Below are 230,686 nucleotides of genomic sequence, written 5' to 3' on the forward strand. Positions count from 1 at the left end.
TGATTGGTGGCTCTCCTACGCTTACTGCAGTTTTCGTTATGGTAACTGGTATTTTAGGGAGTATAATAGCACCGTTAGTTATTAAAGCATGTCGTTTCCATCGACCATCCTCTAGAGGTCTACTGTTAGGAATGGGAGCACATGGTACGGGTACATCTAAAGCATTTGAATTTGGTGAGCTAGAAGGTACGTTTGCAAGTCTTGCTATGATTGTAGCTGCATTAATTAGCATTGTATTATCAACAACATTTTTCCCAGCATTTGAACATCTAGTTGTCAATATCCTGTTGCCTTAAATGGTAGCAGGATTTTTTTGTTCTATTTTATTTGGTGAGCTTCACAATCCTTCTTATGTCAAACTGCCTAAAATAAAAATGGGTTTATTAAAATGTTTTGAAACTTTTTAAGAAGTGCCACGTATACATTAGTACTAAGCTTAAGGGAGGATTAGACATGAGTGTGAAAAGGTCACTAATGATGGTGGGACTTGGCATTTTCGGCATTGTTGCACTTATTGCGGTATTTACATCATGGTACACGGTAGATGAATCAGAACAAGCCGTTGTCATAACGTTCGGTCGTGCCGATAATACAGTAACAGAACCAGGTTTACATTTTAAATTACCTTGGCCTGTACAATCGGTTGAGGTTTTATCGAAGGAAACATTTAGTTTACAGTTTGGCTATAAGCAAAATAAAGATGGGGAATTGGAAGCTTATGATGCTGAAACGAAAATGATTACAGGGGATGAGCATATTGTTTTAACAGACCTTGTAGTTCAATGGAAGATTACCGAACCGAAAAAGTATTTATTCAGCTCACAAGATCCAGAAAAAATATTACATAGCGCTACGTCGAGTGCGATCCGATCAATTATTGGTAGCTCAAAAATCGACGCTGCGTTAACAGAGGGAAAAGCGGACATAGAAGCAAAATCACGAGATTTACTCGTTTCTCTTATTGAAAAATACGATATTGGTATTAGTGTTTTAGGGGTAAAACTAAAAGATGTTGAGTTACCGAATGCAGATGTGCGAGCAGCGTTTACAGCTGTTACAGACGCACGTGAAATGAAAAATACAAAAATTAATCAAGCAGAAAAATATAAGAATCAGCGTACTAATGAAGCTGAAGGTGAAAAAGATGCTATTATCTCGAAGGCTCAAGGTGAAAAAACAGCCCGTATTGAGCAGGCCCAAGGGGATGTAGCTGTCTTTAATAAAATGTATGAGCAATATAAGGGTAATAAACAAATTACACGTGAGCGTTTAATTTTAGAAACGCTTGAAAATGTTTTACCTAAAGCACAAATTTATATTATGAATGATGATGGCAATACAATGAAATACTTGCCTCTTCAAGCATTACAACCTGCGAAACAGGAGACACCTACTGCGCAGGAAACACCAAAAGAGGAGAAAAAAGAAGGGGGCGGTAACTAATGGACCAAAAAAATAAGGATCTTGAAAAATTCCTCAATTTTTTATCAGGTAAATCCAAAAATACTGCTCCAAAAGAAGAGGATACAGTGGATAATGTGGTCAAAATGTCGAAAAAAAGCCCGATGAATCCTAAAAAATATATTTCTCTTGCCGTAACATTAACAGCCGTTTTTGTTATTGCCATAATATTATTTACTAATGTTTATATAGTTAAAGAATCCGAATACGCAGTTGTTAGACAGTTTGGAGAAGTAGTGAAATTTCAAAGTGAGCCTGGCTTGAAAATAAAGGTTCCATTTATTCAAAGTGTAACGAAGCTACCAAAAAACCAAATGACGTATGAAGTTTCTGAAGAAGAAATTAATACAAAGGATAAAAAACGAATTATTATTGATAATTATGCAGTTTGGCATATAACAGATCCAAAGCAATTAATTTCAAATGCAGGAACAATAGAAAAAGTTGAATCACGTATGGAAGAGTTTATTTATTCAGTTATTCGTTCAGAGCTTGGTCGAATAGAATATAAGGCGATTATTAATGATAAAGATTCTTCACGTGGAGGTATCAACGATCAGGTAACTGCACGTGTCAATGAGTTACTTTCAAATGATAAGTATGGAATAGAAGTAATAGATGTTCGTATTCGTCGTATTGATTTGCCATCTGTAAATGAGCAATCCGTTTTTACAAATATGATTTCGGACCGTGAATCAATGTCGCAAAAATATTTATCAGAAGGTGATGCTGAGAAACGCCGTATTGAAGCTCAAACAGATAAGGAAGTTCAAGAAATGCTCGCAACAGCGAAAAAGGATGCAGCAATGATTCAAGCGGAAGGTGAAGCAGAAGCGGCTAAGATTTACAATAAATCGTTCTCTCAAGACCCTGAATTCTATTCATTGTACCGTACATTAGAATCATATAAGAAAACTGTAGGTGAAGATACGGTCATTATTTTGCCATCCACTTCACCCTATGCAAAAATATTATCTGGCTATATAAAGTGAAACTTTAATCAGTGGGGGTTCTCTAACCCCACTGATTATTAGTCTTCACCAATCGGGCTTTTACGGGCAGTTAATCTCCCGCTTAACTTCTTTACTTTCGTGAATTTTGAGGTGGGAGTCTTGTACCTGACGCTTCGCTTTTGATATAGATAAATTACTGCCCGTTAATGCGGGATAAAATAATACGATTATTCTTGCAGGGATAAGCATATGAAGTCGTCTCAAACTTTTTGAGACGGCTTTTTACATTTTAGTAAGTTTTTTGTATAGCGTTGGAAGGACTTTAATGGATGGCGATAGTTATATATGCGTTCCGATTGGGCGACTCCTTGGGGATTAGCAATAGAGGAACGAAGGCTAAAAACATCACATCCTGTGATAACGGCTTCGTGACCAACATCGTGTTGGCCCGAGATCCTGCAGCGAAGCGGCTCATCGGACGCCTACAGGAAAGCGCCCAACGGAAATCAACTCCACGTTATGGTGAGGAGCCTTCGAAGTTTGATTAGATGTTTTTAATCACCCGCTAAATAAAAATCTATCATATGTCGATTATTTGTTGTAAAAATGATAGAAATTTATAATTTTATGTTCCGTTTATGACTATTATCTGATAGAATGATATTGTTCGAGAAATAAAAAATGGGGGTAATAGTTGTGAAGTTGCAAATTAGTAAGTGGCTCCAAAATTTAGGGATAGCCTGTAGTATTGCATCGTTATTTACACTTTTCTTCCGTCTATCAGATTTTGCATGGATCACAAAAAGTGTTTATCATATACCAGTATTTTTTGTCATTTTGTTTTTATTAGGTTTAATCATTGCTGCGGATGTACGCAAAATATTTAAAAGAATATTTTTATACGAGAAACGCAAGGTTAAACGTCCTATATGGCAAGTAGGGATTGGCTTTATTTTCTTCTTAGCGCAAATCGGCACTGTAATGGTGTTTAATACAGAGCTTACACATCCACAGCTTGGTGGTATGCCATTATTTTTAGTATTTGCCTTTATGAACGCCTTTATTTTGACAGTCATATATGAAGAGATTTTTTATCGTAAAGAAAAAACGAATAAAGCCAGTGAATAACATAGATGAAGTCAATTACAATGAGTGATTGGCTTTTTTTGTGCAGTCAATCCTAAGCTATTGATGTAGAAAATTTGGCGATTTTCAACGTTATGATTGGTAAAATACCCGTTTTCTCGATAAAGTAAAAGGAAGAGGCATTTTCAAACATACGTTTTCGTTTTACAATTAAGAAGACGACAACGCAGGAGGATAAAATCATGACAAAGGAAAAATTGCTATTATTGGACGGCAATAGTTTAGCATATCGCGCGTTTTTTGCGTTGCCATTATTGACGAATGATAGTGGGATTCATACGAATGCAGTATACGGCTTTACAACAATGCTACAAAGAATATTAGAGGAAGAGCAACCAACGAAAATTTTGGTTGCCTTTGATGCGGGTAAGACAACCTTCCGTCATGAGACATTTACGGAATATAAAGGTGGTCGACAAAAGACTCCACCAGAATTATCGGAGCAGTTTCCTTATATACGGAAGCTTATTGATGCTTATGGTATTAAGCGATATGAGCTTGAATTGTACGAAGCGGACGATATTATAGGGACACTCGCCAAAGAAGCTTCATCACAAGATATGGACGTCATTGTCGTATCAGGAGATCGAGACTTAACACAGCTTACGACTGAGCAAGTAACAGTATATATTACTAAAAAAGGCATTACTGAAATTGAAAAAAATACACCAGCCTTTATTGCAGAAAAATACGGCTTAACGCCCGGGCAAATAATTGATATGAAAGGTTTAATGGGAGATTCTTCAGATAATATCCCTGGTGTACCAGGTGTCGGTGAAAAAACAGCAGTTAAATTGCTAAAAGAGCATGGTTCAGTAGAGTCGCTTTATGCGGCAATGGATACGGTGAAGGCTTCTAAAATGAAAGAAAAATTAGTTGCCAATGAAGAACAGGCACTAATGAGTAAAAAGCTGGCTACCATTTTTACAGAGGCACCGATTGAAATAACGCTTTCGGATCTTATCTATAATGGTCCGAATGAAGAAGAATTAATTAGCGTGTGGCGAGAGCTTGGCTTTAAATCATTGCTAGAGAAAAGTGATTTTACTGTCCGAGAAGAGGAACAAGCTCCTTTTGACTATGACATTGTGCAAGAAGTAAAACAAGAGCATTTAAAAGATGTAATGGCAGTGCATTTGGAGCTAGAGGACGAGCATTATCATACATGCCAGCAACTAGGCATTGCACTCACAGATGGAGCGAAAACAATGTATGTGCCGTTTGATATTGCGGCTCAATCAGATGTCCTTCGTCTTTGGTTAGAAGATGCTACTAAAATAAAGTATATGTCTGATTCAAAAGCATCTCAGGCTGCGTTAAGACGTGCGGGAATTCATTTAGCTGGTGTGGAATTTGACTTATTACTTGCTTCTTATATTAATAATCCTGCGCTAAGTGGAGATGATGTGGCAACACTTGCGAAAGAACTAGGCTATCGTAATGTGCAGGCAAATGAGACTGTTTATGGTAAAGGGGCGAAACGAGCTATACCTGCCATTGATGCACTTGCTGAGCATGCCAGTCGCAAAGCCTTTGCTGTATGGTCTTTACAGCCTAAGCTTGAAGAATTGCTAAAGGAAAACGAACAGTTTGAACTCTATAAAAATTTAGAGCTACCGCTTGCTTCTATTTTAGGGGAAATGGAAAGTGAAGGAATCACGGTCAATCGTGCCACATTAGAGAAAATGGGGCAGGAACTAAATGACAAACTAATTGTAATTGAACAGGAGATTTATACGGAGGCAGGAGAAGCCTTCAATATTAATTCACCAAAGCAATTAGGGGTCATCCTCTTTGATAAACTTGGTCTTCCTGTTATTAAAAAGACAAAGACAGGCTATTCCACTGCAGCAGATGTTTTGGAAAAATTAAAACCAGAGCATGCCATTATTGAGCATATTCTTTTATATCGTCAGCTTGGGAAATTACAGTCAACTTATATCGAAGGCCTGCTAAAGGAAATCCATGAAGAGGATGGAAAGGTGCATACTCGATTCCAACAAGCATTAACAGCTACAGGGCGTTTAAGCTCAACGGATCCGAATTTGCAAAACATCCCGATTCGTTTAGAAGAAGGGCGAAAAATTCGTCAAGCATTTGTGCCATCGAACGAAGATTGGATATTATTTTCTGCCGATTATTCGCAAATCGAATTGCGTGTATTGGCTCATATGTCAAAGGATGAAAACTTAGTTGACGCTTTCCGTGAAGGTATGGATGTTCATACACGTACTGCTATGGATGTATTCCATGTCTCAGAAGATGAGGTCGACAGTAATATGCGCCGTGCTGCAAAAGCAGTAAATTTTGGTATTGTTTATGGTATTAGTGATTACGGCTTATCGCAAAACTTGGATATTACCCGTAAGGAAGCTGCTACATTTATCGAGAAATATTTTGCGAGTTTCCCAGGTGTAAAACAATATATGGATGATATCGTCCAAGATGCGAAGTTTAATGGTTATGTGACAACACTTTTAAATAGACGTCGATATTTACCGGATATTACGAGCTCAAATTTCAATTTACGAAGCTTTGCAGAGCGTACTGCGATGAATACACCAATTCAGGGAAGTGCAGCTGATATTATTAAAAAAGCAATGATTGATATGGATGCTCGCTTGAAAAAAGAAAATATGCAGGCAAAACTTTTATTACAAGTGCATGATGAATTAATTTTTGAAGCACCTAAAGAGGAGATTGCATTGCTTGAAAAAATAGTACCAGAGGTTATGGAGAACGCAATCGCACTTTCGGTACCATTAAAAGTAGATTTTAATTACGGTGCGACTTGGTACGAAGCAAAATAAGGAGGGGTTAAAATGCCTGAATTACCAGAGGTTGAAGGTGTCGTCCAGGCATTAAAACCTAAAATTGAAGGGCGTACAATTCAACAGGTTCAACTATCTGAAATTATTCGTTTTTCCTTTGGGGAGGGAAAACAATGTATCGTGAAGCAAGCTGAGCCTGATGCATTTGAAATATCCTTGTCTCAAATGATGATTACAAAAGTCGAACGACGTGCGAAATACATCTTTTTTCATTTGCTGAAAGCGGATGTCCCATATGTGCTTGTTAGTCATTTAGGGATGACAGGTGCATGGTTTGTAGTGAATTCGCCTGAGGAAATCCATGAGGCGAAATTTAAAAAGCATATTCATGCTACATTTCAAATGGCAGATGGTGGCTATTTAATTTATTCGGATATACGCCGCTTTGGTGAACTACGTTTTTTAACAAAAATTGAAGATCATGCACCATTAACAAAAATGGCGCCAGAGCCATTCGATGAAATAGCATGTGATTATTTTATTGCGAAATCAAAGTTACCGAAATATGAGAAAAAGGCCGTTAAGGATGTCATTATGGATGGGCAGGTTATTTCGGGCTGTGGCAATATTTATGCTACCGAAGCATTATTTGCTCAAAAAATTCATCCGGCCCGCACAATGAACCGCATCAGTGAAAAGAGTAAGTGTACATTATTCGAGGCAATTGTCGCCATTTTACGCCAAAGCATTGAAGCGGGGGGGTCAACAATTTCAGATTATCGTAATATTAATGGTGAGGCTGGAAGTATGCAGAAACGACTGCAAATGTATGGAAAGAAGATGTGTCCAACGTGTGGTACTGCAACGAGCCAAATGACGATAGGTGGGCGCACATCAGTCTTTTGCCCAAATTGTCAACATTAAAGGGGATTTAACTATGATTATCGGACTAACGGGAAGTATTGCAAGCGGAAAAAGTACAGTAGCAAAAATGATGACAGCACTTGGTTTACCTATTGTCGATGCAGATATTGTTGCACGTGATGTTGTAGAACCAGGAACGGAAACTTTAAGGTTAATAGCTGAAAATTTTGGACAACATATATTGCTAGAAGACGGTAGTTTAAATCGCACCAAGCTTGGCGATATTATTTTTCACGAGCCTGCTAAACGTAAAATGTTAAATGATATTATGCATCCTGCTATTCGTCAGGAAATGTTACGCCAGCGTGATGCTTATTTAGAGGCTGGAGAAAAGCATGTTGTGATGGATATTCCGCTTTTATTTGAAAGTAAGCTGGAGCATTTTGTCGAGCGTATTATTGTGGTATCGGTTAGTGAAGAGGTGCAGCTCCGTCGATTAATGGAACGTAACAACTTATCGAAGGAAGATGCACTAGCTCGAATGCATTCTCAGTTACCTTTGTCAGTCAAAGAAAAAGGCGCCCATGCTGTTATTTATAATAATGAAAATCTAGAACAAACAGAGCACCAATTAAAAAAAATCCTGACTTATTGGGATGTAATTTTAACTAAGAATCTGTAAAATCATTCGATGCGTAGCAATGACATATTGCTACGCATTTCATATTTTTGAAAAACTATTGTGTTGCAAGGAAATCTCTTAATGGTGTGGCTCATTAAAGGGTGATTTCCGTTCCAGGCTACTCGCTTTCCTGTGGGCGAGCGCCGAGCCGCTTCCTCCGCTACGCCCCCAGGAAGCTTTGCTCTGTGCGAAAGCGAAGCGTCAGCTACAAAGCGCCCAGCCGGAACGGAAATCACCCCCTCGTTTTGCCGAAGAGCCATACTTTATTTAATGTGACACCTTAATTTCATTGACACAATAGTTAACAACATGGATGCGTAGCAAAAACACTTTGCTATGCATTTTTTTGTGAGTTTATACCATAATAAGGACTGATTTAGGCGATTTTATTTTTCAGAAAATAAGAACTTTAATATTATAAGTTTATAATGTTCATCTTTTTTAAAATTGTGTTATACTAATCAGCATAAAGTATATAATTAATTTGAGTATGTACTCACAGGAGGATTTTATAAATGACAGTATCAGTTGCTATTAATGGTTTCGGACGTATCGGACGTATGGTTTTCCGCCAAGCGATCGTGCAGGAAGATTTAAATATTGTTGCAATTAACGCTAGCTACCCAGCTGAAACGTTAGCACATTTGATTAAGTATGACACAAATCATGGAACATTCGAAGGTTCAGTTGAGCCAGCAGGCGATGCTTTAATTGTAAACGGTAAACGTGTTCAAATTATTAGCGAACGTGACCCATTAAAATTACCATGGGCAACAATGGGTGTAGATATCGTTATTGAAGCAACTGGTAAATTTAATGATCGTGAAAAAGCAGCAATGCACTTAGAAGCAGGAGCAAAGAAAGTTATCTTAACAGCACCTGGTAAAAACGAGGACGTAACAATTGTTTTAGGTGTAAATGATGAGAAACTTGATATTGCAAAACATGATGTTATTTCTAATGCTTCTTGTACAACAAACTGCTTAGCACCAGTTGCCAAAGTATTAAATGACACATTTGGAATTGAAAGCGGATTAATGACAACGGTTCACGCTTATACAAATGACCAAAAGAATTTAGATAATCCACATAAAGATTTACGTCGTGCACGTGGTTGCGCACAATCAATCATTCCAACATCTACAGGTGCTGCAAAAGCATTAAAATTAGTGTTACCAGAATTAGAAGGCAAAATTCATGGTATGGCACTTCGTGTTCCAACACCAAACGTATCATTAGTTGACCTAGTAGTTGATTTAAATACAGACGTAACAGTAGATTCTATCAATGCTGCATTTGTGAAGGCTGCTACTGAAGGTCCGATGAAAGGTATTTTAAACTTCTCAGTTGAGCCTCTAGTATCTTCTGATTACAATACAACAACTTACTCTTCTACAGTAGATGGACTTTCTACAATGGTAATGGGTAACCGCAAAGTGAAAGTACTTGCTTGGTACGACAATGAGTGGGGTTATTCTGCACGCGTTGTAGATCTTGTGAAAAAAGTGGCAAAAGCTTTAGAAACAGTTAATGCATAATTCAGTGACATCCGCTAAAAGAAGTTAAACTGAGCACATTGAAATCCAAGTGATTTCAATGTGTTTTTTATTTAGACAGTTGGTTTAAATGTAGAATCTATGCTTGTACTTTAGCCTGTCAAGGCTTATCATGAGCACACTTGCGTTAATGCACTTTTCTTACACATAGGAAATTTGTTATAATAGAGATATTAAATTGTTGTGAAATCAGGAGAGTAATTATATGAGATGTCCATCTTGCCAGTTTAACGGAACGCGTGTTGTGGATTCGAGGCCAGTTGATGATAATAAAGAAATTCGTAGACGTCGTGAATGTGAGTCATGTGGCTTCCGCTTTACAACGTTTGAAAAAATTGAAGAGACACCTTTAGTTGTCGTGAAAAAAGAAGGTTCGCGAGAAGAATTTAGCCGTGAAAAGGTACTTCGTGGACTTATTCGTGCTTGCGAAAAACGTCCTGTTTCCCTTGAAGTACTTGAGGGACTAGTAATGTCTATTGAAAAAGATCTTCGCCGCATTGGGAATTCCGAAGTCCGATCTGAGGATGTAGGAGAAATGGTAATGGATCGCTTAGCGAAAATCGATGAGGTTGCTTATGTGCGCTTTGCATCGGTTTATCGTCAATTTAAGGATATCAATGTCTTTATTGAAGAAATTAAAGAAATTATCCAACGTCAGACAGAACAGAAATTATAAGGTAAACAGAGAGGGTGAATGACGTTGAACCATTTGTATAAGGAATTGCAGCCAGTTGATTCTTTTGACATTCGTCTACCTCATGCACTTTCTACGCAGGAACGTCAATTAGTAACGCTTTTTTATCAGCCTTTAATTGGAGCGGAGCCAATCAGCCTTTATTTAACACTATGGGCAGAAGCTGAACAAATGTCTAAGCAGCAAATGACGCATTATTATTTAATGAATGTACTAGGGCTTCCTATTGGTAAAGTATTTGAGGCGCGTATTGCGCTTGAAGCAATTGGTCTGTTACGCACATGGAAAAAAGAAGATGCTGGCCAGCGAAGCTTTTTATATGAGCTAATACGTCCACTTGATGCAGATAGCTTTATGAAAGACCCACTGCTCTCGATGTTTTTATTTAGTAAAATAGGGGAGCAAGCTTATCGGAAGTTACGTCAGCGTTTTATGCCATCTACAAGAGATGTAGAGTTTAAAGATGTATCGCGTGCCTTCATAGATGTTTTTAAGCCTGTAAGTACAAAAATTCCAGATGATTTACAAGCTGATACTAGTCATAAGGATAAACAGCAAAAGATATATCCGTTTTATTTTGATCAGTTTGATTTTGAACTACTGCAAGGGGGCTTATCGGAGCAACTAGTGCCGGCAAGCCTTCTAACATTTGAGGTACGTGAATCAATAGCAAAATTAGCATTTTTATATCATTTAACGGCACTTGATATGCAAAAAGTAGTGATTCTTGCATTAGATGATGACTTAGGGATTTCATTGGAACGTTTACGTAAGGCCGCTGCGGATTTTTATAAGCTAACGGTATCAAAAGAACCACCAAAGCTTGCTAGAGTGAGTAAGCAGCCGTCATCCATAGAAGAATCGAGCCAAAAAACAAAAGATCAGGAGCTTCAGCAATATTTAGAAACGACTCCTCCAGTGCAAGTACTGCGAGATATCAATAATGGCAAAGAACCTTTACAGACCTCCGTACAGCTTGCTGAGAGTTTAATTGTTCAGCATGGAATGCCAGTAGGTGTTGTTAATGCACTTTTGGAATATGTCATGCTAACAACTGATATGAAGCTACCTAAAAAATATGTGGAAACGATTGCGGATCATTGGGTACGTAAAAATATTCAAACTGCAAAAGAAGCAATGGAATTAGCACGCCAAGAGCATGATAAGTACACTACGTGGAAAAATAAACCCCAGTCTTCGGCAAAAAAGAACTCTTACACAAAAAATCGCCGAGAGGAAAAAGTACCAGATTGGTTTTATAAGCGTAATGAAAAATCAGAGGAAGTAGTAAATGATACAACAAATACTGGCACTACTGATTTTGAAAAGGAAAGACAAAAGATACTAGAGAAATTAGGTAATATTCAAAATAAGGTAGGTGAATGACAATCGAACCGATTAATGGACCATTAAAAAGAGCAATTAAGGTACCATCATTTCAAGAACGATATGAAGCGATGCGTAAAGAAATATTAGAAAACCCTCGTGTGCAACAGTTTTTAGCTGAGCATATGGATGAGTTAAGCTATGATGCGGTTGAACGTAATTTACCGAAGCTCCATGAATTTATTAGTCAATCTACAGTCTGCTGTGGCTGTGACAGTACAGAAAATTGTACAAATTACTTAAAAGGTTTTTTACCTACCTTACGTGTAGTAAGGGGTACTGTTGAAATTGATTATGTACGATGCGAGCAAAAGATACGCGAAGATGAGCGCCGAGATGTTGCTAATATGATTGCAAGTATGCATATGCCAAAGGATGTGCTACAAGCTACTATAAGTGATTTATTTATTGATGATCATACACGTGTTGACATTGCAAATCGTGCGACTGATTTTGTTCAAAATGTACTAGATACAGGGAATTTACCTGCTAAAGGCTTTTATTTATATGGTCAATTTGGAGTGGGGAAATCTTTTGTGCTAGGCGCATTAGCTAATGAACTTGCGAAGGCTAAAGTAAAGTCAGTTGTAGTTTTCGTGCCTGAATTTTTACGAGAAATGAAAAATTCAATTGGCGACAACACGTTGAATGAAAAAATAGATTATGTGAAAAAGGCACAGGTGCTAATGCTCGATGATTTAGGAGCCGAAACAATGACTGCTTGGACGCGAGATGAAATTTTGGGGACTATTTTCCATTACCGCATGGCAGAGCAATTGCCAACATTCATTACATCTAATTTTAATTACGATGAATTGGAGCACCATTTAGCACAGTCACAAAAAGGTGACATAGAAGTTGTGAAGGCTGGACGTGTTATGGAACGTATTAAAGCTTTGACAGAGCCGATAAAAATGGGCGGGCAAAATAGACGTCTGTAAGATTGGCAGTTGCATTTTATGACAATCGAGCGTATACTGTCACATATAATAATTAACTTCTTTCAACAGGTGTCCAAACACCTACTGAAAAAGTTAAAGCCTCCGGCGGATGTCTCGGAATTGGAAAGGTGTTAATAAAGGATGTTTGCCTAAAATCATCGCATCCATGCGATAACGGCTAACTGACCTGCATCGGTAAAAACGCCACGTCCTGTGGCATTACCGAAATGACCGACATCGTGTCGGCCCTCGTGCAGGCCTAAGCACAAAGCCGATTCTGGACGCAATTATGCCGAGGTATAATTGATCAAATGCATTGATGAGGACATGAATTTTGTGTAACGGCTTTTAGAGAGGGAAGTCATTGGCTGTAAGCTTCCTAGTTCGAGCACACTATTTACTACCTACTGAGCAGCGAAAGGGATAATCTTTCGCCGGTCCCTAGCCCGTTAGCTAGCCTTAAGCTTCGTCTGACTATAAAAAGTCGGAAGGAAGAAGGGTGGAACCACGAGCATACGCTTCGTCCCTTTCGTAGGGACGGAGCTTTTTTTATTTTCGTCCGATGGAAAATAGTGGTGAGCTGAATGCGGATGTAATTTTGGGTGTCACAACATCTATTGATTACTGATAACTTCCGGGATTCTTGGACTTCAATCATGCATCACAACAAAACAATAAGGAGTGCAAACAAAATGTCAGATATGATTAAATTAACTTTCCCAGATGGCGCTGTAAAGGAATTTGCAAAAGGTACATCTACTGATGATGTAGCATTATCAATTAGCCCAGGACTTCGTAAAAAAGCATATGCGGGTAAAGTAAATGGTGCCTTAGTCGATTTAAAAACACCAATTGAAGAGGATGCTACAATCTCGATTATTACACAGGATGATGAAGAAGCACTAGAAATTTTACGTCACTCTACTGCACACTTAACTGCACAAGCGATTAAACGTTTATTCCCTGATGTTAAACTTGGTATTGGTCCAGTTATTGAAGGTGGCTTCTACTATGATGTTGATGCACCAACTCCAATCACTGCTGAAGACCTACCAGCAATCGAAAAAGAAATGAAAAAAATTATCGCTGAAAACTTAGAAATCGAGCGCAAAAATGTTAGTCGTGCAGAAGCGCAAGCCATCTATGGAAAAATTGGCGATGAATACAAATTAGAATTACTTGAAGCGATTCCAGCAGATGAGCAAGTTTCTATTTACCATCAAGGTGAATTCTTCGACCTTTGCCGAGGTATCCACGCACCATCAACTGGTAAGCTTCGTGAGTTCAAACTTCTTTCATTAGCAGGTGCTTACTGGAGAGGTAACTCAGATAACAAAATGCTACAACGTGTTTATGGAACAGCTTTCTTTAAAAAAGAAGATTTAAAACATCATCTTCAAATGCTTGAAGAAGCAAAAGAACGTGATCATCGTAAAATTGGTAAGGAATTAGAATTGTTCACTTTATCTCAAACAGTTGGTCAAGGTTTACCACTATGGTTACCAAATGGTGCAACAATCCGTCGCATTATTGAGCGTTATATTGTAGATAAAGAAGTTCGTCTTGGCTACAAACATGTTTATACACCAGTTTTAGGTTCGAAAAAATTATATGAAACATCAGGCCACTGGGGACATTACCAAGATGACATGTTCCCACCAATGGAAATGGACAACGAAACATTAGTATTGCGACCAATGAACTGTCCACATCATATGATGGTTTATAAATCATCAATGCATTCTTATCGTCAGCTTCCTATTCGTATTGCTGAGTTAGGAACACAACATCGATATGAAAGTTCAGGTGGATTATCTGGTTTACAACGCGTACGCGGTATGACTTTAAATGATGCACATATTTTTGTACGTCCTGACCAAATTAAAGATGAATTTAAGCGTGTTGTGAATTTGATTCTTGATGTGTATAAAGATTTTAATTTAAATGATTACAAATTCCGTTTATCTTATCGTGACCCTGCAGACACTGAAAAATATTACGATGATGATCAAATGTGGGAAAAAGCACAAGGTATGTTAAAAGAAGCAATGGATGATCTTGGCTTAGATTATTACGAAGCTGAAGGCGAAGCAGCGTTCTATGGTCCAAAATTAGACGTACAAGTAAAAACAGCTATTGGTAAAGATGAAACATTATCGACTGTTCAGCTTGACTTTTTACAACCAGAACGCTTTGACCTAACATACGTTGGAGAAGATGGTAAACCACATCGTCCAGTTGTTATTCACCGTGGTGTCGTATCAACAATGGAACGCTTCGTTGCCTTCTTAATCGAAGAGTATAAAGGGGCATTCCCAACATGGTTAGCACCAGTACAAGTTGAAGTCATTCCAGTTTCAAACGAAGCACACTTTGATTATGCAAAACAAATTGAAGAGCAATTAACTGCTGCGGGCTTACGTGTTGAAATGGATGATCGTGAAGAAAAACTAGGCTATAAAATCCGTGAAGCACAAATGAAAAAAATCCCGTATATGCTTGTTATCGGAGACAAAGAAGTAGAGGCTGGTGGCGTAAACGTACGTCGCTACGGCTCAAAAGATTCAGAAACAATTAGCTTCCAAGACTTCTTAGCTAACATTAAAGCAGAAATTACAAAATAATTTTAATGATTTTGCCGTTGATGCGATTAATTAGAATTCGCCGGCAATTTTTGAAGTGTAATCTTAATTTTATTAAAACAATATTGATTTTATTACCAAATTTTTGGGTGCCACTTGTTACAACAAATGCCATTTATATAAGTTGATTGGAGTGGAGGCTGGGCGACTCCTCGGGGATCAGCGTCACAGATGAGACCCTGGAGCGAGCAAAGCGAGTGAAGCGGCTCATCGGACGCCCCCAGGAAAGCGCCCAGCCGGAACGGAAATCAACCTCACGTTATGAAGATGAACCATTATAATAGTTTAGATTATAAATTTTTAGGTTACTTTATTAATAATAAGCTAAAAAATATTTGACAGCTTATAAAGTACATGCTATTATAGTTAAGGTTAATGAATACAAAGTTTGTGGTTGAAGTAGAGGCTGCCCGCTTCTCACCTGATACAACGCTCTTAGGCTGTGAACAGGTATGACACGTTGAATTGTTTTGCGCAGACTTGCGCATGCACATATAGCGGGCGGACATCTTAGTGTCCGTCCTTTTTTTATGGACATGACAAGAGGATGTACCGTTCAACCGGGCAAGGCTTTGCCCAAACCATGTATTCGCGACAACTACTTGGAGGTGGATTACTATTAGCAAAGACATGTATGTAAACGAAGGCATTCGCGCACGTGAACTTCGATTAATCGATCACAATGGTGACCAGCTTGGTGTAAAGACACGTAATGAAGCGCTAGAAATCGCCGCTCGTGTAAACTTGGATCTTGTCCTTGTGGCCCCTCAAGCCAAGCCGCCAGTCGCTCGTATCATGGACTATGGTAAATTTAAGTTTGAACAGCAAAAGAAAGACCGTGAAATTCGTAAAAATCAAAAGGTCATCGTAATGAAAGAGGTTCGTCTGAGCCCAACAATCGATGAGCATGATTTCCAAACGAAGCTACGTAATGCGATTAAATTCCTTGAAAAAGGCGATAAAGTAAAATGTAGCCTACGTTTCAAAGGTCGTGCGATTACACACAAAGACATTGGTCAACGTGTGTTAGATCGTTTTGCTGAAGCTTGTGCTGAAGTATCGACGGTTGAACAAAAACCGAAGATGGAAGGCCGAAGCATGTTCTTAGTTCTTCAACCAAAGAACGAGAAATAATATTAGACGAACAGTTTAGGAGGAATTCGACATGCCAAAAATGAAAACTCACCGTGGAGCTGCGAAACGTTTCAAAAAAACGGGTTCAGGTAAATTAAAATATGACCGTGCTTATGGAAGCCACTTATTCGCAAACAAATCTACAAAACAAAAACGTCACCTACGTAAAGCAAACATCGTTTCATCTGGTGACTTCAAACGCATCAAATCATTACTTGTTTACATGAAATAATTTGACTACACAAATAAAATACTAACATTCATTTTTAAATGAAAAGCAGGAGGTAATTCGTATGCCACGCGTAAAAGGCGGAACAGTGACGCGCAAACGTCGTAAAAAGGTTTTAAAATTAGCTAAAGGTTACTATGGTTCAAAACATACATTATACAAAGTTGCAAACCAAGCAGTAATGAAGTCAGGTCAATATGCATACCGTGACCGTCGTCAGAAAAAACGTGATTTCCGTAAATTATGGATCACTCGTATCAACGCAGCTGCTCGCATGAACGGTCTTTCATACAGCCGTTTAATGCACGGTTTAAAAGTTGCAGGTATCGAAGTTAACCGTAAAATGTTAGCTGACCTAGCTGTAACTGATGCAGCAGCATTCACTCAATTAGCAGACACTGCTAAAAAAGCTGTAGCTAAATAATTTTTGACGAAGTTAAAAATTATTTCTGCACCGAAAGCGAAGCGACAGGTGCAGAATTTTTCAAAAGGCTGATGGATTTATCCGTCAGTCTTTTTTGTGTTAGAGTAGTAGAAAATAGAAAATAAAAAGGAGTACTCAATGGGGCAAGCATTATTAGCGTATATGGCGATTGTTTCTATAGTCCTGCTCGTAATGATGGGCATGGATAAGTCAAAAGCAAAAAAACATGAATGGCGTATTGCAGAACGCACATTATTTACATTAGCAATCGGTGGAGGTGCAGTAGGGGGCGTGTTGGGAATGTATTTATTCCGTCATAAAACACGCCATAACAGCTTTGCATTTGGCTTCCCGCTGCTAGCAGCTATTCAAATTTTTATCATAGTACAATTATGGGGATAAATCTCGAAGATAAAACACAGGAATGTTTCGATAAATAAAAAAACATCCTCATTATGAGGATGTGTTACGCATAAGCTTTTCAATGGGTTGCTTCCAATTTATTTTTGCGCTCGGATAGTTCAATAGGATTTCTTGCTGAAGGTATTCAAAATCTTTTTTCGCAAAACCTTGCAGTTTAGCGGCGTCACGGGCACCAACAAAAATAGTCACAACCTCGAAGGCATCTTCAGTAGTGCCGAGGTATTTTTCACCTTCAAAAAGAGCACCCTTATAAGAGATAAAGAAATTTTTTCGGACATTTTTGACGTCATCATAGAAATAATATTGGCCTTTTTCATAGGCTTCATCAAGTTTTCGCTTAGGATCGGTTATATAACGAATCGCTTTATAAAATACATAGATAATAAGCGCAATAACAGCAACACGAATAAGTAACGGCAACATTTTTAATTTCCCCCTTGAAGAAAGGTTATTCCTTCCTATACGATTGTGAAGGACAATTAGTTTCACTTTTTATAAATATTTTTAAGAAATTTAGGAGAAAAAAATGAATTTACAACAATTGTTTAAAATGCAAAAAGGACTTGATGATTTCATCGAGAAAACACAAAATATAGAACGTGATGTATTTAAAGAAAAAGGTTTAGCCTTAATGGTAGAACTAGCCGAACTAGCAAATGAGACACGTTGCTTTAAGTTTTGGAGCACAAAGGGAGCCTCAGAACGTGATGTAATTTTAGAGGAATATGTGGATTCGATTCATTTTATATTATCACTTGGCTTATTAAAAGGTTATACAGCGATCGAAAAGTGGCCGGTGATTGAAGAGAAGAGAGATTTAACAGAGACATTTTTAATGACACAAGACTATATTTTAAGTTTTATTAGTCAACCAACAGAGGATAGATACTTAGCGATCTGGCAATGCTATGGATTGCTTGCATTTAATCTGGGCTTTTCATTTGAAGATGTTGTTGCGGCATATATAGAGAAAAACGAAGAAAATTATAATCGTCAGCGCTCAGGATATTAAAGTGTAAGAAATACACCAATTTTCTGACGATTAAGCTAGGAATATTTCGGTAAACGAAGTATAATAGAGAAGATTCAAGAGTCAGGAGGCAAAAGGATGACACAGCTAGATTCAACATTACAAATGTTTAAAGATTTAACAGATGCGAATGGTATTGCAGGTAATGAACGTGCACCACGCGAGGTCATGAAAAAATACATTGGACCATATGCAGACTTAGTTGAAACAGATAATTTAGGTAGCGTCATTGCTAAAAAAGTTGGGGATGAAAATGGCCCAAAAATCATGGTTGCAGGTCACTTAGATGAAGTAGGCTTCATGGTTACTCAAATTGATGACAAAGGGTTCATCAAATTTCAAACAGTAGGTGGCTGGTGGAGCCAGGTTATGCTTGCACAGCGTGTAACAATTACAACACGTAAAGGCGATGAAATTATTGGGGTTATTGGTTCAAAGCCACCGCATATTTTACCAGCAGATGTGCGTAACAAAGTGGTAGACATTAAAGATATGTTTATCGATGTTGGTGCTGCTTCAAAAGATGAAGTACTTGAATGGGGTGTACGCCCTGGCGATATGGTAACACCATATTTCGAATTTAATGTGATGAAAAATGAAAAATACTTATTAGCAAAAGCATGGGATAACCGCATTGGTTGTGCAATTGCAATTGATGTTATGAAAGCATTGCAAAATGAAAAGCATCCTAACATCCTTTATTCTGTAGGAAATGTTCAAGAGGAAGTAGGGCTTCGTGGTGCGAAAACTGCTACGCATAAAATCCAACCAGATATCGGCTTTGCTGTCGATGTAGGTGTAGCAGGAGACACACCAGGGGTAACTGCAAAAGAATCAACTAGTAAAATGGGCGCCGGTCCACAAATTGTTGTTTACGATGCATCAATGGTGTCACACCGTGGCTTACGTGAATTCGTATTAGATGTGGCTGATGAGCACAATATTCCATATCAATTCGAAGCAATGGCTGGAGGCGGTACAGACGCTGGCTCTATCCACGTAACGGCAAATGGTATACCTGCCCTATCTATCGGAATTGCAACACGCTACATCCACTCACATGCAGGTATTTTACATCGTGATGATTATGATAATGCTGTAAAATTAATGGTGGAAGTGATTAAAAAATTAGACCGTGATGCAGTCAATAAAATTATTTTTGACTAATACTGCGGAAAGAAATAATCCTTCTAACAGAAATGTTAGGAGGCTTTTTGCGTTAGCAATTCACATCGGAGCGATTGAGACAGCATAACAAAAGGGACTTGTATGTAGTTCAACGTACAAGTCCAAATTGATGTGTGATAGGTTAATATTTCGATTGTAAAAAAGAGGATCATTGCTACTTATATGGTTCATCACCAAAAGTTGTGGATGACTTTTGTTATAAATAGTTGATTGGAGTGGAGACTGGGCGACTCCTCGGGGATCAGCGATAGAGGAACGAAGGCTAAAAGCATCACATCCTGTGATAACGCCTTCGTGACCAACATCGAGTTGGCCCGAGACCCTGCAGCGCAGCGAATGTTTTCTGTGCGAAAGCGAAGCGGCAGCAACAAATGTTTTTTCTGTGCGAAAGCGAAGCGGCAGCAACAAAGCGCCCAGTCGGAACGGAAATCAACCACACGTTTTGGTGATGATCCACTTATATACCTGTTACATTATCAATAGTTGTAGGTTTTCCATTGATGTGAATATTAATCGTATCAAGATTTGAGTCGAACGTAAATTTATAGACATGTTGTTTTATTTCATTATCTTGTTGATTCGTAACATCTAACTTTATTATTAATGTATCATCTTCTGTTTCGAGGCCTGTTGTAACTGTTCCTTTTGACCGAAAAACGATATAAGAAACATCCTTTTCTACTTCGTTGATTAATTGAAGTGTATTTTTTTCATCAATTACCTTTTGTACTTTTTCTGGAACACTTTCAATTTCACTAATACTTAGCGTTGATGAATTACATGCTGTTAAAATAAATACTGTTAAAAGCACTAAAAATAATAATTTTTTCAATGACTTATCATCAGCCTTCCTTCGAATGATTGGAAATTCCTGTTATGGTAAATTGTAACATAGAAAATCGTGAATTGGTGAAGGAATGGTAAATGTACAGCAAAATAGATTAATCGTTACAAACAAGCGTTAAGAGCATGTCTAAAATGGCTCTATCCAAGTTACTGTAAATGGTTATACCTGCTCTATCCATCGGTATTGCAGCACGCTACATCCACTCACATGCTGGCATTTTACATCGTGATGCTTATGATAAAGACAGTGATTCAATGAATATAATTATTTTTTGACTAAGATAAGTAAAACAACCCCCAAACGAATAAAGTTTGAGGGTTGTTTTATATGAAAAATAAATCATTCATCAAAGTGCTGGAAAAAAGATGCGATAGTATGTAAAGAAATTTGTTCAATAGCATTCGCTTCAATTTGCTCATTGGAACAGCAAGCTATAGAATACTGCTGTTCAACACTGGTAGTCAAAAAATATAGAGAATCCAATTGGTTTGTAGCATATAAATGAATGCCGCCACCATTAATTTTAAAAAAGAAGGATTGAAGTGGCAAAGACAAGCCTACACCACAATATTTAATATAGGCTTCCTTCAATGTCCATAGTTTATAAAAATAATTTAATTGATTTCTGTCAGACAAAGCTATTAAATCTTCATATTCCTCGGGAGCAAAAATATGTTGAGCGAGATTGAGATCCAATATTTTTTGCTTTTCAATATCGACACCGATTTCCATATTACTAATACCACAAAGAACATAATTTCCTGAATGCGAAATATTAAAAAAGGCGTAAGGTAGATTTTTCACATATGGTTTACCATATGGATTATTGTCAAATTCAATAGCTGATGGGGCAATATTAAAATTTGTTGAAATTAAATATCTAGCTAATATGTCAGCTAATAAGCCTCGCTTATAGTCATCTTTGAAATGGAATCGCTGAAGTTTGTTCTGTTTATCTTTTGAAATGAAAGCTGTGAGTTTTGAATGGTATTTATCGAAATGCGAATCTGTAATGGAAAGTAGAGCAAGTTTTATGATGATCAATAACCTCCTTATTTAGCCTTAGATAATTGCTGCCTATATTCTTTCGGTGTTAAATCGGCATAGCGTTTAAATAACTCTGAAAATCTACCTGCACTTTGATAGCCTACTGTTCGAGCAATTTCGTTAATAGGGAGCTCTGTATGAGCTAGTAATTTCGCAGCCTGATGAACACGTTGTTTTTGAATATATTCAGTAATTGTATAATGATAAACTTCTTTAAATAATTTTTTTAATTTTGTAGCACCCATACAAGAAATTTTAGTTAAATGATCTAACGTTAGTTGTAGGGCGTAGTAATTTTCAATATGAGTGGCTACATGCTCAATTTGGTGAATATCTTCTATAGAAATTTGTGAGCAATGACAAGTTTCATCGACAAGTACACGTTCCATTATACCTTCATAAAAAAGTGCAGAAGTCAGATCGGCACCACGATAAGCCGCTATTTGTCGAAGTAGGATTATCATTTCTGGAAAAGTAGCTGTAGCTTTTAGTGTTGTTAATGCTTGACGTGGATTCACATAAGTCACTTTTTCCCATATGAACATAAACAGGATTATTATAAGAATTTGTAGCAGTGCTGTATGCTAGGTTCTTCTAAGATATTTGTATTTAGTAAAAAATTCACTTTAAAATGAGGGTATCTTAAAAAATTAGAAATACCCCGTTTTGTATTCATATAAAATATCTACTATTAAACCTGTAAAAGCTTCAATATATCTTTCCCAATCTGCCCAGGGTTTGTCGCCAAAATAGGCGAGCGATAATTTGATAAAACAACGACGCCTGTTTGTTGTGTTTTATCAAACCCAAGATAACTAGAGAAAGCTTTCGTCGAACCGTTATGCCAAATGATATTGTCTTCAAGAAGCCATCCTAGACCAATACCCATATGTTCCGAAAAGGTTTCAGTTGCTTTATGTGTAAATGTATAACCTAAATTTTCATCACTTAAATGTACGCTCATAAACTTTAAAAGATCGTTGACAGTTGAACGGATTGCTCCTGCTGCCATAAAGTCATTCATTTGGAGTGGCGGCTTTTTATGTCCAAGGATCGTGTAGCCTTGCAATACTGCCTCTGCTTGATCAGAAGGGATAGAAATAAATGTATTTGGCATATTTAAAGGATCTGTTAATCTTTGTTTAATAGCTGTTTCATAATCAGTGTGAAGTGTATTGGCTAAAATATATCCTAAAAGCCCCATTCCTACATTAGAATATCTAAATTTAACTTTAGGCTCGTCTGTGTGCGTTTTAAAATAATTTATAGTCTCTTCCAGTGAATATTGGCAAAAGGGATCACGAGGTGTTTGTGCGTCAAAAAGATTGTAAATGTTCTTCAGCACACCTATTCCTGGTAGTCCAGAAGTATGATTTGCTAAACGTTTGAGTGTGACAGGGTGATTATCGGGAATTTCAGAAAAGTATTTGCCAATAGAGTCTTCTACATGGATTTTTCCTTCCTGAATCATTTCCCCTAATATGGATGTAGTAAAAACTTTAGAAATCGACCCAACTTCATATATATAAGGCTTTTCTTCCAGCATAAATTTCGAACCACCGAAAGTAAAAGTAGCTTCTTGGTCTTGAGAAATGATACCGATAGATAAAGCAACATTTGGACGGGTTTTTATATAGGGATAAGCAATTTTAAATATGTCCTTTTTTAAATCGTGTAAATCCACAATAATACCTCCATTAAGAACGCTTATTTTTTTCCTGCTCCTCTGAAATAATAAAACGTAATTTCAAAAGTATGTCTTTTAATTGTAACAAGTCCTCTCTATTGAGCTTTGTATAATATTTATAAATAATAGCAAGCTCAATTTCCTCCTGCTTTTGAAAATAAAGATGTCCCCGTTCATCTAGTTCTATAATAACCTCTCTACGATCCTTTTTACTCATTGTTCTTTTTATATAATCTTCTTGCTCCAGCCTATTTACTAGTTGGCTAACAGCACTTGGGGATGTACCCATTAACTTGGCTAATTCATAAGTTTGAAGTGGACCTTTCGTCTGAAGAAGATTTAAAAATACTGCTTGTTTTGTAGTTAATGTTTCATCGAACAATGAGGAAAATTCTTCAGTTAACATTAAAGTGGTTTCATATTCAACTTGATTGATTTCTTTAACAAGATGCACCAAATCCTTATCCATGTATTTTACCACCTAAATAATTAATATATATAAATTATAAATATGTATTAACAGTAATGCAATTTTCTTACTATGCGATCGAAGATGGAATATGCATAAATATTCGATTATTCGGATTTTAGACACAACCGAAGATAAAATTCTAACTTTTTAAAATAAACATAAAAATTCAGTTGATTTTATATTTATGCATTTGCTATACTAAGCCCAACAGCAATTAAACAAGGAGCGAAGGTTATGAAATTACTCGAGGAAGTACAGTTAAAGTTAGTATCTAGTTTAAAAGGTAAGGACTTATTAACCTTTCTAGACTATACAAGTGAAGAGGTTCAGCAGTTAGTTGAATTAGCGACACAGCTGAAAATGATTACTAAAGAAGGGAAATGTCCGAAGCTGCTAGAAGGTAAGACACTCGGCATGATTTTTGAAAAACATTCAACTCGTACTCGTATTTCATTTGAAGTTGGTATGAACCAATTAGGTGGAAAAGGTATGTTTATGCATGCGCGTGATTTACAGATTGGTCGTGGTGAATCGATTTATGATACAGCACATGTGTTATCAGGCTATTTAGATGGTATTATGATTCGTGCGAACGCTCATGCAATGGTAAAGGAGCTTGCAGAGCATGCATCTATACCGGTCATCAATGGACTAACAGATATTTATCACCCATGCCAAGCTTTAGCTGATTTAGAAACAATTATTGAAAATAAAGGTCACCTAAAAGGATTAAAAATTGCCTATGTTGGAGATGGCAACAACGTGGCGCACTCTTTAGTAGTCGCTTCTGCTCATGTAGGAATGAACGTGGCAGTAGCAACGCCAGTTGGCTATGAATGTGATGCAGAGGTGATCGCAAAAGCACAGGCTATCGCAGCAGCAAATGGTAGCACAATTATAATTACAAATGATCCTGTAGAAGCGGTGTTAAACGCGGACGTAGTATACGCGGATGTATGGACATCAATGGGGCATGAAGAGGAGGCTGCAAAACGTCTACAAGACTTTGCAGGTTATCAAATAAATGATGAGCTAGTAGCATTCGCAAAACCGAATTATATGTTCCTACACTGTTTACCAGCTCATCGTGAAGAAGAAGTAGCGTCATCTGTTATAAATGGCCCAAATTCCTATATTTTTGAGCAAGCGGAAAATAGACTCCATGCACAAAAAGCAGTGCTAGCATCAATTCTAGCTTAACTTCTTTCAGCGAGTGTTTTTTTGTAGCGAAAGCGAAGCGTATGCTACAATTGTTTTGAAGTATTATACTTCTTAGTTGAGATACTATATAAAGAGAGTTCATATTGGCAACAGGGGGTGTCAATATGAATAACATAAAGTGGTTGCAGACAGAGGGATGTAAGCCACGCGTGATGTATGTTATCAAGATGGATGACCACATCGCTACATAATAAAGTAACCTGGGAGACGCTAGGTTACTTTTTTCTTGTTAACTGCCCATTTACTTCAATACCTAGTTTTCCAATCTTTTATAGAGAATTAAAACGATTATCTATATAATAGGATAAATAAGTTATTGGAGGAGGGCTTCAGATGAATATTGACCATATCGAAGCGTTTTTATATGTAGTGCATTATAAAAGTATTCATAGGGCCGCAAATGCATTGTTTTTATCTCAACCGACTGTGACGGCACGTATTAAATCATTGGAGCGAGAGTTAAATGTAGAGTTATTTCATCGCGATGGGCGAAGTGTAATATTATCGGATAAAGGCAAGGATTTTGTACCTTTTGCGACACAGATTGTGCAAACCTTCGAACAGGGAAAGAAACAATTAGAGGAAACGAAGGAGTCTGACGAAGTGTGCATTGGTACAAATGGTGTCACAGCACAATATTTTTTAGCTTATGCAATGCCAAAATGGAAGAAAGACTTTCCACATTTACGCTTTCAGATTATCACAGGTTCAACAGCGGTGATTTTAGAAAAATTACAAAGTCATCAAATCCATCTTGGTCTAATTCAATACGTGCATAGGGAAGGGATTTGTAATGAGCTATTGCTAAGTAATGCAGTCAAACTTGTGATGCATCGCGAGCATCCCTTTATACAACAAAATCTAATAAAAGCAAAGGAACTGGCACAACAGAAAATGGTGTTTTTTGAATGTGGGGCTTTTGATTGGAATTATGTGCATAAAATGTTTGAGGTAGAGGGCGTATCAGCAAATATTGAAGTGCGAACGGATCATTTAGAAGTAGCGAAAGAATTTATCCGTACAAGGGAGTATATGAGTTTTTTACCATACCTTTGTGTAAAAAAAGAACTTGAAAGCGGTGAGTTTGTAGAGATTGATATCAAACATTTACTTGATATGAATCAACACATTTTTCTAACGTATAAAAATAAACAGACGCTGGCATCAGCCTTTTGGAAAACAATAGTAGAAACAGCTGAGCAATTTGAAAGCATTCAAGAAAATCTGAATTGATAAAATTTTTTATAAGTCAGTAAATTTTTTTCTATTAAGTAGCCTATTGCAAACTGTATAAATGAACTGTATTATCTTCCTCAACCCTATTTTATTTATGAGTACCCATAAATAAAATATTTTTTTAAATATAAAACATACTTAACCACTATGTTTAGTAAAAATAAAATTTAAGGAGGAACAAATATGGTGAGACAGGACAAAATTCGATTCGGGGCTATTATTCATGGTGTGGGTGGTAATATTTCAGGTTGGCGTCATCCTAAGGTGGCTAGCAATCAAAGTGTAAGCTTGCCGTTTTATATTCAGCAAGCACAAAAGGCTGAGCAGGGGAAATTTGATGTTGCTTTTATTGCAGATGGTTTGTTCATCAATGAAAAATCTATTCCCCATTTTTTAAATCGTTTCGAGCCAATAACAATTCTTTCGGCGCTAGCAGTAGCAACGAAAAACATCGGGTTAGTTGGTACTGTATCAACTTCCTATAGCGAACCATTTACAGTTGCACGCCAATTTGCCTCTTTGGATCATATTAGTGGGGGCCGTGCGGGGTGGAATGTTGTTACGACACCATTAGAAAGTACTGCTTTAAACTACAATAAATCAATTGAACAGCATCCTAGCCATACAGAACGGTATCAAATTGCTGAGGAATATTTAGAAGTGGTAAAGGGCTTGTGGGATTCATGGGAAGATGATGCTTTCATAGCAGATGTAGAACATGATGTATTTTTCGATCCTGAAAAGCTGCACACACTAAATCATAAGGGCAACTATTTTTCAGTACAAGGTCCGCTGAATATAGCACGCTCTAAGCAGGGGCAGCCTGTTATTTTCCAAGCAGGTTCTTCAGATGCAGGTATTCGATTAGCGGCAAAGGATGCAGAGGCAATTTTTACACATGGTGCGTCGTTAAAAGAATCACAGAAATTTTATAAAAGAGTGAAGACTGAGGTTGTGGCATTTGGACGCAATCCAGATGAAGTTAAAATTTTCCCAGGAATTTCTCCGATTATTGGCGATACGCTTGAGGAAGCGGAAGCGAAGTATCAGGAAATCGTTGAGCTTGTTTCGATAGAGCGCGCACTTGCTTATCTTGGTCGATATTTCGATCATCATGATTTTTCACAATATGATGTAGATGCTCCGTTCCCAGAGCTTGGTGATATTGGAGCAAACAGCTTTAGAAGTACGACTGATTATATTAAAAAATATGCCAAACAAGAAGGGCTAACATTGCGACAAGTAGCGTTACGTGAGGCAACCCCCAAAACAGCATTCTTTGGTACAGCAGAGCATGTTGCTGACCTCGTGCAGGAATGGTTTGAGCAAGAGGCGGCTGATGGCTTTATTATAGGCGTTACTGTACCTGGAGCACTGGATGATTTTGTAGACAAGGTTGTGCCGATTTTACAAGCAAGAGGGTTATACCGTGAAGAATATGAAGCTGACACATTACGTGGTAACTTAGGTTTACCATTTAAAGAAAGCCGTTATGTCAAACAGTCTGTCTAAAAACCAAGTATATATATAAGAATAAGTGTATTTAAGGAGGCAATGTATGAGCTATTCATTAGGTATATTAGATCAAAGCCCTATTATTGAGGATGCTACAAACGAGAAGACCTTACAAAAAACAGTGGCTCTAGCACAAAAAGCAGAGCAATTGGGCTACTCACGTTTTTGGGTGTCAGAGCACCACAATACAGATACATTAGCAGGATCATCGCCGGAGGTATTAGTATCTTATCTCCTTGCGAAAACAAAGTCTATCAATATTGGATCGGGTGGAGTAATGCTTCAGCACTACAGTCCTTACAAGGTAGCAGAAAACTTCCATGTTCTCGCATCGTTGGAGCCAGGCCGTGTTGATTTAGGCATAGGGAAAGCACCGGGCGGTTTACCTCTCTCTACGAAGGCATTGCAATATGGCACCCTCCATAAAGGCGAAAATGATTTTGAGGAAAGATTAACATTTTTACAGCAATTAATTGAGCAAACAGTACTAGCAGAGCACGAGTTATATGGAGTACGGGCAACCCCGATTCCAAAGGTAAAGCCAGCATTATTTTTACTTGGGGCAAGTCCACAAAGCGCCGCACTTGCAGGTACACTAGGCATTGCGTTTGTCTTTGCGCGATTTATTAATAGTGATAATGATGTATTAGCACAAGCAGCTACAGCTTATCGCACGCATCATCCAAACGGTCATTTTGCCGTCTCCATCGCAGCACTTGCAGCCCCTACAAAAGAAGAGGCGATAGCGTTAGTTGGTGATCAAAAAATTACGAAGGTGCATTTAGCGAGTGGCAAAAGTCTAACATTACAATCAGTAGAACTTGCAGAGAAATTTGGTCAGGAATCTGGGGAGTCATTTACGGTGAAGCAATATGATGCAGATATTTTATGTGGGACTCCGGATGATATTAAAACGATATTAGATGACTACCATGTGCGCTATCAAATTGATGAGTATATTTTGCATACGCCTGTGTTGAAGGAATTTGAACGGGAACGATCATTTGAGCTATTGAGTCCAGTCAATTTACAGCAAAAGGAAGCGGTAAGCTAAGGAAGAAATGAATATGACGAAAAATATAGATGTAATAGTTTGGTCAAAGCAAGGTTGTAGTTATTGTGATGAAGTGAAAACACATTTGAAACAGCAAGGTATTTCTTACAAAACCGTAGATGTAACACATAATGACGCATTCCGTGACATCTTAGAAGCAAAATATGGTGTCCGTTATGTTCCAGTTGTCGAAATTGGAGCAAATGGCGTCTTTAAAGCAGTAACAGAAATTGGGTTGGAGCATTTAAAAGCAGCGCTTGCTGTTGATTTACCGTCGCATGCATAAGAAGAGAGGGATTCTATGAAAAAATTATCATTTTATTTACTATTGTTGCTAGTTTTACTTTTAACCGCTTGTACAAGTTCTGAAAAGTCCGAAGGGGATACTAGTGAGAATAAAGCTGCGCAAGGTGGAAAGGACGTTCGAAAAATTATTGTCGGTACCGGTACTCAATTTCCAAATATCTGCTTTATTGATGACAAGGGGAATTTAACAGGTTATGATGTGGAGCTTGTTCGCGCTATTGATGAGAAGCTACCAGAATATGAGTTTGAATTTAAAACAATGGAATTTTCAAATTTATTACTAAGTTTAGAGACAAGAAAGATTGACTTTGTTGCCCATCAAATGGAAGTCAATAGTGAACGAGAGGAGAAATTCCTCTTTAATAAAGAGCCTTATAATGTATTCCCATTAAAAGTAACAGTCAATGCAAAAAACAATTCTATTCAATCCATTGATGATTTGAAAGGGAAAAACGTTAGTGTTTCGCCAACTAGTAACTCTGCTGTCTATATAGAAAAATACAATAAGGAACATAATTTAGGTGCTAATATTGTCTATTCGTCAGGCTCGGTTGATGTTCATAATCAACTTGCAACAGGTCGAATCAATGCAATCATTACAACACCATTTGCAGTAAAGTACTATAACGAAAGCAATAAGGCACAGGAGAAGGTAGTAGGAGATGCTTTATTAAATTCAAAAGTTTACTTCTTATTAAATAAAGACGAGGTCGTCTTACAGGAGCGACTTGATGATGCTATCCGAGAATTAAAGGCAGAAGGCGTCATTAGTAAGTTAAGTAAGAAATGGCTAGGTGACGATTATTCAGTAGACTTCTAAACGAGATAGGAGAAGGAGATGGAAGTATGGCTAATGACTTTGACTTCACACTAATTGCACAAGTACTTCCAATATTGCTTCAGTATTTACCAGTAACACTCGAAATTTTAGTGTTCGCCACTTTTTTTGGCATGCTACTTGGTATAGTAATCGCTATACCAAAGTTGCTACACATACCAGTTTTGAAGCACATCATAACGATTTATATTTCGTTTATTCGAGGTACGCCGGTTTTAGTGCAATTGTTTTTAGTGTTTTATGGTATACCAGCGTTATTAAAGCTTGTGCATATTGATGTAACAAGAATGGATGCTATGTATTTTGTAATTATTACTTATACGATGAGCAATGCTGCATCGTTTGCTGAGATTTTTAGAGCGGCTATTTTAACGGTTGATCGTGGACAAATGGAGGCAGCTTATTCAGTTGGATTAAGTGGAATACAGGCCTTTCTACGTATAGTGCTCCCTCAGGCGATTCGTGTTGCCTTTCCAAATATGGCAAATACGATGATTAGTTCTTTAAAGGATACTTCTTTAGCATTTTCAATTGGTGTCATGGATATGGTGGGACGTGGAGAAACACTTATTGCTTCAACAACAAGGGCGCTAGAGATATATTTGGCGCTGTCCATTGTTTATTATGTCATTGTTATGTTACTAGAAAAGGGTTTGAAATTAAATGAACGATATCTTAATCGATATATGCCAAAGGAAGCTGCTTCTAGCTAGGGGGAAATGCTATGACTATAGATATTGTTTTTATTTTTGAAGCTTTAATAGAAATTAGTAAAGTATTGCCGTTAACTTTGTTCATGGCAGTTACACCTGTCTTATTAGGCATTTTTATCGGCATAATAGTTGCTTTTGTTCGGATACAACAAACAAAAATTCTCACGCCTTTGTTGAATTTTTACGTTTCTTTTTTTAGAGGTACACCAATCATTATGCACATTATGCTTGTTTATTTTGGCATACCAATTGTTGTTGATGTCATTTCAAAAGCTTTCAAGCTTGAGTTTCAATCAAGCTCTATCCCTATTTTACTTTTTGTTATTTTGGCTTTGACGCTAAGTGCAGGAGCTTACGCCTCTGAAATAATTCGGTCCGGTATTTTAAGTGTACCTAAGGGACAGCTAGAGGCAGCATATGCAGTCGGTTTGACTTTTTCACAGGCGATGCGACGCTATATATTACCTCAAGCATTTGGTAAATCCATTCCTAACTTCACAAATGTCTTTATCGGTTTCTTACATGCCACGTCACTAGCTTTTTTCCTTTCAATTAAAGAGTTAACAGGAGTTGCAAATATCATTGCTTCTATTAATTTAAAGTTTTTGGAGGCATTTATCGCCGTTGGGCTAATTTATTGGAGTGTTTCAGCTATCGTTGAATGGCTTGCACATCGTATTGAAAAAAGAGTAACAGCCTATAGTAAGGGCGGCATTTAAATAGAGTTGTTTATATAGAAAGGGGATAAGAACGATGACAGTAGCTGAAATAGTGATTGAGCATTTAAAAGAGGAAGACTATGCAAAGTATTTAGAGGTTTTAGTAGAGAGTTATGCACAATATGAAAAAGAATATGAAAACCCAGAGGACTGGGCTTCTTACTTAAGTGATATTCGAGCATCTGTCGGTAACCCTAATGCAGAGACAATTTTAGTGGCAAAGCGGGGTGATGAAATTTTAGGGGGACTGCAATTATTTACAGATTCTGAAAAAGCATATGGTTTGCCAGAGCTTAACATAAAGTCTGCCATTGTGCGCTTACTTGGCGTGCATCCTAAAGGAAGAGGGCTAGGTGTTGCTAAAAAGTTATTGGACGAAAGCTTCGCCTTTGCACGCAATCGTCAGGATCAAGCATTATATTTACACTCGGGTGATATTATGCAAGCTGCTATTAATCTTTATTTATCCTTGGGTTTTGTAAGAGATGAATCTAAAGAGTTTAATAAGGGAGATAAGCTTGTAAAAAGTTTCCGCTATGATTTATAAATAAACTATGAGTACGTTAAAAAATGCCATAGAGAAAGGATTTGTTCGTCCTTTTTCTATGGCATTTGCACTTAACTCAGCGCTTACGAAATTTTCCCATAGGCTAAGTATGGGAAAAAGCCTTCAAGGAATCGTTCAGTTGCCGGCATAAAGTAAGAGCCGAAATGGAAATCAGGATCTAATGTTGTTATGACCCAAGTTCCGCCCGTAGAGGTAGTATCAATATATAAAACTGCACCACCATCTTCCGTCGATACTAAAATATCTGCATTTTCAGGAGGCCAGAAAACGCCATGTTGGTGCCATGTGCAGTCGTCAAGTGTTAAATAACCGTTAATTAGAGGATGATTTGGTTTTTGTAAAACTAGACCACTTGAAGTATCTTTTTCAAGCCACCACCAAAAATTTGTTGGTCGCTCTTCCCATTGTTGTGCTGGTAACCAACTCCATGGCTGTGGTCCAAATGCAACTACAATTCCACCTTTATCAGCAAATGAATGTATTTTTACTACGCTAGCAAGTAACAGCTTGTGATTTAATTGAGAGGGAACAATCAGTACATCTAAGTCGTCGATGTCCGTTTCTAGGAATTCAGGATGATAAATTAATTTTTTTATATATTGATTGAATTTTGGTTCATGGAATGTCCGATAATGTGATTCATTACCACTATATATAACACCGATTCTTCTCATTGTACTGTGCTCTCCTTTAATGATTGTACTTCTGCTTCAAGCCATGATAATAATTGAGGCCGAATAAGGTCTGTTGATTTGTTTTCATTAGCATAGCCTAGTAAATCACGTCCTGCATGGACTAAAATAGTACCATTTGTTGTAGTACGATCTACATATGTAACCGTTTTACCATTTGAAAAAGTAAGTAATATTTCTGCATCATCTGGTGCGTGATGATAACCACGTGCAAAAAAGCCAGCAACTCCTTTTTTAAATGTCATATCTTCCGTAGTTACACCTTGAAAAATGGATGAATCTGCGGTCGGAAAAACCTCATAATCTTTATAATTACGAATTAGCTGTGGCATGAATGGACCGCAACCTGGTAGCCATTCGCGAAATAGATGGCCACAATACACTACGATTTTTTTTTCTTCTAAAAAGGCAGCAATCTTCTCACGTTGACTGTACAAAAATTCTTGATCAACAAAGTTTGGGATTAGGATAACATCCACTTTTTCTAAATTTGCGTATGCGAAATCATATTGATCAATTATTTTTGCTTCATTACCTGTATCTTTTTGCATACGACCATTCACACCGAAAGCATGTCCGGGGTCTAGTTTTAGTATCGAAATTGGGTCACTCATATTTATTCCTCCAAAAATAAAATTAAATAATAAATTATATTGAAAAAATATTTTACGCTTTTTGAACAATTGTTCGCGGAAAAATTTACCTACAAATGTCTTGGAAACAAAAGGAAGTGCGCAAAACCTATTTGACAATGATAATCATTATCACTATACTGTAATATGTATTTAGGTGCAAATGATAATCATTATCAATAATGGTGGGATAGAAAGAAGGGTTCTCTTTGAAACCAATTGCTTATGTTGGTATTGATATACAGTTTTCGAGACTGACAGATGAGGATCGAAGGCGAGGATTAACGTTTTTATATGTATACGATTTACCGTATACCGATTTACGTGCCTATGCAGGCTTAATTATTACTAATTTAGTGGATGAGCAATTTTTATTAGAGCATAGAAATGTTTTGGATCAATATTTGACTCAAGGTGGCGTTATTTTTTCACTTACAGAGACATCATTACCTTGGTTAACAGGAGTTCCTAATTGGAAACGGTCTCCGATTCCATTAAAGGATCGTGAAATAATTATAAAAGAGCCAATACATCCATTATTCGCAAGTATTGATGCTTATGATATTAACTACCGTAAAGGAGTTAGAGGATTTTTTTCTCTTGGTTATTTCGAAAAAATTCCATTACATGCAGAGGTTCTTGTGACCGATCAAAGTGGTGCAACTATCATTTATGTGGATCGTGATTCAACAAATGGCACAATTTTTGCTGGCGCAGGGACGGACATCTATCGAGTATTTATCGATGAAGATAATTCCTCGCGTTATTTAAGTTTGCAAATGCTTACATGCATCCGAGAAGAGTATGAGCGCAATCAATTGAAGGGAGTGGGGGCACAATGATCGGTATCGTAACAAATGGATTACCCTTTCAAAAGCGATTTTTTGAAGAGCAGGAATTTCATTATTTATATGATGATATTTTACATATTCAAGAATTACATCGATATAATTTAGCAGATTATGACACATTGATTTTATCATGCCGTCTAGATATTCCCCATTTGAAGCGTTATCAATCACAGCTTCTCACATTTATTGAATCAGGTAAGCGACTCATTATTTTTGGTGAGATTTTAGATAATTGGTTTCCTACAATTGATTGGGAGGATTCGGAAGTTAATTTTAGTTGGTGGGTGCGCGACGGCGGTGATTTACCAATGAGTGAGCAAAATACAACACATCCATTATTCAAATTTATAACGCTTCGTGATATGAAGTGGCATTATCATGGCTCGTTTTTACCACCAGTTGGTGCTCAATCTTTACTCGATATCCCAGGTGGTCGCTCATTATTTTATATCGACAGCGTAAGTTTTAAAGGCGAATTAGTTGTCACTACACTAGATCCAATGTTCCATATCGGGCTTGGTTTTATCGATCAGTCAAAACCCTTTTTACATGGAATTGCAAAATGGTTAAGAGAGGAAGAAAATCAATGAAAAAATATGGTTATTTGGCAGCACTAACATTAACAGCAATGCTTGCAGCCTGTGGCAATCAAGAGGGACAATCAAAGTCTAATCAATCCGCAGAATCTTCAAAGTCGGAGGTTCAGACAACAGCGGAGGAGAAAGTTGTGACGGATCAGCTTGGCCGTGAAGTAACAGTACCAGGCAAAATTGAACGTGTCGTGACAGGTGGGATTTTACCTTATTTCTCCACATGGTATGTCGCTACAAACTCAACGAAAGAAATTGTCGGTATGCACCCAAATTCGTATAATGCCGCGAAAAATTCAATTTTAGCAAAAATCTCACCAGATGTTTTAAAAGCAGAAACATCGTTTATTCAAAATGGTGAAGTGAATGTGGAAGAATTAATGAAAGTGAACCCTCAACTATATGTAGAGATTTCAACAAATGAGGATTCCATTAATAAAATTACAGAGGCAGGAATCCCTGTTGTTGCAGTAAAAGCGATTGATGCCGCAGCTGCTGAGCCTCTAGCAACATTCAATAGTTGGTTGACGTTAACGAGTCAAATGACAGGAACTACTGACCGTGCTGACCGTTTTTTAGATGAAGGTAAAAAAGTGCAGTCCGAACTTGATGCTAAATTAAAAGATGTTGCCACTCAGGACAAGCCTCGTGCGATGATACTGCATATGCATAATGATAAATCCATCACGGTTGGTGGTAAAAACTTTTTCGGTAATCAATGGCTTAACGCAACTGGAGCTGTAGACGTTGCTGAAAATGATGTACAAGGAAGGAAAGAAGTAAATATGGAGCAAATTTATGCTTGGAATCCAGATATAATTTATATCACTAACTTTACTGAAACGCAGCCAGAAGACTTACTTGAAAACAAGGTGAGTGGACAGGATTGGAGTCAGGTGAAAGCTGTTCAAGAGGGAAAAGTTTATAAAATTCCATTAGGTATTTATCGCTGGTTCCCACCAAGTGGCGATGCGCCATTAATGCTAAAATGGATGGCACAAAAAAATCACCCAACATTATTTAACTATAAAATAGAAGATGAGATTAAAGCTTACTATAAGGATTTCTATGAATTTGATGTTTCAGATAAGGAAATCCACACTATTTTAAATCCTTCTTCCGATGCAGCGAAATATTAAGGACTGATTGTGAAATGAAGAAATGGAAAATTATACTTTTATGGTTGCTACCGATTTTGGTAGCAATCGTTTCTCTTGGTGTTGGACGATTTGGGGTAAGCATGGAGCATATTATTAAAATCCTAGCTTCTCAAGTATTTCCTATTGAACAAACGTGGACAAGTATGGAAGAAACTGTAGTTATGAATATTCGTTTACCTCGAATCTTACTTGCTCTATTAATTGGTGGTGGTTTATCTATTGCTGGTGCAGGTTTTCAAGGTATGTTTGGAAATCCACTAGTATCACCTGATATATTGGGCGTTTCTGCGGGTGCAGGGTTTGGAGCATCGCTTGGGATATTATTATTTGGACAAAACTTTGTAGCTCAAATGATGGCACTTATCTTTGGATTAGGTGCAATTGGCTTTACGTATTTAATTGCAGGGGCAAAGAAAAATGCACCTATTTTTATGTTTGTCTTAGCTGGTGTTGTTACGTCAGCACTTTTTAATGCATTAATTTCCTTAACAAAATTTGTAGCCGATCCAGAGGAAAAACTTCCAGCCATCACTTATTGGTTAATGGGGAGTCTTGGTACAGCAACCTATAAGGAGTTGTATATTGGTGGTCCACTCATATTAATTGGAATTTTACTATTGTACTTACTACGATGGCGATTGAATATTTTAACATTGCCGGAGGACGAGGCAGAATCAATGGGAATTCCCGTTACACGTTTAAAGTGGTTCGTCATTTTCGGAGCAACTTTAATTACAGCTGCATCCGTAGCTGTTGCTGGAATTGTTGGTTGGGTTGGTTTAATTATTCCGCATGTTGCACGAATGCTAGTCGGTAATAATAATCAATTTGTATTACCAGTATCTGTGGCTATAGGTAGTATTTATTTATTAATAATTGATGATTTAGCTCGTTCATTAACAGCAACGGAGATACCTTTATCTATTTTAACAGCAATTATTGGAGCGCCGTTCTTTGCTTATTTATTACGCCGTTCAGGAGGAGGCTGGGCATGAAAATTGAAGTGATAAACGGAAATTATCATTATGAAAAAAGACAAAAAAAATTACCTGATTTATATGCAAAAGACATCAATTTCTCATTGGAGCCTGGTGAAATAATGGCGATTCTAGGTCCGAACGGAGCAGGGAAAACGACGATGTTAAAATGTATAACGGGGTTACTTGAATGGAAAAAAGGCGAGACTTTAATAGATAGCAAACCACTTGCAGCATTAAATCGGAAAGAACTATGGAAACGCGTTGGTTATGTGCCCCAAGCGCATAAGATGGTATTTGGATTTTCTGTAGAAGAGCTTGTCGTTATGGGGAGAGCCCCGTATATTAGCACCTTAGCGCAGCCATCTGCGAAGGATTTGGAAGCGGCTCATCAAGCACTGAAGACGGTTGACATTTTACATCTTGCTAAAAAATCATGCAATGAAATTAGTGGTGGTGAGTTGCAGTTAGCTTTAATTGCAAGAACTCTTGTTTCTGAACCAGAAGTTTTGATTTTAGATGAACCAGAGTCGCATTTGGATATTCAAAAACAAATAGTTATTTTACAAACGGTTAAGCGTTTATCGAAGGAACGCGGTATTTCATGCATAATCAATACCCATTACCCAAATCATGCGTTTTATCTAGCAGATCGAATCATGATGACTGCAAAAGAAAAAGGCGTCATCTATGGTAAAGTACAGGAGGTAATGACTGAAGCAAGGATGAAGGAATTTTTCGGTATTGAGTTGAAAAAAATAATATTTGAAGAAGGAGATTACCTTGTTGAAACGATGATACCAAGCGCATTAGGGACGGAGCGTAACAGTCGATAATCTCAAATGAAAAACACGGTCTCACCTTTCGTGGCGAGATCGTGTTTTATCTACATTACATGTTGAAAATTTTCCCTGGATTCATAATATTATGTGGATCAAGTGTTGCCTTGATGCTTTTCATCACTAATAGAGATGTTCCGTGCTCTGTAGATTGATATTTCATTTTTCCAATACCAACCCCATGTTCACCGGTACATGAGCCACCACGTAGTAAAGCAAATTGGACAATATGTTCATTGAAGCGGTCTGCTTTTGCCTGCTCCTCAGCATCGTTTGGATCTAACATTAACAAGGCATGGAAGTTACCGTCTCCAACATGACCTACAATTCCACCTGCAAGACCAACTTCCTCAAGCTGTTCACGAGCATATAAAACGGATTCAGCAAGCATAGATATTGGCACACAAACATCAGTCGACATAAGCTTTTTCCCTGGATATGCATGGATATATGCATAGGCCAATGAATGGCGCGCCTCCCAGAGCTTATTCCGTGCTGAATTGTCTTGTTCAAATTCAACAGAAAGACAGCCATAGTCCTCAAAAACTTCACTAGCAAAATCTATATCGGCATGCATACCTTCTTTATTTCCGTGAAATTCTAGAAATAGTGTCGGTTTTTCTTCATAGGATGTTTCATTATAAATATTTGCTTGTTTGATAGAGGCTTTATCGACCAGTTCAACACGGCCAATTGAAATGCCCGCTTGCAACAATGCGGTTACTGCACTGACAGCATCGCCAACTGTCGTAAAAACTGCACGTCCCGCCGTTACAAATTTTCGGGTATTCCATAGACTTGTAAAGTTAATTCTGTAAAGCAACCTAGCGTACCCTCAGAGCCAATGAAAAGGCCATTCAAGTGATAACCAGAAGAGGATTTTGCTGCTAAGCTACCGGTATGAATGACTGAACCGTCTGCAAGTACAACCTCTAAATCTCGTACTTGATCGCGCATAACACCATACCGCACTGCTGTTGTCCCGCTGGCATTCGTTGCTGCCATTCCACCAAGTGTAGCGTCAGCACCAGGGTCAACTGTGAATTGAAGTCCATGTTTTTTTAATTCTTTATTCAATTGAGCACGTGTTACACCCGGTTGTACTTTCACAAGCAGGTCATCTGGTCGAATTTCTAAAATAGCATTCATTTCAGAGAAATCGATAGAAATGCCATTTGCAATGGGAATTGCATTACCTTCCAAGCTTGAGCCAACACCAAAAGGTACGACTGGTACACGTTCCGCATGCGCAATTTTTAAGATGGCACTGACATCGGCCGTGGAACGAGGAAAGACAACGATATCTGGTAAGCTCATTGTATGATGAGATTCGTCCCTTCCATGTAGCTGCCGCACCGTTTCGTTTGTTGACACCTGTTCTTCAGATAAAATCTTTTTTAGTTGATTTACTATTAATTCTACAGCAACAGTCATTCCAATTCCTCCTAATTTTCTGATAAGTTAAACTTTATCATGCATTTATTGGAAAAGGAATGAACTGTCTATAAAAAGTTAGTGAGCAAAGGCTTTTTCAAGTTTTTGAACAAAAGCATCCTGCTCAGTGGGACTAGATTGCTGCCACCATTTTTCAAAAAACACACCAAGCCCTGGAAGTAAATGCTCTTCACCACGGCTAATTGCATCTTCGACAATATCCTTAAATTCGGCCGCTGATTGACCATGTACATTTGTCGTAATCGCATCTCTTATTTGAAAATTCATCTATTTCGCCTCCTTAGTAGTAATTTTGTCCAACCTTTTAAGAAATATGTATAGTGTGACAAATCAATTATGCCTCGGCATAATTCCGCTGTCGCTTAGATAAATAATGCGTCCGGAATCAGCTTTGTGCTTGCACGAAGATTTCCTTTCCGATTCTGTGACATCCGCCGGAGCTTTAGGCCAACAGATGTTTTTTTGCGCGAAAGCGTAATGCTACCGCATGATGTTGATCACTCAGTCGTGTTGTTGCTGTCGCTCCGCTTTCGCACAGATAAAACCGTGTTGCTGTCGCTCCGCTTTCGCACAGATAAAACCGTGTTGCTGTCGCTCCGCTTTCGCACAGATAAATTGCCGCAGGATGTGGTGCTCTTAGACTGGGTTCCTCTATCGGATGTCAGGACACCTGTTGAAAAGGAACTTAAACCAGCATTCATTTCACCACTTATAGAGGTAGGAGATGAATGCTGAAAGAAGTTAAAACATATGATTTTTGAAATATTATACTGTTGTTATGTATAAATATTAAAAAGGACTTATAAAAACTTTCTGATCATATTGACAAATGAGCGGTTCGACACCTCCTTGTATAGTAACTAAGATGAAGGTACCTAGGAATAATGGACTGTGCACAGTCGACAGGACAATAGGATGACAACACAGCATAATAAGCAAAAGTTATCACCTGAACAATCATTTGAGGAAGTATTAGAATTAGTCCAACCAATGATAACGTCGATTTTGTTAAGGTGCCGTATTTATAAAGATTTTGAGTATTATCGTCATATAGCATCCATAGCCGTGTGGGAGGCTTGGCGTAAAGCGGATCAATCAAAAGGGCTGTTTTCTGCTTATATTTATACAACCGTAAAAGGAGAAATTTTAAAAGAGCTTTCAAAGGAAAAGAGTTTTGAAAATATTCATACACCTATGGAAAATGACACGATAAATTATATTCGAGATCATGAAATGAATGAAAGCAGTCCAGTTTTTATAGAACGCATTATGTCTCATTTAAAATTTGAAGAAAGAAAAATATTACTACTTTTATATGTAGAAGGTTTTAGTTACTTTGAAATAGCAAAAGAACTAGGTATATCTGTGGACGCAGTTAAAAAAAGACGTACAAGAATAATGATTAAGCTTCGTGAGTTATTATAAATAGTACGATAAGCATCAAAGGTATGCTAATTTCATAACTGAACATTGGCATACTTTTTATATTTGCATACAAATTCCAATAAAAATGCTATGATTTGTAAGAAGTCAAAGAAAAATACAATTTTTAATGTTATTTTTCCTTTGGGTAGATCATATTACCTATCTAATTTGATTATTGGTATGGAGGGTTTCTGTTGGAGAATTGGTTGAAACAATTAGAGATAGAAAAGAAAGAGATTTGGTATATAGTATTGCCACTATTGCTAGTGTTGCCACTATTAGGTTTAAGTAATCAGGTATTTGGTTCTTTTGAGGAAGAAAGTTATATTTGTTTGAATTTGATTATACAAATACTAATTATTGTTTTTACAATGGCAATCGCTATTCAATCTTGGCTCGTTTTTTCACACTTATTATCGAGTCAAACATTATACATAGGTAATTTATTTTTTATCATCGCCTTGTTTGAATTAGTGAGCGTGGTTATCGCTCAATATCCAATGGCTGATACACTATATTTGGAAATATGGTTGGATTTAATCATGCGTTTATGCTTATCAATCGGTTTTGTTTTTATTATTTTAAAGCCAAAAAAACGCTTAACGATGAATGATCGTAATTATACATATTGCAGTTCCTTATTATTTGTCCTACTGAGCCTTTTTCTAGTGTATCTCTCTTCAAAATATTTTTTACTTGAAGAACAATTGTTGCTGAAAGCAAGCGCTATTGCTCATTTAATGTCTGCTGTCTTACAAGGTGTAACGATAGTGATTTTGAGTAAATATATAAAAAAGTTGCCAAAACGAGTTATATGGCTTATTAGCGCAGCAACTTATTTAATTATTAGTGATATTTTCTTTGCGTTCATCAAAGACTTGAAATCAATTTGGGGCTTTCCAGCATTAATTTATCAATTTTTTGCTTTCTTCTTTTTCCTAAAAGCTATTTATTATACAACTGTTGAAAAACCATATACACAACTTTTAAAAATAAAGCGGGATCTGGAGCATTCACAGCAGGAGCTTCATTTTCAAGCTTATCATGATGATATTACTAAGCTTCCAAATGAACATTTATTATTGAAAACTTTAAAAGAGGAATTACATGACAATAGTCGTCAAAAAGCAATCATTGCAATCGAAATTGATCGCCTTACAGCTATTCGTTCATCTATAGGTATTAGCTATTCTAATACAATGATGAAGCTCGTAGCTGAGAGAATTCAAGCTATATTACCCCCTCATTATTTTGCTACAAAGCTTCATGAGGGACAGTTTATTATTTATATTAATCATGTGAAGACAAGAGAAGAGTTGCTACAATTTTGCTTGAACTTGAAGAGTATTATGAAAAAACCATTACAAGTACAACTTTTTCCACTTAACGGAAATCTTAATATTGGCATTGCCCTGCATGAAGAAGATTGCTCAGGTGAAGAGCTTTTAATGCACGCTCAGTTAGCGATGAGAGAAGCGAGTCAAATACCTCAAAGAGTTCTTTTTTATAAGCCGTATATGTCAAATGGCATTGCTGATCGTATATTGATTGAGCAAGAGCTTCATAAAGCATTAGCTAATGAAGAATTTTACTTGGATTTTCAGCCTCAAGTAAATTTAAAAACGGGTAAAATCGAATCGGTGGAAGCGCTAGTACGTTGGCGTCATCCAACCCGTGGATTTGTTTCACCTGAGTTGTTTATCCCAATTGCAGAAGAATCTGGTCTAATTATTCCTTTAGGAAAATGGATTTTAGAAATGGCGTGCACTCAAGCGAAGACATGGAAGGAGCAAGGTTTGCCACCAATGAAGGTTGCTGTGAATGTATCCATTGGACAGTTATTCCAGCAAGATTTAGTGCATATGGTGCAAGAAATCTTACAACGTACAAATTTAGAACCTCAATATTTACAATTGGAAATTACAGAAAGTATGACGATGAACATTGATCAAATAACTCAGCTACTTCATGAGTTAAAGGCAATTGGTATACAAATTGCTGTTGATGACTTTGGGACAGGGTATTCGTCGCTTTCGTATTTAAAAGATTTTCCAATCGATTGTTTAAAAATTGATCGGGCGTTCGTTCGAAATATACAGCATAATTCAAATGATAAAGCGCTCGTTTCTATGATTTTATCAATGGCCAAGCATTTGAGATTAAAGGTTGTTGCTGAAGGAATTGAAGAAGTGGAGCAACTTGCTTTCCTGATTGACGGTGGTTGCGATTATATTCAGGGTTATTTGTTTAGTAAGCCGATTTCAGCAGAACAGATTTCCAATAACTTTAACGAGATACACAGTCGAGCAAGAGATATTTTAACAGAGTTAAAATATGAAGAGGATTTCGTCATTTAAAGTTGAGATTTTCAGTGGTGAAAAATAGAGCGATGGATAGAGCAACCAAAGCGATGGGGAGAAGAGCTGAAATGACGGATAGAGAAGTCAACAATGGATAGAGCAGTCAAAATGATGGAAAGAATAACTGAAGCGACGGAAAGAGCAGTCAAAGCGACGGAAAGAAGAACCAAAGCGACGGAAAGAAGAGCTGAAGCGACGGATGGAGCAGCCAGTGACGGATAGAACCGTCAAAGCGACGGAAATAAGAACCAAAGCGACGGATAGAACCGTCAAAATGATGGATAGAGCAGCCAAAATCATGGATAGAACCGTCAAAATGATGGATAGAACCGTCAAAATGATGGATAGAGCAGCCAAAATCGTGGATAGAACCATCAAAATGATGGATAGAGAAGCCAAAATCGTGGATAGAACCATCAAGGCGACGGATAGAAGTTAGAATGATGAAGTGGTTGATTGGAATCAAGGCTGATCGACTCCTTGCGGCTCATCGGACGCCCCCAGAAATCGCCTAGTCGGAACGGAAATCAAACACTCGATTTGACGTAATAGGAATTTTATTGACATAATAAACATGAAAACTGCTTACTTCATCACAGGAAGTAAGCAGTTTTTTATTTGATGGTAAAGTTTAATGAACGAGGTACTCTTCTTTTAATTCTCCTATGTCCACTTCGGATCGTTCCTCTAAAGACCGACGTAAATGGACAGTTGCAGTTTTACCATCATCATGAAGTTTGTCAATCCAAATAGATACGCCATTATAGCTTACTTCATATTCTTTTGGTGAGGCGACAATTTCTTGTGCACGTGTAAATTCCACTTGAAGGCCCCCTTATTTTTTTGTCTTGCCTTCTTTAGTGACTGAATTTATCATGTTCATAAACTCTTGAGAAAACTCTTCACTAACTTTGTCAGGCGCTATTTTTTGGTTTTTTGGCGTTTGAGGCAATGACCCTTTATTGGCGCTTTTACCTTGCTTATTGTCTCTTCCCATGTTCAGTTTCTCCTTTCGTTTTGATATTTCTTAATATGGCTTTGAATTGATTTTTTTATCATGGGAAAAACTAGGGAAAGGTAAGCATTTATTGTATATATGTTTAGTGCTTTTTGTGTTAATAGATAAATGAGCATACTAAGCGTAAAAAGGTGCTAAACTCCAAGACCTATTTAACGACCTCATGATCAATCCTTTTGGACAAAGAGGTGTATTGAAAATCCTTTAGAACCGAAATCACCCTCACCATCACGATGAGTCTTTATTTATAATGAAATCTTTTTGATAGAAAAACCATTATTTAATAACGCCCAGTTTTGCGGGAAAGGGAAGCCTAACGCCCAATAGCTAATACCTCGAAGATTATATTCTTTCGTCATGTCAAACTTAGCTTGTGCACTTCTAGCATCTTCAAACCATACCTCATGATTTCTACCTTGTTTATCAACATAACGGAAATACGGTGACTGAGCAGTTCTATCATATTGAATGGTTGCGCCATGTTTTATAGCTCTGTTAAGGGCTTCTTGAGAGCTGAATGTTTCTGCCTCTTGGCCTTTAACATGCGGTAGAAGCCAATCGCGAGCATAAATTTGAAAGCCTAAAAATATTTTATTAGCAGGCATAACGGATAAAGCATATTCCACAACTTTTCTCATCTCGTTAATGGGTGAAATGGCTTGTGGTGGACCAAGTCGGTATCCCCACTCATATGTCATCAAAATGACAAAGTCTGCAATTCTTCCGTGTGCTTCATAATCATGTGCCTCATATAAAGTTCCTGCCTGCGTTGCGCTCGTTTTTGGCGCAAGTGCCGTTGATACTAGGAATCCTTTTGGATGAAGACGATCAACAGCTAATTGGAGGAAAGTGTTGTAATTCTCCCGATCTGCTGGAAGAACGTTTTCAAAATCAACGTTTAGAACTTTATAGCCCTTTTCCTGCATCACTTGCAAAGTATTGTTGATAACCTTTTCCCGTAAATCTGCACTAGATAAAATAACATGTGATAAGTTGGAACCGGCTTCTGTGGAAGAGAAATTCGTAAGGGTCAACATAGGTGTAATGTTCTTTGCAATAGCTGCATCGATCATTTCTTTATCCTTTATAGGCTGTAATGTCCCATCCTCCTTCACCATATAAGCAAAGGGACTAAAATAAGTTAGTAGATGACCGATTGCGTTAATCGACTGTACGGCTTCTTTAGGCTCTTGATACGTATAAGCATTTACTTCAATGGTAGGCTTTGCTCTAGGAATAATCAAATGCGCACCAGCATAAATCATGTTTGGATTGGAAATTCCATTTTCTAAAACAATTGCTTGAACAGTCGTTCCAAATTGTGTAGCAATTTGCGATAGAGTTTCTCCTGGCAGCACAATATGTGTAGTGGGTGGAATAATTAGTCTAGTTCCAGGTGTTAAAACATCTGGATTTGTTAAATGATTTTCTGTGATAACCGATTGCATAGTCACCCCGTAATGTTGGGAGATCGACCATAAGGTGTCACCCTTTTTTACAATATGGGTTGTGTAAGGGGAAGGGATAACGAGTGATTGCCCGATTACTAATTGATCTGGATTAGATAAAGCGTTTAATTGGATAATGGAATTGATAGGTACAGAATAGCTGTTTGCAATTTGCCAAAGTGTTTCACCAGCGCTCACAACATGAATAATCATAAGGACACCTCCTTAGTAGTTTCAATATAGCATCATATGTATGAATAAAGAGAATGAGCATTTATCTTTCATTTTTAAGCGATAAAAATTCCGATTTTCATATTCTTTCCAAGTGATAAGCATAGGATAAAACATATGTATTGCATCATTTGAGAGAGGAGCTGTATGTTGAAGAAAGTAAAGCTCACAGGAAGAATTGTTATCCCTAAAGATCCGGACTATGAGCAAGCAAGAACAAATAATAACTTAAATGATCCCAAATTTCCCGGTATCATTGTATTTTGTCGACATACGAAAGATGTTATCAATGCATTAAGATGGGCAAGAGAAAATAATGAATTATTTCGAATCAGAAGTGGAAGACATAACTATGAAAATTATTCATTATTAAATGAAGGTCTTGTTATAGATGTTAGTGATATGAATGACATAACCATTAACCGGCAAGATAGGACAGCAAGAATTGAAGCGGGCGCTAATTTAGGAAAAGTGTATCGGATATTATGGGAAAATGGTTTTACAATCCCGGCAGGAACTGAAGGTAGTGTAGGGGTTGTTGGTTTGACACTTGGTGGCGGAATTGGCTTGCTATCGCGTCCGTTTGGGCTAACATGTGACAATTTACTTGAACTTGAAATGGTTGTTGCAAATGGTCATGAAGGGGCTGAAGTAATCCAAGCTGACAAGGAGAAAAATAGTGATTTATTTTGGGCAAGTTGTGGCGGGGGCGGTGGGAATTTTGGCATCGTTACAGCGCTTACATTTAAACTGCATCCTATTTCTAACGTATCGATTTTCTCCATTACATGGGGATGGGAAGATTTTGAACGAGCCTTTGACACATGGCAAAAATGGGCGCCATATACAGATGAACGCTTGACCTCACAGATTGAGCTTAAATCTAAGGAAGTGGGCGAAATTGTTGCTCAAGGTGAGTTTATAGGTACGGCATCTGAGTTAAAGAAACTACTACGTCCATTAAGGAAAACAGGTTCACCAACGAATATATGGATAAAGGAAGTACCGTATATTAAAGCTGTAGAATTTTTTGACTTACCGAGCGGTAACAAACCAGCCTTCCGTAAAAGGTCAGGATCCTTTATTGAAAGGCCATTCCCTCATGCTGCTATTGTAAAAATGAAAGAATTTTTAACGAACGCTCCAAATAGAGACACGACCATTTGGCAGCAATCTCTTAGCGGTGCGATAAGTCAAATTGCGTCAAACCGAACAGCTTATTATTATAGGAATGCTTTGATTGCTCAGGAGTATAATACTTCATGGAAAAAAGCTAAAGAAGAAGAAAAAAATATTCAGTGGGTGGAAAATTTAAGAAGGGCTTTGTCACCTTACACTGCTGGTGATTATGTGAATTTCCCAGATCGTTTTATAAAAGATTGGCCAACTGCCTATTATGGTCGTAATCTTAGAATGCTTAGAGAGGTAAAAGGAAAATACGATCCGTTTAATGTATTTCATTTTCCTCAAAGTATTCCGCCAAATAAAAAATGGCTTTAAATGAGGAAGATGAACTGCCCATAAAAGCCTGATTGTGAAGACTAATAATCAGTGGGGAGGAAAGAACCCCCACTGATTAAAGTTTCACTTTATCTCTACTATTTTTCTGCAAGTATTTTATTGATCGCTGGAATATCAGCGGGAGCAAAATTAAGATTTAGCAGCTCATTTCGAGGAACCCATCTAATTTCAGTATGTTCTAGCAGGACCGGCTCTCCTTTTGTAATTGACGCTTTAAATGTTTCTAAGCGTACGATAAATTTTTCATATTCATAAATGGTATCCTCAACCTTTTCGCCAACTTGTATAGAGCAATTAAATTCCTCTAATATTTCACGAATTAAGGCTTGATCAGGCGATTCGCCCTCTTCGATTTTACCACCAGGGAATTCCCAATAATTTGCTAGTACCATATTAGGATTTCTTAACGCACAAAAAATTTCGTGCTTATCATTTTCAATAATTGCACCGACTACATGTACATTTTTTTTCATTTATTTCACCCTCAAATTTATGTCTCTATTAGCAAAGCCATCACCCAAAATGAGAATTGTTTTGTATTTCTAAAATATTGAAAATTATAACATGTATTTTTGTGATTTTATATTTATTGGGGGTGATAATTACAATTCGTTTCCTTAAAAGAACGTTGATTTTAAAAAAATGAGCTTTAACAATTAAACTGTTTTTTGCATGGCTATGTAATTTATCGTTTTCTACTGTATAATAATGAACAATATATAGGAAAAAGGCGGTACGAGGTACGATGAAAAGAATTGAATCTACGCAAAATGCGTTAGTGAAATATTGGAAGAAGCTTGCTACAACACGTAAAGAGCGTGAAAGATCTGGAGAATTCCTAGTAGAGGGATTCCACTTGGTGGAAGAAGCATTAAAAAATACGGAGCAGGTGATGCAACTAATTGTACGTGAAGGTGTAGAATTACCAATGCTTTGGCCGATTGATAATGTGGCCATCGTTGAGGTAACGGCGGCTGTTGCCAAGGAGTTTGCTGAAACGGAGACATCTCAAGGTGTATTTGCGGTTTGTAAGCAGCCTTTGTTAGACGAAGATGTAATGGCCACGTGGCGCAAGGTGCTACTAATTGATGCCGTGCAAGATCCAGGAAATATTGGGACGATGATTCGTACTGCAGATGCAGCTGGTTTGGATGCAGTCATACTCGGTAAGGGCTGTGCGGATTTATATAATCCTAAAACGCTTCGTTCTGCACAAGGCTCACATTTCCATATCCCGGTCATTCGTGGTGATTTAGAGGAATGGATTGAGCAGCTACAAAATAATGGTGTACCAGTATTTGGGACTGCTTTAGATGAGGATGCAGTTGTCTATAGTGATATTGAACATACTGGTGCATTCGCGATCATGATGGGGAATGAAGGTAGTGGTATTCATCCACAACTACTTTCGATGACAGATCAAAATATTATTATTCCAATTTTGGGGCAAGCAGAGTCTCTAAATGTAGCAGTGGCAACAGGAATCGTTTTATATGGATTTGTTAAGTAGGTAATAGAAGTGTTGCAACTGTACTAATCATCACAGTTGTGGGTGACATTTTTTAATATAGGCACTGATATTAGTTGATTGTAGTGGAGGCTGGGCGACTCCTTGGGGATCAGCGATAGAGGAACGAAGGCTAAAAGCATCACATCCTGTGATAACGCCTTCGTGACCAACATCGTGTTGGCCCGAGACCCTGCAGCGAAGCGAAGCGGTTCATCGGACGCCCCCAGGAAGCTTTGCTCTGTGCGAAAGCAAAGCGTCAGCAACAAATGTTTTCTGTAGCGAAAGCGAAGCGTCAGCTACAAAGCGCCCAGTCGGAACGGAAATCAACCACACGTGATAAACTAAAATTGCCGATAAAGCCATTATATTGCTGTTAATAGGCACATGGCTCTTGATTTGAATTGGTATAGTATTGTATAATCACTGTTAAAATGTAAACGAAAATGCTTTGACCGGGAAGTAGTAAAGATTGTGAATGGACGACAGGGAGCGCAGGCCGAAGATTGAGAGCCAGTGCCGTACCAATGCAGTTTTGAATTCATCCTGCGAGCAGCTACCGGGACCAGCGAAACGCTGTAAAGGTATGCCGGCTTTAATCTAGTCGTTATGTCAATGAAGTGATTGTTAGGAATTTTCCTTGCAATAACTAGGGTGGTACCGCGAATATGTCCTCGTCCCTTTTTTTAGGGGCGAGTTTTTTTATGCCATCAACAAAATTGGCATGGATTTGAACAAGGAGGGTTTATTACATGGAAGAGCAATTAAAACAATTAGAGCAAGAAGCACTTGCTAAAATTGAAGCGGCAGCAAATTTAAAGGAATTAAATGATGTGCGAGTAGCATATCTAGGGAAAAAAGGACCTATCACTGATTTATTAAAAGGTATGGGGAAATTATCAGCTGAGGAACGCCCAAAAATGGGTGCTTTAGTCAATACAGTTCGTGAAAATGTAACTGCTGTATTAGAGGAAAAGGTAACTGTGCTAGAGGAAGCAGCAATTGCTGAAAAATTAGCAAGTGAGTCGATTGATGTCACTTTACCTGGCCGTGAAATTAAAGTTGGCAATCGTCATCCATTAACACGTGTTATTGAAGAAATTGAAGATTTATTTATCGGTATGGGCTATGAAATTGCTGAAGGACCGGAAGTGGAAAAGGATTACTATAACTTCGAGGCACTAAACTTACCGAAGGGACATCCTGCTCGTGATATGCAAGATTCGTTCTATATTTCCGAGGAAATATTATTACGTACGCATACTTCTCCTGTGCAAGCTCGCACGATGGAAGAGAAGAAGGGTGAATCAATTCGCATTATTTGTCCAGGGAAAGTATTCCGTCGTGACAACGATGATGCTACACACTCTCACCAATTCATGCAAATTGAAGGGTTAGTGATTGGTGAAAATATTCGCATGAGTGACCTTAAAGGTACACTTGATACATTAGCGAAAAAAATGTTTGGTGCGGAGCGCGAAATTCGACTTCGCCCAAGCTTCTTCCCATTCACAGAGCCATCTGTTGAAATGGATATTTCTTGCTTCAAATGTGGTGGTTCTGGCTGTAACGTATGTAAAGGTACAGGCTGGATTGAAATTTTAGGAGCTGGTATGGTGCATCCAAATGTACTTGAAATGGCAGGCTATGATCCGAAGAAAGTATCAGGCTTTGCATTCGGTATTGGTGCTGAACGTATCGCAATGTTGAAATATGGTGTCGACGATATTCGTCATTTCTATACAAGTGACACACGTTTCTTATCACAATTTGAGCGAACAGAAGCGTAAGGGGGATAACAAATGTTAGTATCATTAGATTGGTTAAAAGAGTATGTAAGTACACAGGATTTAACACCTGAGGAGTTAGCTGAAAAAATTACGCGCTCTGGAATTGAAGTAGATGCAGTAATTGACCGTGCTAACGCAATGGATAAAGTTGTTGTCGGCTATGTCGTATCAAAGGAGAAACACCCTGAAGCAGATAAATTAAATATTTGCCAAGTGGATGTTGGTGAAGCTGAACCACAACAAATTATTTGTGGTGCTCCAAACGTTGATGCTGGTCAAAAAGTTATTGTCGCTCGTCCTGGTGCACATTTACCAGGCGGCATTAAAATAAAAAAAGCGAAACTTCGCGGACATGAATCAAACGGTATGATTTGTTCATTACAAGAGTTAGGAATCGAAGGGAAACTAGTTCCTAAAGCATATTCTGAAGGTATTTATGTGCTTCCTAAGGGTGCAGAGGTCGGTTCAGATGCCCTTGCTATTTTAGGTTTACGTGACACAGTATTAGAGCTTGGTTTAACACCAAACCGCTCAGATGCACTGTCAATGCTAGGTGTGGCGTATGAAGTTGGCGCAATTTTATCTGAAGAAGTGAAGTATCCAGAAATCGCCTACAGCACATCTTCTGAAAAAGCAGAAGACATGTTAAAGCTTCGAGTAGAAGATTTACAAGCGAACCCAATGTATGTAGCAAAAGTTGTGAAAAACGTAAAAATCGCGGAATCACCGATGTGGCTACAAAATCGCTTAATGGCAGCAGGTGTACGCCCTCATAATAATGTTGTCGATGTAACGAACTACATTTTAATGGAATACGGTCAACCGCTTCATGCCTTTGACTACGATAGTCTTGCAACAAATGAAATCGTAGTGCGTAAAGCAACAGAAGGCGAAAAAATTACTACTTTAGATGACCAAGAGCGTACATTAAAAGCAACAGATTTAGTCATTACAAATGGCAAAGAGCCAGTAGCTATCGCAGGTGTAATGGGTGGTGCAAACTCTGAAGTAAATGATTCTACAACAACGGTTGTGATCGAATCTGCTTATTTCGATGGTTTAACTGTACGTCAAACATCACGTCATCTTGGACTGCGTTCAGATGCTTCTGCTCGCTTTGAAAAGGGTGTTGACCCTAACCGTGTATTACCAGCTGCAGAACGTGCTGCAGCACTACTAGCTGAACTAGCTGGTGGTGAAGTGTTAGAGGGAACATGCATCGTGGATGAACTAGATAAATCACCGGCACGTGTTGTCGTTTCTCCAGATTTTATTAATGAACGTTTAGGTATGAAAATTTCATTAGAAGAAATGTTGACTATTTTAGAGCGTCTTAAATTTGGCGTAGAAGCAGCAAATGGTTTACTAATCGTTGATGCACCAACACGTCGTCAAGATATTAAAATTGAAGAAGATATTGTAGAAGAAATTGCTCGTTTATATGGCTATGATGAAATCCCGATGACTTTACCAGAGGGAGCAAACCAAGTAGGTCGTCTAACACCATATCAAGCAAATCGTCGTTTAGTTCGTAACTATATGGAAGGGGCAGGCCTTTACCAAGCTGTCACTTACTCATTAACTTCAGATGCATTGTCACAACGCTTTGCATTGAAAGCTGAGCCAGTAACACGTTTACTAATGCCGATGAGTGAGGACCGTTCAACACTACGTCAAAGTCTTATCCCACATTTAATTGAAGCTGCTGCATATAATGTTGCACGTAAAGCTGACAATGTGGCATTGTATGAAATCGGTTCAGTATTCCTTGGTCAATCAGAAGAGGGGCTACCATACGAGGAAGAGCATATGGCTGCAGTAGTTACAGGAAAATGGCTTGACCATGCTTGGCAAGGGGAGAAAAAAGCAGTAGATTTCTTCGTCTTAAAAGGCATTGTAGAAGGTGTTATCGGTAAGCTCGGTTTAGAGGACCGTATTTCATTTGTGAAAGCTGAAGTAGATGGATTACATCCAGGACGTACTGCTAGCATTCTTTTAGACGGTGAACAAGTGGGTATTATCGGTGGATTACATCCAGCAGAGCAAAAAGCATGGGGTGTAAAAGACACATATGTAATGGAAATGAATCTAGTAACATTATTAAATGCTAATGCAAAAGAAGCACCTCTTGGTTATACACCAGTGCCTCGCTTCCCAGCAATGTCTCGTGATATTGCACTTATCATGGACCGTACAACAACAGCTGGAGAGGTTATTGCTGCGATTCGCTCAGCAAGCGTGAAATTATTGAAAGACGTTCGTGTATTCGACGTATATGAAGGTGAAAAAATGGAGGCTGGTAAAAAATCAGTTGCATTCTCCCTAACATACTTCGATCCAGAACGTACTTTAACAGATGAAGAGGTTGTTGCAGCACATAACAAAGTGTTAAAAGCTATTGCAACAATTGAAGGTACAGAAGTACGCTAATTTTCAACTTCTTTCAGCATATATGTTTTGTACCGAACGCGTAGCGACAAGTACAGATGTACCTCTAAAGCGCTGAAAGAAGTTAAAGCGTCCGGACGCTATTATGCCGAGGTATTATTGATTATGTTTTTGTGAGCTGTCTTTTAATGAGGCAGCTTTTCGTTTTATTCACATCATTTTTATTGGAAGTGTGAGAGAAATAAAGCGCTAAAGAGAAGACTTTAAGTAAATTTACATGTTTAAGTATTTCGCAATATTTAGAAATAACAAAAAATAAATTTTTGATTTATATTTGTGTATAGTATAATTTGGATAGAAAATTTTACTATTGGGGTGGTAGTTATTATGAAAAATCATCGAAAAAGAAGAGGCTTTTCCATGCGAGCCCGATTAATATGGGCGTTTACCTTGACACTTTTAATCCCCAGTATTGCTATTGGTACGTTTTCATATTTGAAGGCTTCTGATCAATATGACAAGGAATTAAGTAATAGCTCGCGGGAAAATGTTGATTTATTAAATACACTAATTTCAAATGAGATATCACCTATTCAAAGTGATGTGGAGTATTTAGCTGCTTCTTTTAATAAAAATGTGCAAGATGTAGACGCTTTAAAGGAATTAGAAAAATATAACGCTTTACATAGTAATGTCTCTGTTGTCAATTTAGCAATTGAGGGGCACAAATTTATGCGTGAACCATATGCTAAATCCTCAGCCGATTATGATCCATTTACGCGACCATGGTACTTAAAGGCTATTGAATCACCAGGCAAAAACGTTATGGTTGATCCATATAAATCAACGATTACAGGTGAATTAATATTAGCAGTATCAGCTGGTTTACAGGATCGTTCAGGGGCTATTTCTATTGGTCTAAATTTAGACGGAATTTCCGAACTAGTGAAATCAGTGGAGATTGGTAATAACGGCTATGCTACATTAGTAAATGCCAATAATCTTATTATTGCTGATCCACAATTAGAAGTAGGATCGGAGCTCAAAAAGTCATATATAGAAAAGATACAAGGAAAAGAAGAAGGTAGTTTTACCATTGAAGAAGATGGGAAAAAGCATCGAGTGTTTTTTACTACCAATAAACTAACGGGATGGAAAATTATTGGTACTATGGATTTGGCAGACGTAGCAGCTATCACAAAACCAATATTAATAAACACGATGACCGTTATTGTCATTGCTCTAATCGTATTTGGAATCATTGGTGCTTTCATTATAAGAACAATCACTCAGCCATTAAATAAGTTGTCAACAGTAGCTGAGCAGGTAGGAGATGGTGATTTACGTAATTTAATTGACATTAAAAGACATGATGAGATAGGTAAATTGGCGGATATATTCAATAAAATGATTCTATCTTTACGTGGTGTAGTTGGTAACATTGGTGAGGAATCCAATCAGTTAGCTGCATCATCGGAGGAACTTACAGCAAGTACAGCAGAAAATAAACGAGCTACATCGCAAATTGTTGATTCCATTCAAACATTTGCTGAAACGGTTGATTTGCAAGCCGAAACAATTAATGATAGCACTAACGCTGTACTTGAAATGTCTTCATCCATTCAACAAATTGCCGTTAAGTCCGATACCGTTAATGAGATGTCGAATAAAGCAATGGAGGCTGTTGTGATAGGAGACCAAACTATTCAAACAGCAATTGGCCAAATGAAAATGATTCAAAGTACTGTCCAAGCACTTGAAAACACCGTACAAACACTAAGTGAACGTTCAAATGAAATCGGACGTATTGTAGAGGCTATTACGCAAATTGCTGATCAAACGAATCTTTTAGCTCTAAATGCTGCAATTGAAGCTGCTCGTGCAGGTGAGCATGGAAAAGGTTTTGCAGTTGTTGCTGATGAGGTGCGAAAGCTTGCTGAGCAATCCGCACAATCAACAATGCAAATAAAAGATATCATTGATTATATTCAAGCCGATACAAAACTAGCGGTTGAATCAATGGCTGCTGGTTCAGCCGAGGTATTAAAGGGAATTGATGTAACAAATATGGCAGGAAAGTCATTCAAAGAAATTAGTGATAATGTACAAAGCGTAACCTATGAAATAGGACAAATTTCAGAGACAGCAAAAGTTATTTCTGAACATTCCAATCAAGTGGCAATAGGAATTGAAAGTGTGCTTCAGCGAACAAATGAAAATACAGCAAGTGCACAAAATATTTCCGCCGCAACTGAGGAACAGCTTGCTTCTATGGAAGAAATCGCTGCATCGGCAGAAGCCCTTGCTAAAATGTCTGAAAATCTACAACAAACCATTAGACAGTTTAAATATTAGGCTAAACAAAAATCTGATCATAATAAGTTTTTGATATAAAGAATTTCGCTAACTACAATAGAGAACAAGTTGTGTATAACTTGTAATCTGCTGGAGTATAGCGAAATTTTTTTGTCTAATAGACCAATATTATTTCATCTTTTTAGCTTTCTCAGTATTCGCAAAATGCCATTTCGTTATGGAACGTAAAAATTCCTCACCTTGTTTCCGCCAGATGCGTGCTGCTAATGCATCTACTTTCGCTGAAGCTCCCTTCAACAACTCTATCCCAGCAATCTCGCTTAGACGGTCCATTTCTTTTAAAAATGCAGCACGAGCTAATATCGATGCAGTTGCTACGGAAAGATGTAGTTGCTCGGCCTTCGTAGAAAATAGCACATTCTCCCGAACAATATCTCGTTCATTTTTTAAGTAATTGTAATAAACGCCGCGTTCCGCAAACTGATCTATCAAAATATGTTCTGGTTTTTCGGGCGCCATTTTCGCCAGTGCATTTTTAAGTGCTCGATTGTGCATCATAGCTTTCATTTTACCTTGAGAGTAGCCTCGTGATTGAAATTCGTTATATTTTTCATTGCGTAGTACAAGTACACTATGGACACAAGCTGCACGTAAATCAGGGGCTATTTTACGCATGTAATCATCCGTTAGCATTTTTGAGTCCTTGACACCAAGTTCGTTTATAAGCGCAATTTTTGATGATGGGACATATACGGCTGCAACTGTTATTGGACCGAAATAATCACCAGTACCAGTTTCGTCTGAGCCTAGCACCGACATCGTAGCAAAACCTTCTGGAAGAACGTCGCCCTTTACTCCTAACGACGATGATTTTTGTGTATTTTTTACTTCTATGTTTCCCCAGCGCGCAGCTTCTCGCTCAGCTCCTCCCCCTTGGAACATTAATTTACCTGATTTGTACATCGTAATTGCTGTATCTGGGAGCTTTGCGGCAAAGATAACACCTGGAGCTTTACGCTCTATAAAATGGTTTGCATAGTATGACATCACCTCTTTTTGTATATTTGTTGATATGGAAAGTACAATATTTGACATTTGCTCGTTCCTTTCTGTCCTCATTGTTCACAATTTTATACCTTTCATGGTATGATAATAAATAGCTTTTTTGTGTAAGCGGCTCACAATAAAAAAATTCGTGAGCACAAAAATTTTTAAAGGAGGGTGCGACTATGGAAAATCAAGAAAAGAATAAAATTTCTGTGGAAATCTACGGTCATACATATAAAATGGTCGGCTCTGAATCCATGGGACATATGCGACTTGTCGCTTCAATTGTTGATGACCGTATGCGCGAAATGAATGTACATAATCCCTCTCTTGATAGCACAAAGCTCGCCGTTCTTACAGCAGTAAATACCGTTCATGATTATTTACTATTAAAAGAACAAATGGAAAAACTAGAAGAAGAATTGAAAAAATTAAAGGGTTGAAGTGAATGTTAGATTTAATCATATTAGTGGTGCTATTAGCCGGGCTCATCGTTGGTGCAAAACGTGGTTTCATTGTTCAGATGATGCATATCGTTAGCTTTATAGTTGCCCTAATAGTTGCGTATATCTATTATAAACCATTAGCACAAAAATTTGTGTTTTGGGTTCCGTATCCAGGTGTAACGGATTCAGGTAGTCTTGGAGTAGTTATTGATAGCCTGGATTTAGACCGCACTTTTTACCGTGTCATTGCATTTGCAGTTATTTTCTTTGCGGTGAAAATTACAATGCAAATTGTGGCATCGATTTTTGATTTTATAGCGTATTTACCTGTGTTAGGTACAGTGAATCGCTGGCTTGGAGCATTGTTTGGCATGATTGAAAACTATTTAATTATGTTTATTTTGCTGTACATTCTTGCTTTATTGCCAGTTGCTTCTATTCAAAGTTTAATGTCGAAGTCGTTGTTAAGTGGTCTCATTTTGGAACACACCCCAATTATTACAAGTATGTTTCAAAATTGGTGGTATATTTATATGCAATAGCAAACTGTGCACTTCTCTCGGTTTTGAGGGAAGTGTTTTTACGATAGGAGGAATTCCCAATGAACAAAAAAACAATTATTCGCACATTTGAAAAAATTGCATTGTATATGGAATTACAAGGGGAAAATCCATTCAAAGTGTCTGCCTTTCGAAAAGCTGCTGCCGCACTTGAGGGGGACGAGCGCTCGTTAAGTGAGATGGAAGATGTAACAAAGCTTGAGGGTATAGGTAAAGGTACAGCTGCGGTTATTGAGGATTTAATGACAAATGGTGAATCAAGCTTATTAAAAGAGTTAGAAGAAATTGTACCAAAAGGATTGCTCCCGCTATTAAAACTTCCAGGCTTAGGTGGTAAAAAAATTGCTAAGCTTCATCAAGAGTTAGGGGTTGATTCTGCGGAAAGTTTAAAGGCTGTTTGTGAGGAAGGTAAAGTTCGTGAGCTAGCAGGCTTTGCGGCTAAGACCGAAGAAAAAATTTTAAAGGAACTTGCAAATTTAGCAAATCGATCAGAACGTTTACCGATTTGGCAGCTGGAGCCAGTTGTTTTACAAATTGAAGCTCTTCTAGATAGTATGGAAGAAGTAGAACGTTTTTCTGTTGCAGGAAGCTTCCGTCGTGCAGCTGAAACAAGTAAAGATATTGATTTTATTGTTGTAACTGAAGCAGTTGAAACTGTACGTGAAAAGTTACTGAATGAGCTTTCTGTACAAGAAGTCGTAGCAGCTGGTGATACAAAAATTTCAGTTATTTTAGATCTAGATGAGCCTGTAAGTGTAGATTTCCGATTAGTAAGAGATGTAGAATATGCAACAGCTTTGCATCATTTCACAGGCTCGAAAGATCACAATGTACGCATGCGTCAAATTGCTAAAGCCCGTGGTGAAAAAATTAGTGAATATGGTGTAGAGCAGGCTAATGGCACCGTATTAACGTTTAAGGATGAAGAAGAATTTTTTGCGCATTTTGATTTACCATTTATTCCACCGAGTTTGCGTACAGGAACATCGGAATTTGACAAAACGGATGACATTAAAAGTCTAGTGAAAATAGAAGATATTAAAGCAGATTTGCATATGCATACGACTTGGTCTGATGGTGCATACTCTATAGCTGAAATGGGCGAAGCATTGATTGCGTGTGGGTATCAGTATAGTGTTATTACTGACCATTCACAATTTTTAAAAGTAGCGAATGGTCTAACGCCAGAGCGCTTAACAAAGCAACGTGCTGAAATTGAGGCGTTTAATGAAGCACATCCTGATTTCCATTTATACGCGGGGACAGAAATGGATATTTTGCCGGATGGTTCCCTAGATTTTGAGGATGATGTGCTAAAAGAATTAGATTTCGTCATTGCCTCTATTCACTCTAGCTTTACACAATCGCAGGACAAAATTATGGCACGTTTACTTACGGCGATGCAAAATCCGTACGTTCATATGATTGCACATCCAACTGGTCGCATTATTGAGGATCGTAATGGCTATAATCCTGATATGGGACAATTAATTTCGTGGGCAAAGGAATATGGTAAAATTTTAGAGTTAAATGCGAATCCATATCGTCTTGATTTATGTGTTGAGCATTTAGAAATGGCAATGGCCGCTGGTGTGCCCGTAGCAATCAATACGGATGCCCATGATATTGCTCATTTACGCTTTATGGATATTGGGGTGCGCTATGCAAACAGAGCATGGTTAAAAAAGGATATGATTGTGAATACATGGACGCGAGAACAATTTGAAGCGTTTATTCGACGAAATAAATAGATTGAGGAGGTGTTCTCAGTGATCGCAGAACGCGCATTGAAAACACTAGAATATGATAAAGTACGTCAGCAAGTGGCTACATACTGTACTTCTTCAATCGGTAAATCAGCGGTTGATCAGCTTGTACCACAGACAGACTATGAAAAAGTTGTACAATTATTAGAAGAAATGGATGAAGGACTATCCATTTTACGTGTTAAAGGCAATGTGCCAATGGGTGGGATTTTTGATGTGCGACCAGCTGCAAGGCGTGCACAAATCGGTGGCATGCTTTCAGCGATGGAACTAATGGAAGTTTCAAGTACAATTCGAGCTAGTAGAATTCTTCGCAATTTTATCGAAGATATAGAATCAGAAGAAGTGATTGAGATTCCACATTTCATCGCCAAAAAGGAGTCAATGCCTGTTTTGACAGGCTTACAGCATGAAATTAATAACTGTATTGATGACAACGGCTCAGTGCTAGACTCTGCAAGTCAAACTTTGCGATCCATTCGCCAATCTTTCCGCGCTGAGGAAGCTAAAGTACGCTCTAAGCTGGAAAGCCTTATACGTGGGAGCAATGCTTCAAAAATGCTGTCAGATACACTCGTAACGATTCGTAATGATCGTTTCGTTATCCCTGTTAAGCAAGAGTATCGTCATCATTATGGTGGAATTGTGCATGACCAATCATCTTCTGGCCAAACATTATTTATCGAGCCAGATTCGATTGTACAAGCGAATAATGAGATTCATCGATTAAAAATGAAAGAGCAAGCTGAAATTGAACGTATCTTACTTGCCTTAAGTGCAATGGTAGAGGAAGTAGCTCCAGATTTATTTAATTTAGTAAAAGTACTAGGTGAGATTGACGTTATTTTAGCTAAAGGCAAATATGGTCAAGCGAACAAATGTACAATGCCTAAAATGAATAACGACGGCTATATTCGACTTGTTCGTGCACGTCATCCGCTTTTACCAATTGAAACAGCGGTTCCTAACGATATTGAATTTGGTAAAGATATTACGGCAATTGTGATTACAGGGCCAAACACGGGCGGTAAAACCGTCACTTTAAAAACAGTTGGACTATGTACATTAATGGCACAGGCTGGGTTACCAGTGCCTGCACTTGATGGTTCAGAGCTTGCTGTTTTCAAGCAGCTTTTTGCAGATATTGGAGATGAACAGTCGATTGAACAATCATTGTCAACATTCTCCTCTCATATGGTCAACATAGTAGATATCTTACAAAAGTTTGATTTCGAATCACTCGTTCTATTTGATGAATTAGGTGCCGGGACAGATCCTCAGGAAGGGGCAGCTCTGGCCATCTCCATTTTAGATGAAGTACATGGTCGTGGCGCCCGCGTTATGGCAACAACGCACTATCCTGAGCTAAAAGCATATGGCTATAATCGTCCAGGGGTTGCCAATGCAAGTGTAGAATTTGATATTGAGACATTGAGTCCAACATATCGTCTACTTATTGGTGTACCAGGCCGCTCCAATGCATTTGAAATTTCAAGTCGTCTGGGCTTACCAGAATCGATTATTGACCGTGCGAAAAGCTTTACAGGTACAGATCGCCATGAGGTAGAGTCAATGATTGCTTCACTAGAAGAGACTCGTCGCCAATCCGAAGATGATGCAGAACGATCTCATGAGTTACTAATGGAGTCTGAAGAACTTCGTAAAGAGCTACAAGGAAAACTACAAGCTTACGAGGAACGAAAAGAATCACTCGATAATAAAGCAAAAGAAAAGGCTCGTAAAATTGTTGATGAAGCAAAAAGAGAAGCAGAATCAATTATTGCTGAGCTTCGAGAAATGCGCAAAAATGCAGACCAAGTTGTCAAGGAGCATGAACTCATCGAAGCACGTAAACGATTGGAAGAAGCTACACCGTTTGAAAACAATAAAGTGTTGAAAAAAGCGGCACAAGTAAAGGCTCGTGCACAAAACTTAGTTGTCGGAGACGAGGTAAAGGTGTTAAGCTATGGACAACGGGGTACATTGCTTGAAAAAGTATCGGATACCGAATGGGTTGTCCAAATGGGTATTCTGAAAATGAAAATCTCGGATAGTGATCTAGAGTACATTAAACCCGAAAAAGAACCTGTTCAACGTATGGCTGGTGTAAAAAATCGCAATAGTCATGTAAAATTAGAATTAGATTTACGCGGCGAACGGTATGAAGATGCCATCATACGTACGGAAAAATATATTGATGATGCCTTGCTTGCTAACTATGGGCGTGTATCAATTATTCATGGTGTCGGCACAGGTGCATTACGTCAGGGAATTCAAAGTTATTTGAAAAAGCATAAGCGGGTAAAATCCTTCCGTTTTGGTGAAGCGGGTGAGGGAGGATTAGGTGTCACGGTTGTGGAATTGAAATAAGCAGTAAAGGGGACGGAGAAAAATGCTGAATTCTAGCTTTTGGCGATATCCAATTATCGAAACGGCAGGATATTTTAGTGTTGTTGTATTATGTTTAGTCGTCTCGATGGCATTGTTCGAAGTCGTTACGAAATATAAAAACTGGGAAGAAATTAAAAATGGTAATATCGCTGTGGCACTCGCAACAGGCGGGAAAATACTGGGGATCTGTAATATTTTTCGCTTTTCCATTGCGCGCCATAGCACTTTAAGTGAAATGATTGGCTGGGGCCTTTTTGGTTTTACATTACTAATTGTGGCGTATTTCTTATTCGAATTTATGACACCACGTTTTAATGTTGATCAAGAAATCGCTAACGATAATCGCTCAGTCGGTTTCATTTCCTTTACCATTTCACTCGGTCTATCGTTTGTTATTGGGGCAAGTATTGCATAGGAGTGTAATGACATGGAAAAATTAGCAAAAGTACTAATCGTTGTCTGCATCGCATTTTTGGCAGTCGGTGTCTATTATATGATGACCCTTTAAGCAAAAAACGCATCCTTTTTTGAGGATGCGTTTTTATATATATTGATAGGTAAAGGGAAGGAATGCTAAGGGAGCTAGCGACGGAAAGGAAAGACAAAGTGAAATAAAAAAACTAAAATACCCTCGAAAAAAATCGAAAGTTACATTATCCTCGTTTCAAACCATCATAAAAAACTACTAACATCTATTAATATTCCTTTAACTACCTAAAAAGCTATCATAAAAAATTATTTTTGAAATATAGAAATATTAACGCAGTCTTGTGCATAAAAAAAGATTGAATGAATGAGTATTCATACGCTCTATCGTTCCAAAACCTTAAGGAATACAGTTATATAAATGTTGTGAAATGCATAATAATTAATCGAAAATACATTTATTTTCTATTTTGTGTTTGAAAGAGTATTTCGTTTTCATTATAATTAAAATAAGAGTTTACAAATTTGGGGCAAAGGGGAGAGGACGTATGACAACAAAACCATGGCTAAAAAATTATCCTGAAGAAGTACCATCGTCTTTAACGTTTGAGGAAATTCCTGTGCAAGAGTTTTTGACACGTGCCTATAAAAAGAATCCATCTAAAGTTGCGATTCATTTTATGGGAAAGGATTTGACGTACACTGAGCTATATGAGTCAGCGCTAAGGTTCGCAAACTATTTACAAGCCCTTGGAGTAGAGAAGGGGGATCGAGTAGCTATTATGCTGCCAAACTCACCGCAAAGTGTAATCGCTTACTACGGGGCAATGTATGCTGGGGCGATTGTCGTACAAACAAACCCACTTTATACTGAGCGTGAACTTCAATATCAAATGGCTGATTCAGGTGCGAAAGTTATTTTATTGATGGATATTTTGTATCCACGTGTTATGAAAATCATAAAAGAAACTGCACTTGAAAATGTAATTGTCACGGCTATTAAAGATTATTTACCATTTCCTAAAAATTTGGTTTATCCCTATATCCAAAAAAAGCAGTACGGTTTTAGTGTAAAGGTTGAACATAGTGGTCAAAATCATTTATTTACAGAAATTATGCGCTCAGCGCCCATCAAAATGATTGATATTCCAGTTGATTTTGAAGAGGACGTAGCATTGCTTCAATATACAGGTGGAACGACTGGCTTCCCTAAAGGCGTAATGTTGACCCATAAAAACTTAATTGCAAATACAACAATGTGTGATGCGTGGATGTATAAATGTGTACATGGTGAGGAAACCATTATGGGCGTTCTGCCATTCTTCCATGTTTATGGTATGACGGCTGTTATTTTATTATCCGTATTTACGCAAAATAAGATGGTGTTATTACCAAAGTTTGATGCAGAGACAGCGTTGAAAACGATTGATAAGCAAAAACCAACACTATTCCCAGGTGCACCGACTTTATATATTGGTTTATTAAATCACCCGGATATTGCAAAGTACGACTTATCGTCCATCAAAGCATGCTTAAGTGGATCCGCTTCATTGCCGGTAGAGGTGCAGGAGAAATTTGAAGCGGTAACAGGGGGGAAACTTGTTGAGGGATTTGGATTAACAGAAACTGCTCCTGTTACACATGCTACACCTATTTGGGGTAAGCGTGTCATGGGCTCGATTGGTTTACCTTGGCCAAATACGGATTCAATAATTTTACGTACAGGGGATACAGAGGCGCTTCCAGTTGGTGAGGTTGGTGAAATAGCTGTAAAGGGTCCTCAGGTTATGAAAGGCTATTGGAATCGCCCTGAGGATACTGCAGCGGCGTTCGTAGATGGCTGGTTTTTAACAGGCGATCTTGGCTATATGGACGAAGAAGGTTATTTCTATGTAGTTGATCGTAAAAAAGATATAATTATTGCAGGTGGTTTTAATATTTATCCTCGTGAGGTAGAGGAAGTACTATATGAGCGTGAGGAAATCCAAGAATGCATAGTTGCGGGCATTCCTGACCCGTATCGTGGAGAAACCGTAAAAGCTTATATTGTTTTAAAAGAAGGATATTCGATTACGGAAGACGAATTAAATAAATATTGCCGTCAAAACTTAGCTGCTTTCAAAGTTCCCCGCTATTATGAGTTTAGAGATGAGCTACCGAAAACAGCAGTTGGGAAAATTTTGCGTCGTTCATTAGTAGACGAAGAAAAAACAAAATCGGTGAATAAAGAAGCAAAATAAATACGTGGTAAAGTATTGACAAGCAAAGATGTAAATTATAATATGAAAATATGAATGAATGACCATTCATATTTTCATATTTTTTTAGGTGATCACGTCATATCCTTAACAATCAGTTTGAGATGGCTGATATTGAAGGATGACATTCGTGTATTGAACATGAATTTAGACGTGTGCAAGTTTTTTTAGGTGGTGATATAGAAGTGAAACGTGATAAGCCAAAATATAAGCAAATTATTGATGCAGCTGTCATCGTTATTGCAGAAAATGGGTATCACCAAGCACAGGTATCGAAGATTGCTAAACAGGCAGGGGTGGCCGACGGAACAATCTATTTATATTTTAAAAATAAAGAAGATATATTAATTTCTGTCTTTAATGAAAAAATGGCTGTTTTTGTAGAGTCATTACAAGATATAATAGAAAATGGAAGTACGTCTAAGGGCAAACTTTCACGAATGATTGAAAATCATTTTAATGTTCTAGCGACAGATCGATACCTAGCAACCGTTACACAATTGGAACTACGACAATCGAATAAAGATTTACGACTAAAGATTAATTCGGTGTTAAGAGAGTATTTACAATTACTTGATCAAATTTTAATCGAAGGTATGCTATCAGGTGAGTTCAGTCAAACGATGGATGTACGCTTGGCACGTCAAATGGTATTTGGAACAATTGACGAAACCATTACGTCGTGGGTGATGAATGAATATCGATATGATTTGATAGAACAGGTTCCAAAAGTTCAGGCATTAATCTTGAACGGCATTAAAGCTTAAAAGGATGTGGAGAAATGGAATTTCTAAGTTGGAAAGCAGAGGATGGAGTGGCGATTATTACAATTGCACGCCCACCAGCCAATGCATTATCTCGCGGAATCATTACCGAAGTAAATGCTGTGCTAGATGAAGTAGAAAATGATGACACTGTACGTGTCCTTGTACTTCATGGCGAAGGTCGTTTCTTCTCAGCTGGTGCAGACATTAAAGAATTTACAGAGGTTGGATCTGGTGATGAATTTTCAAAGCTAGCGAACAATGGTCAACAAGTTTTTGAACGAGTTGAATCGTTCTCTAAACCTATTATTGCTGCAATTCATGGTGCCGCACTAGGTGGGGGCCTTGAATTAGCGATGAGTTGTCATCTGCGCTTTGTGACAGAATCTGCAAAATTAGGACTACCTGAATTACAATTAGGTCTTATTCCAGGTTTTGGGGGTACACAACGCTTACCTCGATATGTAGGGGTGGCAAAAGCTGCGGAAATGATGTTTACGAGTGAGCCGATTTCTGGAACAGAAGCTGTACAATGGGGTTTAGCGAACCGTGCATTTACAGATGAAGCATTATTGGAAGAAACGCTAAAGGTAGCGAAGAAAATTGCGAAGAAGAGCCCGGTTGCTTTAAAAGCAGCTATTCAAACATTGCAATATGCAAAACATGCTTCGTTTTATGAAGGAATTGAGGCAGAAGCAAAATCCTTTGGCGCAGTATTCGTTTCGGAAGATGCAAAAGAGGGAATTCAAGCATTTATTGAAAAACGCGAGCCTGTGTTTACTGGTAAATAATATTCCATCAGTGTCGATAGCGACTTGAAAGAGTGTTATCGACGTTATCGACACTGAAAATATATAATATTTATAAGTTTACTTAGAAATAAAAAACGTTGCAGGAGGTATGGATATATGAATATTTTTGCATTAATTAAACGTACGTTTGATACAGAAGAAAAAATTGTTGTGTCGGGTGGTAAAATCCAAGAGGATGGCGCAGAGTTCATCATCAATCCTTACGATGAATATGCCATTGAAGAGGCAATCCAAGTACGTGACGCTGCTGGTGGTAAAGTAACAGTTGTGTCAATTGGTGGCGAAGATACAGAGAAGCAATTGCGTACAGCTCTTGCGATGGGAGCAGATGAAGCAGTTCTTATTAATACAGAAGACGATCTAGATGAACTGGATCAAAATGCAGCAGCATATATTTTAGCTGAATATTTAAAAGATAAAGATGCTGATTTAATTTTAACAGGAAACGTTGCAATTGACGGAGGCTCTGGTCAAGTAGGACCTCGTGTTGCAGATTTACTAGGTATTAACTGTGTAACAACAATTACAAAGCTTGAGATTGACGGAACATCTGCGAAAATTGTACGCGATATTGAGGGTGACTCAGAAGTTATTGAGACATCTTTACCACTTTTAATAACAGCTCAGCAAGGTTTAAATGAGCCACGTTACCCATCTTTACCAGGGATCATGAAAGCGAAGAAGAAACCGCTTGCAGAACTTGAGTTAGACGATTTAGATATCGATGAAGACGATGTAGAGGTTAAAGTAGAAACAGTTGATATTTTCTTACCAGCTCAAAAGGCAGCAGGCCGTATTCTAGAAGGCGAACTTTCTGCACAAGTAAAAGAGCTTGTAAACCTACTTCATACAGAGGCGAAAGTAGTTTAAGTCATCTGATGACACAAATCGAATCTTAAAGGGTAACGGAGGGAATATACTATGACAAAAAAAGTATTAGTATTAGGTGAAGTTCGTGAAGGAAGCTTACGTAATGTTTCTTTCGAAGCAATTGCAGCTGCAAAGCAAATCGCAGATGGTGGTGAGGTTGTTGGTGTTCTTTTAGGGGATGCTGTAGCAAACTTAACAGGTCCATTATTTGAATATGGGGCAGATCGTGTTGTAACAGTGGAGCATCCACATTTAAAACAATATACATCTGATGGCTATGGTCAAGCTTTATTAGGGGTAATTGAGGAAGAAAAGCCAACTGGTATCGTATTTGGTCATACTGCAAACGGTAAAGATTTATCACCAAAAATTGCAAGTAAATTACAAGCAGGTCTTGTATCCGATGTAACGTCAATTGAGGGTGCTGGCGATGATGTTGTATTCATCCGTCCAATTTACTCTGGTAAGGCTTTTGAAAAAGTTAAAGTAAAAGACGGTATGGTTTTAACTTCAGTTCGTCCAAATAATATTGCACCATTAGAAAAAGTAGCCGGTAAATCAGGTGACATCACTTCTATTACAGTAGATATTACAAACCTTCGTACAATCATTAAAGAGGTAGTACGTAAATCTTCAGAGGGTGTTGATCTTTCTGAGGCAAAAGTAGTTGTAGCAGGTGGTCGTGGCGTAAAATCTGAGGAAGGCTTTGAACCATTAAAAGCTCTAGCGGATTTACTTGGTGGTGCAGTTGGTGCTTCACGTGGTGCATGCGATGCTGAATATTGCGACTATTCACTTCAAATCGGTCAAACAGGTAAGGTAGTAACACCAGACCTTTACATTGCAGCGGGTATTTCAGGAGCGATTCAACACTTAGCTGGTATGTCAAACTCAAAAGTAATCGTTGCGATTAATAAAGATCCAGAAGCAAATATTTTCAAAGTTGCGGACTACGGTATCGTAGGTGATTTATTTGAGGTAGTGCCTCTTCTAATTGAAGAATTTAAAGCGTTAAAAGTGAATGCCTAATAAATGCGCGGGGAAGATGTGTCTTCCCCGCTTTTTTGTGTTAATTTTTTGACTTTTTGAAGTTATTGCAAAATAAAATGTTGACATAATTAATTTTAGAACGTATAGTGATGAATATTAATTTAACTTATTTCAGCAGATCAAACATCCGCTGAAATAGAGGAACTCAGTCTAAGAACGCCACGTCCTGTGGCAATTTATCTGTGCGAAAGCGAAGCGACAACAACACAGTTTTGTCTGTGCGAAAGCAAAGCGACAGCAACACGGTTTTGTCTGTGCGAAAGCGAAGCGACAGCAACAACAACGACTGAGTGACCAACATCCCGTTGGCCCAAAGCCTCCGGCGGATGTCACGGAATCGGAAAGGAGCGTTAGCCTAAAATCATTGGTGATAACGGCTAACTGGCCTTCATCAGGCAGGCTAAGCACAAAGCCGATTCCAGACGCAATTATACCGAGGCATAATTAATTTTTATAAAGAAACGCAAAGATTAGGAGTAGTAAAAGCTCATTATTTGGTGAAGAGAGCTGCGGGTTGGTGCAACGCAGTCCAATAAGACTTTGAACTTGCCTAGGAGCGGTAAGATAGATGGAATTTACGAAATATTCTATTTGTTGAACGGTTAACCTTCGTTACTAGGTTTTTAAGCAGGGTTCTTAAAGAACCAATTAGAGTGGTACCGCGGTTTGCTTATGGCATATCGTCTCTTCTTTCATTTGATAATGAAGGAACTGACGATATGCCTTTTTTGATTTTAGGAGGTAAGGAAATGGAAAATGACAATCAGAGATTAAAAAGAACGATGACCTCACGGCATATTACGATGATGGCTCTAGGTGGTGCCATTGGTGCAGGGTTATTTAAAGGAAGTAGTGCAGCTATTGATATGGCAGGGCCATCAGTACTTATTGCGTACTTAATTGGCGGGATTATCTTGCTATTTGTTATGCAAGGTTTAGCAGAAATGGCAGTCCGTAATAGCGAAGCCAGAACATTTAGAGATTTAGTGCAAGCCGTTTTAGGAAAGTATCCAGCTTATTTCCTGGATTGGATCTATTGGAAAATGTGGGTGTTAAATATTGCTGCAGAATCTATAGTTGCGGCCATTTTTATTCAATATTGGTTGCCAGATTACCCGATCTGGATACTTGCATTATCTGTTTCGGTGTTAGTTACAGCTATTAATTTATTATCTGTGAAAGTTTTTGCTGAAACTGAATATTGGCTGGCGTTAATTAAAATTACTGTAATTGTGGTATTCATCATAGCCGGTTTAATTTTATTGCTTGTTACTTTTGGTAATCATACAGCTGTTGGTTTTTCTAATTTAACGGAGCATGGTGGTTTCTTCCCGAACGGATCAAAGGGATTGATTGCTGCAATGCTTGTAGTTATTTACTCTTATGGTGGTACTGAAATTATTGGTATTACATTAGCTGAAACGAAAAATCCTGAGAAAGTAGTGCCAAAAGCTGTTCGCAGTACATTAGTACGTATTGTGACTTTTTATTTAGTTCCTTTCTTTATTATCGTTAGTTTGATTCCTTGGAATGAAGTAAACGGGGTGCCAGAAAGTCCGTTTGTAATGGTCTTTAAAATGATTGGGATTCCTGGTGCTGACCATATTATGAACGCTGTTGTTTTACTAGCAATTATTTCATCAATGAACTCCGGGCTTTATGGTTCATCACGAGTTCTGTATACACAAGCTGTAGACGGACGTGTTCCTAAAATCTTTGCACATTTATCAAAAACGAAAGTTCCGGTATATGCCATATTAATGTGTACTTTAGCTTTATATATAGCTGTAATCTTTTCTTTATTTGCTGGAAGTAAAACATTTGATTTCCTAATGGGTTCGCTTGGATATACCGTGTTATTTATTTGGTTAATTATTGCGATTGCGCATCTGAAATCGCGTAAAATACAGCCGGAAAAAACAAGTTCCTATGCAGTGAAATGGTTCCCTTACACAACTTGGATCGCTATTATTGCGTTAAGTGCAATTCTAATTGGAATTATTTTCACAACATCGATTATCGTAACAGGTATCACATTAGTTATTTATCTTTTTATTACGTTAACGTATGTCTATAAAGGTCGTTTTCATGAAAATTAAGCTGAATAGCAAAACAACTTAATGCCTTTTTCGACCTTAATTTTCATAAATTTCGCATACTAGGCAGATTGTTCGCTCAAGAGAATTTATCCATGCTATACTACAAGCATAGTAAGTTTAAGGAGGATTTCAAATGGCAATTGTACATGCAACAGATGCAACTTTCCAAGATGATATTAAAGAAGGGTTAGTACTAGTAGACTTTTGGGCTGCTTGGTGCGGACCTTGTAAAATGATTGGACCAGTTCTTGAAGAAATGGATGCTGCAGGTAGTGCGGCTAAAATTGTAAAAGTAGATGTAGATAACAACCAAGGTACTGCAGCGCAATACCAAATTATGTCTATCCCATCAATACTATTATTCAAAGACGGTGAATTAGTAGATAAAACAGTTGGTTTCCAACCAAAAGAAGCATTAGAAGCGTTTATCGCAAAACATGCTTAACTTCTTTCAGCAAATGTCTCCAAACACCCGCTGGAAGAAGTTAAAGCCTCCGGCGGATGTCACGGAATCGGAAAGGAGTTCTTTGTGCAAGCACAAAGCCGATTCCGGACGCAATTATGCCGAGGCATAATTGATTCTATAAGAAAAAAAGAGTCAAGCCATCAATAAGATGTGCTTGGCTTTTTTTCGTTATATAATATAGAGAAAAAGCGGAAGTTATCCTTAGAAATAGGAGAAAATAAAGGGACAAACGCTACTTTAAGAAAAAGGGGCAGGTAGGCGATGAATGTTTTAATTAAACGAAAGCTTGAAATTTTACCAGATCAGCCTGGCTGCTATTTGATGAAAGATCGACAAGGAACCATTATTTATGTCGGGAAAGCTAAAGTGCTGAAAAATCGAGTACGCTCGTATTTTACTGGTTCGCATGAAGGGAAAACACAAAGGCTTGTAGGTGAAATAGAAGATTTTGAGTACATTGTGACATCCTCCAATATTGAAGCTTTAATTTTAGAGCTTAATCTTATAAAACTACATGACCCGAAGTACAATGTTATGCTGACGGATGATAAAACGTATCCGTATTTAAAAATTACAAATGAAAAACACCCGCGACTTATTACAACGCGAAAAGTGAAAAAGGATAAGGCAAAATATTTTGGTCCATATCCGAATGCGTATGCAGCAAGTGAGACAAAAAAGCTGTTAGATCGTTTATATCCTCTTCGAAAATGTGTACAACTCCCTACCAAGGTTTGTTTGTATTATCATATGGGGCAATGCTTAGCCCCTTGTGTGAAGGATATAGATGCAGAAATTTACCACAATATGATTGAGGATATGACAAAGTTTTTAAATGGTGGGGTTGAAGAAGTCAAAAAGGAGCTAGAGGTAAAAATGCTAGCGGCCGCAGAAAATTTAGAGTTTGAGCGTGCAAAGGAATTTCGTGATCAAATTGCACATATTGATACAGTCATGCAAAAGCAAAAAATCGTATCGAGTGATACAACTAATCGCGATGTATTTGGCTATGCCGTCGAGAAGGGCTGGATGTGTGTTCAAGTTTTCTTTGTTCGTCAAGGAAAGCTCATTGAGCGAGATGTCTCGATTTTCCCGATTTATCAAGAGGCAGAAGAGGAATTTTTGACGTTCGTTGGACGATTTTACGACAAGCTAGAGCACATTAAGCCTAAGGAGATTTTTATCCCACAAACCATTGATGCAGAAATTTTAACGGAATTACTAGAAGTTAAGGTACTAACACCAAAACGAGGGCAAAAAAAAGAGCTAGTTGAATTAGCGACAAAAAATGCTGAAATTGCGGTAGCGGCGAAGTTCCAGCTTATTGAACGTCAAGAAGAACGCACAATAGGAGCATGTGAGGCGCTCGGTGAAGCTATGGGCATTTCTGCACCTTTACGGATTGAGGCTTTCGATAATAGTCATATGCATGGGACAGATGCTGTATCTGCAATGGTTGTATTTATCGATGGAAAACCTGCAAAGAAGGAGTATCGAAAATACAAAACACGTACAGCTGCCAAGCATGATGATTACGGGGCGATGCAAGAAGTAATTCGCCGTCGATACACACGCGTATTAAAAGATGGTCTACCTTTACCGGATTTAGTACTAATAGATGGTGGCAAGGGGCAAATGGAAGTCGCGCGAGAAGTATTAGAGGATGAACTCGGCCTTGTCATTCCAATTGCTGGATTAGCAAAAGATGAAAAGCATAATACGTCACAGCTTCTATTTGGTGATCCAGCTGAAGTAATTGCGTTAAAGCGAACAAGCGATGGATTCTACTTACTACAACGAATACAGGACGAAGTACACCGCTTTGCTATTACCTTCTTACGACAGCAGCATGAGAAACATGCTATACAATCTGTCCTCGATAATATAGAGGGCATTGGTCCGAAGCGAAAACAACAATTACTCAAGCATTTTAGCTCTGTCAAAAAAATTCGCGAGGCAAGTGTGCAAGCATTACAGGAAGCAGGGATGCCTGCTAATCTTGCTAGCAATATTTATGATTATTTTCATCCAGAAGAAAACTCCCACCTCTAAAGGTGGTGGGATGAGTGCAGATGGAATTCCTTTTCAATGGGTGTATAAACACCTACTTAAAATAGAGGAACTCAGTCTAAAAACGCCACGTACTGTGGCAACGACTGAGTGACCAACATCTTGCTGTTGCGCTGCCGCTTCGCTTTCGCGCAAAAAATATCTGCTGGCCCAAAGCCTCCGAACTTAATTACGCCAAGGCAAAATTGATATTCAATAAGATACATTGTCAAAGGATTTGGCGTATGCTAAGGTTGTATATAACATAGCTTTTCAATATAGCAATGTTATATACTTTTTTAGTAGTTTCTATTTATTAAAATTGGGAATTTCTTCACTAAGGTTCAAATTAAATACGATCACTATTTAGTGATGATAGAGGTGCAAGGTTCAAGAGTAGTACATACGAGGACGAACAAGTCCGGTGAAAATGTATGAAAGGGGAACTTGCCGAAGTGGAGCATCGTTGTTTCCGATGCTGTGCTGGTTTTACATTTAAGAGATGTAAGACTGTCGATTCTAAACGTTTCGGAGAGCTATCACACATGCGCAAGTTACTTTATTGTACATGTTATAGGCAGCTTTCACGTTATGTGAGAGCTGCCTTTTTAGATTTTCTCGAAACAACATTTTTTCAAGGCTGTTAGGCGCTATTTGCTTTTGTAGGGATATTTTTGTGAAAAGCTGCAAAAGTATAGCTACTTTATAACCAGCGAAATGATTGAATACGAAGGAGAATGATAAAGATGGCGAGAGTTGTGATGAAATTTGGTGGTGCTGCATTCGCATCAACAGAGCACATTCAAAATGTTGCGAAAAAGGCGATTGCAGAAAAGGAAAGAGGTTTTGATGTTGTCGTTGTCACTACAGCTATGAGGGGTATGGCTAAAGAATTAGCAAAGATGGCTCGTGATTTATCAGACAATGCATCTAAGCGTGAACTAGACGCACTATTTTCAACAAGCTCACAACTTACAAGTACATTAGTGGCAATTGCTATACAGGAGAAAGGATATGATGCCGTGTCATTAACGGGCTGGCAGGCAGGCATTGAAACCGATGCTATGTATAGTAATGCCCGTATTGATGAGATAGATGCTAGACGAATAGAAGAGCATTTTGTACAGGGAAAAATCGTTATCGTTGCTGGGGAACAAGGTATCGATAATTCACGAAATATTACGACGTTAGGTAAAGGTGGCGCGGAAACGTCGGCTATAGCAATTGCAGCAAAATTGAATGCGGAGCGAGTAGATATTTACACGAATGTGGATGGCGTCTATACAGCTGATCCAAGTCATGTTGCTGGGGCACAAAAACTAAAAGAAATTTCCTATGATGAAATGCTAGAGCTATCAAACTTAGGGTCACAAGTTTTACACCCGCGAGCTGTAGAGTTAGCAAAGAAGTTTCAAATCCCAGTTATCATTCGCTCGAGCGAAATAGATACAGTAGGTACTTTATTGAAGGAGGAAGTTGAAATGGAAAAAAATTTAATTGTACGTGGTGTTGCCTACGAGTCAGACGTTATTCGCTTAACAGTTGGTTATGATGCTTATTCTAATGCTTCTTTAGCAAATATGTTCACAATCCTTGCAGAAAATCGCATAAACGTCGATATAATCGTACAAGCAATAATTGATGGTTTAAAGCCGACGGTATCATTTACTATTTTAAAAGAGGAGTTCGCTGAAGCATTACGTGTTCTAGAAGATAGTAAATTATCACTAGGGTTTAGTTTTGCTGATTTTGAAATTGGCTTAGCAAAGGTTTCTATTATTGGCTCGGGGATGGCATCTAATCCAGGGGTGGCTGCAAGGATGTTTGATCGTCTACGTCGTGAAAATATCCCTGTAAAAATGGTAAGTACTTCTGAAATAAAAGTGTCAGTTGTTGTACCTCAGGACGAAATGATTCGTGCAGCAAATGCATTACATGATGAATTTAATTTATTTCAGGAAGTGTCTTTTGTACCGAAAGCGTAGCGACAGGTATAGAAGTCTCTCAGGTGAGATGAATGCGGTTTTAAGTCACTTTTTAGCGGGGCGTGGATAGAGCAGCCAAAACGACGGGTAGAAATACGAAAGTGACAGAATGCAAGGGATAATTGAACAAGCGCTTTACATATAATATTGAAAAGGATGTGGCAGTAAAAGGCACATCTTTTTTTGTTCACATCAATTTAATATTTTATCCAATTCTATTGTTATATAATAAAATGTGACATGTTTTACCAAGGGGAAGGTGGAAGTTTGTATGGGGTTATTCGGTTTATTTCAAAAGCCAATGGATGAAAGTGTTGAGATGCACAACGATTTAGAAATACAAATATTAAAAAAGCGAATTCTGGAATTGGAACTTGAGCAGGAAAGCATTGATGTGAAAAATGCGATTTTAGATTTTGTACTAGCGCATATGGAGTTAATTAATTTTCAAACGGCTTTAAAAGTTCAAAATGTCTCTACGAGTGTAGGGGATATTTCAGCAATGAGTGAAGAAATGTCGTCAAATACAGAGGAGATGCTTGCGGTTGAGCAAAATGTTAATGCAAACATTCAAGAAATAAAACAGCATTCATTACTACTTGTAGAAGAAATGGAATCATCCATTTCAAAAGGTGAAATGGTTCAGGAGTTGTTGGCCAAAGGAGCTCATTCAACAGAGCAGCTGAAGAATGAAATGACCAAAATAGATGATATTGGTAAGGGTGTAACCGGGATTGCCGATCAAACACAACTTTTATCCTTAAATGCCTCTATTGAAGCCGCACGTGCTGGTGAGCATGGAAATGGCTTTAATGTTGTCGCGATGGAGGTAGGGAAGTTAGCCAACAGTTCGAAAGGTTCATTGCAAGAAATGACAAAGATTTGATCAGTCATTGATAAGAAATTACATAATACAATAACAAATATTAATCAAGTCGAACATTATTTAACTGACTTTTTAAGTATCATGAAGGACAATATTGCTAATCTGACTATAACAAGTAGAAATATTGAAGAAGCAGCACATGGTATTCATCAAATAACAGCTGCATCAGAAGAAAATGTAATAGCTGTAGGTCGTTTAGCGGAAACAACGACGGAATTATCACTTACTAGTGATTTCTCAGATCTAATACAAAATCAAGTATCTGAAATGTTAAAAGCTATTGCACCGACAATCAGAAAGCCATCAGAGCAAACGGTAGTTAGCCAATTGGCAGCAAGGTTAATGGATCATGCTAGCTTTTTACGAAATGCTATTCAAAAGGCTGGTCAAAAAGAAACGATAAAAACGCATCATCAATGTATGTTTGGAAAATGGTATTACGGGCATTTCGAGGAATACCAGAACTTACCAGAATATCGTCATATTGAACAACCACATGAATTAGTACATATGGCCGCCCAAAAATTAGTGAATGAACTGTCAATTAATAACATAGAAGAAATGATTCAACACTCACTTAATATTTTGGAGGCATTTATTTCGTTCATAGATGTACTTTTAAAAAAAAGACATGCTCAATTATCAATATAAAAAGGATTCGTGAGCATAACGAGAGATTGATTTCCGTTCCGACAGTGCACCTTCCTGGGGGCGTCCGATGAGCTGCTTCGCTTGTCGCATCTATGACGCTAATCCAAGGAGTTGCCTAGTCTCCGCGGTGAATAACTTCTATATTATATATAAAAAGGATTGCCATCCATAAATTAGGGGTGGCAATCCTTTTCGTTTTATTCTGTAGGAACGGTGTTCATGATTCTTTCTTTAACGTCCCATTTTACTGTGAACGTAACATTTTGTTGCTTTTCACGTTTTTCATCATAGCATTCTGTTAAATAACCTTTTGCTTGCTGGATTTGCTCAGCTATAAATCCTGCTTCAAGTCTAAAGCTACGAAGACCGATTTGTAACAGTTCTGGATCATTTGTCAACTGGAATATGCGTCCATCCTTCGACTCTTTGATAAGCTCTAAATTACCCCAACAGGCATCTGCGAAAAATGCGATAAGTTCATCTTGACTTGTACATGGGAACTTCCGAGCTAGATCTTTTCCTGCCCAGTAAAGTACATCACCTTCGTGTTTACCAAGAATGGAAGATAAAATATAATCGCGAATTATCTCATAGCCAAAAGCTGAGATTGTAGGAGATGAAGTGTTTAACATTGAAAGCCTTCTTTCTTAGAATTTTCTTAAAATTCGACACTGATAAAGTAAAGATAGATTTTTCGAGAAAAAACGATGCGTCATGTACTAGATTGCTTCTTTAATAAGGACTATGAAAAACTTTAAGTTGCCTTGACGCTCGTAGCTCTTGAGAGTACAATAAACATGTCATAATATTGTACCATGATGAAATACACAGTCAATGAAGTATCAGTTACAAAATGATGACTTCTTTAGTTGTGCTATTTTAAGTACTAAGGGGGGTAACAGTCTTGTCGAAAGATCGAGAGTTTTTATGGCGTCGCTTACATTCTCTACTTGGTATCATTCCAGTAGGTCTGTTTTTAACGATGCACCTGTTCATTAACTTTACAGCAACAGGCGGAGCAGAAAGTTACAACGCAGCTACCGCTAATATGGAAAAGATTCCATTCCTTATCCTAGTTGAATGGATTGTCATCTATATTCCATTAATGTTCCACGCATTTTATGGTGTCTACATTGCATTCACTGCTACACCAAATACAGGACGTTTCAGCACATACCGTAACTGGATGTTCTCATTACAACGTTTCACGGGTGTATTCTTAGTGATCTTCATTGCATGGCATATTTTCCAAACTCGTATTCAAAAAGCACTTGGTACAGAAGTTGATTACGACATGATGGCAAATATCGTTTCTAATCCATTCATGCTTGGATTCTACATTGTTGGTATTATATCAGCAACTTTCCACTTATCTAACGGTTTATGGGCATTCTTAGTAAGCTGGGGTATTACACAATCTCCTCAGTCTCAAAAGATTGCTACTTATGTAACAAACATTATTTTCGTAATTCTAAGTGTAGTTGGTGTGGCTGCTATTTTAGCTTTTGCTTAATGTAATAGAAGCTACTATAGAGCATATGGCAATCATTGCAATTTTTTAAGAGGAGTGAGAAATAATCATGGCGAAAAGCAAAATAATTGTTGTCGGCGGCGGTCTTGCTGGTCTGATGGCAACGATTAAAGCAGCTGAAGTTGGTACTGAAGTTGATTTATTCTCATTAGTTCCTGTAAAACGCTCACACTCTGTATGTGCGCAGGGCGGAATTAATGGTGCGGTAAATACAAAAGGTGAAGGGGATTCTCCTTGGATTCACTTCGATGATACAGTATACGGTGGGGACTTCTTAGCGAACCAACCACCAGTTAAGGGTATGTGTGATGCAGCCCCTGGTATTATTCATTTAATGGACCGTATGGGTGTAATGTTCAACCGTACACCAGAAGGTCTTCTTGATTTCCGTCGTTTCGGTGGTACTTTAATGCACCGTACAGCCTTCTCGGGTGCAACAACGGGTCAACAATTACTATACGCACTAGACGAGCAAGTTCGTTCTCACGAAGTAGCTGGTTTAGTGAACAAATATGAGCACTGGGAATTCCTTGGTGCAGTAGTCGATCCTGACGGCGTTTGTCGTGGTATCGTAGCGCAAGATATGCGTACAGAAGAAATTAAATCATTCCGTGCAGATGCTGTTATTATGGCGACTGGTGGCCCTGGTATTATCTTCGGTAAAACAACAAACTCTGTAATTAATACAGGTTCTGCTGCTTCTATCGTTTACCAACAAGGTGCTTCTTACGCGAATGGTGAGTTCATTCAAATTCACCCAACAGCTATTCCTGGAGATGACAAAAACCGTCTAATGTCAGAATCAGCTCGTGGTGAAGGTGGCCGTATTTGGACTTATAAAGACGGTAAACCATGGTACTTCTTAGAAGAGAAATACCCAGCATATGGTAACTTAGTACCACGTGATATTGCTACACGTGAAATTTTCGACGTTTGTGTGAACCAAAAACTAGGTATTAACGGTGAAAACATGGTATACCTAGATCTTTCTCATAAAGATCCACATGAATTAGATGTAAAACTTGGTGGTATTATTGAAATCTACGAAAAATTCGTAGGTGATGATCCACGTAAATTACCAATGAAAATTTTCCCAGCAGTTCACTACTCAATGGGTGGATTATGGGTTGACTACAACCAAATGACTGAAATTCCTGGTTTATTTGCAGCAGGTGAATGTGATTATTCTCAACATGGTGCAAACCGTCTTGGTGCGAACTCATTATTATCTGCTATTTATGGTGGTATGGTTGCTGGTCCAAACGCAGTAGACTATGTTAAACATCTTAAAAAGCATGCGGAAGATCTTCCACAAGAAATCTATGATGCACGCGTTCAAGAAGAACAAGCTAAGTGGGATGCTGTCATGAAAATGGACGGCACAGAAAACGCTTACTTACTTCATAAAGAGCTTGGTGAAATGATGACAGCTACTATGACAGTAGTACGTTACAACGACCAACTTCAAGATACATTGAATAAACTTGATGAATTCCAAAAACGTTGGGAAAACATTAACATCAACGATACACAAAAATGGAGTAACCAAGGTGCTCACTTTACGCGTCAGTTGAAAAATATGATTTACCTTGCGAAAGTAATGACAAAAGGTGCATTATTACGTAACGAATCTCGTGGTGCACACTATAAGCCAGATTTCCCGAACCGTGATGATGAGCAGTTCTTAAAAACTACTATGGCGAAATTTGATCCAACTACTGGTGATCCAATTATCACGTACCAAGAAGTCGACGTTTCATTAATTCCACCACGTAAACGTGATTACTCTGCGAAAGGAGACTAAGAATTATGAATATCGCAGCTAATACTGGAAGAATGGTCAAAATTGAAATTTTACGTCAAGATACAAAAGGCGGCAATGGCTACTGGCAAAAATTCCAAGTGCCTTACCGTCATGGTATGAACGTAATTTCTATTTTAATGGAAATTCAAAAAAATCCTGTTACTGAAAATGGTGAAAACACTACTCCAGTAGCATGGGATATGAACTGTCTTGAAGAAGTTTGTGGTGCATGTTCAATGGTTATCAATGGCCGCCCACGTCAATCATGTTCAACTCTTGTTGACCAATTGACTGAGCCAATTAAAATTGAGCCTATGAAAACTTTCCCAGTTATTCGTGACTTACAAGTTGACCGTGAACGTATGTTCAATGCACTTAAAAAAGTTAAAGCATGGGTTCCAATCGATGGTACTTATGATTTAGGTGAAGGTCCACGTATGCCAGAAGGTAAACGTCAATGGGCTTATGAATTATCTAAATGTATGACTTGTGGTGTATGTATGGAAGCATGTCCAAACGTGTCTGAAAAAGCTTCATTCATCGGACCAGCACCATTATCACAAGTACGTCTATTCAACACTCACCCAACTGGTGCAATGATTAAAGACGAACGTTTAAATGCAATCATGGGTGATGGAGGCCTTGCAAACTGCGGTAACTCACAAAACTGTGTAGCTGCTTGTCCAAAAGGTATTCCTTTAACAACATCTATCGCATCATTAAACCGTGCAACTACAGTGCAAATGTTCCGTAACTTCTTCGGTTCTGACCACTACGTTGACTAATAGTACAAGCTTTACTCCCAAACTCCCTTACACTGAATGTGTGAGGGAGTTTTTTTCTATGAAAAATAAAAAATAATTTTGTAGAATAAAACTTAATCCAACTCGCCATTAAAGTTTCGTACAATAGGGAGTTCGGATAGGGGCATTTTCAAGAAAGAGTAATAAACTAAATATGATGTCTTCATTACAGCATAAAAAGATCGAATTACGCAAGAAGGGTGTACAGAAAGTGAGTTTTAACGAGTGAAAATGTGAATTTTCTATGATAATATAGTGTTTTCCTTTATAATGAATCTATATTCATTTATGACTTGCTAATTCCATTTGTTGTTTTGGGAAGAAGCGAATGAAAACTAGGGGGATGGCTAAGATGAAAGCAAATTATATCGGAGATTATCAGGAATGGGCAAAGGATTTTGCATTTTTTATTGAGGTTCGTGTACGTTTTTCAGAAACGGATATGTACGGTCATATGAACAATACAGTTAGCTTTACATATTTTGAACAAGCACGAATTGATTATTTTCGTCATTTAGATGTTCTAATGCCATCAGCAATTGATGAACATGTAGAGGGTATTCCGATTGTAGCCGACTTACAGTGTGATTACGTGAAACAGGTTTTCTTTGATGATGTGCTAAGAATCTATACGAAAGTAGCGACAGTAGGGAACTCATCATTGGATATTCATTACTTAGCGAAAAACCAGCATGATGAAGTTTGCTTTACGGGTCGTGGTACGGTAGTGCAAATGAACCCTCGAACTGGCAAGAGTGTACCATTATCTGAAAAAGAAAAAACTCACTTAGCAAGCTTGGTGTTCCTATAGTATTGGTAACGGATTGCGAAAAAGCCCTATCGAGGAAAGAAGTATAAACAATGATCTTGACGATTGAAATTGCATTTTTACGGCTCATCCCATCACAAAAGGTTGTGGATGACATTTGTTTAATGTATGCAATATTAAGTTGATTGGAGTGGAGACTGGGCGACTCCTTGGGGATCAGCGTCTCATCGGACGGCCCGCAGGAAAGCGCCCAGTCGGAACGGAAATCAACCACTCGATATGGTGATGATCCACTTTTACATAAAATTCATTAATGAGTGGAAGTAATTTCCGAATTTTTTTAGGAAACACGAGATATTCATGAAAATAGCCGTCACCGCTCCTCATTCCTTAACATAAGTTACAATACGTGCGGGGGAGGAGGGTGTAACTGAAAATGAATGGCTCTCATCATCGTTCTCTTTTAACGAACCGAGAACGTGAAATATTTGCGCTTTTATTAGCTGAAAAAACAACGAGGGATATTGCAGAGCAACTTGGTATTAGTGAAAAAACAGTGCGAAATCACATTTCCAATACAATTCAAAAGTTAGGTGTAACGAATCGATCTCAGGCGTTAATTGAGCTGTTACGCTTAGAAGAATTTAAATTAGACTAATTGGACACTTGCTATTTCAGAAAAAAAACGACAAAATAGAACTATTCAACGTATTTTTAGGAGTGGAATAGTTATATGTCGGATGAAGTAACAAAGCACTCACCTGAAACCGTTGCTACGGTTGAAAAGGAATTACGCTATATAGCGGCGATTGTGAAGCAAAAGGGAAGAGAGATTGTTTCACAATATGCGATTACGCCGCCACAATTTGTTGCATTACAGTGGTTAGAAGAGCTTGGAGATATTACAATTGGCGACCTGTCAAATCGATTATACTTAGCTTTTAGTACAACAACAGATCTAGTGGACCGAATGGAGAAAAATGAATTAGTCAAGCGAATGCGTGACGAAAACGACCGTCGTGTCGTTGTTGTTCATCTTCTCGAGAAGGGCGAACGCATTATTCAAGAGGTTATTGAAAAAAGACAGCAATATTTGCAAGAGAAGCTTGTTGGTTTTAATGAACAAGAAGTCGCGCAATTATCAAGCTATTTAGAAAAACTACATGTACACATGAAACAGGATTGAGGCGGAAAGTATGAATGCCCCGATAGGCGTTATTGATTCAGGAGTAGGCGGTTTAACCGTAGCAAAAGAAATAATGAAGCTATTACCAAACGAAACAATCTATTATATTGGTGATACAGCAAGATGTCCGTATGGTCCAAGAAGTCGTCAGGAAGTACGAAACTTCACTTGGCAAATGGCAAAAGCACTAGAGAAAATGAATATCAAAATGCTCGTCATTGCTTGTAATACAGCGACTGCAGTAGCACTCGAAAGTTTACAAAGAAATATGCCTTTTCCGGTACTAGGCGTTATTAATGCTGGCGCACGTGCAGCTGTAAAGAAAACGAAGCGACATGAAGTCGTTGTGCTTGCAACAGAAGGAACAATTAAAAGCGGGGCGTATGAGGAAGCCTTATTATCATTGAATACGTCGACTCATATTATTCCGCTTGCTTGTCCAACATTCGTACCACTTGTAGAAAGTGGCGAATATAAAGGTGAATTTGCAAATAAATTAATTGCGGAAGGCTTAAAGCCGTTGAAAAATGAACAATTTGATACGGTCATACTAGGATGCACGCACTATCCTATTCTGCAAAAACAAATTGAAGCTGTTGTAGGAGAAGAAGTTTTTGTGCTTTCTTCTGCAGAGGAAACAGCAAAGGATGTTCAAGAAATGCTTGAATATAATGGCACATTGGCTGACCCAGACGCTGTGCCTGCCCATAAATTTTATGCAACTGGTTCAGTGCCTATTTTCCGTTCAATTGCTGAAAGTTGGCTTGAGCAAGGTACTCTCCAAATAAAACGTTTGACATTAAAATAAAAAATCAGCTTAGCTATGGGCTAGGCTGATTTTTGCCGTTTTTAGCATTGTACATAAGGGACCGAGCACTTTTTTGAAGGTGAAAATTATGTTAAGATGAGTGCGCGAAAGATTTTAGGAGGAACGAAAATTATGACAAGATTTGATGGAAGAAATGTAGATGCGCTGCGTCCTGTGAAAATAGATAGTGAGTATTTATTGCACCCAGAAGGCTCAGTGTTAATTCAAGTAGGCAATACAAAAGTAATTTGCACAGCAACGATTGAGGATAAGGTTCCTGGATTTTTACGTGGACAAGGCAAAGGGTGGATCACTGCAGAATACTCGATGCTCCCTCGTGCAACAGCACAGCGTACAGCACGTGAGTCATCTCGCGGCAAAGTCAATGGCCGCACAATGGAGATTCAACGATTAATCGGTCGTGCATTACGTGCTGTCGTTGATTTAGAAGCACTTGGTGAGCGTACTGTGTGGATTGACTGTGACGTGATTCAAGCAGACGGAGGAACACGTACAGCATCAATAACAGGAGCATTTGTAGCGATGACACAAGCAGTTGCAAAGCTCGCAGAAGAAAAACAATTAGCAAAATTTCCAATCACAGACTATTTAGCTGCAACAAGTGTTGGTATTGTAGAGGATCACGGAGCAATTTTAGATTTAAACTACGTTGAAGATGTCGCTGCTGCTGTAGATATGAATATCGTCATGACAGGAGCAGGACGCTTTGTTGAGCTACAAGGGACAGGTGAAGAAGCAACCTTTTCTCGTGAAGAGTTAAATGAACTGCTGGCGTTAGGTGAAGCAGGCATTCAACAATTGATTGCACTTCAAAAAGAGACACTAGGTGAATTGGCTAACAAAGTGGGAGGAAATGAATAACATGAAACAAGTAGTCATTGCAACTAAAAATAAAGGAAAAGCAAAAGATTTCGAAGCGCTATTTGGTCCACTTGGTTATGAAGTAGTAACGATGTTTGATGTTGCCCCACAGATGGAAATAGAAGAAACAGGCACTACCTTTGAGGAAAATGCAATTTTAAAGGCAGAAGCATTGGCAAAAGAGTTAAACACAATTGTTATTGCTGATGATAGTGGCTTAGCTGTTGATGCATTAAATGGTGAACCAGGTGTTTATTCCGCACGTTATGCTGGTGATCATGATGATGAAGCAAACATGGTTAAACTGTTAGAAAACCTAAAAAATATCGAGGATGAAAAACGTACAGCACGCTTCTGCTGCTGCATCGCTATCGCAGGACCTGGTTTTGAAACGACAACAGTTTTTGGGACTTGTGAAGGTGTCATTGCCCACGAAAAACGTGGTACAAACGGATTTGGTTATGATCCAGTCTTCTTTGTCCCAAGCTTAAATCGTATGATGGCAGAGCTAGCAGCAGATGAAAAAGGAGCAATTTCACACCGTGGGAATGCTATTCGTAAGTTGAAGGAACAATTACCTAATCTTATAAAATAAGAGGTGATATCCATGCAAATACTGGTCATGAGTGATACACATGGCGATAGTAATGTAATTGAAAAAGTTCGTAGCTTTTACCCAAATGCTGATGCTTTCATTCATTGTGGAGATAGTGAGCTTCCTTTCTCGCATAAAGCATTGGGTGGCATGAAGAAAGTACGCGGAAATTGTGATATCGATAAAGCCTTCCCTGATGAGGCAGACTTCGATTTAGAGGGTGTCACAGTCTTTGTAACACACGGCCATTTATTCAATGTTAAAAATTCAATTTTATCATTATCATATCGTGCCAAAGAGGTAGGCGCGCAAATTGCGTGCTTTGGTCACTCTCATATCCTTGGGGCAGAAATGATTGATGATGTGTTATTTTTAAATCCAGGGAGCTTATTAAAACCACGTGGTCGTAAAGAAAAAAGCTTTGCTCTTGTAGAGGTGGAAGATATGTATTTTGAAGTAAAGTTCTTCACGGATAATAATAACTTTATTTCTACCCACAAGTTTATGCGAAAATGATGTAGCAAAAACGCTTAAGTTTTAGAAAACTAAGCGTTTTTTGTTTTATCCCACAATCAATTATGCCTCGGCATAATTGCGTCCTGAATCGGCTTTGTACTTAGGCCAATAAATGTTTTTTGCGCGAAAGCGTAGTGCTAACGCAGCGTCAGCAACGTGTTTTTTGCCTGTGCGAAAGCGAAGCGTCAGCAAGAGGACTTTATCTGCGCGAAAGCGAAGCGGCAGCAGCAACAGCACCGATGTTCGTCACTCAGTCGTTGTTGCTGTCGCACAGATAACTTGCCTCAGGACGTGACGTTCTTAGACTGGGTTCCTCTATTTTAGCGATGTTTGGACACAAGCTGAAAAGTAGCTTAAATCTGCATTCATCTAGAGGTGGGAGAATTCTATAATTGCCGTTTCACTTACGTTACAAAAAACATCTGTACCTGTTGCTACGCTTTCTGTACAGAAAAATGATTGTAGCTGACGCTTTACTTTCGCTACAGAAAACAATTGCTGAAAGAAGTTAATTGCAAATGGTAAAAATGGCTATGAATTGTTTATGATGAAGTAGAAAAAATAAAGATAAACGTAATGAAGGAGAAAACATGGAAAATACACTAAGATGGAATTTTGATAACAGTTATGCCCGTTTACCAAATATTTTTTATACATCAATCAATTTAAATCCAGTTCGTTCACCAAAGTTAATAATGGTAAATGAATCAGTTGCCAATTCACTTGGGTTAAACGTCGATGCGTTACAAAGCGAGGAAGCGGTAGCGATTTTTGCAGGTAACGACAATCCGACTGGTGGCATGCCCATTGCACAAGCATACACAGGTCATCAATTTGGTCACTTTAATATGCTCGGAGACGGAAGGGCACTGTTATTAGGTGAACAACTAACACCAACTCATGAACGCTTGGATATCGCACTAAAAGGCTCAGGAAGAACTCCTTATTCCAGGGGCGGAGATGGAAGGGCAGCACTTGGTCCAATGCTTCGTGAATATATTATTAGTGAAGCCATGTATGCACTTGGCATTCCAACCTCTCGAAGTTTAGCTGTTGTGACGACAGGCGAAATGATCCTTCGTGAAACAGAGCTTCCAGGGGCAGTTCTAACCCGTATTGCAAGCAGTCATTTGCGAGTAGGGACCTTCCAATATGCAGCGAACTTTGGAACGGAGGATGAGCTAAAAGATTTGGCTGATTATGCTTTGGACCGTCATTTTCCTAATGCTGAAGTAACTCAAAATCGTTATCTGACCCTTCTACAGGAAGTTATAAAGAAACAAGCATCTCTCATCGCAAAATGGCAGTTAGTTGGTTTTATTCATGGCGTCATGAATACAGATAATATGACCATTAGTGGTGAGACGATTGATTATGGTCCTTGTGCATTCATGGATACTTATGATCCAGCGACAGTATTTAGCTCTATTGATCGACAAGGTCGCTATGCTTATGGAAACCAGCCTAATATCGGAGGGTGGAATTTAACACGACTAGCTGAATCATTAATACCGTTAATTCATGAAAATCAGGAAGCTGCCATACATTTAGCTCAAGAGACTTTAAAGCAATATCCTCAGCTGTATTATGCAAACTGGCTAACAGGTATGCGGGCAAAGCTTGGGATATTTAACGAAGAAGATCAGGACGGTGCACTTATCGAAGAGCTTCTGAAGTTAATGCATCAACATCAAGCAGACTATACGAATACATTTATCGCATTAACCTTCGATAAATTTGATGACTCACCGTTATTTATTACAAATGAATTTAAAGAATGGCATAAGAATTGGCTCGCAAGGCTAGAAAGACAGCAAGAAACAAAAGACATGTCTCAACAATTAATGCGCGATCATAATCCAGCAGTTATTCCGCGAAATCACCGTGTAGAAGAGGCATTAGAGGCTGCTGTTGAGCAGGGAGACTATAGCGTAATGGAGCGATTAATGGATGCTCTTGCTCAACCTTTTGCACATTGTGTGGAGCAGCAGGAATATGCGACATTACCAACGCCATCTAACCAACCATATCGAACGTTTTGTGGCACATAAGTTGAAAATTATTGTGTCAATGAAATTAATGCGAAAATATAACCCTTCGGCAAAACGAAGGGTTGATTTCCGTTCCGATTGAACGCTTTCCTAGGGGCGCCCGATGAACCGCTTGGGGCAACAGATGTTGTTTGTGCGAAAGCGTAGTATAACGTAGCGGCAGCAACAGAATGTTGGTCACGAAGGCGTTATCACAGGCCGTGATCGTTTTAGCCTTCGTTCCCTTATATACTCGCTGATGGTCTTATCTGTGACGCTAATCCCCAAGGAGCCGGGTAATCTCCGTTCTAATCAACCAATCACAAAGTATGGTATCTTATGTATGAAAGCGAGTGGCATGGAACGGAAATGATCCTCATTTAAAGAACAACAACATTCACCAAAATTACGTTGACCCATTTTGTTTTTCAACAGTTTGAAAACGAAGGATAAATTCTTCGTTTTTTATTTTGAAAAAATGTCACTACACAAATTCCTGAGCATACGCTAGTTATGAATAGTAGTGAAGGGAATGTGTAAAGTGCATAAGTATTCAAAAGGTTGGTTTGTGAAACAACTTCGAGATCATGGTATTTTGGTGCATCCACAATATAAAAGTCATTTAGGCAGTTATAAAGAATCCGAACTACGCAATTTATACTACCGATATGTTGCAATAGAAACATTAGATTCAGAACAAAAATAATCATTTTCGTTTGAATAACTCCTTTGTAGGAAAGAATTTAACTACAGAAAGGAGTTATTTTATGTGGAGTAAACCGTGGATTTTAACGCAAATATGGCAAGATGTGTTGTTTCTACATTGGCCAGTATCACCTAAGGATTTAGAGCAGTACATTCCGCAAGAGTTGCAACTGGATCTCTATGAAAATAACGCTTGGCTTAGTGTTGTCCTTTTTCAAGTAAAAGGACAACGACTTAGATTTCTACCACCATTCCCAGGAGTAGGTTCCCATTTGCAGCTTAATGTCCGGACTTATGTTACATATAAAGGCATGAAAGGAGTCTATTTCTTTAATTCAGATGTTACGAATCATTTTATTGTTCAAATAGCTACAAAGGGCAGTTTATCATATCGTCATTCAAAAATAGCTTTACAACAAAAAGAGAATAATTTTTCTTTTACAAGTTTATATCATGGTGCACAGGATGAAAGGTTGAAAATTTCGTATCAACCGATTGCCGGTGAAATAAGTAGTTCTACCTTTGAAAAATGGTTAGTGGAACGTTATCATTCTTGGTCAAAATGTAAGAGTTCTCTAGTTCGCATAGATATAAATCATATGCCATGGCAGTTGCAGCGAGTTCATTTTAACATTGAAAGCAACACATTAGCTCCATTTGTAAAGAAGTCTATACAAGGCATTCAACCGATTGCTCATTATTCGAAAAGTAAACAGGCTAAAATTTTTCCACCAATTTTGGAAAACAAAAAGATTTATTAATGTTAATAAAAGAGATAACAAAATTGCATTACAATGGCGCTTGCAATCATATCCGACATAGCAAGTGCCTCAGCTTCAATGTCATCAAAAACTTGAATATCCTCTTGATAGTTTTTCTGAATCATAGTTACGGCTTCTTTCTTTGTTAAAGCTAAATGTGTGTAGAACATTTTTTGTACTTCCTCAATACTCAAGTATGGATTAATTCGATTCAAAAATATTGCAATGTCGTCTGCATTACGATACCATTCCTTTTCCTTTGCATCCGCTGTTGCAGTATCTCCTTTGGCAGCTGCAGTTACTAACTGCGCAGCAATTAGAAGATGTTCTTTAATCAGTTCAGCATAACGATCGGCAATTTGGTCGCCGTAAAATGGACGTAGACAATTGCCTAAGTCCGTCGCATTTTGTAACAGCCGTTCTTGCACAAAGGGCAAATCAGGTAAGCCAAACACAATACTTATAATCGTCATCCTCGTCCAATTGACATGCTCCATCCATAAAATCCGATTCAGCCTTACTGATACAGCGACGATAATCGTTCTGCGGCTGTAAAAAATGGCGAATAGGTGCAGTATACTGTGTGTAAGAGGCATTATAGAGCTTGCTTAAGGGACTTACGTATTTTCCGTTTGAATATAGGTACAATGTATTTCCACTCCTTCTAATTTTCTTCCTAATGTAGAATACTCCAAGGTATTTCTGTATATGAAAAGAACAATTTTGTGAAAGGAGTAAATATGGCTTTTCTTCATACATCATTTTTTTAGTCATCCCACCATCCACTGTTAGATAAATGTCTGTAACGAAATTATTTGTTGGGCTGATTAATTATGCCTTAGCAAAATTCCATGACATCTGCTGAAAGAAGTTGAATTTGTTTGAATCATATCATTTCATTCATCCAATGTTATGTCTTAAAAAGATTTATGTTGAAATTTCCCTGCATTATTAATTAAAATATGGCTAGTAGCAAAAATGATCAACCACTTTTTGTATTAAAGAAACGATGCCCTGTTTTTTCGTAACATCTGTTTGAACAAGAAGATCAGAATAACCTAGAAAAAGTAAATCTTTTCCTACGAAGCACTAATTCTTTATTTACATCAGCAATAACAATATAGGCACTATTTCGTACATACGTAAGTACAATGCCTTTACCTATTCATTGCGCACCGCGAGTTTTATGGCTTTTCATTATTTTAGCAAAAGTAGAGATGAGGAGGGCATAATGGGGTTTAGGAAATCATATAATATTAATATGAGGCAAACCTTGCCTTCATAGTTAAATTAATGTTGACATTATGATAAAAAGAACATATAATAAATATTGTCCTTGATATGGATTACATATAAAATAACATTATGTCTCAGTAGCTCAGCAGGATAGAGCAACGGCCTTCTAAGCCGTCGGTCGGGGGTTCGAATCCCTCCTGGGACGTCATTGCAAGCCTTACAGCCACAACGGTTGTAAGGCTTTTTATTTTTATGCATTAATGTATATTTTACATATTGGTGCCCGAAAGGTGCCCAAATCACTCTTTATCATCAAAAAGTTTATCAAAATGAGAACTTGCTCGTTGATCAGTTTCTTGTAAAAGATGTCCATAAGTATTCATTGTTGTTGTAATATTTGAATGGCCTAATCTTGATTGAATAACTTTCGGGTGTTCTCCAGCATGAATTAATAAAGTCGCTGAAGTGTGACGCAGATCGTGAAAACGAATTCTAGGTAAATCAGGATTTCTTTTCATAAAACGGTCCCACCATTGACTTATTGAATCAGGGCGATACGGTTTACCAAATTCATTTGAGAAAAGGAAAAAATGTTTCTTCCATTCTCGCTCATCGCTAGCCTCAACTAGTTGATATTTTTTTACTGCAGCGAGTGTAACTAAATCATTCATTATATTCGATGGAATAGTTACTACACGTTTTCTTTTCCCTTTTGTCTCTTTTACAATAATCCCGTCTCCAGTTAAATTAACTAAAGCTTGTTCTATTAAAAGGGTATTGTTTTCGGTGTTTAAGTGTTTTTCTTCTATTGCTACTAATTCACCTTGACGTGCAGCGCTTACTACAGCGAGTTCAACCAATAATCTTTTCTCTGCAGTTTCACGATTGTTTAATCGTTCAAACAACAACTTAACTTGTTCAGCGTTATACGCTGTACCTTCTTCATATTTAAGTTTTGGTAGCTTTACATTTTTACACGGACTTTCTTCAATCAGATCCCACTGGACAGCAACATTCATAATACTAGCAAACGCTTTGTAAATGTTATGGACAGTTGAAGGCGCCAATTCGCCTTCTTGTTCATCTAACCTACGCTTTTTCTTCTGTAAATCTCCAACAAAGAATACCACATCAACTTTTTTAATATCTTTTAATTTCATATCACCAAAAATAGGGAGAATGCGTTTTTCTAAATGTGTGCAGTTATCATGAAATGATCTAGCGCTATAATGTTGTTTTGCATAGTTTTCTTTCCAACGAGGATAAAGATTATTAAGTGTTATTGAATCTATATCACTAAAATAGACATCTTTATTTTGTTTCATTTCTTCTTCAAATAATATGAGTAGGCGCATAGCTTCTTTTTCGCTTTTAACCTCAACGATTTTTGTTTTACGAATTCTTCTTTTACCACGATAGCCAAGATCTGCAATTAGTTTGTATTTGTTTTTATCTATTTTTTTAACATATCCCATCGAGATCACTCCTTTGAAATTAGAATGTATGTTCTTTTTTTATGTATTAAAATAGCCCCTTACATTTCAGTTCTACTAATTCTAGCGGTACGTTATGTAATGAAGCTATATCGTAAATCGTTGTTTGTTCTTGCAAACACTTTCGTAAACTTTCATCTGAAATTAATAGTTGAAAAAAATTCTGTATAGATGTCACGTTTATTCCTCTAAGTTACAGTATTCATTCTTATTAAGACGAAAGAATTATGTAACGAATTTCATACTTTTTATACCAATTATTTCACCTCGACTATCTCTTGCAAATTCAATACCTGTCCGGATAGGATGTGTATTGTTTAAAATTAAAGCATAAATCGGAGACCACTTGTGGTGTACTAAATTTTTCATGCTGGCTATAGAGAAATCTTGAAACTCTTTAACTATTTTCTCAGCTAATAACTTTTCTAATTTATGAATATCTATTAAATAGTTTACCAACCTCCAGTATAACGCTTGCTTTGAGATTTGTGTTTGTCTATATATTTGATAAAAGTGGTACCCATTACCAATCAAATTATATAAAAAAAAATTCGGCAATAGTAATTGAGATGCAAAAGCATTAGCCTGCATCTCAAACTCATTGATTGTATTATCGAGTATGTCTTTTGTTCTATCTCTAAATTGCGATTTCTTTTCGCGATGTAAAAAATAATGACCTAATTCATGACCTATCGTGAAATTTCTTCGTGTTTGTGATTGATTAGAGTTATAAACTAAAGTTTTTTCATCCTCATCTAATATTAACATCCCACATAGATCTTTTTTAAATGCACGGGAGTCAAGATAAATATCCTCGTTACAAAGTATGTTCAGTAATAATATGTCGCATCTATAATTGTCTGGATTCATGTTTGGTAGCTGGTTTTGTTTATACACTTTTTCTGCAGCATATGTCGCTTTTTTGATTAAATTCAAATTTCAACACCCACTTAAATGCATTTTATTTGCCATTTCTTTTTTCTAAAATCCTCTGTCTTCGGACTGCTAAATAATCCTCTATTTCACTACCAAGTTCATCTCTTTCTGATTCCGATAAATCGGTATTTTCTTGCCTTAACCACGCTTGTAGTGATGATTCGCTGTTTTTACTATTTATATTTGGTGTGTCAGTTCTACCTAATAAAAAGTCAGTTGAGACATCGAAAAAGTCCGCAAACATTTGTAGGGTTTCGAAATCAGGTTGGCGAGTCCCTTGTTCATAATTCGCGATTTTCCCTCTTGAGAAATTCATTTTTTCTGCTAAATCGTACTGACTTAATTTTCGTTCTTTTCTTAATTTAGCTAGATTTTGTCCAAACATTTCTTTCACCTCGTTATTTATATTATATAAGTAGAAACTCATTGTTTCTATTAGTAATACAAAAAGGAAACGAAAAGTTTCTGAAAATGATTGACAGAAACGTAATGTTTCCTATACTATGTATTTAAGGAAACAAATTGTTTCCAAGAAAGGAGGTTTGTTACTGTGAAAACCACGACTAATGACAGAGTAGTTTTAGTTAACCTTCGTGGTGTGAAATCTAGGTCTGACGTGGCTTTTGATTTAAAAATAACACCTCAAATGCTAGGAGCAATCGAAAGAGGTGATAGAACACCTTCGTTACGATTAGCGAAAAAGATAGCTGATTATTATGGAACAACAGTTGATGAAATTTTTTTTAATCATTTAGGACACGCATCGTGTCTTTAATGTGGAAACAAAACAATATTGGAGGAATGGATAATGAATTTAATTTTAGCTCAAAGTCAGGCATTCAATTCTGTTGTGTGTGATTTATGGCGAAACGAAAATGGCGACGTATTTATGACACGTGAGCAAATCGGTCATGCACTTGAGTATTCAGAACCACGAACGGCAATAACAAAAATTCATTCACGTCACAAGGAACGTTTAGATTTGTTTTCAGTTAGTACCAAGTTGGTATCAACTGACGGAAAGCAATATGAAACAGTGGTTTATAACGAAAAAGGCATTTATGAAATTATCCGTAAAAGTCAACAACCAAAAGCAGATGAATTTTACGATTTCGTTTATGACCTTTTAGAAAAACTCCGTAAGGGTGAGTTAAAAGTTGTTCCAGTACAACCTGAACTACCAACAAATTATAAAGAAGCATTACTCGCGTTAGTAGAAAAGGTTGAAGAAAATGAGCAACTAGAAATTGAGAAGCAAATGTATCAGCAGCAAGTAGCGGACATGCAACCAATCGTAACTTACGTTGATGAAGTACTAAAATGTACTGATTTACTTCTAACTTCGCAGATTGCAGAGGATTATGGCATGAGCGCTTACGCACTAAATAAATTATTAAATGAGCATGGCATTCAATACAGCTTGAATAAACAATGGTTACTGTATAGCAAGTTCAAAGGTCAAGGCTACACAAAATCTGAAACGAAAGAATTCAAAAAGCCAGATGGTTCCACTGGTGTAAGACTTCATACAAAGTGGACGCAAAAAGGGCGTTTATTCCTTTACGAAACTTTAAAAGCAAAAGGCATTTTACCAACGATGGAGCGAATGAAGTTAAAGCTCATTGAAGGTAATAAACAACTAGCATAGGAGGATTAAAAATGTCTAATGTAATCAACATTAAGTATTTAGCTGTAATAAATATGATGCACCCACATTATAAGAGTGAATATTTCAGAGTTTTTGGTAAAAAACAAAATTTTTCAACGTTCGTTTCATATTGCCATGCTTATGCAAAATATTTGCTCGTACAATCCAGTTTCGATGCTTATGAAATTTTCATTGATGCGTATAACGGAGTCGTTGTTCAAGATGAAGAATATAAGCTGCATCAAGAGAATCAAAAAGAAATCTGGTTTGGTCGTAATTATAAAAATTTATTAATCCGCGATGAAAGAATTCAAATTGATAAAGAAATTTTCCGATTCGAAAAAGATTTAGAAACCTTGATTTTTCAAGATTTTATTGATTATTACGGTGATGAAAAAAGCATTAAAAGACAAGAATACTTGGGGTTCGGAAAATCTGATATTTCGATAAACGGCGAGTTCGCTTTAGAATTGAAAGTCGGCAAAGCAAAGAGGAAGGACGTTTATCAAACATTTGAATATTCTTTTGACAAAAATATCAAAAGGGTTTGTTTAATCGCCAAAGAAATCAGTGACGATGTATTGAAAATAGCAGAAAAATTAAATGTTGACTGTTACAGCTATTCATTCGTTAGAGAAGATGAAACAAATTCTTATCCGATGGGCGTTTATTTCGAAAAAGCGACTAGCTCAAACTCGAATCTTTTCGATGAGTATTTAGAAGATGTAGGCGGTGTAACTCTGTTCAGCTTCTATGATCCGCTGTTTGATTTCAGCAAAGAGATGAAAAAATCGCTTGAAATAATAGAATCTGTTACAAGTCTAACTTCGGATTTGAATGAAAAAAGAATTGAAAAATTGTTAGTTTTTTTAGAGGAAAGCGGCATCGATACTTCAAAAGGTTTCCAACACGCTGCAAATGAGTATTTAAAAAAAGTTTCTAACGAATAAGATAGGCGCCACAACAGCGCCTGAGATTGGAGGAGAAACTATGAATCTAACTATAGACGAACTGAAAGACGCATTACTCAATGCAGAATTAGCCGACTTATTCCAAAAAGCCTACAAGCAAGGTGTTGATGATTGTAGAGAAAGTATGAAATACGAATTATCTCTACCATCAAACTTAAGAAAAGAACACGTAGCTAAAATATTCCAATGTGAATTGCCGACTGTAGAAAAGATAATTCGCATGGATGGATTTCCTAAATGTCATGCATTAAGTGCTCGTTATCCACGAGATAAAGTACTGGAATGGCGTGATAAAAACACCATGTATATGAACTCACGATTAGGCATTTACGTGAGTGAAAATGAAAGTCTCAGATTATTAAGAGCATAGGAGAGGCCAGGGCAAATGGCCTCAAGTCAAACTACCAATCTAGTAAGAGGTTGGGGCAACAACCTCTTATCTTTATATTAAGTTAACTTGAATGAAATTGGTATTCGATTAAGGAATATATTCGAAATTGGAATAAAGGGGCAAAAAGATATGGTTGCAGATTTTGCAAAAGTCGGAAAGATGTTAAAGAAATTCCGCATAGATGCAAATATTACTCAGGAGGAAATGGCAGAGCGATTAGATAGTACACAATCAGCTGTCAGCAAATTAGAAAGTGGCAGAAAGACAATAGATATATTCACATTCGCTTCATGGTTGAAAATTACTGAATCGGAGTTTGCTGGAACAGCAATGATGTTCGGAATGGAAGTAGCGAATGCTCTTACACACTTATCACAAACAGTTCCATCAATAGTAGGAGGGTTTATTAGTTGGATGCTTTAACAAAGTTAAATAACCAAATAGAACGTGAAATTTTATGTATAGATGATCTAACAGAAGAAATTAAAATGCATGCTCGAAAAGGTCAAACAGACATACTAAAACAACTAGAACGAGACCTACATAATTCTTTACAACAACTAGAAAAACTTCATAAGAAAAAAGAATTTTGGTCAACTGTAGCTACTTTGAATAAAAACGGAAAACTACAGAAGGCGGTGGATGAGGTTGTGGAAATGGCTAGATAATTATTTTTACTTGCCGGACGAAGATGTACCGGAATCACATAAAAAGTTCTGTATCGGTGCCGTGATTGCGATGATAGTTATCGGAGTACCAGTGATTGTCACATGTTGGCAATAAAAAAGCTGCTTAATCGCGGGAACGACTAAACAGCGACAACATATACAAATCAATTATACCACAATATCAGACGTTTGCGAGTGTTATCTCGCTCTCGTCAAGCAGTTCATAATCTTCTCGAATTGGTTGGTTAGCCAAACATTATGAGCTGCTTGATGGGAATACCCATACACAACTTAAAGGAGTGTTATTGATGGATATGTTAGAACTTTACAAGCAAGAAACAGGTGCAGTTGAGGTGGAAATGTTTAGTTTCCAGGAGTGGCTACTTGAGTACGAAATGTCTCAATTATCCCTGTAATAGCTATCCATCGGGCTAACAACTCGATGGGACTAGCAATCTATTTATAAAACCTAGCACAGTACGCCATGACCTGCTTATAGGAGCGAGCGACAGCCAATAGGCCCCAGTTGCGACGACAGCTTTGTAAGTAGATTGGTGGTTATCCATCAAAATAATCGAAAGGGTGGATATGTATGAAATTAGCAAATGCAGTGTCTAGAATTACTGAATTACCTAAAATTTTAGAGCAACATGGTGTAGCGTCAGAGGATGTTATCCGAGTTGAGTATAGTTCTAGTTCAGCAGATAATGCTGACATTCTTGTTCAACTATTTTCATTCGAATCTATTAAAAAGTTAGGTGCTTATGATATTGAAAATACGAAAGGCTATGAAGATGAACGTTGGAGGCAATATAAAGTTATTAAATGCGGCATTTCATTTATCTGTTGGCAACGTGAAAGCGAGGCGATTGCGTGAGTATTCTATTAGAAGTCGAAAATCCAATGGTACTTGGTCGCATTGAGTATCCGACGCCTCCTTATGAGCCAGTTGTAAGCTTCGAGATTCATGATGATTTTGGTAGTTTCATAGCTTCCGGTGACGTTTACTTCGAAATCGGTGATGCGATCGTACACATCGACAATATCAGTGATTACTTGGCTGTTGGATATTTAGATAAATCAACTTATGAAATGACTGATTCAGAGGTAATTGCTTATGTGGAGGAGCATTATGGGTTTGCTCATACAAAAAAATAATCCTATCCGGTGCAACGGAAAGGATTAAGTAAGGCCCATGCCAAATTTCATTTCTCAAATTATATCGCATGGGCCTAATAAATACAAATCGAAGGAGGTATTTTAATGAACTTACTACAGGAAGCAGAATTACACGAACTCTATGAAATGCCACCACAAGAAAAACAGTTATATGTCATTACGGATATCAATGGACTCAACTGGGTATTACGAAAAATTAATGCTGCCAACGCTAAATTAAATGAAATTAAATCGTTAGCAGATGCAGAACGAGAGCGTATTAATGCTTGGGAGAAAAAAGTAAGTGCTGGATTGATAAGTGATGTTGATTACTTTGAACAAAAAGTTATTGAATACCATTCCCACGTTTTAGCCAACGATACTGAACAAAAAAGCATTGTTACTCCGTATGGCAGAGTGAGATCCATCACAAATGAAGCGCAGCCAGAAAGGATTGATGATGAAGTTTTATTCGATTATGTAGTGACTAACCAATTACCTTATGTAGAAGTAAATACTTCTCGGAAGTTACAGTGGGGAGAACTCAAAAAAACATTAAAAGTAGTTCAACACGGAAATGAACAAATTGTAGTAGATGAAAATGGTCAAGCTGTACCAGGGGTAACGGTAAAACCACGCACAACAACATTCAAAGTGGAGGTGGATGACTGATGATCTTTTCACAAGAAAATACAAATATAGCTACCGCACTAGCAAAGTCTTGGGGTGAATTAGAAACACCTAAACACAATGCTAATGTAAAAGTTTCTTTGAAGTCTGGTGGCAGTTATTCCTTTGACTACACAGATCTAAACGGAATCTTCGAAGCTGCTCGAAAGGTTTTTAAGGAAAATGGAATCTCAGTTTTACAAAATAGTTATACAGAATCAACAGAACGTGGACCATTAGCATGTGTTGAGACTATGTTCTTGCATAGCTCAGGTGAATGGGTTAAGTCATTACCTCTAAAGTTCCCAGCAGCTACAGGAATGCAAGATTTTGGAGGACAAATCACTTACATGAAGCGATATAGTCTATCAGCGATGTTAGGAATTGCAACAGAGAAGGATGACGATGCAACCGGAGCAAGTGGTAACACATACGATTACTCTAATCGTCAACAACATTCTAACAACAACAACCTTCCAATGCCAACAAACGCACAAGAGGCTGGAGCTATTACATTGACATTTGGTAAGCATAAAGGGAAAACACTTGGACAACTATGGCGAGAGGATAAGTCTTATATTCAATGGTTGATGGAAAATGAAAAAACGGATGTTGCTATTAAAGAAGGTATTGGCATGATGCAAGTTGCAGCAGCTCAACAACAAGCACAACAACAGGCAGTATAGCTGAATAACGTACCAAACAAAGTCCTTCTGCCTGCTTGGATATTTCAACAGGCAGGAGGTAACAACGACGAAATTAAGCGTCTGGTGCTGCAATACATGCAACGTTATCCAAACTATCGAGTTACAAAAGTGAGTGGTAGTTTCGCGGAATGTGAGAGGCATGACGGGTTGTTATAGGAGGATTTTATGCAAATATTAGTTGTTTATCAAAAGTCGGATAGAAAAGTGATTGCAGTGTTTGAAATGAACACTTTTGTTATTGATATGAGGGTATTAGTAGTACCTGGTGTTACTTATTTAGTAACACTTGAAAAGGATATTTTTTATACAGCACCAGATGGAACGGTGTATGTGAAAGAAATTTAATGTGATTAATTTGAATATTGCGACATAAGGAGGGCTGAACATGCCAGTTGGAATTATTGAACGTCAGTACAGAGGGAAAGAACCAGCACCAGGATGCTGCTATTACTGTGAAGAGGAAAAGGATTTTTTGATGGTAAAACCTTCTCACATGGCTTTTAAAGGTGAAGTAACATTGTCGATTGCGATGGACGGTAAACAACACTGGATGTGTCTAGAGTGCTTTAGTAGCGAATTAGATTCAATTGGGCATAGCGTAGATATTTACAAGTACGGGTAAGGAGAGGCGAGGGCAAATGGCTAAATTTAGATTAGTACACACATCATTTTGGAATGATCCGCGTGTCGTTGAAGAAATGACGGCAGAAGACAAATACTTCTTTCTATATTTGCTAACGAATGAAAGTACAACACAAATCGGTATTTATCAAATTACAAAAAAACAAATAGCTTTTGATTTAGGTTATTCACCAGAGAGTGCAAATGCATTGTTACAACGGTTCATAGAGCACCACAAACTGATTAGATACAACGCAGAAACACGTGAAATAGCTATTAAGAATTGGGGCAAATATAACTTAGTTAGAGGTGGTAAACCGATACTCGATTGCGTGAAATCAGAGTTAAAAAATGTGAAAGATGCAACGATGATTGAATGGGTTGGTGAAAGTATACCAAATGATTCGATACGTAACGTTTACGAGTCGTACTACGATACGTGTCACGATACGCCAACGATACGCAATAAAAGTGAAGAATCCAGTAATACCAATAGTTCTTACGTAACGTCACACGATACGTCAACGATAAGTGGGCAAGAAGAAGATAAAGAAAAAGAAGAAGATAAAGAAAAAGAAGAAGAACAAGATAAAGACAGAGAAGAAAAACAACTTGGTCAGTCTGTCGCTTCTCCATTAATTGATAATGAATTTTTAGCTATCAAAAACTTCTTCGAACAAAAAATACGTAGTAGCAATTTTACAGATCACAAAAAGATGGACAACATACTAAGACTTTATCCTGATCATCTACTTATTATCGAAGCTATTAAGGTAACAGCAGATAAAGGTAAATCGAACATGGAATATGTAGAAGCAATCTTACGTAATTGGCGCACTGAAAAAGGCATTAATTCTTATAACGATTGGCAAGTGAAGGAGGCGCAGCAGTATGCAAGCAATCAGCGAAGTATTCCAACAGATGATGCAAGAAAATCCGAGATTAGGGCAGAGAATGAGAGACGCGCAAAACTCGCTGGGCTCTAGGGGTATCGAGTGCGCAACTACTCCTAGCGATGCGTGTCCACAAAAGAAATGTGATGGCAGTGGATTCCTTTGGTATATCGACTATCACAAGAAAATGCATCCAGAAAAAGTTGCTGAGGATATTAGAAAGCACAGAGAGCTATACGCGGTTGCACATGAAGTGAACGACCAACAGGAAATGGATCGTATTAACTCTATCTTGGTTGACTTGAAAAAAGAATCTGAGTGGTGGGAAAAATGCGATTGCCATGAACAAAAGCAAAAAGAGCAAGAGATTGCTAGAAAGCTAGATTTGTCGGGTATGCCGGAGAAATTTAGAAAAGCTAAAGTACATGGTTTTAAAGTGGATGTTTACACTCAACAAGTTTCGAGAACAGACGCCGCACTTGCTAAAAAGATGGCTACTAACTTTATTGAGAAATATAAAGAGATTGAACCAGGTAAAGGACTTTATTTCTACAGCTCAATAAAAGGTGCGGGTAAAACTCGTCTAGCTTGTAGTATCGGGAATGCATTAATGAGTGTTTATGGACAAGCTGTTGTTTATATGAAAGCCTACGACCTTTTCTTGCAAATTCGGAAAACTTTCAAAAAAAACAGTGAAACTACAGAAGATGAAATTTTAAAACTTTATCGCACAGCGGATGTACTAATTATCGATGATATTGCTGTTGAAAACCCTTCTGACTTCGCTGAACGAGTTTTATACAACATCTTGGATTATCGAATGGATAACTTTAAAACAACCATAATCACGTCAAATAAGACAATTGGAGAGTTAGCAGATTTGTATAAATTACGAGATTCCAAAGGACAAATTGTTGAGGACGGAGATCGTGGTGAACGTATAAAAAGCCGTATTAACAAAATGTGTTATCAGGTCAATATGCCAGAGGAATCTGTGAGGGATATTGAAGCACAGCAAGAGAACAACGCTTTTGAACAGATTTTATTTGCATAAAGAGGGGCGCACAGCCCCTTGATTGGAGGGTGAAGGGAATGGTTAAGTGGGTGGAATTGCAATTTGTTGTTAAAAACCCTTATTGGCATATTACGAAGGACACTGTAGTTAAGGTTGAGGGAGAAAAATTTATCGTGAAACGAATCGACGGCATCGTGTTATTGGATGAAGCTGTGGGGAAACCTAACTCGGTCAAAGTTTTTGCTAGGGGTGTTCGTAGCGAAATGGCAAGTGAAAGTGGGTGTACTCAATGACAAATCCTAATCCATTCCAACAAGTCGCTGATTTCGTGGCAAAGATGAGTGAAGCTTATCGTGAGTTTGAACTGAACAACCTCATGACCGAACTTGAGGAGTTTAATAAACAAAATTATAAAGACGCTGCTATTGATGTAGCTTTGGCTACTGGCGACCGTGAGGCTTTTAACAAATTAGTGGGGAGTGAAATGAATGGCTGAAAAAGTGAAGGTTAGTCGTGAAGTTGTTGAGGCATACCAAGAATTATTAGACAAGCATGAAGGAAATTCGTTAGCAGTGGTCTATGAATGGTCTGAAAAGCTATTACCACATAAAACTGATTCGGTATTAAAAAACATCGATTGGGATACGCTGTTGGATTTAATAACTGGTAACTACGAGGTAATTGAGGTAACTCCAGAAGAGGAAATTGCAGAATTTTATCATGAAGCTCAACAAAATTTTAAATTGAAAAAATCTAAATCGAATTCAGCTTTCAATGAAGGTGTCTGTGATGGAATAATAACAACTTTAAATTTACTTAACATCAAAATTGAAGGGGTGAATGATTGATGAACGAACAATATTTCATAGATCAAATGGTGTTACATGTAGGACTCTACAAGAAATATCAGTACAACGAAAATGCTATGGGGTTTTATCAGAATCTTGAGGACCTACGAAAGCTAAAGGGTCTTGATACACAGGATGAGGCGTTGGATTATGCGATTGAAAAAATGGAGGGGGCAAAGGCTGCATGACACTAAAACAAAAACTTCAAAAAGAATCACGTAACACCATTGAAGATTATGCGCTGAGATTCGCGTGTAACGTAGAGCCAATATTATTTGAGGAAGCTCAAAATGGTAAATCTAAAATGCAATTTAATTTAGATGAAAAAGATAAACACATCGTAACTTCTCCAATTTTTATAAGTGCTGTAAATGAACTGTTAGAAGGTGTGAAGGTTGAAGTGGTACAAGTATCGACTAAATCGCTCTTTCCGAGTTTTAAGAAGGAATTTCTACAATTAAGTTGGGGTGATTTGAATGATTAACCGAGTTGTATTAGTTGGCAGACTTACAAAAGATCCTGAATTACGCTATTCACAAAATGGGGTTGCATCATGTCGCTTTCAAGTGGCAGTAAATCGTACATTTCAAAATCAACAGGGTGACCGCGAAGCTGATTTCATTAGCTGTATAGCTTTTAGAAAACAGGCTGAAAATCTAGCAAACTTTCAGCGCAAAGGAAATTTAATAGGTTTGGAAGGGCGAATCCAAACAGGCAGTTATGAAGGGCAAAACGGAAAAGTCTACACAACGGACGTTGTAGCAGACAGCATTCAGTTTTTAGAACCGCGTTCAAACGGCACAGGAGGCTCACAGAGAACTTCAAACTACGAATCTAGTACAAATACAGGTGAATCGTATCAAGGTGGTTCACAGGGCAATTTTGGCGGTAATAACAAACAGTCAAGTTATACAAGGGTTGATGAAGATCCATTTGCGAATAGTAAAGGGCCAAAGGAAGTAAGTGAGGACGATTTGCCTTTCTAAATAAACATATTCGGGGTGATAAATATGGAGCCATTAAAGAAAATCACTAAGGCTAGGACTTCACGAGAATTAGAACGATTGGTTGCTGATGATACTGAGAGAGGTTGGAACGTAGCGAGTCGGATGAACTATATTTCTCAAGACCCACGACCTTATCAAATACTATTGGAATTTAATGTTGAAAGGGAACAGGTGAGTTTATGAAGAAAGGTAGCCAGCTGTTTACTAAAGTCATAATACTCAAGTTACGTAGAGAAAAACCTACAGTCATTGAAGTTAATGGTGAACGTTTTGTAAAAGATAATCGGAATGTTGGAGGTAAATGATGGATTATTCAAAACAAGAATGTCCTAAGTGCGGGAAATTAGTGAAAACATTATACAGACCAAGTTTTAAACACGAAGGACCAAATTTTTGTTATTGGTGCAATAAAAAACGAATGACGGAGGAAAATAAAAAATGAACTTAACAAAACTATTTGAAACACAAGCGAAGTTGGACGAGCACATCATGCAGGAGCATCAAGAGTTACGAGGGCAGAATAATCTTGATTGGAAGCTACTAGCGTTACAGGTTGAACTAGGTGAATGTGCGAATGAATGGCGAGGGTTTAAGAAGTGGAGTAAGGACCGGGAGCCGAGAATTTCTGTGAAAAATTCATGTGATCCTTGTGAAGGTACTGGAGATATTAATTGGCCATCAAGTAAATTACATCTTTTAGATGGTAATAGTGGTTTAGAGTATGAAGAATGCGAATATTGCAAAGGAATTGGCTTTGACGGATATAAAAATCCACTTCTTGAAGAATACGTTGACTGCTTGCATTTAATTTTGAGTATTGGGTTAGAATTACAGGTTAATTTTGATGCTGTTTATTCACCTACACATTTTATCTTTGGTAATGATATTACAAAGACATTTACACATCTAATAGGTGATGCATCGTTGATTAATTCAGGATTTAAAGAAATAGAACAGGAATACTCCATATACGTAAATCATTTCATGCATCTTGGTGAATTACTTGGCTTCACGTGGGAGCAAGTAGAAGTAGCTTACTACGCTAAAAACGAGGTCAACCATGAGCGTCAAAACGCTGGATATTGAGCAAATTATTAAGAAGGTGAAAAAATGAAATTCTTAGACCTATTTGCAGGTGTCGGTGGCTTTCGTTTCGGAATGGAAGCCACAGGACATGAATGCGTTGGGTACGTTGAAATAGACAAATATGCTCGTAAATCATACGAGGCGATACACAATACAAAAGGAGAATGGACAGCACATGACATCACTAGCGTTACAGATGACGATATTCGAGGACTTAGGGATAGAGGACCAATCGATATTATCTGTGGAGGATTCCCATGTCAAGCTTTTTCAGTTGCTGGGAAGCGAAAAGGATTCGATGACACTAGAGGAACTTTATTCTTTGAAATCGCACGTTTCGCCAATATCATCCGACCACAGTATTTATTCCTTGAGAACGTCAAAGGACTCCTCAACCATGACAGGGGGTATACGTTCGAGATTATCCTCAGAACCTTGGATGAACTCGGGTATGATGCGGAATGGCAAGTGCTTAACTCTAAAGATTTCGGAGTTCCGCAAAACAGGGAAAGGGTGTTCATTATTGGACATCTTAGAGGAGCAAGTGGACGAAAAGTATTTCCTATCAAAGGATTTAGTCCAGCGCCTAGTATTAACATAATTGGCACTACTAAAAACCAAGATGCTAAGGGTACTAATTGTAGGCATTGGGTACACGATCGAAATGGAATTGTAGGAGCTTTAAGTGCAACTGATTATAAACAACCAAAACAAATAATTGTTGCAGGAGAATTAAGTATAAAAGGTCATGATTTAATTAGGCGAATTTACGACACGGGTGGGGATTTCCCCTAGCCTTTCTACGATGCAAGGTGGTAATCAGGAACCGAAAATTGTACAGGCAGTCCTAACACCAGATCGATTAGAAAAAAGGCAAAACGGGAGAAGAATAAAAGAACCAGGAGAACCAATGTTTACATTAACTGCACAGGACCGGCACGGAGTAGCGATAAAAGAAGCTACAAAACAGGGTTATGATACTGCTCATCCTGGTGATTCTATCAATTACTCAGTGCCAGATTCTAAGACTCGTAGAGGACGTGTAGGAAAAGGAATTGCGAATACATTAGACACTGGTTGTCAACAAGGCGTACTTACAGATGAATATCGTATTCGCAAACTCACTCCACGTGAATGTTGGAGATTACAAAGCTATCCTGATTGGGCTTTCGATAAAGCAGCAGCTGTTAATTCAGATAGCCAACTATATAAACAGGCAGGCAATGGTGTAACTGCAAACGTTATCGAGGCAATTGCACAAAAGTTAGTGTAGGAGGGCAAACATGAACGTACTAACATTTGAAATACCAGGGATAATTCAACCACAAGAGCGACCTCGATTTAGTAGACGTGGTAAGAAGGTAGTCACACATGACGCACCAAAGAGTAAGGACTTCAAAGACTTTGTAAAGCTCGTAGCATATCAATATAAGCCGTCAGAATTAATTACAGAGCCAATTAAACTAAAAGCTGATATTTATCTCATGCCACCAAAGAAATACCACACAGGGCCAAAGAGAAAGCTTATAGCTAGTGGCGAATTGCGTCCAACAACAAAGCCCGATCTCGATAACTTGATAAAGGGTATTAAGGATGGATGCAACAAGATTATTTGGCATGATGATTCTCAGATTGTTGATATGACAGTGAGGAAGTTTTATTCAGAAAAACCAAGGGCCGAGGTGACGATTGAATGGGCAGAAAAGTAGACAGTAGATACATCTTATTCACTGGTGATGTTCATGAAACGGTTAAGTTTGATTTTACAATACAACAGATTGGAACTTTTATTACCATGTGGGATCAAGGATATCCAATAAACAAAATAGCTCAAAGGCTTAATACAAGTAAGGTTAGTGCTGCATTGATTGTTATGGATCTAGAGATGACAGGAAAGATTGGGTCGCGTGCTGGTGGATTGCTAGGGGAACAAAAAGTGGTTAGTTGAAAGATATTGTTCAGGAAGGAAGTGAGAACACGGGTTATCAATTACCTGATATGAATGAATAAATCTGAAAAGAAAAAAAGGAGCAAATCCTTCGTCAAAGGAAACTTACTCCTAACTATCTTTACCGAGTATTTTATCTTTAAACAATAGGACTTAACATTTTAAGGATAATAGAAGCATTTACGTTTGTTTGTGTGCCTCCTGCCAATGTTTGAAGGATTACTGCTGCAGCGGAGGTATGATTTCTAAGTGTAAGAATACCGCCGGCTGGGATAGCAATTATCACCTGACCAGTATTTTGCTGAGTACCAGCTCCTGAACCGTAGACTGATTCTGGGATCGGTACACCATTTAAAAATAGTGTGAATTGGTTAGGTTCAACACCTGATACGCTGAAAGTAACTTCGTAGATTCCTGGTGTGGTAACAACAATTTGAGAGGTTCCTGGAATGTGCGTAATTCCAGGTGTAACTATACCTGTTGAATCGAAAATAACATCAGCCTCTACAGCTACAGTTTCAGGACTTAGATTATATATATATCCATATTCGCAAAGACTACTACATGCTGATGGTGTTACAGGAGGAATAGCACCAGTAATTCCACAGAGATCAATGGCTGTGAATGGTCCTATTTGGCTTCCACATAAGTAGGAACGTTTATTACAGTTACTACATTTATCCATTTTTTCACCTCCGTTTGTAGTATTTTATTCGAGTGAAAGATGGTGTAAAGGGCAATAGGTTAATACATTCAATTAATAACTTAGACTCATTATTAATGTTCTATTTTAAAAAAAAGACCAATTGTATGAGATGGATACTTCTTTATAGCTATTCAACAAGCCCCTGTTAGTTAAGAATAAAATTACTAATTATTAATAACTAACGACTCACTAAATATTTTTAATATTATCCCTTATTCAATTAGTCTGCCCTACAGCTGTAATTTTGCAAGTTGAAATTGCAAATCTAACGATTGTTTCAGGACTTATTGGTAAAGTACCTAACACTATGCCAAGACCTGTTTGTTCCACGGTAAAATCTGCTGCAATAGAACCATTAACTGCTAAAAGATTCACTGTAGAACCGATAAGTGTATCTAGCAATTGTCTAATCGGTCGTTCGCGACAATCACACTCGCACCCTGAATTAACAGGTGGCAACAAGTTGATAGTAGGTCCTGGTGGTAAAAATCCTACCCCTGTAACATCAGAAATATTTACTTTAAAGGTTGTCGCACCATCTGTAACAGTAACTAAAAAATCATTCACTTCAATAATTGTGAATAAAAAAAATAGAGGAGGTACATTTGGTGCGTCTGCAACAGTGCCAAGAATTACAGTTTGCCCAACAAGCTGCTGTAAGACGGACTGAAGTGGAGAAACACAACAATCACAAAGACACGATGAGGTGGGGACTGAAGGACAGCAACTATTAAGTGCTGTGTACTTAACTGGCGGACAATTTCCGTTAGTTTTTATTCTAGTAATTTTCTTTTTTTTAGACATAATTTCACCTCACTATTTCTTTTATAATATGTTTAAAAGAAATATGAGATTGGATTAAAACCTATTTAGGTTTGAACAAAGATACTTTTTTTGAGCAGCGCTTATTGAACAATATGAGGAAAATAAAAAACCCCAGTTTATACTGGGGAAACGGTTTGTCAGGAAATAAATATTATTTTTCAGGATAATCTACATGTAATGGTGGTGGAACTAACCAGCCTTTATTTTTATTAAGTCGTAGTAGTTTAGCACCGATTTGAGCTTTTGCTGTATGGAATTGTCCATACATTAATGCGATATCTTCACGAATAGAAATACCCATTGCTTGACTGCATGCAACTAATCCAGCAGCTAGGTCGGCACTAAGTGCAGCGCTAATTTCTGGATCATTAAACTTAGCACCAGCGGGGATATCCTTCATCCTTGCTACCGGTCTTTCAGGTGAAGCAGGAGGTAAACCAATACCATTTGTTTTTAGGATTTTCTCTAATTGTTTTACTTCTTCCCTGCAAAGTTCAACGATATCTTCAATTATTTTCTTTAGATCTTCGTCACCAGCATGATTATAAAAAGTTTGATAGCCAGAAATCATGCCATAATCTGCAATTAAATTTGACCAAACACTAAACACTTCACCGTAATGCAATGGCTCGTTTTTTGGATTTCCTCCAAAAATACCCATACTTTCACTTCCTTTTCTTATTTTAGCTAAAGCAAGGATAGTATGGTTAAAAATAAAAAAATAATTCATTACTGAACAATATGAAAAAAATAACAAACACACACACATGTAAAGTTTTATAAAACAAACACTTTTATATGTAATAGAGGGATAGCACGTGCGGTAACAGTGTGCGGCGATGCAATGCAACAGGTTGCTATCCCAAAATAAAAAAGAGCCATCTCCTTAAAAAAAGAAATGGCTAAAAAGTAGTCTTGGATGAAGACATTGAAGTGTCAAGCAAACACTTACACTACTATAACTATGTTGTAATTTTAGTTTTGTATAGTTGAAAACCTGGAAATTTAATAAAAAAAGCCGCAGCGTGTTCAGACGCTACAGCTAAGAATTGGTTTATGCCCTTTGACGGTGCTTACAACATTATTATATCACACCGTAGGAGGGCAAACCTATGTTAAAAGAGAAAACGGAATTAAATCGCTACCAACTAGACAAGGCAATTAAAAAGTACCATGACAATATGTGTAAGTACATGAGAATGAAAGATGAGCTTGATTCATTAACAGCGGCGGCATCTACAGCCAAGTATGGTATTGAGGCAACAATGCCTAAAGCAGTCGGAAGTACAAGTGATCCAGTACATGCACATGTTCAAATTAGAGCATCGCGAGAAGTACGCATTAACAAAATTAAAGATGAATTACTAATGGTTCAAAATTTAACAAGCAAGGTAAATGGCGATATAGAGCAAGAAGTACTTTATTGGTTGTTAGAAGGCATGCCTTTCCGCTGGATAGGTGCAAAGCTTAATATGAGTCATACAAGCGTACAGCGAGTACGAGAACGTGTTATTGATATGATGATGAAGTAAATAATAATAACCCTGTCCTCATTTTAAGACAGGGTTTTTTACAAAATGTTTTACACTCTCCGAACAACGGCCAAATAAATAGATGATGATATACTTTGAATGAAAAACACAAGCATTACATAATAAATAAAATATTCTTTATCTATTAATTTTAACATTGCTACTAGTGCTACTCCAATTAATATACCAACAGTTAGAACAGAATAAGAAAATGACTTGATTTTAAAGATGAGCATTTGACCTCTCTCATCTTGCGACTCTATCCTACGTTCAAATGTAGATTTGTAAAATTCTGCAATAATTACTAACACTGCTAAAACACATATACTAATCATAGCTAAGTTGACCATTATTCATCCTCCACATAATTAAATACATCCGTTATTTCTTTATCAAATGAATTAGCAATTTTAAAAGCTAGAATCAAAGACGGATTATATTTATTTTTCTCTAAAGCTGCTATAGTTTGTCGACTGACACCAACCACATCTGCTAATTGTTGTTGCGTCCATCCTTTTTCCGCCCTACAAATTACTAATTTGTTATTTAACAATAGCACCACCTCTTATATTAATTGTAATTTATTTCTTACAAATTGTAAACTATTTTTTACATTAAATAAAGTTACATATGTTCAAGATGTTCTAAGTGTTACAAATGTGCCAAGTGTTACAGATGTTCCAAATGTTCCAAACGTATCAATTTTGGTGAGTTACGATGTAAACTAAAGGGGAGGTCGGACAGGTAAATGTTTCTTCCCTTGGTATTTACAAAATCCTAAATATTAGGGAAAGACAGACCGACGACCGACCTGCGCCTCATAAACTTGTTCGAGGCAAGACATACACGGCCGGCCCATATTTTTTAAGAGATTAGGTATCTTAATTAATATAAAAGGCTAAAAATTGCTGAAGGAGTGGTTTTTATGTGAACTTCGTCCACTTTCCATTTAGTCAAACTTACTAAAACAAACTTACTGAGCAACAAAGTGCGCGGATACGCACTATAAATAAAAACACAATTCGCTTTACAAATATAACGTGGGCCAGCTCTACCACGATTTCGCAAGTGAGCTAACTCGACAAAAACAATAGCAAAGCTTTCATCTTAGGATGGAGGCTTTTTCTTTTGCTTTGAAAACTGCATCAAACAGCCAAAACACTATGAGTTGAGAGGGCAGAGTTTGGTGTGGTTTTGAGAGTGGAATTTGTAGAAAATTGTTCCAATTTGTTACCTCTCGGATTATGATTAAATGGGAGGACTAACATGGCAAAAAATACACAAGAAAATCACGAACAAAATCAAGAAAGAAAAAAGAACAAATGGATAGAGTGGAGAAATCAGGATTGGTTATGGCTTGTCTTAATTTTATGTGCAATTATATATTTTGTCATAACATTTAGGCTTGCTGATAATAAACAGGTTGTAGACTTATTTTCGTTTATTTCTAGCTCCGTTTCTATTGCATTAGCTGTGGTTGCAATATTTTATGCATGGAAACAGGATAGCGATAGCCAAGTCGTTTCAAGAGAAACATCAAAATTACTAACTACTATTACAACGAAAATAGAAGGTATGGATAAAAAAATGGATAAATTTGATCCGAGTATGATCACAAATCCAGAACAGATTCAAATGCTAAATGAAATAAAAAATGTGATAAGTAACAACGACCAAAATGAGGACCAAAAGACTTATGAGGATATTACAAATATAATCAATCAAAGATTTGAAGATATGAACGCGAAGCTTCAAGGGTATTATTTAGATGATGAATTTGAAACACATTATATGTGTAAATTTTTAATTGGTGATAACCATTCAGATCCATTAGATTTTTTAAATGATATTATAAAAACATTTAAAGCCAACAGTATTTCACATGTTTTCGCAAACGACATATTAGTGGTGACATTTAAGAGTAAACACCCAGATGTACTAGGGGTGATGCCGCCATTAGCTAGAAAGTATGGCTATCATGTTAATAATATAAATTTTAATTAACATCCTCCGGGATGTTTTTATTTTGTTCTGAAAAGTGAGTATCGAGCAGTTCCTCCCCTTTAACTGCTAGGGCATCGGTACTTACTTTTGAGAGCAAAAATTTGTTACATATATTTCATCTTCTCGTTTATGATTAGGTTGGAGGTGAGAGCTTTGGAATGGGGTAACATCGCTGATTGGGTAAGTGGTTTAGGTTCAGTAGCTGCAGTAGGTTCTGCAATTTGGATTGCATCAAAAGAAAGTAGACCAAAGTTATTAGTTGATGTTATAAAAGATGATTTTAGACATCAAAATCACGGTGAGCAACTTAAAAGATACGACATTTGTTTGTATAATGTAAGAACTAAAGTTGTACATGTTAGATACATAGGTTTTTATTACAAAGATAACTTTAAAACCGTGTTATTAGGAAGAGAACGTTCTGGTAAAAGCCCGCTAATCGACTCAATAAAATCCGGTGAGGTAAAAGTGTTTACAAGAGAAGTAAATGTATCTGAATTCCATAAAAAGACAAACGGCAAAAGGAAAAAGATTCATGTAATAGTTGAAGATATAGAAGGTAAAAAATATCGAACAAAATTCACTCCATAGTTGAAAGGGGTGAATTTTTATTTTGCCTTGAAAAGTGAGTATCGAGCAGTTTCACCTCCCCTGACTGTTGGGCAACGGTACTTACTTTTGAGAGCAAAAAGTTATTACATATATTTCATCTCCTGGTTTATGATTGGTTTGGAGGTGAATTAAATGACAGAATCAACTCAAACAAACGCATCTAGCCAAAATACCACTTTTATTCACGACTTAATTGAAATGACTAGGAAAGATGATAAAGATCTAAAAGCATTCATTGATAGTAATCTTTTCCCTAAAAAATCTTCTTTAAGTTTTGAATCAATCAAGAACAATATAGACTCATTAAAAGTAATGGATCATACTCAACAGGTGATTGTAAAAGCAAGGGCTAAAGAATTTGAAGAATCACATGATCCTTCTAAATACATACCTTCACTTATTGCAATTGTTAGTATTATTGGCGTTTTATATTCGGCGATAAAAGAGCTGTCTGGCAATAGTGCTTGGAGTGTTTTCCTTCATAGCATGGTAATTGCCTTTTTAATTATATATATTAACCGTACTTATGAAAGACTTATTAAAATACGTCCTACTGCAATTTATTTTAATTCTTTGATAGCGAATATAAAATATGATAATGAATGAACAAAAAAAGACATCCTATGGGTGTTTTTATTTTGCCCTGAAAAGTGAGTATCAAGCAGTTCCTCCCCTTTGACTGTTGGACAACGGTGCTTACTTTTGAGGGTGAAATAATACCTAAATATAATAGTGATAAACAGCTATTTTTATGCTATTTTGTTAATGAGGTGATTTTATGGCGGGGGATATTACAACTAATTTTAAAAATCACGTGAACAGAACACCGCATAATGAGCATGATAAACTTAACAACAAAGCCATGAGTAGTAAAAAAATCACTAAAGAATGTGTAGACAGATTGATTGAGGATATTGATAAAACATTAAAGGCGTCCGAGTGACGTCTTTTTATTTTGAGTAAAATAAGCAACTAGCATAATGGGGTGATGCCATTGATTGAACACAAGTTAACAGTGAAGCAGCAAGCGTTTGTTGATTATTATATTGAACTAGGGAATGCAACAGAAGCTTATTTGAAGGCATATCCGAATGTTAAGAAGGAAGCTACTGCAAGGGCTGCAGGAAGTCGCATGTTAACAAATGTTAGCGTGAAATCTTATATAGACAATCGCATGGAAGAGTTGAAGTCTGAGCGAGTAGCAGATCAGCAAGAAATACTAGAGTTACTAACTGCTATCGCAAGGGGCGAGACAACTTCGGCAACTTTACGTGGCATAGGTGAAGGTGCACAAACAATTGATGAAGATATGCCACCAACTACTACAGAACGAATTAAAGCTGCTGAATTACTAGGCAAGAGATACCGTATGTGGATTGATAAGGTCGAGACAGATGGTAAAACTAAAGTGGTTATTGTGGATGATGTGTAATGACAGAGAAACGTATCAGTTTGGCTAGTATCATTACAGAGCAATTCAAACCTTTCTGGCGTGCCTCTAGAGCAAAGGAACATTTACGTTATGTTTTAAAGGGTGGTCGTGGTTCTGGTAAGTCCTTTCATATTCCAATGCGTATCCTACTAGACATCATGGAATACCCAGTATCTGCACTTGGTATTCGTAAAGTGCAAAACACCATTCTGAAATCTGTGTACGCTAACTTTAAAGCAGCCGCAAATGTTATGGGTGTTCGTGATCAATTCCGTTTTGTTGATTCCAAGCTCGAAATCACTTACTTAGGCCGAGGAAACAAAATTTATTTTGCTGGTGCAGATGATCCCGAAAAGATTAAATCTATCAAAGATGCTGATTTCCCATTAGCTATCGTATGGTTTGAAGAATTAGCAGAGTTTAAGTCAGAAGATGAAGTAACAACAATCGAAAACTCGATTCTACGTGAGGAGTTGGAAGGGAAGATATTTTCGCAAGCTGAAAGACAGCAAGCGTACCCTTTTGACTACTCTTTTTATTATTCTTACAATCCACCGAAACGTAAACAGTCGTGGGTGAATAAGAAGTATGAGAGTTCAATGATTGATTCAAATACTTACGTAGATCATTCAACTTATTTAGGGAATCCGCATTTATCGAAAAAGTTTATTGAAGAAGCAGAGAACGTTAAGAAAAATAAACCTTTAAAATACCGATGGGAATACCTTGGTGAAGCGATAGGTAGTGGAGTTGTACCCTTTGACAACCTACAAATTGAAAAAGGCTCAATCACAGATGAAATGGTTGCATCCTTTGACAATATCCGAAACGGAGTCGACTACGGTTATGCTACGGATCCATTAGCATTTGTGCGTTGGCATTATGACAAGAAGAAAAATGCTATCTATGCTGTTGATGAAGTATACGGTGTGAAGATTAGTAATCGTGAGTTATCGAAAAAATTACATGCGAAGGGTTATGAAAATGACCGTATTGCAGCAGAAAGTGCAGAGCCTAAATCCAATGCAGAGTTAAAGAATGAGTTAGGTATTAAAAAGCTCTATGCCGTAAAGAAAGGTCCGGATAGCGTCGAATATGGTGAGGAATGGTTAGACGATTTAGATGCAATTTATATCGACCCATTGCGTACGCCAAACATTGCAAGAGAATTTGAAAACATCGATTATCAAACGGACAGAGATGGCAATCCGATACCTCGCTTAGAGGATAAAGATAACCATACAATAGACGCTACTCGCTATGCATTTGAAAGAGATATGAAACGACCTTCAATGTCTGTTCTAAAGTGAGGTGATTAAATGCTGATCGAAGACTTGTTTAGACCGCGTTGGCATGAGCAAATGGAAGAGGTGATTAAGAATATGGTTGAAAGTGTGATTAAGGATGAACAAGTAATACTTAACGAGATAGAAGACTGGGAAAAGTCTGACAAACGCAAGTTGATGATTATTGGAGAAAAGTATTATAGAAATAAAATGGACATAGAAGAAAAGAAGCGTGACGCTGCTTGGAAATCTAATTTAAAGCTTGTTCATGGATATGTAAAGAAACTCGTTGATCAAAAAGTTGGTTACACACTTTCAAAACAGCCATCTATTACAAGTGAAAACAAAGTTTATCAGAAAAAGCTCAATGAAATCTTTGATGCTGGAATGATCAATCGTTTACGAAAGGTAGGCAAGGAGGCCATCAATAAGGGAGTTGCTTACTTACATCCATACTTTAATGAGACTGGTGAACTAAGTTTTATGCGCTTCCCTGCCGAGCAGATCATTCCTTTTTATGCTGACTCCGAGAATATGAAAATAGAGTCTTTTTTAAGAGTGTATGAAACGGATTATTATGATGGGACAACAAAAAAGACACTGAAAAAGGTTGAGCACTATCACAATAAAGGTATCGATCATTATGTACTAGATGGTTCAACACTTGTTTCTGATGTTCAGAGAGGTGGTAAACAAGGTTATCATTTTTTATTTGGTGAACAGCCAGTACTATGGGAAAAGATACCTCTTATTCATTTCCGTTATAACGAGGAAGAACAAGCACTGATTGACCAAATTAAATCGTTAGTGGATAACTACAATACTCAAGCATCAACTAATGCCGATATCCTTGCCGATATTCCGAATTTCATCTATAAGCTAATAAATTACGGCGGAGTAGATTTAGAAGAGTTTATTAGTGACTTGAATAAATACCGTGTTGTTAAAACGGATGAAAATGGTGATGTAGACAAACTTATAGCTGACATTCAAACAGAGGCAACAGAAAAAGAGCTTGAACGCACACGTAAAGTTATTTATGAATTAGGCCGTGGTGTGGATACCATAAATGAAAATCTAGGCAATGCTTCTGGAGTTGCTCTTAAATTTCGTTACAGTGATTTAGATCTTGACAGTAATATTTTAGAAAGTGAGATGCAATCAAGCATTGAACATATGATGTGGTTTATTACACATTATCTAAAGATGATTGACGAAGGTGATTTCACAAATGAAAAAGTAAAGTTTATATTCAATCGTGATATCATCACAAACGAGTTGGAAGCTGTTGAGATGTGCGAGAAGTCTACAGGTATTATCGATGACCAAACAAACCGTGAAAATCACCCTTGGTATACACCGGAGGTCGAGAAACGCCTTAAAAAGCAAAAGGAAGAAGAACAGAAAGAAATAGATGAGTATCGAGAGTCTATAGAGCAACAGCGACAATCTCAAATGGAAGTGAAGGGCAATGAGTAAGTATTGGGAAAGTCGTGCAGCACAGCGTGAGCTAGAATCACAACTTATTGCAAGTAAACATTTGGCTCGTATGGATGAACAACTACGTATAGCACAAGCAAACATCATACAACAGATTGAAGTATTCTATTCACGTTATGCTATTGATAATAAAATTTCATATGCCGAAGCAAAAAAGTATTTAACAGCTAAAGAACTAAAGGATTTTCGAAATATCACACTTCATCAATTTAGAGCAATGTCATTGTTAGGCGATCCAGAATATGATCGCATATTAAATGCAATAAGTTATAGAGCGAGAATCTCTCGACTAGAAATGTTGCAATTACAGATACAAATGCAGATGCTTGAGTTATTCGGTAGCGCAAATGGATTACAGGCTTATACGTACTCAGGGCTAACAGAGGTTTATGAAAACTCCTACTACAAATCGTTGTATGACATTGCATCGTTTACGGCAGTTTATCAGCCTATCACTAAACTAACAGATGATGTTATGAAAGATGTATTGTCCTATAATTGGTCCGGGAAAGAGTTTTCAAAGCGAATATGGGGGCATGAAGCCCAAACAATAGCAACTATAAAAATAGAGTTAGAAAAATCGTTTAAACAGGGTCGCTCACTCATAAAAACGTCAAGAGCAATTAGTGAAGCTACTGATGTAGCTTTAAGTCGAGCGGAGGCGCTTGTAAGAACTGAAGCTAATTTCTTTCACGGTTTAGCTACAAACAACGCTTATATTGATGCAGGTATTGACCACTATCAGATACTTGCCACATTGGACAATCGTACATCAGAAATATGTCAAGAACAGGATATGAAACTATACTTTGTGAAAGATTATAAACCAGGTACCAATGCTCCACCGTTTCATACGAGATGCAGGACAACAACTATTGCGTATTTCAACGAAGCAGAGTATATGAAAAATGAAACACGAATGTCTGCTAACGGTCGGATCGAGAAGATGGACTATAAAAAGTGGAAAGTGAAGTACGTCTCATAGTTTCATCGTCTTTTTTGCTTTGCAGACGTAAAAGATTCAAAGCTAACACCTATCGTGCGTACTACGACAATGCGAAATAGGAGGTTATAACGATGAAAAAAGAAGAATTAATTGCTTTAGGCTTAACAGAAGAACTAGCACAGAAGGTTTTAGATGGATTTGGCACAATGGTCCCTAAAAGTCGGCTTGATGATAAAATTCAAGAAAATAAGGACCTTACAACGCAATTGAAAGACCGTGACACGCAGCTTGAAGAATTGAAGAAGGTTGATGCTAAGGGGCTTCAAACGAAAATCGAAGAGTTACAGCAAGAAAATACTGATGCTAAAGCCAAATACGAAAGTGATTTAAAAGAAACGCAACTTTCCAACGCCATTAAATTAGCATTACATGGCAAGGTGCACGATACGGATATCACATCAAGAGAAATCGACAAAACAGCAATTGAATTAGATGTGGATGGTAACATCACGAAAGGACTTGAGGAGCAACTAAAAACGTTGCAAGAATCCAAGTCCTTTTTGTTTGTGCCTAAATCATCACCATTACCGGCAGGCGTAAAGCCAGGTGAAGGAAAAAAAGACGATGGAAATGCAAACTCGAATGATAACTATGGTAAGCGAATTGCAGAAGAAGTATCAGGAAATACGCAGCACTTAACTGATGCGCGTAAATCTTATTTTGAATAAGGAGATGAAATAAAATGAGTAAATTTGTTGAAACAACTTTCACAAACAAAAAAGTAATTTTAAAGTTTCCGGATCATTATGTGAATCTAGCTATCACTGTTTCGGACGCAGGAGTTAGTCTAAATGCAGAGGGCAAAAAAATTGTACCCGCTGGAACTATTCTAGGTGGTGGGTTCTTATTGGATGAATCTGTGAAAGCTATAAAAACAAACAGTGCTGAAGCAGAAGGTGTTCTTTTCAGTGATACTGATGTCACGTTTGGTCCTGCACCAGGAGCTGCTTTAATTCACGGATTTATTGCGCTTGATAAACTTCCAGAGGCGCCAACTACTGAAGCTTTAGAAGCATTAAAACAAATTACATTTTTAAAATAAGAAAGGATGATTATTAATGCCAACAATTTTTGATTTAGTAAATGCCCAAAATATTGCGGCTTACTACCAAAATAACCCGTCAAACAGCATTCCATATTTAGGAGCTACTCTTTTTCCACCAAAGAAACAACTTGGCTTAGATTTAAGTTGGATAAAAGGATCTAATGGATTACCAGTAGCTTTAATGCCTTCTGAATTTGATGCAAAAGCGACGATTCGTGATCGTATCGGATTTAGCAAAATTCAAACAGAAATGCCTTTCTTCCGTGAAGCGATGAGGATTGGAGAAAAAGATCGACAAGAATTAAATAAATTGCAGGCTTCTAATTTGGATGCAATGACCCAAACGATTATTGCAAACATTTATGATGATGCAACTAACCTTGTGAATGGCGCGAATGTACAGCCTGAGCGCATGATTATGCAGTTACTTTCTACAGGGAAAATTCGTATAACAGCTAATCGCCAAGATTACGACTACGATTACAAAATGAAAGATGACCATAAAGAAGCATTAACTGGTGGAGCTCAATGGAGTAATAAGGATGCTACACCGATTCAAGACATAATGAACTGGCAAGACACGGTAGAAGAGAATACGGGCACCCGACCAACGAATGCCATTATGACGCGTAAAACGTTTGGCTATTTGTTAAAACACCAAAGCATTCGTTTAGATATGAATCCACTAGGCGGTCAGAATGTGATCATGACGGATGCTCTATTGAAGCAATATTTACAAGATAAATTTGGTCTTTCAGTTGCGGTTTACAACAAGAAGTACCGTGCTGAAGATAGCTCATTGCATAATTTCTATCCAGATGACTACTTTACATTGATTCCAGACGGAAATCTTGGTAGTACCTACTATGGTACGACTCCAGAAGAGTCTGACTTGTTGGCCGGCCAATCTTCAGCAGACGTATCTATTGTTAACACTGGCGTAGCTATCACAACTATCAAAGAACCGCATCCTGTAAATGTTGAAACGATTGTGTCTGAAATTGTACTACCGAGCTTTGAAACTATCGATAATATTTTCATCGCAAAAGTAAATTAAGTGAAAGGACTGTTAAATGAAATCTGTAGTAAGAGTGAAAGATGATAGCTTTCCTGTTCGTTATGACGGCGTAACGTATAAAGTCGGTGAAGAAATTGAGGTGCTTAGTGAGCATGCTAAGCATTCTAGTTTTGAAGTTTTAAGAGTGATTGAAGAGGCCGAAAAACCTCTTACAGCTACCGGAATCAAAGCAAAGCTTGACGAACTTGGCATAGATTATAAAGGTAATGCTAGTCGCGAAGATTTATTGGAACTACTTGAAAATTCAAAGCCTGCTGAATAGGAGGTTTTTCAATTGAACGTATTCGATATCGTAAAAAGTAAAGTAAAACCTGATGTATTCACTGACGAAGAGCTACTTGTAAAAATTGAAGAGGTGGCCCAATCGATTAAAACGTATTGTAATAGGAGCGACATTCCTGAGGATTTAAAATTTGTTCATGCAAATATGGCGCTCGATTTAATTAGTCATGAGATTAAAGCGATGAATCCTGCTGACTACGCAATTGCAAAGTCTATCAAAGAAGGAGACGTTGCTGTTGAGTTTGGTTCAAATATTACAATAGGTGAGCAATCTACGGTGCTAATCCTGGCTAACTACACATTACAATTAAATCGTTTTAGGAAATTGAGGTGGTAATTGTGGACATACAAAGTATCATGGCGAAGGTTATACCTGCAGTAGAATTTATGTATGACAAGAAGGCCGAGATAAAACGCTATGGGAAAATCGTTAAACCTAGCGGTGCTGATGGTATGGATTGGGTACCGAAGCATTCAGACGTACCATGTAGGCTTTCTACTCCCAAATTGGACAATGCAGTTCAAGGTGGAGCGAATGTCATTAACTATGACGTGAAGATGTTTCTATCGAGTAATTACGATGTACTTGCTGGGGATATTGTTATTGTTGATGGCGTTGAATATGAATCAGCTAAAGAGCCCTTTGTATATGTGTCACACCAAGAAGTGTTATTGATACGGAAGGGATATGCTTAGATGGGCTTTGAATTTAGTGAAGTGTTACGTATCAAAGAGAATCTAATTGAGCTCAGCAAAGCCTCACACCGTGTGCAATTGAAAGTAGCTCAGCGCATAGCCCAATTAGCCATACGTAAAGTCAAAAAGATGACACCTGTTGATAACGGAGACCTACGTAACAATTGGAAGTCTGATGTAATCAAACAGGGCGATAACTATATAATCGTGATTTACAATCAGTTGGAATATGCTTCTTTTGTTGAAAAGGGACACCGGATAGTCATAGCAGGGAAAACAGTCGGTTGGGTTGAAGGTCGTTTCATGCTGAAATTAACTGAGGATGAGATGCAGCGTATTGCCCCAAACATGTGGGAGATTGAAATAGCGAAGGAGATGAAAAGAATCTTTGGTAACTAATTTGAAAACCCTCATTATCCAGCAATTAAAACAAGTTTTTGGGAATTTAGATGTATACGACGAACCAATACGGCAGGGTCTTAAGACACCTGCTTTTTTGGTGCTTATTACTAACGATTTTCAAGAAAGAAAGCTTTGGAAGCTCTCTGAATGGGAGTATTTAATCAATGTAACTTATTTTCCTAAAGATGAGAGAGACGCCTACACGGAAAATGACGACGTAAATCAAACATTCAAAGAGAACTTTCGTTATATTGGTAATCACTTCCATGTGAATCGCATGGAAGCATCGAAACATGATGGAACGCTTGTTATTACGTTTAGTGTTAAAAAACTTGTTAGAGAAATCGAAGAAGAAACATTGATGCAGACATTAGAATTTGGGGGTGTGCATATTGACGACTAGAGAAACAAAGCAGCAAAAGTTTGGGAAAGAAGCTTTCGTAAACGCTGCTGAAAATAATAAAGATCAGTTTATTCTTCAAGTTGTTCTTGAAGATGGAAAATCCTATACACGTGAAGAAGCAGCTAAGTTAGTGAAAGCATGGAAAGACAAGGAGGTGAAGCAGTAATGGCAGGAGGAAACTGGGAAAAACAAAACAAAGAATTATCCGGTGCATATACCAACTTTGAAACGAATGATTTAGTAGTTCAAGGTTTAGATTCAAAAGGTGCTGTAGTAATTCCGATTATGCTTGATTGGGGAGTTACTGGAGTATTCTCAAAGGTTACACCTAATACAAAATTTAAGGAGCTTTTCGGTAAAGATTTAAAGGATTTGAAACCAATCCGTGAAGCCTTTAAAGGCACTGGAAATGTCATTGTTTATAACCTAAATGGTAAAGGCGATGAGGCGACAGCTACAAGTGGAACATTTGTTGTTAAAGCAGTACATGGAGGTTCAGACGGGAATAAAATCGTTGTTACTGTTGCACATGGGTTAAACGGAGATGCTACAGTTCGTACGTTCTTTGATGGCGAGAGAGTAGATTCGCAGATTGTTAGCAGCACAACAGAACTAATTGCTAACCCATATGTAGTCTTTAACGGAGAGCTACCTGCAGGAGATGCCACATTGACGCTTTCTAAAGGAGCAACGGTATCAGCGACAAATGATTCATATGCAACATTTGCGACAGCCTTAGACACTCAAATTTTTAAAACAATTGCCATTGGTACAGATGATGATTCTATCAAACTTTTACTTTCTCTCAAAGTAAAACAGTGGCGTGAAGAAGAGGGCAAAAATGTAACTATTATCACAAATGACTACAATGCAGCAGATCATGAAGGTACTGTTTCTATCAAGAATGGTGTCTATATTGGTGGTGAACTCATCTCAGCAAAAGATGCTGTTTATTGGTATGGTGCTGCATATGCAAATGCTAGTACTAACTCATTAACTTATACTGAATATCCTGGCGCTACGGATGTAGAACGATTATCTAGCCATGATGTCATTAAAGCGAAAAGAGATGGGCACGTTGTGTTTATTTATGATGAAGGTGCAGATGGACTTGATCGAGTGGTTGTTGAGTCTGATATTAACACTTTCCGTTCATTTACACCGAAAAAGAACCAAGATTTCCGTAAAGGAACAATTGTACGTCAAATGGATATCATGGGCAACAATGTAAAGCATATCTACTCTCGTTACTTCATCGGAAAGGTAAAAAACCATGCAGATGGCCGTAATTTGTTCAAAGGGGCAATCATGAAAGATGTGCTAGATATTTTGGTCAAACAAGAAGCTATTGAGCCGTATAATCCAAATGATATTACTATTGAGCAAGGTGATTTAAAGGATGCAGTACTCGTGTCAGCAGGCGTTAAGTTTGTTGATGCTATGGAGAAATTATACATGACAATATTGTGTAAATAATGGAGGTGGGAATGCATGCCACGAATGATGCAAAACAATGATGCCATCTCAGCAAAAGAAGGTATCGTATATATCACAATTGAAGGTGAAGTCCATGAATATGCAGAGCTTATCAAGTTTGAAGCTCGTATTGATTATACAAAAGCTGACGTTAAGTCAGTTGGCAAACGGATGAAAGGTGGAAAAATTGTAGGGGCTGAGGGTACAGGTTCCATGGAAATTTACTACCATCGTCCAGAGATGCGACAGATGGCGCTTGAGTACGTAAAAACAGGTAAATCGCCAATTATGGATGTACAAGTTATCAATGCGGATATTACTTCAAGAGCTGGTAAACAAACAACTCTAATCAAAAACGTTGTACCAGATGGTGCTTTGATTGCAGCTCTTGACGGAGATACAGACGACTTGTTAAAAGACAGTACTGATTTCACGTTTGATGACTTTGATTTCTTAGAACAATTCAAAGTACTAAAAGATTAATAGGGGGAATTTTAAATGAGTAAATTTAGTGCATTCATGAAAGATAAAGTTAAAGCAGCAGAGACAGTAGAGTTAAAGTTAGAACGATTTGACGAGCCTATTAAGCTCCGTGCGTTAACCTCAGGAGAAGCTGACCAAATCAATGAACGTTGCTTTGTTAATAAAGCTGGAGTCAAAGGACGACAGGAACGTGTTTTTGACGTAGTTAAATATAATCGAGGAATCAGTACAGCATCGGTTGTTTACCCTGATTTAAACGACGCTGAACTTCAAGAATCATACAATGTTCGTGGTGCTGAAAATCTTTACTCTACTCTTTTCCTTTTAGGCGAGGCTGCTCAAATTCTTGAAAAAGTAACGGAGATAAGTGGAATTGGTGGGAGTATTAACGAAGATATAGAAGAAGCAAAAAACTAATTGCTGGAGGGCATGATGAAAAAGATCCTGAAGCCATTTATGCTCATTACGCCCTCCAACGTTTACGTATACGTCCAAAGGAATTTTTTGAAATGTGTAGAAAAGAAAAAGCTTTTCTCATAGCTAGTATTGATATTCGAGTTGAGGAAGAAAAGAAAGAAGCTGAACGTGCGAAAAGAAAATAAGGTGAGAGGTGATAAATATGATATATAAAGTTCCATTGAAAAATGCTGAAGAGCTTCTCCAGTCCCTTAATAGAGCTAATGCTCTAACAAATGAACTTGAAGAAACTCTTCTAGGCATTAAGAATTTGAATTGTGTTGATAATAACTCCGATGATGAGTTACTTGACACATCTGAATGTTCTGTTACAGATAGTGCGCTAAAAGAAATTACTTCGAAACTACAGTTGGTGCTTGAAACGTTATCTTAGGACATTCAAATTCACCCTCCACACCTAAAACAAATGTGTATGTCTGATTATCTTCATTAAATTCAATAGAGTACACTTTAGTTACTGTATGACCCAAGCCATGAGGATCAAAAGATGTAGAATCAGAGAATTGGTGGTTAAGAATTTCATAAGCTAACTTTTCGCTTTGTTCGTTAAATTTTTCTTGATTAAGAGAGTTTGGAAGTAAATCTGCTAATCCATAATACGTTTTAGGTGTTTTTGTGGTTAACAAAACCTTTTTAAACTGTTGAATAAAAGCATCTAAGCCTTGTACCATTTCAAGACCTATGCTTTTTTGTTCGAAATCAATTTTATAGTCTTTTTTGTATTGATGAACAGGTAAACGATCCATTAAATTTTCAAAATGCTTTTCTCGATTTTCCCATTTCATATGTATTTCACCTCCAATCAACTACTAGTTTAGCAGATGTTGGAAGAGAGAGAAGAACATTATTTTATGTGACTACTTAAAAATAAAGAGGATCTTCTTATATATTATAGTGTAGCTGGTTAGAGTACAGCGTATAACAATACGTGTCTTCACATAGAAGAAGAGAATCAAGAAAAACGAGATAGAACGGGTGACGAGATAACCGAATGCTTGAAAGGCAATATATGAGAGAAGGAGTGAGATAAGTATGACCTAACGGAGAAAGAGGTCATTTAGAATTCTTTTCTGGTGCTGGTGGATTGTAAGTAGCTAAGCTAATAACGTTCAGAACGAAATTTCGTCCCCCTTTTAGTATGCCAAATGTGGCAGAAAAATGTTTCGCAACAAATTGAGAAAGAAGAACGACTGCTAATGCAGGTTTGTTTGTGGGTGTTTTTTTGTTAACTGCCTCCGCATAGGAAGCAGTTAACAAAAGATTGTTTACTAACAACAAAAGATTGTTGTTAGTGATTAAAAAAATTCATCATTACTTACATGTTTTGAATTAGTTATTGTGGATTGTGAAGATTTTTTCTCTAAGTATATTTTAAATAAATCATCTAATAAAAGATTGATTTCGTTTTTGTGTTTGGACAAAAAATCGATTGCATCAGCAGATACTTCGACACCAAGTAACCTTTGGAAATTACTCTTTTCTATCCCATTGTCCAATGAGTGTAATTGAGAAATAATCTGCTTAATTACGACTAAACTTTTTGTATCTTTATCATCAATATGACTATGAATAATTAAATAAATTTGATCGATTATATTTACAACTATTCTTCTTTTTTCAGGCTCCATTGTAGTTAATTTATTTGCTAAGTGATTAACATCATTAAAAAATACTTTTTCATCATAGGTTTTAATGTCTGTTCTGCCAAGTAACCAATCAATTGAGACACCGAAGTATTCAGCGATTTTCTCTAATGTATCGAAATCTGGTTGGTGTTCGTTGCGCTCATACTTACCTAAAGCAGAAAATGAAATACCTAATTCATCAGCCATTTTTCGTAGACTATAGTCTACATCTTTTCTAAGAGATCGTAATCGTTCACCAAAATTCATATAGTTCACCTCAATACATGATTATATCTTATTGTGTCCGATAAGGGAAAAAACTATTTGACAGTGTACAAAAAAGGATATATCATAAGTTTGTGTACGAAAAGGGAACGAAAAGGAGGGATGTTGAATGTTGGACACAGCGAAAGTTGATTTAGAAAAAATAACTTTAGAGAGAGCTAATCAAGGTTTAAGTGCACACGAATTATCACTAAAAGCCGGGCTAAGTAAAAATGTGGTATCCAATATGGAACGTGGTTATGTTAAGCCACGATTACACACTGTAGGAAAAATTGTTAATGCTCTTGGGAAAAAAATAGAAGATTTTATTGAAAATTAGAGGGGGTCATCAAATGAACGAACTAAAAACATTCAATCACCATATTTTTGGGAATATCAGAGTTTTGATTCAAAATAATGAACTTACGTTTAATTTGTATGATATTGGCTTTGCTCTTGGATACACAAAAACGGCTAAAGGAATTACTTATTTAAGAAAAGAAAATTTAGCTAACATCTGTGAAAACCTTGATATAAAAGGGTTGTCAGCAAGTGACAACTATGAAATAACAACTGAAACTGATTTTGAAAATACTTTTGTCAAAGAAAGTGATTTATATGAATTAGCATTAGAAAGCAAAGCAAAAAACGCAAGACCATTCAGAAAATGGATTACAACAGATGTAGTACCATCTATTCGTAAAACGGGTGGATATGTTGCGAATGATGATTTGTTCATAGAAACTTATTTACCGTTCGCAGATGAACAAACTAAGATGGCTTTTAGAGCTACCCTACAGGTAGTAAAAAAACAAAATGAAGTTATTTCAGAACTACAACCTAAAGCTGATTATTTTGATGGACTTGTTGATCGTAATCTCTTAACTAATTTTAGAGATACAGCTAAAGAATTACACGTAAAGCAAAATGATTTTATCAATTGGTTGATTGATGGAAAATATGTTTATCGTGACCAAAAAGGTAAGTTAAAACCTTATTCAAAACATGTGCCTGAACTATTCCAAATCAAGGAGTGGGGAAGAGGCGATAAGACAGGTGTTCAAACATTAATTACACCAAAAGGAAGAGAAACTTTTAGATTATTACAACAGGCTAATTGAATAGGAGGAGATCTGATTGACTCATTTAAAAGTAATAGATGGAATAAAAAATGAAAAGCCAGATTATTTTGCGCTTTATTCAAAAGTGTTTATTAATGAACTTCAAGTGGCAACTGACAAGTACAAAACTGCTGCAGAATATGATAAAAATACTCTTAAAAAGTTAATATGGTCAGGTGTGAAAATGATTATTGCATCTGAATCTAGAAGTAATAATAAAGAAGGACTAGAAAATAAATTTTCACTAGTAACATTTATCAACTCATTGATGGCTCAATTAACTCCTAGAGAATTTCAAAACATTTTTCCAATAAATAAGATTTACTACGATGAAGATGATCATTGGAAAGATTATTTTTATACTCGTAGATATATTGAGGTGTTTGGCGAAGATAAAGTGATTGGTGAAGAAATGGATGAATTCCTTTGGGAATATCAAAATTGGACAATTAGTTTTTATATGCTGGAAATGATGGGCATTACAAGTGATTTACGTCAATTAGAAACTGGTAAGAGTATTATGGAGGAATTTCTTGAAGAACAGGGAGTACCAACACACACAATGTATGATGGTGCTGATGGTAAGAAATACATCGAAAATAGTCGAACTGGTGAAGTGTCAGAGGTAAAGAAACCTAGACCACGTTATTTACGAGTTGTTGAAAATGAAAAATAAAAAACCACATCTCAAACGGCAATTTGAAATGCGGTAACAATCGAGTGACATCCACTCCCAATAAACTAACGTTAATTGTACCACAATGTTGTTACAATTTGAAGTGGATGTTACTCCCAATCAGGAGGAGCATATGAAAACACAAAAACCACGTTCTTTAACATCATTTCTACCAATGTTTGAGGAAATAAAAGATAACTACGGTATCGATATTTTGAAATATGACTCATTCGAAAGTTTTAGCGTCGATTTCTTTTCACTGTTAAACAATGATGTAGCAGATGTCCTCAATTTAAGGGGGGCAATGGCATGAATGAAAAGGAAAAAAGGTTACTAATGTTAATAAACGACTTCTCAGAATGTATTGGTGTCTCACCACCGAAAACGATTGACGTGGGGCATTGGTGGCAAGAGGCAGTAGAAAAAATGAGTGACTTTCAATTATTAGACTTAAAATGTTATGGTTTTCTATCCAAAAGTAATCAACCAAATATTAAGAGAATGAACCAGTTATTAATAAAGCAAATCGAAAAAAGGCAACTTTTGAACACTCTCGTATGAGGGTGTTTTTTCATTGAAAGGGGTGAGGAAAATGTAAAAAGTATAGTTAAATCTCTCCACATTATGTATATTTGTGTATGAGGAGGGATTATAATGGCTCAAAATAAGGTGATTGCTGGAGATTATGAAGGAAAAAACATAATGATTAGTCAGCAATCTTTATTTAGCAAGAATGAAGTTTATTTATTCACTGGATTTACTAAAAAGTTTCCTTTAAATAAAGAAACAGTATCTTCTTATGAATTGGTAACTGAAGAACATAGGAAAAGTGCAGTTAGCGGTGTAGGAAGAGGATTAGTTGGTGGAGCTTTACTAGGACCAGTGGGATTATTAGCTGGATTATCTGCTAAAAATAAAGGTACTCATACTTTAGTTATTGAGTTCGAAGATGGCAAAAGAAGTTTAATTGAAATCAATGAAAAAATTTATAAGCTGCTCATGCAAAAAATGTTTTAAGCGCTCCTAGTGAGTGCTTTTTATTTTACCCGAAAGGCGGTGAGAATTTGGCAGGAGCACAAACAACACTTTCTCTCCAAGACAAGCTAACTGGCCCACTTATGAAAATAATTAAGGCTATGGATAGTACAATTAAAGTAATGGAGAAAATGGACTCGGCTACTCAGCAATTAGACCAAAGAAGTCTAGCAAATGCAAGAAAAAATATTTCCAATGCTTCAGCTGATCTAGAACGTTTAAGAAGTTCTATGACGTCAGCAGGTAATGGTGCAGACTCAGCAGCTCGTCAACAGGAGAAATTTAACCACTCTCTTGGTGACGGGCTTTCCATTATCAAAAGCTATGCCAATGGACTGTTGGTAGCTGTTGGAGCTTATAAAGCTTTTAGTACAGCAAAAAGTTTTCTTGGAAATATGTTCTCAGAAGGTATACAGTTCCAAGCTTTAAAACAATCTTCACAAGCTGCGTTTACAACGTTTTTAGGTGATGCTGAAAAAGCACAAAAATACATGGATGATATGTATGCTTTTGCTTTAAAAACACCTTTTAAATATCCAGATTTATTGACGTCTAGTAGAAATCTAATAGCATTTGGAGTTGAAGCTAAAAATACATTCCCGATTCTGCAGGCAGTTGGTGATGCCGTTGCATCCGTAGGTGGAAGTAGTGCTGATATAGCAGATGCAACAAGTATATTCGGAACAATCCAAGCGCAAGGGAAAATAACAGGAGTAGAAGTAGATCGACTAACTCGCTTTGGGGTAAATGCATATAAAATGTTAGGAGAAGCAGCTGGTGTATCTGCTGATGAGATGAAAAATCAAATTTCTAAGGGTACTGTAGGAGCAGATCAAGCTATTGGGGCTTTAGTAGATGGGATGAACAAAAAATTCAAAGGTGGTATGGCTGGGGTTAAAGGTACTATTCTAGGAGCATACGATTCTTTAGGTTCCGCTATAAGAAATGCTGGTGATAAAATGGTGGATCCGTACATCGAACCTTTAACAGCAGGCATTAAAGTCGTTACAGATATGATAAAAAAAATACCTCAATATATTGGTCCAGCGGTTTCAGCTTTTCTCCCATTAATCAATATGTTCAACGATACATTTAGTGGTGATCGCTTTAATGGCATTTTCGCTGCTATTGGTGCCTCTCTTACATTTATTGCTAACATTATATCGTGGGTAGGGCAAGCTGCATTATGGGTAGCTCAAATATTTGCAGATAACTGGTCTTGGATTGCGCCAATAGTTACTGTCCTTGGAGCTGTTCTTGCTGTAATTGTGGCTATTCTAATAACCAAATACACCATTCTTGGTCTTATTCGACTTGCAACTCTTGCCTGGGCTGCTGCTCAGTGGGCGGTCAATGCGGCTTATCTTGCAAACCCTATTGGTATTGTATTGCTTATTATTGTAGCGATTATCGCGCTTGTCATCTACGCAATGGTAGCTTGGGCCGAACAAACAGCCATGGTAGTAGGCGCTATTGTCGGTTCTGTTTACTGGCTTGGTGCAGTGATTTACAACGTTCTTATGGGAATTGGGAATTTCGGTATCATGGTCGCCGAATGGTTTGTAAACACATGGAATCAAGGGATTTTTATGGTTCAACTTGCGTGGATTGCACTCAATTTACTTGTCCGGATTATCTTTGATGCTATAGGTAATGGAGCACTTAGGACAGCTGAATTTTTCTTAAATAAGTGGAATGATGCTGTTTATGGAGTACAAATGGCGTTTTATGTGATGCAAAAAGGTATTCTTACCATTATGAGTAGTGTAGCTTCTGGCGTCGTTGGAACTGTGAATCATGCACTAAGCGCATTGTCTACATTAATAAATGGTGCAATTAAAGGCATTAATTCACTCATCAGTCTTATCAATAATATTCCTGGTGTCAATATTGGCGAAATTGGTAGCGTGGACTTTAAAGCAAGTACAGCTGCTGTTGATAAGTTAAACGGTATGAAGGATAATCTCGCAAAGCCGACTAAAGCTGCTCCTGTGAACCTTGGCTCCTTTAATACAGCAGGAGCTTATATGAAAAGCGTAGAAATGCCTACGGCTCCGCAACAGGCTTCTTTCAATCGATTAGAATATCAGAATCTAGGAGAAGCGTTTAGTAAAGGACAAAAGACAGGGTATAATTTGTCGATGAAGGCGAGCGACAAATTATCAGGTGTGATTGATAAAGCAACAGGCTTGATGTCTGGGAAAGATGCAGCTAGTTTAATGACACCAGGAGAAGTTCCTACAGGAGCATATGATCCAACACTTGGTGGAGCAACAGCACCTGGAGCAGCAGGAGGGGAAAATACTAAAGGACCAAAAGGTGGCAGTGGAAAAAGTAAAAACCCTACAGGTGGTAAACTCGATTCTATCGGTAAAATAAATGAAGATATCAATATAGCTGATGAAGATTTAAAACTATTATTAGAGCTTGCTGATAGAAAATCTATAAAGGAAGTAAATATAACATTAAGCCCATCAGTTACATTTAAAGATGTGACGGTTCGAGAAGAGGCAGACGTAGATATGGTTATTGCTAAAATCAATAAAAACTTTGAAGATGATATGGCGAGAAGTATAGAAGGGGTGGTGACGTGAGGGGAATCTATTTCAGTGCGAAAAATGACTCAGAGGGGTTTCGCCTCCCAGTTAACCCTGAGGATGTGAATGTGAAGAACGCGGGCGATGGCGAAACATTCAAGATTGCAAAACTAGGATCAGTAAACGTTCCAAAAGACGTTGAGCTGAAAGAGTTTGATTTTGAATGTTTTTTTCCTGGACAAGATTATCATTTTCCAGAAACGAGCTTTAGGGAGCCATCATTTTATATAGAAAACCTTGAAAAATGGATGCGAGAAAAAGAGCCTGTTCGGTATATCTATGCTGATGGCTCTTTTTCAATTAATGAACTAGTAACAATTGAGTCCTTTGTATACAAAGAATCGTACGGGAGTTCGGATGTAGATTACACTATAGCTTTAAAAAAGTATGTACCGTTTGCTCCTAAAAAATTAAAAGTTTCACAACCTAAACCAGCAACGAATGCTTCAACAAATATTCCTAAACAGGCAGTTAAAAAAGATGTTCCGCCGCCGCAAAATAAGAAAACTGTCCCACAGACATACACACTTGTTAAAGGTGATAGTTTGTGGAAGGTAGCTCAAAAATACACGGGCAATGGGAACAACTATCTTGAGCTTGCCAAACTCAATGGGATTAAGCCAAGTCAATACCGGAAACTTCCGATCGGGCTAAAATTAAAAATACCACCTTCATGGGTCAAGTGAGGCGATTCTGTGGAAATTTTAATTGATAATCGTATAGGTGAAGTATTTGAAATACCGGTTAAAAGTTTTGATTGGAAGACAGAAAGAATTGGAAAGGCAAGTGTCTTTGAAGCGCAGCTGTATAATGACAAACCTTTAGAATTTCCGATAGAAAGCGGAGCGGTCATTCGTGCTACTGAAGGCAATAAAAAGATTTTTTATGGTTTCGCATTTGAGGATGGAGTCAAGAAAAGCGGAGATATGTCGTTTAAAGCTTATGATCAACTCCGGTATATGAAGAATCAGGACACTTATGTTATCCCATCATTGACAGCTACAGCAGCCATAAAAAGAATTTCCAATATGCTTAATTTAAAAGTTGGTACCTTTGAAGAGACAGGATACGTAGTACCAGGAATCGTTGAGGATGATAAAGAGGCATTCGATGTCGTATCAAAGTTTCTTGATGCTACCTTAATAGCAACAAACAGAAATTATATACTGTTTGATAATTTCGGAACACTTGAATTAAGGAACATTTTTAGTTTGGTAATACCAGCAGACGACTTCTACATTGGTGATTGCAGTCTGCTTTTTGATTATGACTATTCTAAATCAATAGATAAAGAAACCTACAACCGTATTAAATTTGTTCGTGATAACAAGAAAACAGGAAAACGTGAGACATTTATTGCACAAGATTCAGCAAATATAGCGAAATGGGGCCTCCTTCAACAGTTCAGAAAAGTCGACGAAAATATGACCAATGCTCAAATTAAAGACTTAGTAGAGCGATCGATTAAAGTCCTCAATAAAGAGACCAAAATACTTGAGCTTTCGTGTTTGGGTAATTGGAAAGTTAGAGCTGGTCGTATGATTTATCTATACATCGAAAAGCTTGGAATTAAAGAATATTTCATGGTTGATGAGTGTACTCACAAATGGCAAGAAGGTATTCATACTATGGAGTTAAAAGTGAAGGTGATTTAATGTACGACAATATAAAGAAGGTAGCTGTGAAAGCAGTTGAAGCAACTAATCCAGTCAACGTCCTTTATGGGACTGTAGAAAAAGCAAAACCTTTGGAAATTCGTATACACGAAAAGTTGAAGCTGACAGAGGAATTTCTTGATGTTGCCGAACATTTAACTCGGCATGAGAGGATTGTTTCTATCGATTATTCCTACCCAAAAAAATGGCCAGAATCAGTTATAGGAGATTCGTTGAAAGACACTAGTTCTTCTGAAGGCTACACAAAATTTGATATGAAGTACGCCAAAATGGTTTTTGAAAATGGTCTGAAAAAAGGTGACAAAGTGGCACTGCTTCGAGTACAGGGAGGACATCGTTTTTTTGTTATCGATAGATATAAGAGAGGTGAAGAAGTATGGTCCTACCAGTAGGTAATATTACTGTTACAGAAGACTTTGAAGTGATAAGTGAAGCCAAACTTACTACTAGAACTTATAAATTAGATTTTGAACGCGGTAGATGTGTAGGTTTCATTGATCGTCGAGAAGCAATGGAACAAGCCCTTAGGAAAGTACTTCAAACCAAACGTTTTGCACATCTGATCTATTCGGATGAATACGGTTTTCAAAATATGATTGGTGAAGACCGTTTATTTGTTCGAGAGGAACTGCCGAGACGAATTAAAGAAGCTTTGTTGCAAGATGAACGTATTACTGCGATCGAAAACTTAAAACTAGATTTTGAAAAAGATGAGGCTTTTGTGAGCCTAACTGCTATAACAATCTATGGTGATGCTGATGTTCTAAGGGAGGCGATTCCGTTTGTTTGAACATAAAACTTTTGAGAACATTATGCTGGAGCTGTTAGATCGTGTACCAGATGATGTTGATAAAAGAGAAGGATCAATTATATATGATGCTTTAGCTCCAACTGCTATGAAAGTTGCTGAGGTATATTCAGATATGGATGTTCTGCTTCTTAGAACTTTCGCAGCTTCAGCAGACGGAGATGATCTAGAAAAACGTGTAAACGAACATGGTGTAGAAAGAAAGCCTGCCGGAAAGGCAATTCGCCGTGCATTATTTACAGATGGTGATGGTCAACCTCTTGATATAGCTATTGGTAGTCAGTATCGTTTGGACTCGATTGTTTATAAAGTATTGGAACGTATCGATATAGGCGAATTTAATGCTGAAGCTCAGTCATTTGGGGCAGGCGGTAATAAAGATTATGGAGAAATGTTACCCATAGAGCCAAACGATAAATTGGGTAAAGCTGTATTAGCTGATGTTATAGTCCCAGGTGAAGATGAAGAATCAGATGAATCTCTATATCAGAAATATACAGAGCATATTCGAGAAAAAGCTTTTGGAGGTAATCGTGCTGACTATAAGAAAAAGCTTATGGATTTACAAGGTGTTGGAGGTGTACGTTTACGACGTGCACCTAACGGCGGTGGCACAGTAAAAGCTGTTATCATTGATTCTGATTTTAATGCACCTACACCTGAATTTGTCCAGTATGTACAAGAGCTTACGGATCCCATCGAGTTTAAAGGTGAGGGTTATGGAACAGCGCCGATAGGTCATACAGTAATTGTCGAAGGTGTTGAGGTTGCATATGTAGAAGTTGAGCTCGAACTAATCTTAAACGGTGTAACATTAGGACAAGTCGAAGAACAAATAAATCAAACACTCAGTGATTACTTTGCTGAGCTTCGAGCGAATTGGTTTAAGGATTTAGACATCATTGTTCGAATTACTAGGATAGAGTCAAGGTTATTAGAAATCGATGGGATAGAAGATATTGCATCGACGATATTAAATAATATTGCTTCTAATATTACTCTGAATGAGGAAATTCCTGTACTTACAAATGTGACAATCAAGGAAGTGAGTACATGACAAATGCATTTTTAGCTGAACTGCCCGCCTATTATAGAGACATAAGAGAGTTTCGCGAGTTATCAGAAACAGTCGCAATTGACTGGGATAAACTTGACGAAGCTCTTTTTGGTATTGAAAATGACCAGTTTATATTGACCTCTAGCGAGGCTGCTATCGCTCTTAGGGAAAAGGATTTCGGAATCAGACCTGATCTCAAAAATGAAACTCTGAAGTTCCGTAAACTTAGGATATTAGCTAGGATGCAAGAAAATGCACCGTATGTATTGGAGTATTTAATTAAGATTCTTACAGACTTGTTGGGTAAAAATAAGCATCAAATTCTGCTAGACATTGATAATTTTGAGATGGAAGTCGCAGTCAATGTTGAGCAAATTATTTACTATAACGAAGTAATTCGAATAGTTGAACGTATCGTTCCTTTGAATATTGAATTAATGACTACGATTCTTGCTTTAAAAGAGTGTCTATTTATTATTGGAGGTACGTATGCATGGCATCTTAATTATAAAATTTGTGGTCGTTTTAAAACAGCTCAAACACATGGCGTACTTGGGAAAGAATTAATTGAAGTTACAAGTAGCCCTTATGGTTTTATTACGGATACACGCATTTGCGGTCGATTTAGAGCAGGAGGTGTAAGGATTGAATGAGTTACAACCATTGATGATAGATTTAACCCAACAATTTTTAAGTAATCTTGTTGCAGGTGCCAAGGTTACTATTGATGGTGTCGTTTACGACAAAGAAATATATCAAACAAGCAAAAAGTACGGTTTACGGAAATATGTGAAACTTTCAACAGAACAAGGATTGGTGACTCGTGCAGCATTAGTTGATAGATACGGCAGAGAACTATATGTAAAAACAATGAACTATCAAAAAAAAGCACAGGGATATGTTATCGCATTTCCTCTCCATCTTGATGCAAAGGAAGTGAAAATAAATGGGTAAGTTGATGAACGGTGAAATTCCATTAAACTTTAAAATCAATCCGTATGACCGCACTCAATGGCATGATGATGTTGTTGATCCAATAACAAGCGAAGTAATTGAAGATGGCACCCCTTTTATGTCTGAGTATGCTAACAATTTTGAGTGGGGCATCTATAACGCGTATCGTTATTTAAATGAAATGTATCGTCAATTGGAGAGAGTGCGCATACAAATGGAACTTGATGGTCGTGTACCAGGTAACAGCGGAACCTTTGTTGATTCACTCGATGGCAGCACTAATAAAATTATTTTAGATAAAGCAATGACAGATATTATCGAGGCTGTAGCAATAGGTACTACTACTTTAAAAGTGGCTAGTGTTGATGGTTTTACACCATTTACGCAAGTCACTATTTTTGATGATGTAGCTAGTGAGGACGTTGTTATCACTGAGGTAGGTGCTGACACTATCAAGGTACAAGCTCTTACAAACAACTACAAAAAAGGCGCTAAAGTGGCTCGTAGTAATGTCATGATTGATACAACTAATGCTGAAATGGGTGTCGGTGATTGGCAGACGTTCAAAGTTGAATTAGTGGAGGTGGTTTAGGGTGGTTAAATATTATTATGATAAGTACGAGGCTAAGTTAGCAAAAACCCTTTTGAAAACTTTTACAAATGTCTCAGAAGAAGATCCGTCTTCATTATTTAGGACGTTGTATCCAGGAGTTGCCGGAGCTGATCTTTACGAAACTTTAAAGAACGATCCGTATTTAACTATAGAAAATAAGAGTCCGTATACCCTGGGTCAAGGTCTTATTTATTACTTATACGAAAGCGTTTGGGGCAACACCGAATATTTCTTCGGTTTTTATGACGCTGATCCAAACGAAAGTATGGTCGGTAGCGTGCAAATTGATGCCAGTTCTATAATTTCGTTTTACTTATATGGTGTTAGATGGGCAGAAAAAGACAAATTAACTTATCAACGTGGCTCTCTTGTTCAATCCAACATTCAGGCAGAAAATGGGACATATCCGGCAAACGGACGACACACAGACGGATTTTGGTATGTAAGAAGTGGCTTAGTAAATACAGCACCGACACAACCAGGAGCATTTACACAGCCCAGCGGAACGCTTGAAACTGGTGACTCAAAAGTATTTACAGTCGGTGCGTCAACCGATGCAGAAAGTAATTTATCTAAATACATTTGGGAAGTTTCTGTTAATAACGCTATATACTCAAAAGCTGGAGAAACGACAACATCGAACTTTCCATACACAATACCTAATGCGACAAGCTTAAAAATGCGTGTCAAAGCTGTCGATTCAGGTGGATTAGAAAGTGCGTATCGCGAAAGTTCGCTATTCACTGTAACTAAACCTATTTATTATTGGAGTAAGTATAATGTTAATACGAATGTAACGTACATCGAACCTACATGGGGTGCAGAACGCAGTGGCTATGATTCAGAATTTACCGGTAAGGCTAAGAGTTATAGTTGGAATTCTAGTACAGGAAAATTCGTGTTAAGCGGTAGTGTATATTCAAGTAGTGAAACAGTGTCCGACGGCATGTACGCATACGCAATTTTCGGAACGGAATTGTATAGATATAAATGGGATTACGGTAACTATCCGGCAAACAATTCCGGCGGAAAGTATGCTGCATACAAAAACTCGTCAGATGCTTCTACTAATACAACTACTACCAAAGGATCACTAGTACAATCTAACATCCAGGCAGAAGAAGGTATCTATCCAGTTGATGGACGACATACTGACGGGTATTGGTATGTCCGTGGTAGTCGAGTGAGTCAATCCATCGCACCTCCGTCGCCATTTACAGAGCCAATATCAGGAAAGAAATTCAAGCCTGGTGAAACTGCTAATATTACATTTGGTGCTTCCAGTGCTGCTAATGTATCGTTATACGAGGTAGATCTCAGATACAACAGCACCGGCACATGGTCGCAATTACCTTACAACAACACGCTTATTCGTAGTTGGACTATTACAACGAACAAATCATTAAAAACAATAGAATTTCGAGTACGAGCAAAGAATACAAGTAGCGTTTATTCCGACTATGTTTATTCAGAGCCTTTCGTAATCGAGGATAACGTTGCTCCTACTGTGTCTTTAACTAGCCCGACAGAAAACGTAACACTGTATGAAAATGACATTTTAAACATTGCAGGAACAGCCTATGATGCTGATTCAGATCAATCAGTTACTATTTACTACCAAATAAATAGCGAACAACGAAAGGTGTTAGCTACAAATATAAGCCAAACGCAAATTGCACTGTCTAAGCAGCTAAAATTCAAAGGTAGTAAGCTATATGATGGTGATACGGTTCTCACTGGTATTCTAACTGATGGAGTAGCACAAAAGTTAAAAGTATGGGCCACTGACAGTGAAGGGGCTTCATCTATTATTATTGAAAAATCATTTTATGTTGTACCTAACAGAGCACCATTGCTATCGATTGATACTGTTGTGCCGTCCGGTGTAGTGGATAACGATAGTTTTAAAATTAGCGGTAATGCAACGGATCATGATGAAAATTCTACTTTAAAGGTAACGCAACGTATCAATTCCGGAAACTCAGTTGAAATTTACAGTGGTACAGGAGGAGTATGGGAATTTGAAGTAGCTCTAGCGCAGCTAAACGTCGGTGAGAATGTCATTGTCGTTGAGGTAATAGATAATTACGGTGCTAAGACTAGCAAAACGATAAAACTAAATAAAAATGAAGTGAAAACACCCATTTTGCAATCTGTTGCACGTTATAAAATCGAACCACCAAAGGGAACTGCAAAGGGTGTTTTGTTATTTATTGAACGTGACAGAGAGTTGGATTTAAAGGTTGAGTTGTCGATGACTTTAGCTGGTGAACAAGAGCAGTATGAAACACTAACACCAGAAGGTACAGCACCAATGTCATACGACGATAACATAGTAGAAGATACATTTTATTATGAAACAACAGAGCCGAAAGATAAAATCGTGTTGAAACTGTCTACTACACGACCAGATGCTACTGTTAATCATAAAATCCACTTAATATCGGGAGCTGTAGAGTGATGGAATATAAAAAACGTAATAAAGATGGCACATATGGCGAACCAATCAAAATTGGAACAGGGTTGAGTATTGATGAGCAAGTGGCTTCACTTGGGGAACAATTAGCGCAAGAAAAAATCAAAGGGATTCAGAAGGATTTACTTATTAATAGCCTTGGTGAAACAGTTACGCAATTAAAACTAGAAGTAATGGCTTTGAGGGGTGGTGAGGCATAATGCAATTTTGGCAAATAGCATTTATGTATAAATGGGTGACAGCTGCACAGTTGCGATTAGCAGTTAAAACAGAAGCTAATCCTTTCGGTGAAATTACACCTAAACAGTATGAAGAAATAACAAAGCAAGATTTTGAAACGCAAGCAGAAGCTTAGCGTTATTTTTATTGTCAAAAAATTTAGTAGGGAAATTCTCTGATAGTTATGTTATTATATTTCTAAAATATACCATAATTAATTGGAGTGAATTTGATGGGTTTTACACAAGATATAATTAATGAAGTGAGCATTCCCGCTAATATCAGAGATAATGCAAAGACTTGTATTATGTGCGGTAAAGAAGTAAAAAAGGGTGGATTTTGGGCAACTGATAAAGAAATGCACCTTTTTTCAGTATGTAATTCGGATCTTTGCATTAAACAACACGCAACTTGGTTAATTGATGTGTTTTTATCAGATGGTAAAAATGTAAGGGATTTTGAAACGAAGGATAAATTCATGGAATTTATGGAAGAACGTTATAATAGAAGTGCAAGTCACGAAAAGAATAAATAATTTTTTAGCACTTTCAATTAAGTGTGCCTTATGCCTTCCACAGATTATTGTGGAGGGCTTTTATTATGCAGAAATAAGGAGTGACATTATGGGAGGAATGGATTTGGATTATTTAGAAGTAGCACATTTATATTTATTTGGTGGGGTGAAATTCCTACACCTGTTGTTATTGTTAATGGGATTAGACATTTTAACAGGGATTTTTAAAGCCATTAAAAATGGTAACCTGTGGAGCCGTAAATCACTTTTTGGCTACGCTCGTAAGTTATTAGTTTTAATCGTTATAATCACAGCAAATATAATCGATCAAGTACTGTCGTTAAATGGGACACTCACATTTGCGACAGTGCTTTTTTATATAGCAAATGAAGCTTTAAGTATCACAGAAAACATGGCGCAATTAGAGGTACTTATCCCAAAACAATTAGCTGAAAAGTTAAAGGTCATTGAGTCTCAGTCGGAAGAACATTTTACAAATGAAATGCTGAATGAACTTACAGGAAAAGACGTTGATAAAGAATTGAAGAATAAAAAGGATGGTGGACAATAATGATTACAATTCGTAAAAAATTAGTACCTGATGTACAAGCAAACAAGGTCTCTTATGGTAAAGGAAATGCTAAAAAATACATCGTTGTCCATGAAACAGATAATACACGTTCAGGAGCCGATGCAGACGCACACGCACGTTTACAATATAACGGTAATAGCCGTTCAGCTTCCTGGCATTACACAGTTGATGACAAAGAAGCCGTACAATCTTTTGAACATGCTTGGAGATGTTGGGCTGCAGGAAGCACAACAGGCAACAACCAAGGGATACAGGTAGAGGTTTGCGTTAATAGTGATGGTAACTATCAAAAAGCAATGCTGAACGCTGCGGAATTAGTAGCTAAAATCATGAAGGATGAAGGTATTCCAATTAGTAATGTTGTTCAGCACAATCATTTTAGTGGTAAGAACTGTCCTAGTCAAATGCGTGCTGGAAAAGTAAGTTGGTCACAATTTATTACAATGATTAAAGTATCAAGTGGCAATACAACACAACAGAAGCCTTCCACAGATACTAATAGATATCGTGTCTTAACAGGTACTTATGCTACAAAACAAGCTGCTGAAAATGTCTTAGATGTATTAAAACATCGTTTTGGTTGGGTGGCATATATCGAGCCCGATGAAGCTAAATGGCGTGTTAAAACAGGAACTTTTTCAGGAATGGATGCTGTACAAGCTGGGGCAAATAAAATTAAAACAGCTAAATTAGCACAAGTAACAAATATAGTAGCTGAATAATATTAATGACCAAGATAGCTTAATTGCCGTCTTGGTCTAGGTTCATTAAAGGTATTTAAAAAATTTGATAAATGCATCAAAAAGAGCAAAACCAATAACAATAACAGAGATTACCACCATAAAAATTAACCAACCATAATATATTTTATCCACTAGACCTGTATCACTTTTATTTTGGACTTGTTTTTTCGGATATTCCTCGCACTCTTCTTCCTTAATCGTATTACAATACTCACATATTTCAATCACAGCCCCATCTCTATCTACTTTCTTAAATGGATTACTGGCTAAACAATTAGGGCAATTACTCAATTATATTCTCCTCACTAACCTTATCTACTAATTACCATTTTAGGAAATTTAGCATGAATTGTATATATAAAATTAGGCAATAGTAACCGAAATCATGCTACTTAAAATTTATTCCTGTAATTTTCACTTGCCAAATTACAAACGTCTGTTCTAAAATAATACAAACGAATGTTCTTGTATGAGGAGTGGAATTGTATGTTGAATATTGAACAGCGTCAATTATTTCATAAGTTTGTGATTTTAGATATGGCGATTCAATCATTACAGCGTGATTTCAAAGTGATAGAAAATCTTAAAATGAGTAAGGTCTACTTGCCAATTCTCGAAAAGCTTCTAAAGGACATAACGCAAGATTATTACAACACAAAGAGGCTGTTAGCCAAAGATAAAGTTAGGGTAGTAAAATGGGAAAAGATAGACGAATACTTTAGTGATGTACATGTAGCGACAGCAGGGAATGATGTTGTTCTTCGATATGTCAATCAAAACGCAGGTTGAAAATTTATTATTAAGTCGCCAAAATAAAGACTAGGCGCTCAATTAAAAGTGAGTACCTAGTTTTATGCATTAAACTTCTAATTCATCATGTTTTTTCTTTTTAGGAATGATCTTCTTAACAATTATAACGGCTTCATCTATCTTCTCTTCAAACATTAACTTTATAATACGCACTACTCTTTCAGTTTTCTCCATAACATACAGAATAATAATTCCTCCACTAAACGTATAACCCACAAAATCAATGATGTCCATGAGTCATCTCCTTATAGTTTTAGTAATCGATAAATCTGACGAATCTTCATTTCACCTAAATGAAACATGAATTTAGACAAGTACTATTGCATGAATCTCCTATTTCCAAGCGTCACACGAATAAGTACTGCTGCAGTAGTGGTTGGTGTTATATCGAGAGCGAAGGCCAACACGCTCATTTAAAGAAAACAGAATATTACTAGCTTTAAGCGAATGAAAGTTATAAAGAAGAGCTATTTTCAAGTTTATTTAATTAACATTTCCACCAAAGAATATAAAATTTATTGTTAATTTTGTGGTATATAGTAAAATTAAAGAATAAATTAATAAGGAGGTTTCAATAATGGAGAAACCAGTAGAAGAAAGAATAATAGATTCATTAAATATTTTAGAAGCTTTTTTAAATAATAATAACGATGCTAAAAAACATATCGAGGATTTTTTTAAATTAAATTTTCAAGAAGAAACTTTTGTACCTACATTTGAAGGAATTGATGAAATGTATGGAGAAGATATTAGTAGCAGTCTCTTAAGACTGTTTTCGTTTCCTAATAAATCACTTGAAATCATTCGGAATGGTACATATGAATTTGAAGAATTTTATAAATTATTAATTCTGAAATTTAAATCACAGTTTATACGTCAAAGACAAATTGTAGAGACTGGACGTACTTCAGTATTGAAAATTTCTGAAGACATTATACAAAATGTTTTTAACTATACTATGCAAAGAGCAGATAATACATATTTTGATTTTAAAATTTCTCATGAAAATCAGATTGGAGTCATAAATTACTTTATTAATGTTTTAAATGCACATATTGCAAACTCGGATAATTTAGAATTAGGGGATTTAAGAGATTTCATTATTGATTTCCAAGAATTACAAGAGTCTGTTGATGAATTACACTCTAATATTAAAAACAAGTTAGAGGAAATGACTATAGAGGAAATGACTAATGGAGAAGATTAAAGATAAACAAAGTTTGGAGAATAGTTTAAAAGTAATAAATGAAAAAGAAATTTGTTTAACAGTTCTGAGTGGTGGGAAGACTAAAGACACAAATGTAAATCGAAAAAGGTCTTATTCAGTAGCTAAAACCGAATATGATTTGGAGGAAAATCTCGAATCTGTTCAATTTAAAGCAAAACCAAACATAAACAATCAAATTCCTAGTACTTTTGAAGTTTCTTCTGATATATTTAACTTAATCGGTGATTTAAAAATGGGGAATACAAGAAAAAGTGAACCTCCTATTAATGGAGGAGGTGGGGGTGGTGGAAATGACATGGAAAAACGTTTAGATACACTAGAACGAAAGACGGAACAAATTCAAGTCAATCTTAATGATGCAGTGAAAAGTTTAGCAGTCATTGAAGAAACACAGAAAAATGGCGCAACTAAAACTGATATACTAGAATTGAAAAATGAATTAATTACAGCAATCCATAGTATAAATACAAAAATATCAGAATTGTCCAGTACTATTCCTAAAGAAGACAATATTAAACAAATTATTACTACAACAACAAAAGAACAGAAATTAGCCAACGAATCATTTGTAGAAACAAAAATAACAACACTGGCAAACACTCAAATCAAATGGATAATTGGTACAGCTATTACCATAATTGGTGCTGTATTTACTATAATAAAGGTTTTTGTTTAAACTAATATAAGCCCGTAGCTAATAAAAAGTAGCTATGGGTTTTTTTATCAAAAGAGAGATCTATTGGAACAGAGTATCCTCGTTTTCGACTAAATCGCTACTAACTCATTAAGAATTGCAAAGACTTGTATTAAATTTAGAAAATAAATACCAAACATAATAGCAAACACAAAAGGGTGCCCACAAGGTGCCTGAAATAATATAAAACTAGATAAATAGATAAAAACAATCTAGTAAGTTTTTAATTAATAATAGTTTAAACAGCTTTACATCTAATATTTATAGAAGTGCATAAAAGTATAGAATTCTATAACCACAGCCTTCTAAGCCGTCGGTCGGGGGTTCGAATCCCTCCTGGGACGTCCAGTTTTATAACGTTATATCTAGAGAAATAAGCACTTTCGCTTATGATTCAATTTTACAGTACTCGGTCAGTCGAGTTTCTGTACTAAAGAATTGTATGCGGAGGTGCTTTTTTCTTTGTCTAAAAAGAAGGGGATATTTGATATCCAAATTGAACAACCGTTAATTCAAGTTAAAAGGCATGAAGAGAAACGGAATGACTTGCAAATTGAACAAGCATTGACTGTGATTTTAAAACAACTTGAAGTAGGTGGTTGCCGTGAAAGAACGTTATATGATTACCGTACAATTGTTCAATATTTTATTAGAGATACTAAAGTGAAATATCTGTTAGATATAACGAGTGACATTATTTATTCATGGTTGGAACATATGAACGTCGCTAATACAACTAAATTGACACGTTTAAAGTGCTTCAAGGCATTTCTTGGTCGTTGTTTATAATGGTTGGTTTGTTAATAAGTTTTGGAGGTCAATCAATATCAAAGTAGATATGGAAATCAAAGAAGGTGCAACGGATAAGGAAGTGAACTTACTACTATCTGTTCTTGACTATACAAAATTTATTGATTTATTAAATGCTGTGGCTAACTTACTGATGTATCGCTGCGGATTACGGATTGGAACAATATCACGTATGAGAGAACAGCACGTTGATTTTGTTAATCAAAGTCTACAACTTGATGGAGAAGTTATGAAAAAAACTTTACCGATAGATGATCAAATGACTTATTTATTAGAAGTAATGGTGAAGCAAAACGACTGCTGAACAGATGTTAAAAGCTATTGAGGAAATGAGTAACAAGGAAAGGAACGCATTACTTTTAAAAATGGCTGGTAAATACTTTGGATATAACCTTACAGGGGAGGACGTACAAAAACTGAACTACGAGGCGTTTCATGGGGATGGCGAGGATTGTAATGGCAAATAAGAAGGCTATTAGCTATAGCCTTTTTATCCCCAAAATATATTACCAAAAAGAATGGTAAATATTTATGATTCTATCTTACCTTTTTTCAACGAAAATGATCGAGTAACGGATTTATTATATGCTGAGATAACAACCTTAATTTGTCTACTGTATTGAGTTTCTGATGTGAACTTTACTAATCCATCTGAAGTAATATTTAAAACATCTTTGAAAGGTTCTTCAATAATGTATTCCATTTTAGCGTTAGAAATTAGGTCCTCTGATGAGTTATCAGAGAATGTAGCTATGACCTCTAATTGGAATTCCTCATCCAACTTTAATGCTTTATTTTTTTTAAAGTTAGTTTCTAATTTAATACATGGTTTACCACTGTTGAATTCAACTAGTTTCTCCCAATCGATAGATCCGTCTTCATTGCAAAACTCAATAGTAAAGTCACGTGTAAATCGATTGACTGCTGCACTAAAAGCATTTTGATAATCTTGTAAGTGTTTTTGAGGCTTATCTCCTATTAAATTGATAATTTCTATGTAGAAGTTTGGATCACCAGTTAACTCTTCCCAAAATAATTGACCAGCCAATTCAGTTACTTCGCTTGTGTCACTTGTTGTCTTCTTCCCATAACCATATCCTATTATTGGTTGGAATACCATACCTCTTTTGGCGACGCGTTTTTGCAGAGAACGGAAATTCTCAATTTGTTTTTTTCTACTAGATGCGTTAAAAACATTAGTACCACTCTTAACTGCAATAGCTTGATATACATTGCCTTTCGTTCTTCTTACGTCAACGCCTTCTGAATCAGAAACAATACCATTTGAAACTTCTTCTGCAAGTACCTCGAAAAAAGCATCTCCAAATATACCTTCGTCGCTGCTGGACATATATGCAGATAAAATCTCTTTTATTATGTCATTGGCATTTTCCATTCCTGTCGCTTTATATAGATATGGATTTTTTCTAGACAATGCTTCTTTAAGCTTAAGTGTGTTGATTTTTTCGATTCGTCGACGATAAAAATTGTTTAAAAGTTCATCAACTAGACTTTCTAATTCAATAGTAAACATTTCAATACCTCCTTTAAAATAAAAAAAACGGTCTAATTCTATAATAGTATAGAATTGACCGTCTCGCCTAATTTTTTTATAGATTTTCTAGTGCTAATAAATGTTGTGCTATGGATTCACCAATTACTGTAGCAAGACGAACCGGAACCGCATTACCTATTTGGGTATATTGTTGTGTTAAAGTTCCGTGTACGTAATAATCATGTGGGAACTCTTGAATAGCTAGGTATTCTTCTATGCTTAATGGTCTATCCTCTAAAGGATGACCTAGAATAGTACTTTTCTGTTTAGGTGAAGTAAGTAGAGTAGGGGAAGGCTTATCTAATTTAATTCTTCTAAAATAACCTACTTTACCACCGCCTGAATTATATGCACCACCCATAGCTTCTTCTACTACATCGTTAGGAAGATCCCTCCAATTTCCGCCACCTAATGGAATCATACGCATGTAGTGTAATTGCTTTTGTGAATAGTTAGAATATGTGTGGTTGATTATATTAAGATTGGAGATTGCATCGTTAAACGTTCTCCATCGAGATAGCCCATTTTCTCCATTCTCATTATGTGTAGGTGAAGGGAATCTGAAATCAAGGTTCAAATCATTTCTTACACCAATTACAAAAATACGTACCCTCTTTTGAGGTACACCATAATCAGCAGAATTTACTTCGTGTATTGAGATATTATAATTAGTAAGTTGATTTAAGAGGTAATCTAATGCACTACCTGGTAATTCATCTTCTTCTAATGGAGGAAATTCCCCACCCCGTTGGTTAAGTGGTCTGTGTCTCAATGCAGCAGAAAGTAAACCTTTAACATTCTCTAATAGAAAGAATCGAGGGGATGCTTCATTAACTAGACGAACAAACTTTAACATTGCTTGACCTCTTTCATCTGCAAAAGCTTGTCTATTACCTGCAGTAGAAAAACTTTGGCAAGGAGATCCACCAAACATTAAATCTATTTCATCGTTAGGCCCTAAATTGGCTTCATCTCTAATTCTTTGTACTGTATATTCCATAATATTTCCTTGACCTACATTTTGATGACCGTTACGTCTCAAAGTTTCGCAATAAGTCTCTTCTAATTCTAAAGCTAGTCTTATATCAAAACCTGCCTGTTCTATACCTAAATCTAATCCTCCGGCACCTGCAAAAAAGGATATAGCTACCATTCTTACACCTCATTAAATTCTATTGATGTTTATCAGTATATCATTTTAGCATGTTTCGGTCCAGCTTTGAAAAAACTTGTTTTTAGGGGAAGTAAATTTATTTTTGGTTTGCTGAGATTGAACCAAGCCTGTTTTTATTAAGCTATTTTCTAAAAGATTGTTGCTATTCAATTAACGACCCAATTTAGTTGAAGAATAATTTAAAGATTTCAGTGAAAAATACTCATTAATTAAATCTATATTAAAGGAGTGTTCGATGAAGAAAATTCTAGTAATATTATCTTTTGTTCTTCTTAGTATCCATATTAATAACCATCAAGTGGTTACGGAAAAGCCACCGAATGAGAACTTATACAAAGATGCTTTGTTAACATTAATTTCAGGAAATCTTGATGCCCAAAGTGAACAGCCTGATTATAAGCTTATTTATGATACTTTAATTACAACTCTATTCCCCTCCATAGATAAAGAATGGCTATCCCAAACAATTTGAGGATGCTAAAATTCTGAGTATTACAAGAGAGCATGAGGGCAGTTTTGATTTTAATGCAGCAGTCCAAGTAACAACATTTGAACATGCACATGACCCTCCTTATGGTAAGGAAAAAATGACTTTTAACATAAGTCCATTTGGGGTTAAAACCATTAGCTTTCAACATGAGGGCGATAAATTAGAAAAGGATATAAATGAATTTTATAAAGCAACATTTTCAGATATAAAACAGTCTTTTAATTTGAATTTAGGGTCTTACTCTTCTTACACATACAATCAATTGCAATACCAAGCTGAAATAAATAATGAATTTAAATCTCTTTTTAAAATTGCAGAAGAAATAGTAAACAACATATTGCTTCCTGAGAGAAAGATACCCAACAAAAATGTTATTGACCCTGTAACCTTTATAAAAGACAACACAGGTTATATGCTCTTTAAAAAGTCTGATGGGACAAATGTAAATTATAAAGTACAAAAGAAAATTGGTAATTGGATAGTAACAGATAAAAATAGTAAACAAGGTAAGAAGATGGATTATATAATACCATGGTATGTATGGAAAAAAACTAAGCCTACTGATTAATTCAGTTAGGCTTTTTTAATAATATAGGACTTGCATCTTCATCTATGTAAGTCCTTTTGTTACGCTAACTTACAGCTCAGTAACAACGATTAGACAACCTATAAAAATGATTCCTCTGCTTCACTTTCAAAGCTCACAAGCTCTTAAACACTCCTAAGACCACGCTACGATTGCTCATGAAAGCTAGCTCAAAGTTGAAGCCCTTTAGCACCTTTCGTATCGCCTGCGGTAACAGCCAATCTTTTTTGTTAGCCATTCACATTCATCTATCACCAATATTTGTAAATGTGTTACACTTGACCAAACAATTGATTGTTCAGTTATTTAACTAACAGTGTAGTTTAGTACAATGAAACAAAGGGGGTGAATTTTGTTAAAAAAGTTATATTTTGTTTTTTTAGCATTAACTATAATATTAGGTCTTTATGGATTTATTACAAATAATTTTGAGTTAAATTTTTTAATGTTATTCTTTATGGGTTTAGCAATGCTAATTTGGGGATTACGTGAATTTCAACAAGGACGTAAAGTTTCTGGTTGTTTGTTTATTGGAGTCTTTTTATTTTCATTGTTTGTTTCAATTCAGGGTTTCTTGTTAAACTAACTGAGTGCTTTACTTCAATAAGGAGTAGAGCTTTTTTCTACTTAAACTAATGGTGCAGTTTAGCGACAGAAGTTAATCTCTTTAGTAATTTATACAGTTGGATCTACGTCAAGATTGTAGACACACTCAAGTTAATTTTTTGTGTTGCGCAACGTCCATTTTTGGAGTGTTCCACATCCCGAGTAGACCGTCAAAGTGAAAAGAGCCTTTGACCGCCTACTCGGGATGTAGAGCGGAAAATGCATGGAGGTTGGGCCGAAAATGTGGAGGGGTAGATTTCTTTGTCCCCTTTTTACGCTGCTGCTCGGCACATTATCTCATATGCATCGGGTGTGAAATAACCAATGCTACCATGGATTCGCTTGCGATTGTACCAGCCTTCGATGTACTTAAATAAAGCTACACGTGCGGTTTCAAAGTGGCTGTAGCGCGTTCGGTATACTTCTTCTTTTTTGAGTGTTGCGTGAAATGATTCGATGCACGCATTGTCATATGGGCAACCTTTTCGACTGAATGATGGGACCATTTCGTATTTCTGTAAGCGCTCGCCAAAAGCTTCACTTGTATATTGAGAACCTAAATCCGTGTGTATAATGAGTCCTGGCGCTGGATTTTGCGCAGCTACTGCGTTATCAAGTGCTTCTAAGACTAGGTCAACCGTCATTTTACGACCAAATTTATATCCAACAATTTTCTTTGTATGACAATCTAATACCGACGCCAAATAACACCAACCATCATTTACTGTGTGGATATACGTAATATCTGCCACCCATTTTTCATTGATGTTTTCGGTTGTAAAGTCTTGTCCCAACACGTTTTCACGCTCTTCAACTGGTTTCTGCGTTGGCGTCGGACGGTACTTTTTTGTAATGTTTGAACGAATGCCTGCTTTTCTCATAATTCGTTGAACGCGATCAATACTGCCTGTATAGCCCTCTTGTTTAAGGATTTGAAATATTTTCGGTGCACCATAACGGTCGTCACTTTCCTTATGAATAACGCGAATACGAGCGAGTAGCTTTTCATTGGCGACATGGTAGCTGTTCGGCTTTTTGTGAAATGATTGATAATACGTACTTTTAGGCATTTTTAAAATGCGACACATCAATTGAACGGGTTTGATGCTCGCTTTCTTTTGTAATGTGGTCGATTAGTTCTTGGTCTTCTATTTTTGCGCGAATATGGTCATAGCCTTTTTTAGGATATCTACCTCTTGTTTTAAGCGAAGGTTTTCCTTCTGGATAGCAGCTACTTCAGCTGCAGTTAACTCCCCAGTTCCTTCAATTGGAGAATGGAGTTTAATCCATTTATAAATTGTGACTTCTGACACACCATATTCGCTAGCTAGTTGATTGACCGGTGTACCCGAACGATAAAGTTCGACTACTGTTTGTTTGAATTCTTTATTGTACTTTTTTTGACTCATGGTCGGACACGTCCTCTCTTATGTTCAATTCTATTGATTTAACCGAGGTATGTCCACTTATCTATAATACATCCAAGTTTACTATCTATATTTATTATTAGTTAACAAACAAACGGTATATTCTTTTATAAGACATTAACTATTAAGTAACAAACTTAGTCTTTTAGATAGAAAATTAGCAATGTAGGATATATCTCCCTCTTTTATCTATAGCAGGTTATAATTAGAGATAATTAACTTATACAAAGGAAGCGAAAATATGGCTAACCATGACTTTGGAAGTCCTTGTGATTGTAGAGAATGTAGAACTACTATGTTTAGTGTACCTTGTCCTTCTTGCGGATTTGAAACAACGGTTTCTTATGAAAGTGGAAGTAACGGAATAAGTATTGATAGAAAAGGAATACGTGATTATGACTTTATAGAGAATACATCAAAAGCTCATATATTGAATTGTTTTAAATGTGGGTTTGAGATAAAAGATGTATCATATTACGAAAAAGTTGAAGATAGAATCAACCAAACAAGATTAAATGAACGGATTTGTGAAGAGTGCGGAATTAAGGGATTCAATAACAATAAATTGCGTAAAGTGCAATATAAAGAAATAAACGGAAAATTAACATGTATGGATTGTTTTGAAAAGAAGATAAAGAGTGAATTTCCTGACCCCTCAACTCCTGATAAAAGATTTATACTGAATTTAGATAAACTTCAATATGAACTTCATGAAGTCCGTTTGCTATGTAAAGATTGTGGAAGGAAACACTGGGTAAAGGCAAATGAACAATGGAAAAAACAATGTTTATCCTGCTATATAAAGACTAAAGAAAACGAAAATAGAAAAGGCATTGTTAATGATAAACTTACGGGGATAATGAAAAAGTTAAAAAATGTTAAGAGTTAATTCTCTTGGCTTTTTTGTATAGACAGTATATTTCAAAATGTTGCAATGGGGAAAGGAATAAGACTGGCGGTTATAAGTGGGTTTATTCAGATAAATATAAATTGTGAAGAAATGTACTTAAAGTAACGGGGTGCTTTAGTTAAAGATTAACTCTGTTTTTATGTTTTAACAGCAACAAGCTTTTAGAAAACAGCCTTTATTAAAATTTAAATCGTCATTGCAGCTAGTGCTAGCGATTACGAGAAACCTTGTGGAAATTACATTTATATATTTGTCTATTTAACCTTCGTTTAATAGACGATTGGAGAAAGGGGCACAAATTAACGTTTGTGTCCTATTTTTTTATTGTTTTCGTCTATAAACTCGTCTATGATGAAAAGTATATAAAACGTATGAGAAAATAGAAAAAGGGGGGGAAATGGATTATTCAACTAAAGAAATCATTATGAGAGATTAGTAGTTCAAACACAGTGTAATTCTACAATGTTTAGTGGACCATTGCAGTACTTTAATTTAGCAATATACAAAAAGGGCAAATACATAAGTAAATAGGGAGTGTGTTATATGAGTAGAATTATTGGATATTGTCGTGTAAGCACAGAAGAACAGAATTTAGATATGCAGGAGCGAGCAATTCAGAATTACGGAGAGCAAAAAGGATTGGAACTTTTACTATATGTAGAAAAAGTATCAAGTCGTAAGAATGAAAGAATAGAATTATTCAATGCAATGAAAGCAGCAACAAAAGGTGATTTATTTGTTGTTTATAAGTTAGACCGCCTAGCTAGAAGTACAAAGGAACTTTACGAGCTTACAGACCAATTAAAAGAAAAAGAAGTAGAGTTCGTTTCGGTACATGACTCATTTGATACTTCAACACCAACTGGTAAAGCTATGTTTGGTATGTTAGCTGTTTTTGCGGAGTTCGAAAGAGATATTATTCAGCAACGAACTAAAGCAGGATTAGAAGCTGCCCGTAAACGAGGGAAAATAGGTGGAAGACCAGCAATTGACGAAAAAATTAAGAATCATGTAAGGGCATTATTTGAAGCTGGAGAAAGTGCAACTGATATTGCAAAGGAATATGGAATTGGTAGGGCTACAGTTTATAAGATTATTAATGAAGGGAGTGTATAATAAAATTAAGCTTTTATATATGTTTTTTTTACAAATAGAGGGATGTAAGTGGTAAAATATACAGAAGCAAACTTTAGGGAATGTGAGAACTAGTTAATATTGAAGTGTCTGGAATTCAGAAAAATGAAAAGATAACTTTAGAGTTATTAGGTAGCCTGGAGGGTGAATAATAGCTTACTAAATAGTCTTTTAAATAGCTCTAATGATGGTACGGTTGGTATTGATGTTACTGAAGCCGAGTTATTAAACACGTCTACTTAGGGCAAAGTTGTAAACAAGTTGGCTACCTGTAATATTAAAAGTTCCCTAACATTGTATTTTTGAGTTAAAGGATTTTTTGATTCTAGAGGGATTTCCTAACCTTACTATAATTGTTAATATATTATCTTTTGGGGGCGTTGTTATGGATATATCAGATTTAAAAAGAGAACTGAACCTAGGCGATTTGGAATTTGAAAACTTGATTTCTAATTTAGGGTTAAAGGGATTAGAACAAATAGATGAATCTTTTGCTAAAGGTATAATAGAATCTTTTTTAAAAAAGAAACATTACCCTAATAAAAGTTCAGTAGAAGCTATCAAAATCTATGGTTTATTTAATAAATATGACTATCAATTAAACTTTGATTCAAGCATAAATATTTTTGTCGGTGAAAATGGGCATGGGAAAACAACGATAATAAAAATTATTGTAGCTGCTTTGAATAACGATATTAATACATTGAATCAGCTACCATTTGAAAAAATAGATATATATTATTTTGATAATGAAGTTGTTACTATTGAAAATACCCGTAAGGGAAAAAATGGGAAGAAATATTTCGAATATTTGGATTACGACTCTGAAAAATATTCTAATTATTTTATAGACTTAACAAAGTTAGATGAAAGTCTACTTAGGTTAAAGGGTATTTATTTGGCTTCAAAAAGTTTTAATAGAAATGAGTTAGTACCGTTAAATGAGTTTATTTATGAATTGAAACATTTATATGTAATAGAAAGAATTCCAAAAGTGCATTTTAATAGATGTTTGGTTAATTTATTAGAAAACCTAGAGAATGAGAAAGATAAGGAAATTAATGAAGAGGTAAAATACCTACCAACGTTTAGACGTGTGGAAGCTGAAATTAAGGAATTATATAATGAAGATTTTGAAGTTGAGAAACATATTAAAGGTGGTTCATTAAAATTTGGCTTAAGTGATGTTGAAGAGAAAATTCAAGCCCTTGTATTCAAACTTAAAGAACAGGCACATGAATTAAATGGAGAGTTAGCAAAAGAAGTTTTAACAGATTTATTAGAGAACAGACCATTAGAAATTTCAAATTCTGAAAGAGAGAAAATTACCTACAAAAAGATAAGTATTGTTACTGGAAGAATCGGAAAAGAAAAAATGAGAAGTGTAGAAAAATTATATGATTATTTTAACGTTCAAAATTCGATAGATTTAGAAAACAAGGGCTTTCTTGAGTATTATTTATATAAATTAGTGCGGATATACGAAAGACAAAGTGTAATTGATGAAAAAATAAAAAAATTTGTTGAAATTTGTAATAAATATTTAATTAATAAAGAGATTATTTTTGAGGAAACTATCCCAAAAGTTATAGTAGTAGATAAAGAAGATTCCACGTTAATAAAATTTAATGAGTTATCTTCAGGGGAGAAACAAATTTTATCAATTTTTTCCGAATTGTATTTAGAAGATAATAAGCCAATGATTTATATTATTGATGAACCAGAATTATCATTATCAATTCCTTGGCAAAAATACATTCTTGAAGATATATATAATTCGGGGAGAGTAAATCTATTAATAGCTACAACACATTCGCCATTTATTTTCAAAAATAAATTTAGTGAATTTGCCAAAGACTTAAGTAAATTTAGAGTAAGAAGAAAAGGCAATTAAAGGAGTGATTTAATGATTGTGGAGAATTTTGGAGAAACTACAACTTTAAATCCTCCTGATACAAATGATTATGTATCAACGATGGAAAGCGAAGTTGATGATTCAGTTGCGGTAATTTTTCAAGAAGCAGTACAAGCAAAAAATATGCATGGTATAGATAATACTTTATTTTGTTTTTATGAAGGTAATGATGATTTTAAATTTTATCCTAATAAAATTGAATCAATTCTATATGAGAAGAATATAGATAAGGGAATATATTCTAAGGGTTGTGGTTGTAGAGATAATGTAATAGATATTTGCACTAAACTTGCATTAGATTCTGAAGGAATAATTAATTCTTCTATGTTTTTTGTTGATAGGGATTTTCATAAATCTTCATCGTTAGGAGAACGTATTTATATAACACCTTGTTATTCTATTGAAAATTTATATGCAGAAACTAAAGTATTAGAATTATTTTTGCAGAATCATATTCGGATTGGTTCAAGGTCTATTGGAAAGGACTTTTATGACTATCAAGTATTATTGAATCATTTTGTAACAAAGTTAAATAAAGTATTAAATGATTTGTTATTAGTTAATGCGTGGTATTCATTTCAAATTAACAACAAAATTCCTAAAACAAGGGAACCTAAGTTATATAAACTGAAAGAACTAAAATCAATAAAGAATAAATTAGGTAAAGAATTTAAAGACATAACAATAGAGGATTTAAAATCTATAACACCAGGTTTTATTGAAGTTAATGAAGAAAAATTAGAGATAGAAAAAGAATATATTAAGCAAGATATTATAAAAAATTCTAGAGGTAAATATGTCGAAGAGATTCTTGTTGATATATATAGTTACATATTAAATGAATCTAATGAACCGAGATATTTGAATATTTCTAAAAGGTCTATATCAATAAATATTGGAATGAAAAATTTTAAATCAACATTAATAGGGCAAATAATAACCCCGCATTGTTTAAATTACTATATTATAGGGAGAATTACAGAAGTATAATTCATTTGTAGTAGAAACAGTTAATCTTGATTTAATGCTAATTTAATAAATAACTTCAGATAATATTGGTTTAATCAAATCGTTAATAATCGGAAGAAGTACTGCTATTTATAAATTGAAATTAATCATATTTTAGTTTAAAACATCCATATAAATAGACGTACGACTACGCAATTGATATCCGTGGTGTAACAATAATCGACGGCATGACATTAGGTTGGGCACGTATTCCATACAATGTATTAGAGGAAACTTCTGTACATATCGTTAACGAAGTAACAGGCGTTATCCGCGTACTATATGATATTACTTCTAACCACCAGCTACGATTGAGTAGGAATAGAACTTTATTCCTAAAGTGCTTAGAACGTTGTTAAAACATCGTTTGCAAGGTGTTTGTGAGAGTGATTTTATGTCACCCGCAACAACTTTATTTCAAAATAAGACTCTCTTTTATTCACACTATTTGTGAAAGAAAGGGGGTCTTTTTTTGTGAAAAAAATTTAAGACTAATTGATGATATTAAACTAAATCAACAAATACAAGGACGAAAACCGAGGTATAGAGATGTGTATTTGACGGCTTGCAGGGAGGCAAGAGTTTATGAAAAATGAGCTAGGCATAATGGAAGTAGAGGATGTTCAACCAATACACATTAAGAAGTATAAACAGCATAGACAGCAGCTAGGGAACGGAAAGCCTTCACCATCAATAACAATATTGCAATCCTAAAGGTGTTCTTCGATTATTTGATAGATGAAGAGTCCATTGATGAAATGGTCAATCCACTTAGAGGAATAAAGACTTGAAGGAAGAAACGTATTCTACTCTTTTAGGTTTAAGTGCTGAGATAGCGTAAAACTTTGAACGAATTGATTAGATAAAGAAAAATTAAGGGATTAGTAAAAGCGTATTTTTTTAAATTGTCAATCAAGGAGGAAGGGACATAGTGAAGAAATTGCTGAAGTTCTTTTAAGAACAGCATAAATAAATGAGTATACGATGAGTTTATAAAAATAAACAATTGGTATGTCAACACTAAACTGGACAAAAATTATAAGGGCTGTTGCTTGAATTCCACTGGTGTTAAATAGCCTAGTGTTCCGTGAATTCTAATGTTATTAAACCAATGAACATAATCATCAAGTTCAAGGACGAGCTGTTCAAGAGAAGAGAAATGAGCTCCGTTGGCGAATTCTGTTTTAAATACCTTAAACATTGCTTCAGCCACAGCGTTGTCATAAGGGCATCCTTTCATGCTTAGTGACCGTTGGATACCGAATGTTTCAAGACTCTCTGAAATTAGCTTGTTATCAAACTCTTTTCCACGGTCAGTATGAAACATTTTGACATCATTCAAATTGGCATGTATGCTCGCAATCGCTTGATACACAAGCTCTGCGGTTTTATTCGCTCCAGCGCTATGACCAATAATTTCACGATTAAAAAGGTCGACAAATAAGCATACATAGTGCCACTTTTTTCCGACACGAACGTATGTTAAATCGCTGACGATGACAGCCAACGGCTCTTCTTGCTCAAACTGACGCTGTAATTCATTTTTTACTGACGCTTCATTACATGTTGATTTATGCGGCTTATACTGTGCTACTGTATAGTTTGATACGAGTCCAAGATCTTTCATTAAACGACCAATTCGACGACGTGATACGTGTTTTGGCTTTGGTAATTTACACAGTTCTTTCTTAATTTTACGCGTACCATAATTATTACGGCTTTCTTTGAAAATACGGGCAATCTCTTTGGAAATCTCTTTATCTTCAGTTTTAAGCGTACGTTTATCACACAGATCTACATGATAGTAATACGTACTTTTGGGAATATTGAGGACGTCACACATTGCTGATACTGAATATTTGTGAGCGTTATTTCGAATCACATCTATTTTCGTCCCATGATCAGCGCCGCCTGCTTTAAAATATCGTTCTCCATCATTAATCGTTGATTTTCCTTACGTAATCGAGCCAGTTCATTTTCTTCTTCTGTTCGATTATCGTTGGCAGCGAAGGAGCCTGTTTCTTTATGATTTTTTATCCAACGATCTAACGCAGAAGGTGTAATATCATATTCTCTAGCAATGTCTGCACGAGATTTACCATTTTCATAAAGCTTCACTAATTGCAGTTTAAATTCGGGTGTAAAAGTTCGACGTTGACGTGTCATAGTAGCACGCTCCCTTTTTTTAATAGTCTTAGTTTACAACCCCTTATTTTATCTGTCCAACTTAGTGTAGCCTATCCACAATTGATTTAAAGAGATTGTGAGAATGGCTTATGAAACCGAATTTTAGATGTAATAATTATTATTTGGGTATTATCGTAACTTTATTGGAAACTGCCAGGCAGTAACATATAATTTATTTGAATGTAGATGGGGAGTATTTCCACATCTATAGTGTGAATAAATGAAAGAAAGGGATTAGTTAGCTCTATTTCCACATTATAAAAAATATTTCGATGCAATACGAAAAAGAATCGTATTGTTATATAATTCTATTAATGGGGGGTTAGTTATGTTTATTGCATTTAATTTTAATGAACTTAAAAATTTTAAGGCTATAATAAGTAGTGGTGTTTCTCAAACGAGTTACAGATTACGAGGTAAGAACCTTTTTGAAGCGGATAAAGTAAAGATAAAAGATACGATAGAAAAATACTATCTGGAAAGCGGACAAACTTTACTAGATGGAAATAAAATTATGGAAGAATGGTTTCCGTTAGTAGAGAGCGATATTTTTATATCTCATTCACATGCTGATATAGAAGAAATACATGAATTAGTGGGTTTTTTAAATATAGAATTTGGAATTAAAGCATTTATTGACTCAGCGGTATGGGGTTACGCTGATGAGTTATTGAAAATGATTGATGATAAACATTGCAAAAATAAAAAATTAGATACCTACAATTATAATAAAAGAAATATTACTACTAGCAACGTATATTTAATGTTAATAAATTCGCTTCAAAATATGATTGATAATACCGAATGTGTGATTTTTGTTCAAACGCCAAATTCAGTTAAAAAAATTACTGAGCAGTTTGAAGATAGTACTTATTCCCCTTGGATTTTTTCAGAGTTGAATATTGTAGAAAAGATTAGAATTAAGAAACCTATAAGAAATTATAAGTATAAGGTTCATATGAATTTTGAAAAAAGGGCAGAGGATAATGAAGAAGTATTATTAGAAAATGTTCAAGTTGTTTATAAAATTGATGAACAAATATCAAAATTAGAAAAGTTGAGCAATGACGATATAATGAAATGGAAGCGAATGAAAGTTAATAATCCTTCAGCTCAAAAAAATTTAGACAGATTATATTTATTAAAAGAGGTGTTCGTAAGTGAGTGATAGCGATAAACAAATCTTGCTACATAAGGAATTAGATTTAATACAATCATGCATAAATCGAATGGCCCAAAATTCTTTTACTATAAAAGGATGGTATTTTGCATTAATTATTGTTATATCGGCTTGGAAATTTAACAATCCTTTATTCTACGGTTGTACATTATTAGTAGCAACAGTTATTTTTTATGTGTTAAATTTACAATTTTATATTTATGAACGCAGGTTTAGAGAAGTCTATAGTAAAAGATTAAAATTAAGATGTGAAGACGACAACTACATAGATGAATTGTACAGCTTAAAACCTGGAACCGAACATTTTTCTTGTAATTTGTTTTTTAAAAAATATGTACTAAAAAATAAAATGCTTGTATTTATGTATTTTGGTATTTGTATATTATTGGTTACTTCGAATTTGCTAATGAATATTGAACAAAGGGGTACAGGTACAGTAAATTTAAAAGATGACAATATAGAAATTGAAATCAAAGGTCTAAAAAGCTTGTTGAATTCATTAGAGTAGATTAAAGAAAATCTTAATATTTAAAGGAGCAAAAGATGGAGATTGAAAAAGGAATAAAATATTTTGAAGAGGCTATAGCTGCATGTATAGAATATTGTAATTCAAATTTAACTGAAGCAGGACATTCAACTATAGATATTGCTTATGATATCGCAAGTGACAGTTCTGTTGGAGGAACTTCAAGTTATAACGGTGAAAAGTATTTAATAGAAATAAACTATGGAGTTTTAAAAAAAATTAACGATATCTACGCAATATTACTACATAAAAACAATGAGAGTTTTTATCAAAAAATTTCATTAGAACAAACATTTGATGATTACAAGGCTGATTTCTATTTGTCGCTTTTAGTTGAAGAGTCTTTAAAAATTGTAATTTTTCATGAATTGGCTCATGTTTTAAATGGTCATTTGAAATATTTGTATCAAAATAGCTCGGAAAAAGTGAATTTAAACTTAATAAATGAGGATAACAACGAATTAGAACCATTATTTTCTCAAGCTTTAGAAATGAATGCAGATGCATTTGCGGCTACACATTGTATTTCTATGTTAACATTTCCTAAAAGTATTTATATGCGCAATGAACAATGTCAGGGGCTAATTAAAAATAAATCTCATGCATATTTAATATTTTATATAGCTAGTGGCATTTTATTTTCGGAATTAGGAATGAGCAATCCTAGAGAATCTAAACCTCTAAATGAACTATATTATTTACCCTTGAGGACACGTTATGACACAATGATACGTTGTTCTACGAATGCTTATTTTAAATTAAATCCAGAGCAATCTAGTGATAGTGAGTTTTTAAACCATGAATTCTTGAGAGAAATGTCTTCAAATACTGAACTGTATCATTCTATGCTAAGAGTTAAACAGGGAGGTTCTAATTTAAATTTTGATATTAAAAATAACATTGAAGAAATAAGCGAAGAATATATTAACCATGCAGATGAAATTTTTAGGTACTGGAGTAATACTGTTAGAGAGCCATTACTTAAACATACTATATTCGATTTACCAAAATAGAATTAAAAATAATTCTTAGTAAAAATTCACTTACTATAAATCGAGGCTAGTTATTATTTTTATATCATGAAAATCCTATTCCCAAATCATCACATCTACTTTACAAAAGAAAATATAGTATTTTATTAGGATTTGGTAATTGCCCAATAATTATGGACAGAAAATCCTTCTGAACGTAGTAGACCCAGCAATAGTAACTCGTTCAGCATTTTCAAAACGCAGCATCTGTAGCAACTTTTTTCCTAACAACAGAGGTTGTAGCAGATATTCTAGAAGCAGCACCAGCAATGCCAGATATGAGCGGCATTGCTAGTATGCTAGGGATGATGTAATCCTTGTGTGTCAAGAGTTTCCCAAAATCTATGCAAGAATTAGCCGTGTGAAATAAGGTGAAAACTATAAAATTCAACACTTCTTTTAGCGAAGTAGTGTAGTTCAAAATTAATAAGTAAAACAACTACCACATCTCATGATTTCCAAAAATTATGAGATGTGTTTTTATATGCTGTTAAGGCTTGCTGGACTTTATTGTTGACAGACGATTTAGGAATACTAAAGAAATATTGAGAATTATAAGCAGTTACTAAATCCATTTATAGAGTATTGTCTTGCTAAAGGAATGATTAATGTGGAAGATGTAAGGTCTCCCGCCTTAGAGGGTACCTTGTAGAATGCCAAGAACGCGGTAATATACCGGGACAATAAACACTAAAATTATGCGTATTACAATTACCTTGTGGAAGAAAAGGCTATCACAGAAAATATCGCTCGTAAGGTAAAGATGCAGAAAGAAGATATAAAAATGGATGTGTTTTCGGATGAGCAAATCAAACAGATGCTTGCTTATTATCGCGGGTTAAGAAGGTGAGAGCATTCGTATTTCTCTTATTGAGGGAACTTACTAATTATCATGCTTGTATCGACTGGAATAAGTCATAATTGAGTCAAATTAAATAGTGACAACGTCAACATAAAAATAGTTAACTGTATTATACAGAGTGTCAATAATTGATTAACGATATTAGTACATCTAAAATTTCATATTGATTGTATGAAATTACTTTTTGATATGATAAAAATTGTTTGTTGGGTATGGGATAATGTTCAACAAGTATTTAATCCTTTATTTTCCGTTAAAAAGATAGAAAATTAATACTGTATTTCCCATTTTATATAGTATAATGGTATTGAATAGTTGCCTATAATTCCTTGCGAAATTATTTTGTTGTTGGTAACTACCAACGGGAAATACAAACCCCTCTGTGACAACGTAATGGCAATATCGCCATTCATATATCACGCGTATGTCATTCGCATAATGTGCTTGCATATGATAATCGATGACTGAGCGCAAGGGGATATGGCTATATTAGCCAGTTATGAAGAGTAGAAATCTTGTTTAGACAGTTTCAACCTTTAAAAAACCTAGTAAGTATATGCAAGGCGAAGGCCTTAATACTTATAGGAGGTAAAGTTAAATGAATTACATTAAACGCAAAGCTATTCAGTTGAAATCTTGGGTATTGGTAAGTATACGAGGAGACGATGGGAAAATTAGCTACGTTAAGACATTCTATTTCTTAGCTGGTTGGTTTGGGACACCTGCTTTTGTTGCTTTTTTGCTCGAAAAAGTTGTCTTGATTCTTAAGGGTCTTATCTTTGTTATTCCTTACGCTATCCACTTCATTGAAGGTCTAATTTCTGCTCTTTCTTATTCATTAAATAAGGAGGAGTTTTTTTATGGAGTTTAATAATAGTAAGTTATATGGGCTATCCAATAAAAAATTATTGGCAGATATATTAAATGTAGATAAAAAGAGATTGAAAAACGTTTCAATTGAGTTTGTACCATTTAAACTCCCCCCAGAACTTTCAACTATAAGTGGGAAGCAACGAGATTTATATAACCCCATTGAAGAACATAAAAAAGCTTTAAGAAAATTAGTTAAATTATTAATGCAAGTTAAGTTACCTTCTTATGTGTTTGGAGGGATTCAAGAAAGAAGTCATATACAAAATGCTTTTGTCCATAAACGGAATAAATATATAATGCTTATAGACATTCAGAACTTTTTTCCTTCTACTTTGGATTCCTATGTTTATGATTTATTTAAAAAGAAATTTCAAATGGCAGATGATTTAGCAAAAATATTAACGGATTTTGTTACAATTCAATGTGAGAAAAAAGAAGGTAGATACCTTCCTCAAGGTTATCCAACAAGTCCGATATTAAGCTATTTAGCATATGCAGATATGTATAATGAATTAGAGGCTTTAGCAGTAGAAAATGGCATGATTTTTAGTTGTTATTATGATGATTTAACTTTTTCTGCTAATAAATTTATTAGTAAATCTTTGAAACGTAAGTGTTCCCAAATAATAGAAAAATACCAATTTAAAATCCATCCAAAGAAATCAAAATTGATAGTGAAGAAAGGTGTAGAAGTAACAGGGGTATTTTTAGATGAGTTAGGAAATTTAAAAGCTCCTAAGAAACTATTAAATAAACTGCAAAAATCCTATGAAAAAGTTAAAGAGATGGATGAAAATCCTAGTGATTTTACTAAAATTAAATTTATAGATGAATTAAACCGACTACAAGGTTTAATAGCTGCTGTTAAGAGTATAGAAAATAGAAAAGTCGATTTGTTTTTAAATGAGTTAAAGTATATAAGGAGAAAGTATAATGTACCTTATAGAAAAAAGGATATGAAGAAATACTTTAAGACCGAGAATGCCAAATTAATACGTTAGTATTAATTTGGCTAGTATTGAAAGGATACATAATGCGATATAGAGTTGTTTGTAAAATCACAAGTTATCTCTAACGAATATAGTTAGAGGAAAAACAGTCTAACTATTGCAATATATGGGATACATATTGTGGAAATTCAAGGAGTGATAGTTAGTTTGAAAATAAAACGCTTTATCTTAAATGAATTGAAGACAAAAGCTATAAATAATAAAGTGTCTTCAACAATTGGTACAATTGATTTTAATGTATCTACAGACGAGCAAATTGAACGAGCTTTTTCATTAAGGGAGTTAGAGGATATTTTAATAGAAATAAATTCAATCGCACAGTTAAAGCATCGTAATGAAAAAAAGAATCTAGATACTAGAACTAGAAGTAAAGCTTTTTATAAAACAAAAAAACAGCTAAATGAGAAGGAAGTAAAGCTAGCGTTTAGAAAGCGAGTTTCGACTATATTTGGTGTAAATCTAAATTCACTAGAAGATAATGAGATTCAAGAAATATATTCGTTGAAACAACAAGCAGAATATATAAAACAAAAAAATCTATTATTAGAAGATGTTCAAGAGTTGGTGATATATGCAAATAATCGTGAAATACAATTGAAAAATTTTAATGAAGGATTAGATGAAACAAAAGAGCTTGAAGACTTATATAAGCAAGAGCAGTTAAAAAATAAAATATCTATTGCTTCAGAGATTTTTTATAATGCTAAGCAAAAAGGGATAGAAAAAATTCGTAAACCTGTGAGAATCGATTTTACTTTAGATGAAGAAGAAGATTTAGTACATAATTTTGATTTAGTTATGCTTGAGGGAATTCTTAAGGTAGTGAAGGACATGTCAAGTAAACAAACAGATTTTGTTAATGCATTGGACTATGTATATAAATATAAAGATGGAGATATAATCGAAGGAGGAAGATGCTTGGTATATTGGAATTCCGAAATTTTTGGATAAGTATATTAATCGGCAAATGACTGTTGAAGATGCATATTTAAAGGTTACCGAATTAATTAGTCTTGAAAAACGGGATTCTCCTAGATACATGGACTTAATGGAATACCGTATTGATTTGGGAACATATATATTTCGTGATAAAGAAATAGTAGAAGCTCGGAGCGATATTGAAGAATTTTCAGAATATGATTTTGCTGAATTTGTTCGAAAAACAGTAGAAGCAATTATTTTACCACATATCGAAGTCATGGAAATCATTGAAAATAAAAATGGGGAAATCCAATTTGTTGATGTTTGGCAACAAAACTTTTCAGAAGAATTAAAGCAGGAAGTTCGTCGACGTGATGGTTTTAAGTGTGCGGTGTGTGATGAAGAAACGTATTTGCATGTACATCACAAAATTCCACGAAAGTTAGGTGGACCAAATCATGCTGATAATCTTGTTACACTTTGTGCATCTTGTCACGGTGTTATTGAAACTGCTGATATAGAAAAGCTTTTCGTAAATGTATGAATAATTTTATGCGTAAGAAAGTTAGTATGCAGCAACCTGATTTAACTAAAGATATTTATCAACTGAAGCAAGAAGTAATAGAGGAATTGAATACACTTTTTATGAAAATTAGTCTCCGAGATGAAGCGCTTGCTGGAGATATTGTGCAAGTATTAAAGAAAATTGAGTATATTTTTGATTAGTATCTTAAGAAAATGAAGAAACTGGAAACTTGTATATTGGAAATCTAAATATACTTGCCTATTATCATAATGCTAATCAAGCATTTCAAACACTAAGTAAGGAGAAATTCTATTTTTAATGGAGTTTTGCTATATGAAATTGATTTTTAACTAAATGGAAATAGGTCTTTTTTAAGTACCCTGTTAAATTTATTTTTGGAAAAATATATAAATACGGTTGTTTTTGTGTGCATTTTAAAAAGTATTTACAAATATATCTGCTTTGTTTACTTTTTGTATTTCTATTCACATCTGTGGTGAGTTACAAAAGAAAAACTGTATAGTGTAATTCACCTGTAATTATAGTTAATTTATTACATTTAAAAGTGGGGATAAAAATGAGTGAATTTTTACTTATAGAAGACCTTAGGGAAGTTAAGCAAAATATGATTCAATTCAATAAAGATATAAAAGAAAATGAAGAAATGAGGAGAAGATTCTTTTCTCATTTTAGACAATGGTATTACATTAAAGAGTTAGATATCTTTGCTCCCAGTAAATATATTGGGTATAAAAATATGAATGCTTACAAGTATAACAATAAGGATAGTAAGGGAGCAGATGGAAGGAAAACTGAAGCTATATTGAGAAAATGGTTTGAGAAAAAGGATATGCCAGAACTATTAGAAGAATTGCAAGAGAGAATGAATGAGTATGGAAAAGTTAAAATAAATTCAGAGATACATATTTTGAAAGAGGAAATTGAACAAATCGAGTATGAACTAATATTAAATAAAAAAAATAATAGTGAAGGAATTCCAGCGATTAGACTTTTACCGATGTCTGAAGATGACCCTGAGTTTGGTCAGAAATCAATAGAGGACTTGCAAGAATGGTTTAATGATGAACTTCCATATAGAGTATATAATTTTAAAAGGGGAATGGTTACTCCTCCAGGAACTTTAGTGTTATTTCAGTATAAAGGGTGTGTAATAGCTTCAGCTATTCTTGAGGAAAAGGTATTGTATGAAGAGAGAACAGAGGGAGGATATAGAGGGGCATACAATTTTATTCCGTCATCCATAGCTGTATTTACACCAATTAAACCTAATGAACTAAAAAGTGTTTGGGATAAGTTTAAAGGATTTAATCAATCCTTCCAAAAGTTGGACGTTAATCAGTTCAATTCTTTTTGTAGACTTTTATTAAACAAAAAAATTAGATATGTTCTTGAAGAAAATCAAGATGAAGAATATTTTCAAGAAGAAATTGAGAGAACAGAAATTGATTCCTCTATTGTAGTTGAAGATATACCTAGAGAACCAATAAAAGGTAAATACAACCATTCTCTAACAACTAAATGGAAGAGAAACCACGTTACCTCTAAAAAAGCAATTGTTTTAGCTGGCTTTAAGTGTGAGTATGACAATTCCCATATGTTTTTTAAATCATCCACAACGGGTGAAAATTATGTGGAAGCACATCATTTAATTCCAATGGAATTTCAAAAGCAATTTGGAAAGAGTTTAGATGTTGAAGCAAATATCATTTCTTTATGTGCTTTATGTCACAAAAAAGTACATCACTCAACAATGGAAGAAAAAAAAACAATTCTTAAGAGTATATTTTTAGAAAGAAGAAATAGGCTAGAAAAGTGTGAAATAAGTATTGAACTCGAGGATTTAATAACTATGTATAAATAAAATCAAGTTTTGGAGCCTTTAAAAGTTCTTTTTAATATTTGTGAGAAATATAGAGGATTATTAAAAATATTCAGGGTGAAATTGTGAATGAGAATTAAGTGAGAAAGAAGACTCCCTAGTGATTTTTACTATAAAGATAAGAGATAGAGTAAATATTGATAAGCAGAGTTTGGGAAAAAAGTCAGGAAAGAACTTGATTAATTTGAGAAACGCGTGATGTGCGATTTAGTATATGTACTTTCAATGGGAGAGATATGATGATAATATGATATTAAAGATGATTTCGGTCCGAGTTCGTAAATTGAACGAATCCCACCTTGAGAAGAAAAGACCTTTTAACCCGCACCATTACCGCTTTTGTAGATGATAAAGTAGTGGAGCCACTATAGAGGCTGTCGGGGGTTCGAATCCCTCCTGGGACGTCTATTACAAATTAAAGGTTGATTTTCAACCGAAATGAAAAGCGCTTGAAACCTTATGAATACTGGGTTTTGAGCGTTTTTTGTTTTTTAGATATTTTGAGAATCGCATTAAATAACATATAAAATTTAAATTAGGTAAACAAAATGTAAACATGGTGAACAAATAAAATTAAGATGAATAAAAGTTAATTGCAATTTCTTCATGCTGTTCTTCCATTTCTTTTAATACATGTGAATAATGAACAAACGTTGTCTGAATATCTGAATGTCCTAAGCGTTTGGAAACAGAATGAATGTTAGCACCTTTATAGATTAAGACACTTGCATGGGTATGACGTAAACCATGGAATGAAATTTGCTCGATTTCTAATGCGTCTAATGTTTTTCGCAATAATTTATTAGCACCTTCATTTGTAACTGTTTTAATTGATGACTGTCTATAAAAAACTAAATTATTTTCATTTTCAGGAAGAGCTAATATCAGCTTTTTAAATTCATTCATAACTTTCTTATCTATGGAAATTTTTCTTTCTGATTGTTCATTCTTTAATGGTCCGAAACCAGTTCCTCTTTTATAGTCCCATGCTCTGTAAACCTTAATTTGGTTCTTTTTAAAATCGAAACAATCTATAGTTACTCCAGCTAATTCACCAAAGCGAAGACCTGATACTAGTCCTAACAATGATAGGTACTCGTGGAAGGCGACAACCGTTTAAATAATTCATTATATAATTTAACACTATCATTATAATTCAAATGCTTATCTTCACTCTTTTTAGCGTTTAATTCCACTTTACGAGTGAAGTCTATCGTTATATATCCTTCCTCAATAGCATCTCTTACACAAGCTCAAATGTGTGTATTGAGCTTCCTAACAGTCTCCCTTGATTTACCTTTACCATATTCATTTAAAAATATTTGGTAATCTGCTCGGGTTATCTTTTGAATAGGTTTATCTTTGAAATATTCCAAATCCATTTACAAAGTATATCGAGATGTTTATGACGGTTGATGGATGCGAAGTAAGTATAATCATGCCTTACGATTTCGAATGGATTCAACAGTATTTAAATGAGGGCTGGATTGAGAGAGGAGTTTGGGATTTAGATGAACGCAAAAATGCTTGAGAAGCATAACAGTTTATAAATGTCAATACCAATATGTACATTTTTGCTCGTTTAAAGATGTACAAAATCACTCGTTTTCCGCGGATAAATGATGCTTTAATCTGTATGAATCACCCACGATTGTGACAACGCTTGCGTGATGTAAAATACGATCTAAAATCGCATTCGCTAATTTCGGTTCAGGAAAAATTTCATCCCATGATTTGAAGTTCACATTCGTTGTGAAAATCGTGCTACGTTTTTCATAACGTGCATCAATGAGCTGGAAAAACAGTTTCGCATCCTCTGGATCAATTGGTAAATAACCAATTTCATCAATGATTAATAATTTATATTTCGTATAATGTTTTAAACGGCTCTCTAAGCGGTTTTCTAAACGGGCTTTCTTTAGATTCTGAATTAAATCATGACACTTAATAAAATAAGTACTTGTTCGCTTTTTAGCTGCCGTAATGCCGATTGCTGTGGCCAGGTGGGTCTTACCGACACCACTTGGACCAAGGAATACAATATTCTCATTTTCTTCGATGAAACGAAGGCTTTGAAAATCGAGTATTTGTTGTTGGCTAATGCTTGGCTGAAAATCAAAGTTAAAGTCCTTTATCTCCTTTAAATGTGGAAACGCAGCGACTTTCACCATCGCATGAATCATATTATGCTCACGTACATCGATTTCATAGTTTGTCAATTTTATAAGTGTATCGATAAAAGAAAGTTCATTTTTAATACTAAAGTCGATGACTTCATTCAAATGGATGCCCATTTGCTTTAATTTTAAATACGCTAAGTTTTGCTGTAGTTGCTGATAATTTGTACTCATTAATGAATTCATTTATACATTTCTCCAATCGCTGCTAAATTCCGTTTCGCTAAATCGTTAATATCAGGGTATTCAGGCATTGCCTTTGTCATCAATTCACGATAATGCGCCTCTTGATAATTTAGTTTTGCTTCACTTATTTTGTGTTGCGCGATTAATTCCATGTTATAATAAATCCATAATTGATCATCATACACTTGTAGTCCTGCTTTTTTTCCTTGATACCCCGGTGGTACGGAGTATTGATTGGACTTGTAGGAAATCATGCTCGATGCATTGACTTTTACCAGTGTATAATCAATCTTGTAGGAATCTCTTACTCGTTCAGTTGGTAGCTGGAGTAATTGATTCTTTTCTTTTTGCCATTCTAAAATCGGGATTTTATTGGTCCCTTGATGAACTTCATGGTTAATACGATTACATAGTTTTTCAATATAGGCTTGTAATTCAACTATAGTAAACTTCCCTTGATAGGCATGGATTTCATCCAATAACTTCATCGTTGTCTCAACTTTTCCTTTTGTTCGTGGACGACCTGCTACATAAGGCTTCACCTTAAATCCGAAATCTCTCGCAAATTGCGTAAACTTCGTATTCACTTTTCCCGCAAAATGTTCTGTTCGTGCTTCATCCATCACGGTTTTCATATTGTCAGTAATGAGTTCTTCTGGTACACCACCCATTTTTTCAAACGTATCAGTTAAGAAAGAAAATAAAACTGCCTGCGATTTGGAAATACTCATGTAGAAGAACCGCATACGCGAATAGCTCAGCACTAACACGGCTACATTAATCTCCACCTGTTCACCATCACTTGTTTCATAAACAATACTTTCTTTCCAATCCAACTGTGCTTGTTTGCCCATACGTGTTTCATAACGAATACCGCTATGCAAAGAAGATAAGCGTTCATCTTTCTCAAAGTAAGCCTTAAATTCTGGTGTATTGGCAATATAGGTACGGAATGTAGATTGTCCACACTCTAAACCATGGTTGTCTTTTAAATACTGCCAAAGATTGCGTCGATAATAAAATACCTGCTTAGAATCTTCTGATAAGAGGCTGGCAATAATCGGATAAAACTCATCAATTTTAGATGGCTTATTCCGCTTTGTTTTTGGTATAAAGCCATTTAGATATTTATCGATTGTTCGTCGATCTACTCCCATATCCCTTGCTAATTTACTTTTATTAATCTTCATGTTTAAACGCTCCATTACTTGTTTAAAATTTGCTAAATCTGAAAGACTATTAATTTTAAATTCTGTCTCAATCTCAAATTGAATATGCATACTAACACCTCGGTATTAGTATGAAATGAAAGAGCATTTTTGTACATAGTTATTCAAGCAGGAATGTACATATTTAAATTAGCATTTATAAACAGTTAATGTAATTGAGGCTATTGGGAAGAAGCTTTAATGAACAATTTAAGGAAAAAAACAATAAAGGGTCACCAAGCTGGGAAGGCGACCCTTAAATCGGAAATACTAATACCCTGTATTCATCATGAATGTAGCGCCAACAATAATTAAAAGAATAAATAGAACAACAATTAAGGCAAATGCAGATCCATTACCATATCCGCCACCAGAGTTGCCGCAGTTATTAATGCCACCAACATTTCCACCATAGTATCCCATAAGAAACACCTCCTTTCTACAATATATAATATGTTAGCGGTAGAGAAGGAGTATGGTTGAAAAACCATTCAGCTATGGGCATTAAAAAATATATATTTTTGAGAGATAAGACCATAAAAAAAGGGCCACTTGGGATGGAGTGACCCTTAGTAAAATAGATCGGGAGGTGTAAGGCTAAATTAGCTTTACCTTACTATTATTATGATGTGATAGCTATGTTTGTATAGTGAAATGCCTGTGAAATAGATTAAAATTAGAAGTTTAGCTTTAATTAAATAAACAAACAAGGTAGGTGTTGATAAAATGAGAATGAGAAATTTAGAAATATCTAGAAATGGTATGTTGAAGGAATCATGGGTGGTATCGTTAACTGTAATTTAAACAGTCGAGTAGGTTTCAACGGCATCATTAGAAAAATTTATTATTTAATGCTAGTCGGCTCAGTGTATTTACTGTCGCTAGTTATTCGAGGTATCACAGTACGCAGGTGATGGGGCAGCCATTGCATTCTGTGTACTCGAATTTATTTCTATCACGGAAAACAGTACAAAGATGGGCTTGCCAATGCAAATTTTATTAAAGAACTTTTAGCAATTGTAAAGGATAAAACAGGGGAAGGTGAAACGAAATGAGTACAAGCGTAACTACTACATGTCGGAATCTTGCCGAACTATTACCAGCTGCACAAACGGCTTGTAGATTACTATTCCAAGCGTGTTATAAAGCTGGCATTAAGAACATCTTCATTACTGAAACATACCGCTCACAAGAACCCCAAAACTACCTATATGCACAAGGACGAACACGACCAGGGCAAATTGTTACATGGACTTTAAACAGTAATCACAAGTCGCGTTTAGCGTGGAATATCGCTGTTGGCCCTCCACAATCATTGTATGATGTAACAACTTTAAAACGGATTGGTGTTATCGCTCGTAAGTTAGGAATTACATGGGGCGGTGATTGGGTAGGTAGTATTGACCGACCTCACTTTGAAGTTAAATCATCTTGGAAGATGCCTAAAGGCTATAAATTAGAAGGACAAGTAATCGTACGAAGCAACAGCAAATTGCAAGTTCAATTAATTGTGGAAGACAAAAAAGAGGAAATCAAAATGACAAATTGGAATCAAGGTTCACCAACTATGCAAACAGAAGCTGAAAACGATATCGCAAAGGCTGCAAAGGCTGGTAATATCCAAGTAAAGGATTTGCAAAGTGGAGCAATGATGACGGATCGTTTGATTGGATTGTATATTACGATTCAACAAAGACGTAGTAAATAAGCAATGAGGACCAGCAAAGCTAATTTAGCCGAGCTAGTCTTATTACTTATTGCATAATACTAAAGTGACAATTTAGTGAAAATTATTATATAAGAATCAAACGAAATAAAATATAAATTTCAAGTGTTTTGATGATAAGTTCACTAAAAATGTTACTTTTTTATTAGAAAAAATATTTATAACGCCAAAAAGTGGCGGTGTAAGCGGCGTGATTTGGCGCATTTTTAAAATAGTTAATTGAACACCGCCAAAAAATAGCGGAGAGAACGCCAAATATTGGCGTGTGAATTTAATTGAAATACTATTTCCAGGAATGATAGGATAATAGTTACTCGAGGGTACTAATATGCTATAGTAAAAAATATTTACATAGATTAGGATGAAAAACATGAAAAAATTTAAAAAATTAGTTCTTTGTTCTGCATTAGCGTTATCTACATTAGGGATAGTTTCAGTTTCGGAAACAGAACAAGCATCTGCAGTAAATAGTTATTGGTCGGATAAATGTAAGAATGACGACTTGTGCATGAATTTGAATTATATGAGTATGAGAGTAGGTACAGAAAATGGCTGGGCTCATACTAAGGTAGAGATAATATCAGGTGCAGCTTCAGGTTTAGCTACTGTAACTTCTGATGGTAAAAAAGTTAAAGCATTGAAACCTGGGGAAGTTGTTGCTAAAATGTACGATAGAACTGGTGTTGAAACTGGCAAATATACTATGTATGTACTGACACTTAAATAAGTAATATAAAATTTTTTAATTAAAAAACCAGGCGCTCATTAAAATGTGAGTACCTGGTCTTTTTATGTTTAGTATTCTCTTACTTCGAATGAAGCAATCTTATCATGTACGATATACTCAGTTACTTTTTTATAAGGAGAAATTGTTTTTGAAAATTTGAATGTTGAAGTACCTTGTGTACTATCAAACCAATTCAAATAATCATTTAATACTTTATTAGTAACGTCATACTCTTTTGTTATACCGTTTATCAAAGTGATACTCAGAATAGCACTTGAAAATTCATTGATTGGTTTTTTTACAATCACTGTACTAGAGGCTACAATATCGGTGTTTTCAATTTTTGCAGTAATAATTGCTTCACCTTCGTGAATAGCGGTTACATTACCATTTTGATCTACAGTTGCAATTGAATCATCACTAGATGACCAAATTACTTTTGCTGTATCTGGAGTGACTGTGGCAGTTAGCTTTTCTGAGCCACCTTCAAATAATTCTAGATTATTTTTGTCTAATGAAATAGATTCTCCACTAGGAATCTCGTTTTCTGATAATAAAGTTCCGTCAACATCAATGGCGTCTAGTACTAAATAAGTCGTATTCGAGTTTTCTTTTTTCTCAATTTTAACATGATGTAATTTGTTTTCTAAATTCAATTTTTCGTATGTAACTATATGATTGTCTCCTAATGGGTTATTACTATAGTCTGAGTAATTTTCTTTTTCTCCGTCTATAGTAATATAATTTATAGAATCTCTATTATTTGTCATTGTATTAATGATTCTTAAATCTGTGCCGACAAAATAAAACTCTATAGATGAATTAACCACATTTGAATGAGATTCTGTATTATTGTATCTAGGACTTGTAGAGGTAACATGTCTCCATGATCCCTCATATTTAATGGCAGGGTTCGTGTTATCGTACCTTTTCCATCCTTCTTCTGGCTGTGGTAAATGTTCTCCGATAGAAGCTGCATTAACTTCAATTGAATTATTCGTAAACAAAGACAAACTAAACATAGAAATAGCTAAAATTAAAATTGAAAAATATTTCTTCATGATTTATCCTCCTAATCAAAAAATTTCTTTTAATAACCTACAATAACAACTTTAACCATGCCTAGACTTATTTACCATAATAAAAATCGTTTATTTTTAATAATAAAAAGCCACTCATTTGAGTGACTAATATTTTTATTGCTTATGAAAATATATTAAAAACTCCAACCATAAGATTTCACTTCAATTGTAGAAATATTTTTTATAACCTGGTGGTACATCAGGATAACTTAATTCGAAACCAGCTTCACTACCAGGTGCGATTCCTACATCAACACTACCTTTTAACGCTCCTAATAAATTTCCGTTTGCATCAAATAGTGCCGCAGCTAAACGTACATCATCTTGTTGTTCTTTAGTAATATTCTTGACAACACCAGTTACCTTGTATCCGAAATCTCCTGCGATACCTTTTGTACCACTAACTTCTAAAACGTTAGAATCCTGTTCGGTTTTATCGAAACTGAAATTAAATGTTGTTTCTGCATATGCATCAGCAGTTGTACCATCTAATGTTGTTGATTCAGAAATAATGGCAGTTTCACCAGGCAATATGACACTAGGAACAAGAGTCAAGATACTCAAATTAGTGAAGATCAAGTGTTAGATGAAGGTATTTACATTGGGGGTACTTTCTATTCCAAAGAGGAATTTGAATTACTATTGGATTAAGCTGTGTATGTTGAAAAAAGAGTCCAATATCTACATTCGCAATAACTAGCGCTATTGCAGGTACATAAATTTATAATACATAGAAGCTTATTTTGCTGAAAGAGCTTATAATGAACATAAAAAAATGGAACTAAAACAGATGGTCACACAGTAGATAGTAATAAAAATAAATTACCTATGACTGGAACTTCTCTTACTAGTCGTGACAGAACTGCAAATGGGGTTATAATAGAGGCCTGCGTATTAAAAAGGAGGTAAATATATGACAGAAAATGAATACTTAGAATTCATAAGCCACCTCGCAATGAATGATGAATTAAATTTTAGTTATAAAGATGATGATTATTGGATAAGTCATAATCCTGGTAAATCCTATCTAACAAGATCTACAGATCAATATTCTCAAGAATTTAATGGATATGAAGAACTCCTTGAAAAAGGAACAATAGAAGGCATGAAAATCTCAGAAATATATTCAGAAATAAAATGGTGAAATAGACTGTTTTATTGTTCAAAACAGAAAAGCTTTTAATGAATGTCTATTAGGAGCTTTTTGGGAAAGTAGTTAATAAATAGATAACAAAAGACCACTCCGTGATGGATGGTCTTAAAACCAAGGTAAACATTATAGTTATTAACCATTAATATATAAGCGTTGTAGTATGTCCTCCTGGAACGTCTATAGATCCAGATAGAATAAGTTTGAACCAACTGAAAAGCGTTTCAGATCCTTTGTTATCAAGGATTTGAAGTGCTTTTCCTTTTTTGAGAATAAGTTAGAAAAGGCTGGAGAATGAAAAGTAAGAAAAGTTTTTATGGAGAAAGAAAATATCGCTGCATACTAAAAAAAAGTTATAAAATTATCGTTTAATAGGCGGAGCATAAATCAATGTTTATGCTCTCTTTTTTTGTTTTTGTCTATAAACTCGTCACTTATACTGCTGATACGACGCTATCAGACGCTTCTCAAAAGCTACAAAAAGAAGAGGTTTTTTAAATCAATTTTGGATAGAAAGCCCTTCCCCCACAGCTTTAATATAACATTATTTCAATGTCCATAAGTTGAAAAATAAAGTGTTTCTATCATTTTCACAACTCCGAATAATTCCATTTTACCTCCTACGTTTTATTCCTTATTGTTTTTGTTCAGACATCGACGGATGGCAATCCCAGGGCGACGGATCGAATTAGCGGCGACGGAAAGGCAGGGCTTACCGACGGAAGAAAGTCTTAGAGCAATAATTTTAAAATAATTTACTATAAGACAAGTGTGACAGAGACTAGAAAAATCTTAACATTTATGCTTTGGATTTTTTTAGACTAATATAACTGATTTTTTGCCGTTTCAACGATTATTCAAAATAATACATTTGCATCTTGATTTCAAAGTAAAGAGGTTTAGAATATTTATCCTATTTTTAACACGTATTCGAGATCAATATAGTTCTAAAGGTAGCAACTATAAACATAGGTATTTTAACATAAAATTCAGAAAAAATTATTTCCAATAAGATACAAATATGGTAGAGTTAAAAAAGGTTGGATTAATGTTATTATTTGTGATATTACCTTTTGTTTACCAAAAAAGTGTTTTATAGGAGGTCGAAATGTGTGCTAATAAAGAAAAACATGTTGTAGTTGGTACTGGACCCCTTGGGCTTGCAGTAATGAGAGAGCTTCTAATTAGGGAGAAAGAGGTCATAATGGTTAACCAAAAGAGTTTCATCGAACTTCCTAAGGACGTAATTTTAATCCATGCGAATGTTTCAAACTTTGAAGAGTCAGCTAATGCATTTAAGGGAGCAACAGTTGTATATCATTGTGCCAAACCTGATTATACTAAGTGGCCAGAGCAATTTCCGAATTTAAACAAAGGGATTATTTATGGAACAAGTCAAGCAGGGGCTAAGTTGATTTATGCAGATAACCTTTTTATGTATGGTTCTTCTAAACAGCCGTACAATGAATCGTCATTAAATCTTGCGAGTGATCGGAAGGGGTTAGTTAGAGCTCAAATGGCTGAAGAAGTATTAGAAGCTCATTATAGTGGTACGATACGGGCCGCTATTGGAAGAGGACCTGATTTTTATGGTCCAAATGTTTTACATTCAATCCTAGGTGAAAGGGTATTTAAGTCTGCGTTACGAGGAAAAGCAGCTAAAGTAATTGGGTGTATAGATGTTCCCCATACACATATTTATATAAATGATTTCGCTAGAGGACTTGTAACTTTAGCAGAGAATGAAGAATCACTTGGAGAAATATGGCACATCCCGAGTGATACGACAGTCACTACTAAAGAGCTAATTCAACTAGTTTATAAAGAAATACAGAAAACATTGAAAGTACAATGTGCTCCGAAACAAATATTCCGATTAATGGCCTTGTTTAATCCTTATATGCGTGAAATGAAAGAGATTTATTATGTTTATAATCAACCATATATCGTTGATCATAGTAAGTATGAGCGTTCATTTGGTCTAGAGGTTACACCGCATGCAAAAGCTATAAAAGAAACGTTGGATTGGTATCGAAATAACCTCTATTAAGAAAGTAATTTACGGAAGACTTATCTAATTCTGTGAAGGTTTGATTTACATTCTTTATACGTAGTTAAGGAAGTACAAAGAAACAATACATTGCTACTTTAAACGCAAGATAAAAAAACTTCTTTTCAAAAACATAAAACTACTATAAGCGAGGGAATATGATGACATTAAAAGATAATTTAACAGAACCAATTGCGGTAATAGGTATTGGATGCCGTTTCCCAGGAGGTGTAAACTCACCAGAATCTTTCTGGGAGTTATTAAGTAATGAAGTGGACGCTATAACTGAAATTCCAAGTGATAGATGGAGCATATCAAACTTCTATAGTTCTAATAAAGTAAATCAAGGAAAATCAAATTCTATGTGGGGTGGATTTTTAGACAATGTAGATCAATTTGATGCCTCTTTCTTTGGCATATCTCCTAGGGAAGCAGCTTTATTAGATCCACAACAACGTTTGCTTCTAGAAGTTTGTTGGGAGGCTATGGAAAATTCAGGTCAAATGCAGGAACGTTTAGCAGGTACAAATGTGGGTGTTTTCATGGGTGCTTTCACTTTAGATTATAAATTATTGCAATTTTCGGAATCTAACAGACATTTAGTAGATGCACACTCAGCTACAGGCGCGATGATGACGTTATTGGCAAACCGAATTTCTTACACATATGATTTCCGTGGGCCAAGTATTACGGTTGATACAGCATGTTCTTCATCCCTTGTTGCGTTACATTTAGCTTGTCAAAGTATAAGGAATGGGGAAAGTACAATGGCACTCGCGGGCGGTGTCAATGTAATGATTAAGCCAGAATATTTTATTGCTGAATCTAAAGCAGGGATGTTATCAGCTGATGGGAGATCTAAAGCATTTGATTCTTCTGCTAATGGTTATGTACGTGGCGAAGGAGCAGGAGTTGTATTATTAAAACCACTTTCTCAAGCAATTAAGGATAATGACCCTATCCATGCAATTATTAGAGGTAGTGGGGTTAATCAAGATGGTAATTCCCAAGGTATTACTGTGCCAAGAGCAGAAGCACAAAAACAATTATTATGTGACGTTTATGAAAAGAGTGGTATTAAACCTAATCAGGTACAGTACGTAGAAGCTCATGGAACAGGAACGCCGGTTGGAGATCCTATAGAAGCTAATTCATTAGGAAGTATTTTGGGGGCTGATAGAATTCCTGAGGACAAATGTTATATCGGATCAGTTAAGACTAACATTGGGCATACGGAAGCTGCAGCTGGTGTAGCGGGATTAATTAAAACAATTCTTTGTTTGAAGAACCGTCAAATACCGGCTCATCTCCACCTTAAGAATGCCAACCCTGATATCGATTTTGAAAAGCTTAATATTAAAGTTCCAACAAAATTAACTGCTTGGCCAGAAACTGACGTAGCAATTGCTAGTGTTAATTCATTTGGATTCGGTGGAACAAATGCCCATGTGGTATTACAAGAATATGTACCTAATGAGACTATTCAGGACATAGACAAAACGGAGGATCTCCAAACAATAGTTTTATCTGCACGGAATACTCAGGCATTAAAAGACTATGCTAAAGATTTCAAAAGAGCTATTTCTAATAATAAATACTCATTACGTGATATTGGGTATAACGCTATTACAAGACGTAGCCATCATAGTCATCGATTAGCTATAACTACAAATTCTGTGGATGAATTAATTGAGAAATTAGATGTATTCCTGGAAGATGGGAAAGAAGCCGGTATTGTCTCAGGAGTCGCTGATAATAAAAAATCACCTTTAAGTTTAGTATTCACTGGAATGGGGCCTCAATGGTGGGCAATGGGTAGAGAACTTCTTCAAAAAGATGATGTGTTCCGTAAAGCTGTAGAGCAATGCGACGAAATATTTAAACGTCTTTCAGGGTGGTCAATAATTGAAGCTATGCTAGCTGATGAACTATCATCCAAAATGGAGGAAACTGAAGTTGCGCAGCCAGCTAATTTTATGCTACAAGTTGGTTTGGCTGAATTATGGAAATCTTGGGGAATAACACCTGATGCTATTGTAGGACATAGTGCTGGAGAAGTTGCAGCAGCTTATTGTGCTGGTGTTTACAGTTTAGAAGATGCAGTGAAGGTAATATACCATCGAAGTAATTTACAACAACGTACTACTGGATTAGGTCAGATGGTAGCGGTAGGATTATCTTTTGAAGAAGCTAGAATTGAAATTCTAGATCTTGATCATATATCTATAGCTGCTATTAATAGTCCTAATGCTGTAACGCTTGCTGGGGCTCCTGAATCCCTTGATATACTTATTGAATCACTCGAAAAGAAAAAAATATTTTATAAATACCTAAATGTTAAAGTTCCATATCATAGTCATTATATGGATCCTTTAAAAGAAGATATTTTAAATGCTCTTAAAGATATTAAAGTTCATAAACCACACACGCCAATCTATTCTACTGTAACTGGCAAGTTAATGAGTAATGACGACTTTAACGCCTACTATTGGTGGAAAAACGTAAGAGATTCAGTACTTTTTGCAGCAGCAGCGAATAATATGATTGAAGATGGTTTCTATAATTTTATAGAAGTAGGCCCACATCCTGTTTTAGCTAATTCTATTTCAGAATGCTTGTCACTTCATAACGTTCAAGGGCTAATAATCCCTTCTTTACGTCGCAAAGCCGTAGATAAGGAGGTATTATTCGGATCTCTTGGTGCCTTATATACAAAAGGGTATGCTATTAATTGGGATAACATACACAAAAAGGCGGATAATACGATCTGTTTCCCTACTTACCCTTGGCAGAGAGAACGTTATTGGCAAGAGTCTTTAATATCCGAACAAGAGCGACTGGGAACACATGTCCATTCATTACTAGGAAAAAAATTAAATACACCTGAGCCTACTTGGGAAAATGATTTAGATTTGAATCGCCTTCCTTATTTATGCGACCATCAAATTCAGGGTGCATATGTATATCCTGGGGCGGCATATGTTGAAATGATGTTAGCAGCATCAAAAGAATTATTTGGGGCTACTGGTTTCGTCTGTGGTGAAAGTGTTAAATTTAATAAAGCCTTGTTTTTAACATTAGGAGAGTCTGTAAAATTAAGACTGGTTTTTTCAGTGGAAAACTCAACAGTTTCTATTTATAGTCAGCCTACGGGAGTAAGTCAGGACTGGACATTACATGCTGAAGGGCAGATAAGACCGAACGTTAGTCTTAAATCTCAAAACAAAGAACTTCAAGTCTTAAAACAACGTTGTACTTTACAACTTTCCCGGGAACAATGTTATTTGCAATTCCGTAAATTCGGTCTTGAGTATGGGGAAACTTTCCAGGGAATTGAGACACTATGGCAAGGTGAGCAAGAAGCATTGGCGAAGATAAGTTTACACGAAATAATTGAAGCTCAATTGGATAAGTATGAAATACATCCTTCTATCTTGGATTTATGTTTCCAAGTACTTGCTGCTGCATTGCCATTCCAAGAGGACGAAGAGAATACGACAGTTTATATGCCTGTAGGTGTAGCAAAGGGAGCTCTACATCAAAAAGTTCGCTTAAATACAGATTTGTGGATTCATGCTTCTATTTTGAACAAAACAGAAACATCATTAGAGGGAGATATACACCTTTTTGATTCTGAAGGAAATATCATTATGGAAATTTTAGGATGTAATGCAGTGTCATTAAAGGATACTACATCATCTAACAAATCTTTAGGAACACAAGATATATATGAATTGCAATGGCATACTCAAGTAAGAAAAGAAGCTAATGAATATTCTCCTGTAAAAAATGTTTCTGACAAAGGATATTGGATCATTTTCGAAGACGAACGAAAAATAGGACATTCTGTTGCGGAAAAGCTAATTAAGGTAGGAGAGCACTGTTATTCTGTGCACCCAGGAGTTAAATACGAAAAAACAAATAATATATTTACTATAAACCCTTCAAATTCTGAAGATTTCGTTCTATTAATGGATGATATACTTTCTGATTCCACTCAATGTCGAGGAATTATTTATGGTTGGGCACTCGACAATAAAGTAACAGATATTTTAAACACAAATGGCTTGAATAGAGTGGAAGAATTGGGTTGTGTTGGTTTGCTTCACCTTGTTCAATCTATTGTTCACAAGCAGCTTCCAGATAATGTTCGATTATGGGTTGCAACAACTGGAGCACAGCAAGTAGGTACGGAAATTGGTTTGAATAATGTAGCTCAATCAGCTGTATGGGGGCTAGCTAAAGCAATTGGGCATCAGGAACATATGAATTTATGGGGAGGAATTATAGATTTAGATGATTCCTTGTCAGTTGAGAAAAATAGTAATCTCTTATTTGAAGAGATTTGGAATACAGATGGAGAAGATCATGTTGCCTTTAGACAAGGGGAACGTTTTGTTGTTCGGTTAGAAGAGGATGTTCAACTTAATAAGCCACTTCCAATTGTATTCAGACCAGATGCAAGTTACTTAATTACTGGTGGTTTTGGTGGTTTAGGATTATTAACGGCTCGCTGGATGATTAAAAAAGGAGCTAGGCATTTAATTTTAATGGGCCGTGGAAAATTCCACAATCGTTTAGATTGGGATAAAGTAGATATAGATAGTGTAGAAGGGAAGCGTATTACAGCTATAAAAGAGCTAGAGTCGATGGGAGCTACTATCCATATAGCTACTGCCGATGTATGTAATAAGAGCGAAATAGAGAAATCTCTGCTTCAATATTCTGAAGCTGGGTGGCCAGAAATCCGTGGAGTAATCCATACAGCCGGGGTAGCTCGACCACAATTATTATATCAAATGAATCAGCAAGAATTTACCGATGTTCTTCGTCCAAAAATGATTGGCGGATGGAACTTACATGAACATTTTGAAAACCAATTACTAGATTTCTTTGTTCTATTTTCATCCATTGCATCTGTTGTAGTTATGAGTGGACAGGCTAATTATTCAGCGGGCAATGCATTTTTAGATGGATTGGCACACTATCGAAGATCTCGAGGAATGCATGGATTAAGTATTAACTGGGGGCCATGGCTAGAATCTGGGATGGCTACACAGCTTGATTTGCTAAATTACTTTGATAATCGCGGTTTATATTCGATGACAAATAATCAAGGGCTTGAGGCACTTAACCAATTATTATGTCAGAATAGAGCGCAATTCAGTGTAGTAGGAGCAGATTGGCCAAAAGTAGCCGATAAAAACTATCCTCTTGGAAATGTACCTCCTATCATTGCCGAACTTGTTAATAAACATAGAGAATTACAAAGTCACACGGATAACTCAGAAGATAATTCGCTAGACTTTTTGAATAGTTTATTACAATTAAAGGATCGTAAAGAACAGCTATCACAACTTGAAGCACACATTATGGAATTGTCTTGTGCCGTGTTGCGTTTAAATCGTACACAGATAGAAGTAAATGTACCACTTAACGCTTTTGGTTTAGATTCCATGATGGCAATGGAGTTGAAAAATACAATTGAAGCAAGTCTTCAGGTTACTATTGCAGTTGTAGATTTATTACGTGGGGTAACTTCACAAGAGTTATCAATGAATATTATGGAAATGCTAGATAAAAAGCACAACTTAATCCAAGATGAAGAAGTAGGACAGATTATTTCGGATTTAGGAGAACTTTCAGAAGACAAAATAAACGATATTATTAGTTTAGTTGCAGCTGGGAGGGATCAAGTTGAATAAGTATCTTGATCAGATTGGAACACTTACAGATGAACAGAAAGCTTTGCTGGTCAATCAACTTAAGTCAAAGTTAATTGGCCGAGAAATCCCTAAAACTGAAAACCATACATTATCTTTTCCTCAGAAAAGATTATGGTTTTTAAGTCAATTAGATCCTGAAAGCTCTGCTTACAATATTCCTTCTGCTTTTCTGTTATTGGGAGAGCTTGATATTGATGTTTTGCAAACTTGTTTCAAAGAAGTAGCTAATAGACACGAAACACTTCGTACAAGTATTGTTGAAGATATAGACGGTGAACCTATAAGAAAAATAACGTCCGAATCTTCAGTGATGATGGAATTTTTAGATTTAAGAGAATTGCCTAAAGACGTACAACGTCAAGAGCGGAATAGAATCGTCAATGAGGAAATTCAAAAACCATTTAATTTAAAAAATGACTCTTCTTTATGGAGAGTCGTTTTACTTCAATTGAATGATGATGAACACTACCTAGTAGTTACAATGCATCATATTATCTTTGATGGGTGGTCTGTTACAGTATTATTACAAGAGCTTAGTGAGTTATATGGAGCTTTTATCAACAACACACCTTCTAAATTAATGAATCTTACAACACAATATTCTGACTACGTGTCATGGCAACAGAAGCATTTGACTGATGAACTTTTTCAAGAACAGCTAACATATTGGAAAACAGCCCTCGAAGGCTCTCCGCCTGTTTTAGAACTACCGACGACATACTTACGTCCGGCAATACAAACTTTTAAGGGATCCTCATATGTTTTTGAGTTATCAAAAGCAACAAGTGATAATTTGAAAAAATTATGTAATTCTGAAGAGTCGACAGCTTTTATGGCAATGCTTACAGTGTTTTATACCTTGTTATATCGTTACACTGGACAAGATGACATTATTGTTGGTGTTCCTATCTCAGGAAGAAACCGAAATGAATTCCAAAAGTTAATAGGTGTATTTGTTAATACTTTGCCTCTTCGTGTAAGGTTGTCTAGAAATGTAAGCTTTAAAAATTTACTTAAGCAGGTGAAGGAAGCTTCTTTAGAAGCTTTCTCTCACCAAGATGTTCCATTTGAGACAATTGTTCAGAATGTAGCTCCTGAAAGAAGCTCAAGTCTTAACCCGCTTTTTCAGGTTTTATTCACATATCAAAATGCGGTTCCAAATTATCGACTTAATAATGTATTGATGAATTATCAACCTATAGATGGTGGTACAGCAAAGTTCGATTTGTCTCTTGATATTTTAGATGGCGGAGATATTTATCCACAGAAGTGCATTTTGGAGTATAATACCGATCTATTTGATAGTACCTTTATTTACAAAATGGCAGAGCACTTCCAGATTCTACTAGAAAAAATTCTGTCTGAACCTGATAAGCCAATTGGTGAAATAAATTATTTGACAACCGAGGAATTGAATCAATTAAAGTTATGGAATGGAAATATAATTGATTTCCCTAAAGATGAAAACGTATGTACATGGTTTGAAAAACAAGTTGAGAGAAATCCAGATGCAATAGCCATCGTTTTCAAATATGATTCCATGACCTATAGGGAGCTTAATGTAAAAGCGAATCAACTTGCATCTTTGATTTTGAAACAAAAGGAAGTGGAGGATTCAATTATTGGGATATGTTTGCCTAAATCAATGGATTTAGTTATATCCGTTTTAGGGGTATTAAAAACAGGCCTAGCTTATCTACCAATGGATTCTTCATATCCAAGCGATCGACTACATTACATGCTCAAAGATTCCAAGGTAGCTACTATTATCACTAATAAAGTGCTTAATAGTTCACTCTTAGCTGAATCGAGCCTAAATACTATTGTTGTTGACGATACACAGATAAAAGAGAAGTTAAATCAAGAAAGTTCTACAAATAAGCCAATTAAGATTACTCCGGATAGTTTGGCTTATATCATCTACACATCCGGTTCTACAGGTCTTCCGAAAGGGACTATGGTTAGCCACAATAATTTGGTGCACACTTTTAATGGCTGGGAACATGAATATCAGTTAATGAATAATACTTCAGCCCATTTACAAATGGCCAGCTTTTCATTTGACGTATGCGTTGGTGACATTGTTCGTGCGCTATGCTCTGGCTCAAAATTAGTGTTATGTCCAGAAGATGTTTTATTAGACCCGGAACAACTATATCAACTTTTATTTCATGAAAAAATTGATTGTGCGGAGTTCGTCCCTGCAATTATTCGCAGTTTGTTACAGTACTTAGAAGATAGTCAACAAAAATTAGATTTTATGAAGTTAGTTATTGTCGGCTCAGATAGTTGGAAAATAGAGGAGTATCAGAAACTTTGTAATTATTGTGGGGCACAAACAAGGGTTATTAACTCTTACGGCCTAACAGAAGCAACAATTGATAGTTCTTACTTCGAGTGTGCTAATAATCAATTACAATCCAACGATTCATTGCCTATCGGTAAACCATTTCCTAATACCCAGCTACTGATCTTAGATGAATACCGTCAGGTAGTTCCAGTTGGCATTCCAGGTGAATTATACATCTCAGGTGATGGAGTTGCTCAAGGCTATCTTTATAAAAAAGAGCTAACTTCTGAAAGATTTATATTATTACCTGATGAATCAGGAACGATGAAAAGGGCATATAAAACAGGTGACTTAGCTAAATATTTACCAGATGGGAATATTGAATTAATTGGACGTTCAGACTTTCAAATAAAGATACGTGGATACCGAATCGAATTAAATGAAATTGAAAACAACATACTCCAGTATCCGGGGATTACTCAAAGTATTGTAGTTGTCAGAACCGGTAATTCCGAATTGCAGAGCTTAGTAGCTTATATCATTTGTCAGAAAAATAGTGCAGTTTCTATTCGGGATTTAAAAAGTTATTTAAATACGAAACTACCCGATTATATGGTTCCATCCTATATTGTTTTGCTAGACGCATTTCCATTAACCAATAATGGCAAGATTGATCGGAAGCAACTACCAGAACCAGATATTACTGAATGGAATATGCTTAATGAATACACACCAGCCAGAACGCTTACAGAAGAAATCTTGGTGGATATATGGAAAGAAGTATTTGGTGTTTCTAGAATTAGTGTGAATGATGATTTTTTCCAAATAGGGGGCTACTCTTTACTTGCCATGAAAATAACGGCTCAAGTAAGGAAGATTTTTAAGATTGAATTCTCGTTGCAAACTTTATTCAACTTTACAACTATTTCAAGATTGGCTATTGAAATTGATAACCTAAAAGGGAAAAATCAAGAGTACTTTGATGATAAGCAGCTACTTCCAGTTATTATACCTAATCTTCAAGACAGATATGAGCCATTCCCACTTACTGATATCCAACAAGCATACTGGATTGGACGTAATGATGTATACGAATTAGGTAATGTGGCTACACATAGTTATGATGAATATGAAGCACAATATTTAGATATTAATAAGTTCGAAGAGGCATGGAACTATTTAATAAAAAGACATGATATGTTAAGAACCGTAATAACACCAGACGGCAAACAACAAGTCTATCGAAAAGTACCTTATTATCCACTTACAATAACGGATTTGCGGGGGAAAAATCCTGATGAAGTAGAAAGTGCAGTTAAAGCTACAAGGGTAGAATTATCCCATCAAGTACTAGATATTTATAAGTGGCCAGTGTTTGATATAAGAATTACTCTACTTGAGGATCAAAAATCACTTATCCATTTTAGTTCAGATGCATTAATGTGGGATGTATGGAGCTTTGTTATTTTAATGAGGGAGCTAGTAACAATTTATCAAGGAAAAGAAAATGAGCTAGCACCATTGGAAATCTCTTTTAGAGACTACGTTATGGCAATTGAAGAATTCAAAAAAACAGATAAGTATAATAATGCTCTTGACTATTGGAAAAAGCGTGTTGATTCTTTACCTATGGCACCAGAGCTTCCTCTATCAAAAAGTCCGAAAGAATTAAGAAATCCACAATTTGTACGTCTTCACGAGAGTTTAGATTTCCAGTCATGGAAAAGATTGAAATCAAAAGCAATGAAAACGGGAATTACTACTACAGGTATTTTGTTAGCTGCATTTACAGAGGTCCTTAGATACTGGAGTAATAGCCCTGATTTTTCACTTAATCTAACATTCTTAAATCGAAATGCTGCACATCCTCAAGTAAATGATATTGTAGGAGAGTTTACATCAGTTAATTTATTGGCAGTATCGAATTCGAATGAATGCTCATTTATTGAGCGCGCAAGGAAGATCCAAGCTGATTTATGGAGTGACCTTGAAAATCATTATATTAGTGGTGTTCAAGTGCTTCGTGAAATGACAACGAAAAAAGGAGGCGCCTTTGAAGCAAAGATGCCTGTTGTCTTTACCAGTGCGTTAGTTGTTCCAATACCGGAGGAAAAAGATGTTCCGTTCCCTATTAAACCTGTGAATGTAAATGGTGTTACACAAACTTCCCAAGTATGGCTAGATTGCGGTGTTTGGGATGATCGTAACGGACTTTATTGTAATTGGGATGTAGTTGAGGAAATTTATCCCCCAGGCTTTATTCGTAGTATGTTTTCAACATTTTGGTCGTTAGTTACTCGACTTGCGAATGAGGAAGAGATTTGGAATCAGCAAGTTATTCCATTAATTCCTCTAGAACAACTTGAACTAAGAAATGACATTATTTTGAATGAAAACATTGAGTCGGCGGATCTTTTACATTCACTATTTAATCAAAAAGCGAAGAGTCAACCTGATTCTCCTGCGATTATCAGCAGACATAAAACAATGACATATGATGAAGTTTATAAATGGTCCAATAAAATAGGTAGATTTTTAAAGTATAAAGGAACTCAACCAAATCAATTAATAGCTATCTTTATGGAAAAAGGGTGGGAACAAGTTGTCAGTGTACTTGGTATTTTACAATCTGGTTCAGCATACTTACCTATTGATCCAGCACTTCCGAATGAACGTATTCTATATCTTCTGCGTTCTACGGGTGTAAAAATTATTCTTACCCAATCAGGAATGAAATCTCAAATAAAATTACCAGAAGAGATATCTATTTACGAAGTAAATGAGCAATTTTTGTCAGATTGGTCTGACGAACCGTTGCCATTTGTTCAAAGTCCCGATGATTTAGCCTATGTAATATTTACTTCTGGTTCCACAGGTGACCCAAAAGGAGTGATGATTACTCATTCTGGTGCAGTAAATACCATTATTGATATAAACAGCAAGTTTAATGTAACGGAGAAAGATCGTGTGATTGCACTATCAGCCTTACATTTTGACCTATCAGTCTACGATATATTCGGAAGTCTTGCCGCAGGTGCTAGTATTGTTATACCTGATGCAGATGAAGGGCTTAATCCAAAGCATTTGGAATGGCTTTTGAGCACTGAGAAAGTTACAGTGTGGAATTCAGTTCCTGCTTTAATGGAGATGTTTATGAATCATTTATCACAGAAAAATGGATATGCTGACAACCTTAGACTAGTTATGCTGAGCGGGGATTGGATAGCAGTTTCGTTGCCAGAACTTATTCGTTCGTATTCATCTACAGAATTAATTATAAGTTTAGGAGGTGCAACTGAGGCTTCTATTTGGTCTATTTTCTACCCTATTGAAAATTTGCAAGCTAGTAGTAAAAGTGTACCCTACGGAAAAGCGCTTTCCAAACAAAAAATGCTTGTCTTAAATGAGTCACTAGAACCTTGCCCTGATTGGGTTACAGGACAAATTTATATAGGTGGTATAGGATTGTCTACTGGATATTGGAAAGACCAAATCCGAACAAATGAGAGTTTTATCTATCATCCTAAGACGAAAGAACGTTTATACCGAACAGGAGATTTGGGTAGGTATTTACCAGATGGCAACATTGAATTTATAGGTAGAGAAGACTTTCAAATAAAAATTAATGGATATCGTATTGAAATAGGTGAAATTGAATATATGTTACTTCAACATCCTGCGATAAAAGATGTAGTTGTTACTGTTGCTGACGAAGGAACAACTAAAAGACTTATGGCTTTTTATATACAGGCTCATGGAGAAACTGTCGAGAGTAGAAATTTACGAACATTTCTAATTCAAAAATTACCCGAATATATGATTCCAAAAAATTATATAAAAGTTGATAAATTCCCTTTAACTTCAAATATGAAAGTAGATCGTCAACTTCTAATAAGAAATGTAGATGTAGAGAGCTTAACAATTAATTGTTACGAAAAACCTCGGACTGTAGTAGAAGAAAAAATAGCTGAAATATGGTCTAGTTTACTTGCATTGGATGAAATAGGCGTACACGATAGCTTTTATGAACTTGGAGGAGATTCTTTGCAATCAATGAAAATGATTGAGGAAATCCGAGATACTTATCAAATCAATTTCCCTTTAAGGGCGTTATTACAAATCAGTACAATTGAAGAGATGGCCACTTATATTGAAGAGCAATTGGAAATAGAAAACAATTCGGTTAAAGCAAGGTTGTCTGAAGGGAATGTTAAAAATGAATCAGTTAACTCTCATTAAGTACAATCCATGGATCGTTACTTTTAAAGCTGTAAAGGCACCACGTCTACGCATTTTTTGTTTCCCTTTCGCTGGGGGGAATGCCCTAACATATAAAGATTGGGGTGACTATTTACCTGAAGATGTTGAGGTATGCTGTATTCAATTACCTGGTAGAGGGAATCGATTGATCGAGAAGCCAATTTCTAATCTTCCGAATCTTTTAGAAGCACTCGAAGAAGCATTTTTGCCGTTTATAGATGATGTTCCTTTTGTATTTTTTGGGCATAGTATGGGCGCATTAATAGCCTTTGAGTTCACCCGTCATTTGGAGAAGCGTCATGGTATTCGTCCAGATTGTTTATTTGTCTCTGCTCACAGGGCACCACATTTACCACGGAAATCTTCAACTTTTTATCATACTCTACCAGATAATGAACTTTTAGAAAGGGTGAAGAGTCTAAATGGAACACCAGATTGGTTCTTTGAAGAGCAAGAGCTTGTTCAACTCTCTTTACCTATGATAAAAGCTGATTTAGAAATATGTGAGTGCTATGTTTATGAACAAGGGCCGTCTCTGAAAATTCCTATCATTGCGTTTGGCGGAACACGAGATAAAGAAGTGAGTGAAGAGAGTATTTTGCAGTGGGAAAAAATTACAAATTCATCCTTTCAAATGTTTTTGTTACCAGGGAATCATTTCTTTTTAAATAGCTCGCAGGATCGTCTTCTTTCTGAGATATATAAATATATACGTACCATATAAAGTCGTGTATAAATGGATAATCCCTGTTAACAGGATTTTAAAGAGCTTCGAAAATGTGTATACAATAGAGGGAAACATGGATTCTATATGGGTTCTAAACAACTTTTCTATCAAAAAGCGAGGGATATTTTTGAGTGATAATGAAAAATATGAACGTTCGATAAAGAGGGTTCGAGCATTGAAGAGTTTTTATATCCACTTATTTGTATATATAATTGTTAATTTAGGATTGATAATTATTAACTTATTCTCTTCACCGGGAAGCTTATGGTTTATTTATACTTTACTAGGGTGGGGAATCGGAATTGTAGCACATGGTATTTCAGTATTTAGTAGAGGCACGTTTTTGGGGGAAGAATGGGAGAAGAAGCAGTTAGAAAAATATATGAATAAAAAATAAATTTAACTTTAATAATAAATAATTTCGATTTACCTGAGACGTTTCAAAAGCTCAATGTTTTTGAAACGTTTTTTCTTCTATTTAGATGCATGAAAAGGATTTGTTGAATAGTTATCTCGGTAATTTGGACTGGAATTCCACCAATTCGAAGTGTTAAGTGCTTGATGTATCTAAGAGGCAAAAACTTAAATATGCAACTTATTAAAGAAAATAAACACCTTGTAGTTAATTTAATACATTTCATTTAGATTTTTAATTTTATGGAAAATTAGGTGGTATTATTATTTATAGTGGCATGGAGGTCTAGATGAAAATAAAGATAAATATCGAAAAGCAATATGATGAAATAGAAGTACACATTTATGCAAATGAATATAACGCTGAAATTGAACAGTTGATGAAACAATTAAAAAAGAATGAAGTTAATGTCATTGATGGGTATAGGGATAATGAAATTCACATGTTAAAAACAAATGATATTCACTGTATCTATGCAGAAGGTATAAAAGTTTTTTTTCAAACTGAAGAAGAAGAATTTGACTCAAAGCGGAGAATTTATGAATTGGAACAATTACTTGGCGACAAATTTGTGCGTGTCAATAAATCAACTCTTGTTAATATTTCCAAAATTACCTCTATACAATTAGGGCCACTTGGATCAACACAACTATTTTTAGAAAATGAGATTTCCGTTGTTGTGAGTCGAAATTATTTAAAGAAACTAAAACAAGCACTCGGTATTGGGAGGAATTAACAATAAAAATTTTACAAAATGGGATAATTGGACTTCTTATTGGATTAAGCACGTCCTATGTAATAATAACACTGGGTAGTGTTGCTAACCCAGGTAGTTTAATTAGTGGTCAAGATCTATTAAGAGAGCTATTGACTGCAGCAATTATGGGTATTTTAATTGGCATTGCAACACTTATATTTGAAACGGGAATTGTGTCTTTCAATGTCCAATTAACACTTCATTTCTGTTTTGTTACTATTTGTGTCTTCGTCGCAGGACTTGTCGGCTCTTGGTTTGAATTATCAAAATGGCATACCATCTGGCCTGTTTTTTTAATTGAAGCCATCGCCTATATCATTATTTGGATTCTATTATGGCTACTAACAAAGCGTGAAGTAGATGAAATTAATAACTTATTACAAAATAGAAAGAGAGGTTAGTTAAATGGAATTAGTAATTGACGTGAAAAATTTAGGTAAGAAATACGGTTCATATGAAGCAGTGAAGGGAATTTCGTTTGAGGTAAAGAAGGGTGCATTATTTGCATTTTTAGGGACAAATGGTGCTGGAAAATCTACATCTATTGAAATGTTGTGTACATTGTTGGAAAAAACTTCAGGAGATGTGAAAATTAATGGTGTGACTCTAGGTAGTCGAACAAATAATTATTTAATTCGAAAAGCAATTGGGGTTGTTTTTCAGCAAAGCATTTTGGACGCACGTCTAACAGTGAAAGAAAATATCTTACATCGAGGTAACATATATAACTTGACAAAAAAAGAATTACAAGAAAACTGGGGATTTGTGAATCGCTATTTACATTTAGAAGATATTGCGAAGAAAAAATATGGGACATTATCTGGCGGTCAAAAGCGACGTGCAGATATTGCAAGAGCAATTATTCATAAACCAACTATTTTATTTTTAGATGAACCCACAACAGGCCTTGATCCACAAACACGCGTCTTTGTTTGGGATGCAATTAAAAAACTACAAGAAGAAACGAATATGACAATTTTTTTGACTACTCATTATATGGAAGAAGCTGCTGTAGCAGATGAAATAGTGGTAATGAAGGAAGGAAAAATCGTGTCTAAAGGTACACCAAATACATTAAAAGAGCAATATACATATGATGAATTATTTGTCTTTTTTAATAACGGTGTAGATGGTTCATTATTACTAACGCAAAACAATCTTAATTTTGAAGAGAAAAATGGCGAGTACCGCGTGCGTGTTCAATCTACCATTCATGCACTTGATATTTTAAAGAAACTTCAGACTTTTATCAGCTCATTTGAAGTAAAGAAAGGTTCGATGGACGATGTATTTATTCGTATCAATGAGGAGGTGCCATTAACATGAACACAATGTTGAATTTGGTTAATAGGCATAATAAAGTATTTCGACGTGATCGTATGCTTGTGTTTTTTTCAATCTTATCAGTGATTATTGTTATCATGCTGTATGCGATTTTTATTCAAAAAACACAAGTAGATGCTATTGAACAATTAGTACCAGCATCGGATCACTTGAAAACTATGGTGAATGAATGGATGGTTGCAGGCTTACTCTCCATTATTGCTGTAACTACGACGCTAGCAGCTCTAGGTATTTATATAAAGGACTTAGAGACAAAAGTAATGGCTGATTTTTTAACAACTCCTAATGCACGTGCAAAAATTCAATTAAGCTATGTTATCAATTCCTTGCTTATTGGCTTTGTTTTATCGCTTATTGGGTTAATTGCATGTCAATTATTTATTGTGTTCATGGGCGGATCCTGGTTTACGTTTGAAAAAATAGTTCAACTCATTGGGATTATTGTACTTGCGGTTACACTAAGTAGTGTTTTTAACCTATTTCTTACTCTGTTAGTCTCAACACAAAATGCTTTTTCAACCTTAAATACAGTTGTAGGTACCGCTATTGGTTTTTTATGCGGAGTGTATGTGCCACTTGGCGCAGTACCTGATTTTGTACAAAAAATAATCATGGTATTCCCGATTAGTCATACAACAGTTTTGTTTAGAGAAGCTTTGATGCGTGATTCCCTTGATAAAGTTTTTGAAGGAGCACCTGAAGCAGGAAATACTTATGAAATTCAATTTGGTGTCCATTATGAATGGAACGATATGATTTTTTCTCCAATGCATAGTGTAATTTATATTATTGCTTCTATTATTGTTTTTACGCTTATCTCATTATGGCTATATGGCAGAAAAAACAAATAAATATTTACTCAACTTTCGTACACTAAAATATCAAGACATTACTTTCCAAACCTTAGTTAGGACGACCAACTAGCAGCAAATTATAATTACTACTTATTGATGGACTAGAGGTATTTATTGGTTAAATACACATTATAACTTCATTTGCACTAGTGGAAGAACCACATACGTACTTACCGTACGTATGTGGTTCTTTTTGTTAATCAGCATGTTTGTTTCCCTTATAGGAAAAGTGTTTAAAACAAAATTGAATATAAATTACCGTACTTGTAGATGCGTCCAAAAAATGTTAAAACGCCTACTACTGTTTATAAAGTTCATCCTTATGTCATAGTTAGAGTCATTGTATACAAGGTTTTGAACAGCTGAGAGCCAGCTCGAAGGACGATACGATTTTTATGCCGTTTTCCCTGTTTTAGAATAATTTATATAAAAAACGGAAAGGAATATGTGTAAAAATGTTGGAGTTGATAGTGATGGAATTTGATAAAGAGCAAGAAGTTTACTGCTACAGCTGTCGTAAAAAAACTGTATTTACTCGTAAAGATATGCATAATAAAAATGGGGTAGACAGTCACTGTAGTGAATGTTCTGGTATTTGGTTTGAATGGCAAAATCGAGCTGTGGAGAGAGAAATGGAAAAGTGGATTGAATATAATAAACGGCTCATAAATTAGCAGAGTTAATGATAGCAGTTGAATTTAAAACCATTTCAAATCACAATACGTCAACAAGAGGAGCTAAAACTTATAAAAAGCATTATAATATAATAGGAAGAAACTCAATAAAGAGAGATGGATTTTAATATGAACGAACAATTAGAAGATTGGATTACACGTTTTCAAAAGGAGAAAGATATAGAGGCTCTCGCAAACTTAAAAGATTATTGCTACTATATGATTGAACCTTTAATTGAGGAATTTACGGAGAAATACGGTGACGATGCTGGGGAGTTATTACGATTAAAATGGGATAAGCGTTTTTATTTTATTTTTACAAAGTATCAATTAAATGTTGGGCTGCCTTTAGATTCTTTCGTTAAAAATACGTACCGTTTTTATTTTATGCAGGTTTTAAAAAAAGCGGGCTATTGAATTACATATAGGGGAGTGTTTCAAATTTGAACATTGCTCCATAAAAAAATCCTTGGCTCGTATAAAAGCGAGACAAGGATTTTTGTGTTTTATCATGCTCTTTGGCAGGAGAATAACTGCCTATAAAAGCCTAATTGGGGAAGACTAATCTTCAGTAGGGGATGAAGAAACCCGCCTACTGATGAAAGTTTCTCTTTATTGATACATCATATCTTCTGCAAGGTTGGTAAATACCTCACCGATAATGGAGTCTTCATCATAAACGGAAGAACCAGTATTTTCCTCAGGTTGCGCAAATGGAATTTGAGCGAGGATACTTGTCTGAAGCTCATCTGCTAATTTTTCTGCGCCACCTTGACCGAATAAATAGTTCTTTTCACCATTTGAGTTTTCGAAGTAAGCCATGTTTTCAACAACACCAAGAATCGTATGTTTCGTATGTTGAGCCATCAGACCTGCACGAGAAGCAACATGAGAAGCTGCAAGATGTGGTGTTGTTACGATAATTTCCTGTGCTTGTGGAATCATTGCCGCCATATCAATGGCTACATCTCCTGTACCAGGTGGTAAGTCTATAAGGAGATAATCTAATTCATCCCAATGTGTATTGACAAGGAAATTACGAATCCATTTGTTGAGCATTGGGCCACGCCACATGACAGGTTGGTTTTCGTTTGTGAAAAATCCCATCGACATGATCTTCACACCATGACTTATTACTGGAATAGCTGTTTGGTCAATCATTGTTGGCTTTTGTTGAATCTTCATCATGGCAGGAATACTGAATCCATATATATCGGCGTCTAAAATACCTACACGTTTTCCAAGACGGGCAAGAGCTACTGCTAGGTTAATCGTCACGGTAGATTTTCCGACGCCACCTTTACCACTAGTAACTGCTATAAATTTGACACCTGAATCGGGTAGAAGCATTGTAGGCATACCTTTATCCGTAACATTTTGTGATTTTAAAGAAGTTGTTAGACTACGGCGCTCGTCATCTGTCATAGAACCAAATTTGATGGAGACTTTTGATGCACCGATCGTTGTCAACGCTTCTTCAACATCTTGTTGAATTTTTGCTTTTAAAGGACAACCTGGAATAGTCAAGATAATATCAAGTGAGATATGCGTACCATTGACTTGAATATTACGTACCATATTCAAGTCAACGATGCTTTTATGAAGTTCTGGGTCATCAACTTTCTGCAAAGTTTTTAAAATGTGCTCGTTCGTTAGCATATAAGAAATCATCCTCCTATTTTAGGCCTTTGCCAAGCCCTTTTAAGAAGTGAGCGCCAAAATTCACAGCACGATTAACATCAGGATCGTTTAGCATTTTGAACAGCTTAAAGGCACTAACTTTTTCGTCAGATTCAACGGCTTTGTTCGCTTCATCTAAGCCAGTATTTAAGCCTTCAATCAGCTTTGTTGTTGTCTCTGGGTTTAGCTCGGTTAATGCTCCCGCAACACCCATTAAGTTGTTGATGATATTCGTAACAGGCTTACGCGTTAATTGACCAAGAGCGATATGTGCAACATCCTCTTTTGCTTCAAGTAGTTTCGTAGCTGCTTCTAGTGCTCCAATATCATTTAGTTCTGCCATGATCGTAAAGACCTGGTTAACCATTTCTTCATTCTCAGAAAGAAGTTGCTTTAAATTCCCTAACTTTTCTTCCTTTAGTTGTTCTTCTGTTTTTTGCTCTTTTTGAATTGTCGTAATTGGTGCTGCCATGAACTCACTCCCTTTCGTTAGTTGTTAAGTGAACGTAGCCAGGACGATTCCATTTGCGTTGTACCTCAACACCATTTTGTGGATGACGTTTTTTATAACGCGGGTTTGTTCTAGGAAGTGGTGATTTTCCTTTTTGTTTCAATACTTCTACGCGTACTTTTGTTTGTTTGTACGCCGGTGTCGATGTATTGATGTCTCCAGCTGGGCCCGTTAAGAAATTAATCGCTGAATCTTTGCTAACAGAGTTCATAGGTAAGAAAAGTTCATTTCCTTGTACGCGATCTGTTACTAGGGCATTTAATTTTAATGCGCCTTGAGGAGACACTAAACGAAGAAGAGCTCCATCTTCTATGCCGCGTTCTTTTGCTAGTTCTGGTGATACTTCAACAAAAATTTCAGGTACTTTCGATTGAATACCTTTTGATTTATTTGTCATATTACCTTCATGGAAGTGTTCAAGCATACGGCCATTGTTAATATGACAGTCATATTGCGCTTCATATTCAACCGGTCTAATCCAATCATTTAAAGCAAAACGAGCTTTTTTGTCAGGGAAGTTAAAACCATCCTCATATAGTAAAGGTGTGTCTTTACCATCATGGCTACCCCAACAGAAGCTACCCCAATTTTCTAATACATCATAGTTCGCTTGCGAGAAGAATGGAGCAAGACTAGCCATTTCAGCAAAGATTTCACTTGGGTGACTGTAATTCCAGTCAGCACCTAGGCGACGTGCTACTAATTGAAGGATTTCCCAATCGGCTTTTGATTCACCAAGTGTTGGTAATACTTGATATAGTCGTTGTACACGACGCTCTGTATTCGTGAACGTACCTTCTTTTTCAAGAGAAGGTGCTGCTGGTAAAATAACATCCGCATATTGTGCTGTACGTGAAAGGAAGCAATCTTGTACAACAAAGAAGTCTAATTGTGAAAGTACTTTATCTACATGGTTAGCATCGCAATCTACAAGTGCCATATCTTCCCCAACTAAATACATTGCTTTCATTTTACCTTCCATGATAGCATCTAACATTGCCATATTCGTACGACCTGGTTCAGGTTTGATTTTCACACCATATGCTTCTTCAAATTTCTTACGTGCTTCGTCGTCTATTACTTTTTGATTACCTGGTAATAGATTTGGTAGTGTACCCATATCACAAGCACCTTGAACATTGTTGTGACCACGAAGAGGGTAGGCACCTGCACCTGGACGACGATAGTTACCAGTAGCTAGAAGTAGGTTAGAAATTGCAGCTGATGTATATGAGCCACCTGTATTTTGTGTAACACCCATACCCCAAAGTACACATGTACCGTCAGCATCACGAATCATTTCAGCAACATTTATCAACGTTTCTTTTGAAATGCCCGTTTCTTTTTCTGCATATTCTAGTGTGTATGTTTCAAGTACATCTTTAAAATCATCAAAGAAGTGCACGTTCTCTTTAATGAAGGCTTCATCATGCCAACCTTGATCGATCATATATTTTGTAACGGCCATTAACCATACTTGGTCTGTTCCTTGTTTTGGACGCATGAAAATATCAGAACGCTCAGCCATTTCATGTTTACGAACGTCGGCAACAATTAATTTTTGACCGTGTAACTTATGGGCACGTTTTACACGAGTAGCTAAAACAGGGTGACCTTCTGCAGGGTTTGCCCCAACAATAATAACGAGGCCAGCTTTTGCGATATCTTTGATCGTTCCAGCGTCGCCACCTATACCAACTGTGCGTAGTAGGCCATCTGTAGCTGGAGATTGACAATAGCGTGAGCAGTTATCAACGTCGTTTGTTTCGAATAATTGACGTGCCATTTTTTGAATTAAGTAGTTTTCTTCGTTTGTAATTTTTGAAGAAGAAATAAAGCCGACAGAACCAGAACCGTGTTCTTTTTGAATGCCACCTAGTTTAGTAGCAATTAAGTCAAGTGCTTCATCCCATGAGGATTCAACAAATGCATCATTTTTACGAATTAATGGTTTTGTAATTCGTTCTTCAGAGTTGATGAAGTCCCAACCGAATTTTCCTTTTACACAAGTAGAAATAGCATTTACAGGACCGTCAGAAGGTTGCACTTTTAAAATTTTGCGGTCTTTTGTCCAAACTTCGAACGAACAACCTACTCCACAGAAAGTACAAACTGTTTTTGTTTTCTTCGTACGTTTACTACGCATTGCAGCTTCGACTTCAGAAACAGCGAAGATACCGCTATACCCAGGTTCAACTTCCTTAATTAAATTAATCATCGGATCTAATGTATCTTGTTTAAGCCCAGTCATAAAACCAGCTTCACCAAGCATTGATTTTTCCATTAAGGCATTACATGGACAAACTGTAACACATTGTCCACAGCCTACACATGAAGAATCGTTAATGGCAACGCCTTCATCCCAAATTACTTTTGGTCTCTCGGCTTCCCAGTCAAGAGATAATGTTTCATTAACTTGTAAGTTTTGACAAACCTCTACACATTGTCCACATGCGATACATTGGTTTGGATCATATCGATAAAACGGGTGAGACATGTCTACTTCGTGTGGTTCAACTTTTGGTTGATAAGGATATTTTTGATGTTCGATTTCCATTAATTCTGCTGTGTTGTGTAATGAACAATTTCCGTTGTTATTATCGCAAACTGTACAGTACAGCAAATGATTTTCTAGTAAACGGTCCATCGCTTCCGTTTGTGCAGCTTTCGCTTTATCAGAAGTAAGTTGGATATCCATGCCGTTTAGTGCTTTTGTTGAACAAGAGCGAACTAATTGTCCATTCACTTCGACGATACATGTATCACAAGTTTCGATAGGATCAACAGATGGTACATGACAAATTTGTGGATGGGCGATGCCATTTTGATTAATGGTATCAAGTATTGTAGCTCCCTCTGCTACATCATACGGTTGGCCATTAATTTTAATTGTAGTCAAGGTATTTTCCTCCTTTTGCTCTTTGAGACTTATTTGACAACAGGTTAATACTTAGGATAAACGGGAATAGAGTTACGAGTTTTTTTATTTTAATTGTCTTGTTATTTTTTAAAAATTGTCTTGTTAATGTCATTTCCCAATTTGTCCAATCTCTACACCAACATAGATGCAAAAACATGTAGTATTAGTTGTCGATGTTGATATTGCTCAAAAATAAAAAAATCCACCATGAAAAGGCATGTACTAACATGCTATTTATTCATGGTGGATAAAATTCTTAACAGGCCTTGCTAAAAATTCAATCAACTTTTATTTTTTATTCAATATAACTATAGAATTTAAATATTAAAACCACCATGCCTATAGTTCAAACTTATTGTATGAAACCATGACAAAGGAATCAAAATACTTTCATTCCATATGTAATACCAATTATTATAGCCTTTTCAGCCAAAATCGACAATATTTATAATAAAATTTATCTTCATTCAGTAGAAATCCCTATCTCAGAAGGTAGTTAGATAAATTCAGATGTAGCTTCTTTTTCAATAGGTTTCCCTACTTCCTGAATGAAGATAAAGCCTCCGGCGGATGTCACGGATTTTGAATTGTGCGGGCACAATTCAAAATCCGGACGCAATTACGCCAAGGCTTAATTGATCGAGGACTGATAATAATTATCATTGGATATTTTCTCTTTAATTTTTATTTAAGTTGCTATATTATTAACAAACTGTAAGGGTGACCCCGTGAACATTGGATAAAAAAGATTAATTACGTTGGGAGAATCGTTAAAATGTCAAAAAAAGTGCATGAGTTCAACGACATTATTCGAAAACTACGCAAAGATATATTTGGAAAAGGACCAGAGCGTATTCATACAGTTTTCGTAGAGAACATGGCTGTCTCAACTTTATATGGTAATATCACACCGACAGAAAAATTTATTGCGAGTACGCCTGAAGGGTTAAAAATGGTTCATGCTGCACGTACAAGAATGATTCAAGATTTGTATACTAAATCACCTCCAGACGGCATGGAAGAATTGATGGGCACTAAGTTACTCCATTTATTTTCAGATATCAAAATTGAAGAGGATTTTGCTATTTCTGTCTTTGTTTTTGAAGATAATATTAGTGAATAAAGGGGATGCCATATGGAACGCGCAGTAACTAGAGAAATAATACGTGTTGAAGGTAATCAAATCAAAGAAATAGAAGATACTGTTGTCACAGAATATGCGGTCACAGTGAAGATTAATGAGCAAGAATTCGTGACGATGGTTTGCACACCAGAGTATGTAGAAGATATGGTTATTGGCTATTTGGCTTCTGAACGAATTATTCGCGATTACGAAGATATTGAAGCCATTTGGCACCAAGAAAAAGAAGGTTTTGTGCACGTTAAAACAAAGCGTGTGAATCCTTACTTTCAACAAATTCAAAATAAACGTTACATTACTTCTTGCTGTGGCATGAGCCGCCAAGGGTTTGTTTTTGCTAATGATGCATTAGTAGCTAAAAAAATGGAAGGCATTCATGTGCGTATTACTACAGATGATTGTTTTCGTTTAATGCGCGATATGCAAGATTTGGCCGAAACATTCAAACAAACTGGTGGTGTTCATAATGCAGCGCTATGTGATGCGAATGGAGTTTTATTAAGCCGAATGGATATTGGGCGTCATAATGCCTTAGATAAAATTTATGGTTATTGCCTAAAAAATAAAATTAGCATTCAGGACAAAATTATCGTATTTAGCGGAAGGATTTCATCTGAAATTTTACTTAAAGTATCGAAAATTGGCTGTGAAATTGTGCTGTCTAAATCGGCTCCAACAGAATTAGCATTGCAATTGGCAGAGCAACTCGGTATTACGACGGTAGGCTTTATTCGCCAAAATACACTTAATATTTATACACACAAAGAACGTATTCAATTACCTACAAATAAAATGAAAGGAAGAGATTAACATTACTAGTCTACAAGACCAACTACACAGACCATTAAGAGATTTAAGGATATCCGTAACAGACCGTTGTAATTTTCGTTGTCAATATTGCATGCCTGCAGAAGTATTTGGTCCAGATTACGCTTTTTTACCGTCCTATAAAATATTGAGTTTTGAAGAAATCGAAAGATTAGTAAAGATTTTCGTTTCATTAGGTGTGAAAAAAGTACGCATTACTGGTGGTGAGCCTTTACTACGTCGCGATCTGCCGACATTAATTGAACGTCTACATCGCATAGCTGGAGTGGAAGATATTGCCTTAACGACCAATGGCACATTGTTGAAAAAATATGCCAATGAATTGGCGAGAGCAGGTTTATCACGAGTAGCTATTAGTCTAGATTCTCTAAATGAGGAACGTTTTTTCGAGATGAATGGCCATCGAGGAAAGGTGAAAACGGTATTAGAAGGTATAGAAAAAGCGGCAGAAGCGGGCTTACAAGTGAAGATCAATATGGTCGTTCAAAAAGGAAAAAATGAGCAAGATATCATTTCGATGGCAGAATATTTTAAAGAGAAACAGCATATTCTTCGCTTTATTGAATATATGGATGTCGGTAATTCGAATGGTTGGCGGCTAGATGAAGTTGTGTCAAAGAAAGAAATCATTGACCAAGTCCATCAACTTTCCCCTCTGCATCCTGTTGACCCTAATTATAAAGGGGAAGTGGCTACACGTTATCAATATGAGGATGCTCAAGGTGAAATTGGCGTAATATCATCTGTAACAGATTCGTTTTGCGACAGTTGTTCACGTGCCCGTATTTCGGCAGAGGGAACATTATATACGTGCTTATTTGCAACAGAAGGGACGAATCTACGAGAATTGTTAAGGTCAGGGGAAGATGATGAAACTATTACCCAATGCATTTCGGATGTTTGGGAAAATAGAAAAGATCGCTATTCCGATGAACGAAATGAACAGACAATGGAAAAAAGGAAACACTCAAAAATTGAAATGTCACATATCGGTGGTTAGACGAAATAGAGTGGTATTAGTTAGTGCTGTTAGTATGGGTGTGAAAAACAGAAAAAAATCGGCAAAATAATGCCGATTTTTTATCTTCATTCAGCAGAAAACTACTGCCCTAGAAGGTGTGATATGGATGCGTATGAGGTTTCTTTTCAGTAGGTGTCCAAGTACCTGCTGAATGAAGATAAAGCCTCCAGCGGATGTCACGGATTTTCAAAGGAATGAATATAAGGATGTTAGCCTAAAACCTTCGCATCCTGCGAAAACGGCTAACTGACCTGCATCCTGCAGGCCTTAGCACAATTCAAAATCCGGACGCAATTACGCCAAGGCGAAATTGATTTGATGTTTATTTATGCACAAAGTCGCCACTTTTTCCGCCCGTTTTTTGAACGAGGTATGTTTCTTTAATCACCATAGATTTGTCGACGGCTTTACACATATCATAAAAAGTCAGAGCAGCAATGGATACAGCAGTTAATGCTTCCATTTCGACACCTGTTTTACCATTACATTTAACTGTAGCTTGAATGTGAAGTTCGTAACCTACTTCTGCTTTTGTATAGTCAAATTGAAGATCTGTTCCTTGTAACATAATCGGATGGCACATTGGGATAATATCAGCAGTTTTTTTAGCACCCATAATCCCAGCAATTTGTGCCACTTGCGTAGGGTCGCCTTTTTTAATGCCTCCCTGTTGGATAGCTTGATAGACTTCAGCGGATAACGTGATTGTACTACGAGCGATCGCTGTACGGTTTGTGATTGTTTTATCTGAAATGTCGACCATTTTCGGACGACCTTCTTCGTTCCAGTGTGTAAAATTACTCATTATTAGACTTCCTTTCAAATGTTTGTAGCCAATCTTGTTGAGAATTGATATTGATAAATGTGGAGCTTTCTTCAAATGGGACATAACATACTTGAAGTTGCTCTAACAAGACTTTCATACTTCGCTTGTTTTGTTGGACTAATTGCTGTGCTTTTGGTAAAGCGCTGCGTCGATATAAAGCAGCAAGAGGTTGTAATCTTGAAGCTTGTTCAGGAACAATCGCATCATAACGATCATCGATAAATGTGAGCATAGTTTGGACAAATTCTGCATTAATAAAAGGCATATCACTAGCTATGACGAAAAACCACTCTACTTCCGGAAAATTTGTCATTATATTATGCAAGGCAAACAGAGGACCTTGATGAGGCTGTTTTTCAATAATCCATTGGACATTTTCTTCTACAAACTTTGATTGCAAGCTAGCATTCGTAGCAATAATTAAAGGCTGTAGTTGATTTTTTTGTAAGGCTATGAGACTGTGCTTATATAAAGGTAGACCAGCAAATAATTCAAACATTTTCGGTTGACCATACCGTGAAGATTGGCCGCCAGCTAAGATAACACCAGCCATTTTCATATGCGATTCAACTCACCGACAAAATGTTGAACAGTAGGAAGAATTAGTTTTGTCATGGCAAGTGTCACGGCATTAGTTGAACCTGGTAGTACATAGATAGCCGTTTTATCGCGACTACCTGCTGTTGCACGACTAAACATGGCTTTTGGGCCAATTTCTGCATAACTTAGTGTTCGAAATAATTCACCAAAGCCCATCATTTCTTTTTCGAAAAGAGGGAGGATCGTGTCGTAAGTTTGGTCTCTCGGTGTAAATCCTGTTCCTCCTGTTACGATAATGGTATTAATGCTTTGATCTTCGCACCATTTGAGTACATGATTTGAGATTTCGAGAGGTTCATCTTTTGACATTTGGTAGTCTACTAATTTAAATGAAGCTTCTTGAAGTAATGATTGAATACGCTGACCACCACAATCATCCGCCTTCGTGCGTGTGTCACTCACTGTTAAAATGGCAGCTCGGATAAGAAGTTCGCTATGTGTGGGATGCAAGGTAAAAGACCTCCTTTTATAAAGTTGATTTTTGTTTTTGCTGAAAAACATTGCTTTTATTATAAAGCTATATATTAAAAGGTCAAACTAAAATTCATAGAAAGAAAGGCAAAAACGTTTATGCATAATAGATATTCTAGACAACAATTATTCAGCCCAATCGGAGAGAACGGGCAGCTACTACTAAAAGAAAAGCATGTCCTGATGATAGGAGTGGGTGCTTTAGGTAGTGCTAGCGCTGAGGCGCTTGTAAGGGCAGGCGTCGGAAAGTTGACGATTATTGATCGTGATTATGTAGAGTGGAGTAATTTACAAAGACAACAACTATATACCGAACAAGATGCGCAAGAAAAAGTACCGAAAGTAATCGCTGCAAAAAAACGACTACAAAGCATTAACGCAGAGGTAGAAATTAACGAATATATTCTTGATGCGTATACAGAGCAAATAATCCCACTGCTTGCAGATGTAGATATTATGGTGGATGCAACGGACAACTTTGATATTCGCTTTATGATGAACGATCTTGCACAAAAATATCAAATTCCTTGGGTTTATGGTTCTTGTGTTGGCAGTTATGGCGCTACTTATACGATTGTGCCAGGTAAAACACCTTGTTTACATTGTTTGCTAGCAGCGATGCCCAATACAGGGATGACATGCGATACAGTAGGAATTATAAGTCCGACTGTTCAAATTGTAGCAGCTTATCAGGTGGCTGAGGTATTAAAGTTTTTAGTAGGTGATGAAGAAGCATTACGAAAAAGTTATTTAACTTTTGATGTTTGGCAAAATCAACACTATGAAATCAACGTTGAAAAAATTCGCAATCATGATTGTCCATCCTGTGGCAAAAATCCGACCTATCCATATTTATCATACGAAAATCAAACAAAGTTAAACGTATTATGTGGTCGCGATGCTATTCAAATACGTCCAGTAAAAACGATTCATTATAATTTTGATCAGCTCGCAGTTCAACTTAGTCCCTATGGTGATATTCAACAAAATCCTTATTTACTATCTTGCCAAGCAGAAGATTATCGACTAGTGATTTTCCAAGATGGACGAGTTGTCATTCACGGTGTACAAGATATCCAAAAAGCTAAAACCATTTATTATCGTTTATTCGGATAAAGGAGTGTTATAAAATGTTGAAAAAAAGAAAACCGATTGCTGTTGGAGAAGCTGTTCAACGTGTCATGGAGTTTGCCTTCCAAGAAAAAATAGAAGTCGTTTCACTACAGCAAGCACACGGACGTTTTTTAGCAGAAGATGTTGCTGCTGACCAAGATGTACCAGCTTTTGATCGTTCACCTTATGATGGTTATGCTATTCGCTCGGTCGATAGTCAAAGGGCAAGTTCTGACAATCCAGTAACCTTTAAAGTAGTAGGGGAAATTGGCGCGGGCTATGTATTTGAGGTAGAAGTCGGTGATCGAGAAGCGGTGCGCATCATGACAGGAGCGCCTATTCCGAACGGATGTGATGCAGTCGTTATGCTAGAATTAACGCACACATTTGAAGAAGACAATCAACCTTATATGTCGATTAAACGCTCTTATGAAACAGGAACAAATATTTCCTATAAGGGAGAGGACGTGCAAAAAGGCGCAATTCTTATGGAAAAAGGACAATACATCAATCCAGGTGTTATCGCATTACTTGCTACTTTTGGTTATGATCAAGTACCTGTTTTTCGAAAACCAATCGTTGGCGTAATTGCAACAGGAAGTGAATTACTAGAACCAAGTGATGCTTTACAGCCAGGAAAAATTCGTAATAGTAATGCCTATATGATAATGGCTCAAATTGAACGTGCTGGAGCAACCGTCAAATATTTTGGTAAGTTTAGCGATGATCTAAATTTATGTATTCAAGCTGTTGAAAAAGCTCTTCAGGAAGTAGATATATTGATTACAACAGGAGGAGTATCAGTAGGTGATTACGATTACTTACCTGCCATTTATGAAGCCATTGACGCACAAGTACTTTTTAATAAAGTAGCAATGCGACCAGGTAGTGTAACAACTGTTGCGGCTCGAAATGGTCAATTATTATTTGGACTTTCAGGTAACCCATCAGCGTGCTATGTTGGTTTTGAATTATTTACACGACCTATTATTCGTACGGCTTTTGGCAATAAGCAACCACATTTACGTAGAGAGCACGCTATTTTAAATGCGGACTTTAAAAAACCGAATCCGTTTACTCGTTTTGTGCGTGCTACTACTTCTTACGAAAACGGTCAAATAGTTGCAGTTCCCTCTGGTTTTGATAAATCTAGTGCAGTTTCTTCCTTAGCAGAGGCCAATGCTTTTATTGTATTACCAGGTGGATCACGTGGATACGAAAAAGGCATGCAAGTTGTCGTCTTATTGTTAGAAGATTTTCAGGGAAGTGAGTGGCCATGGGACATCATCGAGAAATCTTACAAATCGTAGGCTATCAAAATAGTGGCAAGACAACGTTAATGGAACAGCTCATTACACAAGCCACCACAGAAGGTTTTCGTGTAGGAACAATCAAGCACCATGGACACGGTGGTATCCCTATGATCGAAAGTTCAAAAGATAGTGTTCGTCATGAGAAGGCTGGCGCAAGTGTCACAGCAGTTGAAGGAGAAGGTACTTTGCGCATGAGTATTCACCAAAGTAACTGGCAGCTTGCTGATATACTAGCTATTTATGAAACATTTAATATGGATATCATTTTCATTGAAGGCTATAAAAATGAAGACTATCCGAAGGTTGTTATTTTGCGCAAGGCGGAAGATAAATCTTTGCTAGAAAAAGTAAGCAATATCATCTGTGTTCTTTATTGGCCTACATATCCACTAAATAAACCGTTAGATTATCCAATTTTTTCGATTCAAGAAGAAGCACAATATATAGAGTTTTTAATGCAGGAAATGAGGAAAAAATCATGACTACAGCATTGTTTGAAATCATTGATAAACCAATTGATGTTGAAGAAGTTAGACAAAAAGTATCAGATCGAAATGCTGGTGCGATCACTGTTTTCATCGGAACAGTACGTGAAATGACGAAAGGCAAGAAAACACTACATTTGGAATATCAGGCCTATCCAGCTATGGCTATTAAAATGTTTGAACAAATATCTAAAGAAATACAAGAACGATGGTCAGAAGCGAAAGTAGCCATTACACATCGTGTTGGCCATTTAGAAATCTCGGATATTGCCGTAGTAATTGCGGTGTCATCACCACATCGTAAAATAGCCTATGAAGCCAATGAATATGCTATTGATCGTATTAAACAAATTGTGCCTATTTGGAAAAAAGAGTATTGGGAAGATGGGACCGAATGGATTGGTGATCAATTAGAAAATGTTCCTTATCCAAAAGGAAATCCATCCATCAGTGAGGAGGAATCTTGTGATTAACATATTACTATTTGCTCACTTACAAGAAAGTATCGGTGAGTCAAAATTATGTGTAGACCTGGCAGACAGAACAATTGGAGAAATTAAAGAATGGATGGAAAAACAATATCCACACATTCATTTACAACATGTTATGACAGCAGTAAATGAGGAATTTGCAACAGATACAACGATTGTAACAAAAGGGGATACAGTCGCGTTTATTCCGCCCATTAGTGGAGGGTAAAAAGAAAAGATGTAGTTGGTACAGTTTAGGTACCGACTACATCTTTTATTCTATTTATCTTGAAAAATCCGTTAGTAGGAGAAGAAACCCCACTAAGTTCACTTTATGCCTTTATGAGATGAACGCTCAGAAGCATAAGGAAGGAAATACCTATCATACAAATCACCCATGACCAAGCGAGTGACATGTTACCCGAGCCAATCGCCATGTAAATAGCAAGCGGCGTCGTTTGCGTTTTGCCTGGAAGGTTTCCTGCAAACATTAAGGTTGCACCAAATTCACCTAAAGCTCGTGTGAAACTTAAAATTCCACCTGAGACAATTGACTTTAATGCAAGAGGGATAGAAATAAAGAAAAAAACTTGCCATTTGTTAGCACCATCAACAAGTGCAGCGTTCTCAATGTCCCCATCAACAGATTCAAAGCCAGTTTTTGCTGATTGATACATTAAAGGAAATGCCACAACAGTAGAGGCAATGACCGCCGCCCACCATGTGAACATAATGGGTTGATTAAAAAGCCATGTAATCAAGTTACCTAGTACACTGTTTTTACCAAAAATAATAATTAGAAGAAAACCTATTACAGTAGGAGGTAATACTAATGGTAAAAGTAACACTGTTTCTAGAAATAATTTTCCTTTGAAATTACGTTTTGCCATCCATTTACCAAATAGAATACCAGTTACTATCACAATTGCTCCTGACACAAGCGCTATTTCGATAGAAAGTTTAAGAGGTGACCAGAAATCCGTACTCATTTATTAATGAGTTTCTTGAAAGCCGTATTTTTTAAATACTTTCATCGCTTGCTCACTTTGTAAATAGTGATAAAAATCTTCCGCTTCTTTCGCATGCTTACTATCTTTGATAACACCTACAGGATAAATAATAGGTGTATGTGTATCTTCTTTAGCTGTAGCAACGACATCGACTTTTTCTGACACAAGGGCATCTGTTTTATAAACCAACCCTGCTTCAACATTTTCAGTTTCTGTATAAGTAAGAACTTGTCGTACGTCTTTTGTATACACTACTTTTGATTCTAAATTTTCCCATAGGTTCATGTTTTTCAATGTCTCTATACCGTACTTGCCAGCAGGAACCGTTTCAGGTGTACCAACAGCAATCTTATCAACTTTTGTTAAGTCTCCAAATGATTGAATATGTTTTTCATTTTTCTTAGGAACGATTAACACTAATTGGTTCGCTAAAAGATCCGTTCCTTGCTTTTTGTCTATTAAATCTTTTTGAACTAGCTCATCAAACTTATCTTCTGCTGCTGAAAAGAACAGATCAACAGGAGCACCTTCTAAAATTTGTTGTTGTAAAGCACCAGAACCACCAAAGTTAAATGTGATTTTAATATTATCGTGCTCATTTTCATAGGCTTTTTGAAGCTCTTCTAATGATTCTTGTAAACTAGCTGCCGCAGAAATGGTTAATTCAATTGGTTCGTTTGTTTTGTTGTTGCTCTCTTGGCTACTACAACCTGCTAAAATGCCTACCAGTAGTAACAATGAAGCTATTAAACTATAATACTTTTTCATTTTGATTATACTCCTTTTATAACTCGTTATAACAAGACATAACTAATTATAATTAGTTGTGTCTAAAAAAGAAATACCAAATTGCTAGAAATGTTCAAGATGTTAAAAATATGGTTCATCACCAAAAGTTGTGGATGACTTTTGTAAAACGTATACTAGTAAATAAGTTGATCCTCGTTCCGTCTGGGCGACTCCTTGGGGATTGGCGATACAGGAACGAAGCTAAAACCATCACCTTCTGTGATAACGCCTTCGTGAACGCCCAGTCGGAACGGAAATCAACCACACGTTTTGGTGATGATCCAAAAATATTATAATTACGTTACTATTGTAATCAATAGAAGTATAAGGGGAGATTTTTTACATGTCACATGAACATTCCTATACGATTGAAGAGGTTGCTCAATTATTAAAGGTTTCGAAATTAACGATCTACGATTTAGTGAAAAAGGGGGATTTACCTATTTTTCGTGTAGGTCGTCAAATGCGTGTGGATAGAACCGATTTACAATTATATATCCAAAAGAGCAAGACAGGGGCAACTCCTGCTGCTTCTACAGCCTCGACTACTCCTTCGACAAAAAATAAAAAAATTATTATTAGCGGACAAGATTTAGCTTTAGATTTATTAGGGAAATATATCGAGAAAAAACAATCCAATAAAGTATTACGCTCACATGAAGGTAGCTTTAATGGTGTCATGGCGCTGTATAACGGGGAAAGTGATATTGCTAGTTTACATTTGTACGATGGTGATACAGGAGATTATAATACACCTTATTTGAAAAAGATTTTTGTAAGTCACTCTTATATACTTCTCAATCTGATTTCTCGCCGAGCAGGCTTTTATGTAAAAAAAGGAAATCCATTGCAAATTCAATCAATAGATGATTTTAAGACCAAATCATTAAAATTGATGAACCGTGAAAAAGGGTCAGGTGCTCGTACTTTCCTAGATGAACAATTACGTATTCATCACATATCTCCATCCTCAATAGATGGGTATAACGAAGAAGAAATGAGCCATATAGATGTAGCCTCTGCTGTCGCAAATGGGTATGCAGACATTGGCATAGGCATTGAAAAAATATCAAAACTCATAGAGGTTGACTTTATACCACTTATTAGAGAACGTTATGATATTGTCTTATTAAAAACACCTGAAAACCAACTGCTGGTTGAATCGGTAAAAGAGATTTTAAATTCACCAGAATTCCAATCAGAAGTAGTCGCACTAGGAGATTATGACGTCACTCAAATGGGACAAGTTATATATGAAACGCTTTAAATTCTTTCAGTACTATAAATTAGGGTGTCATTCAGAAGATACAATACATGCAACGTGAAGTAGTTGATGGGAGCGACTCGTTAGGGATTAGCGTGACAGATGAGACCTTAGAGCGAGCAAGTAAAGGAACGAAGGCTAAGACCATCACGTGCTGTGAAAACGCCTGCGTGACCAATCTCGTGTCGCTGACCGCTTCGCTTTCGCCCCAAGCCGCAAATCGTATGCCCTAAACCAGACGGACCTACTAATACAAAGAATGTGCATTTTTCAATATGTGTTAGCTTAATAAAGCTCATTTGTTAAACTTCATTTCAAAGGATAACTAAAATAAAAGTCATTGTAATATATTATATTGAAGATTAATAAGGAGTGAATAAGAAAGGAATTTGTGGTTCGTTTTGCTTCAAATGGGTTTTCTTTTTTATCTTCTTGCTTAAAATATTAAGTAAACGCAAGGTTCAACTAACGAGTGTATTGATCTAAAAAGGATGAAATATACCTCGTAGTTGAACTTATTTTTGTAACGAAGCGGGTAAGTAAAGAAACTAAATTTTAGAAAATCTACATTTGCACTAGACAAATATGATTTTTTCTTATATATTAAGTATAATAAAATCGTTTTCAAGAGAACAATAAATTCACATATTACAAAGAGTAATCGTGTTTTGTTTGATGCTTTTTGTAATATGTGGATTTTTTCTTTTGAACTAAAATGATTTTACTTAAATACAATTAATGGAGGTCATGCAAAATGGCACAAGGTACAGTAAAATGGTTTAACTCAGAAAAAGGTTTTGGATTCATCGAAGTAGAAGGTGGAAATGACGTTTTCGCTCACTTCTCAGCTATCCAAGGTGACGGCTTCAAAACTCTTGAAGAAGGTCAAAAAGTAGAATTCTCAGTAGAAGAAGGCCAACGCGGACCTCAAGCTACAAACATCGTAAAACTTTAATTTTAATGATGTAACCATAAAAAAGGCATCCTTTCAGTAGGATGCCTTTTTTTTATGCGATGATTTGTCAAATTAAGTGCAACAATTGCTCATTAAAAGCCTCGTTTGCAGTTTTCCAACCAAGAAATTTTCTTGGTCGGTTGTTGATATGGTTTGATGATTCTGTTAGTTCTTCTGGTGATATTTCATCGAAATTTGTTTGCTTAGGGAAGAACTCGCGAAGTAATCCATTTCCATTTTCGTTACTTCTGCGTTGCCAAGAAGAATAGGTCTAACACTTATAGCAGCTAAATTCTTTACCTTGGTCTGTTGTGGCTGTTTTTATAGCGCCTTTGGGTAATTTAGTATGAAGTAGACGTACTGCTCTTTCCATTGATTGAGCTGAGCGATCCGGTATCAAAAAGCCAACATACCACCGTGTCATTCGCTCAATAAATGTTGCTACACAGCCTTTTGCTTTCCCACATCCAGATACAACTGTATCTAACTCCCAATGTCCAAAGGTTTCACGTTTACGTACTTCTTTTGGGCGTTTAGAAATGGGTGTACCAATGTTAAATCTTCCTCTTGTTTCGCGGGGTTTTTGGCGCTTTCCTTTTTGACGGAGAACGGTTATAGGCACTTCTAAAAGACCATCGTAAATCCAGCGATAGATGGTTTTAAAACTCAGCTGTCCTTAATATAAACGGCCGACAATTTGTTCAGGCGACCAAGTATCCCGCAACTTTTCTTGAACAGCTTCTTTTACTTCTGGCGTACATTTTGACTTAGCACCACAGTTGGATTTATTTTGGTGGTAACGTACTTGTGCTTCGTCAGCCGTTACTTAGACTTCACATTTGAAAGATCTACAAAGTGGTACCATGACCAGCAAAGCTAATTTAGCAGAGCTGGTTTTTTTAATTCCGAGAACAATCAGCATCCTTTAATACTACTTGCTTTTTTCGTAATTTTGCTGAAATTGTAACGTTGATGTCACAATACAGGCCTATAGTGGGAGCAGAAGGAGGAAGATAAAAAGAACCATTTCCATATACTAAAAGCTCAATAAGTTAACACAAAAATTACGATGTCACATATAGAAAAGGAGTAAAACAAGTAGAAGGATTGGAGCTCCTCATTTTTTTAATAGAAAAAGAAAATAACCCTTTGTTATATAGTTATGACAAATGGTTGATATTATCCAAATGAAAGAAGGATACGATGGTTTTTTCAAGTCTTTTGTTTATTTATTTGTTTCTACCTATCTGCATAATACTGTATTACTCAGTGAAAAATAGAAAGTTTAAAAACTTCATTTTGTTAATAAGCTCACTATGTTTTTATGCTTGGGGTGAGCCAGTGTGGATTGTCGTATTACTTATTAGTGGTTGTATTGATTATTATCATGGGTTGTATATCGGAAGATTTCATGGAACGAAATGGGCTAAATATGGTATCGTTTCTTCCATTATATTAAATCTTTCTTTGTTAATTGCATTTAAATATAGTGCTTTCATCTATGAAAATATCAATCTTATTTTTAATACCTCATTCCAAATACCAGATGTTTCATTACCAATTGGTATATCTTTTTATACCTTCCAAACAATCTCTTATACAGTAGATGTCTATCGAGGAAAGGTACAGGCACAAAGAAAGTTTTCAACTTTTCTTTTGTATGTATCAATGTTTCCACAGTTAGTAGCAGGACCGATCGTTAGATATTCGGATATTGCTGAACAAATAGAGAATCGAACTACAAATATCAGCCAAATTAGCGATGGTGTGAATCGATTTGTAATTGGATTAGGAAAAAAAGCATTGCTGGCTAATACTGCGGGTAGTTTTGCCACGATGTTTATGGAGCGTTCATCAGGAAGCTTAACCGTAACAGAAGCATGGTTTGGTATTTTGATGTTTACGCTGCAAATCTACTTTGATTTTTCTGGATACTCAGATATGGCTATAGGATTAGGGAAAATATTTGGCTTCGAATATAAAGAGAATTTCAACTATCCATATATTTCACGATCTGCTACAGAATTTTGGAGACGTTGGCATATATCTTTGGGAAGCTTCTTTAGAGACTATGTGTATATTCCACTTGGCGGAAACCGAAAGAATGAATTTTTCAATTTAATGACTGTATGGTTTCTAACTGGAATTTGGCATGGTGCTAGTTGGAATTTTGTTATTTGGGGATTATATTTTGGGATTTTAATTTACTTAGAAAAAAAAATGATAGGAAGAATTTTAGAAAAACTGCCGAGAATTATTTCACACTGCTATTTACTAGTGGTTGTAATTATAGGTTGGACCTTCTTCTACTTTACGAATATGAATGAAGCTTTCTCTTATTTAAAAGTTCTCTTTGGTTTTGCAAATCAAAGCTTCGCTAGTACTGAGTTAAATATTATTATATCTAACAATATTTTCTTGATAGTAATTGCTACTTTATTATGTACACCACTAGTTAAAGTCCTTGGAAAAAAAGTTTGTAAAGGTGCTATGTACAAAGGTTGCTTGATTATTGGAAATGTTATGATTCTAATCCTATGTACAGCTGTTCTGGTTAACGAAAGTTATAATCCATTTCTTTATTTTAGATTTTGAGGAGAGTAATGAATGAAAAACAGTACTATATCTGAGATGATTCATATCGGCATTATGGTTGGAATTATAATAGTGGGCTTTACATTATTCTTTCTGTTACCAAAAGAAAACATTTCTGAAAACGAAAAACGTCAATTAACATCTTTTCCTACCTTCTCAGCTGAAAGTTTTCTAAATAAAAGTTATGCCCCAAAAATAGACTTATATGTGAATGATGCATTTCCGTTTCGGGAGGAGCTCATTGAGTTGAGTGCCTTCTATAGTGATGTTAAAGGAATACGATCAGGAACAGATGAGATACAAATATACAATATACAGAAATAAATATAAGGAGATTTAAATACAATGAAAAAATATATGATAGTTTCAGCACTTGCTACCCTATTAATTGCAGGGTGTTCTTCTAAAGATATAGACAAGGAAAGTGAAAGACCTGCTGTTAAAGAAGAAAATAAGGAAACTAAAGAGAGTGTTGTTGAAGATAGTAAGCAAGAAGTTTCAGAAAATACTGTTGCTGAAAAATCCGGTTCCATTATTACACTGGGTGATAGAGCAGTAGAAATATTTTACGGAAATCCAGAAAATGCATTGCGATATTCCAAAACTATTTCAAGTTTGAAACAAGCTCTAGGAGAGAATGTAACAGTATATAATATGGTAGTTCCAACAAGTGTAGAGTTTGCATTGCCGAAAAAGTATCAACATATGTCAACACCGCAAAAATCCGTTATTGATGAAATTTATGGAAATCTTGATAGTGAAATTAAGACTATTAACGCGTATGAAGCATTAGAAAAGCATAAAAATGAGTATCTATATTTTAATACGGATCACCATTGGACTTCACTAGGTGCATATTATGCTTACGAACAATTTGCGAAAGAAGCTGGATTTAAAGCAAAATCATTAGAAGCATACGAAAAATATTCTAAGGAAGATTTTTTAGGTACTCTATTTACACAAACGCAAGATACCAAACTAAAAGAGAAAAAAGATATAGTTGAGTATTACAAAATCCCAGTTGATTACGAAGTATATCGATATGAAAAAGGGAATGAAAATACAGCAGTTTCTTCAACATTATATGCTGATTATGCAGAGGGCGTAAATGCTTACTCCGTATTTTTACATGGAGACTTCCCAATGATTAAAATTAAGAATAATGATAGTAATAACGGGAAGAAACTAGTCGTTGTAAAAGAGTCATATGGAAATGCTTTTGTGCCATTTTTAATCCCTCATTATGACGAATTATATGTAGTAGATTCTAGATATTACAATAGCGGTTTTAAGAAACTAATAGATGAACAAGAAATAAAAGAAGTATTATTTATCAATAATATATTTGCTACTAATACGGCGAAAATAGTGAAAACACTTGAAAGATTTCAGTAAAAAACGAAGCCTAATCGAAATGAGAAATGATTAGGCTTCTTATTTATTCTCCTAGAATAGACGGAAAGAAAATCTTGCGAGTATCATCGATTTTTTAATGAAAAAACAGAAAGTTCAGGCTTACTCCAAAAGCGTATAGGCATTCTTGTCGTACCAACCCCTCGATTTACATACAACTGTAATGGTTTTGATTTCCCTTTTAATAAATACATGCCTTCTACATATTGTTTCGCTAATGAAGTAGTGATAATAGGGCCAATGAATGGCAGTTGTACTTGTCCGCCATGACTGTGACCAGATACTTGAAAATCAATCGGATACTCAAGGACTTCATTTACTGCATCGGGTTCATGCACTAACAATATGTTAAAGTCCTTTTCTTGTAAGTGTTGAAGGGTATGTTGCACTTTTGGCTTGCCAAGTAAAAAATCATCCAGACCAGAAATCGTAATATAATCACCATTGCTTGCCTTAATTTTTATAGTTTCATTAACTAAAACTGTAAAACCTGCTTCCTCCATATACTGCTTATACAAATAACTCCCACCGCCTCCATGGTCATGATTTCCGAACACTGCATATTTTCCGAGAGGAGCGTGAATTTGGGACAAAATAGTTTGTGAGTATTTTCTTTCGGAAGTATATTCACTAAAATCGTCAATTAAATCACCTGTAAAAACGACGATATCGGGTTTTACTTCATTTATTTGATCGATTAGCATTTTCTGCTGCTTATGAGAAAAATTCGGTCCAAAGTGCGTGTCAGAGAATTGCACAATCTTTACATTTTGAAATCCTTCAGGAATATTAGGATTTTTGATATCAGTCCATGTAATAGACAATGATTTTGTTTCAAAGTGGGACGCGTATAAATAAGTACTGATTGGGAAAATGAGGATTGTAAGGAAAATAACACATTTCCACCTAAATTTCGTTCTATTTTTTTTTGTATGTTTCGAATTAACTTTCATATGCCACCTCTATATTTGTCATAAAAAACTACAATCATTAAATGTTGTAGCATTTTAATGTTACAGGCAGTTGTCATTTTGGAGATTTATTTAAAAAAAGATTCAAAGAATCATTTCTCGAATAGCAATTTAATTAACAGACTAAATTTGCTATCTCTCCTCTACCGAATATTCCTCATTAAATACTTTAAAAAAATCCTTAAATTGATTTCAAATAAACATACACACATCCGCTTTTTTGTCACTTTCACGTAACATAAGTTCAGTAGTATATATCACGAGGTGATAATATGAGAGAAATAAATCAAAGGAAATGGCTGAAAAATAAATTCAAAATGATAGCCTCCCTTGGTTGTGCTTTGACAGTAGCACTTGCTGCTGGTTGTAGTTCGCAAGAAAAGAAACAAGAAAAACAGGAAGTAAAAGAGGTAAAGAATGATTTTTGGGGTGAGCAACGAAAAGGAACAAACTTTATGAATTCTAAATCTCTACCTGAAAATTATGAAGAGGCGAACAAATTTAATATTGAGTTTGTCCGTTTAGCTCCTGATAAATGGGCAAAAGATAAGGATTTTTTATTTCATGACGAACCAGATCCTGATCCCAAGAAAGATTTCTTAATCGGTAATACGGATCAATATGAGGGAATTGTTGAAGAAGATTTTATAAAATTAAAAGAGGATTTGGATGCAGCCTATGAAAGAGGTTCTAAAGTTGTGCTGACTATTCTTAGTCTTCCAGGAGATCGTTGGAGACAGTTTAATAACTATACAAATGATGACCGTATTTGGCGAGACTTTAAATATCATGAACAAGCAGCACTTTTCTGGAAAGATCTTGCCTCCCGTTTGAAGGACCATCCTGCAGTGGTAGGATATAACGTAATTAATGAACCACATCCTGAAACAGCTACACGATTTAATGATTTTTGGACAAAAGATTATGACGAATGGTACAAGCGAGTGAAAAATACTCCTGCAGATTTAAACTTGCTTTATGGAACCATTGTAGATTCTATACGATCTGTAGATGCTGATACACCAATTATTTTAGATACTGGGTTATTTGCCACTCCGTGGGCAATTAAATATTTAAAACCAATAGATGACGAAAATGTGTTATATGCATTCCATATGTATGAACCTTATGAAATGACAAGTCAAAATCAAAACAAAGGATTCACATACAGTTATCCTGGCAAGGTGAAGGTTGGTGAAAATCAAACAGAAAAAATGTTCGATAAAGCTGCATTAAAAGATTTTTTAGAACCAATTGCACAATGGACAGAGAAACACAATTTACCAAACAACCGGATTATTGCTGAAGAGTTTGGAATTAATCGAATGGTTGGTGGAGCCGATCAATATATAAAGGATTTAATTGATATTTTCGATGATTATGGCTGGCACTGGGCGTTTTATGCATTTCGTGAAGATACGTGGGAAGGAATGGATTTTGAATTAGGAAGTCAACCAGCTAGCGAGGCATATTGGAAAGCAAAGGAAAATGGCGAACAACCGAATAGAAAAGATATACAAGTTGGTAATTCGATTTGGTATGAATTGGAAAAATCACTGAACAAATGACCTTGTTCTTTTACACATAGGTTTAGAAAAAATTATTTTATCAGTAGGGCTAGGACATAACTAAATGGTTCCTTAATAAAGCCGAATAATCTCTAAATTAACAAAACAGATAAATAGAAAAACCGAACTATTCCGAAACACTTCATGAGAGTTGCATTGGATAGTTCGGTATTTTTGTTGGCTGAAACACATTTGTCCCAGCCTCACTTTTTTATGGAAATAAGCGAGCAAAGTATTCATTAATCGTATTAAAGGTTTTTCATCTCATATTATTTTTTTGTCAAATGACTGTAACATTCCTCTTTTAAAATACATGTAATAAATTCATTCAAAAAGAGGTTATATAATGAAAAGCATCTACAAATATAGAAAATTCAAAGTGTCAATAATTGTACTAGTTGTTAGTTTAACTTTACTTTTAGTTTTTTCTATAAGACCATTTCAAAAAGAAAATAGAGAAAATCATCATTTTATAGATGAAATCGCCCCTATAGCTGTAAAATTAAACCAGCAAACAGGAGGAGTACTACCGAGTATAATAATAGCTCAGGCTATACTAGAATCGAATTATGGCAAAAGTGAATTAGCTGTAAAGGCAAATAATTTATTTGGGATAAAAGGTAGCTACAAAGGTAAGTCAGTAAAAATGCCAACTATCGAATATGAAAATAATAAAAGTTATACAATAGAAGCTGAATTCAGAGCTTATCCCGATTTGAAAAGTGCATTAATTGACCATACTAAATTATTTTTAGACGGAACGAGTTGGAATAAGGAACAATATTATGATGTTCTTGCGGCAGCAAATTATCAAGAAGCAGCCCATGCTTTGAAAAAAAACCATTATTCCACAGATCCTAAGTATCCTGAAAAATTAATTGCTATTATAGAACAGTATAAGTTAGGTAAATATGATAATTAGGAGATAAATATAATGAATGTACTTATCGCTGATGATGAACTAGATATGCTAAGGATTTTACAAAGTTATTTCAAAAAGGAAGGGTTTACGGTATTTACGGCTACAAATGGTTCAGAGGCACTTGATATTTTCTATAATGAAAAAATTGATTTGGCCATTTTGGATTGGATGATGCCAGAAAAAGATGGGATTACAGTTTGCCGCGAAATGAAGAGGACTCAAAAAATTAAAGTCTTAATACTGACAGCCAGAGATACTGGAGAAGATGAATTTATTGCATTGTCTGATGGCGCTGATGATTATGTAAATAAACCATTTTATCCAAAAGTTTTATTAATGAGGGCAAAAAAATTGTTGCAAATGGAATCCATTCAACAAATAAACGATGTATCATTTGATATTTCAACCAAACGTGTATGGAGAGATGGAAAAGAATTGGTTTTAACAAAGACTGAATTTGAGCTTTTACGTATATTTAGCCAAAATAGAAGACAAATTTTAACCCGAGATCAACTGCTTGATTTAATATGGGGGATAGAGTACATGGGCGATCCGCGGACGGTAGATACACATATTCGACGTCTACGTGAAAAAATTGGGGAGGATATTATCCAAACTCATCGGGGCGTTGGATATAGTACAACGGAATGAAACAAAAAATTGGAACAAAATTAACTATTTATATAACCCTTGTTGTTATTATCACATTTAGCATCTCACTTGCGGTAAGTCAGTTTTTTCTACCAAAATATTACCTTCATCAATTTAATAAAAAGGTATCTGATGCTTTTATAGCTTATCAGGAATTGGGTGATGAGAGCTTGGTGGAGAAACAATTTGATGTGACTATTCTTTCGGTATCGTTAGATGATACTATCGAAGACCTGAATAGTAATTTAAAACACCAACTTGCAAGGAAGCATATAGCACTTAATAAATTTTGGGTTTCTGAAGAAATATTACAAAAAGTTAAAGAGGATAAGACTGTGGGCGAACTTTATAATCAAGGAAAACAAAAATCCAGTTTTATCGCTCATTATAAAAAAGAAGATGATCATCTAATTATGATTGGAGCCTCTATGGCTAGTTTTATTGAAATAGCTTATTTTATTAATCGCTTTAATATAATTTTTTTGATAGTCAGTATCTTAGTAATTATTATAATTACTGCCTTTCTTTCTAGAATGCTAACAAGACCTTTAAATAAATTAACAAAGGTTGCAAAAGAAATTGGTGAGTTGGATTTTAAACAGGCAGAAATTCGGACAGGAGATGAAATTGAGGACCTTGCAAAAAGTATTAATAAAATGAGTAAGGCACTCGAAAAAGCGCAACAGGATTTATCTAAACGGAACATTGACTTAAAGCAATTTATGATAGGTTTAACCCATGAGCTTAAAACGCCTTTAGCATTAGTTAGAGTATATTCCAGTGGGATTGAAGATGGTATAGATGATGGAACTTATCTTGCAACCATTAACAAGCAAGTTGATAGAATGGAAAAAATAATTACAGATATGCTTTATTTCGCCAAAACAGAGGAAAATGATTCTAATAAAACTAACTTTGATTTAATTATGTTGATTAATGAGATACTGGATAACTATCGACATATACAAGAGGAAAAACAAATCTATTTTAAAACTGAAGTTACTGAATTTATGCTGACGACTGAGCAAGATAAAGTACATTTCATTTTTGAAAATATGATTAGTAATGCAGTCAAATATGCTTCTGGAAATGAAATTCATATTTTCTTTGGTCAAGACAGTGTGTTTGAAATTAGTAATGATACTACCTTGACTGATATATCTAGAATATGGCATCCCTTTTATGTTGGAGAAAGCTCTCGTGACAAGAACTTTTCAGGTACGGGGCTAGGACTTGCTACTGTTAAAAGCCTTACTGAACAATTAGGATATTCAACTCAAGCAACGCTATCTAACGGTAAAATCATTTTTAAAATCGATTTTGTAAATCATAATCGCGTGGATATGCATTAAACCATATTGTTGCTTGTTGCTAATTAAAAATTTAATGAGCCTTAAAATTAAATGATAACAGTTATTGAACTACCTTTAAATAACAATTAAAACATTAACAATGTTGCATAACTAGTCTAAAAAACAAACAATCGCAACATTGTTTTTTATTTGGTAGTTGTATCTTTCCATACATGTATTTAAAGAAATAAGCCTAATTAACTTTGAATAAATTAATAAAAAGTTTTGATAAATCCTTATTGCTTCATTTTTCTCCGTAAGATTGTTTGAGGTAATGTTTTGCACTGGTATAGTTTTTGCTGGGGGCACTTTTTACTTTTCAAGTAGTGGGGAGCTATATCTAGATTATTTGCATCTCAAGCTAGTGGGCAAACAGGCATAATTCTGAAAAGAGAACGTTTCACTTATAAATTAGGTCCGATATTTACTGCTTCAATTATATTCTTTTTAATTGGATTGGTATTCTTTATCTTATTGGTTTGGGGAATAATCCCGCCTAGCCAAGCTTAAATAATGGTGGGTCAACAAAACTATTTACTCTATACACCTATACAAAAGTCTGTAGACAAAGTTACATATAACTTTGTCTACAGACACTATCATAAAAAATTAATCGCTGAGCATTGCTTTTAATGTTCGTTTTTGCCAGCCTAGCTTGAAGTATGCGTATTGTAATACAAAATGTACACAGAAGGCAGTAGGGTAAGCAATCCAAACGCCGTTTAGCTTGAATGTAGTGTAGTGCGACAAAACAAACGCCAATGGTACCTCGACTACCCAAATTGCAATGACTAGGAAAATTGTAGGCCATAAGACAACACCCGTAGCTCGCATTGTAGCTGAAACGGTTTGTGTATGGCCAAAAATTAAATAACTCCAAAACGCGATATATAAATAATCCTTGGCGATAAGTACCGTATCCTGTTTATCAATAAAGAAAGATAAAATAGGCTCCGCAAATAAATACATGATTAAAATAATCGCGCCACCTAAAATATAGTTAACGAGCACACCAAATTGACGAATTTTTTTAATCATATCCGTAGAGTTTGCCCCTAAAGCCTGCGCCACAAATACAGAGGTTGCAATAGCAATACTCATCGCCGGCACCTGCGCATAGCTAGCGACCTGATTGACAACACCGTAAGCAGCCGTAGCATCGGAGCCGTAAACATTAACAAAGCCTATTACAGCAATTTCTGCTACAGAGATTGCAACCATACTAATGCTTGCTGGAATGGCTAACTTTAGTAATGAAGCTAAAATATCCTTCTTTAATTTAAAATGCTGTAGAATCGATTTGTCTAAGCGTAAAATATGCTTTGTTTTATGCAAGTAGGCAAATAATAATAACATCGTCACTAGATTGGATAACACAGAGGCATAAGCAGCGCCGTTTAAACCAAACTTAGGCAGACCAAGCCAGCCGAAAACTAATGGTGGTAGGAATGCGATATTTAAAATAACACTTATGACTAAAAATAAAAAAGGTGTTTTGGAATCACCTACACCACGCATAAAGGTTGTGTACACCATATACCAGAACATAATTGGTAATGTGAAAAATAAGATTTGAGCATAGCTTATACTCATATCTAATATATTTGCGGGTGTTTGCATAAAGCGTAAAATCCACTCAATAAAAAAGCCACCAAAAATCGCGACGACAATCGATAAAATCGTTGTAAAGGCTAAAGTTACCCCTACAACCTCCTTCATCTTTTCATGATTGCCAGCCCCATACGTTTGCCCTACTAAAATCGAGCTACCTGAACCAATCCCAATAGCAAATGCCATTAAAAAGAAGAAGAATGGAAAAAATGCTGAAATTGCTGCCAGCGCATCAACACCTAAATTGCGCCCAACTATAAACATGCCAAAGACTTGCCCTAGTGACTGCAGCACATTCGCTAGCATAACCGGGATTAAAAAGTTAAAAAAAGCTTTTTGCAGTTTCTTATCATCATGTAAAATTTGTTGGTTCATTTTTATCCCCTCTTGGGTTTTAATAACCCATTTCTTTTAAAATATGTGATAGAGTGTGCAGGCGTTCGCCAATTAGTTCACCATCCGCACTTAAAGCTTGATTAAAGAGCTTAATATCCTCTTCAATTTGTTCATTTTCCGTACATACTTCCACTGTCATTGCATCTCCTTGTAAGCCAATACGTTTAATAACAGGGTTTTCTTCATCATATAAATGATCGTAGCGATAAGCTTCCTTAAAATGAAGCTGAGATTCACATACTAATATAGCAAGGTCAAGCACACGATGAAGTGGTAATTCTTCCGATTGACGTGACCATTTACCACCTGTATGACGCCACACTTTAGCCGAAATATCAACCTTGCCTCTGTCATTCCATTGAGCTAAGCCAAGTGACAGCCCTTGCGCATCTGTATGATAAGCAGTGCGCCCATCAATATTGGCATAATTTTCAGCAACAATAACAGGTTTATGCTTTAAATGAGTAGGTATTTTCATCAATTACATCCTCCTTTGTTAGTTCTATTTTTAGTAATTTAGTAAATTACTGCATTAGTAAATATAGCATTGGACAAATTCGGAGGTCAATCTTTATGTGGAAAATTTTTCGTATAATGGGTCCGACGAACAAATTAGTTGAAATGTTATCTTGTAAGACTGCATTGATTAAAGGGGATAGTTACTACAATTTATAGAGAGTAGACTGAATTCGTTAAATTGGTTAAAATGGTAATTGGTTTATATAATGGAAATCAAATAGGCATTATTCTTTGAAAATCGGAAAAACGAATGAAAGAGGGTAATAGAATGAGAATCCAACCTACAAATAATAATTACATAAATACGATTAAAAAAGGTGAAAATAATAGACTATCTCCAGATTTATTTTTAGATAAAAATAAAGAGGCAAAAGTGAAATATGAAATTATAAGAGAAGGTGGTTATATTCGTCATTATATAACAAAATTAAATGGTGAAAGAGTAATGATTAAAGAAACAAAATTACCAAAGGGACAAGATACAAATCAAAGCACAGGCGGGATGACCGACGTTTTGTTGGATAGCCTAATCAATCAATTTACAAAAACTTTAGATCACCAAAAATCTGATGAATTATTAAAAAACGGAATAGCAGGTCAGAAAGCCAAAGAAAAATTAATGTTAGCTTATCGAAATTCAATCTAGGTACGTTTTAAGAGAAAACGATAATTAAAAAGGGTTAAGTAGGTGATTTTGTGCAGGTTAAAAAGCGTTTAGGTTATTATATATCTGCTTTGTTAGTCGTATTACTTGTAGGAATTGTTGTGAAAAATGTATTCATAAAAGAAACAACAGTCAATCCGATAGTAGAAAATGAAGATGGAACAAAACAGCTTGTTTTTGATGCAAAATTAACACGATTAGACGAATCATCAACAACATTTAAAGAATACAATGGAAAGGTCCTAATCGTTAACTTTTGGGCATCTTGGTGTGGACCATGCCAAGAAGAGGCTTCTGAATTTAGGGATTTTTATAACAATAAAGCAGAAAATGTTGAGCTGTTAGCGATCAATGCAACTTCTAATGATAGTAGTGAAAATGCCATGAAATTTCAAGAAACATACAATTTGAATTTCCCTATATTTCTTGATATAGACGGTAAGCTTCAAAAATCATTTGAAATAATGGCTTATCCAACAACTTTTATATTTGATTCTAAAGGTATATTGAAATACTCGATAAAAGGAGGGCTTAATCAAAAAGAATTAAATAAATATATTGATACACTCTACTAAACTGTAAACACTGTTCCTTTACGATGGGAGCACTTTTCTGTTGGTGTTACTTTTAAGAAAAGAGGGGGATTTTTATGTATCAGCGTTTAAATGATTTTTTTAAGTCTTGGGCGTTCGAAGCAAATTGTACACAGGGATTATTAAATAATCTAACTGATGAATCTCTTAAACAGGAAATAACGTCTGAAAATTGGACTTTAGGACGTATTGCTTGGCATACTGTTACTGCAATTCGAATCATTACTTCAAATACAAGTTTACCATTTGATGCTCCATCTAAAGATTATCCTGTTCCCACTTCAGCACAATTTATTGCAGATAGCTATTCCCAAACTAATAATGCATTTGTGAAAGCAGTAAAAACAAATTGGACTGATCAAACCCTTCAAGAGGACATCAATTTTTTCGGTCAAGAAATGCGAATTGGTACATTGTTAATGTTCTTGATTCAACATCAGAATCACCATCGGGGACAAATGACGGTTCTCATGCGACAGGCGGGATTAACTGTCCCAGGCATTTATGGGCCAGCTAAAGAGGAGTGGGCAAATTTCGGTATGGAAGCTCCAAAAATGTAAAACTAATTAGGACGATGATAGTGTGAAAATAGCTGTATTATCAGATATTCATGGAAATAAATTAAAAGCAGTGTTAGAGGATATAAAATATAGAAGTATCGATAAGATATATAATTTAGGTGACACTCTTTATGGACCGTTATTCCCGTTAGAAACATATGAAATGATAAAGAGTACAAATATTAAAAGTGTAAGTGGGAATTGTGATCGGATATTGTTGGAGTCTTCATCGGAAAATCCAACCGTGCAATATGTAATAAACGTGCTCTCAGAAGAACATAAACCTGCCATTGTCGATTCAGACAGATGATTTTTACTTTTGTCATGCTTCACCTGAAAATGATGAGCTATATATGTTGAATGAAATAACGCCAAATTGTGTTACTTTAAAACAGACAGAGGAAATAATGAAATTAGTAAAAGATATCCCACAAAATATTATTTTTTGTGGTCACTCCCATTTTCCAACGATTGTTTATTTACCTAATAACAAAATCATTATTAATCCAGGCAGTGTCGGTTTGCCTGCTTATGAAGAAGTTGAACCGTTCTATTATTAAGATTGAATCCGGTACATCATTTGCGAATTATACAGTCGTAGAAAAGCGGAATGGTGAATGGATGATTGAGCAGTTAAGCATTCCTTACGATATTAAGGTAGCTATTAAACAAAGTGAAGTTCAAAATAGGTCTGATTGGGCCAGAGCATTAAGCGGGTGTCCAAACATTCGCTGAGAGAAGCTAAAGCCTCCGAGGCAATTATGCCAAATTAATAGGATAATAAAGTAAAAGGACTTGTTGATAAATCATACAAACAAGTCCTTTATTGTATCATTTTAAATATTGACGTGAGCTTTGCTCTTTCGCTGTAATTACTTTTAGTAGGTCCTTCTTTTGGATAAATAAAATAACAGAGGCTTGAACTGTCATTGCTAAGACGAGCAGAATGAAGTGAGAATTGTGACTGAAATTTAATGAAAGAAAATAAAATATTGGTGCAGACGATAAGTATGAAATATATTGGTTTTTAGTTACTAAATAAATTATGGTTGAAATACATGTAGTTACTAAAAGGAGTTCAAGTAAAATCTCGATGGAAGCACTATCAATATTATTAAGTAATTCGTTTATATAGGACATATTACAAACACCCCTCCTTAATCGTTTTAGGAAATTGTAACATATTGGGTAATAGTTTGAAAGAAATGGTTCTGTTTGAGATCCTCATTGTGGAAATAAGTTTTTTAAACAATAAAAAGAGGCTTTCCTATAAACATTTGGAAAGCCACAAGTATATCATTATAGTTCTTCCTGAAAATAAATTTTGTAGAATTTTCGATTTGTAGATTCATCGTAGCCTACTTCAATTAGTTCTTCCACTTGCTCGATATCCTGTACATTTACCTGGATTTCAATATTAGAATCGAGTTTAATTTTACGTTTATATTTTTTTTCAGCCTTTTCAAGCGCACTTTCAGAAATTATGGTTTCATATGGTTTTACCGAATTTATAATAATATCTTTTTGTGTTGGTTCAGCATTATCAAATACTGTTTCAATATAATTATTTACTTGAAATTCATCTTCATTTCTAAAGTAATCAAGCGTTTTGTTTAAAAGCCCAAGTTTCTCAGTATTTGTAAAGCTTTCTTCTTTTAAAATATATTTTTTGCATTCTGTTAACGCTAAATTCGTTTTGTAATAATGTTCATCAGCTGCTTTAATCTTTAAAAATCGTTCTTGCCAGTAGACAATATCTTCTTTCCTTTTTGTTTTCATAAAGACAGCAGGTGCCTCATCCGTCCCCATATCTACGATAATGGCCATGTTATTAATTTTCTTTACATTAATTCCATCAACACCATTGACGACCATTTTGTTGTGATCGTTTTTTACATCTAAAAACATTTCCTTTTCATCAATTTTAACGATGGCGATTATTTTTTTAGCTTCTGTAGTTAGAAAACAATTGTCAAATAATCCAATAAACAATTCGCCACTTTTAATGTTAGGATGTTGAGATACACTATGTAAGTGTTTAGCAATGTTGATTGATTGTTCTAAGAAACTAGTCTCCTGATCAAATATTGCCCTCACATATGTGTAAACCTCGTTTAAGGCAATGTCTGTTTCATGAAAAAATTCGAGTTGCTGCTCTAAATCGATTTTGCTAAACGCTAGCTGTGTAAAAGCTGCCTCTAGCATGACCTCTGGCTGTGATAATGATTCCTCACCTAACACGAGTGTATCGTCAATAAAATGTAAAATATATTGTAATAACTTACTTTCACTTACTTCAAGCATGTTTTCCACCTTCTAAAATTTCATTGTAGATAATATACCATATCATATCCCACGCAACATTTTCATGTATTTTATTTTTACGAATAATAAAATAAAAAAGAACATTGAATACATGCATTTAAGAGATTTGTTGATACATTTGTTATAAGGAGAGACTATGGGTTCTTTATTAAATAGCGAAACTCCTTTGAAATCACAAGTGCATTACCTTAAATTGATATTGATGGTAGCTGAAGTATACTAGGATTAAATGGAACTATGCATGAAGAAATTTACAAAGAGAAGAGGTCTTGATATGCTTTATAACATTAAACCAATAGCTGTAGTGAGCAATAGTCGAACAATGATTGAAGACGACAATTGGGGTGGCGTCATGTCTACTATTGAATTGACAAAAGATATGTATGAATCATCTTTAAAGGGGATTGATGATTTTTCTCATTTAGAAATAATTTTTTATTTTGACAAAGTGGCAGCTGAAAAAATTCAATATGAAGCGAGGCATCCAAGAAATAATACGGACTATCCGGAAGTTGGTATTTTTGCACAGAGAGGTAAAAATAGACCTAATAAAATAGGCGTAACAGTTGTAGAATTACTAGAATTAAAAGATAGAACATTAATCGTTAAAGGCTTAGATGCTATTGATGGAACGCCAATCATTGATATAAAACCTGTAATGAAAGAATTTTTACCGAAAGGTGAAATAAAACAGCCACGTTGGGCAACTGATTTAATGAAGAATTATTGGGACTAGTATATTGTTTTATTTTATTTGTTAAGGAGAAATCATTATGTTTTTAAATCTTCATATTGAAACCGAGAGACTAGTAATTCGTCCATATGCTTTAACTGATTTGGATGAGTTATATGCAGTCGTTTCTGAGCCTGGTTTTTACCGATTTATCCCAGAGGACGTGCCAAGCCGCGATGATGTTCAGCGAGTAATAGAGTGGTCCATTCAATGTAACTTAAAAAACACGCCTACTAAAATACATAAGCTTAATCTAGCTATTGTAGAGAAGCAGAGTCAAAAATTAATTGGTTATTGCGGGCTTGGCCCCGATGATGTAAAAAACACAGAAATCGAAATTTATTACGGTATTTCTGAAGCTTATAGAGGGCGAGGAATAACATCTGAAGCAACAAAAGCTTTGATGAATTATGCATTTTATAAGATTGGTTTACCTAAAATTATTGCTGTTGTTCATCCTGAAAACATGGCATCTTTACGAATTGTAGATAAACTGGGAATGAGCTATGAATATACGTATAACAATCTTAATTCGGAATTGAAGGATTTTGAAGGATTGCTTCATTATTCTATAGATGCTAAAGCATATCAATGAAGTAAATGAATATGTAAAGCTTAAATTCTTCCTCGAGGATAAGTCTTAGATGAGATCCTGGATCGGATGAAGCGAGTTCGGGGAATGCATTACGTATTTTGATAACGCCTTTTGTTGATGCTGCTGCTTCGCATTCGCGCAGATAAACCCTTTTGCGGTCGCTTCGCTTTTCGGACAAACGACGCCCCGTGGAAGGCGCTCAGTCGGAACGGATATTTACCCCTCGTTTTCTGAAGAATGTTCACGTTAAATTCATTAAGATAATAGCTTTTCAATAACATGGGACTTCTATTTAATGAGTAGAAGTCTTTGTTTGTTATCGAACAAAATACATACGTCCATTCTCATATCCCCTTATGCATTTAAAACAGAATAGTCCTATTTTTCTGTTTTTTAAGACCGTCTTAAGGTTACGATTAAATAGCTATAAGGTTATTACGTTATTCTTTCTTTAAATGAATGGAAAGGGGAAACATGATGGGATTGAAACGGGTTTCGTTCGTTGATAGTCTTCGTGGATTTAGTTTGCTTGGGATTTTACTTGCTAATTTAGTAATTTTTCAATATGGCATGCATGGAGCCTTAAAAAAATTATCATCACAAAGTGCAGGGGATTTTGTGAGGGTATTTATTGGTGGATCTTTTATGCCTATTTTTACACTGTTATTTGGATTTTCTTTTATAAAGCTAATTGAATCTGTACGCGAAAAAGGGATGAAGAGTCGATGGATTATACTTCGACGGAGCATGGGACTCATTTTATTAGGCTGGCTGCATACTACATTTATATGGGAAGGTGACATACTCTTATATTACGGTTGTATGATTCTGTTTTTGTTACCATTCATTAATCGAAAAGCAAAAACAATTATCATATGGGCTAGTATTTTCTTTGTATTTTCAGTCGCAATTATAATGAATATTAACTTAGATCTCCCAGCAAATCAGCAGGATATCAATGCGTATATTGAAAAAGCAGATACCATTTATGCACATGGTAGTTATTTAGATGTCGTCAATTTTCGTCTAAATAGGCTAATGCCTGAACAAGAAACATCTATCCTATTATTTGTAGCGCCATTATTTTATGCACCGTTGTTTTTACTTGGTATGGCGCTTGCAAAAATGCGGGCATTTGTAAATATAGAGCGGGAACAAAAGTGGTATAAGCTAGGTATGATACTTGTACCTATAGGGATACTATGTAAATATTTAAGTTTAAAAGAAGGAGATTTGTCGACTATGCTTCAGATGAGTGGGGCACAAGTTTTAGCGTTAGGCTATGTATGTGTAGCCGCCTTACTCTATAAGAAATGGCGTACGTCCTCTATTATTCATGCCTTTGAATGTGTTGGTAAGCTGTCTTTAACTAATTATTTAATGCAATCTATTATTTGTACAACTGTATTTTTTGCCTATGGTTTTGGGTTGTTCGGAAAATTAGGTGTCTTGAATGGGATATTATTTGGATTAGGCATTTATTGTGTGCAGTGCATTGGCAGCGTCTTATATTTTAAAAAATTCAAGCGTGGCCCATTTGAGCAGGCTTTACGGATATGGACGAATTGGTCGATTGATGGTCGATTAAAGCGAAAAGAACAGAGTATTAATAGTGATTGAATAATTTTACAACAAAGGGGATGAGAGAAATCCCCTTTGGCAGCCCTCGAATATGGTTCTAGTGGAATAAGAGTAAATGCTAAATGTCCTGGTAGTGAATAACGAATTTGACGAAGGGAATAGAGATGAATCCAGAGGAAAACGAACCATGCGAAGTCTCGCATCGCCAGAAGAGATTGCAAATGTGATAGGTTTCTTAATTTCGATGCTTGATGGTGGATTAACTTCTTAAAAATTATGAAATTTTAATGATCAAAGGATGAAATGAATGGAAAACCGTATTGATCAAAAACTAAGAGAGACGTCTCACTAATGCCACCTATAGAATTAGACAATTTGGAGGCTACTTGGAGGATTAGTAGCAACTGCTCAACCTGCTCCGATAGCAGACAAGATTTTTGTTGAAAACAAAACAAAATGATGCAAGGACCAGATGATAATGATTCACTATGTTTTAGAATTTAGGAGCCAAAGGAAAAGGTGGAGGAAATGCCAGCGCTTTTATGAATTCATGGAGGAGGGTATGTACTAGGTGCTTCAGAGGGTGATGATTTACTATGCCAACGTTTTGTGAATGAAGCAAATTGTATTGTAGTATCGTTGGACTATAAAAAGTTGATTTCATTAAAGTGATACCTAAGTAAAAGGAATCTGCGTACATTAAAGTATGCAGATTCCTTTTATATTGATTATTGTGCAATAGATTGTGCTTTATCGATAATTTCTTGTGGGATGTCGATTGTTTTTAGGTGATTGAATTCAGTGTATGTCACAACTGATTTTGTTTTCATTGATAGTTCTTGATCTTCAACTTTCATTTTTAAATCGAAATTCATATCCAATTTATTTGTATCGAAAGTCTTTTTATCAATCTCTAGAACATAGTGTATTTTATCGATTGTTAAGTTATCAAGTGGGTTTTCTTCAAGACCCATATCTTTCATTGATTTGCTAATTTCTGAATCGATAAGTTCTTTAAATTTATCGCCCTTAGCGTCTAAAGATAAGATATATGCATTATCTGTTTGTTCAAATTTGAAATCTTTGATAAAGTTTTTAAGCTGTTCTAATTGTGCCTTAGCGTCTGCAGATGATGCAGTTTGTTCCATCATTGCATCAAATTGTTCGTTTGGTAATTTATACCAAGTTTTAGTTGTTTCATCCTTCATAAAAAAGCCTTGATCTTTCTTCATGTACATATCAATCGGCATTTCCATACTTTTTTGATCTGTACTAGCCATATCTGGCATTGTCATTGAACCTGATAAGTGCATAGCAATAGGATCGGTAACTACATCCATATCCATTTTCGATTTGATGGAAAACTCCATAGATTGTTCGCCTGATCCAATTTTGGAATCTTGAGTCGTCTCCATTTTTGCACTCGTGCTTTTAATGTCAGCTTGGCGTTCTATCGCTTTTTCATACACTTGCTCTAAAGTGAGTTTACTTTTATTAGTCGTGTCCTTCTTAGGGGTAGCGCTACTGTTACAGGCAGCTAGTGTCAGTGCTAGTGCTCCAACACTTAAAACTTTAAAAAATTTGTTCATTACTTTCATCTCCTATTCGTTGGTAAAAACATCACCTATTAGTATACATTACTATAATAGTAAAAGTTTCATTATTTTAAAAACAGTACTAGTTCAAAAATAAAATAATAGTAAATACCTATCGCATGTCTTGATTAATAAGTCTTCTTACTCACTATGAGTAGCAAGAAAATTTATTCATAAATAATAATAAATGATTAATAAATCCGTTGCTAGTTATTGTGAAATATTGCAATGGTGTTTTTCTTAACTAAAACGTGGGGGTGATTTCCGCTCTGGCTGGCGCTTAAACATTTGTTGCTGACGCTTCGCTTTCACACAGAGCAAAGCTTCCTAGGGGCGGGACGTCCGATGAACCACTTGGGCAACGAATGTTTTCTGTGCGAAAGCGTAGTGCTAAAGAAGCGACAGTAATAGGAGGTTAGTAACGAAGGCTTTTATTTTTACCGATGCAGGTCCAAGTACAACGCCGATTCCAGACGCAATTATGCAGAGGAATAATTAATATGGTCAGTGATTGCTATGTTTGCATAAGGAAGAGTAGGGGTAGGGTTGTTCGGTT

The 230,686-nt window shown here is 36.1% G+C and carries 249 protein-coding genes, 1 tRNA gene, 9 pseudogenes, 1 riboswitch and 1 other annotated feature (1 of these 261 running past the window's edge); of the genes and pseudogenes, 204 read left to right on the plus strand and 55 right to left on the minus strand.

All coding sequences use genetic code 11. The features are described from left to right. The 16 genes from ACIPKN_RS00635 to ACIPKN_RS00710 form a co-directional block, all read left to right on the plus strand. Positions 1-296, plus strand: the 3' portion of a protein-coding gene (locus ACIPKN_RS00635) for an LrgB family protein (protein ID WP_400932460.1). 418 nt of this gene lie to the left of the window's left edge; only the last 296 of its 714 coding nucleotides appear in the window; its start codon lies off the left edge, out of view; its stop codon occupies positions 294-296. A gap of 157 nt (positions 297-453) precedes the next feature. After that, positions 454-1,443 carry an FtsH protease activity modulator HflK gene (gene hflK, locus ACIPKN_RS00640; protein ID WP_400932462.1) on the plus strand — a complete coding sequence of 330 codons (990 nt, stop codon included), beginning with the start codon at positions 454-456 and terminating at the stop codon, positions 1,441-1,443. Beyond that, the gene (hflC, locus tag ACIPKN_RS00645; protein WP_400932464.1) at positions 1,443-2,453 is read left to right on the plus strand and encodes a protease modulator HflC; all 1,011 of its coding nucleotides are present in this window, start codon (positions 1,443-1,445) and stop codon (positions 2,451-2,453) included. Before hflK ends, hflC begins: the two co-directional genes overlap by 1 nt. A gap of 657 nt (positions 2,454-3,110) precedes the next feature. Beyond that, the gene (locus ACIPKN_RS00650) at positions 3,111-3,542 is read left to right on the plus strand and encodes a DNA polymerase I (RefSeq protein WP_400932466.1); all 432 of its coding nucleotides are present in this window, start codon (positions 3,111-3,113) and stop codon (positions 3,540-3,542) included. Positions 3,543-3,742: 200 nt separating this feature from the next. After that, positions 3,743-6,370, plus strand: coding sequence for a DNA polymerase I (gene polA / locus ACIPKN_RS00655; RefSeq protein ID WP_400932468.1), 2,628 nt, complete (start codon positions 3,743-3,745; stop codon positions 6,368-6,370). A 12-nt stretch (positions 6,371-6,382) separates the two neighbouring features. Then, a complete protein-coding gene (mutM, locus tag ACIPKN_RS00660) occupies positions 6,383-7,255 on the plus strand; it encodes a bifunctional DNA-formamidopyrimidine glycosylase/DNA-(apurinic or apyrimidinic site) lyase (protein WP_400932470.1) in 873 nt (290 codons plus the stop codon). 13 nt (positions 7,256-7,268) lie between these two features. Continuing rightward, entirely contained in the window at positions 7,269-7,877 is a 609-nt protein-coding gene (coaE, locus tag ACIPKN_RS00665) for a dephospho-CoA kinase (protein ID WP_400932472.1), read from the plus strand. Positions 7,878-8,392: 515 nt separating this feature from the next. Next, positions 8,393-9,415 carry a glyceraldehyde-3-phosphate dehydrogenase gene (locus tag ACIPKN_RS00670; protein WP_142508812.1) on the plus strand — a complete coding sequence of 341 codons (1,023 nt, stop codon included), beginning with the start codon at positions 8,393-8,395 and terminating at the stop codon, positions 9,413-9,415. A gap of 223 nt (positions 9,416-9,638) precedes the next feature. After that, positions 9,639-10,109, plus strand: a complete 471-nt coding sequence (gene nrdR, locus ACIPKN_RS00675) for a transcriptional regulator NrdR (protein WP_049667519.1) — start codon at positions 9,639-9,641, stop codon at positions 10,107-10,109. 24 nt (positions 10,110-10,133) lie between these two features. After that, the gene (locus tag ACIPKN_RS00680; protein WP_400932475.1) at positions 10,134-11,513 is read left to right on the plus strand and encodes a replication initiation and membrane attachment family protein; all 1,380 of its coding nucleotides are present in this window, start codon (positions 10,134-10,136) and stop codon (positions 11,511-11,513) included. Between the two features lie 2 nt (positions 11,514-11,515). Further along, entirely contained in the window at positions 11,516-12,454 is a 939-nt protein-coding gene (gene dnaI, locus ACIPKN_RS00685; RefSeq protein ID WP_400933160.1) for a primosomal protein DnaI, read from the plus strand. Between the two features lie 692 nt (positions 12,455-13,146). Further along, complete coding sequence (thrS, locus tag ACIPKN_RS00690) at positions 13,147-15,078, plus strand: threonine--tRNA ligase (protein WP_400932477.1); 1,932 nt, start codon at positions 13,147-13,149, stop codon at positions 15,076-15,078. 648 nt (positions 15,079-15,726) lie between these two features. Beyond that, a complete protein-coding gene (infC, locus tag ACIPKN_RS00695; RefSeq protein ID WP_012295602.1) occupies positions 15,727-16,230 on the plus strand; it encodes a translation initiation factor IF-3 in 504 nt (167 codons plus the stop codon). 31 nt (positions 16,231-16,261) lie between these two features. Next, positions 16,262-16,462 carry a 50S ribosomal protein L35 gene (gene rpmI, locus ACIPKN_RS00700; protein ID WP_004226312.1) on the plus strand — a complete coding sequence of 67 codons (201 nt, stop codon included), beginning with the start codon at positions 16,262-16,264 and terminating at the stop codon, positions 16,460-16,462. Positions 16,463-16,523: 61 nt separating this feature from the next. Continuing rightward, a complete protein-coding gene (gene rplT, locus ACIPKN_RS00705) occupies positions 16,524-16,883 on the plus strand; it encodes a 50S ribosomal protein L20 (RefSeq protein ID WP_053592414.1) in 360 nt (119 codons plus the stop codon). A gap of 138 nt (positions 16,884-17,021) precedes the next feature. Next, positions 17,022-17,285 (plus strand): DUF1294 domain-containing protein, encoded by a 264-nt coding sequence (locus tag ACIPKN_RS00710; protein ID WP_400932480.1) that lies wholly within the window; start codon positions 17,022-17,024, stop codon positions 17,283-17,285. Between the two features lie 51 nt (positions 17,286-17,336). Here ACIPKN_RS00710 and ACIPKN_RS00715 read toward each other — a convergent pair whose 3' ends face one another. Continuing rightward, positions 17,337-17,729, minus strand: a complete 393-nt coding sequence (locus ACIPKN_RS00715; protein ID WP_142508817.1) for a sigma-w pathway protein ysdB — start codon at positions 17,727-17,729, stop codon at positions 17,337-17,339. A gap of 103 nt (positions 17,730-17,832) precedes the next feature. Here ACIPKN_RS00715 and ACIPKN_RS00720 point away from each other — a divergent pair, with 103 nt between their 5' ends. Together ACIPKN_RS00720 and ACIPKN_RS00725 are read left to right on the plus strand one after the other, a co-directional pair. Then, positions 17,833-18,318 carry a dUTP diphosphatase gene (locus tag ACIPKN_RS00720; RefSeq protein WP_142508818.1) on the plus strand — a complete coding sequence of 162 codons (486 nt, stop codon included), beginning with the start codon at positions 17,833-17,835 and terminating at the stop codon, positions 18,316-18,318. Between the two features lie 96 nt (positions 18,319-18,414). Further along, positions 18,415-19,503: a M42 family metallopeptidase gene (locus ACIPKN_RS00725; RefSeq protein ID WP_370041481.1), complete on the plus strand. Its 1,089-nt coding sequence runs from the start codon at positions 18,415-18,417 to the stop codon at positions 19,501-19,503. Between the two features lie 478 nt (positions 19,504-19,981). Here the strand turns inward: ACIPKN_RS00725 and ACIPKN_RS00730 are convergent, their stop codons facing one another. After that, positions 19,982-20,356 carry a peptidylprolyl isomerase gene (locus ACIPKN_RS00730; protein WP_400932483.1) on the minus strand — a complete coding sequence of 125 codons (375 nt, stop codon included), beginning with the start codon at positions 20,354-20,356 and terminating at the stop codon, positions 19,982-19,984. A 148-nt stretch (positions 20,357-20,504) separates the two neighbouring features. Here ACIPKN_RS00730 and ACIPKN_RS00735 point away from each other — a divergent pair. Then, a pseudogene (locus tag ACIPKN_RS00735) lies at positions 20,505-20,646 on the plus strand (peptidase M28); the annotation flags it as partial. A 64-nt stretch (positions 20,647-20,710) separates the two neighbouring features. Here ACIPKN_RS00735 and ACIPKN_RS00740 read toward each other — a convergent pair. From ACIPKN_RS00740 to ACIPKN_RS00755, 4 genes are all read right to left on the minus strand, one after another. Continuing rightward, positions 20,711-21,415, minus strand: coding sequence for a 4'-phosphopantetheinyl transferase family protein (locus tag ACIPKN_RS00740; protein WP_400932485.1), 705 nt, complete (start codon positions 21,413-21,415; stop codon positions 20,711-20,713). An 8-nt stretch (positions 21,416-21,423) separates the two neighbouring features. Beyond that, positions 21,424-21,936, minus strand: coding sequence for a helix-turn-helix transcriptional regulator (locus ACIPKN_RS00745; protein WP_400932487.1), 513 nt, complete (start codon positions 21,934-21,936; stop codon positions 21,424-21,426). A gap of 173 nt (positions 21,937-22,109) precedes the next feature. Beyond that, complete coding sequence (locus ACIPKN_RS00750) at positions 22,110-23,102, minus strand: serine hydrolase domain-containing protein (RefSeq protein ID WP_400932489.1); 993 nt, start codon at positions 23,100-23,102, stop codon at positions 22,110-22,112. 13 nt (positions 23,103-23,115) lie between these two features. Beyond that, positions 23,116-23,574 carry a MarR family winged helix-turn-helix transcriptional regulator gene (locus ACIPKN_RS00755; protein ID WP_400932491.1) on the minus strand — a complete coding sequence of 153 codons (459 nt, stop codon included), beginning with the start codon at positions 23,572-23,574 and terminating at the stop codon, positions 23,116-23,118. Between the two features lie 237 nt (positions 23,575-23,811). On the opposite strand from ACIPKN_RS00755, the gene argF reads away from it, so the two are divergent. The 9 genes from argF (at position 23,812) to ACIPKN_RS00800 (ending at position 31,726) form a co-directional block, all read left to right on the plus strand. Further along, positions 23,812-24,777 (plus strand): ornithine carbamoyltransferase, encoded by a 966-nt coding sequence (gene argF, locus ACIPKN_RS00760; protein ID WP_400932493.1) that lies wholly within the window; start codon positions 23,812-23,814, stop codon positions 24,775-24,777. Positions 24,778-25,131: 354 nt separating this feature from the next. Further along, positions 25,132-26,031 (plus strand): LysR family transcriptional regulator, encoded by a 900-nt coding sequence (locus ACIPKN_RS00765; protein WP_400932495.1) that lies wholly within the window; start codon positions 25,132-25,134, stop codon positions 26,029-26,031. Positions 26,032-26,217: 186 nt separating this feature from the next. Further along, positions 26,218-27,546, plus strand: a complete 1,329-nt coding sequence (locus ACIPKN_RS00770; RefSeq protein WP_400932497.1) for an LLM class flavin-dependent oxidoreductase — start codon at positions 26,218-26,220, stop codon at positions 27,544-27,546. Between the two features lie 46 nt (positions 27,547-27,592). Further along, complete coding sequence (locus ACIPKN_RS00775; RefSeq protein WP_400932499.1) at positions 27,593-28,603, plus strand: LLM class flavin-dependent oxidoreductase; 1,011 nt, start codon at positions 27,593-27,595, stop codon at positions 28,601-28,603. Positions 28,604-28,616: 13 nt separating this feature from the next. Continuing rightward, positions 28,617-28,889, plus strand: coding sequence for a glutaredoxin family protein (locus ACIPKN_RS00780; RefSeq protein ID WP_142508828.1), 273 nt, complete (start codon positions 28,617-28,619; stop codon positions 28,887-28,889). Between the two features lie 15 nt (positions 28,890-28,904). Next, positions 28,905-29,729: a transporter substrate-binding domain-containing protein gene (locus ACIPKN_RS00785; protein ID WP_400932502.1), complete on the plus strand. Its 825-nt coding sequence runs from the start codon at positions 28,905-28,907 to the stop codon at positions 29,727-29,729. 26 nt (positions 29,730-29,755) lie between these two features. After that, a complete protein-coding gene (locus ACIPKN_RS00790) occupies positions 29,756-30,460 on the plus strand; it encodes an amino acid ABC transporter permease (RefSeq protein WP_400932504.1) in 705 nt (234 codons plus the stop codon). A gap of 11 nt (positions 30,461-30,471) precedes the next feature. After that, positions 30,472-31,179: an amino acid ABC transporter permease gene (locus ACIPKN_RS00795; RefSeq protein WP_400932506.1), complete on the plus strand. Its 708-nt coding sequence runs from the start codon at positions 30,472-30,474 to the stop codon at positions 31,177-31,179. Between the two features lie 34 nt (positions 31,180-31,213). Then, on the plus strand, positions 31,214-31,726 hold the full coding sequence (locus ACIPKN_RS00800) for a GNAT family N-acetyltransferase (RefSeq protein WP_400932508.1): 513 nt from the start codon (positions 31,214-31,216) through the stop codon (positions 31,724-31,726). Positions 31,727-31,809: 83 nt separating this feature from the next. On the opposite strand, the gene ACIPKN_RS00805 is transcribed toward ACIPKN_RS00800, so the two are convergent. Continuing rightward, complete coding sequence (locus ACIPKN_RS00805) at positions 31,810-32,421, minus strand: hypothetical protein (protein ID WP_400932510.1); 612 nt, start codon at positions 32,419-32,421, stop codon at positions 31,810-31,812. After that, positions 32,418-33,053, minus strand: a complete 636-nt coding sequence (locus ACIPKN_RS00810; protein WP_400932512.1) for a hypothetical protein — start codon at positions 33,051-33,053, stop codon at positions 32,418-32,420. Before ACIPKN_RS00810 ends, ACIPKN_RS00805 begins: the two co-directional genes overlap by 4 nt. A 227-nt stretch (positions 33,054-33,280) precedes the next feature. Here ACIPKN_RS00810 and ACIPKN_RS00815 point away from each other — a divergent pair, with 227 nt between their 5' ends. The 5 genes from ACIPKN_RS00815 to ACIPKN_RS00835 are packed head-to-tail and all read left to right on the plus strand — an operon-like array spanning position 33,281 to position 37,485. After that, positions 33,281-33,913 carry a hypothetical protein gene (locus ACIPKN_RS00815; RefSeq protein WP_400932514.1) on the plus strand — a complete coding sequence of 211 codons (633 nt, stop codon included), beginning with the start codon at positions 33,281-33,283 and terminating at the stop codon, positions 33,911-33,913. Next, the gene (locus ACIPKN_RS00820) at positions 33,910-34,512 is read left to right on the plus strand and encodes a hypothetical protein (RefSeq protein WP_142508836.1); all 603 of its coding nucleotides are present in this window, start codon (positions 33,910-33,912) and stop codon (positions 34,510-34,512) included. The genes ACIPKN_RS00815 and ACIPKN_RS00820 overlap by 4 nt, the downstream gene beginning before the upstream one ends. Next, positions 34,509-35,651 carry an ABC transporter substrate-binding protein gene (locus ACIPKN_RS00825; RefSeq protein ID WP_400932516.1) on the plus strand — a complete coding sequence of 381 codons (1,143 nt, stop codon included), beginning with the start codon at positions 34,509-34,511 and terminating at the stop codon, positions 35,649-35,651. Before ACIPKN_RS00820 ends, ACIPKN_RS00825 begins: the two co-directional genes overlap by 4 nt. A 14-nt stretch (positions 35,652-35,665) precedes the next feature. Then, positions 35,666-36,667 (plus strand): FecCD family ABC transporter permease, encoded by a 1,002-nt coding sequence (locus ACIPKN_RS00830; RefSeq protein ID WP_400932518.1) that lies wholly within the window; start codon positions 35,666-35,668, stop codon positions 36,665-36,667. Further along, positions 36,664-37,485, plus strand: coding sequence for an ABC transporter ATP-binding protein (locus tag ACIPKN_RS00835; protein WP_400932520.1), 822 nt, complete (start codon positions 36,664-36,666; stop codon positions 37,483-37,485). The genes ACIPKN_RS00830 and ACIPKN_RS00835 overlap by 4 nt, the downstream gene beginning before the upstream one ends. A 55-nt stretch (positions 37,486-37,540) precedes the next feature. On the opposite strand, the pseudogene ACIPKN_RS00840 reads toward ACIPKN_RS00835, so the two are convergent. Both ACIPKN_RS00840 and sspI read right to left on the minus strand, forming a co-directional pair. Continuing rightward, a pseudogene (locus ACIPKN_RS00840) lies at positions 37,541-38,922 on the minus strand (FAD-binding oxidoreductase). Between the two features lie 78 nt (positions 38,923-39,000). Further along, positions 39,001-39,210 carry a small acid-soluble spore protein SspI gene (sspI, locus tag ACIPKN_RS00845; protein WP_132357157.1) on the minus strand — a complete coding sequence of 70 codons (210 nt, stop codon included), beginning with the start codon at positions 39,208-39,210 and terminating at the stop codon, positions 39,001-39,003. A 648-nt stretch (positions 39,211-39,858) separates the two neighbouring features. Here sspI and ACIPKN_RS00850 point away from each other — a divergent pair. From ACIPKN_RS00850 to ACIPKN_RS00865, 4 genes are all read left to right on the plus strand, one after another. Continuing rightward, a complete protein-coding gene (locus ACIPKN_RS00850) occupies positions 39,859-40,368 on the plus strand; it encodes a sigma-70 family RNA polymerase sigma factor (protein WP_400932522.1) in 510 nt (169 codons plus the stop codon). A gap of 194 nt (positions 40,369-40,562) precedes the next feature. After that, positions 40,563-42,725, plus strand: a complete 2,163-nt coding sequence (locus ACIPKN_RS00855; protein WP_400932524.1) for a bifunctional diguanylate cyclase/phosphodiesterase — start codon at positions 40,563-40,565, stop codon at positions 42,723-42,725. A 93-nt stretch (positions 42,726-42,818) separates the two neighbouring features. Next, positions 42,819-42,950, plus strand: coding sequence for a hypothetical protein (locus ACIPKN_RS00860; protein WP_400932525.1), 132 nt, complete (start codon positions 42,819-42,821; stop codon positions 42,948-42,950). After that, complete coding sequence (locus tag ACIPKN_RS00865; RefSeq protein WP_400932526.1) at positions 42,928-43,167, plus strand: hypothetical protein; 240 nt, start codon at positions 42,928-42,930, stop codon at positions 43,165-43,167. The genes ACIPKN_RS00860 and ACIPKN_RS00865 overlap by 23 nt, the downstream gene beginning before the upstream one ends. Before the next feature lie 192 nt (positions 43,168-43,359). On the opposite strand, the gene ACIPKN_RS00870 is transcribed toward ACIPKN_RS00865, so the two are convergent. From ACIPKN_RS00870 to ACIPKN_RS00880, 3 genes are all read right to left on the minus strand, one after another. Then, the gene (locus tag ACIPKN_RS00870) at positions 43,360-43,551 is read right to left on the minus strand and encodes an H-type small acid-soluble spore protein (protein ID WP_142508842.1); all 192 of its coding nucleotides are present in this window, start codon (positions 43,549-43,551) and stop codon (positions 43,360-43,362) included. 12 nt (positions 43,552-43,563) lie between these two features. Beyond that, entirely contained in the window at positions 43,564-43,725 is a 162-nt protein-coding gene (locus ACIPKN_RS00875; protein WP_142508843.1) for a YfhD family protein, read from the minus strand. A 266-nt stretch (positions 43,726-43,991) separates the two neighbouring features. Beyond that, the gene (locus ACIPKN_RS00880) at positions 43,992-45,407 is read right to left on the minus strand and encodes a LysM peptidoglycan-binding domain-containing protein (RefSeq protein WP_142508844.1); all 1,416 of its coding nucleotides are present in this window, start codon (positions 45,405-45,407) and stop codon (positions 43,992-43,994) included. 168 nt (positions 45,408-45,575) lie between these two features. On the opposite strand from ACIPKN_RS00880, the gene ACIPKN_RS00885 reads away from it, so the two are divergent. Continuing rightward, positions 45,576-46,925 (plus strand): FAD-binding oxidoreductase, encoded by a 1,350-nt coding sequence (locus tag ACIPKN_RS00885; protein ID WP_400933162.1) that lies wholly within the window; start codon positions 45,576-45,578, stop codon positions 46,923-46,925. A gap of 98 nt (positions 46,926-47,023) precedes the next feature. Here ACIPKN_RS00885 and ACIPKN_RS00890 read toward each other — a convergent pair whose 3' ends face one another. Continuing rightward, positions 47,024-47,419: a (deoxy)nucleoside triphosphate pyrophosphohydrolase gene (locus ACIPKN_RS00890; protein WP_142508845.1), complete on the minus strand. Its 396-nt coding sequence runs from the start codon at positions 47,417-47,419 to the stop codon at positions 47,024-47,026. Positions 47,420-47,691: 272 nt separating this feature from the next. Here ACIPKN_RS00890 and ACIPKN_RS00895 point away from each other — a divergent pair, with 272 nt between their 5' ends. The 4 genes from ACIPKN_RS00895 to ACIPKN_RS00910 all read left to right on the plus strand — a co-directional run bounded on the left by ACIPKN_RS00895 (position 47,692) and on the right by ACIPKN_RS00910 (position 54,986). Continuing rightward, positions 47,692-48,456 (plus strand): TrmH family RNA methyltransferase, encoded by a 765-nt coding sequence (locus ACIPKN_RS00895; RefSeq protein WP_142508846.1) that lies wholly within the window; start codon positions 47,692-47,694, stop codon positions 48,454-48,456. A 749-nt stretch (positions 48,457-49,205) separates the two neighbouring features. Further along, positions 49,206-50,243 carry a phenylalanine--tRNA ligase subunit alpha gene (gene pheS, locus ACIPKN_RS00900; RefSeq protein WP_400932529.1) on the plus strand — a complete coding sequence of 346 codons (1,038 nt, stop codon included), beginning with the start codon at positions 49,206-49,208 and terminating at the stop codon, positions 50,241-50,243. Between the two features lie 12 nt (positions 50,244-50,255). Then, entirely contained in the window at positions 50,256-52,673 is a 2,418-nt protein-coding gene (gene pheT / locus ACIPKN_RS00905; protein WP_400932531.1) for a phenylalanine--tRNA ligase subunit beta, read from the plus strand. 345 nt (positions 52,674-53,018) lie between these two features. After that, positions 53,019-54,986: a methyl-accepting chemotaxis protein gene (locus tag ACIPKN_RS00910; protein WP_400932533.1), complete on the plus strand. Its 1,968-nt coding sequence runs from the start codon at positions 53,019-53,021 to the stop codon at positions 54,984-54,986. 129 nt (positions 54,987-55,115) lie between these two features. On the opposite strand, the gene rnhC is transcribed toward ACIPKN_RS00910, so the two are convergent. Beyond that, positions 55,116-56,042, minus strand: coding sequence for a ribonuclease HIII (gene rnhC / locus ACIPKN_RS00915; protein ID WP_400932535.1), 927 nt, complete (start codon positions 56,040-56,042; stop codon positions 55,116-55,118). A 134-nt stretch (positions 56,043-56,176) separates the two neighbouring features. On the opposite strand from rnhC, the gene zapA reads away from it, so the two are divergent. The 16 genes from zapA (at position 56,177) to ACIPKN_RS00995 (ending at position 75,473) form a co-directional block, all read left to right on the plus strand. Further along, on the plus strand, positions 56,177-56,437 hold the full coding sequence (gene zapA, locus ACIPKN_RS00920; protein ID WP_132357145.1) for a cell division protein ZapA: 261 nt from the start codon (positions 56,177-56,179) through the stop codon (positions 56,435-56,437). Between the two features lie 5 nt (positions 56,438-56,442). Then, positions 56,443-56,982 (plus strand): CvpA family protein, encoded by a 540-nt coding sequence (locus tag ACIPKN_RS00925; RefSeq protein WP_323653177.1) that lies wholly within the window; start codon positions 56,443-56,445, stop codon positions 56,980-56,982. A gap of 59 nt (positions 56,983-57,041) precedes the next feature. Continuing rightward, positions 57,042-58,751: a DNA polymerase/3'-5' exonuclease PolX gene (polX, locus tag ACIPKN_RS00930; protein WP_400932538.1), complete on the plus strand. Its 1,710-nt coding sequence runs from the start codon at positions 57,042-57,044 to the stop codon at positions 58,749-58,751. Between the two features lie 18 nt (positions 58,752-58,769). Beyond that, positions 58,770-61,136 (plus strand): endonuclease MutS2, encoded by a 2,367-nt coding sequence (locus ACIPKN_RS00935; protein ID WP_400932540.1) that lies wholly within the window; start codon positions 58,770-58,772, stop codon positions 61,134-61,136. Between the two features lie 22 nt (positions 61,137-61,158). Next, entirely contained in the window at positions 61,159-61,572 is a 414-nt protein-coding gene (locus ACIPKN_RS00940; RefSeq protein ID WP_132357141.1) for a DUF350 domain-containing protein, read from the plus strand. 559 nt (positions 61,573-62,131) lie between these two features. After that, positions 62,132-63,823 (plus strand): AMP-binding protein, encoded by a 1,692-nt coding sequence (locus tag ACIPKN_RS00945; RefSeq protein WP_400932543.1) that lies wholly within the window; start codon positions 62,132-62,134, stop codon positions 63,821-63,823. Positions 63,824-64,026: 203 nt separating this feature from the next. Then, the gene (locus ACIPKN_RS00950; protein WP_142508855.1) at positions 64,027-64,608 is read left to right on the plus strand and encodes a fatty acid metabolism transcriptional regulator FadR; all 582 of its coding nucleotides are present in this window, start codon (positions 64,027-64,029) and stop codon (positions 64,606-64,608) included. A gap of 14 nt (positions 64,609-64,622) precedes the next feature. Then, positions 64,623-65,396: an enoyl-CoA hydratase gene (locus ACIPKN_RS00955; RefSeq protein ID WP_400932545.1), complete on the plus strand. Its 774-nt coding sequence runs from the start codon at positions 64,623-64,625 to the stop codon at positions 65,394-65,396. 117 nt (positions 65,397-65,513) lie between these two features. Continuing rightward, the gene (locus tag ACIPKN_RS00960) at positions 65,514-66,287 is read left to right on the plus strand and encodes an electron transfer flavoprotein subunit beta/FixA family protein (RefSeq protein WP_132357138.1); all 774 of its coding nucleotides are present in this window, start codon (positions 65,514-65,516) and stop codon (positions 66,285-66,287) included. A gap of 51 nt (positions 66,288-66,338) precedes the next feature. Beyond that, complete coding sequence (locus tag ACIPKN_RS00965) at positions 66,339-67,316, plus strand: electron transfer flavoprotein subunit alpha/FixB family protein (RefSeq protein WP_400932547.1); 978 nt, start codon at positions 66,339-66,341, stop codon at positions 67,314-67,316. 478 nt (positions 67,317-67,794) lie between these two features. Next, positions 67,795-68,028: a binding site (T-box leader), on the plus strand. A 58-nt stretch (positions 68,029-68,086) separates the two neighbouring features. Then, on the plus strand, positions 68,087-69,436 hold the full coding sequence (locus ACIPKN_RS00970) for an amino acid permease (protein ID WP_400932549.1): 1,350 nt from the start codon (positions 68,087-68,089) through the stop codon (positions 69,434-69,436). Positions 69,437-69,569: 133 nt separating this feature from the next. After that, complete coding sequence (trxA, locus tag ACIPKN_RS00975; RefSeq protein ID WP_400932551.1) at positions 69,570-69,881, plus strand: thioredoxin; 312 nt, start codon at positions 69,570-69,572, stop codon at positions 69,879-69,881. A gap of 282 nt (positions 69,882-70,163) precedes the next feature. Further along, a complete protein-coding gene (uvrC, locus tag ACIPKN_RS00980) occupies positions 70,164-71,954 on the plus strand; it encodes an excinuclease ABC subunit UvrC (RefSeq protein WP_400932553.1) in 1,791 nt (596 codons plus the stop codon). Positions 71,955-72,319: 365 nt separating this feature from the next. Then, positions 72,320-72,498, plus strand: a riboswitch (Lysine riboswitch). Between the two features lie 199 nt (positions 72,499-72,697). Continuing rightward, positions 72,698-73,936, plus strand: coding sequence for an aspartate kinase (locus ACIPKN_RS00985; protein ID WP_400932555.1), 1,239 nt, complete (start codon positions 72,698-72,700; stop codon positions 73,934-73,936). A 271-nt stretch (positions 73,937-74,207) separates the two neighbouring features. Continuing rightward, positions 74,208-74,822 (plus strand): methyl-accepting chemotaxis protein, encoded by a 615-nt coding sequence (locus ACIPKN_RS00990; protein WP_400932557.1) that lies wholly within the window; start codon positions 74,208-74,210, stop codon positions 74,820-74,822. An 81-nt stretch (positions 74,823-74,903) separates the two neighbouring features. After that, the gene (locus ACIPKN_RS00995; RefSeq protein WP_400932559.1) at positions 74,904-75,473 is read left to right on the plus strand and encodes a CZB domain-containing protein; all 570 of its coding nucleotides are present in this window, start codon (positions 74,904-74,906) and stop codon (positions 75,471-75,473) included. 197 nt (positions 75,474-75,670) lie between these two features. On the opposite strand, the gene ACIPKN_RS01000 is transcribed toward ACIPKN_RS00995, so the two are convergent. After that, positions 75,671-76,105 (minus strand): YslB family protein, encoded by a 435-nt coding sequence (locus tag ACIPKN_RS01000; protein WP_132357132.1) that lies wholly within the window; start codon positions 76,103-76,105, stop codon positions 75,671-75,673. Between the two features lie 272 nt (positions 76,106-76,377). Here ACIPKN_RS01000 and ACIPKN_RS01005 point away from each other — a divergent pair, with 272 nt between their 5' ends. From ACIPKN_RS01005 to ACIPKN_RS01065, 13 genes are all read left to right on the plus strand, one after another. Further along, on the plus strand, positions 76,378-76,986 hold the full coding sequence (locus ACIPKN_RS01005) for a succinate dehydrogenase cytochrome b558 subunit (RefSeq protein ID WP_132357131.1): 609 nt from the start codon (positions 76,378-76,380) through the stop codon (positions 76,984-76,986). Between the two features lie 67 nt (positions 76,987-77,053). Continuing rightward, the gene (gene sdhA, locus ACIPKN_RS01010; RefSeq protein WP_142508863.1) at positions 77,054-78,808 is read left to right on the plus strand and encodes a succinate dehydrogenase flavoprotein subunit; all 1,755 of its coding nucleotides are present in this window, start codon (positions 77,054-77,056) and stop codon (positions 78,806-78,808) included. A 5-nt stretch (positions 78,809-78,813) separates the two neighbouring features. After that, the gene (gene sdhB, locus ACIPKN_RS01015; RefSeq protein ID WP_142508864.1) at positions 78,814-79,593 is read left to right on the plus strand and encodes a succinate dehydrogenase iron-sulfur subunit; all 780 of its coding nucleotides are present in this window, start codon (positions 78,814-78,816) and stop codon (positions 79,591-79,593) included. A 370-nt stretch (positions 79,594-79,963) separates the two neighbouring features. Next, a complete protein-coding gene (locus ACIPKN_RS01020; protein WP_400932563.1) occupies positions 79,964-80,422 on the plus strand; it encodes an acyl-CoA thioesterase in 459 nt (152 codons plus the stop codon). A gap of 394 nt (positions 80,423-80,816) precedes the next feature. Then, on the plus strand, positions 80,817-81,038 hold the full coding sequence (locus tag ACIPKN_RS01025; protein ID WP_004226437.1) for a helix-turn-helix domain-containing protein: 222 nt from the start codon (positions 80,817-80,819) through the stop codon (positions 81,036-81,038). A gap of 75 nt (positions 81,039-81,113) precedes the next feature. Continuing rightward, a complete protein-coding gene (locus ACIPKN_RS01030) occupies positions 81,114-81,566 on the plus strand; it encodes a MarR family winged helix-turn-helix transcriptional regulator (RefSeq protein WP_323653188.1) in 453 nt (150 codons plus the stop codon). 10 nt (positions 81,567-81,576) lie between these two features. Then, entirely contained in the window at positions 81,577-82,374 is a 798-nt protein-coding gene (gene racE / locus ACIPKN_RS01035) for a glutamate racemase (RefSeq protein WP_142508867.1), read from the plus strand. Between the two features lie 132 nt (positions 82,375-82,506). Then, complete coding sequence (gene rph, locus ACIPKN_RS01040; protein ID WP_132357125.1) at positions 82,507-83,256, plus strand: ribonuclease PH; 750 nt, start codon at positions 82,507-82,509, stop codon at positions 83,254-83,256. A gap of 1 nt (position 83,257) precedes the next feature. Then, positions 83,258-83,851 (plus strand): XTP/dITP diphosphatase, encoded by a 594-nt coding sequence (locus ACIPKN_RS01045; RefSeq protein ID WP_400932566.1) that lies wholly within the window; start codon positions 83,258-83,260, stop codon positions 83,849-83,851. Positions 83,852-83,863: 12 nt separating this feature from the next. Beyond that, on the plus strand, positions 83,864-84,367 hold the full coding sequence (locus ACIPKN_RS01050; protein WP_400932568.1) for a metallophosphoesterase: 504 nt from the start codon (positions 83,864-83,866) through the stop codon (positions 84,365-84,367). A 590-nt stretch (positions 84,368-84,957) separates the two neighbouring features. Next, positions 84,958-86,418 carry a protein adenylyltransferase SelO gene (locus ACIPKN_RS01055; RefSeq protein WP_400932570.1) on the plus strand — a complete coding sequence of 487 codons (1,461 nt, stop codon included), beginning with the start codon at positions 84,958-84,960 and terminating at the stop codon, positions 86,416-86,418. A gap of 511 nt (positions 86,419-86,929) precedes the next feature. Continuing rightward, positions 86,930-87,103 carry a DUF2639 domain-containing protein gene (locus ACIPKN_RS01060; RefSeq protein WP_400932572.1) on the plus strand — a complete coding sequence of 58 codons (174 nt, stop codon included), beginning with the start codon at positions 86,930-86,932 and terminating at the stop codon, positions 87,101-87,103. A 61-nt stretch (positions 87,104-87,164) separates the two neighbouring features. Continuing rightward, positions 87,165-87,863 carry a YqjF family protein gene (locus ACIPKN_RS01065; protein WP_400932574.1) on the plus strand — a complete coding sequence of 233 codons (699 nt, stop codon included), beginning with the start codon at positions 87,165-87,167 and terminating at the stop codon, positions 87,861-87,863. Positions 87,864-87,865: 2 nt separating this feature from the next. Here ACIPKN_RS01065 and ACIPKN_RS01070 read toward each other — a convergent pair whose 3' ends face one another. Continuing rightward, positions 87,866-88,336, minus strand: a complete 471-nt coding sequence (locus tag ACIPKN_RS01070) for a hypothetical protein (RefSeq protein ID WP_400932576.1) — start codon at positions 88,334-88,336, stop codon at positions 87,866-87,868. Between the two features lie 894 nt (positions 88,337-89,230). On the opposite strand from ACIPKN_RS01070, the gene ACIPKN_RS01075 reads away from it, so the two are divergent. Continuing rightward, positions 89,231-89,304 (plus strand) — tRNA-Arg (locus ACIPKN_RS01075). A 94-nt stretch (positions 89,305-89,398) separates the two neighbouring features. Here ACIPKN_RS01075 and ACIPKN_RS01080 read toward each other — a convergent pair. The 3 genes from ACIPKN_RS01080 to ACIPKN_RS01090 form a co-directional block, all read right to left on the minus strand. Further along, entirely contained in the window at positions 89,399-90,574 is a 1,176-nt protein-coding gene (locus tag ACIPKN_RS01080; protein ID WP_400932578.1) for a tyrosine-type recombinase/integrase, read from the minus strand. 243 nt (positions 90,575-90,817) lie between these two features. After that, on the minus strand, positions 90,818-91,528 hold the full coding sequence (locus ACIPKN_RS01085; RefSeq protein ID WP_400932580.1) for an ImmA/IrrE family metallo-endopeptidase: 711 nt from the start codon (positions 91,526-91,528) through the stop codon (positions 90,818-90,820). A 25-nt stretch (positions 91,529-91,553) separates the two neighbouring features. After that, on the minus strand, positions 91,554-91,913 hold the full coding sequence (locus tag ACIPKN_RS01090; protein ID WP_400932582.1) for a helix-turn-helix domain-containing protein: 360 nt from the start codon (positions 91,911-91,913) through the stop codon (positions 91,554-91,556). Between the two features lie 165 nt (positions 91,914-92,078). Here ACIPKN_RS01090 and ACIPKN_RS01095 point away from each other — a divergent pair, with 165 nt between their 5' ends. The 24 genes and pseudogenes from ACIPKN_RS01095 (at position 92,079) to ACIPKN_RS01210 (ending at position 105,158) form a co-directional block, all read left to right on the plus strand. Next, positions 92,079-92,303 (plus strand): helix-turn-helix transcriptional regulator, encoded by a 225-nt coding sequence (locus ACIPKN_RS01095; protein WP_400932584.1) that lies wholly within the window; start codon positions 92,079-92,081, stop codon positions 92,301-92,303. Between the two features lie 33 nt (positions 92,304-92,336). Then, positions 92,337-93,176, plus strand: coding sequence for a phage antirepressor KilAC domain-containing protein (locus tag ACIPKN_RS01100; protein ID WP_400932586.1), 840 nt, complete (start codon positions 92,337-92,339; stop codon positions 93,174-93,176). A gap of 11 nt (positions 93,177-93,187) precedes the next feature. Further along, positions 93,188-94,126: a PDDEXK family nuclease gene (locus ACIPKN_RS01105; protein ID WP_400932588.1), complete on the plus strand. Its 939-nt coding sequence runs from the start codon at positions 93,188-93,190 to the stop codon at positions 94,124-94,126. A gap of 40 nt (positions 94,127-94,166) precedes the next feature. Next, positions 94,167-94,517, plus strand: coding sequence for a hypothetical protein (locus ACIPKN_RS01110; protein ID WP_400932590.1), 351 nt, complete (start codon positions 94,167-94,169; stop codon positions 94,515-94,517). A 150-nt stretch (positions 94,518-94,667) separates the two neighbouring features. Further along, positions 94,668-94,961 (plus strand): helix-turn-helix domain-containing protein, encoded by a 294-nt coding sequence (locus ACIPKN_RS01115; RefSeq protein ID WP_400932592.1) that lies wholly within the window; start codon positions 94,668-94,670, stop codon positions 94,959-94,961. After that, positions 94,949-95,206, plus strand: a complete 258-nt coding sequence (locus ACIPKN_RS01120; RefSeq protein ID WP_400932594.1) for a hypothetical protein — start codon at positions 94,949-94,951, stop codon at positions 95,204-95,206. Before ACIPKN_RS01115 ends, ACIPKN_RS01120 begins: the two co-directional genes overlap by 13 nt. 592 nt (positions 95,207-95,798) lie before the next feature. Then, a complete protein-coding gene (locus ACIPKN_RS01125) occupies positions 95,799-96,083 on the plus strand; it encodes a hypothetical protein (protein ID WP_400932596.1) in 285 nt (94 codons plus the stop codon). Further along, the gene (locus ACIPKN_RS01130) at positions 96,080-96,364 is read left to right on the plus strand and encodes a hypothetical protein (protein ID WP_400932598.1); all 285 of its coding nucleotides are present in this window, start codon (positions 96,080-96,082) and stop codon (positions 96,362-96,364) included. The genes ACIPKN_RS01125 and ACIPKN_RS01130 overlap by 4 nt, the downstream gene beginning before the upstream one ends. A 105-nt stretch (positions 96,365-96,469) precedes the next feature. Beyond that, positions 96,470-97,036 carry a host-nuclease inhibitor Gam family protein gene (locus tag ACIPKN_RS01135; protein WP_400932600.1) on the plus strand — a complete coding sequence of 189 codons (567 nt, stop codon included), beginning with the start codon at positions 96,470-96,472 and terminating at the stop codon, positions 97,034-97,036. Continuing rightward, complete coding sequence (locus ACIPKN_RS01140; RefSeq protein ID WP_400932602.1) at positions 97,036-97,719, plus strand: ERF family protein; 684 nt, start codon at positions 97,036-97,038, stop codon at positions 97,717-97,719. The genes ACIPKN_RS01135 and ACIPKN_RS01140 overlap by 1 nt, the downstream gene beginning before the upstream one ends. Before the next feature lie 186 nt (positions 97,720-97,905). Continuing rightward, on the plus strand, positions 97,906-98,085 hold the full coding sequence (locus tag ACIPKN_RS01145) for a hypothetical protein (RefSeq protein WP_400932604.1): 180 nt from the start codon (positions 97,906-97,908) through the stop codon (positions 98,083-98,085). A gap of 40 nt (positions 98,086-98,125) precedes the next feature. Next, entirely contained in the window at positions 98,126-98,362 is a 237-nt protein-coding gene (locus ACIPKN_RS01150; protein ID WP_400932606.1) for a hypothetical protein, read from the plus strand. Positions 98,363-98,378: 16 nt separating this feature from the next. After that, positions 98,379-99,347 carry a DnaD domain protein gene (locus ACIPKN_RS01155; protein ID WP_400932608.1) on the plus strand — a complete coding sequence of 323 codons (969 nt, stop codon included), beginning with the start codon at positions 98,379-98,381 and terminating at the stop codon, positions 99,345-99,347. Then, the gene (locus tag ACIPKN_RS01160) at positions 99,253-100,308 is read left to right on the plus strand and encodes an ATP-binding protein (RefSeq protein ID WP_400932610.1); all 1,056 of its coding nucleotides are present in this window, start codon (positions 99,253-99,255) and stop codon (positions 100,306-100,308) included. The genes ACIPKN_RS01155 and ACIPKN_RS01160 overlap by 95 nt, the downstream gene beginning before the upstream one ends. A gap of 38 nt (positions 100,309-100,346) precedes the next feature. Further along, a complete protein-coding gene (locus tag ACIPKN_RS01165) occupies positions 100,347-100,562 on the plus strand; it encodes a hypothetical protein (protein ID WP_400932612.1) in 216 nt (71 codons plus the stop codon). Further along, the gene (locus ACIPKN_RS01170) at positions 100,559-100,765 is read left to right on the plus strand and encodes a hypothetical protein (protein WP_400932614.1); all 207 of its coding nucleotides are present in this window, start codon (positions 100,559-100,561) and stop codon (positions 100,763-100,765) included. Before ACIPKN_RS01165 ends, ACIPKN_RS01170 begins: the two co-directional genes overlap by 4 nt. Next, a complete protein-coding gene (locus tag ACIPKN_RS01175; protein ID WP_400932616.1) occupies positions 100,758-101,117 on the plus strand; it encodes a hypothetical protein in 360 nt (119 codons plus the stop codon). The genes ACIPKN_RS01170 and ACIPKN_RS01175 overlap by 8 nt, the downstream gene beginning before the upstream one ends. Continuing rightward, positions 101,117-101,305 (plus strand): hypothetical protein, encoded by a 189-nt coding sequence (locus ACIPKN_RS01180; protein ID WP_400932618.1) that lies wholly within the window; start codon positions 101,117-101,119, stop codon positions 101,303-101,305. The genes ACIPKN_RS01175 and ACIPKN_RS01180 overlap by 1 nt, the downstream gene beginning before the upstream one ends. Further along, a complete protein-coding gene (locus ACIPKN_RS01185; RefSeq protein WP_400932620.1) occupies positions 101,302-101,601 on the plus strand; it encodes a hypothetical protein in 300 nt (99 codons plus the stop codon). The genes ACIPKN_RS01180 and ACIPKN_RS01185 overlap by 4 nt, the downstream gene beginning before the upstream one ends. After that, positions 101,594-102,103 carry a single-stranded DNA-binding protein gene (gene ssb, locus ACIPKN_RS01190; RefSeq protein WP_400932622.1) on the plus strand — a complete coding sequence of 170 codons (510 nt, stop codon included), beginning with the start codon at positions 101,594-101,596 and terminating at the stop codon, positions 102,101-102,103. The genes ACIPKN_RS01185 and ssb overlap by 8 nt, the downstream gene beginning before the upstream one ends. A 459-nt stretch (positions 102,104-102,562) precedes the next feature. Next, on the plus strand, positions 102,563-103,210 hold the full coding sequence (locus ACIPKN_RS01195; protein ID WP_400932624.1) for a dUTP diphosphatase: 648 nt from the start codon (positions 102,563-102,565) through the stop codon (positions 103,208-103,210). Between the two features lie 24 nt (positions 103,211-103,234). Further along, a pseudogene (locus tag ACIPKN_RS01200) lies at positions 103,235-104,483 on the plus strand (DNA cytosine methyltransferase). A 10-nt stretch (positions 104,484-104,493) separates the two neighbouring features. Beyond that, a complete protein-coding gene (locus ACIPKN_RS01205; RefSeq protein WP_400932626.1) occupies positions 104,494-104,919 on the plus strand; it encodes a RusA family crossover junction endodeoxyribonuclease in 426 nt (141 codons plus the stop codon). After that, positions 104,904-105,158 (plus strand): hypothetical protein, encoded by a 255-nt coding sequence (locus ACIPKN_RS01210; RefSeq protein ID WP_400932628.1) that lies wholly within the window; start codon positions 104,904-104,906, stop codon positions 105,156-105,158. The genes ACIPKN_RS01205 and ACIPKN_RS01210 overlap by 16 nt, the downstream gene beginning before the upstream one ends. Positions 105,159-105,297: 139 nt before the next feature. Here ACIPKN_RS01210 and ACIPKN_RS01215 read toward each other — a convergent pair whose 3' ends face one another. The 3 genes and pseudogenes from ACIPKN_RS01215 to ACIPKN_RS01225 form a co-directional block, all read right to left on the minus strand. Then, positions 105,298-105,843, minus strand: coding sequence for a BclA C-terminal domain-containing protein (locus ACIPKN_RS01215; protein ID WP_400932630.1), 546 nt, complete (start codon positions 105,841-105,843; stop codon positions 105,298-105,300). A 237-nt stretch (positions 105,844-106,080) separates the two neighbouring features. Continuing rightward, a pseudogene (locus ACIPKN_RS01220) lies at positions 106,081-106,572 on the minus strand (bclA protein); the annotation flags it as partial. Between the two features lie 268 nt (positions 106,573-106,840). Continuing rightward, on the minus strand, positions 106,841-107,350 hold the full coding sequence (locus tag ACIPKN_RS01225) for a DUF3231 family protein (RefSeq protein ID WP_400932632.1): 510 nt from the start codon (positions 107,348-107,350) through the stop codon (positions 106,841-106,843). 451 nt (positions 107,351-107,801) lie between these two features. On the opposite strand from ACIPKN_RS01225, the gene ACIPKN_RS01230 reads away from it, so the two are divergent. Next, positions 107,802-108,221: a hypothetical protein gene (locus tag ACIPKN_RS01230; RefSeq protein ID WP_400932634.1), complete on the plus strand. Its 420-nt coding sequence runs from the start codon at positions 107,802-107,804 to the stop codon at positions 108,219-108,221. A 50-nt stretch (positions 108,222-108,271) separates the two neighbouring features. On the opposite strand, the gene ACIPKN_RS01235 is transcribed toward ACIPKN_RS01230, so the two are convergent. Both ACIPKN_RS01235 and ACIPKN_RS01240 read right to left on the minus strand, forming a co-directional pair. Next, entirely contained in the window at positions 108,272-108,571 is a 300-nt protein-coding gene (locus tag ACIPKN_RS01235) for a hypothetical protein (protein WP_400932636.1), read from the minus strand. After that, positions 108,571-108,774 (minus strand): helix-turn-helix transcriptional regulator, encoded by a 204-nt coding sequence (locus ACIPKN_RS01240; RefSeq protein ID WP_400932638.1) that lies wholly within the window; start codon positions 108,772-108,774, stop codon positions 108,571-108,573. The genes ACIPKN_RS01235 and ACIPKN_RS01240 overlap by 1 nt, the downstream gene beginning before the upstream one ends. Before the next feature lie 713 nt (positions 108,775-109,487). Between ACIPKN_RS01240 and ACIPKN_RS01245 the strand changes: the two genes are divergently transcribed. From ACIPKN_RS01245 to ACIPKN_RS01340, 20 genes are all read left to right on the plus strand, one after another. Continuing rightward, positions 109,488-110,225, plus strand: coding sequence for a hypothetical protein (locus ACIPKN_RS01245; RefSeq protein ID WP_400932640.1), 738 nt, complete (start codon positions 109,488-109,490; stop codon positions 110,223-110,225). Between the two features lie 153 nt (positions 110,226-110,378). Beyond that, positions 110,379-110,816, plus strand: a complete 438-nt coding sequence (locus ACIPKN_RS01250) for a hypothetical protein (RefSeq protein ID WP_400932642.1) — start codon at positions 110,379-110,381, stop codon at positions 110,814-110,816. A 153-nt stretch (positions 110,817-110,969) separates the two neighbouring features. Then, entirely contained in the window at positions 110,970-111,443 is a 474-nt protein-coding gene (locus tag ACIPKN_RS01255; protein WP_400932644.1) for a hypothetical protein, read from the plus strand. Between the two features lie 172 nt (positions 111,444-111,615). Further along, entirely contained in the window at positions 111,616-111,780 is a 165-nt protein-coding gene (locus tag ACIPKN_RS01260) for a hypothetical protein (protein WP_400932646.1), read from the plus strand. 51 nt (positions 111,781-111,831) lie between these two features. Next, positions 111,832-112,269 carry a terminase small subunit gene (locus ACIPKN_RS01265; protein WP_400932648.1) on the plus strand — a complete coding sequence of 146 codons (438 nt, stop codon included), beginning with the start codon at positions 111,832-111,834 and terminating at the stop codon, positions 112,267-112,269. Then, on the plus strand, positions 112,269-113,579 hold the full coding sequence (locus ACIPKN_RS01270; protein WP_400932650.1) for a PBSX family phage terminase large subunit: 1,311 nt from the start codon (positions 112,269-112,271) through the stop codon (positions 113,577-113,579). The genes ACIPKN_RS01265 and ACIPKN_RS01270 overlap by 1 nt, the downstream gene beginning before the upstream one ends. Before the next feature lie 9 nt (positions 113,580-113,588). Beyond that, the gene (locus ACIPKN_RS01275; RefSeq protein ID WP_400932652.1) at positions 113,589-115,034 is read left to right on the plus strand and encodes a phage portal protein; all 1,446 of its coding nucleotides are present in this window, start codon (positions 113,589-113,591) and stop codon (positions 115,032-115,034) included. Beyond that, entirely contained in the window at positions 115,027-116,040 is a 1,014-nt protein-coding gene (locus tag ACIPKN_RS01280) for a minor capsid protein (protein WP_400932654.1), read from the plus strand. Before ACIPKN_RS01275 ends, ACIPKN_RS01280 begins: the two co-directional genes overlap by 8 nt. 92 nt (positions 116,041-116,132) lie before the next feature. Beyond that, positions 116,133-116,729 carry a phage scaffolding protein gene (locus ACIPKN_RS01285; protein ID WP_400932656.1) on the plus strand — a complete coding sequence of 199 codons (597 nt, stop codon included), beginning with the start codon at positions 116,133-116,135 and terminating at the stop codon, positions 116,727-116,729. Positions 116,730-116,743: 14 nt separating this feature from the next. Continuing rightward, the gene (locus tag ACIPKN_RS01290) at positions 116,744-117,103 is read left to right on the plus strand and encodes a hypothetical protein (protein ID WP_400932658.1); all 360 of its coding nucleotides are present in this window, start codon (positions 116,744-116,746) and stop codon (positions 117,101-117,103) included. A gap of 16 nt (positions 117,104-117,119) precedes the next feature. Then, positions 117,120-118,163, plus strand: coding sequence for a major capsid protein (locus tag ACIPKN_RS01295; protein ID WP_400932660.1), 1,044 nt, complete (start codon positions 117,120-117,122; stop codon positions 118,161-118,163). A gap of 16 nt (positions 118,164-118,179) precedes the next feature. Beyond that, positions 118,180-118,446, plus strand: coding sequence for a DUF7210 family protein (locus tag ACIPKN_RS01300; RefSeq protein ID WP_400932662.1), 267 nt, complete (start codon positions 118,180-118,182; stop codon positions 118,444-118,446). Between the two features lie 12 nt (positions 118,447-118,458). After that, entirely contained in the window at positions 118,459-118,803 is a 345-nt protein-coding gene (locus ACIPKN_RS01305) for a head-tail connector protein (RefSeq protein ID WP_400932664.1), read from the plus strand. Between the two features lie 2 nt (positions 118,804-118,805). Then, positions 118,806-119,162 carry a hypothetical protein gene (locus ACIPKN_RS01310; protein WP_400932666.1) on the plus strand — a complete coding sequence of 119 codons (357 nt, stop codon included), beginning with the start codon at positions 118,806-118,808 and terminating at the stop codon, positions 119,160-119,162. After that, on the plus strand, positions 119,163-119,561 hold the full coding sequence (locus tag ACIPKN_RS01315) for an HK97 gp10 family phage protein (protein WP_400932668.1): 399 nt from the start codon (positions 119,163-119,165) through the stop codon (positions 119,559-119,561). After that, positions 119,551-119,967, plus strand: coding sequence for a phage tail terminator family protein (locus ACIPKN_RS01320; protein WP_400932670.1), 417 nt, complete (start codon positions 119,551-119,553; stop codon positions 119,965-119,967). The genes ACIPKN_RS01315 and ACIPKN_RS01320 overlap by 11 nt, the downstream gene beginning before the upstream one ends. Next, positions 119,957-120,133 carry a hypothetical protein gene (locus tag ACIPKN_RS01325; RefSeq protein ID WP_400932672.1) on the plus strand — a complete coding sequence of 59 codons (177 nt, stop codon included), beginning with the start codon at positions 119,957-119,959 and terminating at the stop codon, positions 120,131-120,133. The genes ACIPKN_RS01320 and ACIPKN_RS01325 overlap by 11 nt, the downstream gene beginning before the upstream one ends. Then, entirely contained in the window at positions 120,133-121,443 is a 1,311-nt protein-coding gene (locus tag ACIPKN_RS01330) for a phage tail sheath C-terminal domain-containing protein (protein WP_400932674.1), read from the plus strand. Before ACIPKN_RS01325 ends, ACIPKN_RS01330 begins: the two co-directional genes overlap by 1 nt. Before the next feature lie 15 nt (positions 121,444-121,458). After that, entirely contained in the window at positions 121,459-121,926 is a 468-nt protein-coding gene (locus ACIPKN_RS01335) for a phage tail tube protein (protein WP_400932676.1), read from the plus strand. A 15-nt stretch (positions 121,927-121,941) separates the two neighbouring features. Beyond that, positions 121,942-122,343 carry a phage tail assembly chaperone gene (locus ACIPKN_RS01340; protein WP_400932678.1) on the plus strand — a complete coding sequence of 134 codons (402 nt, stop codon included), beginning with the start codon at positions 121,942-121,944 and terminating at the stop codon, positions 122,341-122,343. Between the two features lie 392 nt (positions 122,344-122,735). Here the strand turns inward: ACIPKN_RS01340 and ACIPKN_RS01345 are convergent, their stop codons facing one another. After that, positions 122,736-123,188 carry a hypothetical protein gene (locus ACIPKN_RS01345; RefSeq protein WP_400932680.1) on the minus strand — a complete coding sequence of 151 codons (453 nt, stop codon included), beginning with the start codon at positions 123,186-123,188 and terminating at the stop codon, positions 122,736-122,738. 510 nt (positions 123,189-123,698) lie between these two features. Then, positions 123,699-124,295, minus strand: coding sequence for a helix-turn-helix domain-containing protein (locus ACIPKN_RS01350; RefSeq protein ID WP_400932682.1), 597 nt, complete (start codon positions 124,293-124,295; stop codon positions 123,699-123,701). Between the two features lie 127 nt (positions 124,296-124,422). Here ACIPKN_RS01350 and ACIPKN_RS01355 point away from each other — a divergent pair, with 127 nt between their 5' ends. The 21 genes from ACIPKN_RS01355 (at position 124,423) to ACIPKN_RS01455 (ending at position 139,352) form a co-directional block, all read left to right on the plus strand. Next, entirely contained in the window at positions 124,423-124,632 is a 210-nt protein-coding gene (locus ACIPKN_RS01355) for a helix-turn-helix domain-containing protein (protein WP_400932684.1), read from the plus strand. A gap of 13 nt (positions 124,633-124,645) precedes the next feature. Next, complete coding sequence (locus ACIPKN_RS01360) at positions 124,646-125,413, plus strand: phage antirepressor KilAC domain-containing protein (protein ID WP_400932686.1); 768 nt, start codon at positions 124,646-124,648, stop codon at positions 125,411-125,413. Positions 125,414-125,429: 16 nt separating this feature from the next. Next, the gene (locus ACIPKN_RS01365) at positions 125,430-126,089 is read left to right on the plus strand and encodes a hypothetical protein (protein WP_400932688.1); all 660 of its coding nucleotides are present in this window, start codon (positions 125,430-125,432) and stop codon (positions 126,087-126,089) included. Between the two features lie 133 nt (positions 126,090-126,222). Then, positions 126,223-126,402 (plus strand): hypothetical protein, encoded by a 180-nt coding sequence (locus ACIPKN_RS01370; protein WP_400932690.1) that lies wholly within the window; start codon positions 126,223-126,225, stop codon positions 126,400-126,402. Next, a complete protein-coding gene (locus tag ACIPKN_RS01375; RefSeq protein ID WP_400932692.1) occupies positions 126,399-126,650 on the plus strand; it encodes a hypothetical protein in 252 nt (83 codons plus the stop codon). Before ACIPKN_RS01370 ends, ACIPKN_RS01375 begins: the two co-directional genes overlap by 4 nt. A 93-nt stretch (positions 126,651-126,743) precedes the next feature. Beyond that, positions 126,744-127,106, plus strand: a complete 363-nt coding sequence (locus ACIPKN_RS01380; RefSeq protein ID WP_400932694.1) for a hypothetical protein — start codon at positions 126,744-126,746, stop codon at positions 127,104-127,106. A 47-nt stretch (positions 127,107-127,153) separates the two neighbouring features. Further along, a complete protein-coding gene (locus ACIPKN_RS01385; protein ID WP_400932696.1) occupies positions 127,154-129,718 on the plus strand; it encodes a tape measure protein in 2,565 nt (854 codons plus the stop codon). Continuing rightward, positions 129,715-130,407, plus strand: coding sequence for a LysM peptidoglycan-binding domain-containing protein (locus tag ACIPKN_RS01390; protein ID WP_400932698.1), 693 nt, complete (start codon positions 129,715-129,717; stop codon positions 130,405-130,407). Before ACIPKN_RS01385 ends, ACIPKN_RS01390 begins: the two co-directional genes overlap by 4 nt. 9 nt (positions 130,408-130,416) lie before the next feature. Further along, the gene (locus tag ACIPKN_RS01395; RefSeq protein ID WP_400932700.1) at positions 130,417-131,376 is read left to right on the plus strand and encodes an XkdQ/YqbQ family protein; all 960 of its coding nucleotides are present in this window, start codon (positions 130,417-130,419) and stop codon (positions 131,374-131,376) included. Continuing rightward, on the plus strand, positions 131,376-131,789 hold the full coding sequence (locus tag ACIPKN_RS01400) for a DUF2577 domain-containing protein (RefSeq protein ID WP_400932702.1): 414 nt from the start codon (positions 131,376-131,378) through the stop codon (positions 131,787-131,789). Before ACIPKN_RS01395 ends, ACIPKN_RS01400 begins: the two co-directional genes overlap by 1 nt. Further along, positions 131,774-132,187: a DUF2634 domain-containing protein gene (locus tag ACIPKN_RS01405; protein WP_400932704.1), complete on the plus strand. Its 414-nt coding sequence runs from the start codon at positions 131,774-131,776 to the stop codon at positions 132,185-132,187. Before ACIPKN_RS01400 ends, ACIPKN_RS01405 begins: the two co-directional genes overlap by 16 nt. Beyond that, positions 132,180-133,262, plus strand: a complete 1,083-nt coding sequence (locus ACIPKN_RS01410) for a baseplate J/gp47 family protein (RefSeq protein ID WP_400932706.1) — start codon at positions 132,180-132,182, stop codon at positions 133,260-133,262. Before ACIPKN_RS01405 ends, ACIPKN_RS01410 begins: the two co-directional genes overlap by 8 nt. Continuing rightward, complete coding sequence (locus tag ACIPKN_RS01415) at positions 133,259-133,915, plus strand: putative phage tail protein (RefSeq protein ID WP_400932708.1); 657 nt, start codon at positions 133,259-133,261, stop codon at positions 133,913-133,915. Before ACIPKN_RS01410 ends, ACIPKN_RS01415 begins: the two co-directional genes overlap by 4 nt. After that, positions 133,908-134,216, plus strand: a complete 309-nt coding sequence (locus tag ACIPKN_RS01420) for a hypothetical protein (protein WP_400932710.1) — start codon at positions 133,908-133,910, stop codon at positions 134,214-134,216. The genes ACIPKN_RS01415 and ACIPKN_RS01420 overlap by 8 nt, the downstream gene beginning before the upstream one ends. After that, positions 134,209-134,808 carry a hypothetical protein gene (locus ACIPKN_RS01425; RefSeq protein WP_400932712.1) on the plus strand — a complete coding sequence of 200 codons (600 nt, stop codon included), beginning with the start codon at positions 134,209-134,211 and terminating at the stop codon, positions 134,806-134,808. The genes ACIPKN_RS01420 and ACIPKN_RS01425 overlap by 8 nt, the downstream gene beginning before the upstream one ends. A 1-nt stretch (position 134,809) precedes the next feature. Then, positions 134,810-137,290, plus strand: coding sequence for a hypothetical protein (locus ACIPKN_RS01430; protein ID WP_400932714.1), 2,481 nt, complete (start codon positions 134,810-134,812; stop codon positions 137,288-137,290). After that, on the plus strand, positions 137,290-137,505 hold the full coding sequence (locus tag ACIPKN_RS01435; RefSeq protein ID WP_400932716.1) for an XkdW family protein: 216 nt from the start codon (positions 137,290-137,292) through the stop codon (positions 137,503-137,505). Before ACIPKN_RS01430 ends, ACIPKN_RS01435 begins: the two co-directional genes overlap by 1 nt. Further along, the gene (locus tag ACIPKN_RS01440; protein ID WP_400932718.1) at positions 137,505-137,660 is read left to right on the plus strand and encodes an XkdX family protein; all 156 of its coding nucleotides are present in this window, start codon (positions 137,505-137,507) and stop codon (positions 137,658-137,660) included. The genes ACIPKN_RS01435 and ACIPKN_RS01440 overlap by 1 nt, the downstream gene beginning before the upstream one ends. 96 nt (positions 137,661-137,756) lie before the next feature. Next, positions 137,757-138,059 carry a hypothetical protein gene (locus tag ACIPKN_RS01445; protein ID WP_400932720.1) on the plus strand — a complete coding sequence of 101 codons (303 nt, stop codon included), beginning with the start codon at positions 137,757-137,759 and terminating at the stop codon, positions 138,057-138,059. 88 nt (positions 138,060-138,147) lie between these two features. Continuing rightward, on the plus strand, positions 138,148-138,609 hold the full coding sequence (locus ACIPKN_RS01450; protein ID WP_400932722.1) for a phage holin family protein: 462 nt from the start codon (positions 138,148-138,150) through the stop codon (positions 138,607-138,609). Continuing rightward, complete coding sequence (locus tag ACIPKN_RS01455) at positions 138,609-139,352, plus strand: peptidoglycan recognition protein family protein (RefSeq protein ID WP_400932724.1); 744 nt, start codon at positions 138,609-138,611, stop codon at positions 139,350-139,352. Before ACIPKN_RS01450 ends, ACIPKN_RS01455 begins: the two co-directional genes overlap by 1 nt. A gap of 45 nt (positions 139,353-139,397) precedes the next feature. On the opposite strand, the gene ACIPKN_RS01460 is transcribed toward ACIPKN_RS01455, so the two are convergent. Beyond that, a complete protein-coding gene (locus tag ACIPKN_RS01460) occupies positions 139,398-139,664 on the minus strand; it encodes a hypothetical protein (protein ID WP_400932726.1) in 267 nt (88 codons plus the stop codon). Between the two features lie 195 nt (positions 139,665-139,859). Here ACIPKN_RS01460 and ACIPKN_RS01465 point away from each other — a divergent pair, with 195 nt between their 5' ends. Beyond that, a complete protein-coding gene (locus ACIPKN_RS01465) occupies positions 139,860-140,162 on the plus strand; it encodes a YhjD family protein (RefSeq protein WP_400932728.1) in 303 nt (100 codons plus the stop codon). A gap of 69 nt (positions 140,163-140,231) precedes the next feature. Here the strand turns inward: ACIPKN_RS01465 and ACIPKN_RS01470 are convergent, their stop codons facing one another. Beyond that, positions 140,232-140,417: a hypothetical protein gene (locus ACIPKN_RS01470; RefSeq protein ID WP_400932730.1), complete on the minus strand. Its 186-nt coding sequence runs from the start codon at positions 140,415-140,417 to the stop codon at positions 140,232-140,234. A 343-nt stretch (positions 140,418-140,760) separates the two neighbouring features. Between ACIPKN_RS01470 and ACIPKN_RS01475 the strand changes: the two genes are divergently transcribed. The 4 genes from ACIPKN_RS01475 to ACIPKN_RS01490 all read left to right on the plus strand — a co-directional run bounded on the left by ACIPKN_RS01475 (position 140,761) and on the right by ACIPKN_RS01490 (position 143,219). Continuing rightward, positions 140,761-141,390, plus strand: coding sequence for a hypothetical protein (locus tag ACIPKN_RS01475; protein ID WP_400932732.1), 630 nt, complete (start codon positions 140,761-140,763; stop codon positions 141,388-141,390). Continuing rightward, a complete protein-coding gene (locus ACIPKN_RS01480) occupies positions 141,377-142,087 on the plus strand; it encodes a hypothetical protein (RefSeq protein WP_400932734.1) in 711 nt (236 codons plus the stop codon). The genes ACIPKN_RS01475 and ACIPKN_RS01480 overlap by 14 nt, the downstream gene beginning before the upstream one ends. Before the next feature lie 480 nt (positions 142,088-142,567). Continuing rightward, positions 142,568-142,894, plus strand: a complete 327-nt coding sequence (locus ACIPKN_RS01485) for a hypothetical protein (protein ID WP_400932736.1) — start codon at positions 142,568-142,570, stop codon at positions 142,892-142,894. Then, positions 142,878-143,219: a site-specific integrase gene (locus ACIPKN_RS01490; protein ID WP_400932738.1), complete on the plus strand. Its 342-nt coding sequence runs from the start codon at positions 142,878-142,880 to the stop codon at positions 143,217-143,219. Before ACIPKN_RS01485 ends, ACIPKN_RS01490 begins: the two co-directional genes overlap by 17 nt. Before the next feature lie 225 nt (positions 143,220-143,444). Here the strand turns inward: ACIPKN_RS01490 and ACIPKN_RS01495 are convergent, their stop codons facing one another. Together ACIPKN_RS01495 and ACIPKN_RS01500 are read right to left on the minus strand one after the other, a co-directional pair. Continuing rightward, positions 143,445-144,449 carry a PmeII family type II restriction endonuclease gene (locus tag ACIPKN_RS01495; protein WP_400932740.1) on the minus strand — a complete coding sequence of 335 codons (1,005 nt, stop codon included), beginning with the start codon at positions 144,447-144,449 and terminating at the stop codon, positions 143,445-143,447. A 76-nt stretch (positions 144,450-144,525) separates the two neighbouring features. Then, a complete protein-coding gene (locus ACIPKN_RS01500; protein ID WP_400932742.1) occupies positions 144,526-145,623 on the minus strand; it encodes a DNA cytosine methyltransferase in 1,098 nt (365 codons plus the stop codon). A 256-nt stretch (positions 145,624-145,879) separates the two neighbouring features. Here ACIPKN_RS01500 and ACIPKN_RS01505 point away from each other — a divergent pair, with 256 nt between their 5' ends. The 4 genes and pseudogenes from ACIPKN_RS01505 to ACIPKN_RS01520 all read left to right on the plus strand — a co-directional run bounded on the left by ACIPKN_RS01505 (position 145,880) and on the right by ACIPKN_RS01520 (position 147,306). Further along, the gene (locus tag ACIPKN_RS01505) at positions 145,880-146,116 is read left to right on the plus strand and encodes a hypothetical protein (RefSeq protein ID WP_400932744.1); all 237 of its coding nucleotides are present in this window, start codon (positions 145,880-145,882) and stop codon (positions 146,114-146,116) included. 19 nt (positions 146,117-146,135) lie between these two features. Continuing rightward, a pseudogene (locus ACIPKN_RS01510) lies at positions 146,136-146,225 on the plus strand (hypothetical protein); the annotation flags it as partial. A gap of 6 nt (positions 146,226-146,231) precedes the next feature. After that, entirely contained in the window at positions 146,232-146,702 is a 471-nt protein-coding gene (locus ACIPKN_RS01515; protein ID WP_400932746.1) for a hypothetical protein, read from the plus strand. Between the two features lie 370 nt (positions 146,703-147,072). Next, on the plus strand, positions 147,073-147,306 hold the full coding sequence (locus ACIPKN_RS01520) for a DUF3953 domain-containing protein (RefSeq protein WP_400932748.1): 234 nt from the start codon (positions 147,073-147,075) through the stop codon (positions 147,304-147,306). Between the two features lie 292 nt (positions 147,307-147,598). Here the strand turns inward: ACIPKN_RS01520 and ACIPKN_RS01525 are convergent. Continuing rightward, positions 147,599-148,735 (minus strand): annotated as a pseudogene (locus ACIPKN_RS01525) (IS3 family transposase). Between the two features lie 259 nt (positions 148,736-148,994). Between ACIPKN_RS01525 and ACIPKN_RS01530 the strand changes: the two are divergent. The 6 genes and pseudogenes from ACIPKN_RS01530 to ACIPKN_RS01555 all read left to right on the plus strand — a co-directional run bounded on the left by ACIPKN_RS01530 (position 148,995) and on the right by ACIPKN_RS01555 (position 154,434). Next, positions 148,995-149,642, plus strand: coding sequence for a hypothetical protein (locus ACIPKN_RS01530; RefSeq protein WP_400932750.1), 648 nt, complete (start codon positions 148,995-148,997; stop codon positions 149,640-149,642). A 564-nt stretch (positions 149,643-150,206) separates the two neighbouring features. After that, positions 150,207-150,779, plus strand: a complete 573-nt coding sequence (locus ACIPKN_RS01535) for a recombinase family protein (protein ID WP_400932752.1) — start codon at positions 150,207-150,209, stop codon at positions 150,777-150,779. Positions 150,780-151,182: 403 nt separating this feature from the next. Next, on the plus strand, positions 151,183-152,691 hold the full coding sequence (locus ACIPKN_RS01540) for an AAA family ATPase (protein WP_400932754.1): 1,509 nt from the start codon (positions 151,183-151,185) through the stop codon (positions 152,689-152,691). Positions 152,692-152,703: 12 nt separating this feature from the next. Then, entirely contained in the window at positions 152,704-153,702 is a 999-nt protein-coding gene (locus ACIPKN_RS01545; RefSeq protein ID WP_400932756.1) for a DUF4435 domain-containing protein, read from the plus strand. Positions 153,703-153,860: 158 nt separating this feature from the next. After that, positions 153,861-154,039, plus strand: a pseudogene (locus ACIPKN_RS01550) (GMP synthase (glutamine-hydrolyzing)); the annotation flags it as partial. Between the two features lie 266 nt (positions 154,040-154,305). After that, positions 154,306-154,434 (plus strand): hypothetical protein, encoded by a 129-nt coding sequence (locus ACIPKN_RS01555; RefSeq protein WP_400932758.1) that lies wholly within the window; start codon positions 154,306-154,308, stop codon positions 154,432-154,434. 322 nt (positions 154,435-154,756) lie between these two features. Here the strand turns inward: ACIPKN_RS01555 and ACIPKN_RS01560 are convergent. Next, a protein-coding gene (locus ACIPKN_RS01560) for an IS3 family transposase (protein WP_400932760.1) occupies positions 154,757-155,886 on the minus strand; the annotation gives its coding sequence in 2 pieces (ribosomal slippage) (positions 154,757-155,607 and positions 155,607-155,886; 1,131 coding nt in all). A 349-nt stretch (positions 155,887-156,235) separates the two neighbouring features. Between ACIPKN_RS01560 and ACIPKN_RS01565 the strand changes: the two genes are divergently transcribed. The 9 genes from ACIPKN_RS01565 (at position 156,236) to ACIPKN_RS01605 (ending at position 164,718) form a co-directional block, all read left to right on the plus strand. After that, the gene (locus ACIPKN_RS01565; protein WP_400932762.1) at positions 156,236-157,075 is read left to right on the plus strand and encodes a hypothetical protein; all 840 of its coding nucleotides are present in this window, start codon (positions 156,236-156,238) and stop codon (positions 157,073-157,075) included. Further along, positions 157,068-157,595, plus strand: a complete 528-nt coding sequence (locus ACIPKN_RS01570; RefSeq protein WP_400932764.1) for a hypothetical protein — start codon at positions 157,068-157,070, stop codon at positions 157,593-157,595. Before ACIPKN_RS01565 ends, ACIPKN_RS01570 begins: the two co-directional genes overlap by 8 nt. A 35-nt stretch (positions 157,596-157,630) precedes the next feature. Further along, positions 157,631-158,626, plus strand: a complete 996-nt coding sequence (locus tag ACIPKN_RS01575; protein ID WP_400932766.1) for a hypothetical protein — start codon at positions 157,631-157,633, stop codon at positions 158,624-158,626. 1,478 nt (positions 158,627-160,104) lie between these two features. After that, positions 160,105-160,377: a hypothetical protein gene (locus ACIPKN_RS01580; RefSeq protein ID WP_400932768.1), complete on the plus strand. Its 273-nt coding sequence runs from the start codon at positions 160,105-160,107 to the stop codon at positions 160,375-160,377. Further along, positions 160,367-161,380, plus strand: coding sequence for a reverse transcriptase family protein (locus ACIPKN_RS01585; protein WP_400932770.1), 1,014 nt, complete (start codon positions 160,367-160,369; stop codon positions 161,378-161,380). Before ACIPKN_RS01580 ends, ACIPKN_RS01585 begins: the two co-directional genes overlap by 11 nt. Positions 161,381-161,509: 129 nt before the next feature. Next, positions 161,510-162,340 carry a hypothetical protein gene (locus tag ACIPKN_RS01590; protein ID WP_400932772.1) on the plus strand — a complete coding sequence of 277 codons (831 nt, stop codon included), beginning with the start codon at positions 161,510-161,512 and terminating at the stop codon, positions 162,338-162,340. Beyond that, complete coding sequence (locus tag ACIPKN_RS01595; protein WP_400932774.1) at positions 162,333-162,854, plus strand: HNH endonuclease; 522 nt, start codon at positions 162,333-162,335, stop codon at positions 162,852-162,854. Before ACIPKN_RS01590 ends, ACIPKN_RS01595 begins: the two co-directional genes overlap by 8 nt. An 8-nt stretch (positions 162,855-162,862) precedes the next feature. Beyond that, positions 162,863-163,036, plus strand: coding sequence for a hypothetical protein (locus ACIPKN_RS01600; protein WP_400932776.1), 174 nt, complete (start codon positions 162,863-162,865; stop codon positions 163,034-163,036). A gap of 377 nt (positions 163,037-163,413) precedes the next feature. Next, positions 163,414-164,718, plus strand: a complete 1,305-nt coding sequence (locus ACIPKN_RS01605) for an HNH endonuclease (RefSeq protein WP_400932778.1) — start codon at positions 163,414-163,416, stop codon at positions 164,716-164,718. Positions 164,719-165,309: 591 nt separating this feature from the next. Here ACIPKN_RS01605 and ACIPKN_RS01610 read toward each other — a convergent pair. Continuing rightward, positions 165,310-165,822, minus strand: coding sequence for a site-specific integrase (locus ACIPKN_RS01610; RefSeq protein ID WP_400932780.1), 513 nt, complete (start codon positions 165,820-165,822; stop codon positions 165,310-165,312). A gap of 319 nt (positions 165,823-166,141) precedes the next feature. Between ACIPKN_RS01610 and ACIPKN_RS01615 the strand changes: the two genes are divergently transcribed. Then, entirely contained in the window at positions 166,142-166,267 is a 126-nt protein-coding gene (locus tag ACIPKN_RS01615) for a hypothetical protein (RefSeq protein WP_400932782.1), read from the plus strand. Positions 166,268-166,334: 67 nt separating this feature from the next. Here ACIPKN_RS01615 and istB read toward each other — a convergent pair whose 3' ends face one another. The 3 genes from istB to ACIPKN_RS01630 all read right to left on the minus strand — a co-directional run bounded on the left by istB (position 166,335) and on the right by ACIPKN_RS01630 (position 168,730). After that, positions 166,335-167,087 carry an IS21-like element helper ATPase IstB gene (gene istB / locus ACIPKN_RS01620; protein WP_400933163.1) on the minus strand — a complete coding sequence of 251 codons (753 nt, stop codon included), beginning with the start codon at positions 167,085-167,087 and terminating at the stop codon, positions 166,335-166,337. An 8-nt stretch (positions 167,088-167,095) separates the two neighbouring features. After that, positions 167,096-168,379: an IS21 family transposase gene (gene istA / locus ACIPKN_RS01625; protein ID WP_400932784.1), complete on the minus strand. Its 1,284-nt coding sequence runs from the start codon at positions 168,377-168,379 to the stop codon at positions 167,096-167,098. A 198-nt stretch (positions 168,380-168,577) separates the two neighbouring features. Then, a complete protein-coding gene (locus tag ACIPKN_RS01630; protein ID WP_142511102.1) occupies positions 168,578-168,730 on the minus strand; it encodes a YjcZ family sporulation protein in 153 nt (50 codons plus the stop codon). Positions 168,731-169,080: 350 nt separating this feature from the next. On the opposite strand from ACIPKN_RS01630, the gene ACIPKN_RS01635 reads away from it, so the two are divergent. The 4 genes from ACIPKN_RS01635 to ACIPKN_RS01650 all read left to right on the plus strand — a co-directional run bounded on the left by ACIPKN_RS01635 (position 169,081) and on the right by ACIPKN_RS01650 (position 170,760). Then, the gene (locus ACIPKN_RS01635) at positions 169,081-169,221 is read left to right on the plus strand and encodes a phage holin family protein (RefSeq protein ID WP_400933165.1); all 141 of its coding nucleotides are present in this window, start codon (positions 169,081-169,083) and stop codon (positions 169,219-169,221) included. Between the two features lie 10 nt (positions 169,222-169,231). Further along, positions 169,232-169,321: a phage holin family protein gene (locus ACIPKN_RS01640; protein WP_483869514.1), complete on the plus strand. Its 90-nt coding sequence runs from the start codon at positions 169,232-169,234 to the stop codon at positions 169,319-169,321. A 37-nt stretch (positions 169,322-169,358) separates the two neighbouring features. Then, positions 169,359-170,015: a M15 family metallopeptidase gene (locus ACIPKN_RS01645; protein WP_400932787.1), complete on the plus strand. Its 657-nt coding sequence runs from the start codon at positions 169,359-169,361 to the stop codon at positions 170,013-170,015. A gap of 388 nt (positions 170,016-170,403) precedes the next feature. Next, positions 170,404-170,760 (plus strand): BLB8/JUQZ-1 family protein, encoded by a 357-nt coding sequence (locus ACIPKN_RS01650; protein ID WP_400932789.1) that lies wholly within the window; start codon positions 170,404-170,406, stop codon positions 170,758-170,760. A gap of 68 nt (positions 170,761-170,828) precedes the next feature. Here the strand turns inward: ACIPKN_RS01650 and ACIPKN_RS01655 are convergent, their stop codons facing one another. Further along, positions 170,829-171,821, minus strand: coding sequence for an Ig-like domain-containing protein (locus tag ACIPKN_RS01655; RefSeq protein WP_400932792.1), 993 nt, complete (start codon positions 171,819-171,821; stop codon positions 170,829-170,831). A 183-nt stretch (positions 171,822-172,004) separates the two neighbouring features. Further along, on the minus strand, positions 172,005-172,406 hold the full coding sequence (locus ACIPKN_RS01660) for an FxLYD domain-containing protein (protein ID WP_400932794.1): 402 nt from the start codon (positions 172,404-172,406) through the stop codon (positions 172,005-172,007). Positions 172,407-172,755: 349 nt separating this feature from the next. On the opposite strand from ACIPKN_RS01660, the gene ACIPKN_RS01665 reads away from it, so the two are divergent. The 12 genes from ACIPKN_RS01665 to ACIPKN_RS01720 all read left to right on the plus strand — a co-directional run bounded on the left by ACIPKN_RS01665 (position 172,756) and on the right by ACIPKN_RS01720 (position 192,506). After that, a complete protein-coding gene (locus ACIPKN_RS01665) occupies positions 172,756-172,986 on the plus strand; it encodes a hypothetical protein (RefSeq protein WP_400932796.1) in 231 nt (76 codons plus the stop codon). A gap of 1,114 nt (positions 172,987-174,100) precedes the next feature. After that, positions 174,101-175,042, plus strand: a complete 942-nt coding sequence (locus tag ACIPKN_RS01670; RefSeq protein WP_400932798.1) for an NAD-dependent epimerase/dehydratase family protein — start codon at positions 174,101-174,103, stop codon at positions 175,040-175,042. Positions 175,043-175,200: 158 nt separating this feature from the next. Further along, positions 175,201-180,747 (plus strand): type I polyketide synthase, encoded by a 5,547-nt coding sequence (locus ACIPKN_RS01675; RefSeq protein ID WP_400932800.1) that lies wholly within the window; start codon positions 175,201-175,203, stop codon positions 180,745-180,747. Next, the gene (locus ACIPKN_RS01680) at positions 180,740-187,297 is read left to right on the plus strand and encodes an amino acid adenylation domain-containing protein (RefSeq protein WP_400932802.1); all 6,558 of its coding nucleotides are present in this window, start codon (positions 180,740-180,742) and stop codon (positions 187,295-187,297) included. Before ACIPKN_RS01675 ends, ACIPKN_RS01680 begins: the two co-directional genes overlap by 8 nt. Beyond that, entirely contained in the window at positions 187,275-188,042 is a 768-nt protein-coding gene (locus ACIPKN_RS01685; RefSeq protein WP_400932804.1) for a thioesterase II family protein, read from the plus strand. The genes ACIPKN_RS01680 and ACIPKN_RS01685 overlap by 23 nt, the downstream gene beginning before the upstream one ends. A gap of 130 nt (positions 188,043-188,172) precedes the next feature. After that, on the plus strand, positions 188,173-188,442 hold the full coding sequence (locus tag ACIPKN_RS01690) for a 2TM domain-containing protein (RefSeq protein WP_400932806.1): 270 nt from the start codon (positions 188,173-188,175) through the stop codon (positions 188,440-188,442). A gap of 307 nt (positions 188,443-188,749) precedes the next feature. Further along, positions 188,750-189,196, plus strand: a complete 447-nt coding sequence (locus ACIPKN_RS01695; RefSeq protein ID WP_142509079.1) for a LytTR family DNA-binding domain-containing protein — start codon at positions 188,750-188,752, stop codon at positions 189,194-189,196. Between the two features lie 8 nt (positions 189,197-189,204). After that, the gene (locus tag ACIPKN_RS01700; RefSeq protein WP_483869515.1) at positions 189,205-189,618 is read left to right on the plus strand and encodes a DUF3021 family protein; all 414 of its coding nucleotides are present in this window, start codon (positions 189,205-189,207) and stop codon (positions 189,616-189,618) included. Between the two features lie 4 nt (positions 189,619-189,622). Continuing rightward, entirely contained in the window at positions 189,623-190,543 is a 921-nt protein-coding gene (locus ACIPKN_RS01705; RefSeq protein ID WP_400932809.1) for an ABC transporter ATP-binding protein, read from the plus strand. Next, entirely contained in the window at positions 190,540-191,412 is an 873-nt protein-coding gene (locus ACIPKN_RS01710; protein WP_400932811.1) for an ABC transporter permease, read from the plus strand. Before ACIPKN_RS01705 ends, ACIPKN_RS01710 begins: the two co-directional genes overlap by 4 nt. 476 nt (positions 191,413-191,888) lie before the next feature. Then, the gene (locus ACIPKN_RS01715) at positions 191,889-192,089 is read left to right on the plus strand and encodes a hypothetical protein (RefSeq protein WP_400932813.1); all 201 of its coding nucleotides are present in this window, start codon (positions 191,889-191,891) and stop codon (positions 192,087-192,089) included. A 129-nt stretch (positions 192,090-192,218) separates the two neighbouring features. After that, positions 192,219-192,506 (plus strand): hypothetical protein, encoded by a 288-nt coding sequence (locus ACIPKN_RS01720; protein WP_132357049.1) that lies wholly within the window; start codon positions 192,219-192,221, stop codon positions 192,504-192,506. Positions 192,507-192,701: 195 nt separating this feature from the next. On the opposite strand, the gene ACIPKN_RS01725 is transcribed toward ACIPKN_RS01720, so the two are convergent. The 3 genes from ACIPKN_RS01725 to fdhF are packed head-to-tail and all read right to left on the minus strand — an operon-like array spanning position 192,702 to position 197,179. After that, positions 192,702-193,748 (minus strand): Mrp/NBP35 family ATP-binding protein, encoded by a 1,047-nt coding sequence (locus tag ACIPKN_RS01725; RefSeq protein WP_400932816.1) that lies wholly within the window; start codon positions 193,746-193,748, stop codon positions 192,702-192,704. Between the two features lie 16 nt (positions 193,749-193,764). After that, entirely contained in the window at positions 193,765-194,241 is a 477-nt protein-coding gene (locus ACIPKN_RS01730) for a helical membrane plugin domain-containing protein (protein ID WP_400932818.1), read from the minus strand. Positions 194,242-194,245: 4 nt separating this feature from the next. Beyond that, positions 194,246-197,179: a formate dehydrogenase subunit alpha gene (gene fdhF, locus ACIPKN_RS01735; protein WP_400932820.1), complete on the minus strand. Its 2,934-nt coding sequence runs from the start codon at positions 197,177-197,179 to the stop codon at positions 194,246-194,248. Positions 197,180-197,975: 796 nt separating this feature from the next. Between fdhF and ACIPKN_RS01740 the strand changes: the two genes are divergently transcribed. The 3 genes from ACIPKN_RS01740 to moaA are packed head-to-tail and all read left to right on the plus strand — an operon-like array spanning position 197,976 to position 200,169. Further along, a complete protein-coding gene (locus ACIPKN_RS01740) occupies positions 197,976-198,323 on the plus strand; it encodes a Na-translocating system protein MpsC family protein (RefSeq protein WP_132357045.1) in 348 nt (115 codons plus the stop codon). 12 nt (positions 198,324-198,335) lie between these two features. Next, the gene (gene fdhD / locus ACIPKN_RS01745; RefSeq protein WP_400932822.1) at positions 198,336-199,151 is read left to right on the plus strand and encodes a formate dehydrogenase accessory sulfurtransferase FdhD; all 816 of its coding nucleotides are present in this window, start codon (positions 198,336-198,338) and stop codon (positions 199,149-199,151) included. A gap of 1 nt (position 199,152) precedes the next feature. Further along, positions 199,153-200,169: a GTP 3',8-cyclase MoaA gene (moaA, locus tag ACIPKN_RS01750; protein WP_400933168.1), complete on the plus strand. Its 1,017-nt coding sequence runs from the start codon at positions 199,153-199,155 to the stop codon at positions 200,167-200,169. Positions 200,170-200,512: 343 nt separating this feature from the next. On the opposite strand, the gene moaC is transcribed toward moaA, so the two are convergent. Genes moaC through ACIPKN_RS01765 form a run of 3 tightly spaced genes read right to left on the minus strand, consistent with a single transcriptional unit; the run spans position 200,513 to position 202,066 of the window. After that, the gene (gene moaC / locus ACIPKN_RS01755) at positions 200,513-200,995 is read right to left on the minus strand and encodes a cyclic pyranopterin monophosphate synthase MoaC (protein WP_400932824.1); all 483 of its coding nucleotides are present in this window, start codon (positions 200,993-200,995) and stop codon (positions 200,513-200,515) included. Beyond that, positions 200,988-201,575 (minus strand): molybdenum cofactor guanylyltransferase, encoded by a 588-nt coding sequence (locus ACIPKN_RS01760; RefSeq protein ID WP_400932826.1) that lies wholly within the window; start codon positions 201,573-201,575, stop codon positions 200,988-200,990. The genes moaC and ACIPKN_RS01760 overlap by 8 nt, the downstream gene beginning before the upstream one ends. Beyond that, a complete protein-coding gene (locus ACIPKN_RS01765; RefSeq protein ID WP_400932828.1) occupies positions 201,572-202,066 on the minus strand; it encodes a MogA/MoaB family molybdenum cofactor biosynthesis protein in 495 nt (164 codons plus the stop codon). Before ACIPKN_RS01765 ends, ACIPKN_RS01760 begins: the two co-directional genes overlap by 4 nt. Before the next feature lie 120 nt (positions 202,067-202,186). On the opposite strand from ACIPKN_RS01765, the gene ACIPKN_RS01770 reads away from it, so the two are divergent. Genes ACIPKN_RS01770 through moaD form a run of 5 tightly spaced genes read left to right on the plus strand, consistent with a single transcriptional unit; the run spans position 202,187 to position 205,697 of the window. Further along, positions 202,187-203,203 carry a thiazole biosynthesis adenylyltransferase ThiF gene (locus tag ACIPKN_RS01770; RefSeq protein ID WP_400932830.1) on the plus strand — a complete coding sequence of 339 codons (1,017 nt, stop codon included), beginning with the start codon at positions 202,187-202,189 and terminating at the stop codon, positions 203,201-203,203. A 17-nt stretch (positions 203,204-203,220) separates the two neighbouring features. Then, entirely contained in the window at positions 203,221-204,510 is a 1,290-nt protein-coding gene (locus tag ACIPKN_RS01775) for a molybdopterin molybdotransferase MoeA (RefSeq protein WP_400933170.1), read from the plus strand. Then, the gene (gene mobB / locus ACIPKN_RS01780) at positions 204,471-204,995 is read left to right on the plus strand and encodes a molybdopterin-guanine dinucleotide biosynthesis protein B (protein ID WP_400932832.1); all 525 of its coding nucleotides are present in this window, start codon (positions 204,471-204,473) and stop codon (positions 204,993-204,995) included. Before ACIPKN_RS01775 ends, mobB begins: the two co-directional genes overlap by 40 nt. Continuing rightward, positions 204,992-205,471: a molybdenum cofactor biosynthesis protein MoaE gene (locus ACIPKN_RS01785; RefSeq protein WP_142509061.1), complete on the plus strand. Its 480-nt coding sequence runs from the start codon at positions 204,992-204,994 to the stop codon at positions 205,469-205,471. Before mobB ends, ACIPKN_RS01785 begins: the two co-directional genes overlap by 4 nt. After that, positions 205,464-205,697 (plus strand): molybdopterin converting factor subunit 1, encoded by a 234-nt coding sequence (moaD, locus tag ACIPKN_RS01790; RefSeq protein ID WP_400932835.1) that lies wholly within the window; start codon positions 205,464-205,466, stop codon positions 205,695-205,697. Before ACIPKN_RS01785 ends, moaD begins: the two co-directional genes overlap by 8 nt. Positions 205,698-205,800: 103 nt before the next feature. On the opposite strand, the gene modB is transcribed toward moaD, so the two are convergent. Next, entirely contained in the window at positions 205,801-206,457 is a 657-nt protein-coding gene (gene modB, locus ACIPKN_RS01795; RefSeq protein ID WP_400932837.1) for a molybdate ABC transporter permease subunit, read from the minus strand. A gap of 3 nt (positions 206,458-206,460) precedes the next feature. Beyond that, the gene (modA, locus tag ACIPKN_RS01800; protein ID WP_400932839.1) at positions 206,461-207,246 is read right to left on the minus strand and encodes a molybdate ABC transporter substrate-binding protein; all 786 of its coding nucleotides are present in this window, start codon (positions 207,244-207,246) and stop codon (positions 206,461-206,463) included. 364 nt (positions 207,247-207,610) lie between these two features. On the opposite strand from modA, the gene ACIPKN_RS01805 reads away from it, so the two are divergent. After that, positions 207,611-208,534, plus strand: a complete 924-nt coding sequence (locus ACIPKN_RS01805; protein ID WP_400932841.1) for a substrate-binding domain-containing protein — start codon at positions 207,611-207,613, stop codon at positions 208,532-208,534. Positions 208,535-208,641: 107 nt separating this feature from the next. Here the strand turns inward: ACIPKN_RS01805 and ACIPKN_RS01810 are convergent, their stop codons facing one another. Beyond that, a complete protein-coding gene (locus ACIPKN_RS01810) occupies positions 208,642-208,830 on the minus strand; it encodes a hypothetical protein (protein ID WP_400932843.1) in 189 nt (62 codons plus the stop codon). A 455-nt stretch (positions 208,831-209,285) separates the two neighbouring features. On the opposite strand from ACIPKN_RS01810, the gene ACIPKN_RS01815 reads away from it, so the two are divergent. Further along, positions 209,286-209,486 (plus strand): cold-shock protein, encoded by a 201-nt coding sequence (locus tag ACIPKN_RS01815; protein WP_049667605.1) that lies wholly within the window; start codon positions 209,286-209,288, stop codon positions 209,484-209,486. Between the two features lie 67 nt (positions 209,487-209,553). Here the strand turns inward: ACIPKN_RS01815 and ACIPKN_RS26900 are convergent. Further along, positions 209,554-210,306: pseudogene (locus tag ACIPKN_RS26900) on the minus strand (IS30 family transposase); the annotation flags it as partial. Positions 210,307-210,827: 521 nt separating this feature from the next. Between ACIPKN_RS26900 and ACIPKN_RS01825 the strand changes: the two are divergent. Beyond that, complete coding sequence (locus ACIPKN_RS01825; RefSeq protein WP_400932845.1) at positions 210,828-212,081, plus strand: MBOAT family O-acyltransferase; 1,254 nt, start codon at positions 210,828-210,830, stop codon at positions 212,079-212,081. 54 nt (positions 212,082-212,135) lie between these two features. Then, a pseudogene (locus ACIPKN_RS01830) lies at positions 212,136-213,476 on the plus strand (DHHW family protein). 83 nt (positions 213,477-213,559) lie between these two features. Here the strand turns inward: ACIPKN_RS01830 and ACIPKN_RS01835 are convergent. Then, on the minus strand, positions 213,560-214,447 hold the full coding sequence (locus ACIPKN_RS01835) for a metallophosphoesterase (protein WP_400932847.1): 888 nt from the start codon (positions 214,445-214,447) through the stop codon (positions 213,560-213,562). Positions 214,448-214,782: 335 nt separating this feature from the next. On the opposite strand from ACIPKN_RS01835, the gene ACIPKN_RS01840 reads away from it, so the two are divergent. The 4 genes from ACIPKN_RS01840 to ACIPKN_RS01855 all read left to right on the plus strand — a co-directional run bounded on the left by ACIPKN_RS01840 (position 214,783) and on the right by ACIPKN_RS01855 (position 218,958). Continuing rightward, entirely contained in the window at positions 214,783-216,033 is a 1,251-nt protein-coding gene (locus ACIPKN_RS01840; protein ID WP_400933174.1) for a glycoside hydrolase family 5 protein, read from the plus strand. A 346-nt stretch (positions 216,034-216,379) separates the two neighbouring features. After that, complete coding sequence (locus ACIPKN_RS01845) at positions 216,380-216,955, plus strand: glycoside hydrolase family 73 protein (protein ID WP_400932849.1); 576 nt, start codon at positions 216,380-216,382, stop codon at positions 216,953-216,955. Positions 216,956-216,967: 12 nt separating this feature from the next. Further along, complete coding sequence (locus ACIPKN_RS01850) at positions 216,968-217,606, plus strand: response regulator transcription factor (RefSeq protein WP_400932851.1); 639 nt, start codon at positions 216,968-216,970, stop codon at positions 217,604-217,606. Next, positions 217,603-218,958, plus strand: coding sequence for a sensor histidine kinase (locus ACIPKN_RS01855; RefSeq protein WP_400932853.1), 1,356 nt, complete (start codon positions 217,603-217,605; stop codon positions 218,956-218,958). Before ACIPKN_RS01850 ends, ACIPKN_RS01855 begins: the two co-directional genes overlap by 4 nt. 609 nt (positions 218,959-219,567) lie before the next feature. Here the strand turns inward: ACIPKN_RS01855 and ACIPKN_RS01860 are convergent. Continuing rightward, the gene (locus ACIPKN_RS01860; RefSeq protein WP_400932855.1) at positions 219,568-220,944 is read right to left on the minus strand and encodes an MATE family efflux transporter; all 1,377 of its coding nucleotides are present in this window, start codon (positions 220,942-220,944) and stop codon (positions 219,568-219,570) included. Positions 220,945-220,963: 19 nt separating this feature from the next. Beyond that, positions 220,964-221,443 carry a DUF6530 family protein gene (locus tag ACIPKN_RS01865; protein WP_400932857.1) on the minus strand — a complete coding sequence of 160 codons (480 nt, stop codon included), beginning with the start codon at positions 221,441-221,443 and terminating at the stop codon, positions 220,964-220,966. A 309-nt stretch (positions 221,444-221,752) separates the two neighbouring features. Between ACIPKN_RS01865 and ACIPKN_RS01870 the strand changes: the two genes are divergently transcribed. The 5 genes from ACIPKN_RS01870 to ACIPKN_RS01890 all read left to right on the plus strand — a co-directional run bounded on the left by ACIPKN_RS01870 (position 221,753) and on the right by ACIPKN_RS01890 (position 223,861). Next, positions 221,753-222,130, plus strand: a complete 378-nt coding sequence (locus tag ACIPKN_RS01870) for a hypothetical protein (protein ID WP_142509053.1) — start codon at positions 221,753-221,755, stop codon at positions 222,128-222,130. 50 nt (positions 222,131-222,180) lie between these two features. Further along, complete coding sequence (locus ACIPKN_RS01875; RefSeq protein WP_400932860.1) at positions 222,181-222,723, plus strand: TlpA family protein disulfide reductase; 543 nt, start codon at positions 222,181-222,183, stop codon at positions 222,721-222,723. Positions 222,724-222,797: 74 nt separating this feature from the next. Continuing rightward, complete coding sequence (locus tag ACIPKN_RS01880; protein WP_400932862.1) at positions 222,798-223,301, plus strand: DinB family protein; 504 nt, start codon at positions 222,798-222,800, stop codon at positions 223,299-223,301. 22 nt (positions 223,302-223,323) lie between these two features. Then, the gene (locus ACIPKN_RS01885) at positions 223,324-223,611 is read left to right on the plus strand and encodes a metallophosphoesterase family protein (RefSeq protein WP_400932864.1); all 288 of its coding nucleotides are present in this window, start codon (positions 223,324-223,326) and stop codon (positions 223,609-223,611) included. After that, positions 223,592-223,861, plus strand: coding sequence for a metallophosphoesterase family protein (locus tag ACIPKN_RS01890; protein WP_400932866.1), 270 nt, complete (start codon positions 223,592-223,594; stop codon positions 223,859-223,861). The genes ACIPKN_RS01885 and ACIPKN_RS01890 overlap by 20 nt, the downstream gene beginning before the upstream one ends. A 271-nt stretch (positions 223,862-224,132) precedes the next feature. Here the strand turns inward: ACIPKN_RS01890 and ACIPKN_RS01895 are convergent, their stop codons facing one another. Beyond that, positions 224,133-224,441, minus strand: coding sequence for a hypothetical protein (locus ACIPKN_RS01895; protein ID WP_400932868.1), 309 nt, complete (start codon positions 224,439-224,441; stop codon positions 224,133-224,135). A 159-nt stretch (positions 224,442-224,600) separates the two neighbouring features. Next, positions 224,601-225,605, minus strand: coding sequence for a nucleoid-associated protein (locus tag ACIPKN_RS01900; RefSeq protein WP_400932870.1), 1,005 nt, complete (start codon positions 225,603-225,605; stop codon positions 224,601-224,603). Between the two features lie 295 nt (positions 225,606-225,900). Between ACIPKN_RS01900 and tsaA the strand changes: the two genes are divergently transcribed. The 4 genes from tsaA (at position 225,901) to ACIPKN_RS01920 (ending at position 229,207) form a co-directional block, all read left to right on the plus strand. After that, positions 225,901-226,362, plus strand: a complete 462-nt coding sequence (gene tsaA, locus ACIPKN_RS01905; RefSeq protein WP_400933176.1) for a tRNA (N6-threonylcarbamoyladenosine(37)-N6)-methyltransferase TrmO — start codon at positions 225,901-225,903, stop codon at positions 226,360-226,362. 37 nt (positions 226,363-226,399) lie between these two features. After that, positions 226,400-226,954 carry a GNAT family N-acetyltransferase gene (locus tag ACIPKN_RS01910; protein WP_400932872.1) on the plus strand — a complete coding sequence of 185 codons (555 nt, stop codon included), beginning with the start codon at positions 226,400-226,402 and terminating at the stop codon, positions 226,952-226,954. Positions 226,955-227,431: 477 nt separating this feature from the next. Beyond that, the gene (locus ACIPKN_RS01915; protein ID WP_400932874.1) at positions 227,432-228,574 is read left to right on the plus strand and encodes a DUF418 domain-containing protein; all 1,143 of its coding nucleotides are present in this window, start codon (positions 227,432-227,434) and stop codon (positions 228,572-228,574) included. A gap of 507 nt (positions 228,575-229,081) precedes the next feature. Further along, positions 229,082-229,207, plus strand: coding sequence for an alpha/beta hydrolase fold domain-containing protein (locus ACIPKN_RS01920; protein ID WP_400933178.1), 126 nt, complete (start codon positions 229,082-229,084; stop codon positions 229,205-229,207). A gap of 56 nt (positions 229,208-229,263) precedes the next feature. On the opposite strand, the gene ACIPKN_RS01925 is transcribed toward ACIPKN_RS01920, so the two are convergent. Then, entirely contained in the window at positions 229,264-230,124 is an 861-nt protein-coding gene (locus ACIPKN_RS01925; protein WP_400932876.1) for a DUF6612 family protein, read from the minus strand. Positions 230,125-230,686: the final 562 nt, after the last annotated feature.

It is taken from the genome of Lysinibacillus sp. NPDC086135, assembly GCF_044746345.1.
In the GTDB taxonomy this organism is placed as follows: domain Bacteria; phylum Bacillota; class Bacilli; order Bacillales_A; family Planococcaceae; genus Lysinibacillus.

Excerpts from the sequence above, each read along its gene's own strand:
- argF (WP_400932493.1), top strand. The coding sequence starts at position 23,812 with ATGAAATTACTCGAGGAAGTACAGTTAAAGTTAGTATCTAGTTTAAAA.
- hflK (WP_400932462.1), top strand. The coding sequence starts at position 454 with ATGAGTGTGAAAAGGTCACTAATGATGGTGGGACTTGGCATTTTCGGC.
- ACIPKN_RS01105 (WP_400932588.1), top strand. The coding sequence starts at position 93,188 with ATGTCTAATGTAATCAACATTAAGTATTTAGCTGTAATAAATATGATG.
- ACIPKN_RS01255 (WP_400932644.1), top strand. The coding sequence starts at position 110,970 with ATGACAGAATCAACTCAAACAAACGCATCTAGCCAAAATACCACTTTT.
- ACIPKN_RS01315 (WP_400932668.1), top strand. The coding sequence starts at position 119,163 with ATGGGCTTTGAATTTAGTGAAGTGTTACGTATCAAAGAGAATCTAATT.
- ACIPKN_RS01435 (WP_400932716.1), top strand. The coding sequence starts at position 137,290 with ATGGAATATAAAAAACGTAATAAAGATGGCACATATGGCGAACCAATC.
- ACIPKN_RS00940 (WP_132357141.1), top strand. The coding sequence starts at position 61,159 with ATGCTGAATTCTAGCTTTTGGCGATATCCAATTATCGAAACGGCAGGA.
- ACIPKN_RS01915 (WP_400932874.1), top strand. The coding sequence starts at position 227,432 with ATGGGATTGAAACGGGTTTCGTTCGTTGATAGTCTTCGTGGATTTAGT.
- ACIPKN_RS01175 (WP_400932616.1), top strand. The coding sequence starts at position 100,758 with ATGGCTGAAAAAGTGAAGGTTAGTCGTGAAGTTGTTGAGGCATACCAA.
- ACIPKN_RS00800 (WP_400932508.1), top strand. The coding sequence starts at position 31,214 with ATGACAGTAGCTGAAATAGTGATTGAGCATTTAAAAGAGGAAGACTAT.
- ACIPKN_RS01580 (WP_400932768.1), top strand. The coding sequence starts at position 160,105 with ATGAATTACATTAAACGCAAAGCTATTCAGTTGAAATCTTGGGTATTG.
- ACIPKN_RS00835 (WP_400932520.1), top strand. The coding sequence starts at position 36,664 with ATGAAAATTGAAGTGATAAACGGAAATTATCATTATGAAAAAAGACAA.
- ACIPKN_RS01740 (WP_132357045.1), top strand. The coding sequence starts at position 197,976 with ATGTCAAAAAAAGTGCATGAGTTCAACGACATTATTCGAAAACTACGC.
- ACIPKN_RS01445 (WP_400932720.1), top strand. The coding sequence starts at position 137,757 with ATGGGTTTTACACAAGATATAATTAATGAAGTGAGCATTCCCGCTAAT.
- moaC (WP_400932824.1), bottom strand. The coding sequence starts at position 200,995 with ATGAGTAATTTTACACACTGGAACGAAGAAGGTCGTCCGAAAATGGTC.
- ACIPKN_RS00805 (WP_400932510.1), bottom strand. The coding sequence starts at position 32,421 with ATGAGAAGAATCGGTGTTATATATAGTGGTAATGAATCACATTATCGG.
- ACIPKN_RS01415 (WP_400932708.1), top strand. The coding sequence starts at position 133,259 with ATGACAAATGCATTTTTAGCTGAACTGCCCGCCTATTATAGAGACATA.
- ACIPKN_RS00830 (WP_400932518.1), top strand. The coding sequence starts at position 35,666 with ATGAAGAAATGGAAAATTATACTTTTATGGTTGCTACCGATTTTGGTA.
- ACIPKN_RS01375 (WP_400932692.1), top strand. The coding sequence starts at position 126,399 with ATGAATGAAAAGGAAAAAAGGTTACTAATGTTAATAAACGACTTCTCA.
- ACIPKN_RS01070 (WP_400932576.1), bottom strand. The coding sequence starts at position 88,336 with ATGACGATTATAAGTATTGTGTTTGGCTTACCTGATTTGCCCTTTGTG.
- ACIPKN_RS01670 (WP_400932798.1), top strand. The coding sequence starts at position 174,101 with ATGTGTGCTAATAAAGAAAAACATGTTGTAGTTGGTACTGGACCCCTT.
- ACIPKN_RS01675 (WP_400932800.1), top strand. The coding sequence starts at position 175,201 with ATGATGACATTAAAAGATAATTTAACAGAACCAATTGCGGTAATAGGT.
- ACIPKN_RS01055 (WP_400932570.1), top strand. The coding sequence starts at position 84,958 with ATGGAAAATACACTAAGATGGAATTTTGATAACAGTTATGCCCGTTTA.
- ACIPKN_RS00955 (WP_400932545.1), top strand. The coding sequence starts at position 64,623 with ATGGAATTTCTAAGTTGGAAAGCAGAGGATGGAGTGGCGATTATTACA.
- ACIPKN_RS01530 (WP_400932750.1), top strand. The coding sequence starts at position 148,995 with ATGGCTAACCATGACTTTGGAAGTCCTTGTGATTGTAGAGAATGTAGA.
- ACIPKN_RS00880 (WP_142508844.1), bottom strand. The coding sequence starts at position 45,407 with ATGATTATTCATGTTGTGAGCGCTGGTGAAACACTTTGGCAAATTGCA.
- ACIPKN_RS01815 (WP_049667605.1), top strand. The coding sequence starts at position 209,286 with ATGGCACAAGGTACAGTAAAATGGTTTAACTCAGAAAAAGGTTTTGGA.
- ACIPKN_RS00875 (WP_142508843.1), bottom strand. The coding sequence starts at position 43,725 with ATGGGAAGAGACAATAAGCAAGGTAAAAGCGCCAATAAAGGGTCATTG.
- ACIPKN_RS00775 (WP_400932499.1), top strand. The coding sequence starts at position 27,593 with ATGAGCTATTCATTAGGTATATTAGATCAAAGCCCTATTATTGAGGAT.
- ACIPKN_RS01425 (WP_400932712.1), top strand. The coding sequence starts at position 134,209 with ATGGGTAAGTTGATGAACGGTGAAATTCCATTAAACTTTAAAATCAAT.
- ACIPKN_RS01470 (WP_400932730.1), bottom strand. The coding sequence starts at position 140,417 with ATGGACATCATTGATTTTGTGGGTTATACGTTTAGTGGAGGAATTATT.
- ACIPKN_RS01290 (WP_400932658.1), top strand. The coding sequence starts at position 116,744 with ATGAGTAAATTTGTTGAAACAACTTTCACAAACAAAAAAGTAATTTTA.
- hflC (WP_400932464.1), top strand. The coding sequence starts at position 1,443 with ATGGACCAAAAAAATAAGGATCTTGAAAAATTCCTCAATTTTTTATCA.
- ACIPKN_RS01140 (WP_400932602.1), top strand. The coding sequence starts at position 97,036 with ATGATCTTTTCACAAGAAAATACAAATATAGCTACCGCACTAGCAAAG.
- polA (WP_400932468.1), top strand. The coding sequence starts at position 3,743 with ATGACAAAGGAAAAATTGCTATTATTGGACGGCAATAGTTTAGCATAT.
- ACIPKN_RS01355 (WP_400932684.1), top strand. The coding sequence starts at position 124,423 with ATGTTGGACACAGCGAAAGTTGATTTAGAAAAAATAACTTTAGAGAGA.
- ACIPKN_RS01235 (WP_400932636.1), bottom strand. The coding sequence starts at position 108,571 with ATGGTCAACTTAGCTATGATTAGTATATGTGTTTTAGCAGTGTTAGTA.
- ACIPKN_RS01760 (WP_400932826.1), bottom strand. The coding sequence starts at position 201,575 with ATGAAAATGGCTGGTGTTATCTTAGCTGGCGGCCAATCTTCACGGTAT.
- ACIPKN_RS01380 (WP_400932694.1), top strand. The coding sequence starts at position 126,744 with ATGGCTCAAAATAAGGTGATTGCTGGAGATTATGAAGGAAAAAACATA.
- ACIPKN_RS00960 (WP_132357138.1), top strand. The coding sequence starts at position 65,514 with ATGAATATTTTTGCATTAATTAAACGTACGTTTGATACAGAAGAAAAA.
- ACIPKN_RS01495 (WP_400932740.1), bottom strand. The coding sequence starts at position 144,449 with ATGTTTACTATTGAATTAGAAAGTCTAGTTGATGAACTTTTAAACAAT.
- ACIPKN_RS01400 (WP_400932702.1), top strand. The coding sequence starts at position 131,376 with ATGTACGACAATATAAAGAAGGTAGCTGTGAAAGCAGTTGAAGCAACT.
- ACIPKN_RS00965 (WP_400932547.1), top strand. The coding sequence starts at position 66,339 with ATGACAAAAAAAGTATTAGTATTAGGTGAAGTTCGTGAAGGAAGCTTA.
- ACIPKN_RS01565 (WP_400932762.1), top strand. The coding sequence starts at position 156,236 with ATGTTTATTGCATTTAATTTTAATGAACTTAAAAATTTTAAGGCTATA.
- ACIPKN_RS01230 (WP_400932634.1), top strand. The coding sequence starts at position 107,802 with ATGTTAAAAGAGAAAACGGAATTAAATCGCTACCAACTAGACAAGGCA.
- ACIPKN_RS01360 (WP_400932686.1), top strand. The coding sequence starts at position 124,646 with ATGAACGAACTAAAAACATTCAATCACCATATTTTTGGGAATATCAGA.
- ACIPKN_RS00810 (WP_400932512.1), bottom strand. The coding sequence starts at position 33,053 with ATGAGTGACCCAATTTCGATACTAAAACTAGACCCCGGACATGCTTTC.
- ACIPKN_RS01870 (WP_142509053.1), top strand. The coding sequence starts at position 221,753 with ATGAGAATCCAACCTACAAATAATAATTACATAAATACGATTAAAAAA.
- ACIPKN_RS01225 (WP_400932632.1), bottom strand. The coding sequence starts at position 107,350 with ATGGGTATTTTTGGAGGAAATCCAAAAAACGAGCCATTGCATTACGGT.
- ACIPKN_RS01450 (WP_400932722.1), top strand. The coding sequence starts at position 138,148 with ATGGGAGGAATGGATTTGGATTATTTAGAAGTAGCACATTTATATTTA.
- ACIPKN_RS00910 (WP_400932533.1), top strand. The coding sequence starts at position 53,019 with ATGAAAAATCATCGAAAAAGAAGAGGCTTTTCCATGCGAGCCCGATTA.
- ACIPKN_RS01160 (WP_400932610.1), top strand. The coding sequence starts at position 99,253 with ATGCAAGCAATCAGCGAAGTATTCCAACAGATGATGCAAGAAAATCCG.
- uvrC (WP_400932553.1), top strand. The coding sequence starts at position 70,164 with ATGAATGTTTTAATTAAACGAAAGCTTGAAATTTTACCAGATCAGCCT.
- ACIPKN_RS01090 (WP_400932582.1), bottom strand. The coding sequence starts at position 91,913 with ATGTTTGGACAAAATCTAGCTAAATTAAGAAAAGAACGAAAATTAAGT.
- ACIPKN_RS01615 (WP_400932782.1), top strand. The coding sequence starts at position 166,142 with ATGACGGTTGATGGATGCGAAGTAAGTATAATCATGCCTTACGATTTC.
- ACIPKN_RS01860 (WP_400932855.1), bottom strand. The coding sequence starts at position 220,944 with ATGAACCAACAAATTTTACATGATGATAAGAAACTGCAAAAAGCTTTT.
- ACIPKN_RS00945 (WP_400932543.1), top strand. The coding sequence starts at position 62,132 with ATGACAACAAAACCATGGCTAAAAAATTATCCTGAAGAAGTACCATCG.
- racE (WP_142508867.1), top strand. The coding sequence starts at position 81,577 with ATGAATGCCCCGATAGGCGTTATTGATTCAGGAGTAGGCGGTTTAACC.
- ACIPKN_RS01205 (WP_400932626.1), top strand. The coding sequence starts at position 104,494 with ATGAACGTACTAACATTTGAAATACCAGGGATAATTCAACCACAAGAG.
- zapA (WP_132357145.1), top strand. The coding sequence starts at position 56,177 with ATGGAAAATCAAGAAAAGAATAAAATTTCTGTGGAAATCTACGGTCAT.
- ACIPKN_RS01170 (WP_400932614.1), top strand. The coding sequence starts at position 100,559 with ATGACAAATCCTAATCCATTCCAACAAGTCGCTGATTTCGTGGCAAAG.
- ACIPKN_RS01865 (WP_400932857.1), bottom strand. The coding sequence starts at position 221,443 with ATGAAAATACCTACTCATTTAAAGCATAAACCTGTTATTGTTGCTGAA.
- ACIPKN_RS01630 (WP_142511102.1), bottom strand. The coding sequence starts at position 168,730 with ATGGGATACTATGGTGGAAATGTTGGTGGCATTAATAACTGCGGCAAC.
- tsaA (WP_400933176.1), top strand. The coding sequence starts at position 225,901 with ATGCTTTATAACATTAAACCAATAGCTGTAGTGAGCAATAGTCGAACA.
- ACIPKN_RS00860 (WP_400932525.1), top strand. The coding sequence starts at position 42,819 with ATGGATAGAGCAGTCAAAATGATGGAAAGAATAACTGAAGCGACGGAA.
- ACIPKN_RS01260 (WP_400932646.1), top strand. The coding sequence starts at position 111,616 with ATGGCGGGGGATATTACAACTAATTTTAAAAATCACGTGAACAGAACA.
- ACIPKN_RS01215 (WP_400932630.1), bottom strand. The coding sequence starts at position 105,843 with ATGGATAAATGTAGTAACTGTAATAAACGTTCCTACTTATGTGGAAGC.
- ACIPKN_RS01000 (WP_132357132.1), bottom strand. The coding sequence starts at position 76,105 with ATGTTAAACACTTCATCTCCTACAATCTCAGCTTTTGGCTATGAGATA.
- pheT (WP_400932531.1), top strand. The coding sequence starts at position 50,256 with ATGTTAGTATCATTAGATTGGTTAAAAGAGTATGTAAGTACACAGGAT.
- ACIPKN_RS01710 (WP_400932811.1), top strand. The coding sequence starts at position 190,540 with ATGAACACAATGTTGAATTTGGTTAATAGGCATAATAAAGTATTTCGA.
- ACIPKN_RS01050 (WP_400932568.1), top strand. The coding sequence starts at position 83,864 with ATGCAAATACTGGTCATGAGTGATACACATGGCGATAGTAATGTAATT.
- ACIPKN_RS01695 (WP_142509079.1), top strand. The coding sequence starts at position 188,750 with ATGAAAATAAAGATAAATATCGAAAAGCAATATGATGAAATAGAAGTA.
- ACIPKN_RS01150 (WP_400932606.1), top strand. The coding sequence starts at position 98,126 with ATGCCAGTTGGAATTATTGAACGTCAGTACAGAGGGAAAGAACCAGCA.
- pheS (WP_400932529.1), top strand. The coding sequence starts at position 49,206 with ATGGAAGAGCAATTAAAACAATTAGAGCAAGAAGCACTTGCTAAAATT.
- ACIPKN_RS01195 (WP_400932624.1), top strand. The coding sequence starts at position 102,563 with ATGAACTTAACAAAACTATTTGAAACACAAGCGAAGTTGGACGAGCAC.
- nrdR (WP_049667519.1), top strand. The coding sequence starts at position 9,639 with ATGAGATGTCCATCTTGCCAGTTTAACGGAACGCGTGTTGTGGATTCG.
- ACIPKN_RS01880 (WP_400932862.1), top strand. The coding sequence starts at position 222,798 with ATGTATCAGCGTTTAAATGATTTTTTTAAGTCTTGGGCGTTCGAAGCA.
- ACIPKN_RS00995 (WP_400932559.1), top strand. The coding sequence starts at position 74,904 with ATGAAGGACAATATTGCTAATCTGACTATAACAAGTAGAAATATTGAA.
- ACIPKN_RS00715 (WP_142508817.1), bottom strand. The coding sequence starts at position 17,729 with ATGTTGCCGTTACTTATTCGTGTTGCTGTTATTGCGCTTATTATCTAT.
- ACIPKN_RS01545 (WP_400932756.1), top strand. The coding sequence starts at position 152,704 with ATGATTGTGGAGAATTTTGGAGAAACTACAACTTTAAATCCTCCTGAT.
- ACIPKN_RS01465 (WP_400932728.1), top strand. The coding sequence starts at position 139,860 with ATGTTGAATATTGAACAGCGTCAATTATTTCATAAGTTTGTGATTTTA.
- ACIPKN_RS01115 (WP_400932592.1), top strand. The coding sequence starts at position 94,668 with ATGGTTGCAGATTTTGCAAAAGTCGGAAAGATGTTAAAGAAATTCCGC.
- ACIPKN_RS01500 (WP_400932742.1), bottom strand. The coding sequence starts at position 145,623 with ATGGTAGCTATATCCTTTTTTGCAGGTGCCGGAGGATTAGATTTAGGT.
- ACIPKN_RS00865 (WP_400932526.1), top strand. The coding sequence starts at position 42,928 with ATGGAGCAGCCAGTGACGGATAGAACCGTCAAAGCGACGGAAATAAGA.
- fdhD (WP_400932822.1), top strand. The coding sequence starts at position 198,336 with ATGGAACGCGCAGTAACTAGAGAAATAATACGTGTTGAAGGTAATCAA.
- istA (WP_400932784.1), bottom strand. The coding sequence starts at position 168,379 with ATGCATATTCAATTTGAGATTGAGACAGAATTTAAAATTAATAGTCTT.
- ACIPKN_RS00895 (WP_142508846.1), top strand. The coding sequence starts at position 47,692 with ATGAAAAGAATTGAATCTACGCAAAATGCGTTAGTGAAATATTGGAAG.
- ACIPKN_RS01340 (WP_400932678.1), top strand. The coding sequence starts at position 121,942 with ATGAGTAAATTTAGTGCATTCATGAAAGATAAAGTTAAAGCAGCAGAG.
- ACIPKN_RS01535 (WP_400932752.1), top strand. The coding sequence starts at position 150,207 with ATGAGTAGAATTATTGGATATTGTCGTGTAAGCACAGAAGAACAGAAT.
- ACIPKN_RS01275 (WP_400932652.1), top strand. The coding sequence starts at position 113,589 with ATGCTGATCGAAGACTTGTTTAGACCGCGTTGGCATGAGCAAATGGAA.
- ACIPKN_RS01125 (WP_400932596.1), top strand. The coding sequence starts at position 95,799 with ATGAAATTAGCAAATGCAGTGTCTAGAATTACTGAATTACCTAAAATT.
- ssb (WP_400932622.1), top strand. The coding sequence starts at position 101,594 with ATGATTAACCGAGTTGTATTAGTTGGCAGACTTACAAAAGATCCTGAA.
- ACIPKN_RS01685 (WP_400932804.1), top strand. The coding sequence starts at position 187,275 with ATGAATCAGTTAACTCTCATTAAGTACAATCCATGGATCGTTACTTTT.
- ACIPKN_RS01845 (WP_400932849.1), top strand. The coding sequence starts at position 216,380 with ATGAAAAGCATCTACAAATATAGAAAATTCAAAGTGTCAATAATTGTA.
- ACIPKN_RS00985 (WP_400932555.1), top strand. The coding sequence starts at position 72,698 with ATGGCGAGAGTTGTGATGAAATTTGGTGGTGCTGCATTCGCATCAACA.
- ACIPKN_RS01335 (WP_400932676.1), top strand. The coding sequence starts at position 121,459 with ATGCCACGAATGATGCAAAACAATGATGCCATCTCAGCAAAAGAAGGT.
- ACIPKN_RS00890 (WP_142508845.1), bottom strand. The coding sequence starts at position 47,419 with ATGAAAAAAAATGTACATGTAGTCGGTGCAATTATTGAAAATGATAAG.
- ACIPKN_RS00720 (WP_142508818.1), top strand. The coding sequence starts at position 17,833 with ATGAATTTACAACAATTGTTTAAAATGCAAAAAGGACTTGATGATTTC.
- ACIPKN_RS01475 (WP_400932732.1), top strand. The coding sequence starts at position 140,761 with ATGGAGAAACCAGTAGAAGAAAGAATAATAGATTCATTAAATATTTTA.
- ACIPKN_RS01730 (WP_400932818.1), bottom strand. The coding sequence starts at position 194,241 with ATGGCAGCACCAATTACGACAATTCAAAAAGAGCAAAAAACAGAAGAA.
- ACIPKN_RS01110 (WP_400932590.1), top strand. The coding sequence starts at position 94,167 with ATGAATCTAACTATAGACGAACTGAAAGACGCATTACTCAATGCAGAA.
- ACIPKN_RS00850 (WP_400932522.1), top strand. The coding sequence starts at position 39,859 with ATGACAACACAGCATAATAAGCAAAAGTTATCACCTGAACAATCATTT.
- ACIPKN_RS01540 (WP_400932754.1), top strand. The coding sequence starts at position 151,183 with ATGGATATATCAGATTTAAAAAGAGAACTGAACCTAGGCGATTTGGAA.
- ACIPKN_RS01270 (WP_400932650.1), top strand. The coding sequence starts at position 112,269 with ATGACAGAGAAACGTATCAGTTTGGCTAGTATCATTACAGAGCAATTC.
- ACIPKN_RS01650 (WP_400932789.1), top strand. The coding sequence starts at position 170,404 with ATGAAAAAATTTAAAAAATTAGTTCTTTGTTCTGCATTAGCGTTATCT.
- ACIPKN_RS01350 (WP_400932682.1), bottom strand. The coding sequence starts at position 124,295 with ATGAATTTTGGTGAACGATTACGATCTCTTAGAAAAGATGTAGACTAT.
- ACIPKN_RS01330 (WP_400932674.1), top strand. The coding sequence starts at position 120,133 with ATGGCAGGAGGAAACTGGGAAAAACAAAACAAAGAATTATCCGGTGCA.
- ACIPKN_RS00770 (WP_400932497.1), top strand. The coding sequence starts at position 26,218 with ATGGTGAGACAGGACAAAATTCGATTCGGGGCTATTATTCATGGTGTG.
- rpmI (WP_004226312.1), top strand. The coding sequence starts at position 16,262 with ATGCCAAAAATGAAAACTCACCGTGGAGCTGCGAAACGTTTCAAAAAA.
- ACIPKN_RS01655 (WP_400932792.1), bottom strand. The coding sequence starts at position 171,821 with ATGAAGAAATATTTTTCAATTTTAATTTTAGCTATTTCTATGTTTAGT.
- ACIPKN_RS01145 (WP_400932604.1), top strand. The coding sequence starts at position 97,906 with ATGCAAATATTAGTTGTTTATCAAAAGTCGGATAGAAAAGTGATTGCA.
- ACIPKN_RS01910 (WP_400932872.1), top strand. The coding sequence starts at position 226,400 with ATGTTTTTAAATCTTCATATTGAAACCGAGAGACTAGTAATTCGTCCA.
- sspI (WP_132357157.1), bottom strand. The coding sequence starts at position 39,210 with ATGAATTTTCAAATAAGAGATGCGATTACGACAAATGTACATGGTCAA.
- sdhB (WP_142508864.1), top strand. The coding sequence starts at position 78,814 with ATGAATATCGCAGCTAATACTGGAAGAATGGTCAAAATTGAAATTTTA.
- ACIPKN_RS01665 (WP_400932796.1), top strand. The coding sequence starts at position 172,756 with ATGACAGAAAATGAATACTTAGAATTCATAAGCCACCTCGCAATGAAT.
- ACIPKN_RS01925 (WP_400932876.1), bottom strand. The coding sequence starts at position 230,124 with ATGAACAAATTTTTTAAAGTTTTAAGTGTTGGAGCACTAGCACTGACA.
- modB (WP_400932837.1), bottom strand. The coding sequence starts at position 206,457 with ATGAGTACGGATTTCTGGTCACCTCTTAAACTTTCTATCGAAATAGCG.
- ACIPKN_RS01505 (WP_400932744.1), top strand. The coding sequence starts at position 145,880 with ATGAAGAAAATTCTAGTAATATTATCTTTTGTTCTTCTTAGTATCCAT.
- mutM (WP_400932470.1), top strand. The coding sequence starts at position 6,383 with ATGCCTGAATTACCAGAGGTTGAAGGTGTCGTCCAGGCATTAAAACCT.
- ACIPKN_RS01100 (WP_400932586.1), top strand. The coding sequence starts at position 92,337 with ATGAATTTAATTTTAGCTCAAAGTCAGGCATTCAATTCTGTTGTGTGT.
- ACIPKN_RS00725 (WP_370041481.1), top strand. The coding sequence starts at position 18,415 with ATGACACAGCTAGATTCAACATTACAAATGTTTAAAGATTTAACAGAT.
- ACIPKN_RS01895 (WP_400932868.1), bottom strand. The coding sequence starts at position 224,441 with ATGTCCTATATAAACGAATTACTTAATAATATTGATAGTGCTTCCATC.
- ACIPKN_RS01065 (WP_400932574.1), top strand. The coding sequence starts at position 87,165 with ATGTGGAGTAAACCGTGGATTTTAACGCAAATATGGCAAGATGTGTTG.
- ACIPKN_RS01020 (WP_400932563.1), top strand. The coding sequence starts at position 79,964 with ATGAAAGCAAATTATATCGGAGATTATCAGGAATGGGCAAAGGATTTT.
- modA (WP_400932839.1), bottom strand. The coding sequence starts at position 207,246 with ATGAAAAAGTATTATAGTTTAATAGCTTCATTGTTACTACTGGTAGGC.
- polX (WP_400932538.1), top strand. The coding sequence starts at position 57,042 with ATGAACAAAAAAACAATTATTCGCACATTTGAAAAAATTGCATTGTAT.
- ACIPKN_RS01300 (WP_400932662.1), top strand. The coding sequence starts at position 118,180 with ATGAAATCTGTAGTAAGAGTGAAAGATGATAGCTTTCCTGTTCGTTAT.
- ACIPKN_RS01210 (WP_400932628.1), top strand. The coding sequence starts at position 104,904 with ATGGGCAGAAAAGTAGACAGTAGATACATCTTATTCACTGGTGATGTT.
- ACIPKN_RS01295 (WP_400932660.1), top strand. The coding sequence starts at position 117,120 with ATGCCAACAATTTTTGATTTAGTAAATGCCCAAAATATTGCGGCTTAC.
- ACIPKN_RS01135 (WP_400932600.1), top strand. The coding sequence starts at position 96,470 with ATGAACTTACTACAGGAAGCAGAATTACACGAACTCTATGAAATGCCA.
- ACIPKN_RS00755 (WP_400932491.1), bottom strand. The coding sequence starts at position 23,574 with ATGGATAAGGATTTGGTGCATCTTGTTAAAGAAATCAATCAAGTTGAA.
- ACIPKN_RS00670 (WP_142508812.1), top strand. The coding sequence starts at position 8,393 with ATGACAGTATCAGTTGCTATTAATGGTTTCGGACGTATCGGACGTATG.
- ACIPKN_RS01345 (WP_400932680.1), bottom strand. The coding sequence starts at position 123,188 with ATGAAATGGGAAAATCGAGAAAAGCATTTTGAAAATTTAATGGATCGT.
- ACIPKN_RS01080 (WP_400932578.1), bottom strand. The coding sequence starts at position 90,574 with ATGGGATATGTTAAAAAAATAGATAAAAACAAATACAAACTAATTGCA.
- ACIPKN_RS01900 (WP_400932870.1), bottom strand. The coding sequence starts at position 225,605 with ATGCTTGAAGTAAGTGAAAGTAAGTTATTACAATATATTTTACATTTT.
- ACIPKN_RS01645 (WP_400932787.1), top strand. The coding sequence starts at position 169,359 with ATGAGTACAAGCGTAACTACTACATGTCGGAATCTTGCCGAACTATTA.
- ACIPKN_RS01725 (WP_400932816.1), bottom strand. The coding sequence starts at position 193,748 with ATGCTAACGAACGAGCACATTTTAAAAACTTTGCAGAAAGTTGATGAC.
- ACIPKN_RS01180 (WP_400932618.1), top strand. The coding sequence starts at position 101,117 with ATGAACGAACAATATTTCATAGATCAAATGGTGTTACATGTAGGACTC.
- ACIPKN_RS01835 (WP_400932847.1), bottom strand. The coding sequence starts at position 214,447 with ATGAAAGTTAATTCGAAACATACAAAAAAAAATAGAACGAAATTTAGG.
- ACIPKN_RS01480 (WP_400932734.1), top strand. The coding sequence starts at position 141,377 with ATGGAGAAGATTAAAGATAAACAAAGTTTGGAGAATAGTTTAAAAGTA.
- ACIPKN_RS01810 (WP_400932843.1), bottom strand. The coding sequence starts at position 208,830 with ATGAGCTTTATTAAGCTAACACATATTGAAAAATGCACATTCTTTGTA.
- ACIPKN_RS01555 (WP_400932758.1), top strand. The coding sequence starts at position 154,306 with ATGAAAAATGAGCTAGGCATAATGGAAGTAGAGGATGTTCAACCAATA.
- ACIPKN_RS01060 (WP_400932572.1), top strand. The coding sequence starts at position 86,930 with ATGTGTAAAGTGCATAAGTATTCAAAAGGTTGGTTTGTGAAACAACTT.
- ACIPKN_RS01575 (WP_400932766.1), top strand. The coding sequence starts at position 157,631 with ATGGAGATTGAAAAAGGAATAAAATATTTTGAAGAGGCTATAGCTGCA.
- ACIPKN_RS01440 (WP_400932718.1), top strand. The coding sequence starts at position 137,505 with ATGCAATTTTGGCAAATAGCATTTATGTATAAATGGGTGACAGCTGCA.
- ACIPKN_RS01370 (WP_400932690.1), top strand. The coding sequence starts at position 126,223 with ATGAAAACACAAAAACCACGTTCTTTAACATCATTTCTACCAATGTTT.
- ACIPKN_RS01455 (WP_400932724.1), top strand. The coding sequence starts at position 138,609 with ATGATTACAATTCGTAAAAAATTAGTACCTGATGTACAAGCAAACAAG.
- rph (WP_132357125.1), top strand. The coding sequence starts at position 82,507 with ATGACAAGATTTGATGGAAGAAATGTAGATGCGCTGCGTCCTGTGAAA.
- rnhC (WP_400932535.1), bottom strand. The coding sequence starts at position 56,042 with ATGTCAAATATTGTACTTTCCATATCAACAAATATACAAAAAGAGGTG.
- thrS (WP_400932477.1), top strand. The coding sequence starts at position 13,147 with ATGTCAGATATGATTAAATTAACTTTCCCAGATGGCGCTGTAAAGGAA.
- ACIPKN_RS01605 (WP_400932778.1), top strand. The coding sequence starts at position 163,414 with ATGAGTGAATTTTTACTTATAGAAGACCTTAGGGAAGTTAAGCAAAAT.
- ACIPKN_RS01840 (WP_400933174.1), top strand. The coding sequence starts at position 214,783 with ATGATAGCCTCCCTTGGTTGTGCTTTGACAGTAGCACTTGCTGCTGGT.
- ACIPKN_RS01600 (WP_400932776.1), top strand. The coding sequence starts at position 162,863 with ATGCGTAAGAAAGTTAGTATGCAGCAACCTGATTTAACTAAAGATATT.
- sdhA (WP_142508863.1), top strand. The coding sequence starts at position 77,054 with ATGGCGAAAAGCAAAATAATTGTTGTCGGCGGCGGTCTTGCTGGTCTG.
- ACIPKN_RS00820 (WP_142508836.1), top strand. The coding sequence starts at position 33,910 with ATGATCGGTATCGTAACAAATGGATTACCCTTTCAAAAGCGATTTTTT.
- ACIPKN_RS01405 (WP_400932704.1), top strand. The coding sequence starts at position 131,774 with ATGGTCCTACCAGTAGGTAATATTACTGTTACAGAAGACTTTGAAGTG.
- ACIPKN_RS01045 (WP_400932566.1), top strand. The coding sequence starts at position 83,258 with ATGAAACAAGTAGTCATTGCAACTAAAAATAAAGGAAAAGCAAAAGAT.
- ACIPKN_RS01720 (WP_132357049.1), top strand. The coding sequence starts at position 192,219 with ATGAACGAACAATTAGAAGATTGGATTACACGTTTTCAAAAGGAGAAA.
- ACIPKN_RS01030 (WP_323653188.1), top strand. The coding sequence starts at position 81,114 with ATGTCGGATGAAGTAACAAAGCACTCACCTGAAACCGTTGCTACGGTT.
- ACIPKN_RS01805 (WP_400932841.1), top strand. The coding sequence starts at position 207,611 with ATGTCACATGAACATTCCTATACGATTGAAGAGGTTGCTCAATTATTA.
- ACIPKN_RS00710 (WP_400932480.1), top strand. The coding sequence starts at position 17,022 with ATGGGGCAAGCATTATTAGCGTATATGGCGATTGTTTCTATAGTCCTG.
- ACIPKN_RS01025 (WP_004226437.1), top strand. The coding sequence starts at position 80,817 with ATGAATGGCTCTCATCATCGTTCTCTTTTAACGAACCGAGAACGTGAA.
- ACIPKN_RS01585 (WP_400932770.1), top strand. The coding sequence starts at position 160,367 with ATGGAGTTTAATAATAGTAAGTTATATGGGCTATCCAATAAAAAATTA.
- coaE (WP_400932472.1), top strand. The coding sequence starts at position 7,269 with ATGATTATCGGACTAACGGGAAGTATTGCAAGCGGAAAAAGTACAGTA.
- ACIPKN_RS00990 (WP_400932557.1), top strand. The coding sequence starts at position 74,208 with ATGGGGTTATTCGGTTTATTTCAAAAGCCAATGGATGAAAGTGTTGAG.
- ACIPKN_RS01280 (WP_400932654.1), top strand. The coding sequence starts at position 115,027 with ATGAGTAAGTATTGGGAAAGTCGTGCAGCACAGCGTGAGCTAGAATCA.
- ACIPKN_RS00790 (WP_400932504.1), top strand. The coding sequence starts at position 29,756 with ATGGCTAATGACTTTGACTTCACACTAATTGCACAAGTACTTCCAATA.
- ACIPKN_RS01185 (WP_400932620.1), top strand. The coding sequence starts at position 101,302 with ATGACACTAAAACAAAAACTTCAAAAAGAATCACGTAACACCATTGAA.
- ACIPKN_RS00925 (WP_323653177.1), top strand. The coding sequence starts at position 56,443 with ATGTTAGATTTAATCATATTAGTGGTGCTATTAGCCGGGCTCATCGTT.
- ACIPKN_RS01155 (WP_400932608.1), top strand. The coding sequence starts at position 98,379 with ATGGCTAAATTTAGATTAGTACACACATCATTTTGGAATGATCCGCGT.
- trxA (WP_400932551.1), top strand. The coding sequence starts at position 69,570 with ATGGCAATTGTACATGCAACAGATGCAACTTTCCAAGATGATATTAAA.
- ACIPKN_RS01285 (WP_400932656.1), top strand. The coding sequence starts at position 116,133 with ATGAAAAAAGAAGAATTAATTGCTTTAGGCTTAACAGAAGAACTAGCA.
- ACIPKN_RS01245 (WP_400932640.1), top strand. The coding sequence starts at position 109,488 with ATGGCAAAAAATACACAAGAAAATCACGAACAAAATCAAGAAAGAAAA.
- ACIPKN_RS00795 (WP_400932506.1), top strand. The coding sequence starts at position 30,472 with ATGACTATAGATATTGTTTTTATTTTTGAAGCTTTAATAGAAATTAGT.
- ACIPKN_RS01515 (WP_400932746.1), top strand. The coding sequence starts at position 146,232 with ATGACTTTTAACATAAGTCCATTTGGGGTTAAAACCATTAGCTTTCAA.
- ACIPKN_RS00785 (WP_400932502.1), top strand. The coding sequence starts at position 28,905 with ATGAAAAAATTATCATTTTATTTACTATTGTTGCTAGTTTTACTTTTA.
- istB (WP_400933163.1), bottom strand. The coding sequence starts at position 167,087 with ATGAGTACAAATTATCAGCAACTACAGCAAAACTTAGCGTATTTAAAA.
- ACIPKN_RS01770 (WP_400932830.1), top strand. The coding sequence starts at position 202,187 with ATGCATAATAGATATTCTAGACAACAATTATTCAGCCCAATCGGAGAG.
- ACIPKN_RS01855 (WP_400932853.1), top strand. The coding sequence starts at position 217,603 with ATGAAACAAAAAATTGGAACAAAATTAACTATTTATATAACCCTTGTT.
- infC (WP_012295602.1), top strand. The coding sequence starts at position 15,727 with ATGTATGTAAACGAAGGCATTCGCGCACGTGAACTTCGATTAATCGAT.
- ACIPKN_RS00970 (WP_400932549.1), top strand. The coding sequence starts at position 68,087 with ATGGAAAATGACAATCAGAGATTAAAAAGAACGATGACCTCACGGCAT.
- ACIPKN_RS01165 (WP_400932612.1), top strand. The coding sequence starts at position 100,347 with ATGGTTAAGTGGGTGGAATTGCAATTTGTTGTTAAAAACCCTTATTGG.
- ACIPKN_RS01715 (WP_400932813.1), top strand. The coding sequence starts at position 191,889 with ATGGAATTTGATAAAGAGCAAGAAGTTTACTGCTACAGCTGTCGTAAA.
- ACIPKN_RS00765 (WP_400932495.1), top strand. The coding sequence starts at position 25,132 with ATGAATATTGACCATATCGAAGCGTTTTTATATGTAGTGCATTATAAA.
- ACIPKN_RS00780 (WP_142508828.1), top strand. The coding sequence starts at position 28,617 with ATGACGAAAAATATAGATGTAATAGTTTGGTCAAAGCAAGGTTGTAGT.
- ACIPKN_RS01705 (WP_400932809.1), top strand. The coding sequence starts at position 189,623 with ATGGAATTAGTAATTGACGTGAAAAATTTAGGTAAGAAATACGGTTCA.
- ACIPKN_RS01785 (WP_142509061.1), top strand. The coding sequence starts at position 204,992 with ATGACTACAGCATTGTTTGAAATCATTGATAAACCAATTGATGTTGAA.
- ACIPKN_RS00825 (WP_400932516.1), top strand. The coding sequence starts at position 34,509 with ATGAAAAAATATGGTTATTTGGCAGCACTAACATTAACAGCAATGCTT.
- rplT (WP_053592414.1), top strand. The coding sequence starts at position 16,524 with ATGCCACGCGTAAAAGGCGGAACAGTGACGCGCAAACGTCGTAAAAAG.
- ACIPKN_RS01850 (WP_400932851.1), top strand. The coding sequence starts at position 216,968 with ATGAATGTACTTATCGCTGATGATGAACTAGATATGCTAAGGATTTTA.